The 210,148-nt window shown below is 69.5% G+C and carries 191 protein-coding genes, 8 tRNA genes, 2 pseudogenes and 3 riboswitches; of the genes and pseudogenes, 132 read left to right on the plus strand and 69 right to left on the minus strand.

Features of this window, described 5'->3' with window-relative positions; translation table 11 throughout:
- Positions 1-154 precede the first annotated feature (154 nt).
- Positions 155-910 (plus strand): NADase-type glycan-binding domain-containing protein, encoded by a 756-nt coding sequence (locus ACZK39_RS12350; RefSeq protein WP_463613477.1) that lies wholly within the window; start codon positions 155-157, stop codon positions 908-910.
- Between the two features lie 3 nt (positions 911-913).
- Here ACZK39_RS12350 and dtd read toward each other — a convergent pair whose 3' ends face one another.
- Positions 914-1,351 (minus strand): D-aminoacyl-tRNA deacylase, encoded by a 438-nt coding sequence (gene dtd, locus ACZK39_RS12355; protein WP_182799088.1) that lies wholly within the window; start codon positions 1,349-1,351, stop codon positions 914-916.
- Positions 1,352-1,385: 34 nt separating this feature from the next.
- On the opposite strand from dtd, the gene ACZK39_RS12360 reads away from it, so the two are divergent.
- The 4 genes from ACZK39_RS12360 to ACZK39_RS12375 are packed head-to-tail and all read left to right on the plus strand — an operon-like array spanning position 1,386 to position 4,347.
- Positions 1,386-1,508 carry a hypothetical protein gene (locus tag ACZK39_RS12360; protein ID WP_255422085.1) on the plus strand — a complete coding sequence of 41 codons (123 nt, stop codon included), beginning with the start codon at positions 1,386-1,388 and terminating at the stop codon, positions 1,506-1,508.
- On the plus strand, positions 1,505-2,008 hold the full coding sequence (locus ACZK39_RS12365; protein ID WP_463613478.1) for a heme-binding beta-barrel domain-containing protein: 504 nt from the start codon (positions 1,505-1,507) through the stop codon (positions 2,006-2,008). Before ACZK39_RS12360 ends, ACZK39_RS12365 begins: the two co-directional genes overlap by 4 nt.
- Position 2,009: 1 nt before the next feature.
- Positions 2,010-2,939 carry a CAF17-like 4Fe-4S cluster assembly/insertion protein YgfZ gene (gene ygfZ / locus ACZK39_RS12370; RefSeq protein WP_463613479.1) on the plus strand — a complete coding sequence of 310 codons (930 nt, stop codon included), beginning with the start codon at positions 2,010-2,012 and terminating at the stop codon, positions 2,937-2,939.
- Between the two features lie 34 nt (positions 2,940-2,973).
- Positions 2,974-4,347 (plus strand): acyltransferase family protein, encoded by a 1,374-nt coding sequence (locus ACZK39_RS12375; RefSeq protein ID WP_463613480.1) that lies wholly within the window; start codon positions 2,974-2,976, stop codon positions 4,345-4,347.
- Here ACZK39_RS12375 and ACZK39_RS12380 read toward each other — a convergent pair.
- Positions 4,340-4,588: a redoxin family protein gene (locus tag ACZK39_RS12380; RefSeq protein WP_463613481.1), complete on the minus strand. Its 249-nt coding sequence runs from the start codon at positions 4,586-4,588 to the stop codon at positions 4,340-4,342. The two genes, ACZK39_RS12375 and ACZK39_RS12380, sit on opposite strands and share 8 nt — an antisense overlap.
- A gap of 127 nt (positions 4,589-4,715) precedes the next feature.
- Between ACZK39_RS12380 and ppk2 the strand changes: the two are divergent.
- Both ppk2 and ACZK39_RS12390 read left to right on the plus strand, forming a co-directional pair.
- Positions 4,716-5,591, plus strand: a pseudogene (gene ppk2 / locus ACZK39_RS12385) (polyphosphate kinase 2); the annotation flags it as partial.
- Between the two features lie 147 nt (positions 5,592-5,738).
- On the plus strand, positions 5,739-6,110 hold the full coding sequence (locus ACZK39_RS12390; RefSeq protein ID WP_463613573.1) for an arsenate-mycothiol transferase ArsC: 372 nt from the start codon (positions 5,739-5,741) through the stop codon (positions 6,108-6,110).
- 524 nt (positions 6,111-6,634) lie between these two features.
- On the opposite strand, the gene ACZK39_RS12395 is transcribed toward ACZK39_RS12390, so the two are convergent.
- A complete protein-coding gene (locus tag ACZK39_RS12395; RefSeq protein ID WP_463613482.1) occupies positions 6,635-7,273 on the minus strand; it encodes a SatD family protein in 639 nt (212 codons plus the stop codon).
- Positions 7,274-7,358: 85 nt separating this feature from the next.
- Between ACZK39_RS12395 and ACZK39_RS12400 the strand changes: the two genes are divergently transcribed.
- Together ACZK39_RS12400 and ACZK39_RS12405 are read left to right on the plus strand one after the other, a co-directional pair.
- Positions 7,359-7,787 carry a hypothetical protein gene (locus tag ACZK39_RS12400; protein ID WP_463613483.1) on the plus strand — a complete coding sequence of 143 codons (429 nt, stop codon included), beginning with the start codon at positions 7,359-7,361 and terminating at the stop codon, positions 7,785-7,787.
- A 29-nt stretch (positions 7,788-7,816) separates the two neighbouring features.
- Positions 7,817-8,362: an HD domain-containing protein gene (locus tag ACZK39_RS12405; protein ID WP_463613484.1), complete on the plus strand. Its 546-nt coding sequence runs from the start codon at positions 7,817-7,819 to the stop codon at positions 8,360-8,362.
- On the opposite strand, the gene ACZK39_RS12410 is transcribed toward ACZK39_RS12405, so the two are convergent.
- The 6 genes from ACZK39_RS12410 to dhaK all read right to left on the minus strand — a co-directional run bounded on the left by ACZK39_RS12410 (position 8,338) and on the right by dhaK (position 13,967).
- A complete protein-coding gene (locus ACZK39_RS12410; protein ID WP_463613485.1) occupies positions 8,338-9,054 on the minus strand; it encodes a PadR family transcriptional regulator in 717 nt (238 codons plus the stop codon). The genes ACZK39_RS12405 and ACZK39_RS12410 overlap by 25 nt on opposite strands.
- Positions 9,055-9,159: 105 nt before the next feature.
- Positions 9,160-11,022, minus strand: a complete 1,863-nt coding sequence (gene typA, locus ACZK39_RS12415; protein ID WP_182782199.1) for a translational GTPase TypA — start codon at positions 11,020-11,022, stop codon at positions 9,160-9,162.
- Between the two features lie 134 nt (positions 11,023-11,156).
- Positions 11,157-11,603 carry a DUF3151 domain-containing protein gene (locus ACZK39_RS12420; protein WP_463613486.1) on the minus strand — a complete coding sequence of 149 codons (447 nt, stop codon included), beginning with the start codon at positions 11,601-11,603 and terminating at the stop codon, positions 11,157-11,159.
- Positions 11,604-11,626: 23 nt separating this feature from the next.
- Positions 11,627-12,340: a dihydroxyacetone kinase phosphoryl donor subunit DhaM gene (gene dhaM / locus ACZK39_RS12425; protein ID WP_463613487.1), complete on the minus strand. Its 714-nt coding sequence runs from the start codon at positions 12,338-12,340 to the stop codon at positions 11,627-11,629.
- A complete protein-coding gene (dhaL, locus tag ACZK39_RS12430) occupies positions 12,340-12,975 on the minus strand; it encodes a dihydroxyacetone kinase subunit DhaL (RefSeq protein WP_182782201.1) in 636 nt (211 codons plus the stop codon). Before dhaL (ACZK39_RS12430) ends, dhaM begins: the two co-directional genes overlap by 1 nt.
- Positions 12,972-13,967, minus strand: a complete 996-nt coding sequence (gene dhaK, locus ACZK39_RS12435; RefSeq protein WP_463613488.1) for a dihydroxyacetone kinase subunit DhaK — start codon at positions 13,965-13,967, stop codon at positions 12,972-12,974. Before dhaK ends, dhaL (ACZK39_RS12430) begins: the two co-directional genes overlap by 4 nt.
- Before the next feature lie 169 nt (positions 13,968-14,136).
- Between dhaK and trxA the strand changes: the two genes are divergently transcribed.
- The 4 genes from trxA to ACZK39_RS12455 all read left to right on the plus strand — a co-directional run bounded on the left by trxA (position 14,137) and on the right by ACZK39_RS12455 (position 18,872).
- Complete coding sequence (gene trxA, locus ACZK39_RS12440; RefSeq protein ID WP_463613489.1) at positions 14,137-14,553, plus strand: thioredoxin; 417 nt, start codon at positions 14,137-14,139, stop codon at positions 14,551-14,553.
- A 110-nt stretch (positions 14,554-14,663) separates the two neighbouring features.
- Positions 14,664-15,947, plus strand: a complete 1,284-nt coding sequence (locus ACZK39_RS12445; RefSeq protein ID WP_459056252.1) for an adenylosuccinate synthase — start codon at positions 14,664-14,666, stop codon at positions 15,945-15,947.
- Between the two features lie 31 nt (positions 15,948-15,978).
- On the plus strand, positions 15,979-17,205 hold the full coding sequence (gene purD / locus ACZK39_RS12450) for a phosphoribosylamine--glycine ligase (RefSeq protein ID WP_463613490.1): 1,227 nt from the start codon (positions 15,979-15,981) through the stop codon (positions 17,203-17,205).
- Positions 17,206-17,258: 53 nt separating this feature from the next.
- Positions 17,259-18,872 carry a hypothetical protein gene (locus ACZK39_RS12455; protein ID WP_182799078.1) on the plus strand — a complete coding sequence of 538 codons (1,614 nt, stop codon included), beginning with the start codon at positions 17,259-17,261 and terminating at the stop codon, positions 18,870-18,872.
- A gap of 12 nt (positions 18,873-18,884) precedes the next feature.
- Here ACZK39_RS12455 and ACZK39_RS12460 read toward each other — a convergent pair whose 3' ends face one another.
- Together ACZK39_RS12460 and ACZK39_RS12465 are read right to left on the minus strand one after the other, a co-directional pair.
- Positions 18,885-20,876: an acyl-CoA dehydrogenase family protein gene (locus ACZK39_RS12460; protein ID WP_182782208.1), complete on the minus strand. Its 1,992-nt coding sequence runs from the start codon at positions 20,874-20,876 to the stop codon at positions 18,885-18,887.
- On the minus strand, positions 20,873-21,535 hold the full coding sequence (locus ACZK39_RS12465; protein ID WP_463613491.1) for a TetR/AcrR family transcriptional regulator: 663 nt from the start codon (positions 21,533-21,535) through the stop codon (positions 20,873-20,875). The genes ACZK39_RS12460 and ACZK39_RS12465 overlap by 4 nt, the downstream gene beginning before the upstream one ends.
- Before the next feature lie 75 nt (positions 21,536-21,610).
- On the opposite strand from ACZK39_RS12465, the gene ACZK39_RS12470 reads away from it, so the two are divergent.
- From ACZK39_RS12470 to ACZK39_RS12485, 4 genes are read left to right on the plus strand one after another with little or no spacing between them, the layout of a single operon-like run.
- Positions 21,611-22,852: an acetyl-CoA C-acetyltransferase gene (locus ACZK39_RS12470; RefSeq protein ID WP_463613492.1), complete on the plus strand. Its 1,242-nt coding sequence runs from the start codon at positions 21,611-21,613 to the stop codon at positions 22,850-22,852.
- A 1-nt stretch (position 22,853) separates the two neighbouring features.
- Complete coding sequence (locus tag ACZK39_RS12475; protein WP_463613493.1) at positions 22,854-24,242, plus strand: 3-oxoacyl-ACP reductase; 1,389 nt, start codon at positions 22,854-22,856, stop codon at positions 24,240-24,242.
- Positions 24,242-25,096: a MaoC family dehydratase gene (locus ACZK39_RS12480; RefSeq protein ID WP_182782212.1), complete on the plus strand. Its 855-nt coding sequence runs from the start codon at positions 24,242-24,244 to the stop codon at positions 25,094-25,096. The genes ACZK39_RS12475 and ACZK39_RS12480 overlap by 1 nt, the downstream gene beginning before the upstream one ends.
- Positions 25,093-25,458 (plus strand): YchJ family protein, encoded by a 366-nt coding sequence (locus tag ACZK39_RS12485; RefSeq protein WP_463613494.1) that lies wholly within the window; start codon positions 25,093-25,095, stop codon positions 25,456-25,458. The genes ACZK39_RS12480 and ACZK39_RS12485 overlap by 4 nt, the downstream gene beginning before the upstream one ends.
- A 97-nt stretch (positions 25,459-25,555) precedes the next feature.
- Here the strand turns inward: ACZK39_RS12485 and ACZK39_RS12490 are convergent, their stop codons facing one another.
- Complete coding sequence (locus ACZK39_RS12490) at positions 25,556-26,347, minus strand: DUF559 domain-containing protein (RefSeq protein ID WP_182782214.1); 792 nt, start codon at positions 26,345-26,347, stop codon at positions 25,556-25,558.
- Between the two features lie 168 nt (positions 26,348-26,515).
- Between ACZK39_RS12490 and purB the strand changes: the two genes are divergently transcribed.
- The 9 genes from purB to cysN all read left to right on the plus strand — a co-directional run bounded on the left by purB (position 26,516) and on the right by cysN (position 34,878).
- Positions 26,516-27,946 (plus strand): adenylosuccinate lyase, encoded by a 1,431-nt coding sequence (purB, locus tag ACZK39_RS12495; RefSeq protein WP_463613495.1) that lies wholly within the window; start codon positions 26,516-26,518, stop codon positions 27,944-27,946.
- A 118-nt stretch (positions 27,947-28,064) separates the two neighbouring features.
- Positions 28,065-28,631, plus strand: a complete 567-nt coding sequence (locus ACZK39_RS12500) for a hypothetical protein (protein WP_463613496.1) — start codon at positions 28,065-28,067, stop codon at positions 28,629-28,631.
- A gap of 431 nt (positions 28,632-29,062) precedes the next feature.
- Positions 29,063-29,611, plus strand: coding sequence for a hypothetical protein (locus ACZK39_RS12505; protein ID WP_463613497.1), 549 nt, complete (start codon positions 29,063-29,065; stop codon positions 29,609-29,611).
- Positions 29,608-30,018, plus strand: a complete 411-nt coding sequence (locus ACZK39_RS12510; protein ID WP_182782218.1) for a hypothetical protein — start codon at positions 29,608-29,610, stop codon at positions 30,016-30,018. Before ACZK39_RS12505 ends, ACZK39_RS12510 begins: the two co-directional genes overlap by 4 nt.
- 101 nt (positions 30,019-30,119) lie before the next feature.
- The gene (locus tag ACZK39_RS12515) at positions 30,120-31,787 is read left to right on the plus strand and encodes a nitrite/sulfite reductase (RefSeq protein WP_459056264.1); all 1,668 of its coding nucleotides are present in this window, start codon (positions 30,120-30,122) and stop codon (positions 31,785-31,787) included.
- Positions 31,784-31,966 carry a hypothetical protein gene (locus tag ACZK39_RS12520; protein WP_182782220.1) on the plus strand — a complete coding sequence of 61 codons (183 nt, stop codon included), beginning with the start codon at positions 31,784-31,786 and terminating at the stop codon, positions 31,964-31,966. Before ACZK39_RS12515 ends, ACZK39_RS12520 begins: the two co-directional genes overlap by 4 nt.
- Entirely contained in the window at positions 31,959-32,678 is a 720-nt protein-coding gene (locus ACZK39_RS12525) for a phosphoadenylyl-sulfate reductase (RefSeq protein WP_182782221.1), read from the plus strand. Before ACZK39_RS12520 ends, ACZK39_RS12525 begins: the two co-directional genes overlap by 8 nt.
- Positions 32,675-33,586, plus strand: a complete 912-nt coding sequence (gene cysD / locus ACZK39_RS12530) for a sulfate adenylyltransferase subunit CysD (RefSeq protein WP_463613498.1) — start codon at positions 32,675-32,677, stop codon at positions 33,584-33,586. The genes ACZK39_RS12525 and cysD overlap by 4 nt, the downstream gene beginning before the upstream one ends.
- Positions 33,586-34,878 carry a sulfate adenylyltransferase subunit CysN gene (gene cysN / locus ACZK39_RS12535; protein ID WP_463613499.1) on the plus strand — a complete coding sequence of 431 codons (1,293 nt, stop codon included), beginning with the start codon at positions 33,586-33,588 and terminating at the stop codon, positions 34,876-34,878. Before cysD ends, cysN begins: the two co-directional genes overlap by 1 nt.
- Positions 34,879-35,528: 650 nt before the next feature.
- On the opposite strand, the gene arfA is transcribed toward cysN, so the two are convergent.
- From arfA to ACZK39_RS12555, 4 genes are all read right to left on the minus strand, one after another.
- Positions 35,529-37,040, minus strand: a complete 1,512-nt coding sequence (gene arfA, locus ACZK39_RS12540) for an arabinosylfuranosidase ArfA (protein ID WP_463613500.1) — start codon at positions 37,038-37,040, stop codon at positions 35,529-35,531.
- A gap of 130 nt (positions 37,041-37,170) precedes the next feature.
- A complete protein-coding gene (locus ACZK39_RS12545; RefSeq protein WP_463613501.1) occupies positions 37,171-38,529 on the minus strand; it encodes an ABC transporter substrate-binding protein in 1,359 nt (452 codons plus the stop codon).
- A gap of 79 nt (positions 38,530-38,608) precedes the next feature.
- Positions 38,609-39,553, minus strand: coding sequence for a carbohydrate ABC transporter permease (locus ACZK39_RS12550; protein WP_255422093.1), 945 nt, complete (start codon positions 39,551-39,553; stop codon positions 38,609-38,611).
- On the minus strand, positions 39,550-40,446 hold the full coding sequence (locus ACZK39_RS12555) for a carbohydrate ABC transporter permease (protein ID WP_182782226.1): 897 nt from the start codon (positions 40,444-40,446) through the stop codon (positions 39,550-39,552). The genes ACZK39_RS12550 and ACZK39_RS12555 overlap by 4 nt, the downstream gene beginning before the upstream one ends.
- A 280-nt stretch (positions 40,447-40,726) precedes the next feature.
- On the opposite strand from ACZK39_RS12555, the pseudogene ACZK39_RS12560 reads away from it, so the two are divergent.
- The 3 genes and pseudogenes from ACZK39_RS12560 to ACZK39_RS12570 all read left to right on the plus strand — a co-directional run.
- Positions 40,727-41,590: pseudogene (locus tag ACZK39_RS12560) on the plus strand (phosphoribosylaminoimidazolesuccinocarboxamide synthase); the annotation flags it as partial.
- A gap of 46 nt (positions 41,591-41,636) precedes the next feature.
- Positions 41,637-42,485: an aminotransferase class IV gene (locus ACZK39_RS12565; protein WP_182799062.1), complete on the plus strand. Its 849-nt coding sequence runs from the start codon at positions 41,637-41,639 to the stop codon at positions 42,483-42,485.
- Positions 42,485-43,102 (plus strand): DNA-3-methyladenine glycosylase, encoded by a 618-nt coding sequence (locus tag ACZK39_RS12570; RefSeq protein ID WP_463613502.1) that lies wholly within the window; start codon positions 42,485-42,487, stop codon positions 43,100-43,102. The genes ACZK39_RS12565 and ACZK39_RS12570 overlap by 1 nt, the downstream gene beginning before the upstream one ends.
- A gap of 3 nt (positions 43,103-43,105) precedes the next feature.
- Here ACZK39_RS12570 and ACZK39_RS12575 read toward each other — a convergent pair whose 3' ends face one another.
- A complete protein-coding gene (locus ACZK39_RS12575) occupies positions 43,106-44,278 on the minus strand; it encodes a pyridoxal phosphate-dependent aminotransferase (protein ID WP_463613503.1) in 1,173 nt (390 codons plus the stop codon).
- A 105-nt stretch (positions 44,279-44,383) separates the two neighbouring features.
- Here ACZK39_RS12575 and ACZK39_RS12580 point away from each other — a divergent pair, with 105 nt between their 5' ends.
- The 6 genes from ACZK39_RS12580 to purL are packed head-to-tail and all read left to right on the plus strand — an operon-like array spanning position 44,384 to position 51,462.
- Positions 44,384-45,292, plus strand: coding sequence for a hypothetical protein (locus tag ACZK39_RS12580; protein WP_463613504.1), 909 nt, complete (start codon positions 44,384-44,386; stop codon positions 45,290-45,292).
- Positions 45,289-45,654 carry a GntR family transcriptional regulator gene (locus ACZK39_RS12585; protein ID WP_182782232.1) on the plus strand — a complete coding sequence of 122 codons (366 nt, stop codon included), beginning with the start codon at positions 45,289-45,291 and terminating at the stop codon, positions 45,652-45,654. The genes ACZK39_RS12580 and ACZK39_RS12585 overlap by 4 nt, the downstream gene beginning before the upstream one ends.
- A 59-nt stretch (positions 45,655-45,713) precedes the next feature.
- Positions 45,714-45,953 carry a phosphoribosylformylglycinamidine synthase subunit PurS gene (gene purS / locus ACZK39_RS12590; protein ID WP_182782233.1) on the plus strand — a complete coding sequence of 80 codons (240 nt, stop codon included), beginning with the start codon at positions 45,714-45,716 and terminating at the stop codon, positions 45,951-45,953.
- Positions 45,953-46,627: a phosphoribosylformylglycinamidine synthase subunit PurQ gene (gene purQ, locus ACZK39_RS12595; RefSeq protein WP_463613505.1), complete on the plus strand. Its 675-nt coding sequence runs from the start codon at positions 45,953-45,955 to the stop codon at positions 46,625-46,627. The genes purS and purQ overlap by 1 nt, the downstream gene beginning before the upstream one ends.
- Positions 46,628-46,676: 49 nt before the next feature.
- Complete coding sequence (pepN, locus tag ACZK39_RS12600) at positions 46,677-49,202, plus strand: aminopeptidase N (protein WP_463613506.1); 2,526 nt, start codon at positions 46,677-46,679, stop codon at positions 49,200-49,202.
- A 4-nt stretch (positions 49,203-49,206) separates the two neighbouring features.
- Complete coding sequence (gene purL / locus ACZK39_RS12605) at positions 49,207-51,462, plus strand: phosphoribosylformylglycinamidine synthase subunit PurL (RefSeq protein ID WP_459056273.1); 2,256 nt, start codon at positions 49,207-49,209, stop codon at positions 51,460-51,462.
- On the opposite strand, the gene ACZK39_RS12610 is transcribed toward purL, so the two are convergent.
- Positions 51,398-51,877 carry a hypothetical protein gene (locus tag ACZK39_RS12610; RefSeq protein ID WP_459056274.1) on the minus strand — a complete coding sequence of 160 codons (480 nt, stop codon included), beginning with the start codon at positions 51,875-51,877 and terminating at the stop codon, positions 51,398-51,400. The two genes, purL and ACZK39_RS12610, sit on opposite strands and share 65 nt — an antisense overlap.
- 42 nt (positions 51,878-51,919) lie before the next feature.
- Between ACZK39_RS12610 and ACZK39_RS12615 the strand changes: the two genes are divergently transcribed.
- Positions 51,920-53,245, plus strand: coding sequence for a dipeptidase (locus ACZK39_RS12615; protein WP_463613507.1), 1,326 nt, complete (start codon positions 51,920-51,922; stop codon positions 53,243-53,245).
- Positions 53,242-54,240, plus strand: a complete 999-nt coding sequence (locus ACZK39_RS12620; RefSeq protein ID WP_463613508.1) for a glycoside hydrolase family 76 protein — start codon at positions 53,242-53,244, stop codon at positions 54,238-54,240. The genes ACZK39_RS12615 and ACZK39_RS12620 overlap by 4 nt, the downstream gene beginning before the upstream one ends.
- Here the strand turns inward: ACZK39_RS12620 and ACZK39_RS12625 are convergent.
- Positions 54,237-54,671 carry an NUDIX domain-containing protein gene (locus ACZK39_RS12625; protein ID WP_463613509.1) on the minus strand — a complete coding sequence of 145 codons (435 nt, stop codon included), beginning with the start codon at positions 54,669-54,671 and terminating at the stop codon, positions 54,237-54,239. The genes ACZK39_RS12620 and ACZK39_RS12625 overlap by 4 nt on opposite strands.
- A gap of 56 nt (positions 54,672-54,727) precedes the next feature.
- On the opposite strand from ACZK39_RS12625, the gene ACZK39_RS12630 reads away from it, so the two are divergent.
- Entirely contained in the window at positions 54,728-56,203 is a 1,476-nt protein-coding gene (locus ACZK39_RS12630) for an aspartate ammonia-lyase (protein ID WP_463613510.1), read from the plus strand.
- A 5-nt stretch (positions 56,204-56,208) separates the two neighbouring features.
- Here ACZK39_RS12630 and ACZK39_RS12635 read toward each other — a convergent pair whose 3' ends face one another.
- From ACZK39_RS12635 to ACZK39_RS12650, 4 genes are read right to left on the minus strand one after another with little or no spacing between them, the layout of a single operon-like run.
- Positions 56,209-57,081, minus strand: coding sequence for an enoyl-CoA hydratase-related protein (locus tag ACZK39_RS12635; protein WP_463613511.1), 873 nt, complete (start codon positions 57,079-57,081; stop codon positions 56,209-56,211).
- The gene (locus ACZK39_RS12640) at positions 57,078-57,992 is read right to left on the minus strand and encodes an NAD(P)H-dependent flavin oxidoreductase (protein ID WP_463613512.1); all 915 of its coding nucleotides are present in this window, start codon (positions 57,990-57,992) and stop codon (positions 57,078-57,080) included. Before ACZK39_RS12640 ends, ACZK39_RS12635 begins: the two co-directional genes overlap by 4 nt.
- 25 nt (positions 57,993-58,017) lie before the next feature.
- Positions 58,018-59,166, minus strand: coding sequence for a cytochrome P450 (locus ACZK39_RS12645; protein WP_459056281.1), 1,149 nt, complete (start codon positions 59,164-59,166; stop codon positions 58,018-58,020).
- 42 nt (positions 59,167-59,208) lie between these two features.
- On the minus strand, positions 59,209-59,463 hold the full coding sequence (locus ACZK39_RS12650) for an HPr family phosphocarrier protein (RefSeq protein WP_463613513.1): 255 nt from the start codon (positions 59,461-59,463) through the stop codon (positions 59,209-59,211).
- Between the two features lie 134 nt (positions 59,464-59,597).
- Between ACZK39_RS12650 and ACZK39_RS12655 the strand changes: the two genes are divergently transcribed.
- Positions 59,598-61,268 (plus strand): phosphoenolpyruvate--protein phosphotransferase, encoded by a 1,671-nt coding sequence (locus tag ACZK39_RS12655; RefSeq protein ID WP_463613514.1) that lies wholly within the window; start codon positions 59,598-59,600, stop codon positions 61,266-61,268.
- On the opposite strand, the gene ACZK39_RS12660 is transcribed toward ACZK39_RS12655, so the two are convergent.
- Together ACZK39_RS12660 and ACZK39_RS12665 are read right to left on the minus strand one after the other, a co-directional pair.
- A complete protein-coding gene (locus ACZK39_RS12660; protein ID WP_463613515.1) occupies positions 61,255-62,874 on the minus strand; it encodes a glycoside hydrolase family 13 protein in 1,620 nt (539 codons plus the stop codon). The genes ACZK39_RS12655 and ACZK39_RS12660 overlap by 14 nt on opposite strands.
- The gene (locus ACZK39_RS12665) at positions 62,864-63,862 is read right to left on the minus strand and encodes a LacI family DNA-binding transcriptional regulator (RefSeq protein WP_463613516.1); all 999 of its coding nucleotides are present in this window, start codon (positions 63,860-63,862) and stop codon (positions 62,864-62,866) included. Before ACZK39_RS12665 ends, ACZK39_RS12660 begins: the two co-directional genes overlap by 11 nt.
- Before the next feature lie 294 nt (positions 63,863-64,156).
- Between ACZK39_RS12665 and ACZK39_RS12670 the strand changes: the two genes are divergently transcribed.
- The 3 genes from ACZK39_RS12670 to ACZK39_RS12680 all read left to right on the plus strand — a co-directional run bounded on the left by ACZK39_RS12670 (position 64,157) and on the right by ACZK39_RS12680 (position 67,961).
- A complete protein-coding gene (locus tag ACZK39_RS12670) occupies positions 64,157-65,404 on the plus strand; it encodes a sugar ABC transporter substrate-binding protein (RefSeq protein ID WP_463613517.1) in 1,248 nt (415 codons plus the stop codon).
- A gap of 182 nt (positions 65,405-65,586) precedes the next feature.
- The gene (locus ACZK39_RS12675; protein ID WP_463613574.1) at positions 65,587-67,074 is read left to right on the plus strand and encodes an ABC transporter permease subunit; all 1,488 of its coding nucleotides are present in this window, start codon (positions 65,587-65,589) and stop codon (positions 67,072-67,074) included.
- Positions 67,074-67,961, plus strand: coding sequence for a sugar ABC transporter permease (locus ACZK39_RS12680; protein WP_182782250.1), 888 nt, complete (start codon positions 67,074-67,076; stop codon positions 67,959-67,961). Before ACZK39_RS12675 ends, ACZK39_RS12680 begins: the two co-directional genes overlap by 1 nt.
- Before the next feature lie 50 nt (positions 67,962-68,011).
- Here the strand turns inward: ACZK39_RS12680 and ACZK39_RS12685 are convergent, their stop codons facing one another.
- On the minus strand, positions 68,012-68,677 hold the full coding sequence (locus ACZK39_RS12685) for a helix-turn-helix transcriptional regulator (RefSeq protein ID WP_463613518.1): 666 nt from the start codon (positions 68,675-68,677) through the stop codon (positions 68,012-68,014).
- Positions 68,678-68,732: 55 nt separating this feature from the next.
- On the opposite strand from ACZK39_RS12685, the gene moaA reads away from it, so the two are divergent.
- Genes moaA through moaC form a run of 11 tightly spaced genes read left to right on the plus strand, consistent with a single transcriptional unit; the run spans position 68,733 to position 81,989 of the window.
- The gene (gene moaA, locus ACZK39_RS12690; RefSeq protein WP_182799044.1) at positions 68,733-69,752 is read left to right on the plus strand and encodes a GTP 3',8-cyclase MoaA; all 1,020 of its coding nucleotides are present in this window, start codon (positions 68,733-68,735) and stop codon (positions 69,750-69,752) included.
- Positions 69,749-70,351, plus strand: a complete 603-nt coding sequence (mobA, locus tag ACZK39_RS12695) for a molybdenum cofactor guanylyltransferase (protein ID WP_463613519.1) — start codon at positions 69,749-69,751, stop codon at positions 70,349-70,351. The genes moaA and mobA overlap by 4 nt, the downstream gene beginning before the upstream one ends.
- Before the next feature lie 56 nt (positions 70,352-70,407).
- The gene (locus ACZK39_RS12700; RefSeq protein WP_182782254.1) at positions 70,408-74,121 is read left to right on the plus strand and encodes a nitrate reductase subunit alpha; all 3,714 of its coding nucleotides are present in this window, start codon (positions 70,408-70,410) and stop codon (positions 74,119-74,121) included.
- Positions 74,121-75,701, plus strand: coding sequence for a nitrate reductase subunit beta (gene narH / locus ACZK39_RS12705; protein WP_255443525.1), 1,581 nt, complete (start codon positions 74,121-74,123; stop codon positions 75,699-75,701). The genes ACZK39_RS12700 and narH overlap by 1 nt, the downstream gene beginning before the upstream one ends.
- Positions 75,698-76,312, plus strand: a complete 615-nt coding sequence (gene narJ, locus ACZK39_RS12710; RefSeq protein WP_463613520.1) for a nitrate reductase molybdenum cofactor assembly chaperone — start codon at positions 75,698-75,700, stop codon at positions 76,310-76,312. The genes narH and narJ overlap by 4 nt, the downstream gene beginning before the upstream one ends.
- The gene (gene narI, locus ACZK39_RS12715; protein WP_463613521.1) at positions 76,309-77,067 is read left to right on the plus strand and encodes a respiratory nitrate reductase subunit gamma; all 759 of its coding nucleotides are present in this window, start codon (positions 76,309-76,311) and stop codon (positions 77,065-77,067) included. The genes narJ and narI overlap by 4 nt, the downstream gene beginning before the upstream one ends.
- 38 nt (positions 77,068-77,105) lie before the next feature.
- A complete protein-coding gene (locus ACZK39_RS12720; protein ID WP_370585700.1) occupies positions 77,106-78,449 on the plus strand; it encodes an MFS transporter in 1,344 nt (447 codons plus the stop codon).
- The gene (locus ACZK39_RS12725; RefSeq protein WP_463613522.1) at positions 78,446-79,837 is read left to right on the plus strand and encodes an MFS transporter; all 1,392 of its coding nucleotides are present in this window, start codon (positions 78,446-78,448) and stop codon (positions 79,835-79,837) included. The genes ACZK39_RS12720 and ACZK39_RS12725 overlap by 4 nt, the downstream gene beginning before the upstream one ends.
- 22 nt (positions 79,838-79,859) lie before the next feature.
- Complete coding sequence (locus tag ACZK39_RS12730) at positions 79,860-80,276, plus strand: molybdenum cofactor biosynthesis protein MoaE (protein WP_463613523.1); 417 nt, start codon at positions 79,860-79,862, stop codon at positions 80,274-80,276.
- Positions 80,277-80,289: 13 nt separating this feature from the next.
- Positions 80,290-81,507: a molybdopterin molybdotransferase MoeA gene (locus ACZK39_RS12735; protein ID WP_463613524.1), complete on the plus strand. Its 1,218-nt coding sequence runs from the start codon at positions 80,290-80,292 to the stop codon at positions 81,505-81,507.
- Positions 81,504-81,989, plus strand: coding sequence for a cyclic pyranopterin monophosphate synthase MoaC (moaC, locus tag ACZK39_RS12740; RefSeq protein WP_463613525.1), 486 nt, complete (start codon positions 81,504-81,506; stop codon positions 81,987-81,989). Before ACZK39_RS12735 ends, moaC begins: the two co-directional genes overlap by 4 nt.
- Here moaC and ACZK39_RS12745 read toward each other — a convergent pair whose 3' ends face one another.
- Positions 81,990-82,502, minus strand: coding sequence for a MogA/MoaB family molybdenum cofactor biosynthesis protein (locus ACZK39_RS12745; RefSeq protein ID WP_182782263.1), 513 nt, complete (start codon positions 82,500-82,502; stop codon positions 81,990-81,992).
- Positions 82,503-82,579: 77 nt separating this feature from the next.
- Between ACZK39_RS12745 and ACZK39_RS12750 the strand changes: the two genes are divergently transcribed.
- The 7 genes from ACZK39_RS12750 to ACZK39_RS12780 all read left to right on the plus strand — a co-directional run bounded on the left by ACZK39_RS12750 (position 82,580) and on the right by ACZK39_RS12780 (position 89,049).
- The gene (locus ACZK39_RS12750; protein ID WP_463613526.1) at positions 82,580-82,987 is read left to right on the plus strand and encodes a TOBE domain-containing protein; all 408 of its coding nucleotides are present in this window, start codon (positions 82,580-82,582) and stop codon (positions 82,985-82,987) included.
- On the plus strand, positions 82,984-83,688 hold the full coding sequence (gene modA, locus ACZK39_RS12755) for a molybdate ABC transporter substrate-binding protein (RefSeq protein WP_463613527.1): 705 nt from the start codon (positions 82,984-82,986) through the stop codon (positions 83,686-83,688). The genes ACZK39_RS12750 and modA overlap by 4 nt, the downstream gene beginning before the upstream one ends.
- Positions 83,685-84,467, plus strand: a complete 783-nt coding sequence (locus tag ACZK39_RS12760) for an ABC transporter permease (RefSeq protein ID WP_182799038.1) — start codon at positions 83,685-83,687, stop codon at positions 84,465-84,467. The genes modA and ACZK39_RS12760 overlap by 4 nt, the downstream gene beginning before the upstream one ends.
- Positions 84,460-85,521 carry an ABC transporter ATP-binding protein gene (locus ACZK39_RS12765; RefSeq protein WP_463613528.1) on the plus strand — a complete coding sequence of 354 codons (1,062 nt, stop codon included), beginning with the start codon at positions 84,460-84,462 and terminating at the stop codon, positions 85,519-85,521. The genes ACZK39_RS12760 and ACZK39_RS12765 overlap by 8 nt, the downstream gene beginning before the upstream one ends.
- A 62-nt stretch (positions 85,522-85,583) precedes the next feature.
- Positions 85,584-87,011 carry an amidophosphoribosyltransferase gene (gene purF, locus ACZK39_RS12770; protein WP_182782266.1) on the plus strand — a complete coding sequence of 476 codons (1,428 nt, stop codon included), beginning with the start codon at positions 85,584-85,586 and terminating at the stop codon, positions 87,009-87,011.
- The gene (purM, locus tag ACZK39_RS12775) at positions 87,008-88,051 is read left to right on the plus strand and encodes a phosphoribosylformylglycinamidine cyclo-ligase (protein WP_463613575.1); all 1,044 of its coding nucleotides are present in this window, start codon (positions 87,008-87,010) and stop codon (positions 88,049-88,051) included. The genes purF and purM overlap by 4 nt, the downstream gene beginning before the upstream one ends.
- 53 nt (positions 88,052-88,104) lie before the next feature.
- Positions 88,105-89,049, plus strand: coding sequence for an AEC family transporter (locus ACZK39_RS12780; protein ID WP_463613529.1), 945 nt, complete (start codon positions 88,105-88,107; stop codon positions 89,047-89,049).
- Between the two features lie 1,037 nt (positions 89,050-90,086).
- Here the strand turns inward: ACZK39_RS12780 and ACZK39_RS12785 are convergent.
- From ACZK39_RS12785 to ACZK39_RS12805, 5 genes are all read right to left on the minus strand, one after another.
- The gene (locus ACZK39_RS12785; RefSeq protein WP_463613530.1) at positions 90,087-91,760 is read right to left on the minus strand and encodes a glycoside hydrolase family 13 protein; all 1,674 of its coding nucleotides are present in this window, start codon (positions 91,758-91,760) and stop codon (positions 90,087-90,089) included.
- Positions 91,761-91,786: 26 nt separating this feature from the next.
- A complete protein-coding gene (locus ACZK39_RS12790) occupies positions 91,787-93,511 on the minus strand; it encodes a glycoside hydrolase family 13 protein (RefSeq protein ID WP_459056300.1) in 1,725 nt (574 codons plus the stop codon).
- 77 nt (positions 93,512-93,588) lie between these two features.
- Positions 93,589-94,482 carry a carbohydrate ABC transporter permease gene (locus ACZK39_RS12795; RefSeq protein WP_182782270.1) on the minus strand — a complete coding sequence of 298 codons (894 nt, stop codon included), beginning with the start codon at positions 94,480-94,482 and terminating at the stop codon, positions 93,589-93,591.
- Positions 94,479-95,384 (minus strand): carbohydrate ABC transporter permease, encoded by a 906-nt coding sequence (locus ACZK39_RS12800; protein ID WP_182782271.1) that lies wholly within the window; start codon positions 95,382-95,384, stop codon positions 94,479-94,481. Before ACZK39_RS12800 ends, ACZK39_RS12795 begins: the two co-directional genes overlap by 4 nt.
- 18 nt (positions 95,385-95,402) lie before the next feature.
- Positions 95,403-96,707 carry an ABC transporter substrate-binding protein gene (locus ACZK39_RS12805; RefSeq protein WP_463613531.1) on the minus strand — a complete coding sequence of 435 codons (1,305 nt, stop codon included), beginning with the start codon at positions 96,705-96,707 and terminating at the stop codon, positions 95,403-95,405.
- A 122-nt stretch (positions 96,708-96,829) separates the two neighbouring features.
- Here ACZK39_RS12805 and ACZK39_RS12810 point away from each other — a divergent pair, with 122 nt between their 5' ends.
- From ACZK39_RS12810 to ACZK39_RS12825, 4 genes are all read left to right on the plus strand, one after another.
- A complete protein-coding gene (locus ACZK39_RS12810) occupies positions 96,830-98,068 on the plus strand; it encodes an ROK family protein (protein ID WP_463613532.1) in 1,239 nt (412 codons plus the stop codon).
- 44 nt (positions 98,069-98,112) lie between these two features.
- On the plus strand, positions 98,113-98,547 hold the full coding sequence (locus tag ACZK39_RS12815) for a MarR family winged helix-turn-helix transcriptional regulator (protein WP_463613533.1): 435 nt from the start codon (positions 98,113-98,115) through the stop codon (positions 98,545-98,547).
- Positions 98,537-99,829: an MFS transporter gene (locus ACZK39_RS12820; RefSeq protein WP_182799031.1), complete on the plus strand. Its 1,293-nt coding sequence runs from the start codon at positions 98,537-98,539 to the stop codon at positions 99,827-99,829. Before ACZK39_RS12815 ends, ACZK39_RS12820 begins: the two co-directional genes overlap by 11 nt.
- Before the next feature lie 84 nt (positions 99,830-99,913).
- Entirely contained in the window at positions 99,914-100,600 is a 687-nt protein-coding gene (locus ACZK39_RS12825; RefSeq protein ID WP_463613534.1) for a YceI family protein, read from the plus strand.
- 80 nt (positions 100,601-100,680) lie between these two features.
- Here the strand turns inward: ACZK39_RS12825 and ACZK39_RS12830 are convergent, their stop codons facing one another.
- On the minus strand, positions 100,681-102,894 hold the full coding sequence (locus tag ACZK39_RS12830; RefSeq protein WP_463613535.1) for an NADP-dependent isocitrate dehydrogenase: 2,214 nt from the start codon (positions 102,892-102,894) through the stop codon (positions 100,681-100,683).
- 195 nt (positions 102,895-103,089) lie between these two features.
- Between ACZK39_RS12830 and ACZK39_RS12835 the strand changes: the two genes are divergently transcribed.
- The 8 genes from ACZK39_RS12835 (at position 103,090) to ACZK39_RS12870 (ending at position 109,941) form a co-directional block, all read left to right on the plus strand.
- Positions 103,090-103,302, plus strand: a complete 213-nt coding sequence (locus tag ACZK39_RS12835) for a DUF3073 domain-containing protein (RefSeq protein WP_182782278.1) — start codon at positions 103,090-103,092, stop codon at positions 103,300-103,302.
- Positions 103,303-103,318: 16 nt separating this feature from the next.
- Positions 103,319-104,266, plus strand: coding sequence for an alpha/beta hydrolase (locus ACZK39_RS12840; RefSeq protein WP_182782518.1), 948 nt, complete (start codon positions 103,319-103,321; stop codon positions 104,264-104,266).
- 75 nt (positions 104,267-104,341) lie between these two features.
- Positions 104,342-104,827, plus strand: a complete 486-nt coding sequence (nrfH, locus tag ACZK39_RS12845; protein ID WP_255422096.1) for a cytochrome c nitrite reductase small subunit — start codon at positions 104,342-104,344, stop codon at positions 104,825-104,827.
- Between the two features lie 5 nt (positions 104,828-104,832).
- On the plus strand, positions 104,833-106,308 hold the full coding sequence (locus ACZK39_RS12850) for an ammonia-forming cytochrome c nitrite reductase subunit c552 (RefSeq protein ID WP_459056306.1): 1,476 nt from the start codon (positions 104,833-104,835) through the stop codon (positions 106,306-106,308).
- Complete coding sequence (locus ACZK39_RS12855) at positions 106,298-107,098, plus strand: tetratricopeptide repeat protein (protein WP_463613536.1); 801 nt, start codon at positions 106,298-106,300, stop codon at positions 107,096-107,098. Before ACZK39_RS12850 ends, ACZK39_RS12855 begins: the two co-directional genes overlap by 11 nt.
- A gap of 6 nt (positions 107,099-107,104) precedes the next feature.
- A complete protein-coding gene (locus ACZK39_RS12860; RefSeq protein WP_463613537.1) occupies positions 107,105-108,508 on the plus strand; it encodes a cytochrome c biogenesis ResB family protein in 1,404 nt (467 codons plus the stop codon).
- On the plus strand, positions 108,492-109,394 hold the full coding sequence (ccsB, locus tag ACZK39_RS12865) for a c-type cytochrome biogenesis protein CcsB (protein ID WP_459056309.1): 903 nt from the start codon (positions 108,492-108,494) through the stop codon (positions 109,392-109,394). The genes ACZK39_RS12860 and ccsB overlap by 17 nt, the downstream gene beginning before the upstream one ends.
- Entirely contained in the window at positions 109,387-109,941 is a 555-nt protein-coding gene (locus tag ACZK39_RS12870) for a TlpA family protein disulfide reductase (protein ID WP_182799025.1), read from the plus strand. The genes ccsB and ACZK39_RS12870 overlap by 8 nt, the downstream gene beginning before the upstream one ends.
- A 33-nt stretch (positions 109,942-109,974) precedes the next feature.
- On the opposite strand, the gene ACZK39_RS12875 is transcribed toward ACZK39_RS12870, so the two are convergent.
- The 5 genes from ACZK39_RS12875 to ACZK39_RS12895 all read right to left on the minus strand — a co-directional run bounded on the left by ACZK39_RS12875 (position 109,975) and on the right by ACZK39_RS12895 (position 112,863).
- Positions 109,975-110,048, minus strand: a tRNA-Phe gene (locus tag ACZK39_RS12875).
- 28 nt (positions 110,049-110,076) lie between these two features.
- A tRNA-Asp gene (locus ACZK39_RS12880) sits at positions 110,077-110,150 on the minus strand.
- 124 nt (positions 110,151-110,274) lie between these two features.
- A tRNA-Glu gene (locus ACZK39_RS12885) sits at positions 110,275-110,347 on the minus strand.
- A gap of 136 nt (positions 110,348-110,483) precedes the next feature.
- On the minus strand, positions 110,484-111,869 hold the full coding sequence (locus tag ACZK39_RS12890) for an SH3 domain-containing protein (protein WP_182799024.1): 1,386 nt from the start codon (positions 111,867-111,869) through the stop codon (positions 110,484-110,486).
- A 346-nt stretch (positions 111,870-112,215) separates the two neighbouring features.
- Entirely contained in the window at positions 112,216-112,863 is a 648-nt protein-coding gene (locus ACZK39_RS12895; protein WP_182782284.1) for a hypothetical protein, read from the minus strand.
- Between the two features lie 41 nt (positions 112,864-112,904).
- On the opposite strand from ACZK39_RS12895, the gene ACZK39_RS12900 reads away from it, so the two are divergent.
- Positions 112,905-112,977: transfer RNA gene (locus ACZK39_RS12900), tRNA-Lys, on the plus strand.
- Between the two features lie 228 nt (positions 112,978-113,205).
- Here the strand turns inward: ACZK39_RS12900 and ACZK39_RS12905 are convergent.
- Positions 113,206-113,334: a hypothetical protein gene (locus tag ACZK39_RS12905; protein ID WP_463613538.1), complete on the minus strand. Its 129-nt coding sequence runs from the start codon at positions 113,332-113,334 to the stop codon at positions 113,206-113,208.
- Positions 113,335-113,709: 375 nt separating this feature from the next.
- Here ACZK39_RS12905 and ACZK39_RS12910 point away from each other — a divergent pair, with 375 nt between their 5' ends.
- From ACZK39_RS12910 to ACZK39_RS12930, 5 genes are all read left to right on the plus strand, one after another.
- Positions 113,710-114,360, plus strand: a complete 651-nt coding sequence (locus ACZK39_RS12910) for a hypothetical protein (RefSeq protein ID WP_463613539.1) — start codon at positions 113,710-113,712, stop codon at positions 114,358-114,360.
- 80 nt (positions 114,361-114,440) lie between these two features.
- Complete coding sequence (locus tag ACZK39_RS12915; RefSeq protein ID WP_463613540.1) at positions 114,441-115,079, plus strand: hypothetical protein; 639 nt, start codon at positions 114,441-114,443, stop codon at positions 115,077-115,079.
- A complete protein-coding gene (locus ACZK39_RS12920; protein WP_463613541.1) occupies positions 115,042-115,452 on the plus strand; it encodes a PIN-like domain-containing protein in 411 nt (136 codons plus the stop codon). Before ACZK39_RS12915 ends, ACZK39_RS12920 begins: the two co-directional genes overlap by 38 nt.
- Positions 115,453-115,485: 33 nt before the next feature.
- A complete protein-coding gene (locus ACZK39_RS12925; RefSeq protein WP_463613542.1) occupies positions 115,486-115,902 on the plus strand; it encodes a hypothetical protein in 417 nt (138 codons plus the stop codon).
- Positions 115,889-116,962 (plus strand): tyrosine-type recombinase/integrase, encoded by a 1,074-nt coding sequence (locus tag ACZK39_RS12930; protein WP_463613543.1) that lies wholly within the window; start codon positions 115,889-115,891, stop codon positions 116,960-116,962. Before ACZK39_RS12925 ends, ACZK39_RS12930 begins: the two co-directional genes overlap by 14 nt.
- Before the next feature lie 81 nt (positions 116,963-117,043).
- On the opposite strand, the gene ACZK39_RS12935 is transcribed toward ACZK39_RS12930, so the two are convergent.
- Both ACZK39_RS12935 and ACZK39_RS12940 read right to left on the minus strand, forming a co-directional pair.
- Positions 117,044-118,903, minus strand: coding sequence for an amylosucrase (locus tag ACZK39_RS12935; protein WP_463613544.1), 1,860 nt, complete (start codon positions 118,901-118,903; stop codon positions 117,044-117,046).
- A 16-nt stretch (positions 118,904-118,919) separates the two neighbouring features.
- A complete protein-coding gene (locus tag ACZK39_RS12940; protein ID WP_463613545.1) occupies positions 118,920-120,395 on the minus strand; it encodes a patatin-like phospholipase family protein in 1,476 nt (491 codons plus the stop codon).
- Between the two features lie 82 nt (positions 120,396-120,477).
- Positions 120,478-120,587: riboswitch (cobalamin riboswitch) on the plus strand.
- Positions 120,588-120,624: 37 nt separating this feature from the next.
- Between ACZK39_RS12940 and cobN the strand changes: the two genes are divergently transcribed.
- Genes cobN through ACZK39_RS12955 form a run of 3 tightly spaced genes read left to right on the plus strand, consistent with a single transcriptional unit; the run spans position 120,625 to position 125,722 of the window.
- Positions 120,625-124,236: a cobaltochelatase subunit CobN gene (gene cobN / locus ACZK39_RS12945; protein WP_463613546.1), complete on the plus strand. Its 3,612-nt coding sequence runs from the start codon at positions 120,625-120,627 to the stop codon at positions 124,234-124,236.
- A complete protein-coding gene (gene cobF, locus ACZK39_RS12950) occupies positions 124,233-124,997 on the plus strand; it encodes a precorrin-6A synthase (deacetylating) (RefSeq protein ID WP_459056314.1) in 765 nt (254 codons plus the stop codon). The genes cobN and cobF overlap by 4 nt, the downstream gene beginning before the upstream one ends.
- Positions 124,994-125,722: a cobalt-precorrin-6A reductase gene (locus tag ACZK39_RS12955; RefSeq protein WP_463613547.1), complete on the plus strand. Its 729-nt coding sequence runs from the start codon at positions 124,994-124,996 to the stop codon at positions 125,720-125,722. The genes cobF and ACZK39_RS12955 overlap by 4 nt, the downstream gene beginning before the upstream one ends.
- A gap of 18 nt (positions 125,723-125,740) precedes the next feature.
- Here ACZK39_RS12955 and cobO read toward each other — a convergent pair whose 3' ends face one another.
- Together cobO and ACZK39_RS12965 are read right to left on the minus strand one after the other, a co-directional pair.
- Positions 125,741-126,355, minus strand: a complete 615-nt coding sequence (cobO, locus tag ACZK39_RS12960; RefSeq protein WP_182782289.1) for a cob(I)yrinic acid a,c-diamide adenosyltransferase — start codon at positions 126,353-126,355, stop codon at positions 125,741-125,743.
- Positions 126,355-128,445, minus strand: a complete 2,091-nt coding sequence (locus tag ACZK39_RS12965) for a VWA domain-containing protein (RefSeq protein WP_463613548.1) — start codon at positions 128,443-128,445, stop codon at positions 126,355-126,357. Before ACZK39_RS12965 ends, cobO begins: the two co-directional genes overlap by 1 nt.
- Before the next feature lie 26 nt (positions 128,446-128,471).
- Positions 128,472-128,619, minus strand: a riboswitch (cobalamin riboswitch).
- Between the two features lie 48 nt (positions 128,620-128,667).
- Here ACZK39_RS12965 and cbiE point away from each other — a divergent pair.
- Positions 128,668-129,888, plus strand: coding sequence for a precorrin-6y C5,15-methyltransferase (decarboxylating) subunit CbiE (cbiE, locus tag ACZK39_RS12970; RefSeq protein WP_463613549.1), 1,221 nt, complete (start codon positions 128,668-128,670; stop codon positions 129,886-129,888).
- On the opposite strand, the gene ACZK39_RS12975 is transcribed toward cbiE, so the two are convergent.
- The 4 genes from ACZK39_RS12975 to ACZK39_RS12990 are packed head-to-tail and all read right to left on the minus strand — an operon-like array spanning position 129,881 to position 133,663.
- On the minus strand, positions 129,881-130,663 hold the full coding sequence (locus tag ACZK39_RS12975; RefSeq protein WP_459056317.1) for a cobalt-precorrin-4/precorrin-4 C(11)-methyltransferase: 783 nt from the start codon (positions 130,661-130,663) through the stop codon (positions 129,881-129,883). The genes cbiE and ACZK39_RS12975 overlap by 8 nt on opposite strands.
- Positions 130,639-132,156, minus strand: a complete 1,518-nt coding sequence (locus tag ACZK39_RS12980) for a precorrin-2 C(20)-methyltransferase (protein ID WP_463613550.1) — start codon at positions 132,154-132,156, stop codon at positions 130,639-130,641. Before ACZK39_RS12980 ends, ACZK39_RS12975 begins: the two co-directional genes overlap by 25 nt.
- Positions 132,153-132,818: a precorrin-8X methylmutase gene (locus ACZK39_RS12985; RefSeq protein ID WP_459056319.1), complete on the minus strand. Its 666-nt coding sequence runs from the start codon at positions 132,816-132,818 to the stop codon at positions 132,153-132,155. Before ACZK39_RS12985 ends, ACZK39_RS12980 begins: the two co-directional genes overlap by 4 nt.
- Positions 132,815-133,663 (minus strand): ferredoxin-like domain-containing protein, encoded by an 849-nt coding sequence (locus ACZK39_RS12990; RefSeq protein ID WP_463613551.1) that lies wholly within the window; start codon positions 133,661-133,663, stop codon positions 132,815-132,817. Before ACZK39_RS12990 ends, ACZK39_RS12985 begins: the two co-directional genes overlap by 4 nt.
- A 57-nt stretch (positions 133,664-133,720) precedes the next feature.
- Positions 133,721-133,913: riboswitch (cobalamin riboswitch) on the minus strand.
- A gap of 224 nt (positions 133,914-134,137) precedes the next feature.
- Between ACZK39_RS12990 and ACZK39_RS12995 the strand changes: the two genes are divergently transcribed.
- Positions 134,138-135,547, plus strand: a complete 1,410-nt coding sequence (locus ACZK39_RS12995) for a hypothetical protein (protein ID WP_463613552.1) — start codon at positions 134,138-134,140, stop codon at positions 135,545-135,547.
- Between the two features lie 120 nt (positions 135,548-135,667).
- On the opposite strand, the gene ACZK39_RS13000 is transcribed toward ACZK39_RS12995, so the two are convergent.
- From ACZK39_RS13000 to ACZK39_RS13020, 5 genes are all read right to left on the minus strand, one after another.
- A complete protein-coding gene (locus ACZK39_RS13000) occupies positions 135,668-136,579 on the minus strand; it encodes a nucleotidyl transferase AbiEii/AbiGii toxin family protein (protein WP_459056322.1) in 912 nt (303 codons plus the stop codon).
- On the minus strand, positions 136,576-137,166 hold the full coding sequence (locus ACZK39_RS13005) for a type IV toxin-antitoxin system AbiEi family antitoxin domain-containing protein (protein ID WP_463613553.1): 591 nt from the start codon (positions 137,164-137,166) through the stop codon (positions 136,576-136,578). The genes ACZK39_RS13000 and ACZK39_RS13005 overlap by 4 nt, the downstream gene beginning before the upstream one ends.
- Before the next feature lie 60 nt (positions 137,167-137,226).
- The gene (locus ACZK39_RS13010) at positions 137,227-137,469 is read right to left on the minus strand and encodes a hypothetical protein (protein ID WP_463613554.1); all 243 of its coding nucleotides are present in this window, start codon (positions 137,467-137,469) and stop codon (positions 137,227-137,229) included.
- A 125-nt stretch (positions 137,470-137,594) separates the two neighbouring features.
- Complete coding sequence (locus tag ACZK39_RS13015) at positions 137,595-137,873, minus strand: type I restriction-modification system subunit M N-terminal domain-containing protein (protein ID WP_459056325.1); 279 nt, start codon at positions 137,871-137,873, stop codon at positions 137,595-137,597.
- Between the two features lie 253 nt (positions 137,874-138,126).
- Positions 138,127-141,177: a glycine--tRNA ligase gene (locus tag ACZK39_RS13020; protein WP_463613576.1), complete on the minus strand. Its 3,051-nt coding sequence runs from the start codon at positions 141,175-141,177 to the stop codon at positions 138,127-138,129.
- A 91-nt stretch (positions 141,178-141,268) separates the two neighbouring features.
- On the opposite strand from ACZK39_RS13020, the gene ACZK39_RS13025 reads away from it, so the two are divergent.
- A complete protein-coding gene (locus tag ACZK39_RS13025) occupies positions 141,269-142,213 on the plus strand; it encodes an NAD(P)-dependent oxidoreductase (protein WP_463613555.1) in 945 nt (314 codons plus the stop codon).
- Between the two features lie 59 nt (positions 142,214-142,272).
- Positions 142,273-143,175, plus strand: a complete 903-nt coding sequence (locus tag ACZK39_RS13030) for a cation diffusion facilitator family transporter (protein ID WP_182782303.1) — start codon at positions 142,273-142,275, stop codon at positions 143,173-143,175.
- A 17-nt stretch (positions 143,176-143,192) separates the two neighbouring features.
- Here the strand turns inward: ACZK39_RS13030 and ACZK39_RS13035 are convergent, their stop codons facing one another.
- The 4 genes from ACZK39_RS13035 to ACZK39_RS13050 all read right to left on the minus strand — a co-directional run bounded on the left by ACZK39_RS13035 (position 143,193) and on the right by ACZK39_RS13050 (position 145,659).
- Positions 143,193-143,921 carry an esterase/lipase family protein gene (locus ACZK39_RS13035; protein WP_182782304.1) on the minus strand — a complete coding sequence of 243 codons (729 nt, stop codon included), beginning with the start codon at positions 143,919-143,921 and terminating at the stop codon, positions 143,193-143,195.
- Entirely contained in the window at positions 143,918-144,688 is a 771-nt protein-coding gene (locus ACZK39_RS13040) for an alpha/beta fold hydrolase (protein WP_463613556.1), read from the minus strand. Before ACZK39_RS13040 ends, ACZK39_RS13035 begins: the two co-directional genes overlap by 4 nt.
- 30 nt (positions 144,689-144,718) lie before the next feature.
- A complete protein-coding gene (dhaL, locus tag ACZK39_RS13045; protein WP_463613557.1) occupies positions 144,719-145,339 on the minus strand; it encodes a dihydroxyacetone kinase subunit DhaL in 621 nt (206 codons plus the stop codon).
- Positions 145,340-145,407: 68 nt separating this feature from the next.
- A complete protein-coding gene (locus ACZK39_RS13050; protein ID WP_182782307.1) occupies positions 145,408-145,659 on the minus strand; it encodes a PLDc N-terminal domain-containing protein in 252 nt (83 codons plus the stop codon).
- A gap of 43 nt (positions 145,660-145,702) precedes the next feature.
- Here ACZK39_RS13050 and ACZK39_RS13055 point away from each other — a divergent pair, with 43 nt between their 5' ends.
- Genes ACZK39_RS13055 through menD form a run of 4 tightly spaced genes read left to right on the plus strand, consistent with a single transcriptional unit; the run spans position 145,703 to position 150,058 of the window.
- Positions 145,703-146,710 (plus strand): AMP-binding protein, encoded by a 1,008-nt coding sequence (locus ACZK39_RS13055; RefSeq protein WP_463613558.1) that lies wholly within the window; start codon positions 145,703-145,705, stop codon positions 146,708-146,710.
- Positions 146,707-147,585, plus strand: coding sequence for a 1,4-dihydroxy-2-naphthoate polyprenyltransferase (locus tag ACZK39_RS13060; protein ID WP_463613559.1), 879 nt, complete (start codon positions 146,707-146,709; stop codon positions 147,583-147,585). Before ACZK39_RS13055 ends, ACZK39_RS13060 begins: the two co-directional genes overlap by 4 nt.
- Positions 147,582-148,529 (plus strand): o-succinylbenzoate synthase, encoded by a 948-nt coding sequence (locus ACZK39_RS13065; protein WP_182782310.1) that lies wholly within the window; start codon positions 147,582-147,584, stop codon positions 148,527-148,529. The genes ACZK39_RS13060 and ACZK39_RS13065 overlap by 4 nt, the downstream gene beginning before the upstream one ends.
- Positions 148,526-150,058 (plus strand): 2-succinyl-5-enolpyruvyl-6-hydroxy-3-cyclohexene-1-carboxylic-acid synthase, encoded by a 1,533-nt coding sequence (gene menD / locus ACZK39_RS13070; protein WP_463613560.1) that lies wholly within the window; start codon positions 148,526-148,528, stop codon positions 150,056-150,058. Before ACZK39_RS13065 ends, menD begins: the two co-directional genes overlap by 4 nt.
- On the opposite strand, the gene ACZK39_RS13075 is transcribed toward menD, so the two are convergent.
- Positions 150,044-151,771 (minus strand): TM0106 family RecB-like putative nuclease, encoded by a 1,728-nt coding sequence (locus ACZK39_RS13075; RefSeq protein WP_459056333.1) that lies wholly within the window; start codon positions 151,769-151,771, stop codon positions 150,044-150,046. The two genes, menD and ACZK39_RS13075, sit on opposite strands and share 15 nt — an antisense overlap.
- 1 nt (position 151,772) lies before the next feature.
- Positions 151,773-152,468: a demethylmenaquinone methyltransferase gene (locus tag ACZK39_RS13080; protein WP_459056334.1), complete on the minus strand. Its 696-nt coding sequence runs from the start codon at positions 152,466-152,468 to the stop codon at positions 151,773-151,775.
- Positions 152,469-152,536: 68 nt separating this feature from the next.
- On the opposite strand from ACZK39_RS13080, the gene ACZK39_RS13085 reads away from it, so the two are divergent.
- The 3 genes from ACZK39_RS13085 to ACZK39_RS13095 are packed head-to-tail and all read left to right on the plus strand — an operon-like array spanning position 152,537 to position 155,572.
- Positions 152,537-153,238 carry an alpha/beta fold hydrolase gene (locus ACZK39_RS13085; RefSeq protein ID WP_459056335.1) on the plus strand — a complete coding sequence of 234 codons (702 nt, stop codon included), beginning with the start codon at positions 152,537-152,539 and terminating at the stop codon, positions 153,236-153,238.
- A 58-nt stretch (positions 153,239-153,296) separates the two neighbouring features.
- Positions 153,297-153,947: an ABC transporter ATP-binding protein gene (locus tag ACZK39_RS13090; protein WP_182782314.1), complete on the plus strand. Its 651-nt coding sequence runs from the start codon at positions 153,297-153,299 to the stop codon at positions 153,945-153,947.
- On the plus strand, positions 153,944-155,572 hold the full coding sequence (locus ACZK39_RS13095; protein WP_182782315.1) for a DUF6297 family protein: 1,629 nt from the start codon (positions 153,944-153,946) through the stop codon (positions 155,570-155,572). The genes ACZK39_RS13090 and ACZK39_RS13095 overlap by 4 nt, the downstream gene beginning before the upstream one ends.
- Before the next feature lie 10 nt (positions 155,573-155,582).
- Here ACZK39_RS13095 and ACZK39_RS13100 read toward each other — a convergent pair whose 3' ends face one another.
- A complete protein-coding gene (locus tag ACZK39_RS13100; protein ID WP_182782316.1) occupies positions 155,583-156,836 on the minus strand; it encodes an isochorismate synthase in 1,254 nt (417 codons plus the stop codon).
- A 235-nt stretch (positions 156,837-157,071) separates the two neighbouring features.
- On the opposite strand from ACZK39_RS13100, the gene ACZK39_RS13105 reads away from it, so the two are divergent.
- From ACZK39_RS13105 to ACZK39_RS13180, 16 genes are read left to right on the plus strand one after another with little or no spacing between them, the layout of a single operon-like run.
- Complete coding sequence (locus ACZK39_RS13105; protein WP_182782317.1) at positions 157,072-158,370, plus strand: geranylgeranyl reductase family protein; 1,299 nt, start codon at positions 157,072-157,074, stop codon at positions 158,368-158,370.
- 21 nt (positions 158,371-158,391) lie between these two features.
- Entirely contained in the window at positions 158,392-158,751 is a 360-nt protein-coding gene (locus ACZK39_RS13110) for an NADH-quinone oxidoreductase subunit A (protein WP_182782318.1), read from the plus strand.
- Between the two features lie 14 nt (positions 158,752-158,765).
- The gene (locus tag ACZK39_RS13115; protein ID WP_459056336.1) at positions 158,766-159,320 is read left to right on the plus strand and encodes a NuoB/complex I 20 kDa subunit family protein; all 555 of its coding nucleotides are present in this window, start codon (positions 158,766-158,768) and stop codon (positions 159,318-159,320) included.
- Positions 159,317-160,012 carry an NADH-quinone oxidoreductase subunit C gene (locus ACZK39_RS13120; protein ID WP_459056337.1) on the plus strand — a complete coding sequence of 232 codons (696 nt, stop codon included), beginning with the start codon at positions 159,317-159,319 and terminating at the stop codon, positions 160,010-160,012. Before ACZK39_RS13115 ends, ACZK39_RS13120 begins: the two co-directional genes overlap by 4 nt.
- The gene (locus tag ACZK39_RS13125) at positions 160,012-161,361 is read left to right on the plus strand and encodes an NADH-quinone oxidoreductase subunit D (protein ID WP_459056338.1); all 1,350 of its coding nucleotides are present in this window, start codon (positions 160,012-160,014) and stop codon (positions 161,359-161,361) included. Before ACZK39_RS13120 ends, ACZK39_RS13125 begins: the two co-directional genes overlap by 1 nt.
- Positions 161,358-162,101: an NADH-quinone oxidoreductase subunit NuoE gene (nuoE, locus tag ACZK39_RS13130; protein ID WP_459056339.1), complete on the plus strand. Its 744-nt coding sequence runs from the start codon at positions 161,358-161,360 to the stop codon at positions 162,099-162,101. The genes ACZK39_RS13125 and nuoE overlap by 4 nt, the downstream gene beginning before the upstream one ends.
- On the plus strand, positions 162,098-163,408 hold the full coding sequence (gene nuoF / locus ACZK39_RS13135) for an NADH-quinone oxidoreductase subunit NuoF (protein ID WP_459056340.1): 1,311 nt from the start codon (positions 162,098-162,100) through the stop codon (positions 163,406-163,408). The genes nuoE and nuoF overlap by 4 nt, the downstream gene beginning before the upstream one ends.
- Positions 163,408-165,816 carry an NADH-quinone oxidoreductase subunit G gene (locus ACZK39_RS13140; protein WP_459056341.1) on the plus strand — a complete coding sequence of 803 codons (2,409 nt, stop codon included), beginning with the start codon at positions 163,408-163,410 and terminating at the stop codon, positions 165,814-165,816. Before nuoF ends, ACZK39_RS13140 begins: the two co-directional genes overlap by 1 nt.
- Positions 165,817-165,819: 3 nt before the next feature.
- Positions 165,820-167,142 (plus strand): NADH-quinone oxidoreductase subunit NuoH, encoded by a 1,323-nt coding sequence (nuoH, locus tag ACZK39_RS13145; RefSeq protein ID WP_459056343.1) that lies wholly within the window; start codon positions 165,820-165,822, stop codon positions 167,140-167,142.
- On the plus strand, positions 167,142-167,699 hold the full coding sequence (gene nuoI, locus ACZK39_RS13150) for an NADH-quinone oxidoreductase subunit NuoI (protein WP_459056344.1): 558 nt from the start codon (positions 167,142-167,144) through the stop codon (positions 167,697-167,699). The genes nuoH and nuoI overlap by 1 nt, the downstream gene beginning before the upstream one ends.
- Positions 167,696-168,517, plus strand: a complete 822-nt coding sequence (locus ACZK39_RS13155) for an NADH-quinone oxidoreductase subunit J (RefSeq protein ID WP_459056345.1) — start codon at positions 167,696-167,698, stop codon at positions 168,515-168,517. Before nuoI ends, ACZK39_RS13155 begins: the two co-directional genes overlap by 4 nt.
- Positions 168,514-168,813, plus strand: a complete 300-nt coding sequence (gene nuoK, locus ACZK39_RS13160) for an NADH-quinone oxidoreductase subunit NuoK (RefSeq protein WP_459056346.1) — start codon at positions 168,514-168,516, stop codon at positions 168,811-168,813. Before ACZK39_RS13155 ends, nuoK begins: the two co-directional genes overlap by 4 nt.
- A gap of 58 nt (positions 168,814-168,871) precedes the next feature.
- Positions 168,872-170,728 carry an NADH-quinone oxidoreductase subunit L gene (gene nuoL / locus ACZK39_RS13165; RefSeq protein ID WP_459056549.1) on the plus strand — a complete coding sequence of 619 codons (1,857 nt, stop codon included), beginning with the start codon at positions 168,872-168,874 and terminating at the stop codon, positions 170,726-170,728.
- A 15-nt stretch (positions 170,729-170,743) separates the two neighbouring features.
- The gene (locus tag ACZK39_RS13170) at positions 170,744-172,258 is read left to right on the plus strand and encodes an NADH-quinone oxidoreductase subunit M (protein ID WP_459056347.1); all 1,515 of its coding nucleotides are present in this window, start codon (positions 170,744-170,746) and stop codon (positions 172,256-172,258) included.
- Positions 172,255-173,829 carry an NADH-quinone oxidoreductase subunit NuoN gene (gene nuoN, locus ACZK39_RS13175; protein WP_463613561.1) on the plus strand — a complete coding sequence of 525 codons (1,575 nt, stop codon included), beginning with the start codon at positions 172,255-172,257 and terminating at the stop codon, positions 173,827-173,829. Before ACZK39_RS13170 ends, nuoN begins: the two co-directional genes overlap by 4 nt.
- An 18-nt stretch (positions 173,830-173,847) precedes the next feature.
- Entirely contained in the window at positions 173,848-174,813 is a 966-nt protein-coding gene (locus ACZK39_RS13180) for a polyprenyl synthetase family protein (RefSeq protein ID WP_463613562.1), read from the plus strand.
- A gap of 575 nt (positions 174,814-175,388) precedes the next feature.
- Here the strand turns inward: ACZK39_RS13180 and ACZK39_RS13185 are convergent.
- From ACZK39_RS13185 to ACZK39_RS13195, 3 genes are read right to left on the minus strand one after another with little or no spacing between them, the layout of a single operon-like run.
- Positions 175,389-177,338: a M13 family metallopeptidase gene (locus ACZK39_RS13185; RefSeq protein ID WP_463613563.1), complete on the minus strand. Its 1,950-nt coding sequence runs from the start codon at positions 177,336-177,338 to the stop codon at positions 175,389-175,391.
- Between the two features lie 44 nt (positions 177,339-177,382).
- On the minus strand, positions 177,383-178,420 hold the full coding sequence (locus ACZK39_RS13190; protein WP_463613564.1) for a 2-oxoacid:ferredoxin oxidoreductase subunit beta: 1,038 nt from the start codon (positions 178,418-178,420) through the stop codon (positions 177,383-177,385).
- Positions 178,420-180,291, minus strand: coding sequence for a 2-oxoacid:acceptor oxidoreductase subunit alpha (locus tag ACZK39_RS13195; protein ID WP_463613565.1), 1,872 nt, complete (start codon positions 180,289-180,291; stop codon positions 178,420-178,422). The genes ACZK39_RS13190 and ACZK39_RS13195 overlap by 1 nt, the downstream gene beginning before the upstream one ends.
- A gap of 115 nt (positions 180,292-180,406) precedes the next feature.
- Here ACZK39_RS13195 and ACZK39_RS13200 point away from each other — a divergent pair, with 115 nt between their 5' ends.
- Genes ACZK39_RS13200 through mptB form a run of 4 tightly spaced genes read left to right on the plus strand, consistent with a single transcriptional unit; the run spans position 180,407 to position 183,158 of the window.
- Positions 180,407-180,811: an NADH-quinone oxidoreductase subunit B gene (locus ACZK39_RS13200; RefSeq protein ID WP_463613566.1), complete on the plus strand. Its 405-nt coding sequence runs from the start codon at positions 180,407-180,409 to the stop codon at positions 180,809-180,811.
- Between the two features lie 31 nt (positions 180,812-180,842).
- Positions 180,843-181,364 carry an NADH-quinone oxidoreductase subunit C gene (locus ACZK39_RS13205; RefSeq protein WP_463613567.1) on the plus strand — a complete coding sequence of 174 codons (522 nt, stop codon included), beginning with the start codon at positions 180,843-180,845 and terminating at the stop codon, positions 181,362-181,364.
- On the plus strand, positions 181,361-181,687 hold the full coding sequence (locus tag ACZK39_RS13210; RefSeq protein WP_459056355.1) for an NADH-quinone oxidoreductase subunit I: 327 nt from the start codon (positions 181,361-181,363) through the stop codon (positions 181,685-181,687). Before ACZK39_RS13205 ends, ACZK39_RS13210 begins: the two co-directional genes overlap by 4 nt.
- A complete protein-coding gene (mptB, locus tag ACZK39_RS13215; protein ID WP_463613568.1) occupies positions 181,680-183,158 on the plus strand; it encodes a polyprenol phosphomannose-dependent alpha 1,6 mannosyltransferase MptB in 1,479 nt (492 codons plus the stop codon). Before ACZK39_RS13210 ends, mptB begins: the two co-directional genes overlap by 8 nt.
- Here the strand turns inward: mptB and ACZK39_RS13220 are convergent.
- Complete coding sequence (locus ACZK39_RS13220; RefSeq protein ID WP_463613577.1) at positions 183,148-184,050, minus strand: exodeoxyribonuclease III; 903 nt, start codon at positions 184,048-184,050, stop codon at positions 183,148-183,150. The two genes, mptB and ACZK39_RS13220, sit on opposite strands and share 11 nt — an antisense overlap.
- 19 nt (positions 184,051-184,069) lie before the next feature.
- Positions 184,070-184,561, minus strand: coding sequence for a YajQ family cyclic di-GMP-binding protein (locus ACZK39_RS13225; protein WP_182800152.1), 492 nt, complete (start codon positions 184,559-184,561; stop codon positions 184,070-184,072).
- A gap of 147 nt (positions 184,562-184,708) precedes the next feature.
- Between ACZK39_RS13225 and ACZK39_RS13230 the strand changes: the two genes are divergently transcribed.
- The 8 genes from ACZK39_RS13230 to ACZK39_RS13265 all read left to right on the plus strand — a co-directional run bounded on the left by ACZK39_RS13230 (position 184,709) and on the right by ACZK39_RS13265 (position 188,029).
- Positions 184,709-184,790 (plus strand) — tRNA-Tyr (locus tag ACZK39_RS13230).
- A gap of 64 nt (positions 184,791-184,854) precedes the next feature.
- Positions 184,855-185,565, plus strand: a complete 711-nt coding sequence (gene deoD, locus ACZK39_RS13235; RefSeq protein ID WP_459056357.1) for a purine-nucleoside phosphorylase — start codon at positions 184,855-184,857, stop codon at positions 185,563-185,565.
- A gap of 76 nt (positions 185,566-185,641) precedes the next feature.
- A tRNA-Thr gene (locus tag ACZK39_RS13240) sits at positions 185,642-185,714 on the plus strand.
- A 33-nt stretch (positions 185,715-185,747) separates the two neighbouring features.
- Positions 185,748-185,820: transfer RNA gene (locus ACZK39_RS13245), tRNA-Met, on the plus strand.
- 51 nt (positions 185,821-185,871) lie between these two features.
- Positions 185,872-186,042, plus strand: coding sequence for a 50S ribosomal protein L33 (rpmG, locus tag ACZK39_RS13250; RefSeq protein ID WP_182782340.1), 171 nt, complete (start codon positions 185,872-185,874; stop codon positions 186,040-186,042).
- 89 nt (positions 186,043-186,131) lie between these two features.
- Positions 186,132-186,557 carry an FAS1-like dehydratase domain-containing protein gene (locus tag ACZK39_RS13255; protein ID WP_182782341.1) on the plus strand — a complete coding sequence of 142 codons (426 nt, stop codon included), beginning with the start codon at positions 186,132-186,134 and terminating at the stop codon, positions 186,555-186,557.
- Entirely contained in the window at positions 186,550-186,957 is a 408-nt protein-coding gene (locus ACZK39_RS13260) for a MaoC/PaaZ C-terminal domain-containing protein (protein WP_182782342.1), read from the plus strand. The genes ACZK39_RS13255 and ACZK39_RS13260 overlap by 8 nt, the downstream gene beginning before the upstream one ends.
- Before the next feature lie 7 nt (positions 186,958-186,964).
- Positions 186,965-188,029 (plus strand): UDP-N-acetylmuramate dehydrogenase, encoded by a 1,065-nt coding sequence (locus ACZK39_RS13265; protein ID WP_459056551.1) that lies wholly within the window; start codon positions 186,965-186,967, stop codon positions 188,027-188,029.
- 26 nt (positions 188,030-188,055) lie between these two features.
- Here ACZK39_RS13265 and ACZK39_RS13270 read toward each other — a convergent pair whose 3' ends face one another.
- Positions 188,056-189,234 (minus strand): M20 metallopeptidase family protein, encoded by a 1,179-nt coding sequence (locus ACZK39_RS13270; protein WP_182800150.1) that lies wholly within the window; start codon positions 189,232-189,234, stop codon positions 188,056-188,058.
- A 53-nt stretch (positions 189,235-189,287) separates the two neighbouring features.
- On the opposite strand from ACZK39_RS13270, the gene ACZK39_RS13275 reads away from it, so the two are divergent.
- From ACZK39_RS13275 to ACZK39_RS13310, 8 genes are all read left to right on the plus strand, one after another.
- Positions 189,288-191,075: an ABC transporter ATP-binding protein gene (locus ACZK39_RS13275; protein WP_463613569.1), complete on the plus strand. Its 1,788-nt coding sequence runs from the start codon at positions 189,288-189,290 to the stop codon at positions 191,073-191,075.
- Complete coding sequence (locus ACZK39_RS13280) at positions 191,072-192,898, plus strand: ABC transporter ATP-binding protein (RefSeq protein WP_459056361.1); 1,827 nt, start codon at positions 191,072-191,074, stop codon at positions 192,896-192,898. Before ACZK39_RS13275 ends, ACZK39_RS13280 begins: the two co-directional genes overlap by 4 nt.
- 112 nt (positions 192,899-193,010) lie before the next feature.
- Positions 193,011-193,083: transfer RNA gene (locus ACZK39_RS13285), tRNA-Trp, on the plus strand.
- 259 nt (positions 193,084-193,342) lie between these two features.
- A complete protein-coding gene (gene secE, locus ACZK39_RS13290; RefSeq protein WP_459056362.1) occupies positions 193,343-193,870 on the plus strand; it encodes a preprotein translocase subunit SecE in 528 nt (175 codons plus the stop codon).
- On the plus strand, positions 193,867-194,667 hold the full coding sequence (gene nusG / locus ACZK39_RS13295) for a transcription termination/antitermination protein NusG (RefSeq protein ID WP_182782346.1): 801 nt from the start codon (positions 193,867-193,869) through the stop codon (positions 194,665-194,667). The genes secE and nusG overlap by 4 nt, the downstream gene beginning before the upstream one ends.
- A gap of 56 nt (positions 194,668-194,723) precedes the next feature.
- On the plus strand, positions 194,724-195,152 hold the full coding sequence (gene rplK, locus ACZK39_RS13300) for a 50S ribosomal protein L11 (RefSeq protein ID WP_182782347.1): 429 nt from the start codon (positions 194,724-194,726) through the stop codon (positions 195,150-195,152).
- A 92-nt stretch (positions 195,153-195,244) separates the two neighbouring features.
- The gene (gene rplA / locus ACZK39_RS13305) at positions 195,245-195,946 is read left to right on the plus strand and encodes a 50S ribosomal protein L1 (protein ID WP_459056366.1); all 702 of its coding nucleotides are present in this window, start codon (positions 195,245-195,247) and stop codon (positions 195,944-195,946) included.
- Positions 195,947-196,023: 77 nt separating this feature from the next.
- On the plus strand, positions 196,024-196,779 hold the full coding sequence (locus tag ACZK39_RS13310) for an enoyl-CoA hydratase/isomerase family protein (RefSeq protein ID WP_182782349.1): 756 nt from the start codon (positions 196,024-196,026) through the stop codon (positions 196,777-196,779).
- Positions 196,780-196,813: 34 nt separating this feature from the next.
- Here ACZK39_RS13310 and ACZK39_RS13315 read toward each other — a convergent pair whose 3' ends face one another.
- The 3 genes from ACZK39_RS13315 to ACZK39_RS13325 are packed head-to-tail and all read right to left on the minus strand — an operon-like array spanning position 196,814 to position 199,430.
- Positions 196,814-197,566, minus strand: coding sequence for an amino acid ABC transporter ATP-binding protein (locus ACZK39_RS13315; RefSeq protein ID WP_182782507.1), 753 nt, complete (start codon positions 197,564-197,566; stop codon positions 196,814-196,816).
- A gap of 5 nt (positions 197,567-197,571) precedes the next feature.
- Positions 197,572-198,522 (minus strand): amino acid ABC transporter permease, encoded by a 951-nt coding sequence (locus tag ACZK39_RS13320; protein WP_463613570.1) that lies wholly within the window; start codon positions 198,520-198,522, stop codon positions 197,572-197,574.
- Positions 198,523-198,524: 2 nt separating this feature from the next.
- Positions 198,525-199,430, minus strand: a complete 906-nt coding sequence (locus ACZK39_RS13325; RefSeq protein WP_463613571.1) for an ABC transporter substrate-binding protein — start codon at positions 199,428-199,430, stop codon at positions 198,525-198,527.
- 349 nt (positions 199,431-199,779) lie between these two features.
- On the opposite strand from ACZK39_RS13325, the gene rplJ reads away from it, so the two are divergent.
- The 4 genes from rplJ (at position 199,780) to rpoC (ending at position 208,668) form a co-directional block, all read left to right on the plus strand.
- Positions 199,780-200,397, plus strand: a complete 618-nt coding sequence (gene rplJ / locus ACZK39_RS13330; RefSeq protein ID WP_182800144.1) for a 50S ribosomal protein L10 — start codon at positions 199,780-199,782, stop codon at positions 200,395-200,397.
- A 54-nt stretch (positions 200,398-200,451) separates the two neighbouring features.
- A complete protein-coding gene (gene rplL, locus ACZK39_RS13335) occupies positions 200,452-200,844 on the plus strand; it encodes a 50S ribosomal protein L7/L12 (RefSeq protein WP_182800143.1) in 393 nt (130 codons plus the stop codon).
- A gap of 306 nt (positions 200,845-201,150) precedes the next feature.
- A complete protein-coding gene (gene rpoB, locus ACZK39_RS13340; protein ID WP_182782356.1) occupies positions 201,151-204,624 on the plus strand; it encodes a DNA-directed RNA polymerase subunit beta in 3,474 nt (1,157 codons plus the stop codon).
- Between the two features lie 105 nt (positions 204,625-204,729).
- Positions 204,730-208,668: a DNA-directed RNA polymerase subunit beta' gene (rpoC, locus tag ACZK39_RS13345; RefSeq protein ID WP_463613572.1), complete on the plus strand. Its 3,939-nt coding sequence runs from the start codon at positions 204,730-204,732 to the stop codon at positions 208,666-208,668.
- Positions 208,669-208,796: 128 nt separating this feature from the next.
- On the opposite strand, the gene ACZK39_RS13350 is transcribed toward rpoC, so the two are convergent.
- Positions 208,797-210,032: an integrase catalytic domain-containing protein gene (locus ACZK39_RS13350; RefSeq protein WP_463612408.1), complete on the minus strand. Its 1,236-nt coding sequence runs from the start codon at positions 210,030-210,032 to the stop codon at positions 208,797-208,799.
- Positions 210,033-210,148: the final 116 nt, after the last annotated feature.

Genomic DNA, 210,148 nt, shown 5'->3' on the forward strand with positions numbered 1-210,148 from the left:
GCCAAGCTGACCCTCCCCAGCGCCACCACAGCGATCAAGACCCCACGCACCGCCTGACCCATTTCGCGGCTAAACCATGTGAGGAACCAGGAATCATTTCGCGGCTACCTTGACATGAGGAACTACGTCCGCGACGACTTGTAGCATGGCCGCCATGGGGCAGCGGGTTCCTGATGAGTACTTCCGGCCAGCCGCTGAATCCGACGACGTGCGCGCTGGTGACAGCGACCGCCCGCTTCCGGACAGGGCAGCCGCGAAGGCCGTCGCGCTCGCAGACATCCGCGTCGGCTGGACGGCCCGCGCCGTCGCCACCTTGGCGGTGGTGGTGGTGGGGGCCTCCTTCACCGTCGGGCGGCTCTGGGTCTTCCCCCCGGAAGAGCAGCCGCGTCCGGAACCCGCCCCTTCGCTCTCCGTCTCCGCGATGCCCTCTCCCTCCGCGTCGCCGGATGTTCTCGCCCCGTACGACGGCGCCGTCACGGCGGTCCAGGCCATCGCGGCCGAAGGGCGCTGCGTCGAGGGCGGCAGCCGCGACGCCCCGCTGGCGCTGGTGGACAACAACGGCGAGACGATCTGGCGGTGTCGCGGCGACGGCGCCGAGCAGAGCGTCACGGTGCGCTTTCCCGGGGTCCGCACCCTCGTCGGGCTACGGGTCGTCAATGGGAACACCGTCTGGACGGACCGTTACCTGGCCGAACGCCGGATCCTCACCATCCGGTGGACATTCGCTGACGGCTCGTTCTTCGAGCAGGGGCTGGCGGCCAACGATCGAACCCCGCAGGAGGTGCGCTTTCCGGAGACGGACACAGACAGGGTGACGCTGACCATCCTCGAGTCCACCGCTCCCGGAGGCACCAGCGTGTCCATGGACGCTGTGTCCATCAGCGCCTTGGACTTCCTCGGCCCAGCCTGACCCTCAGGCCCAGTCGTGCGTGTCGATCAGGATCGTCACCGGGCCGTCGTTGACCGACGAGACGCGCATGTGGGCGCCGAAGCGTCCCCGCGACACCGTCGCCCCCAGCAGCTCCAGCTGCCGGCACAACTCCTCGACGAGGGGCTCGCTCACCTGGCCGGGCGCGGCCCCGCTCCAGGAGGGACGGCGCCCCTTACGGGTGGAGGCGTAGAGGGTGAACTGGCTGACCACGAGGAAGGGCGCCCCGGTGTCGCTTGCTGAGGCCTCATCGTCGAGGATCCGCAGGCCCCATAGTTTGCGCGCGAGGGCCGCGGCGTCGGCATCGGCATCGCCATGCCCGACACCGGCCAACACAAGCAGGCCGGGCCGGTCCAGCCGCGCGACCACCTCGTCGCCTACCTCGACGGACGCCTCGAGTACCTTCGTCACCACCACGCGCATGGCCCCATTGTGGCCGGTTCGTATACTGGCCCGCATGGCCGCGGTCCTGGTGTGGGTGCTGATTGTCGCCACCGTCGCGCTGGGCGTCGGTGCGCTCATCGCGCTGGGCGTGACCCTGCGAGGGCTGTGGAGACAGCTGCGAGGAGATGAGTCGTGAACATTGACATCGAGGTGCCTGAGGGCCTCAACCCCGCCCTGACGGCGCTGGGCTGGCTGGTGGGCCGGTGGGAGGGCACCGGCAACGGTACGGACCACGACGGGAACGGGTTCGAGTTCGAGCAGCGCATCGAGTTCAACCACAACGGTGGCGAGTACCTGTACTACGCCTCCCAGACCTTCCTGCTCGGCAGCGAGGGGGCCGATCAGGTGCCGATGAGCATGGAGACCGGCTTCTGGCGCCCGAAGAAGGACGCCTCCCTGGAGGTGGTGCTGACCAGCGCCGACGGCTGGACCGAGGTGCTCGTCGGCAAGATCCAGGTCACCCGCATCGACCTGATGACCGACGCCGTGGTGCGCACCGAGTCGGCCACCGTTTCGCATTCTGCGGGCCAGCGTCTCTACGGCAAGGTGGAGGGCGACCTGATGTACGCGCTGGATCGAGCCACCACCGAGCACGAGTTGCGTCCCCACATGTGGGCCAGACTGAAGCGGACCTGAGATGCCCGTGATGCTCGAGTCCGGTGTGGACGCCGGCCTCGCCTGGCACTTCGGCAACCCGGTCGCCGAGGCGCGGGCCCTGGAGGCTGGGGAGGGGGTCGTGGACCTCCATAACCGCGAAATCCTGGAGATCAGCGGGCCGGACAGGCTCGGGTGGCTGCATTCCCTGACCACCCAACACCTGAGTGCGCTGGCTCCCGGCGAGGCCACGACGGCGCTGATCCTGTCACCCACAGGGCACATCGAGCACGTCCTGCACGGCGTCGACGACGGGGCCTCGTTCCTCGCCTGGACCGAACCGGGGCGGGCCGCCGAGTTGATCGCCTTCCTGGAGAAGATGCGCTTCTCGATGCGCGTGGAGGTGGCCTCCCGCCCGGACCTGCGCCTGGCCTGGGTGGGGCATCGCGTGCCCCTGGACGGGGCGTGGCGGAGGCGCGATTCCGAGTTGGGCGGGCTCGAGGTGTTCCTCCCTGCGGAGGCTGAGCTCGCCGGCACCGTCGGCACCTGGGCGCTCGAGGCCATGCGCATCGCCGCCGGCGTCCCCCGGATCTTCATCGACACCGACTACAAGACCATCCCCAACGAGATCGGGCTGGTGGGTACGCACCTGAACAAGGGGTGCTATCGAGGCCAGGAGACCGTGGCCCGGGTTCACACCCTGGGCAGGCCCCCTCGACGCCTGGTGCTGCTGCACCTCGACGGGACGATGTCCGCGCTGCCGGAGTGGGGCGCATCCGTCGAGCTGGCCGGCAGGGTGGTCGGTGTGGTGGGCTCTTCGGCCCGCCATCACCAGCTCGGTCCCATCGCGCTCGCTTTGGTGAAACGGTCGCTCGCCGTTGACGCGGAGCTGCTGGCGGACGGGATCCCGGCCGCGCAGGAGGCGCTGGTGGACCCCGACGTGGGCCTGCACGTGCGCCCCGTCCTGGGATAGGGGAGAGTCGCTCGCCGGCTGGCATCATTCTCCTGTGCACAACGAGCCGGCGCGTAACACCACGATCGACGTCGCGCGCGCTCTCTCCGTGTTCGTCGTCGTCGTTTTCCACGGACTCATCTTCCAGGCCTCAGTGGGGCCCGACGGCGCTCTGCGGGCGGAGCTGTGGGCGCCGCCCATCTGGGTGTGGGGGCTGTCGTGGCTGCTGATGTCCATGCCGCTCTTCTTCGCCTGCGGCGGCTTCGCCAACGCGATCATCGTGGACAAGATGCGACGGCGGGGCACCGGGTTCTCGCACTATCTCGCCAACCGTGGCCGTCGGCTCACCGGGGGGCTGACTCTCTTCGTGACGGTGTTTGCGGTGATCGCCACCGGGGCCGCCTGGGTGGGCTATCCGGCGCTGGCCGCGGAGCTCAGCCGCTCCCTGATGTTCCTGCTGTGGTTCATCTCCGTCTACCTCGTGATCGTCCTGTTCGCGCCGTTCATGGTGATGCTCCACGACCGGTTCGGGGCGTGGGTGATCGTCGCGATGCTGCTGGGCATCATCGTGGTGGACCGCGCATGGATCGGGTTCGGCCGCAACGACATCGGTCAGATCAACATGTTCCTCGTGTGGCCGCTCTGCCATCAGCTGGGCATCGGGTACCAGCGTGGCTGGTTCCGGGAGGGCCCGGCGCGCCGCACCTGGGCGCTCCTGCTTACCGCAGCCGGCGCAATCGTGCTCCTGATCGCGTTCTTCGGCTACCCGGCCTCGGCGGTCGGCTTCGGCAACGCCCCCCGGGCCAACCACCTTCCCCCCACGTTGGCGATGGCGCTGTTGGGAGTTGCCCAGGTGGCAGGTCTCGGGCTCGTGGAGCGGTCACGGGTGTTCGCCGACCTCGCACCGCGGGCCGAGGCGCGGCTCGCCAGGCTGAGCGCGCTCATGATGACGGTCTACCTGTGGCACGTTCCGTGTCTGCTCATCGGTGCAGCCGCGCTACTGCTGCTGGCCACGGCACTGCCGATGGCGGCGCCGGTGCTCCTGGCCCAGACCACAGTGCTGGCGGTCGGCGTGGTCCTGATCCTGGTCCTGGTGCCGCTCATCGGGCTCGTGGAGTACCGGCTGATCCCGCCGCTCGGCACCTCACAGGACCGCTACCTCGCGCTGCTGAGCTACGTGCTAATGATCGCCGGCGCGATGCTGGTGTGGCGCCACGGCACGGTCCTCCACCCGGCCTACCCGGGGTCAATCCTCGGGGTGGTGTCGATCTGGGCCGGGACCTGGACCATGGTGCGCGCGTCCCGGCCGGCGGGGGTGGCGCGCAGCCCAGACGACCTCCTCAAGCCGCTGCGCGGACTCGCGGCCCGACGGGCGGACAACTCCCCGGAGGCGGAGGCCCCCGGGGAGTTGGTGGACCGGATCAGTTGAGGGCGGCCAGGGCGGCGTCGTAGTCCGGCTCGTGTGAGGTCTCGGACACCTGCTCGGTGTAGATCACCGTTCCCTCGCCGTCGATGACGACGACGGAGCGCGCCAGGAGGCCGCGGATGGGACCGTCGGTGTAGGTGACCCCGTAGGCGCCTCCGAAGTCCGAGCGGAAGTCCGAGGCCACCACGCTGATCGCGCAGGTGCCGGTGTCCAGGGAGTGGAAGATGACAACAAATCCGGCCATGCCCGGGCCGCCATCCGCAGTGCTGTTCGCAGGGAGCCTGCTCCTCGGGTGTGGGTGAGCGCGACACGGCTCGTCGCGGTTTGAGCCCGTTCAACTCGCGTTCACCCGAAGGTGGTGAACTACTCCCATGAGCCAACAGAATCTCCGCGAATACATCGACCATCTGCGCTCCGAGGGCTACGCAGTCGCCGATGTCCACGGCGAGGACCCGTATCTGATCGACCCGCTCGGCAACGCGGTGGAGACCTGGCGGGATCGCCACCCCTACGACGAGCTCCTGGACCGGGACTCGTACGAAGCGGAGAAGCGGGAGCTGCAGATCGAACTGCTCAAGTTCCAGTACGCCGCCCAGGATGCGGGCACCAAGCACATCATCATCTTCGAGGGGCGCGACGCTGCAGGCAAGGGAGGTGCCATCAAGCGCTTCACCGAGCACCTCAATCCTCGTAGCGCGCGCGTCGTCGCGCTCGCCGCGCCCACGGAGCGGGAGAAGGGCCAGTGGTACTTCCAGCGCTACGTGCAGCACCTCCCGACGGCGGGCGAGATCGTCCTCTTCGACCGCTCCTGGTACAACCGGGCGGGGGTCGAGCGGGTGATGGGATTCTGCACCGATGAGGAGTACGAGAGCTTCATCCGGCAGGCCCCCCTGTTCGAGCAGATGCTGATCGAATCTGGTATCACCGTGACGAAGCTGTGGTTCTCGGTGGCGCAACGCGAACAGCGCACGCGGTTCGCGATCCGCCAGATCGACCCCGTCCGGCAGTGGAAACTCTCACCGATGGACCTGGAGTCGCTGGGCCGCTGGGAGGACTACACCGCTGCGAAGACGGCGATGCTCAAGCACACCGATACCGAGATCGCCCCCTGGTACCGGATCAAGTCCAACGACAAGAAGCGCGCCCGGCTCAACGCGATGCGCCTCTTCCTGGACCTGCACGACTATGAGGGCAAGGACCCCTCGGCGATCAAGCCCACGGACCCGCTGATCGTGCAGCGGGGCCGCAAGAAGTGGATGAAGGCGGATGAGGAGTCCGCCGAGGACGCCGCAGTCCGCCTCGATGCGACCCGCGGATCCACCACGGACCCTGAGCAGGCCTCCACCAAGCCGAGCGTCCTGTTCGTCTGCGTGAAGAACGGCGGCAAGAGCCAGATGGCTGCCGCCCTCGCCAGGCTGCACGCGGGTGACGCCGTCGACGTGTACTCGGCCGGCACGAAGCCCGCCGCATCGCTCAACGAGGAGTCGCGCGCCAGCGTCGAGCAGCTGGGCGCCACGTTCGAGGGTGAGCAGCCGAAGGCGATCGACCCCGAGATCCTGCGCAGCGTCGACAGGGTGGTGCTGGTCGGCGGCGAGGCGGCGGTGGAGCCCGTCGAAGGCATGCGCGGCACTATCGAGACATGGCTGACGGATGAGCCGTCCCTGCGCGGTATCGAGGGCGAGGAGCGCATGACACTTGTCCGCGACGACATCGACGCCCGCGTGCGTGCCCTCCTCTCCGAGTTGGTTCCGCCCTCCGTGGACTGACGGTCGGTCCCTGAGCCGAGCTGGACCGCCCGCAGCGCGGGGGGAAGGTCGCCCTTTCGCTCCCTGAGGAGGGCCGTCCGCGAAGCGGCGTGGCCCGTCTCGAAGGGTTGTGACTACCACCTTGACGCAGTTCTTGTGGGCGGGTGCGGTGAGCCGTGAGTCGATGCCCGGGCGGCCGTTGTCCAGGGTCTCGATGTTTCGTCCAGCCGGGTCGGTGGTCGGGTTGTTGAGGCCGCCCGGGCATCGTCTCCCGTCTCCCCGCACTCGTCCTGTCTGCGGCGTTGCCTGGTCCAGGGTGTGGGCCGGCAGGGCGGCGTTGGGGTCGGGTCTGCTTGGGCGGGATGCCTGTTGGGTGATCGTCGGGTTGGGCACCGCTGCGCAGTGCCGCCCTGCCGTCCCTCACCCTTGCGTTTGGCCGCGGGTTTTTGACCCTTCGAGACTCCCACGGTCGCTTCGCGACGCGGGACCCTCAGGGACCGAGCCTGGCCGCCCTGCCGTCCCCAACTCTCGCGCCCAGGGACGGGTCAGGGGAGCCGGCCGAGGGCGACGATGGCATCCATCAGCGGGCGCAGGTCGTTGTTGCGCACGCGCTGCGAATTGGCCGACTCGCTGATCCCCTCCCGCCCGGCGATCTCGGCGTTGTCCAGGCCGTCCAGCATGCCCCGGAGGGTGGAGAGCGCCCCCGGCCGCAGCCGGCCGAGATGGGCGTCGATCAGCCGCGACACGGCGTCGGCGGAGGGGGTTGCCGTGGCCCGATCGTCACGCACCGCCGTGCGCACCGCCTCGTATCCCGGTTTGGCCGCCTGTCCCTTGACCCAGTCGATCGCCTCGCGAGCCTGCCACCAGGCGGAACCGTCCTGGATCCCGCGAGCCTCGTCGACGACGACCACCTGGCCACCCCCGAGTCCGCAGCGTGCGTCCCACCGGGGGGCGAGCGCGAGCCTGAGCGAGAAGCCGGCAGTCAAGGCGGCGCCGAGGGAGCGGTATACCCCCTGGAGTTCATCGCCGACGGTGGGGCGAAGTTCGTGCAGCGGTTCGACGGCGGCGTTGACGCCCGCGACCGCCCGGAGCACGTCCGCATGCAGGGCGTCTCTCTGCGCGGTGCGCGACGCCACGATGTCGACGAGCAGAGCCACAACGGGCAGCACCTTCGTAGTCTTCATATGTAGAGAATAACTTCATAGCTTCCGGGTGAAGGACAAACCTTATCCCGCGGGAGTGTCGGGGCGGCGGTGTAGCGTTTCCGGCATGGACTGGGGGCTGGTACTGAAGGCCGCGATCGTGCTGCTCGCGGGCCTCGTCGCCGCCCTCGGCAACCCCGTCGTGCGTGCCCTACTGAGGCGGATCGACAAGGCGTCCCTCCCGTCGTCGGAGGTGGAGGTGGCGCAGACCCGGGCCAGCCTCGGCCTGGAGGCGGCCCAGAAGGAGCTTCCGGGCGGCCGGTGGATCGGCATGCTGGAGCGGGTGGCGGTCTACGCGTGCATCGTGGCGGGCTTTCCTGCCGGGATCGCCATGGTGCTGGCGGTCAAGGGTCTGGGGCGGTACGCGGACCTGGCCACGGCGTCGGACTCGGGGACCTCGCGCAAGGGCGAGTTGTTCATCATCGGGACCTTCGCCAGCATGCTGTGGGCAGGGCTCTGGGCCGGCGTCGCCCACTTCGCCGTCCGGGCGTGGTGAGCGCCGGGGGCCTGCTCCCGGAACATGTGGTGGCAGAGCTCCTCGACAGGTGGGCAGAGCCGCATCGTCGCTATCACTCCCAGGCCCACCTGCGCGACGGGCTGGCCGCGCTGGATCTGCTGCAGGCGGGCAGGCTGGAGAAAGTCGCCTTCTGGTTCCACGACGCGGTCCACCACAACGCCAGCCCGGACGACGAACTCGCCTCCGTCGCGCTGGCGCGGGGCCTCCTCCGAGGTCTGCCGGCCGCGGAGGTCGACGAGGTGTGCGGGTTGATCCTGGTCACCGTCGATCACGCGCCTCACCCCGACGACGAGGCCGGTGGACGGATGGCCGACGCAGACCTGCACGGACTGAGGCTCCCGTGGGAGCGGTACTGCGTCAATGTCGCGGCGATCCGGGCCGAGCTCCCCGACCTGGGGCCGGCCGAATGGGTCGAGCGTCGGCGACGCTTCATCGAGCGGATGCTGAGCCGCGGATCGGTCTTCCACACGCCGAAGGGCCTGGCGCTCTGGGAGCACCAGGCCCGGTACAACCTCCGGCGAGAGCTGGATCAGCTCTCGGCGAGCAGCTGGTAGAGACGCCTCTTCAGGTCCTCGACCTCGGCCGTCGCCTGAGCGATGAGGTCCGCGTTGCCGCTCTGGGCGATCGTCCCGACGGCGGACCAAGCCTGACCATAGGCCTGTGCCAGCCCGGCCGCGGGATGTGCGGCCGCGTCGTCGTCCTGCTCCCACGGGGTGGGTCGTTCTGTGGCCTCGGCCTCGGCGCGGCCGGCGTCGGTGATCTCGTAGGCCTTCCCCGCCTCGGAGGCGATGAGGCGGATGAGCCCCTCGTCCTCCAGTTGGTTGAGCGCCGGATAGATGGCGCCGGGGCTCGGCTTCCAGCGCCCGCCGCTGCGGTTGTCGAGCTCCTGGATGATCTGGTAGCCGTTGCGTGGCTGTTCGGCGATCAGCAGCAGGGCGGCGTTGCGGACGTCGCCGCGGCGGGCGCGGCCTCCACGTCGGCCACCGAACGGGCCGGTGCCGAAGCCGCCGGGGCCGAAGGGTGTGGGTCCGAAGCCGCCGGGGCCGAATGGGCCGCCGCCGGACGGGCCGTGCCCGCCCATCCTGCCGCGGCTAGGGCCTCCGTGGCGGTGACCGCGACCGCGGCGCTCGCCGCGCCGATCGTCGGTGGGTTCCTCGGGCGTGCTGCTTTCGTTGAGCAGGGCGCCGAAGATCTGGTGCAGGGCGGCGCCTCGGCCGCCCCAGGGGTGATGCATCGCGTAGTCCATCGCGAACTCCTTCTGGACAGTGGGGGCTGAATGCCCCGTACGTGTTCCAGGATGCACGATAGCTCGCGATATGTCAAAGATATATCGCGAACTATCGTGAAAGAGTCAGGGCTTCTTGTGCCCCTTGCGCTCCTTGGCCCGGTCGTTGGCGTTGAGCGACACCTTGCGGATGCGCACCATCGCCGGGGTGACCTCGAGGCACTCGTCGCCCGCGCAGAATTCCAGCGCCTGCTCCATGGACATGTTCTTGGCCGGGATCAGCCGCTCCAGTTCGTCGCCCGTGGAGGAGCGCACGTTGGTGAGCTTCTTCTCCTTCGTGGGGTTGACGTCCATATCCTCGGCGCGGGGGTTCTCGCCGACGATCATGCCCTCGTACACCTCTGCGCCCGGAGGGACGAACAAGGTGCCGCGCTCCTGCAGGTTGAACAGGGCGTAGGACGTGGTCACGCCCGTCCGGTCCGCCACCAGCGAGCCGGTGGGGCGGGTGCGGAAGTCGCCGGCCCAGGGCTCGAAGCCCTCGCCCACGTGGTTCATGATGCCGGTGCCGCGCGTCTCGGTGAGGAACTCCGTGCGGAAGCCGATGAGGCCGCGGGCAGGGACGATGAACTCCAGCCGGACCCATCCGGTGCCGTGGTTGACCATCATCTCCATGCGGCCGCGGCGGAGCCCCATGAGCTGCGTGACCACCCCGACGAAGTCCTCGGGGATGTCGACGGTGAGGCGCTCGATGGGCTCATGGACCTTGCCGTCGACCAGCTTCGTGACCACCTGCGGCTTGCCGACGGTGAGCTCGAAGCTCTCCCGGCGCATCATCTCCACCAGGATGGCCAGCTGCAGCTCGCCGCGACCCTGCACCTCCCAGGTGTCCGGGCGCTCGGTGGTGTTGACCTTGATCGACACGTTGCCGACCAGCTCCTGCTCCAGGCGCGCCTTCAGCAGGCGGGCGGTGAGGTTCTTGCCGGACTGGCCCGCCAGCGGTGAGGTGTTGATGCCGATGGTCATGGAGATCGACGGCTCGTCGACGTGGATGAGCGGCAGGGGCTTCGGGTTCTCGGGGTCCGAGAGTGTCTCGCCGATCATGATCTGCGGGATGCCCGCGATGGCGACGATGTCGCCGGGGCCCGCCAGATCCGCCTGCACGCGATCCAGTGCCTGCGTCATGAACATCTCGGTGAGCTTCACCGTGGAGATGGTCCCGTCGGTCTTGCACCACGACACCAGCTGCCCGCGCTTCATTTCGCCGGCGATGATGCGGCACAGGGCGAGGCGGCCGAGGTAGGGGGAGGCGTCGAGGTTGGTGACGTGCGCCTGGAGGACCGCGCCCTCCTCGTAGACGGGGGCGGGGATGTGCTCCATCAGGGTGTCGAACAGCGGCTCGAGGTTGGGGCTGTCCGGCATGCCGCCGTCCTCGGGCTGCGTCAGCGAGGCGCGGCCGGCCTTCGCGGAGGCGTAGACGATGGGGAAGTCGAGCACGTGGGCCGCGTCGTCGTCGATGAGGTCCATGAAGAGGTCGTAGGTCTCCTCGACGACGGCGGAGATGCGCGCGTCGCTGCGGTCCACCTTGTTGACCACCACGACGATCGGCAGGTTCTTGGCCAGCGCCTTGCGCAGCACGAAGCGGGTCTGGGGGAGCGGACCCTCGGACGCGTCGATCAGCAGGACCACGCCGTCGACCATCTCAAGCCCGCGCTCCACCTCGCCGCCGAAGTCGGCGTGGCCGGGGGTGTCGATGATGTTGATGGTGACCCCGGAGCCGTCGGGGCGGATGTGCCGCACGCCGGTGTTCTTCGCGAGGATGGTGATGCCCTTCTCGCGCTCGAGGTCCATCGAGTCCATGACGCGGTTGTTGACGTCGGATCCCTCGCGGAAGGCTCCGGACTGCCACAACATGGCGTCGACAAGCGTCGTCTTACCGTGGTCGACGTGGGCGACGATGGCGACGTTGCGCAGGTCTTCGCGTGTGGGCATGTGGCATCTCCGGGGGATCGACGGTGGGGGCCGCGGGAGAGTCTACGCGGCGGGAGCCTGGCGCCACGAACCGTGAGCCTCGGCTAGACGGCGGATCGAGTGCCGATGGGGTCGGCGGAGCGCGGGAGGCTCAGTCAATCGGAGTGCTCGGGCTGAGCGAGGACCTGGTAGGCCGTCTCCGAGGAGTCGCGGAGGAACTGCGCGCAGCGCTCCTGCTCCTCGTGCTCGCCGATCCGCCCCGCCGCGACACTCAGCGCCCACAGCGCCCGCAGGAAGCCGCGGTTGGCTTCGTGCTCCCACGGCACCTGGCCTGAGCCCTTCCAGCCGTTGCGCCGCAGCGTGTCCAGACCGCGGTGGTAGCCGGTGCGGGCGTAGGCGTAGGCGGCCAGGGAGCTTCCCAGTCCCTCCTCGGCGAGGCAGGTCTCGGCGAGGAGCGCCCAGCACAACGAGGAGGTGGGGTGCTGCGCCACGACCTCCAGGAAGCGCTCCTTGCCGTGCTCGGAGATCGCCGCGAGAGCAGGGTCGTCCGGCAGCAACACGACGACGTTCGAGGCCATCAGGTTGGGGTGCGTCTCGCTCATGGCGTCAGCCTAGCGAGCGGGCCTCAGTTCTCGCCGAACCCGGCCGAGATGAACGCCACCAGCGCGTCGACGGCGTCCTGCGCCTGCGGGCCTGTGGCCGTGAGGCTCAGGGTGTCTCCCCTGCGGGCGTTGAGGGTGGCCAGGCCGATGCTGCTGCCCGCCTTCACGGGGCCGACGTCCCCGTTGCAGATGCGGACATCTGCGTCGAACTTCCTTGCCTCGGCCACGAAGAGCGCCGCAGGCCTCGCGTGCAGGCCGGTCTCGTTGACCAGAACAGCCGTCCCGGTGGCGTCGCCGTCCGCCGCGACCACGGGTGGCACGGATGGTGCCGCAGGAGCGTTCCCCAGCGCGGACAGCTTCGGCGCGAGAGCTGACTCGGCCTCGGCCGCGACCTCGTCGATCGATGCCCCACCGACGGCGCGCACCACACCAGCAGTGAGGCCCTCGACGAAGGGGGCGGAGAGGACGCGCACGTTCTCGACGCCCGCGAACTCCACGCCCATCTCGGCGCTCATGATCGCTGAGCCCATGTCGACGAAGATCACCACGCCGTCGCCCCGGTCCACCTCCGCGATCGCCTCCGCGACCGCCGCGGCGTCCGTACCCAGCCCGCCGTCGGGCATGCCGGCCGCGATGGCCACGGGAGGGGGCTCCTCGTGGACCATCTGCATGGCCAGCTCGACGGCGGCCTCGGCCAGCGCGCGGCTGTGCGAGACCACCACGATGCCCACCGCCATCAGGCGCCGATCACGTCCGCCAAGGCGTCGAACAGGTACGCCGACGAGGTGGCCCCCGGATCCTGGTGACCCGCGGACCGCTCGCCGAGGTAGCTCGCGCGTCCCTTCTTTGCCACCATGGGGGTGGTGGCGTCACGGCCCACGGCGGCGGACTGCGCGGCCGCCGCGACGGCGTCGTGCAGATCCGCTCCGTCGGCCAGGGCCGCGTCGAAGGCGTCGATGGCCGGGGCCAGCGAATCCACCATCGTCTTGTCGCCCAGCTCCGTCTTGCCGCGGGCGATCAGCCCCTCGAGCCCGGCCCGGAAGGCCTTCGCGAACTCCTGTGGCGAGAGCTCCATCACGGACCCGGTGGCCATCCCCATCTTCATCAGCAGGGTGCCGTACAGCGGGCCGGCGGTGCCGCCGACCGTGCTGACCAGCGTCATGCCCGCCTTCTTGAGCAGGCCGTCGACAGTGGTGGCCGCATCGAGGTGGGTCACCACCGCCGCGGTACCCCGGGCCATGTTGGCGCCGTGGTCCGCGTCACCGATGGCCGAATCGAGGTCCGTGAGGAAGGTCTTGTTCTCGTCGACGATCTGCGCGTAGCGGCGCAGCCAGTCGGCGAGCAGGTCCAGGGTCAGGTGTTGTGCGCTCACATGCCCCACCGTAGCCCCGCGGACTTCACGGGGGCATCCCACAGGCGAATCATGTCGTCGTCCGCCTTGACGAGCGTGAGCGAGCAGCCGGCCATGTCCAGGCTCGTGATGTAGTTGCCCACCAGGTTGCGCTCGACGGTGACCCCCGCGTCCTTCAGCAGCGCCACCACCTCGCCATACATGAGGTACAGCTCGATCAGCGGGGTGCCGCCCATGCCGTTGAGCATGGCGATGACGGGGGCGCCGGTGAAGTCGAGGTCGTGGAGGATGGGATCCACCAGCTGCTTGGCGATGGACTTCGCGTCCGCGATGGGCTCGCGGTGGCGGCCGGGCTCGCCGTGGATGCCGATGCCGATCTCCACTTCGTCCTCGGGCAGGTCGAAGGTGGGCTTGCCGGCCGAGGGGACGGTGCACGAGGTGAGCGCCATGCCCATCGAGCGGCCGTTGTCCGCCACCCGCTGCGCCAGAGTCTTGACGGCGGCCAGGTCCTGGCCCTCCTCGGCGGCTGCGCCGACGATCTTCTCCAGCAGAACGGTGGTGCCCACGCCGCGGCGGCCCGCGGTGTACAGCGAATCCTGCACCGCGACGTCGTCGGCCACGATGACCGTCTCCACCGTGATACCTGCGTCGGTGGCCATCTCCGCGGCCATCTCGAAGTTCATGATGTCGCCGGTGTAGTTCTTCACGATGTGCAGCACGCCCCCGCCGTTGTCCACGACGGTGGTGGCCTCGAACATCTGGTCCGGGGTGGGGGAGGTGAACACCTGGCCGGCGCACGCGGCGTCGAGCATGCCCACGCCGACGAAACCGCCGTGCATCGGCTCGTGACCGGAGCCACCGCCGGAGATGATGGCGACCTTCCCGGCCTCCTTCGGTGTGACGCGGTAGATCACCCGGTTCTCGTGATCTACGCGGACATTCGCGTCTGATGCCTCCACGCCCTTGAGGGCGTCGGCGATCACGTCGTCGGCGGAATTGATGAGCTTCTTCACGGTCCTACCTCCTGCGTCGTTGCGGGTATCCATCGATCCTGATTCCCACAGCGATCGTAGGCAAGGGCCCTGACCTTTCGTGCAGTTTCCTCCAAGCCCGGGGCCACCGATGTGCGCCGATCTCATGCCCTGTCATCCCACATTTCGGGGGAGGGGGGACCATGGAGTCATGAGCATCTCCACCTGCGTCTCGTGCGGCGCACGCAACAGGGTCCCCGCCGCCGCCACCGGCCTGCCGCGATGCGCCAAGTGCAAGGCCGACCTGCCGTGGCTCGTCGACGCCACCGACGCGGATTTCGATGGAGTGGTGGCCACCCGGGTCCCCGTCGTGGTGGACCTGTGGGCGCCCTGGTGCGGGCCGTGCCGCATGGTATCGCCCGTCCTTGAGCGCCTCGCGAAGGCCAAGGCCGGACGGCTCAAGGTGGTCAAGATCAATGTGGATCACAACCGCGCTCTGCAGGCCCGGTTCGAGGCAATGAGCATCCCCACGCTGGTGCTGATCCGCGACGGGAAGGAAGTGGCGCGGCAGGTGGGCGCATTGCCCGCGCAGCAGCTCGAGCGCTGGGTGGAGCAGCACTCCGCCTGAGAGTCAGGAAGGAGGCCGCCTCCGGTGGCCGGGCCCCGGCTCCGTTAGACTGCCCCGGTAGGGCCCCCGCGAAGAGCTGGGGCTTCATCCATGTGTGTGGAGGTGGCAAGATGCCAAGCGTTGTCGTGGTCGGGGCTCAATGGGGAGACGAAGGCAAGGGCAAGGCGACTGACCAGCTGGGGGACCGCGTCGACGTCTGCGTCCGCTACTCCGGCGGCAACAACGCGGGCCACACGCTGGTGGTCGGCGGCGAGAAGTTCGTGCTGCACCTGCTGCCCTCCGGCATCCTCAACCCCGGGACCACCACCGTGATCGGCAACGGCGTCGTCGTGGATCTGGACGTCCTCGCCGAGGAGTTGGACGTGCTGGCGTCGCGGGGCGTGAACGTGGCTCACCCGCTGATCTCCGCCAACGCCCACATCATCACCGAGTACCACAAGGTGCTGGACAAGGTCACCGAGCGATTCCTCGGCAAGCGGCGGATCGGCACCACGGGCCGTGGCGTGGGGCCGTGCTACTCGGACAAGGTCAACCGCCTCGGCATCCGGATCCAGGACATCCTCGACGAGTCCATCCTGCGGCAGAAGGTCGAGGCCGCGCTGGATCAGAAGAACCAGCTGCTGGTGAAGGTCTACAACCGCCGGGAGATCATCGCCGAGGAGGTCGTGCAGGCCCTCCTCAAGCACGCCGACACCATCCGCCCCCACATCGTGGACTCCGGCCGCTACGTCAACGACGCGCTGGATGCCGGCAAGGTGGTGCTCTTCGAGGGCGCCCAGGCGCACCACCTCGACGTGGACCAGGGCACCTACCCCTACGTCACCTCGTCGAACCCGACGGCGGCCGGCGCCACCACGGGCGGCGGCGTGGGCCCCACCCGGATCGATCGCACCATCGGCATCGCGAAGGCCTACACCACCCGCGTCGGCGAGGGACCGTTCCCCACCGAGCTGTTCGACCACGACGGCGAGGAGCTGCGCCGCATCGGCTCCGAGTTCGGCGCCACCACCGGCCGCCCCCGTCGCTGCGGCTGGTTCGACGCGCTGCTGGTGGAGCAGGCCGTCAAGATCAACGGCTTCACCGACATCTTCCTCACCAAGCTGGACATCCTCAGCGGCTGGGAGAAGATCCCGGTGTGCGTGGCCTACGAGGTCGACGGCGTCCGACACGACGTCATGCCGATGACTCAGTCGGACTTCCACCACGCCAAGCCCATCTACGAGGAGCTCGACGGCTGGGCCGAGGACATCAGCGGGTGCCGCGAGTTCGATGAGCTGCCGGCCACCTGCCAGGCGTACGTGCACAGGCTCGAGGAGCTGATCGGGTGCCGGATCAGCGGCATCGGGGTCGGCCCCGGCCGCGAGCAGTCCGTGGCCATCAACGACCTGATCTGAAGTCCGGGAGCGGACCACTAGGCTGACGCGGGTGAAGATTCTTCTCCTTGGCTCCGGGGGTCGCGAGCACGCCCTCGCCCGCGCGCTCGCCGCAGATCCGTCCGTCACCGAGCTGCACGCGGCTCCGGGGAATCCGGGGATCGGGCGAATCGCCACGCTGCACTCGCTGGACCCGTCGTCGCCCGTCGCGGTGGTGGAGGCAGCCCGCTCGCTCGCCGCCGACCTCGTGGTCATCGGGCCGGAGGCGCCGCTGGTCGCGGGGGTGGCCGACGCGCTGCGCGAGGCCGGCATCGACGCGTTCGGGCCCGGCCGCGAGGCCGCGGTGCTCGAGGGGTCGAAGGCGTTCGCCAAGGAGGTCATGCAGGCCGCGGGGGTGCCCACCGCGGATGCACGCCTGTGCGAGACGTCGGAGCAGGTGGCGGCCGCGCTGGACGAGTTCGGCACCCCCTACGTGGTCAAGAACGACGCCCTCGCCGCAGGCAAGGGCGTGGTGGTCACCGACGACCGCGAGGCCGCTCTGGCACACGCCGCATCCTGCGGCCGGGTGGTCATCGAGGACTACCTGGACGGGCCGGAGGTGAGCCTGTTCGCGATCTGCGACGGCGAGCGCGCGCTGCCGCTGCTGCCCGCGCAGGACTACAAGCGGGTGGGAGACGGCGACGCGGGGCCCAACACCGGGGGCATGGGCGCCTACTCGCCGCTGGCCTGGGCCGACGCAGGACTCACAGACCAGATCATGGCCGAGGTCATCGATCCCACCCTCGCCGAGATGCGCCGACGCGGCACCCCCTTCATCGGGCTCCTCTATGCCGGGCTGGCGCTCACGTCGAGGGGCCTGCGGGTGGTGGAGTTCAACGTCCGTTTCGGAGACCCGGAAACCCAGGCCGTCCTCGCGCTGCTCGACACCCCGCTGGCAGGGGTGCTCCGCGCGGCGGCCCGCGGGGAGCTGGATACCGTCGGTGGGCTGGCGTGGCACGAGGGCGCGGCTGTCGTGGTGGTGTCGGCGGCCGCGGGCTACCCCGGCACCCCCGCCACGGGTGGGGCGATTGGGTTGCCAGAGGACGAGGACGACGCCTACGTGCTGCATGCCGGGACCCGCCTGGACGGCGGGAGGCTCGTCTCCGCCGGCGGTCGCGTGCTGGGCACGGTCGGTCGCGGCGTGGACGTGGGTGAGGCGCGCGAGCGCGCGTACGCACTCCTCTCGCGCGTGGACTACGCCGACGGCTTCCACCGCACAGACATCGGAGTTCCGCACTGAGGCCACCAGTGCCGGGATTTCGGGGTCGCGGCGCGAGATGGCAGGCTTTTGGGATGATCACTCGCCGAATTGCCCTCCTCGGACTCGCCGCGACAGCGGTGGCCGCCGCCTCCGGCTGCAGCGGTTCGCCAAGCGACGGATCGGGCTCCAGCTCCTCCGGAGGCACGCAGGGCCCGTCGGCTGAAGCATCGCCGTCGACGATCGGCCACCGCGTTGCGGTCAACACCGGCCTCGCGTCGGGGGTGCTGCCCTCAGACGACGAGGGCGCCCTGGCCGTGAGCCGGCTGGTGCTGGCCGAGGCAACCGCCGTGGTCGTCGTTCAGCCGGCCCCGCCAACGCCGAGCGCTCCGGCCTCGCCGTCGGCTGGCGCCTCGCCGTCGAACAGCGCCTCTCCCAGCGCGGCCACGTCTCCGACGCCCGCTGCCGGTGGGGACGTCGCGGCGGCCTCCGCCACCGCGGCCGCGCTCGGCCTCCCCCTGCTGATCGCCGGGCCCGAGCTCGCTGCCGAGCTCAACCGCCTCCAGACCCGCACCGTGATCGCCTACCCGGCCGCAGGGCTGGACCTCGGGGACCGCGAGGTCGTCGACGGCCCGGCCGATCCCGCCGAGCTGCAGGTGGAGGGACTCCCCGCCGAGACCGCCCCCGCGACCGCCGCCGCGCTGCGACCCAGGGGCGAGTCCGTCTCCGCCGCCACGGCCGCGATCCTGGCGGCAGCCGGCATCGCCCTCACCGAGGTGCCCTTCACGGATCCGCGCGCCACGGCCGAGTCGGTGGCGCTGGTCAAGGGGGCCACCGGAGCCGTCCTCGGCGTCGGCGCGTTCGGCGACTCCGCCCGTTTCGCCGCGCGGGTGGAGGCCGCCCGCACGCTTCCGGAACTGCCGGGCGGTGGAGTCGCGCCGTTCCCGGGACGGATGATGGTGGCCCTCTATGGGCACCCGTCCGGCGGCACCCTCGGGGTGCTGGGCGAGCAGGGGCCGGAACAGTCCGTCGCCCGGGTGAAGGAGTTGGCCGCCCAGTATCAGGCCTTCAGTGACGTCCCGGTCATCGGCGCGTTCGAGATCATCACGACCGTGGCCAGCGCGTCGGCCGGCCCCGACGGTGACTATTCCTACGAGACCCCGGCCGAGCAGCTACTGCCCTACATCGAGGCGGCCGAGGCGGCGGGCATCTACTGCGTGCTGGACCTCCAGCCCGGGCACACCGACTTCCTGACCCAGGCCAAGCGCTACGAGGAGCTGTTGAAGCGGCCCACCGTCGGTCTCGCGATCGATCCCGAGTGGCGGCTGAAGCCCGGCCAGCGCCACATGACCATCATCGGCCAGGTGGAGGTGGACGAGGTCAACGCCACCGGAGCCTGGTTGGCGGACCTGGTGGCGGCCAACAACCTGCCCCCGAAGGTGGTGATCCTGCACCAGTTCCAGCAGCGGATGATCGTCGGCCGCGAGCGGCTCGACACCACCCGCGACGAGCTGCAGTACCTCGTCCACGCCGACGGGCACGGCAACCCGCCGCTCAAGCAGGCGACCTGGCGCAACCTCAAGGAGGGCCTGCCGGCCAACGTCTGGCTGGGGTGGAAGAACTTCATCGACGAGGACTCCCCGACGATGACGCCCCAGGAGACGATGGAGGACGTGGAGCCGCGACCCAACTTCGTGTCGTACCAGTAGCGGGAGGAGCGGTCAGGGGAGCAGCGGCGGCACCGCCTCCCGCGGGTGCTTCAGCCACGACTCCGGCACGCCCAGGCCCTCGGCCAACTCACGCGCCCTCGGCCTCAGCTCGCCGCACAGGTCGTCGACGGTGGCCGTGATCGCCTTGCTGCGGCGCGGGTCGAAGGCCTCGTGCTCCAGGTACCAGGCGCGGTTGGACTCGATGGTGGCCAGCGCGTAGAGGTCGCAGACCTTCACCAGCATCGCCGTGACGTAGTCGTCGTCGCACTGCTCGATCCCCTCGATGAAGGCCTCGAGCACAATGCGGTCCACGTGCGCCTTCGCGGCTTCGAGCATGTGCGTCTGACACGCGTTCAGCGCGGCCGGCTGCTGCGCGTCCGGCAGCTTGCTCGCGGCCCGCATCCGCCGGGCGAGGCCCTCGACGGTGTGCTTCTCGCGGAACTCGAACATCTGCACGTGCCACCCGCGGGCGCGCATCCGTTCCGAGTCCGGCTTGCGGTCGGCGATGGCCACGAGTCGGTCGATGAGGGAGCGCGCCGTCGTGCGCTCCAGGACGGTCTGCCCGATCATGGCCGCCGTCTTCTGCGCGGTGCCGCGCAGGTCCATGTCGCCCCACGTGGACTTGTACTCCAGCAGCAGCGCCTTGGCGACCAGCTGGAGCAGCACGGTGTTGTCGCCCTCGAAGGTGGCGAACACGTCGGCGTCCTGGCGGGCCATCGTGATGCCGTTGTCCGACATGTAGCCGGCGCCCCCGCAGGCCTCGCGGGCCTCCTGCATGGAGTCCAACGCCCACCTGGTGAGCAGCGCCTTCATGCCGGCGGCCCGAGTCTCCAGCTCGCGCGAGGCCTGCTGGTCCGAACTTCCGGCATCCATCACGCGCTGCAGCTGCAGCGCGAGCTCGTTCTGTGCGAATCCGTAGGCGTAGGCCCGTGCCACATGGGGCAGGAGCCGGCGTTGGTGGGTGAGGTAGTCCAGCAGCAGGATCTCCTCCCCGAGACCCGGGCGGCGGAACTGCCGGCGCTCGTCCCCGTAGCGCACCGCGATGCTCAGCGCCTTGCGGGCAGCCGAGGCGGCCCCACCGCCGACGCAGATCCGGCCGCGGACCAGCGTGCCGAGCATGGTGAAGAACCGCGCGTTCTTGCTCTCGATGGGCGACTGGTAGTGGCCCTCGTCGTCGACGCCCCCGTAGCGGTCCAGCAGCATCAGCCGCGGCACGCGGACGTGATCGAAGGCGATGGTGCCGTTGTCGATGCCCAGGAGGCCGCCCTTGTGGCCGTGGTCCCCGGTGGTGACGCCCGGCAGGTCGTTGCCCGCCTCGTCGCGGATGGGCACCAGCACCACATGCACGCCCTGGTGCTCGCCGTCGACCATCAACTGCCCGAAGACGGCGGCCATCCGTCCGTCCCGGGCTGCGTTGCCGATGTAGGCCTTGGTGGCCGATGGCGTGGGCGAATGGACCTCGAACTCGGCCGTCTCGGGCAGCCACGTGATGGTGGTCTCGATGGACTGCACATCTGACCCGTGGCCCAACTCCGTCATGGCGAAGCAGCCGAGCAGCTCGGTGCTGATGGCGCCGGGCAGGAACGTCTCGTGGTGGTACTGCGTGCCGAGGTTGGTGATGGCGCCGCCGAACAGGCCGTGCTGCACGCCGGTCTTGATGGTGAGCGACAGGTCGCCCATAGCCACCATCTCGAAGTTGGCCACGGACTCGGCCGCGGTGCCCGTGCCGCCCTGGGCGATGGGGAAGCCCGCGGTGACGAAGTTGCGCTGGGCGAGCTTCACCACGCGGTCCAGCGTCCAGTCCCGGGCCTCGTCGACGGTGAGGGCGGTGTCGCGGACCACGTCGTCGGGGCTCACCTCGTCGCGCCATCGCTGCTTCAGCGCGTGGAAGGGCCCGTCGAGGGCGCGGCGCAGGGCCTCGCCGGTGGGGGAGATGGTGGTGCCGTGGGCGGCCGGGCCGGCGGAGGTGGTGGGTCGGGTGTCTCGGGTGGCGGTCAGTGTCATGGGGTCAGCTCCTTGGTTTGAGCGGCGAACGCCGGGGCGAACAGTTGGTCGATGTAGTCGACGACCTCTGCGCGGGGCCGTCGGAGATTGGTGATGATCCAGCGGTCGGCGACCGCCCAGATGAAGCCCACCGCGCCGTGGCCCCACGTGTTGGCGGGCTCCTCGTCGAGGCCCTGGCGCCTCAGCCAGGAGCGGAAGGCGGCGGCCACCTCGTTGCCGATGCGTGTGGTGATGCCGAGGACCGGATCGTCGACCGGCGACTCCCCGGCGGGCCTGGTGGAGACGAACAGATACAGGTTGCGGTCCCGCTCGACGACGGCGAGGTAGGCGTCGGCGAGGGTACGCACGAGGTCGCGGGGTTCGAAGGTCGCGGCGTCCTCAAGCGGCAGCTTGCGCAGGATGAACTCGTGCACGGACTCGACGACGGCGCGGTACAGGCCCGCCTTGTCACCGAAGTGACGGTAGAGGACCGTCTTGGACGTCCTGCTGAGCGCGGCGATCTCGTCCATCCCCACCGAGGGCCCGTGCTCGCGGATGGCACGCACGGCGTCCTCGACCAGCGCCCGACGGCGGAGGCTGTTGTGCTCGTCCCAGCGTGAGGCGCGGCCGTCCGGTTGGGGTGGCGCGGCCACCGTCGGGGGATCGTCGGCGATCTTCATGCAACTCAGAGTACCTGAAACTCTGCGTATCTGCTACTGTGGGTATCGAATACCCCAGCGAGAGGATCAACGTCGATGACACGCACCGCAGTAGTGGTGGGGGGCAACCGCACCCCCTTCGTCAAGGCCGGCGGCAAGTACGCCGAGGCCTCAGCCCAGGATCTGTTGACGGCGGCCCTCGACGGGCTGGTCGCCAGGTTCGGCCTGGCCGGTCAGGAGGTGGGTGAGGTCGTGGCCGGGGCGGTGCTCAAGCACACGCGCGACTTCAACCTCACCCGGGAGGCGGTGCTCGGCTCCGCGCTCTCCCCGCACACCCCCGCATGCGACCTGCAGCAGGCCTGCGGCACCGGCCTGGAGGCCGTGGTCTACGCCTCGAACAAGATCCGGCTGGGCCAGGTGGACGTGGCCATCGCGGGCGGCGTGGACTCGGCCTCCGACGCTCCGCTCGTCACCTCCGAGGGGATGCGCAAGGCGATGCTGGCGCTGTCGCGGGCCAGGTCCCTGCCGGACAAGCTCGCCGCGCTGGCGCGGATCCGTCCCGCGGACCTGGCTCCCGTGCCGCCCGCCGTCGTCGAGCCGCGCACCGGCCTGAGCATGGGCGAGTCCCAGGCGCTGACCACCGCGAAGTGGGGCGTGACGCGCGAGGACCAGGACGACCTCGCCCTGGCCTCGCACCGGAACCTGGCCGCCGCGTGGGACGAGGGGTTCTTCGACGACCTGGTGACGCCGTACCTGAAGGTGTCGCGCGACGGCATCCTTCGACCCGACACCACTCAAGAGGCGCTCGGGAAGCTGCGCACCGTCTTCGGCAAGGTTGACGAGGCGACTATGACCGCCGGCAACTCCACGGCCCTCACCGACGGCGCCGCCCTGGTGCTCGTTGCGGAGGAGGAGTTCGCGCGCGGCCGCGGCTGGCCCGTCTGGGCCAGGGTGGTGGACGCGCAGGTGGCCGCCGCGGACTACACGACGGGCAAGGAGGACCTCCTCCTGGCGCCGACGCGCGCCATCCCGAAGCTCCTCGAGCGCAACGGCCTGACCCTGGCGGACTTCGACTTCCTGGAGATCCACGAGGCGTTCGCCTCCACGGTCCTGGCCACGATCACGGCGCTGGAGGCCAACGGCGTGGGCACCGTCGACCGCTCGAAGCTCAACGTGAAGGGGTCGTCGCTGGCTGCGGGTCACCCCTTCGCGGCCACCGGCGGCAGAATCGTCGCGTCGTTGGCGAAGATGTTGCACGAGCGGGGCCCGGGCTCCCGTGGACTGGTGTCGATCTGCGCGGCCGGCGGCCAGGGCGTCGTCGCGATCCTGGAGGCGTGAGATGGACGTGCTGGAGAAGTTGTATGCAACCCCCGCTGGGAAGTTCGTGGCCCGGAAGGCCGGCCTGGCCGACCCGCCGGTGCTCCGCCGCGGGCGTGTGATGCCGTCGGGGCCAGTGGTGCTGGGCGAGCTCGACGGTGGGGGCCTGGCCGCGTCGACGCTGGCCCAGCTGGGCGTCGTCCCCGGCGAGGCGATGCTCGACGTCCCGGAGACGCGGACGAAGGACGAGAAGGGTCGCGACGTACCGCCGCGCTACCCGGTGCGCCCCGGCGCCGTCGTGGTGGACGCCACCGGCGTGCGCGAGATCCCCCAGTTGGAGGGCCTCCGCCAGGTGCTGCGTCCGGCGATGCGCTCCCTGGAGGGCTCCGGCCGCGTGATCATCCTGGCCACCGACGCCCGCGACGTGACCGGCCTGGAGGCCAAGGCCGTGGCCCAGGGCATCGACGGGATCAACCGCACGGTGGCCAAGGAGTTGCGGGGCGGCGCCACGTCGAACCTGGTGTTCGTCCGCACCGGCACCTCCGCCGCGGACCTCGCCTCCACGCTGTCCTTCCTGCTGGAGGGCCGCTCGGCCTTCGTGAGCGGGCAGACGTGGTGGGTGGGGCCGTCGAAGGACCCGCATGAGCTGACCCCGCGCCCCTTCGAGGGGCGGATCGTGGTGGTCACGGGGGCGGCCCGGGGGATCGGTGCCGCCATCGCGCGCACCTTCGCCCGAGACGGGGCGACGGTGGTCGCCGTCGACATCCCCGCGGCCGGGGACGCGCTCGCCAAGGTCGCCAACGGGATCGGCGGCTCGGCGCTGCAGCTCGACATCACCCTGGCGGATGCCGGGGCCAGGATCGCGGCCCACGTGGCTCACGTGCACGGGGAGTCCGCCCGGATCTGGGCCATCGTGCACAACGCGGGCATCACCCGCGACAAGCTGCTCGCCAACCTCGACGAGCAGCGGTGGTCCTCGGTGCTCGACGTGAACCTCGCCGCGGAGATGCGGATCAACGACTACCTGCTCACCCACGACGTGCCCGGTGGGCTGGACGAGGCGGCCCGGATCGTCGGCATCGCGTCCACCTCGGGCGTGGCGGGCAACAAGGGACAGACCAACTACGCCGCCTCCAAGGCCGGCGTCATGGGCCTGGTCTGGGCGATGCGCGACGAGCTGGCGGACCGGCCGATCACCGTCAACGCCGTCGCGCCCGGGTTCATCGAGACCGAGATGACGGCCGCCATCCCGTTCGTGCAGCGCGAGATCTTCCGGCGCTCGAACTCGCTCACGCAGGGTGGCAACCCCGTCGACGTGGCCGAGACGCTGGCCTACCTGTGCGGGCCGGCCTCCGGCGGGGTCGACGGGCAGGTCATCCGGGTGTGCGGGCAGAACCTGGTGGGCGCCTGATGGCGCGCGACGTGCGGGTGCTTCCGGCGCTGCCGGAGCCGTCGGGCGTGCTGGCGAAGGCCGCGCTGGGGATGCTGAAGAAGCCGGGGGAGGTGTCGTCCCTGCCGGATCGCAGCTACCTGGTGTTGGAGCACCGGGTTGAGGTGTCGCGGCTGGCGGCCTACTGCGCCGAGACCGGCTTCGCTTTGCGCGACGCGATGCCCGCCACCTGGCTGCACGTGCTGACGTTCCCGCTGCAGATGGAGGTGATGGCGGCAGACGACTTCCCCTTCCCTCTGGCCGGGCTGGTGCACGTGACCAACGAGATGACGCTGCACCGTCGGGTCACCGTCGACGAGCCGCTGAGGATCCTGGTGCGGGCGGAGAATCTCCAGCCCCACGCCAAGGGAGCCACCTTCGACATGGTGGGCGAGATCCACGCCGCAGATGAGCTGGTGTGGCGGGGAGTTTCGGTGTACCTGGCGTCGGGGGCCAAGGTGGCGGGGGAGGCGCCGTCGCCGGTGCGGCTGCAGGCGCCGTCGGTGGCGCCGTCGCAGGAATGGCGGCTCGGCGCTGACCAGGGCCGTCGCTACGCGGCGGTCTCGGGCGACTCGAACCCCATCCACCTCAACCCGTTGACCGCCCGGCTGTTCGGCTTCCCGAGGCCGATCATCCACGGGATGTGGACCCACGCCCGCGCTGTCGCGGCGTTGGGCGGCGGGCTGCCGGAGGCGTACACGGTGCGGGTCCAGTTCGCCAAGCCCATCCTGTTGCCGGGAAAGGTGCGGTTCGCCGCGGCGCGCGACGAGGCGGGCTGGAGGTTCGCCGTCGTCAACCGGGAAGGCAAGCCCCACCTCGTGGGTGAGCTGACGTGAGCGCGTGCCTCTGCGGTGGGGCTTCCTGGGGGACGTGCTGCGGGCCGCTTCTGGCAGGCGAGCGCCAGGCGGCGACCGCTGAGGAGCTGATGCGGTCGCGGTACAGCGCGTTCGTGGTCGGCGACGGCGACTACCTGTGGCGCACCTGGCACCCGAGCACGCGCCCGGAATCGGTTCGTGCGCACGGCGTCGAGTGGACGGGGCTGACGGTCCTGGACGTGGTCGACGGTGGGCCGGGCGACGAGGCGGGCGTGGTGGAGTTCGAGGCAGCGCATCGCGACGGTGCGCTGCGGGAACGCTCCCGGTTCGCGCGCCGGGCGGGACGGTGGATGTACGTCGACGGTGCCTTCCCCGACCCCTGACACGAGGCAGTTCCGTTGGGTGAGCCTCGTCGGGATTCGCAAACGGTGAGGATCAGGGGAGATAGCTCCCATAGAGGGCTATCTCCCCGGATCCTCACTATTCAGGTACCGGCGACGGCGGGGTGAGGTGCCCGCCCGTCCGCAGGATGCGCAGCAACTTGGCGCTGGTCTTGCTCCAGGTCCTGTGGATCTGGCTGTAGCTCAGCCGCAACGTCGAGTATCCGAGTTCGCGTGCCGCCAGGTCCCGTCGTCGGTCCTCCCGATGATCGGTGTGGTGGGCGGCGCTGTCGCACTCGATGATCAGGGATCTCCCGACGAGCAGATCCACCGCTCCCACTCCTGAGATCTGCTGTTGGGAACGGACGGAGAACCGGTGCTGCTGCAGGAACAGCCGGACCCGCGTTTCCGAGCCGGACCCCGCATCGCCGTCGAAGAACTGCAAGGTGCGCTGCTTGTGGACAGGGGCTTCGCGGATCAGGATGTCTGCGACATCGGTGGACAGCAGTTCCTTGTTGACGGCTGACTCGAGGACCATCAGGGCCTTCTCGGGATTGTGATGGCGGATCACCTGGGCGAGGCAGTCGCTCAGCGGATAGAGCGCGATCCTCGGCAAGTCCCCGCGCGATCGATGCCAGGTCGAGCTCAGGGAGGCGGATCCCATGCCGACGATGAAGTGCGCCTCCGCTACCTGGGGCGTCCAGAGGCCATGCAGTTGGCACCCGCTCAAGCAGCCAACCCGGGCGCGAGCGGCGAGCGCCTCCAACTCCCACGCATGTGCCTGGGGAGTCGCGTACCAGCCCCGCGACACCTTCCTCAGACGTCCGTCATCCAGCTCGCCCCTGATCCGGGCCGAGTCGTAGCCCAGGGTCCTGAGGTGGGCCAGGGACATGACCCCGGGGAGGCTTGGGAGTGAGGAATCGGGGAGATGGCCCTCTCTGGGCTCTATCTCCCCGGAATCGCACTGGTTGTGTGATGGCTGGCTGGGCACGTCGCCATGGTGGGGCGCTGGGCACCGACTTTTCCGGTATCCACAGGGGGAGTCCTAGGCTGTGGTGCCATGAGCGTCCCCAACGTCCTGGCCACCCGCTACGCCTCGCAGCAGATGCGCGACATCTGGGCCCCCGAGGCCAAGATCGTCTCCGAGCGCAAGCTATGGCTCGCCGTGCTGCGCGCACAACGCGACCTCGGCGTCGACTTCGGCGGGGCGAACGCCGACGAGGTGATCGCGGCCTACGAGCGGGTGATCGACCAGGTGGACCTCGACTCCATCAACGCCCTCGAACGCATCACCCGCCACGACGTGAAGGCCCGGATCGAGGAGTTCAACGACCTTGCCGGGTTCGAACACATCCACAAGGGCATGACGTCTCGCGACCTCACCGAGAACATCGAACAGCTGCAGGTGCTCGACTCGCTGCGGGCAGTCCGGATCCGCGTGGTGGCGGCGCTGGCGCAACTCGCCCGGCTGGCGACCGAGTACGCCGATCAGCCGCTGACGGGCCGCTCCCACAACGTGGCCGCGCAGCTGACCACCCTCGGCAAGCGGTTCGCGACGGCGGCCGACGAGCTGCTCACGGGCCTCGCCCGCCTCGACGACCTCATCGCCCGCTACCCCGCTCGCGGGATCAAGGGCCCCGTCGGCACCGCCCAGGACATGCTCGACCTCCTCGGCGGCGAAGCCGACAAGCTCGCCGACCTTGAGCAGCGGATCGCCGACGAACTCGGCTTCGGGGCCGTCCTCACCTCGACGGGGCAGGTGTACCCGCGCTCGCTTGACTACGACGCGGTCACCGCGCTGGCGCAGATTGCCGCCGCGCCGTCGAACGTCGCCACCACCATCCGGCTGATGGCCGGGCTGGAGCTGGTGACCGAGGGGTTCAAGGAGGGGCAGGTGGGCTCCTCCGCCATGCCCCACAAGATGAACACCCGCTCCTGCGAGCGCGTCAACGGCCTCGCCGTCGTCATCCGCGGCTACGTGTCCATGGTGGGCGAGCTCGCCGGCGACCAGTGGAACGAGGGCGACGTCTCCTGCTCCGTCGTCCGCCGCATCGCGCTGCCGGACGCGTTCTTCGCCCTCGACGGCCTGTTCGAGACCTTCCTCACGGTGCTGGCGGACTTCGGCGCGTTCCCTGCGGTCATCGAGGCTGAGCTCGACCGCTACCTGCCGTTCCTCACCACCACGAAGGTGCTGATGGCCGCCGTCCGCAAGGGCGTGGGCCGGGAGGTCGCGCACGAGGCGATCAAGGAGCACGCCGTCGCGGTGGCGCTGGACCTGCGCAAGGGAGCGCGGGTCAACGACCTCCTCGACCGACTCGCCGGCGACGAGCGCCTCGGGCTCACCCGCGACGAGCTCGGCGCGCTGGTGGTCAGCCCGCTCGAGTTGGCGGGCACGGCACAGGCGCAGGTGTCGCGGGTGGCGGCGCGCGTGGCTGAGGTCGTCGCGGCGGATCCGGAGGCGGCCGCGTACCGCCCGGGCGCCGTGCTCTGACCGGAGTTATCCACAGCTGACGGACCGGATGCGGAGATGACCCGGTTGCTTGGTTGAATAGGCCCCGACCTGTTCGATCGGAGAGCCCATGCGTCACCTTCTCGTGCCCCTCGCCGTCGTGGCGCTCGCCGTGGGCTGCACCCCGGACGTCGCCCCGACGGCGTCGCCGTCGGTGTTCGTGTCGCCTACGGCGTCCGCGAGTCCCTCGGTGTCGCCGAGTCCGTCCCTGACGGCAGTGGAGTCGTTCCCGCCGGCCCCCGCGACGGAGTCGGCTGAGCAGGCTGCGATTCGGGCGGCCTGGATGGAGTACTGGCGGGTTTATGAGAAGTTCGCCGGAGATCCATCGCTCACTGATCTGACTGAGACTCAGCAGGTCACGACCGGTGAGGCTCAGAATGTGATCCTGGATGCGATTGGCCAATTGCGTGATGACAACCTTGCGTTCCTCGGAGGTTGGCAGTTTCGCGACATCGCCATTGCCGAGCCGGCCGCCGCGGGTGCTGGTGAGGTGACGAGCAAGATGACGTACTGCGTGGACAGATCGCGCATGCGCATCGAGGATTCCGAGACCGGCACTGTTTCTGTGCAGTCACTTCCAAGCCTCGCGGAGACTGCGGTGATGAAGCAGGGCAAGGATGGGCGCTGGAGGTTGGCTGAACGACGCAACCAGGAGGAGGCGTGCTAATCGCAGAGCCGAGTCCCACTGGCCAGGAGGGGCTTGGCGGGCGCCGATTCGTCGCCTTCGTCTTAGGCCTATTAGTTGCCGCTCCTCTGTTCACAGCTGTGAGCGTCGGGTTTGCGCCGCAATCTGCCGCATCGCCTGGGGTCGGGTGCCAGTTGTCCAACGACTTCAGTGTGGGTGAGTGCTACATAGAGGCAGAGCCGCCGCGCAGTGAGGGCAGCGCCGGGGTGGGCACCACCACAGTATCCGCCGGCGAGCGAACTTGCTCGTATGCCGGCGAGGAGATCGCCTGCCGGACGGCCTACGGGACGTGGAGCGGCGCGGCCCAAGGCTGGTGCCGAATCAAGGAGCCGCAGCCACCGCTGACTGACGCGTCATGGGAGGCCAACAGCGAGGGCGCCATCTATACCTGTATTCGTCCGAACGGATCCCTGGTGCCCGACCCCGGGATGGTCTTCACGCGCTGGCTGCCCGCGCCCCCAGACCCAGTGACTCAAGCCGATGCCGAGGCCGCCGTCCGACGGGTCCTGGCATCCATCGGCCTCGAGGCCATCGACCTCGGCATGCAACCCCGCGGCGACACCACCGAACGGATCGGCTTCGTCGGATGGGAGACCTGGCTGTGGGCCGACTCCCCGTCGGACAAGCAGTGGGGCCCGGTCACCGCCTCCGCGACCGACTCCGGCATCGCGGTGACCCTGACCGCAGGCGCCAGCCGCGTCCAGTGGGACATGGGCGACGGCGAAACGGTCTCCTGCGGCCGCGGCACCGCGTGGTCCTCCGCGCGTACCCAGGGCGGGAAGAACGTCGCCTCGCCCGACTGCGGGTACGTGTACCTCGAGGACGGCCGCTACACCGTCACCGCGACCTCCACCTGGTCGGTGGACTGGTCCGCGGCCGGCTTCACCGGCACCCTCCCACTGCAGCTGAGTCGCTCCGCGGACGTCATCGTCGGTGAGTTGCAGTCGGTGTCGGTGCGATGACCACCCGCGACCAACGAGGGCTCGCGCTGTCGGTGTGGACCTCGGTGTCGCTGCCCGCCTTCATCCTCATGGTGGGCCTCGGGGTGGACTTCGCCGGGCACGCCGCCGCCGAGCAGGAGGCGAGGGCGGTGGCGTCCCAGGCGGCCAGAGCCGCGACACACGAGCTCCGCATCACCCCGGACGGCGCCACCCTCGACGTGGCCGCGGCCAAGAGGGAGGCGGTCAGCTTCGCCCGCGTGGCGGGGCTGTCCGCCGAGGCCAGGGTCGAGGGCGGCAACCGCGCCCATGTGACGGTGCGCGGCTCGTACGAGACTTTGTTTCTCGGCATCATCGCCATCAACACCATCCCCATCGAGGTGGAGGGCAGCGCCCAGGCCGTGACAACGCTCGACGGCGCCGAGGCCTGAGAAATCCTGTTCGCCCATGGCGATCACGGCTGGCCGTCGGGAATGACCGGCCCCATCGTCGGGTTGGGGGATTCAGCAAGGCCCCCGACGAAGGACCGACGATGACCGAAGCGGTAACCCGCCCCAAGCGCAACCAGGCCACCGGCGCCTGGGCCGACGGCGACAAGACGCCGCTGAACCCCAACGAGGTGTTCAAGCAGGCCGACGACGGGCTCAACGTCCGCGCCCGCATCGAGGAGGTCTACTCCAAGGAGGGCTTCTCCAGCATCGCGCCAGAGGATCTGCGCGGCAGGATGCGATGGTGGGGTCTCTACACGCAGCGCAAGCCCGGAATCGACGGCGGGAAGACCGCCACGCTGCCTCCCGAGGCCCTTGACGACGAGTTCTTCATGATGCGCGTGCGTTCCGACGGCGGGTCCCTGACCAACGAGCAGCTGCGGGTCGTCGCCACCATCTCCACCGAGTTCGCCCGCGACACCGCGGACATCTCGGACCGCGAGAACATCCAGCTGCACTGGATCCGCGTGGAGGACGTGCCGGAAATCTGGCGCCGCCTCGAGGCGGTGGGCCTGACCACCGCTGAGGCCTGCGGCGACACCCCCCGCGTCATCCTCGGCTCGCCCGTGGCGGGCATCGCCGCCAACGAGATCGTCGATGGCACTCCCGCCGTGCGCGCCATCCTGGACAACTACATCGGCACCCCCGAGTTCTCCAACCTGCCCCGCAAGTTCAAGACCGCCATCTCCGGCAGCCCCAACCTCGACGTGGCGCACGAGGCCAACGACGTGTCCTTCGTCGGCGTCGTCCACCCCGAACACGGCCCCGGCTTCGACGTATGGGCAGCCGGCGGGCTCTCCACCAACCCGATGTTCGCGCAGCGCCTCGGCGCCTGGGTGCCGCTGGAGGAGGTCCCAGAGGTGTGGAAGGGCGTGGTCTCGATCTTCCGCGACTACGGCTACCGCCGCCTCCGCAACCGCGCCCGCCTCAAGTTCCTCATGGCGGACTGGGGGCCGGAGAAGTTCCGCCACGTCCTCGAGACCGAGTACCTGGGGCGCAAGCTTCTCGACGGCCCACCCCAGGACGCCACCCACCTCCGCCGCGACCATGTGGGCGTCAACGCCCAGGCCGACGGCACGTTCTGGGTGGGCGTCGCGCCCATCGCCGGCCGCGTCTCGGGCACCCGGCTCACCCGCATCGCGGACCTCGCCGCCCAGCACGGCTCCGGCCGCGTGCGGCTCACCCCCCACCAGAAGCTGCTCGTCCTCGACGTGCCCGGCGACGCCGTCGAGGCTCTCGTCGAGGCGCTCGACGCCGAGGACCTGCCCGCGCGGCCGTCTGAGTTCCGCCGCGGCGTGATGGCCTGCACCGGCATCGAGTACTGCAAGCTGGCGCTCGTGGAGACGAAGGCGCGCGCCCGGCTCATCGTCGAGGAGCTCGAGGCCCGGCTCCCGGAGTTCGACGTGCCGTTCAGCATCCACGTCAACGGCTGCCCCAACGCCTGCGCCCGCACCCAGGTGGCGGACGTGGGCCTCAAGGGCATGGTGCAGTCCGACGCGGACGGCAACCTCGTCGAGCTCTTCCAGGTGCACCTCGGCGGCGGACTCGGCGCCACCCCGCAGTTGGCCCGCAAGACCCGGGCACTGAAGGTGGCGGCCGCGGACCTGCCGGACTACATCGAGCGCCTGGCACGCACGTTCCTCGCCCACCGCGACGCCGACGAGCCCTTCGCGCAGTGGGCCCACCGGGCCGACGAGGACCTCCTGCGATGAGCGCGGTGATCTTCCACTGCCCGTTCTGCGCGGAGGAGGACCTGCGCCCCGTCGAGGAGCCCATCGGGGCCTGGCACTGCCTGGCCTGCGCCCGAGTGTTCTCCGTCACCCAGCACCGGGTGGCAGCCGAGCACATCCCAGCCCGGATCGCCGAAGAGGAGGCCAAGCACCATGGATGACCTGCACGCCATCGCCGACGAGGCCAACGAGCGGTTCACCGCCCTCGAGTCGGACCCCGCCTACGCGGGCCACCTCGGCAAGGTGAAGCTCAGCCGCGAGGTCCTGCAGTGGGCCGAGGAAACCTTCGGCGCGGACATCACTGTCGCGTCGTCGATGGGCGACGAGGTGCTGGTGGAGCTGATCGCCCAGTCGGCGCCCAGCCTTGACGTGTTCTTCCTCGACACCGGCTACCACTTCGCCGAGACCCTCGAAACCCGCGACCACTACGCCGAACGCGTCAAGATCCGCACCATCCTGCCCGTGCTGAGCGTCAACCAGCAGGACGCCGAATACGGAGCCCGGCTCCACGACCGCGACCCAGACCTCTGCTGCGCCATGCGCAAGGTGGAGCCCCTCAACCGCGCCATCGCCGGTCACAAGGCCTGGGTCACGGGGATGCGGCGGGTTGATGCGCCCACCCGCACCGACATCACGCTGGTGGGCTTCGACGAGAAGCGGCGGATCGTCAAGCTCAACCCGATCGCGGCCTGGGACGACGACGACGTGGACCGGTTCGCCTTCGAGGAGGACGTCCACCTCAACCCGCTGCGGGAGCGCGGCTACGCGTCGATCGGCTGCGCGCCCTGCACGCGCCCCGTCGCCCCCGGAGAAGACCCCAGAGCCGGCCGCTGGGCCGGCAAGAACAAGACCGAATGCGGATTGCACACATGACACTGCCCCCCGAATACACCCTGGACCACCTGGACCACCTGGAGTCCGAGGCCATCCACATCTTCCGGGAGGTGGAGGGCGAGTTCGAGCGCCCCGTCATCCTGTTCAGCGGCGGCAAGGACTCCGTCGTCATGCTGCACCTGGCTCTCAAGGCGTTCGCCCCGGCGCCGCTGCCGTTCGCGCTCCTCCACGTGGACACCGGCCACAACTTCCCCGAGGTGCTGACCTACCGCGACGACACCGTCGCGCGGATCGGCGCCCGGCTCCACGTGGCCTCCGTGCAGGACTACATCGACGACGGCCGCCTCCGCGAGCGCCCCGACGGCACCCGCAACCCGCTTCAGACCGTCCCGCTGCTCGACGCCATCGAGGCCGGACGCTTCGACGCCGTGTTCGGCGGCGGGCGGCGCGACGAGGAGAAGGCGCGCGCCAAGGAGCGGGTGTTCTCGCTGCGCGACTCTTTCGGAGCATGGGATCCCCGCAGGCAGCGCCCAGAGCTGTGGGAGCTGTACAACGGCAAGCACTCGCCCGGCGAGCACGTGCGCGTCTTCCCGCTGTCCAACTGGACCGAACTCGACGTGTGGCGCTATATCGAGCGTGAGCGCATCGAGCTGCCCGGCCTGTACTACGCGCACGAGCGTGAGGTGTTCAACCGCGACGGCATGTGGCTGACCGCGGGGGAGTGGGGCGGCCCGAAGCCGGGCGAGCCCACCCAGACCCGCGTCGTGCGCTACCGCACCGTCGGCGACATGAGCTGCACGGGTGCCGTCGAGTCCGACGCGGCCGACGTGGCGGGCGTGATCCTCGAGGTCGCTGCCTCGCGTATTACCGAGCGCGGCGCAACCCGCGCCGACGACCGGCTCTCCGAGGCCGCCATGGAAGACCGCAAGAAGCAGGGATATTTCTGATGACGCACGACCTCCTCCGGCTCGCGACGGCGGGTTCCGTCGACGACGGCAAGTCCACCCTGGTGGGGCGCCTCCTCTACGACACCAAGTCTGTGCTGGCCGATCAGCTCGACGCGGTGGAGAGGGTGTCGAAGGAGCGCGGCCTCGAGGGCGCGGACCTGGCGCTCCTCACCGACGGGCTGCGCGCCGAGCGTGAACAGGGCATCACCATCGACGTGGCCTACCGCTACTTCTCCACCGCCAACCGCTCCTACGTGCTGGCGGACACCCCCGGCCACGTGCAGTACACGCGCAACATGGTCACCGGCGCCTCCACCGCCGAGCTGGCGCTGATCCTCGTCGACGCCCGCTACGGCGTCGTCGAGCAGACCCGGCGACACCTCGCCGTCACCGGGCTTCTGGGCGTGCGGCACGTGGCTCTGGCGGTGAACAAGATGGACCTGGTGGAGTGGAGCCGGGAGCGCTACGACGAGATCGTGGCCGACGCGCGGGCACTGGCCGCCCGCTTCGACATCGAGGACGTGGTGGCGGTGCCCCTCTCGGCGCTGCTGGGTGACAACGTCGTGGACCGCTCGGCCCACACCCCCTGGTACGGCGGGCCCACGCTCCTGGAGCACCTGGAATCGGTCCCCGTCGGCACCGATCCCTCGGAACAGCCGCTTCGGTTCCCCGTCCAGGTGGTCATCCGCCCCCAATCGGGGGAGCACCGCGACTACCGCGGCTACGCGGGGCGGATCACCGCCGGCGTGGTCAAGGTGGGCGACGAGGTGGCCGTGCTGCCCGGCGGACGGACCACCACCGTCGTCGGCATCGACCTGGGGCAGGCCGACGGCTCGGTGCGGGAGTTGGAGGTGGCGCACGCGCCGCAGTCCGTGACCCTGCGGTTGGCCGACGACATCGACATCTCGCGGGGCGATCTCATCGCGGAGCCCGAGCGTCGCGGGTATGTGACGCGCTCGGTCGGTGGCACGGTGTGCGTGCTGTCGGAGCGCCCGATCCGCCCGCGGGACCGCGTGCTGCTGCGCGCCGGCACGCGCACGGTGCGGGCCATGGTGGAGGAGATCATCGACCTGCTCGACATCGATTCGGTCGAGTACCGTCGCGCCCCGCAGGAGCTGCGGCTCAACGACATCGGCCGCGTGCGGGTCCGGCTCGCCGACGACCTCCCCATCGACGACTACCTGGAGCTCCGCCGCAGCGGGGCCTTCCTGCTGATCGACGACGCCGACGGCTCAACCCTGGCCGCCGGCATGGCCGACGCCCCGGACCGCTACGCCGGCGCCGACATCTGACTCCTGTTCTCCTGTTCTCCGGTTGGCCGTGGTCGGGTTGGCGGCGTGTGGTGGGGGCCGGGCCGCCCATGATGCCGGCGGCGGCGCTTCGCGCTGCGACGCCGTCCTCAACGCCCACCCAACCTGCCCCGGCCCCCACCACCCACCGCCCTGCTGTCCCCGTCGGTGGCTTCGTGGCTCATGTCTCGTTGGCTGAGGTGCCGCGCAGCGGCCTCGAAGCCTATGGAAGGTGACCTTGTCAGCGCACGTTTCTTAGGCTTCGAGGCTCGTCGCTGCGCTCCTCGCGCCTCAGCCAGCGGTGGGGTCGTCGCTGCGCTCCTCGCGCCTCAGCCAGCCGAGCGGGCCGGCGCGCGACGCGGGTTGTGCGCGAGGGTGGGGGACGGCAGGGCGTTCTGCGGCGGGGTGCCCAGCTTGAGGGTCACCGAACTGGCGTCCCGCCTGGACAGACCTTCACCAGGCCGCCCTGTCGGCACCAGCCCGGGGCCGGCCACGCCACCTCCGGACCAGTGCAGGGAGACATGAGACGAGGCCCGTGCGGCCTCGACTACCCTGCCCCTGACCGGCTTGCGGTCGAGAAGCAGAGTGTGGTCAAGGGCCGCACGGGCCTCGTGTCATGTCTCCCGGCACCGGGAGCGGGAGGCGATATCAGCTCACGCGGTCGCGATGCGGAACATCGCCCAGCTCACCGCAGGGAGCTCCGCCTTCAGGACGCCGTCGACGATCGCGGCGCCGTCGATCGACTGGGGCTCGACCGACGTCGAGTCCTGCATCGACGCCGCCCAGGTGTGATCCGGGTTGGACAGCTGGACCGCCTCGACGAGTCGCGCCTCGCCGAACGCCTTGAGGTTGACCTCGATGGGTGCCGTCCCCGCCATCCCTCGGTTGACCACGAACACCGCGACCTCTCCAGCCTCGGCGTCGTGCGTGGCCACCGCGTCGATCTGGGCGACCTCGCCATACTTGGCCGTCTCGTAGGTCTCGCTCCGGACGGGAACGTTGAGCACAGATCCCTTTGCGTACCTCGAGGTGAGCGCGAACGGGTGGAAGGTGGTCTGCTTCCATGCAGGGCCGCCGGGCTCGGTCATGATCGGGGCGATCACGTTGACCAGCTGCGCCAGCGACGCGGAGTGCACCCGGTCCGTGTGGCGCAGCAGCGAGATGAGCAGGTTGCCCACCACGACTGCGTCGGCCACGTTGTAGAGGTCCTCGAGGAGCCGGGGTGCCACCGGCCAGTCGTCGCCCTCGGACACCTTGGACTCGACCCGCTGCTGGTACCAGACGTTCCACTCGTCGAACGAGATGTTGATCCGCTTGGTGCGCTTGGTCGCTGTCCGCACCGCGTCCGCCGTCGCGACCACGCCGTCGATGAAGCTGTCCATGTTGACGGCGGAGGCCAGGAACGAACCGAGGTCGCCCTCGTCCTCGTAGTAGTAGACGTGGGCAGAGACCATATCCACCACGTCATAGGTCTCCGTCAGGACCACCCGCTCCCACTCGCCGAAGGTGGGCATCTCGGTGTTGGAGGAGCCGCAGGCCACCAGCTCCAGGCCAGGATCGATCATCCGCATGGCGCGCGCGGTCTCGGCGGCGAGGCGACCGTATTCCTGGGGGGTCTTGTGGCCGATCTGCCACGGGCCGTCCATTTCGTTGCCGAGGCACCACATCTTGACGCGGTAGGGGTCCTCGGCGCCGTTGCCGCGGCGCTGATCAGCGAAGTGCGAACCGCCGGGAACGTTGCAGTATTCGAGAATGTCCAGCGACTCCTGGATGCCGCGGGTGCCGAGGTTGACGGCCATCATCGGCTCGACGTCGGCCTTGACGCACCACGACATGAACTCGTCGGTGCCGAAGGTGTTGGGCTCGGTGGAGTGCCAGGCCAGGTCCAGACGGGCGGGGCGCTGGTCGACGGGGCCGACGCCGTCCTCCCAGCGGTAGCCGGAGACGAAGTTGCCGCCGGGGTAGCGCACGGTGGAGACGCCGAGCTCGCGGACCAGCTCGAGGACGTCCTGGCGGAAGCCCTGCTCGTCGGCGGTGGGGTGGCCGGGTTCGTAGATGCCGGTGTAGACGCAGCGCCCGAGGTGCTCCACGAAGGAGCCGAAGGTCCTGGGGCGGACCGGGCCGACGACGAAGTCCGGGTCCACGCTGATGCGATGAGATGTCATGAAAGTGTCTTCCTCAGACGAGTGTGGTTCGGGGTGCCCTGCACGCGGCGGGGCACAGCGAAACGGGGCGATCCGGTAGCCCGCGGGCTAAGCCCGATCGCCCCGTTTCAGAGGGATGGGAGAGCGACGATTACTCGCCGAGCTCGTTCTGCAGGTCAGACTGCGCCTGGTTCAGCGCGTCCTCGATCGGCACATCGTTTTCGAAGATGTCGTTGAGGGTCTGGGTGTTGAGCAGGTTGTTCACAGAAGGCATGGAGCCGTTGGTGAAGGACTCCAGGTGGCCGATGCTGTCCTGGATCTCCAGGAGCGGCTCGAACGGGTTGTTCTGGAAGTACTTGACGAACTTGTTCTCCGGGTTGTGGGTGATCTCCTGATCCGCCCACACCTCGGTGTTGAGCGGGTCGAAGCCCAGCAGCTCCCACGTGGAGATGTTGCCCTCGGTGCCCAGCTTGGCCCAGGCGATGAACTCGGCGGCCAGTTCGGCGTTCTCGCCGTCCTTGATCACCGCGGTGCCCGTGCCGCCGCCGCCGACGGAGATGTTGACGGGGTTCTCGACGGTGGGCGGGGGAGCGATGGCGATCTTCTCGGCGAAGTCGGGCATGTAGGCCAGGTAGCGGGAGGTGAACCAGAACGGCATCACGGCAGCGGCGAAGTCACCGTTGTTGTAGGCGCCGAAGGCCTCTTCGGTGTCCGGCTGGCCGCCCGGGGGGACGGCGGCGGCGTTGGCGTCCTGAAGACCCTTGAGGATGGTGATCGCTTCGATCATCTCGGGGCTGTTGACGTTGACCTTGCCGTCGTCGGTGAAGTACTCGCCGCCGAGCTGGGCCAGCAGGAGGCCCTCCTGCCAGGCCGCGGAGGTGTCGACGGTGCCCAGGTACTTGCCGGTCTTCTCGAAGTACTCGACGCCGGCCTCCTTGTAGTCGTCCCACGTCACGATCGTCGTGTAGTCGATCCCGGCGGCCTCGAGCAGCTCGGTGTTGTAGAACGCGACGGTGGCGCCCACGTGGAAGTCCAGGCCGTAGAGGGCGTCGTCCTTGGAGAACAGGTCGAGGCGGGCCTCGACGATGTTGTCGCGGTACGGTGCGGCGGCCTCGGTGAGGTCCATGAGCGCGGGGGTGCCCTGCGTGAACTGCGGGAACTTGCCGGCCTCGATGTCGGAGATGTCCGGGGCGCCCTGGCCCGAGGTGAGCGCGATCTGCAGCTTGTTGTGCATGTCGTCGTAGGGCAGGACGTTGACGGCGATCTGGACGAGCTTGTCGGGGTTCTGCTCGTTCCAGATCTCAGCCATCTCGGTGTAGAACTGCGCGTGCAGCTCCACGAACGTCCACAGCTCCAGTTCGGTGGCGCCCTCGACGGCCTCCTGGGTGATGACGGAGCCCTCGGCGGTCGACTCGGCCGACGTGTCGGGCGTAGCGGTGTTGCACGCGGTGAGGGCCATGGTGGCCATGCCCGCTGCAAGAGCCGCTGTGGCAAACTTCTTGAGTTTCATCGACAGATACCTTTCTTGTCCTCCAGCACCTGCGCTGGGGAGTCGGATGTTGAGTTGTGGTGGACGGGGGGAGTGGGCGTCAGCCCTTGATGGCGCCGGCGGTCATGCCTTCAATGAAGAACCGCTGGAACAGGATGAACAGGATGAAGATCGGGATCATGGAGAAGAACGATCCGACGATGAGGAGTTCGTAGTTGTTGCCGTACGGCGTCAACAAGGTGTTGAGGCCGATGGGCAACGTGTACTTGTCCGGGCTGCGCAGAGCGAGCAGCGGCCAGAGGAAGTTGTTCCAGCTACCCATGCCGTTCAAGATGGCCATGGCGGCGAAGGCCGGCTTGGTCAGCGGCAGCACGAGCCGGAAGAAGATGCCCATCTCGGTGACGCCGTCGATCCGGCCCGCCTCGACGATCTCCTTGGGGATGCCCCGCAGGTACTGCCGGAAGAACATGATGGTCACGGCATGCGCCAGGAACGGCAGGATCACGGCGGTGTAGGTGTCCTGGAGCTGCATGTCGTTGATCTGGATGTAGAGCGGGAGCATGAGCATCTCGAACGGCACCGACATGAGCAGGATCACGGAGATGAACAGAGCGCTCTTGAACCGGAACTCGTACATGGCGAACCCGTAGGCCACGAACGAGCTGATGGCCAGCGTCAGGCCCACCTGGAGAAGCGTGACCAGTGTGCTGTTGAAGAACCACCGGAAGTAGCTTCCGGAGTCCGTGAACAGGGCCACCCAGTTGTCGAAGCTGGCCGTGGAGAAGTCGATCCCGAGGTTGAGTCCGTAGCGGACGATCATGTTGCCGTCCTGGAAGGTGGCGACGAAGATCGCCCAGAACGGGAGGAGCACCAGCAGCCCCAGGCCCACGAAGAACAGGACCATCAGCGCCGTGGCGCCGCGGGAACGGCGGCGGAACGCCTTGCCTTCGTCGCTCATCTGGCGGTCGTTCTTGCCGATGCGCGAAGCCTTCTCTTTGGTGAGCCTGGCGTCGATCGGCTTCACCTGTGACGACGAGGTGCTCATCGCTCCTCCTTCTTGAAGGTCCCGGTGGCGATCAGCTGCGGGATGTTGATGGCGAGCACGATGATGAGCAGCACCACGCCCACGGCCGAGGCGTAACCGAGGTCGTTCTTCTCGATGCCCTGCCGGTACAGGTAGCCGACGATGGTGAGGCCGATGTTCTGCGGGGAGTTGTTGCCACCCCAGAGCATGAAGCTCTCCAGGAACATGGCCAGGCCGCCGTAGACGCTGATGGTGATCACGAAGACGATGGTGGGCTTCATCTGGGGAACGGTGACGTGCCAGAACTTCTGCCATGCCGACGCGCCGTCCAGTGAGGCGGCCTCGTAGTAGTCGGTGGGGATGGCCTGCAGGCCGGCGAGGAAGTACAGGATGTTGACGCCAGTCCAGCGCCAGCTCGCCACGGTGAGGAGTGCCAGGAAGCCGGTTTCGCTGCCCTTGAGCCACTTCACCGGATCGACGCCGAAGGCTCCGACCACCTGGTTCATCAGCGCGGTGGGGGACTCGGAGAAGATCAGGCGGAAGACGATGCCCGCGATCACGACGGAGGTGAGCGCCGGGATGAACATCACCGACTTGAAGATGGCCTTCATCTTGTCCGTGCCGAGCTTGGAATTGATGAGCACGGCCAGCAGCAGCGGGATGGGGATGAGCAGGAACAGCGTGAAGATCATGTACTTCATGGAGTTGCCGAGAGCCACGTAGAAGAGGCGATCGCCGATCAGCCGCTCGAAGTTGGCCAGGCCGACGTTGGTCACCGAGCCCGGGATGATGTCCTGCGTGCTCATGATGAACGACTTGATCAGCGGGCTCACCCAGAAGATCGCCAGCGTCAGGACGAACGGCAATACGAAGATGTAAGGGGCCACCTTGGGCGAGTAGAGCCATCTCTTCACTGAGCTGACCCCCGTCCTGACCTGTATGTGCGCTGGATCACAGCGAGCCTCCGCCTCTTGCACGCCGACATGGGCGTGCCACCTGTTATAGCGTTGAAAACGAGCTCGGCGTCCGTGCCGACCCGCTCCGATGAGCCTGTTTGACCAACTTCGGCCACGTCCGGTTTACATCGATGAGATAAAGCTAAACCGCGACCGGCACCCGCGTCAAGGGGGGTCCGGGATTGGGTCCGTATCGTGATCTTTCGCCGGCGTCGAGGCAGCCACTAGGCTCAGCCGCGTGAGTCAGTTCGGGGACGTCCTCAACCTTCCGCTGCGGCACGCCGGCAAGGTGCGCGAGTTGTACACCGTCGACGACGGCGGCACCGAGCGCATCCTGATGGTGGCCACAGACAACATCTCGGCCTTCGATCACGTGCTGGCCACCCCCATCCCGGACAAGGGGGCCATCCTCACCCAGCTCAGCCTCTGGTGGTTCGCGCAGCTGGCGGACCTCGTCGACAACCACGTGGTGAGCACCGACGTGCCGGCTGCTGTCGCGGGGCGGGCCACGCTCGTCGAGGCGCTGGACATGGTGGAGGTGGAGTGCGTCGCCCGCGGCTACCTCACCGGATCCGGGTGGGCCGAGTACCAGGTGTCGCGGACGGTGTGCGGCGTGCCGCTGCCCGAGGGGCTGCGCGACGGCGACAAGCTGCCGGAGCCGATCTTCACCCCGGCCATCAAGGCGCCGCTGGGTGCGCACGACGAGAATGTGGACTTCGCCACGATCGCCTCCCTCCACGGTGAGGAGCTGGCCGGTGAGCTTAGGGACCTGACGCTGAGGATCTACGCGCGCGCCCAGGAGATCGCGGCGGCGCGAGGGATCATCCTGGCCGACACCAAGTTCGAGTTCGGCCGCCGCGCCGACGGCACCCTGGTGTTGGCCGACGAGGTGCTGACGCCGGACTCCTCGCGGTTCTGGGACGCCGAGACGTGGAGGCCGGGGGAGTCGCTGCCGAGCTTCGACAAGCAGTACGTGCGCGACTGGCTGGCGAAGGACTCCGGCTGGGACAGGGCGACGGACACCCCGCCCCCGCCGTTGCCTGACGAGGTGGTCGCGGCCACTCGTGAGCGCTACCTCGAGGCCTACCGTCGCCTGACCGGCCGCGGCTTCGCCCCCGTCGGGTCCACTGAGGCGTAATCTCGGCCGCATGACCATCCGCATGCTCGCCCTGCTCGACGGCACCCTCGTGGACCCCGCGACACCCATCGTCCGCGCAGACGATCAGGGCGTGGTCCGAGGCGACGGCGTGTTCGACGCGATGCTGGCCAGCTTCGGCCGCGCGCACCACCTCGACGAGCACCTCGACAGGCTGGCCACCTCCGCCCGCATCCTCCAGTTGCCCGCCCCCGACGAGGCCGGCTACCGCCGCGCCGTCGCCGCGATCCTGGCGGCCTGGGACTGGGACGAGGATCCCGAGGCGGTCCTGCGGACGATCATGACCCGCGGCCCCGAGGGCCTCGACGAGCCCAACGGCTGGGTGATGGCCGCGCCGCTCGACGCCACCACGAAGCGCGAACGCGCCGAGGGGGTCCGGGTGCTGATCCTGGACCGCGGTTTCGAGGGCGCCGACGTGGCCCCGCTGCCCTGGCTCCTGCCGGGTGCGAAGTCGCTGTCCTACGGCATCAACATGGCCGCGAAGCGCTACGCGAAGGCCAACGGCGCCGACGACGTCATCTTCGTCACCCCGTCGGGCTCACTCCTGGAGGGCCCCACGTCGAGCGTGGTGCTGGACATCGACGGGATCCTCGTCACGCCCCCGCTCCACGGCATCCTGCGCTCCATCACCATCGCCGAGCTCCTCGACAAGGCGGAGGGTGCGGGACTGACCGTCGAGGTCGCCGCCCTCACCCGCTCGGACCTGGAGCGCTGCCGCGGTGCCTGGCTGCTGTCCAGCGGCCGCATTGTCGCGCCGGTCACGCACGTCGACGGTGAGCCCATGCCGCACTCTCCCCTCGGCGCCCGGCTGGCAGAGGTGCTGACCCCCCGCGGCGAGTGATGCTGGTTCCACCGTCGATCTCCTACGCGGAGCTGCCCGCCGAGGCCGTCGCGTTGCTCTACGAGGTGGCGGCCAAGGCCAGGGCGCTCCTGAACGGCACCCTCACCGTCGACCGCGACGGCGCGCGCGTCACGCTGCGGATCACCGAGGTGGAGGCCTACGGCGGAGGATTCGACCCCGCGTCGCACGCCTTCCGTGGCCCCTCCGCCCGCAACTCCGCCATGTTCGGGCCCGGGCAGCACGCCTACGTGTACCGGCACATGGGCCTGCACACCTGCTTCAACGTGGTGGTGGCCGTGGACGGCACCCCCACCGGGGTGCTGATCCGGGCCGGTGAGGTGATCGAGGGCCTCGAAACCGCCCGGGCGCGGCGTTCGGCCAGGGGCGTCACCCGCCGCGACACCGACCTCGCAGCCGGGCCCGCCCGCCTCACCGTCGCCATGGGAATCACCCTCCCCGACGCCGGCGCACCCCTCGACGGCAGCACCGGCCTCACGCTGATCCCGCGGGTGGGGGACGAGCCGCGGGTCGCCGTCGGACCGCGCATCGGCGTGGGCAGGGCCACGGACTTCCCGCTCAGGTTCTGGATCGACGGCGACCCCACCGTCTCCCGCTGAGCATCAGGCCTGGAAGGCGACGATCCGCTCCACGGCCTCCGCGATCGCGGCGCTGCCTGCGGCGAAGCTGATCCGCACCGTGCGGTCGCCCAGCCGGGAGTCGAAGTCGCGCCCCGGAGTCACCGCGACCCCGGTGGCCTCCAACAGCGCCGAGGCGTAGGCCGCCGACGTGCCCCACCGGTCCAGCTGGTCTCCGAGGTCGGCGTAGTAGTAGAAGGCGCCGTCGGCCGGCGCCGCGACACCCCACCCCAGGCGGTCCGCGGCTGCCAGCAACACCGAGCGGGCGGCGGCGAAGTCGGCCACCGCCTCGTCGCACTCGGCGTACGACGCCTCGTCGAACGCCCGCAGCGCCGCGTGCTGCGCCGGGGCGGGCGGGCAGAGCGCCAGGTTTCCAGCCAACGCGTCGACGGCGCCCACCAGCTCCTCGGGCAGGACCAGCCACCCGAGCCGCCACCCCGTCATGCCCCAGTACTTGCTGAACGACGACACCACGACGGCGTCGCCGCTGAGCTCGAGGACAGACGTCCCGCGACCCGCGCCGACGGGGTAGGTGACGCCGTGGTAGATCTCGTCGCTGACGAGCCGCACCCCCTTGGCCGCGCACCACGCCACCAGCGCGGCGAGTTCGGGTCGGCTCACCATCGTGCCCGTGGGGTTGGCGGGCGAGGCGAGGATCAGCCCGGCCAGGGGCGCCTCCGCGTGGGCCGCGGCCAGGAGCTCGACGGTGGGTTGGAACCGCACCTCGGGGCCGCAGTCGATGTCGACCACCTCGCAGCCGAGCGAGCTGAGGATGTTGCGGTAGGCGGGGTAGCCGGGCCGGGCCAGCGCCACCCTGTCGCCCGCCTCGAACGCGGCCAGGAACGCGAGCAGGAATCCGCCGGAGGACCCGGTGGTGAGGGCGACCCGCTCAGCGCTCACCTCAGCCCCGTACCACCGTCGATAATGTCCGGCCAACGCCTCCCGGAGCGGGCGGATGCCCAGCGCCGGGGTGTATCCGAACGGGCTCCCCGCGGCGTGGAGCCGGGCAGCCTCGGCGCTGACGGCCGTCGGCGCACCCCCGGCCGGCTCGCCCGCGCACAGCGAGATGACGTCGCGGCCGGCGGCGCGCAGAGTGGCCACCCGGTCCAGGACGGTCATCACCTCGAACGGCGGGACGGCGGAGCGCGACGACGGCATGGGCGTCAGGGTACCGGCCGGCCCAGGAGTCTCTTGTGTCAGTGGCTTGACACAAGAGAACCGGGTCGTTACGTTTGTATCACTTATCTGACACAAGGAGAAGCAATGGTCATCTCGGGATTGGTCTCACTGGTGTTCCTGCCGCTGGCCACCATCATCGTCGGCGCCGCAGCGCTCCTGGCCGGTGGGCGTCGGGCGCGCTCCCTCGCCTTCGACGAGACGATCTACCCAGGCCTGCGATCGCTCCGGCGTGCCACGATCCGCTACCGGGGCATCGGGCTGGCCGTCGGCGGGGTGGCCGGGGCGGCCGCCCTGGCGTGGGGTCACCTCCGGCCGCTCACCTTCGCCGCACCCCTGCTGGCCGCGGTCGTCGTGGTCGCGGCCATCGTCGTCGGTCAGCAGAGCGCCTACCGGGCGGCGCGGGTCACCGGCAGCGCCGGTCTCGAGCGCCGGCAACTGCGCAGCTACCTGCCGCCGGCCCTGACCAGGTGGACGGTGTGCCTGCTGGCCCTGCTCCTCACGGCCGTCCTGTTCTCGACCCTCGCCGCGTCTCCCGACGACATGGGTCGCGCCGGGCGCGCCGTGTCGGTGTGGTGGATCGAGGGGGAGGGCGCGCAGTCAGGGACCTACGGAGCAGCCCGCACCCCGTTCCCCGGGAGCTTCTACACCTCATGGGTCGGTCTCGCCCTCGCGCTCCTCCTCGCGCTGGCGGTGCTCGGGCTCGTCCTGACGGTGCGCCGGCCGCGCAACGGTGCGGACCCAGAACTGGTCCGGGTGGACGACGCCCTGCGTCGGATCACCGTGGAGGGGATCGTGGCCGCCGTCGGGGTCGGCGTGAGCGGATCGGCCCTTGCCGTCACGCTGGTCTCGGGGATGGATCTGCTGGAGCTGGGTCCGGTGCCGCTCGCGACCGCGTCCGGTGCGGTCAGCCTCATTGTGGCCGTGGGTGCCCTGGTCGGACTCCTCGGGTCAGCCGTCGTGCTCCTGGTTCCCCGCGACGGGGGCGGGCGATGACGGTCGCGTTGCGCGTCGACTCGGCGGATCCCACCCCGCCCTACGAACAGCTGCGCCGGCAGCTGGCGGTGCTCATCCGCGCTGGGGCCGTGAGCGTGGGCACGAGGCTGCCCACCGTGCGGCAGCTGGCCAAGGACCTGGGCCTGGCCCCCGGCACGGTGATGCGCACGTACCGGGAGCTGGAGGGCGAGGGCCTGATAGCCAGCCGCCGGGGGCAAGGCACCGTCGTGGTCGGCGCGCCACAGCCCTCGGGCGAGGCGCTGGCCTCGCTCGCGGCCCGGTTCGTGACAGATGCGCAGCGATTGGGGGCGGCCGCGGGCGACATCCGGGCCTGCGTGGAGGCCGCCCTCGCCGGATCCTGATCAGTCCGAGGGTGGCCGGAGTCACGGCCGGCCGGGGGAGGTCCGCTAGGATCCGTGCCATGCCACGCGTCGTCGTCAACGTCATGCCGAAGCCCGAGATCCTGGATCCGCAGGGGAAGGCCGTCACGGGCGCCCTCAAGCGGCTGGGCTTCGACGGGCTCACCGTCCGCCAGGGCAAGCGGTTCGAGATCCAGGTCGACGGCGAGGTCACGCCCGAGGTGCTGGCCCAGATCGGCGAGGCGGCGGAGAAGCTGCTCGCCAACACCGTCATCGAGTCCTTCGATGTGGTGGCCGACTGATGCCGCGCATCGGCGTCGTCACGTTCCCGGGGTCGCTGGACGACCATGATGCGCTGCGCGCCGTCCGGCTGACGGGGAGCGAGGCCGTGCCGCTGTGGCACGGGTCGGACTCCATCGACGGCGTGGACGCCATCATCCTGCCCGGCGGCTTCTCCTACGGCGACTACCTGCGCTGCGGCGCCATCGCGCGGTTCAGCCCCGTGATGGGCACCGTCATCGACGCCGCCAATGCCGGCATGCCGGTGCTCGGCATCTGCAACGGCTTCCAGCTCCTGTGCGAGGCGCACCTGCTTGAGGGCGCGATGATCCGCAACGAGGGCCAGCACTTCATCTGCCGCGACGTCCGCCTGCGGGTGGAGACCATCGACACCACGTGGACCTGCGCGTTCACCAAGGGCGATGAGATCACCATCGCCCTGAAGAACGGCGAGGGCAACTACCAGGCCTCCCCGGAGACGCTGCGCAAGCTGGAGGGCAACGATCAGGTGGTGTTCCGCTACCTGGACAACCCCAACGGGTCGGCCAACGACATCGCGGGCATCACCAACGAGCGTGGCAACGTCGTCGGCCTGATGCCGCACCCCGAGCACAACGTCGAGGCGCTGACCAGCCCCACGCTCGACGGGGTCACGTTCTTCGAGTCCGTCCTGCAGTTCCTCTCCGCCCGCGTCTGACTACGTCCGCCTCCCTCGCGGGGGCGGGTCTCGTGCTTGGATGGGGCCCATGCCGTCCGCGAACCTCACCCAGGCCGAGACCGCCAACCGCGCGCGCCACGTGCGCGTCCATGACTACCGCGTCGACGTCGACGTCCGCGACGCCGCGAGCGCGGCGGCGCACACCTTCCCGGTCACGTCGTCGATCACGCTCACCAGCCGGTCGAAGGAGACCTGGCTGGACTTCATCGGCGAGGTCGACGCACTCCTCGTCGACGGGGTGGAGCTGCCCGTGGAGTACGACGGTGCCCGGATCCGGCTCGCCGGCCTACCCCGTCGCCGCTGCACGGTCACCGTGCACGCGCGCGGCCGGTACTCGCGCACGGGTGAGGGGCTGCACCGCTTCGTCGACCCGGCCGACGGCCAGACCTACCTCTACACCCAGTACGAGCCGGCCGATGCGCGGCGAGTGTTCCCCAACCTCGACCAGCCCGACATCCGGGCGCCCTTCTCGTTCTCTCTGACCGGTCAGGAGGGCTGGTGGCTGGGCTCCAACCAGCCGGAGGCCCGCCGGGAGACTGTGACCGACGGCGTGGTGCGGGTCGAGTTCGCGCCTACCCACACCCTGTCGACCTACATCACATGCCTGGCCGCCGGGCCCTACCACCGCGTCGTCGACACGTGGCAGGGCATAGAGCTGGGGCTCATGTGCCGGCAGAGCCTGGCCCGGTACCTGGATTCGGAGGAGCTGTTCCGGCTGACCAGGGCGGGCCTGGACTGGCTGACCGCCAACTTCGGCGACTATCCCTGGGGCAGGAAGTACGACCAGATCTTCGTGCCCGAATACAACCTCGGGGCCATGGAGAACCCCGGCCTGGTCACCTTCACCGAGCAGTACCTCTTCCGCTCGCCCGCGACACCCGCGCAGCTGCAGGGCCGCGCCAACACCCTGGTGCACGAGATGAGCCACATGTGGTTCGGCGATCTGGTCACCCCCCGCTGGTGGGGCGACCTCTGGTTGAAGGAGAGCTTCGCCGAGTTCATGGGCACCCACATCTCCGTCGAGGCGTGCGGTTTCGCCGACGGCTGGGTGAACTTCGCCACGTCGCGGAAGGTGGGCGGCTACCTGGCCGATTCGATGCCGACCACGCACCCGGTCGTCGCCGACATCCCCGACCTCGAAGCGGCCAAGACGAACTTCGACCGGATCACCTACTCCAAGGGCGCCTCCGCTCTGACCCAGCTCGTGCACTACGTGGGGATCGAGGCGTTCCTGGCGGGGTGCCGTCGATACTTCCGCGCCCACGCCTTCGACTCCGCGACGCTGCCGGACTTCATCGCCGCCCTCGACGCTGAGACCGACCGCGACCTGCGCGGCTGGGTTGAGGCCTGGCTGGAGTCGGCCGGCCACGACCGGTTGAGCGCGCACTGGGACGTTCACGGCGGCTACCTGACCGGGCTGCGGGTGCGGCGCGACTTCTACGGGGCCGGCGACCCGAAGGCCGAGCGCCGCCACGCCACCACCGTCGGCCTCTACCGGCTGCACGGGGATCGCCTGCGGCTGGAACACGCCTTCGACGTGCGGATCGAGGCCGCGGAGGTGCGCATCCCCGAGGCCGACGGGCTGCCCGTGCCCGACGCCGTGCTGATCAACCACACGGACCAGACGTTCGCCCGCGTCGAGCTGGACGCCCGGAGTCGTGACGTGCTGCTGGCGCACGTGGCGGACCTGGAGCCGCTGGCGCGCGCGGTGGTGTGGACGGCGCTGTGGGGTGATGTGCGGGCGGGCCTGCTGGCTCCCGCGGACTTCGTCGACTCGGTGCTGCGCGCCAAGGAGCCGCAGTCCGGGGTGCTGGCCTCGCTGCAGGGGAGGGCCCTCACAGCGGTGGACCGGTACGCGGCCGACGGCGTCGCGGCAGGGTTGTGGCGCGACGGGTGTCGCGGGGCGGCGCTGGCGGCGGTCCCGGGTTCCGCCGAGCAGCTGTTGTGGACGAAGGCCTACCTGAGGGCCGCCGCGCTGGCGCCTCAGGACGTCCGCTGGGTGCTCGACGGCGGGATGCCCGGCCTTGAGGTGTCCGTCGACGTGGCGTGGCTGGGATGGCAGTCACTGGCCGCGCAGGGGAGCGCCTCGGACGCGGAGCTGGCGGCAGCGCTGGCCGCCGACGAAACGGCCACCGGGCAGATGGCCCATCTGAAGGCGACGATGTCGCGGCCGGACCCGGCCGTGAAAGAGGCGGCCTGGCGGCGCGCCCACACCGTCGACGGGGAGACCAACGACGCAGTCGACGCCCTCATGGACGGTTTCGGCGCACCCGGGCAGGACGCGCTGCGCGCGAGGTTCGCGGGGCGATACTTCGAGCACCTGACCGAGGTGTGGCGCGACCACCCGATCGAGATCGCGATGCGGCTGGTGCAGGGGGGATTCCCCGTCGACGGCGTCGAGGCGGGCCACCGCTGGCTGCGCGAGCACCCGGACGCCCCGGATGCGCTGCGGCGGCTGGTCCGGGAGGAGGTCTACGAGGCTGAGGTCGCGGCGCATGTGCGGTCCGCCAACGCCCGAGCGGTCCCCGCGCCGCGCGTCGCGGCGGTAGATTGACCCCGTGGCAGACACCGTTGAGCACGCAGCCCAGACCCCCGACGTCGAGCAGCCCTACGCCGCGCTCGGCGTGAAGGACGACGAATACGCGCAGATCCGCGAGATCCTGGGCCGTCGGCCCACCTCCGCCGAGCTGGCCATGTACTCGGTGATGTGGTCCGAGCACTGCTCGTACAAGTCCTCCAAGGTGCACCTGCGCAGGTTCGGCGAGCTCAGCCAGGAGACCCCCAGGGGCCCGCTGCTCGCGGGCATCGGCGACAACGCAGGCGTCGTGGACATCGGCCAGGGCTACGCGGTCACGTTCAAGGCCGAGTCCCACAACCACCCGTCGTTCGTCGAGCCCTACCAGGGCGCGGCCACGGGGGTGGGCGGCATCGTCCGCGACATCCTCGCCATGGGCGCCCGCCCCATCGGCGTCATGGACTCGCTGCGGTTCGGCCCGCTCGACGAGGCCGACACCCGCCGGGTCCTTCCCGGTGTGGTCGCCGGCGTCGGCGGATACGGCAACTGCCTCGGGCTGCCCAACATCGGCGGCGAGGTGCAGTTCCACGAGAGCTACCTCGGCAACCCGCTCGTCAACGCGCTGTGCGTCGGCGTGCTCCGTCACGAGGACCTCCACTTCGCCAAGGCCACCGGCGTCGGCAACCAGGTGATTCTGTTCGGCGCGGCCACCGGCGGCGACGGCATCGGCGGCGCCTCCATCCTCGCCTCGGAGACCTTCGACGAGGACGGCCCCGCCAAGCGGCCCAGCGTCCAGGTGGGCGACCCATTCATGGAGAAGCTCCTCATCGAGTGCACCCTCGAGCTCTTCCAGGCCGACATCATCAACGGCATCCAGGACTTCGGCGCGGCCGGCATCTCCTGCGCCACCTCGGAGCTGGCCTCGGCCGGCGACGGCGGCATGTTCGTCAACCTGGACCTCGTCCCCCTCCGCGACCCGAACCTCGCGCCGGAGGAGATCCTCATGAGCGAGTCCCAGGAGCGGATGATGGCGGTGGTCGAGCCCGCCAACGTCGAGCGGTTCATGGAGATCTGCGCCAAGTGGGACGTTCAGGCCACCATCGTCGGAGAGGTCATCGAGGGCGACCGCCTGATCATCCAGTGGCACGGCGAGACCATTGTCGACGTGGACCCCAAGACGGTCGCGCACGAGGGCCCCGTCTACAACCGGCCCTACCACCGCCCCGAGTGGCTCGATGAGGTCAACGCCAACCGCGCCGAGGACCTGCCCCGCGACAACTCGCCCGAGGCGCTGAAGGCCGCGCTGATCACGGTGCTGGGTCACGGGAACATCGCGGACAAGACCTGGGTCACCGAGCAGTACGACCGATACGTGCGCGGCAACTCCGTCCTCGCGCAGCCGGAGGACTCCGGCATGCTGCGGATCGACGAGGAGACCGGGCTGGGCATTGCGCTGGCGCTGGACGCCAACTCGCGCTTCTCCTACCTCAACCCGTACCTGGGCGCGCAGCTGTCCCTGGCCGAGTCCTACCGCAACGTGGCCGTCACCGGCGCCGAGCCTGTGGCCATCACCGACTGCCTCAACTTCGGCTCACCCGAGGACCCCGAGGTGATGTGGCAGTTCGCCGAGGCCGTGCTGGGCCTGGTCGACGGCTGCCGCGAGCTCGGCGTGCCCGTGACCGGCGGCAACGTGTCGTTGTACAACCAGACCGCCACCGCGCCGATCCTGCCGACGCCCACCGTCGGCGTGCTTGGCGTGATCGACGACGTGGCCACCAGGATCCGCTCCGGCTTCACCCATCCGGGGGATTCGATCCTCCTGCTGGGCGAGACTCGGGAGGAGCTGTCGGGCTCCATCTGGGCATCGGCAATGCACGACGGCCACCTGGGCGGACTGCCGCCGGCCGTGGTGCTCGCGGCTGAGAAGGCGCTGGCCGAGGTGATGGGTGAGTCGGCCCGGCGCGGGCTGTTGTCCTCGGCGCACGACGTGAGCGAGGGCGGCCTCGGCGTCGCGCTGGCCGAATCGGCCTTCCGCAACGGGCTCGGCTTCGCGGTGACGCTGCCCGAGGGTGACCCCACCGTCGCGCTGTTCTCCGAATCCGCCGCCCGGGCGGTGGTGTCGCTGCCGGGCTCGAGTGTCGCGGAGTTCGAGGCCCTGTGCGCGGAGCGCGGAGTGGTGGTGTCGCGGCTGGGTGAGGTCACCGGCGAGCCGGAGATGGAGTTCGTGGGGCAGTTCACCGTGGATCTGGGCGAGGCGGAATCCGTATGGATGGCGCCGATCCCAGCCGCGATGGCGTAGCCGCAAGGAGCTGAGCCAGGCCGTCGGCGAACCTCCAGGCCCGCTCGAGGTCTGCGGGTGTCGCCGTGCCGCGGCCGTCGGTGCCGTACTCGGTGGCGATCCGCACGGTCCGCAGCCACTCGAAGCCGTCGGCGTCGAACTTGGGCAGCAGGATGGCCGCAGCCTGGCCTGTGGCCGTGTGGCTTCCCGCGCTTCTGGCCCGGAAGCCGTGGTCCAGCAGCAGGGCGGTGAGTTCCTTGCGGATGGCGTCGTAGGCGAGCGAGAACGCGCCCGCCGGATCCGTCTCGCTGATCGTCCGGGAACTGGCCAGGTGCCGGACGGCCTGTTCCCGCAGGATGGCCACCTGGGCCGGCTCCGGCGGGACGGACTCGATGCGGCCTTCCCTGATCAGGTCTGCGAGGTAGCGGCGCACCATGGATCAACATTAGCCGCGCAACCCCCTCGGTAGGGTGGAGCCATGAGCCTCAACGATCGCGTCACCGACGTCCTCCCTGCCGTCCTCACCGACCTCAAGCGACTCATCATGATTCCCTCGATCTCGTCGATGCCCGAGCACGACGACAACGTCCTCTCCGCAGCCGACGGCGTGGCCGACCTCCTGCGCGAGGCCGGCTGCCCAGACGTCCGGATGCTCCATGTCCCGGCCGGCAAGCCCGCCGTCTTCGGCCACTACCCGGCCCCCGCCGGCGCCCCGACGGTGCTGCTCTACGCCCACTACGACGTGCAGCCCGCCGGCGACGAGACGGCCTGGACCTCGGCGCCCTTCGCGCCCGTCGAACGCGACGGCCGGCTCTACGCCCGCGGATCCGCCGACGACAAGGGCGGCATCGCGGTCCACCTTGCCGCGCTCCGGGCGTTCGAGGGTAAGCCGCCGGTGGGGGTGAAGGTCTTCATTGAGGGCGAGGAGGAGATCGGGTCGCCCTCGATGGGCGAGATCCTCGACACCTACGGCGAGGACCTCGGCGCGGACATCTTCGTCATCGCGGACTCGGTCAACTGGAAGGTCGGCGAGCCCTCCTTCACCACCACCCTGCGCGGAATGGTGGACGCCGAGGTCACCGTCTCCACGCTGACCACCGGCCTGCACTCGGGCCAGTTCGGCGGCGTGGTTCCTGACGCGCTCACCGCGCTCTGCCGTCTGCTGGCCACCCTGCACGACGATCGCGGCAACGTGGCCATCGCCGGCCTGACCAGCAACCCGGACCCCGCCGTCGACTACGACGAGGACCGCCTCCGTGACGAGACCGGCATCCTCGACGGCGTGCGGTGGATCGGCGACGGCCCCGCCTCCGCCCGGATGTGGACCAGGCCCGCCGCCTCCGTGCTGGCCATCGATGCCACGCCCGTCAAGGACGCCTCCAACACGCTCATCCCCACCGCCCGTGCCAAGGTCAGCGTCCGGCTCGCCCCCGGCCAGGACGCCGACGCCGCCGAGGCCGCCCTCCGCCACCACCTCCTGACCAATGCGCCGTGGGGCGCCCAGGTGACGGTCGCCGCAGGCCAGAACGGTGCCGGCAGCGTCATCTCCCTCGACGACGACCGCGCCCGCGCCGCCGTCGACGCGTTCACCGAGGCGTTCGGGGTGGCCCCCGTGGAGATCGGGGTCGGGGGCTCGATCCCGATCGTCGCGGAGTTCGCCAGCCGCAACCCCGGCGCGCTCGTCCTGGTCACTGCGGTCACGGACCCGATGTCGCGGATGCACGGCATCGACGAGTCGCTGGACCTCGGCGACCTTGCCAGGGCCGCGCTCGCCGAGACCCTGTTCCTCCAGCGCCTGGCGTGACCGTGGAACGGGCTGACGAGGCGGCGCGCTCGGTCCTCACTCTCTTCGGCCGGCGCCTGCTAGGACTGCCGGGCACCCACCTGGCGGTCACCGCGCGTCCAGGCCCCCGGCCCGGACCCTGGCACTACTGGTGGCAGGCGCACCTCCTCGACTGCATGGTCGACGCGCACGCCCGCGGCTCCGTCACGGTGCCCGGCCGCATGATCGGGCGCCACCTCCGCGGGATTCGGCTACGGAACTGGGGCCGCCTCCCCAACCGGTTCTACGACGACATGGCCTGGCTCGCGCTCGCGGCGCACAGGGCCGGCCGGCGCACGCCGTCGCTGGATCGGGCGCTGCGCGAAGCGCTCACCGACGACCTCGGCGGCGGCGCGTTCTGGAGCCTGGACCGCGACTTCAAGAACACCGCCGCCACAGGCCCCATCTCCCTGCACCTGGCCCGCACGGGCCACCGCGACGAGGCTTCCCGCCTCCACGACTGGCTCCGGGCCAACCTCGCCGATCCCCGGACCGGGCTCCTCCAGGACGGCCTGCGCCTGACGCCCGCCGGCCCGACGATGGTGCCGCACGTGTTCACCTACAATCAGGGCCCCGTGCTCGCCACGATGCTGGAACTGGGCAGGCTCGACGAGGCGGCCAGTCACGTCGAGGCCGTGGCCACGCACCTGACCCACCCGGGGACGCGGATCCTGAGAACCCACGGCGACGGCGATGGAGGCCTGTTCACCGGCATCCTCACGCGCTACCTGGCGCTCGCGGCAGGCGACACCCGCCTCCCCGCGGAGAGCAGGAGGAAGGCATCCGGCCTTGTCAACGGCTTCGCAGACGCGCTGTGGCAGGGCCGCGACACTCGTGGATGGCGGGGGACAGCGGTGACGCTCTTCCCCGCCGACACCGCGCCTGATGGCACGGGCCCGGTCGCCCACACCGTCGAGCTGGCCACCCAGCTCCAGGCGTGGATGGCGTTCGAGGCAGCGGCCTCTGTCGGCTTCTAGCCCACCGACTCCACCCAGAAGCGACCCTCCGCCAGGTGCGCGGCGAGCGCGGCGGGAAGCCACGGAAGGATGTCGGGCGGCAGATCATCGACGGCGAACCAGCCCAGCTCGGAGGTCAGTTCACCCGGAGCCAGCTCGCCCAGCCAGACGTCTGATTCGAAGAAAAAGTTGAACCCCCGCGCCCGACCGCTGGGGTACGGGAGATCGAACCGCTGCACGCCGACGTGACGCAGCGCCAGCGGATCAATCAGCGCCCCCACCTCCTCGGAGGCCTCGCGCGCCGCCGCGACGGCGATCGGCTCGCCGTCGTTCACGTGCCCGCCCGGAAGGTTCCACAGCCCGTCGCCGCGGTCCGTCCCGTCGCGCCGTGCCAGGAGCACGCGGCCGGCGGGATCGCGGAGTGCAACCCAGGCGATCAACTCGAAACCCATGCCCCTATCTAACCGCGCCGGTAGCGTGAACCTCAGCCGACAGAACGGACATCGAGGTGCGGATCGAGCGGGATTCACTGGGAGAGATGGAGATCCCCGACGACGCCTACTGGGGAATCAACACGGCGCGGGCCGTGCACAACTTCAGGATCAGCCGCCGCGAGATCAGCGTCTACCCGGACCTCCTCGTCGCCTACGCCCAGGTGAAACAGGCGGCGGCCCGCGCCAATCGCGAGATCGGCGTGCTCGAGGACGAGCTCGCGGACCTCATCGACCGCGCCGCCCAGGACATCATCGACGGCCGGCTGCACGACCAGTTCATCGTCGGCGTGATCCAGGGCGGTGCCGGGACCTCCACCAACATGAACGTCAACGAGGTGATCGCCAACCGGGCGCTCGAGCTGGCCGGCCGCCCCTTCGGCGACTACGGATTCCTCTCGCCCAACGACCACGTCAACAAGTCCCAGTCCACCAACGACACCTACCCCACCGCCGTGAAGCTCAGCCTCGTCGTGTCGCTCACCAAGCTCGCCGACGAGCTGCGCCTGCTCAGGCATTCCTTCTCGGCCAAGGGCCGCGAGTTCCGGGAGGTGCTGAAGGTGGGCCGCACCCAGCTCCAGGACGCGGTGCCCATGACGCTGGGCCAGGAGTTCCGAGGCTTCTCCACCACGCTGGGCGAGGACATCGACCGGATGGAGGACGTGCGGCCGCTGCTGATGGAGCTCAACCTGGGCGCCACGGCCATCGGCACGGGCATCACCGCCCCGCCCGGCTACGGGCCGGCCGTGATCCGGCATCTGCGCGAGATCACCGGCTTCCCCGAGCTCGTCCTGGCCGACGACCTCATCGAGGCCACCAGCGACACCGGCGTCTTCATGTCCACCTCGTCGGTGATGAAGCGCTCGGCGATGAAGCTCTCCAAGATCTGCAACGACCTCCGGCTGCTCAGCTCCGGCCCTCAGGCCGGGCTCGGCGAGATCGTCCTGCCCCCGGTCCAGGCCGGCAGCTCGATCATGCCCGGCAAGGTCAACCCCGTCATCCCGGAGGCGGTCAACCAGGTGGCGTTCGTCATCGCCGGCTCGGACGTCACGATCGCCATGGCCTCCGAGGCGGGCCAGCTGCAGCTCAACGCGTTTGAGCCGGTGATGGCGCACGTGCTGCTGCAGAACTCGACGTGGCTGCGGCGCGCGGCGCGGACGCTGCGGATCAACTGCATCGACGGCATCACCGCCAACGCCGAGCGCACCAGGGCGCAGGTGGCCCAGTCGGTGGGTGTGGTCACGGCGCTGATGCCGGTGTTGGGGTACGCGCGCGCCACGCGGCTGGCGAAGGAGGCCCTCGGGAGCGGCAGCTCCGTCCGCGACCTCGTGCTGCGGGAGGGCCTGATCAGCGCAGAGGTGCTCGACGAGCTGCTGGCCCCCGCGGCGCTGTCCGGGCTGCAGGACACCGGCCCGCTGCCCCCGATGACCGCGGAGCTGATCTCGCGCATCGAGCGTGAGCTCGACGAGGCGGACCGCCACGACGAGGCCTGAGCCGCCTAGCCGGCAGGTGGGAAGACGTGGCCGAAGCCCTCAGGGGCGGGCTGGGTGAAGTGCGGCTCCCGCTTGCCGAGGAACGCCAGCCCGCCCTCGCGGCCGTCGCCGTGGGCCGAGTGCCTGAGAGCCAGGGACTCCGCCAGGTGCGCGTCGAGCACGCTCGCGCCCGCGAGGTGCCGGAACACCAGCTGCCGGGTGAGCGCCACGGCGTGCGCGGAGCGCCCCCTCGTCATCCGATCCGCGACGGCGTGGGCGGCCCCCAGCAGATCCCCAGGCTCGTGAACGGCATCCACCAGCCCGATCTCCAGCGCTCGGGAGGCTGGAATGATGTCGCCGCTGTAGAGCAGGTCGAGTGCCTTGGACTGCCCCACGATGCGGGGCAGGAACCACGTCGAGCACGCCTCCGGGGTGATGCCCAGCCTGGCGAACACGAACCCCATCCGCGCCTCCGTCGAGGCCAGCCGCGCGTCCATCGGCAGCGTCATCGTCGATCCGATGCCCACCCCTGCGCCGTTGATGGCGGCGATCACGGGCTTGCGGCACTCGAGGATGGCCAGCGTGAGCTTCCCGCCGGGCTCGCGGGCACCGTCGGAGACGTCCGGCTCGGTCCAGCGGTCGCGCAGCTCGGCGGGGCTGAGGTCCATCCGGGGGTCGAAGCCGAACACGTTGTCGCCGTCGCTGAGCTCCATGCCCGCGCAGAAGGCGCGGCCCGAGCCGGTGACGATGATGGCGCGGACGGTGTCGTCGCGGTCTGCCTCGTGCAGGGCGGCCACGAACTCGCGGCCCATCTCCAGGGTGAAGGCGTTGAGCTTGTCGGGCCGGTTCAGGGTGAGAGTGGCGACCCCGTCGTCGCGTGTCAGCAGGACGGTGCTCATGGATGGTCTCCTTGCAGGCGCCTGCATGCGGCGCGGTAGTCGGTCTCGAGACGGTCGACAAGCTCGGCGACGGTGGGGACGTCCGTGATCCCGGCAACGCCGTGCCCCGCGGACCACACGTCGCGCCACGCCTTCACGTCCTCGTGTTCGGCGGGCGGCCCGGCAGGGTCGATCCCGGCGGCGGACAGGCTGTCGGCGAGGAAGTTGGCCGGGATCCCGCTGACGGCGGGGGTGTAGACCACGTCGGAGGCCTGCGCCCGCACCACCATGTCGCGGTAGGGGCCGCCGGCCAGCGATTCCGAGGTGGCGAGGAAGCGGGTGCCCAGGTAGGCCAGGTCCGCGCCGAGCGCACGCGCGGCCACCACATCCGCCCCGCTGCTCAGGCCGCCGGCCAGCAGGAGGGTGCCGTCGAACCAGGGCCGCACGGACGCGACGAAGGCGAAGGGGTTGAGCGTCCCCGCGTGGCCGCCGGCGCCGCCGGCCACCAGGACCAGCCCGTCCACGCCGGCGGCGGCCGCCTTGCGGGCGTGCCGCAGCGTGGTCACGTCGTGGAAGACCAGCCCGCCGTACGCGTGGACGGCCTCCACCACCTCGGGCACCGCCCCCAGCGAGGTGATCACCACCGGCACGCGGTGCTCGACGACCACCGCGAGGTCCGCCTCGAGGCGGGTGTTGGTGGGGTGGACGATGAGGTTCACGCCGAACGGGGCGTCGGCCGGGGTCAGCGCGTCGCGGATCCCGTCGAGCCACCCGGCCAATGCCTCGGTGGTCCGGCGGTTGAGGGCCGGGAACGTGCCGAGCACCCCTGCCCGGCAGCACTCGATGACGAGCTCGGGCCCGGAGACCAGGAACATGGGCGCCGCGACGACGGGAATCCGCAGCCGGTCGGCCAACTGCGCGGGCAACGTCATCGGGCCTCCCATCGGCGGCCGGACATCAGCCGAGCAGAACCGGCACGTGGGCCCAGCCGCCCAGCGGAGCCACCTCGCGCTCGGCGGACCCGCCCGGAGCCCACTCGATCCATGTGGTGGCCGCCAACGCCTCCTGAACCCCGATCCGCAGCTCCAGGGTGGCCAGCGGCCGGCCCGGGCACACGTGCGGGCCGGTTCCGTAGACCAGATTTCTGCGCGCGTTCCCCTCGGGGTCGAAGGCGTCCGGGTCGGCGAAGACGGCCGCGTCCCGGTTTGCCGAGGTCCAGTGCAGTTTCACGACGGCGCCCTCGGGGATGGTGGCCCCGGCGATGTCGACGGGGCAGGTGGTCCTGCGCCGGTTCGAGATGAACGGGTCGTCGATGCGCAGGATCTCGTCGACGGTCGCGTCGATCTCCGCGTCGCTGACCCCCGAGCGCAGGCGGCGCTGCAGCTCCGGATGGTCCGCCAGGAAGGCGAACAGCACCCCCACGCACAGGGCGATGGAGCCGAGGTCCCCACCGGTCCAGTTCCGCAGCACGGAGACCAGCTCCTCGTCGGTGAACGGCCGGCCCGCCACCTCGTCGCGGAGGAGCGCGGTGGTGAGGTCGTCGGGGGCGTCGTCGCCCAGGGCCCGGCGGGGGGCGAGAACCGAGCGGATGATGGCGTCGAACTCCGCCGCCACCTCCGCCGTCCTGGCCCGATCCCCCGAGCGGGTGGCGGCATGGTTGGCGGCCATCCAGCCCAGCAGCTGGGCCTCCAACGAGGCCGGCCACCCCAGCCACGCGCTCTGCGCGCGGACGGCGAACGGGAAGCCGATGTCGCGCACCGCGTCCACCGGAACGCCCCGGGGAAGCGCGGCGAACAGGCTGCGCGCCACCTCGCGGAAGGCCGGCTCGTGCGGGGCCAGGGCGTCGGGCTCGAAGTAGCGGTCCAGGGTCTGGCGGGCCGCGCGGTGGGCGTCGCCGTCGAGCCCGTTGGGCACGTGGACATGGGCCGAGACCGCGCTGGAGAACGTCGCGGGATCCTCGGCGGCCCGGACGACGTCGGCGTGCCGGAGCAGCACCCACTCACCGCGGACGTTGCGCACCACCGGATGGCCCGGACGCAACTGGTCCGTGTACTGCCGCAGGTCGCGGCCCGCGGGGTCCACATCGTCGGGGACGTGATCGGACATCACCAGCTCCTTTGTGCGTGTCAGCGCAGCCCATCGGGCAGGTCAGGCGTCGAGATCCTGCTCCACCATGCCGGCGATCCGCTCGACCGCCTCCTCGTTCTCGGACTCCACCGTGACCACCGCACCCTTCTCGGCGCCGAGCGTCATGATCAGCAGCGACGAGGCGGCATCCACCGCCGCCCCGTTGAGGGAGATGGTGATGTCGTCGTCGTATTCGCCGGCTGCTGCGGCGATGAGGGCGGCGGGACGGGCGTGCAGCCCCACGACGGACCCGACGGTCACGGACTTGCTGGCCATCAGAGGCTCCTTATCTGCCGCCGCACCGTTGCGGGCGGACACTGGGCAAGCATAGCGACAGCTCGAGGCCTTCCCAGCCCCGGGTCCCGGTGACTAAGTTGGGGTGGACAAGGGGCGCGAGCGATCGGAGCGGCATGAGCGACGTGGTGACCGGGACCGGTGTGGTGGAGGGTGTCGTGCTGGCCCCTGTGGTGTGGCTGAGGTCAGGCATCGTCATCCCACCGGCAGACGCGGACCTCGCCGAGCCTGACCGTCCCGCGGAGGTCGAGCGGTTCAAGGCCGCGGTGGAGGCAGTGGCCGGGGGCTACGAGTCACGCGCCGCGCGGGCCGCCGGCCCGGCGTCGGACGTGCTCGGAGCGACGGCGGCCCTCGCTCGGGACCGCGGCTGGACCCGGCCGGCGGGGAGGTACATCTCGGCCGGCACGCCGGCCCCGCAGGCCGCTGCCAAGGCATTGGAGGAGTTCATCGTCGCGCTCACCTCCCTGGGCGGGCTGATGGCCGAGCGGGTCACCGATCTGCGCGACATCCGTGACCGGGTCGCCGCCCACCTGCTCGGCCTCCCCGAGCCTGGGCTGCCCCGCCCGGAGCGGCCGTCGATCCTGCTGGCCGACGACCTGGCCCCGGCGGACACCGCAGACCTCGACCCCGAGCTCATCGTCGGGCTGGCGGTGCGCCTGGGGGGACCCACCAGCCACACCGCGATCATCGCGCGTCAGCGGTCGTTGCCCTGCGTGGTGGCCGCCGCCGGGCTGACGGGCATCGCCGAGGGGGAGACGGTGCTCCTCGACGGCGCGGCGGGCACCCTCTCGCGCGGGGTCGACCCGGCCGAGGCGATGGCGCTGGTGGCGGCGGATGCGGAGCGCCGACGCCTCGTCTCAGGCTGGTCCGGTCCGGGCCGCACGGCCGACGGGGTGCCGGTCCAGCTGCTGGCCAACGTGGCCGACGGCGACGCCGCCCGGGCCGCGGCCGCCGGGGCGGCGGAGGGGGTGGGCCTGTACCGGACCGAGCTCGGCTTTCTGAGCGCGCGCGCGGAGCCGGGCCTGGACGAGCAGGTCGCCACCTACTCCGCGGTGCTCGACGCCTTCGAGGGACGCAAGGTGGTGGTGCGGACCCTGGACGCGGGCACCGACAAGCCGGTCCCGTTCGCCACCATGCCAGACGAACCCAATCCCGCGCTCGGCGTCCGGGGTAACCGGCTCGCCCTGACCCAGCCGGGTCTGGTCACCCGACAACTCGACGCCATCGCCCGGGCCGCGGAGGGGCGGTCGACGCCGCCGTGGGTGATGGCGCCCATGATCGCCACGGTCGACGAGGCGGTCCGGTTCGCGCACGAGTGCCGGGAGCGCGGGCTCACCCCCGGGATCATGGTCGAGGTCCCGGCGGTGGCGCTGCTCGCGGACGCGTTCCTGGCCACGGTGGACTTCGTCTCCATCGGCACCAACGACCTCACGCAGTACGTGATGGCGGCGGACCGCCTGGCGCCCGAGCTGGCGCACCTCACCGACCCGTGGCAGCCGGCCGTCCTCCGCCTGATCCAGCTCACCTCTGACGCGGGGCGACGGGCGGGAAAGCCCGTCGGTGTGTGCGGGGAGGCGGCCGCGGACCCGCTGCTGGCCTGCGTGCTCGTGGGCCTGGGCGTCACGTCGCTGTCGATGGCGGGCTCGGCGGTGCCGGCGGTGGGGATGGCGGTGGGCCGGGTGACGTCGGAGCAGTGCGCCGCCGCGGCCGCGGCAGCCGTGTCGGCCTCCACCGCGGCGGAGGCGAGGGCGTCCGCGGCCGCCGCGCTCGACGTCAGCGGCGGCTGAGCCACACCGTCGTGTCCGTGGGTAGCACGTGGCCGCGCAGGCTCACGCTGGAGAGCAGCACCTCGTAGCCCTCTGGCAGCTCCACCGGGGCGCCGAGCACGTTCGTCATCACCCGGACCGGGCCGTTGTCGAAGGCCACCACCGAGTCCCCGGCAGGAACCCACTCGAGCTCGCCGCGGCCCAATCCGTGCTCCCGGCGCGCCGCGAGGGCGGACCGGTAGAGCGACAGGGTGCTGCCTGGAGCGTCCTCCTGCGCATCCACGGACAACCCCTGGTACGAGTCGGGCTGCGGCAGCCACGTCGTGCCGGTGGGCGAGAATCCGAGCCCGGGTTCTCCAGCTGCCCACGGCATCGGGACGCGGCACCCGTCGCGCCCTGCCTTGGTGAAGTCGGAGCGGAACCAGGCGGGGTCCTGGCGCAGGTCGTCGGGGAGGGTGGTGTGATCCGGGAGTCCGAGCTCCTCGCCCTGGTAGAGGTAGGCCGAGCCGGGAAGCGCCAGCATCATGAGGGTCGCGGCGCGCGCCCTGCGCAGGCCTAGGACGTTGTCGGGCTGCTCATCGTCGACGCCCAGGCCCTCGTGGCTCGAGCCCGGCTCCTTGAGGCCCAGTCGGCTGACATGACGGAGCACGTCGTGGTTGCTCAGCACCCAGGTGGTGGGCGCGCCCACCGCCTCGTCGGCGGCCATCGTCGAGGTGATCACCTGGCGGTACGACGCGGCGTCCCACGGGCTGTCCAGGAACTGGAAGTTGAAGGCGGTGTGCATCTCATCCGGGCGCAGGTACAGCGCCAACCGCTTCGGGTCAGCGACCCAGGCCTCGGCCACCAGCGAGCGGTCGCCGTCGTAGGAGTCCAGGACCGTGCGCCAGCGGCGGTACACCTCATGCACCCCGTCCTGGTCCCACATCGGGCCGGACTGTCCGTCGAGCATCGACTGCTCGGCGTCGAAGTCCGGCAGCCCCTCGGCCTTGATCAGGCCGTGGGCCACGTCCACCCGGAACCCGTCGACGCCCCGGTCCAGCCAGAAGCGCAGCACGCCGTCGAACGCTTCGCGCACCCGTTCGGTGGACCAGTCCAGGTCCGGCTGCTTCACGTCGAAGAGGTGCAGGTACCACTGCTCCGGCGTGCCGTCCGGCCGGGTGAGGCGCGTCCAGCCGGCCCCGCCGAAGACGGACTTCCAGTTGTTGGGCGCCAGTTCGCCGTGCTCGCCGCGCCCGTCGTGGAAGTGGTACATTTCGCGCTCGGGCGAGCCCGGCCCGGCCTCGACGGCGGCCTTGAACCAGCGGTGCTCGTCGGAGGTGTGGTTGGGCACCAGATCGACGACGACGCGCAGCCCCGCCGCGTGGGCGGTCTCGATCAGGCGGTCGGCGTCCGCAAGGTCACCGAAGAGCGGGTCGATCTCCTCGTAGTCGGCCACGTCGTAGCCGGCGTCCGCCATGGGGGACTTGTAGAACGGGGACATCCAGATCGCGTCCACCCCGAGGCGGGCCAGGTACGGGATCTTCTTGATGATCCCGGGGAGGTCGCCGTAGCCGTCGCCGGTGGAGTCGGCGAACGAGCGCGGGTAGATCTGGTAAATGACGGCGTCGCGCCACCATTCAGCTGCCATGGTGAGGTCCTGTCGATTGACGGATGATGAGATCGGGGTGGAAGAGCATCTCGGTGGAGTCGGTGGGCAAGCCCCGGATCGCGGTGAGCAGGGAGCCGACGGCGGCCTGCGTCATGGCCGCGACGGGCTGGCGGACCGTGGTCAGGGCCGGGCTGGTGAACGCCATCAGCGGCGAGTCGTCGTAGCCGACGATGGAGACGTCCCCGGGGACGTCGAGGCCGCGGGTGCGCGCCTCGCGGATGGCGCCCAGCGCCATCACGTCCGATCCGCACACGATGGCGGTGTGTCCCGCGTCGAACAGCCTGGCTGCCGCGGACTGGCCGCCCTCGACGGAGAAGATGGTCGACACCATGGAGCCGCGGGGGAGTCCCAGCGCCAGGAACGCCTGTTGTTTGCGCTGGCTGGGGAGGTAGCGCTGTTGCCCCACCGCCAGCCCGATCCGCTGATGACCGTAGGACCGCAGGTGCGCCACCGATATCGACACGGCCTCGGTGTCAGAGCAGGAGAAGAAGGCGCCGTCCACACCCGGCGTGTAGCCGTTGATGAACACGGCCGGCACCCCGGCGTCAATGAGGCGCTGGTAGTGCTCGGAGGACGCCTCCGTGTCCGCGGGCGTCCCGGAGACAGAGATGATCCCGGCGATCTCCACGCCGAGCAGCGCGTCGAGATACTGCTCCTCGCTCGTGCCCCCAGGGCCTGCGGTGCAGAGGATCATGTGGCGGCCGGCCGCGGTGAGCACCAGGGCGAGTTCGTTGGCGAAGAGGGCGAACGACGGGTTGGCCAGCTCGGGCATCATGACCGCGATGAGTCCCGCGCCGGCGTGCGGCTCGGGCTCGACGGCGAAGCCCATCCGTTCGACGGTGGCCAGCACCGACGTGCGGGTGGACTCGGCCACGCCTGGTTTCCCATTGAGGACGCGGGAGACGGTTGCGGTGGAAACGCCCGCCGCCGCGGCGAGGTCCGCTAGCTTGGCGCGTGCGGGGATCATGGCCCTCCTCTCCCTTGAGCTGCGTGGGACATGGCAACTGTGTTCGCAGGCAAGTGTGCAGGCAATCGCCCGCCTTTGCAACGACGTTGCAGAATCGTTGCAGAACCACGTCGCTCCCTGACGGTGCTTGCCAGGGCTCAGAAGGCGTGTCCCGTCACTCGGCAAACGCTTCCCGCCGACGATTGTTATCGAAGTGTTATTGCAACGGGCTTGCAAGCGTTGCAGAATCGGTTACTCTTCATTCCAGAGCGGGTCGGCATCGAAGCGGCCCGGGACAACGAAGGAGTTACACACATGCGCAAGAGCTTCCTCGCCGCCGCGGCGGTAGGACTTACTCTGACGCTGGCCGCCTGCAGCGGCACGTCAACCACCACCCCCTCAGCCACCGACACCGCCGCCAGCAGCGCGCCCGCCGAATCCTCGGCCCCCGCAGCGGCCGGCACCCTCACGGTCTGGGTCGACGAGACCCGCATCGACTCGTTCAAGGCGATCGGCGAGTCCTTCCTGGCCTCCAGCGGCGTGACCCTGGACGTCGTGCAGAAGGCGTCCGCGGACGTCAAGACAGATTTCATCGCCCAGGCCCCCACCGGCGAGGGCCCGGACCTCATCGTCGGCGCGCACGACTGGACCGGCGACCTGGTCAAGAACGGCGTCATCGCCCCCGTCGAGCTCGGTGACCAGGTCTCCGGCTTCAACCCGGTGGCAACCCGCGGCTTCACCCAGGCCGGCCAGCTCTACGGCGTCCCGTACGCCATCGAGAACATCGCGCTGGTCCGCAACAACGCCATGCTGCAGGACACCCCGGCCACGTTCGACGAGCTGATCGCCCAGGGCAAGGCCGCCGAGGGTGCGGAGTTCCCGGCCGTGATCCAGCAGGGCCCCAACGGCGACGCCTACCACCTGTACCCGATCCAGACCTCCTTCGGCGCCCCCGTCTTCAAGACCGACGCCAACGGCGACTACACCGCCGAGCTCGGCATGGGTGGCCCAGAGGGAGTCGCCTTCGCCGAGTACCTGAAGACTCTCGCGGCCGAGAAGGTCGTCTCCTCCTCTCTCGAGGGTGAGACCGCCAAGCAGGCGTTCCTCGACGGCAAGACGCCCTACATCATCACCGGCCCCTGGTACGTCGCCGACTTTGTCAAGGCGGACATGGACGTGACCGTGCTGCCCGTCCCGTCTGCCGGCGGCCAGCCGGCGGCACCGTTCGTCGGCGTCCAGGGCGTGTTCCTTTCGTCGAAGTCCGAGAACACCCTCCTCGCCTCCCAGTTCCTGGAGTTCATGGCCAGCAAGGAGGCCCAGGATCAGATGTACGAACTCGGCGAGCGCATGCCCGCCCTGACCGAGTCGGCTGACGCCGTCACCGACGAGATCCTGGCCGGTTTCGGCGAGGCCGGTAAGGACGGTCAGCCCATGCCCTCGATCCCCGAGATGGGTGCGGTCTGGGAGTTCTGGGGCGGCGCGCAGGTGAGCATCATCACCGGCAACGCCGAGCCCGCCGCCGCGTGGGACGCGATGATCAAGAACATCGAAGCCAAGTTCTGACGCCTCTCTGACCACACGGTCACATCCGGGGGTTGGGTAGCCAAGGCGACCCAACCCCCGGCCCATACTCGCAACGAAGCGAAGGTTGAACTCCCTTGAGCAACTCACCGACATCGCAGGCGCCGAGACTCTCCCACGCGCGGGACTTCTCGCGCCCGGGCTTCATCGCGAAGCTCGTCCTGATGATGCTGGTCAACGCGTTTGGCCTCTACGGCATCCTGGCCAGCTACGGTCAGCAGGAGTGGGGCATCCTCGTCTTCCTCGTCCTCACCCTCATCATCGTCGACTACGTCTACTTCTCGAAGCGTGCAATCCCGGCCAAGTACCTCGTGCCGGGGCTCGTTTTCCTTGCGGTGTTCCAGATCTACGTGATGATCAACACGGCCTACGTGGCTTTCACCAACTACGGCGACGGGCACAACGACGCCAAGGGCCCCGCCATCACCCAGATCCTGAAGACCTCGGACCGCCGGGTGGAGGGAACCGACGAATACCAGGTGACGATCTTCGACCGCAACGGCCAGCTCGGCTTCGCGATCGCCGAGGGCGACGTCGCACGGATCGGCGACGCGGAGACCCCGCTCACCGATGCCCCGGACGCCACCCTCGACGGGGGCCGGGTCACCGAGGTGCCAGACGCCACCGTGCTGCAGCTCGCTGAGATCCAGCAGCGACAGAACGAGGTGCTGGACCTGCGCGTGAGCGTGTCCGACAACCCGGACGACGGCTGGCTCAGGACGGACAACGGCGCGAGGGCCTACATCGCCAAGTCGCTGCTGACCTACGACGAGGCCGCCGACACGTTCACCGACGCCGACGGCAAGGTCTACACGGCAGACCCCAGCCGTGGCCTGTTCGTCGCCGACGACGGAAGCAGCCTCTCACCGGGCTGGCGCGTGGTGGTGGGCTTCGACAACTTCGCCGCCATGTTCACCGACTCCCGGCTCGCGGGCCCGTTCCTGTCCTCACTGGTGTGGACGTTCGCCTTCGCCATCCTGTCTGTGCTCACCACGTTCGCCTTCGGGCTCCTGCTGGCGGTGGTGTTCAACGACCCGCGCATCAAGGGGCGCACCCTCTACCGGGCCCTGTTCATCCTCCCGTACGCCTTCCCTGGCTTCCTGGCCGCGCTGGTGTGGCGCGGTCTACTCAACCAGGAGTTCGGCTTCATCAACCAGGTCCTGCTGGGCGGGGCGAGCGTCCCGTGGTTCACCGACGGCAACCTCGCCAAGCTGGCCATCCTCGGGGTCAACCTGTGGCTGGGCTTCCCCTACATGTTCCTCGTCACCACCGGCGCCCTGCAGTCCATCCCCCAGGAGCTCACGGAGGCGGGCATCATGGACGGCGCCAGCCCGCTCAGGCGGTTCTGGAGCATCACGCTTCCCCTGCTGCTGGTGTCGGTAGCGCCGCTGCTCATCGCGAGCTTCGCGTTCAACTTCAACAACTTCTCGCTCATCTACATGCTCACCGGCGGCGGACCGAACTATCCGGGTGCCCCTGTGCCTGTCGGCGAGACGGACATCCTGATTTCGATGGTCTACGCCATCGCCTTCGAGGGTGGCAACCGGCAGTACGGCCTGGCCAGCGCCATGTCGATAGTCATCTTCCTGGTGGTCGGCTTCATCTCCTGGCTGGGATTCAGGCAGACCCGCAAGCTTGAGGAGATCATGTGATGGCCAAGAAGCTAGCCAACGGCGACAACGACACCCGTCTACGCGGCGGTCGGTGGTGGAAGGAGGTCGGCTGGAGGCACGTCTTCGGGATCATCGTGATCATCTACTGCGTGTTCCCGCTGCTCTACGTCCTGTCCGCCTCGCTCAACACCAACGGATCCATCACGGGCTCCCTGCGGCTCTTCACGAGCTTCACCACCGAGCACTATGCCGAGCTGATGACCACGGACTATCCGAAGTGGGCGCTGCATTCGCTCTATGTCAGCGGACTGACGGCCATCGGTACGGTTCTCATGGGCGCGGCTGCGGCCTACGCGTTCAGCCGATTCCGGTTCAAGGGGCGCCGCGCCAGCCTGACCGCGCTGCTGATCATCCAGATGTTCCCGCAGATGCTGGCCTTCGTGGCCATCTTCCTGCTGGCGCTCACGCTGGGGGAGATCTTCCCGTTCCTCGGCCTCGGCTCGCACCTGCAACTGATCGCCATCTACCTCGGCGGCGCGCTGGGGGCGAACACCTTCCTCATGTACGGGTTCTTCAACACCATCCCGATCGAACTCGACGAGGCGGCCAAGATCGACGGCGCCACGCATGCCCAGATCTTCTGGGGCATGATCATGCGCCTGGTCACGCCGATCCTCGCGGTGGTGGGTCTGCTCAGCTTCGTGGGCTCCTACGGCGAGTTCATCCTGGCCCGCATCGTGCTGGCCAGGCCCGAGAACTACACGCTCGCCGTGGGCCTGTACGTCTGGGGCTCGGACGAGCGCAACGCGCCGTGGTCGCTGTTCGCGGCCGGTGGCGTGCTGGCGGCCATCCCGATCATCGCCTTGTTCATGTACCTGCAGAAGTACATCGTCTCCGGCCTCACGGCGGGTGGCGTCAAGGGCTGATCGACGCCACAACCGATCCACGCCGGTGGGCGGGTGACCCGATGGGTCGCTCAGCCCACCGGCGTGGTCGCGTCTCGTGGCCCGGCGCCCGCGTCCGGCTGGAGGGCCAGGTGGCACAGCCGGGGGCCGACGTCGATCCGACCCGCCACCATCCCGCTCGCGCTCGCCTCGAGGTAGCCGTCGACGAAGCCCTGATGGATGGCGCACACGATCGGGAGCTCCCTGAGGCCCACCTCGGCCCGGAACGGGCAGCGCGTGAAGGTGAGCTGGTTTCCGACGGCGACGGTCCCGAACCCCCGCTCGGCGAGATGAGCCACCAGCCCCTCGACGGGTTCGGTGTCCTCGGGCTCGTCATCGACCATCGAACCGCCCCAGGAGCGCCCCGCCTGCTCGGCCAGCCGCGACCCGTCCGGCAGAGTGGCCACGAAGTTCTGGATCAGCACCTCGGTGAGCTCCATCAGGTGTGAGTTGCTGACGTTGGGGGAGTCGCTGGTGGCGGCGAACAGCAGCGGCGGGCGCCCTGCCTGCCCGAGCGGAGCCGCGGCGCTGACGGCGTAGCCCGCATCGCGCAGCCCTTCCAGGTGGAATCTGGCGGAGTTGCGGTGCAGCCCCAGCTGGTCCGCGACCTCGGCGACCGCCACCGGGCCTGCGGCGGATTGCAGCAACGCCAGCACGCGCGTGCGGGTGGGGCCGAGCCCGTGGGGTTCGCTGGTCACTGATCCAGTTTCGCATGCTCAGGGCACCCCTCCCGGGTCGGGGTAGCATGCGCCCATGCAGGAGCACCGATTGCTGGACAGCCACGGGAGGGTCGCACGCGACGTCCGCGTGTCCTTGACCGACCGCTGCAACCTGCGCTGCACCTACTGCATGCCCGCAGAGGGCCTCGCCTGGCTGCCCGTCGAGGAGACCCTCACCGACGACGAGGTGGTGCGCCTGATCCGCGTGGCCGTCGTGCGCCTGGGGGTGGAGCGGGTCCGGTTCACCGGGGGAGAGCCACTGCTGCGGCCCGGGCTGGAGCGCATCGTCGCTGCCGCGTCGGCAATGGAGGGTCCCGGCGGGCGCCCTGAGTTGGCACTCACCACCAACGGGCTTGGCCTGGACAAGCGCATCGCGGGGCTCAAGGCCGCCGGCCTGGACCGGATCAACATCTCGCTGGACTCGCTGGACCCCGTCCGCTACGCCCGGCTCTCCCGCCGCGACAGGCTGCACGACGTGCTGACCAGTATCGAGGCCGTCGACGCCGCCGGCCTGCGCCCGCTGAAGGTGAACTCCGTGATCATGCGCGGCGAGAACGAGCCGGACATCGTGCCGCTCGCAGCGTTCTGCCTGGCGAGGGGCTACCAGCTGCGCTTCATCGAGCAGATGCCGCTCGGTCCCAAGCATGAGTGGGACAGATCACAGATGGTCACCTCCCGGGAAATCCTCGATGCGCTGGAGACCCGCTTCCGCCTCACCCCGCTGGACGAGCCCCGAGGCGCGGCCCCCGCGGAGCTCTGGCGGGTGGACCCGGACGCCGAGCAGCCGGGCGGCACCGTCGGCGTGATCGCCTCGGTGACCAACCCCTTCTGCGCCGCCTGCGACCGGACGCGGCTCACCTCGGACGGTCAGGTCCGCAACTGCCTCTTCTCCAGGACGGAGACGGACCTGCGCGCAATCCTGCGCGGGGGCGGCTCGGACGACGACATCGTCGCGGCCTGGGCGGGCGCCCACGCAACAAAGTCGCGGGCCCACGGCATCGATGACATCGGGTTCGTCCAGCCCGCCCGCACGATGAGCGCCATCGGAGGATGACTCCCGAATCGCCCGGTCTCCGCTGCGCGATCGTGCTGGGCGGGGGGCGCTCGTCGCGGATGGGCACCGACAAGCTGGAGCTCACCGTCGGGAACCGTTCGCTGCTGCAGCGCGCCTGCGATGCCTCCCTCGGCTGGGCCGACCAGGTGATCGTCGCCTCACCCGTCCGCGCCGGGTTCCCGGACCAGCGCATCGTCTTCGTGCTGGAGGATCCTCCCTTCGGTGGCCCCGTGGCAGGCATCGCGGCGGCGGTGGCCGCCCTTCCCGGCGAGGCGGAGGAGGTGCTCCTGCTGGCGGGTGACCTGGCAGATCCTCACGCCGTCGTGGGAGCGCTGCGCGCGGCGCCGATGGGGGTCGACGGTGTGGTGCTGGAGGACGAAGAGGGCTGGCCCCAGCTGCTGGCGGGGCGTTACCGCGCGGCCGCTCTGAGGCTCGCCGTTGGCGGTGCTCCAGCCCTGCGCGACGTGTCCGTCCGTCGCCTCCTCGGGACTTTGGATCTGGCCCCGGTGGCAGCCCCGCCAGCCCTCGTCCGAGACGTCGACACCCCTAGCCAGGCGCGACTCGCCGGCGCTGAATTTCGCAACTACGACGGCGCGTAAGACTTTTTTCCGAGAAGTTTGGACGTACCGCTCTCCGGCATGGAAAGCTGACACCCATGAGCACCGATTCCGCGCGCGTTGACGGCCCCGCCTCCGATGCCCTGCTGAAGCTTGGCCGCTTCTTCACCAAGTGGGACCAGACCGACGACGGCCGCGCCGTCTTCCGCCAGGGTGGCCGCGCGGGAGACGTCTTCTACCGCGACCGCTGGAGCCACGACAAGGTGGTCCGCTCCACGCACGGCGTCAACTGCACCGGCTCCTGTTCCTGGAAGGTCTACGTCAAGGACGGGATCATCACCTGGGAGTCCCAGCAGACGGACTATCCCACCACCGGGCCTGACCGGCCGGAGTATGAGCCCCGCGGATGCCCCCGTGGGGCCGCCTTTTCGTGGTACACCTACTCGCCCACCCGGGTCCGCTACCCGTACGGCCGCGGCGTGCTCATCGAGATGTACCGGGAGGCGAAGAAGCGCCTGGGCGATCCGGTGGCCGCCTTCCGTGAGATCTCCACCGATCCGGTCAAGCGCCGCCGCTACCAGCAGGCCCGAGGCAAGGGCGGATTGGTGCGCATCTCCTGGGAAGAGGCCCTGGAGATCTCCGCCGCCAGTTACGTCAACACCATCAAGTTCTACGGCCCGGACCGCTGCGTCTCCTTCTCGCCCATCCCGGCGATGAGCATGGTCTCCCACGCCATCGGCACCCGCTTCACGCACCTCATCGGCGGCGCGATGACCAGTTTCTACGATTGGTACGCGGACCTCCCCGTCGCCTCCCCGCAGGTGTTCGGAGACCAGACCGACGTGCCGGAGTCCGGCGACTGGTGGGATTCCACCTACCTGATGATGTGGGGCTCCAACGTGCCCGTCACGCGCACCCCGGACGCGCACTGGATGGCCGAGGTCCGCTACCGCGGCACCAAGGTGGTCACCGTGGCGCCGGACTACGCGGACAACGTGAAGTTCGCCGACGAGTGGCTGCCCGCCCAGGCCGGCACCGATGCCGCGCTGGCCATGGCCATGGGGCATGTCATCCTCAAGGAGAACTTCGTCGACAAGAAGGTCGAGTACTTCGACGACTACGTCAAGCAGTACACGGACCTCGGCATGCTGATCACCCTGGTGGATCACCCCGAAGGCCATGGGCTGGTGCCCGGCAAGTTCCTCACCGCCGCGGACCTGCCGGCCACCGCAGAGGTCTCCGACGCCGCCTTCAAGACCGTGGTGTGGGACGACGCCACCTCCAGCCCTGCGGTGCCCAACGGTTCCATGGGCTACCGCTACTCCGAGGACGGGGCCGGTCTCTGGAACCTGGACCTCGGCGAGATCCGACCCGCGCTCAGCCTCATCGAACAGGCCGACGCGCAGAAGGTGGAGATCTCCCTGCCGTGCTTCGAGGACCCGAAGGGGGAGGGCAGCATCATCCACCGCGGTGTCCCTGCCCGCGTGGTCGAGGGCAAGCTCGTCACCACAGTCTTCGACCTCATGCTCGCCCAGTACGGCGTGGGCCGCGACGGCCTCCCTGGCCAGTGGCCTGCCGGGTACGACGACGCCACAGTTCCCTACACCCCCGCCTGGCAGGCGGAGATCACCTCCGTGCCCGCCGAGGCGTGCCTCCGCATCGCCCGTGAGTTCGCGGCCAACTCGGAGGAGTCGAAGGGCCGCACGATGATCATCATCGGCGCCGGCATCTGCCACTGGTTCCACGCGGACGTGACCTACCGCGCCATCATCGCGCTGCTCATGATGACCGGCTGCATCGGCAAGAACGGCGGCGGCTGGGCGCACTACGTGGGCCAGGAGAAGTGCCGCCCCATGACGGGCTGGTTCAACATGGCCAACGCCACGGACTGGTCGCGGCCCCCGCGCACCATGATCGGCACCGCCTACTGGTACATGCACACCGATCAGTGGCGCACCGACGGCTTCTCGGCTGACCGGATCAAGTCCCCGCTGTCCACCGGCAGCCTCGACGGCACCCACTCGGCGGACGCCATCGCGCTGTCACACCGCCTGGGCTGGATGCCGTTCTACCCGCAGTTCGACGCGAACCCGCTGGACCTGGCGGACGAGGCGATCGCTGCCGTCGGACGCGGTGAGTACGAGACCCCGCAGGCCTACGTGGCCGCCAGGCTCAACTCCGGCGAGTTGAAGAGCGCCGTCGAGGATATCGACGCGCCCGAGAACTGGCCGCGCACCATGATCCTGTGGCGCTCGAACCTGTTCGGCTCCTCGGCCAAGGGCAACGAGTACTTCCTCAAGCACCTCCTCGGCACCCACAACAACGTGATGGAGAACGGTCACGGGGCTGACCTCCGCCCGGATGTGGTGAAGTGGCACGACGAGGCCCCTGAAGGGAAGCTGGACCTGCTGATCACCGCGGACTTCCGCATGACCAGCTCCACGCTGCTCAGCGACATCGTGCTCCCTGCCGCCACCTGGTACGAGAAGTACGACCTCAGCTCCACGGACATGCACCCCTTCGTGCACGCGTTCACGCCCGCGATCGACCCGCCGTGGGAGACCAAGAGCGACTTCGACGTGTTCGCCGAACTCGCGATCAAGCTCTCCGAGCTGGCCAAGGGACGCCTGGACACCCGCAAGGACCTGGTGGCGGTTGCGCTCCAGCACGACACCCCCGGCCAGATCGCCCAGCCGGGCGGCCATGTGCCCGACTGGCGAGGCACCGACCTGGAGGGTGTGCCCGGGAAGAACATGCCGGTGCTCGCCGTCGTTGAGCGCGACTACACGGCGATCGCGGACAAGCTGCTCACCGTCGGCCCGCTGGCGGAGAAGCTGGGCTTCACCGTCAAGAACATCACCTACGACGTGGGCCACCAGGTGACCAAGCTCGGCAAGCTGCACGGGGTGTACCCCTCCGGCCCGGCCGCAGGCCGCCCCGCCATCAACACCGACCAGCGGCTCGCCGAGGCCATCCTGATGTTCTCCGGCACCACCAACGGAGAGTTGGCCACGCAGGGCTTCCGCGACCTGGAGCGCAAGACCGGCCGCAGACTGGCGGACCTGTCTGAGGGGTCCGAGGAGAAGCAGATCACCTTCATCCAGACCCAGCAGTCGCCGCAGCCCGTCATCACCTCCCCGGAGTGGTCGGGGTCGGAGACCGGCGGCCGCCGCTACGCCGCGTTCACCATCAACACCGAGCGGCTCAAGCCATGGCACACGCTGACCGGGCGGATGCACTTCTTCCTGGACCACGACTGGATGGCCGACGCAGGCGAGCAGCTGCCGATCTTCCGGCCGCCGCTGGACATGGGCCGCGACTACGGCGAGCCCGAGCTCGGACCCAACGGTGAGAAGGCCATCACTCTGCGCTACATCACGGTGCACAACAAGTGGTCCATCCACTCCGAGTACCAGGACAACCTGTTCATGCTCAGCCTCGGTCGCGGCGGGCCGCAGGCCTGGCTCAGCGTCGCCGACGCCGCGAGCATCGGGGTCAGGGACAACGACTGGATCGAGCTGACCAACGCCAACGGAGTGTTCGTGGCCCGCGCCGTCGTCACGCCGAAGCTGCCGGACGGCATCTGTTACGTGCAGCACGCCCAGGAACGCACCATCGACGTGCCGAAGTCCGAGGCCACCGGCAAGCGCGGCGGCATCCACAACTCGGTGACCCGGATCCTTCTCAAACCCACCCACCTCATCGGCGGCTACGCACACCAGGCGTACGCCTTCAACTACATCGGCCCCACCGGCGTTCAACGAGACATCGTGTCGACGGTGCGCCGCCGCTCCCAGGAGGTCCAGTACTGATGGCCAAGCAGCGACGCGTGATGGCCCAGGTGGCCATGGTGATGAACCTCGACAAGTGCATCGGCTGCCACACCTGCTCGGTTACGTGCAAGCAGGCCTGGACCAACCGGGCCGGCACCGAGTACGTGTGGTTCAACAACGTGGAGACCCGCCCCGGGCAGGGCTACCCCCGCACCTACGAGGACCAGGAGAAGTGGCAGGGCGGCTGGGTGCGGACCAAGTCCGGGCGGCTCAAGCTGCGCTCCGGTGGCCGGTTCAAGAAGCTGCTGAGCATCTTCGCCTCCCCGGTGCAGCCGGAGATGAACGACTACTACGAGCCGTGGACCTACGACTACGAGAACCTCATCCAGGCACCGCTGGGCGACGACTTCCCCGTCGCGAGGCCGAAGTCCCTGATCACGGGCGAGGACATGGCCATCAAGGCCTCCGCCAACTGGGACGACGCCCTGGGCGGCATCCACGAGACCGGCCATGACGACCCGATCGTGAAGAAGCTTCGCGAGGACGCCAACCTGCAGATCAAGTTCGAGTACGAGAAGACCTTCATGTTCTTCGTGCCCCGGATCTGCGAACACTGCCTCAACCCCTCCTGCATGGCCTCCTGCCCCTCCGGCGCCATCTACAAGCGCTCGGAGGACGGCATCGTCCTGGTGGACCAGGACAAGTGCCGCGGCTGGCGTCAGTGCATCACCGGCTGCCCCTACAAGAAGATCTACTTCAACCACCGCTCCGGCAAGGCCGAGAAGTGCACCATGTGCTACCCCCGCCTCGAGGTGGGACTGCCGACGGTGTGCTCCGAGACCTGCGTGGGCCGGCTGCGCTACATCGGCATCATCCTCTACGACCCCGATCAGGTCACCAAGGCCGCCCTCGTCGACGACAAGGACCTGTACCAGGCCCAGATGGACCTGATGCTGGACCCGAACGACCCGCAGGTGATCGCCGATGCGAAGGCCAACGGGATCCCTGGCGACTGGCTGGCCGCCGCCCAGAAGTCACCCGTGTACGCCCTCATCAAGCACTTCAAGGTGGCGCTTCCGCTGCACCCTGAGTACCGCACCATGCCGATGGTCTGGTACGTGCCCCCGCTCTCCCCGGTGGTGGACCTGCTCAAGGCCCAGGGCCACGACTCCGAGGCCGGCGGCAACCTGTTCGGTGCCATCGACACCCTCCGCATCCCCGTCGAATACCTCGCTGAGCTGTTCACCGCGGGAGACGCCGACGTGGTGACGGGCGTGCTGCAGAAGCTGGCCGCGATGCGCTCCTACATGCGCGACGTGACGCTCGGCCGAGAGCGGCAGCCCGAGCTGGCGCACGCCGTCGGCATGGAGCCCGCGGCCCTGGAGCAGATGTACCGGCTGCTAGCCATCGCCAAGTACGACGAGCGCTACGTCATCCCCAAGGCCCACGCCGAGCAGGCGCACAACCTGGAGGAGATGGGCTGCTCGCTGGACTTCGAGGGCGGGCCGGGCGCCGGGGGAGAGGGGCCGTTCGGCACCTCTTCAGGGCGCGTGGTCCCGGTGGCGATCGAGAGCTTCGCCGACGCGAAGGCCCGCCAGCTCGACGCGAGCGGAGCATGATGTCAGCGGTGGTGTTCCAGGCGGCCGGGCTGCTGCTCGGCTACCCGGACGAGGAGCTGCTGGATCGGCTCCCGGTGATCGAGGCCGCCGTCGCCGAGGCTGGTGCGGGAGAGTACTTCGCGCCCACCCTCGCGCACCTGCGCAGCATGCCGATCATGGAGCTGCAGAGCTGGTACGTGCAGGAGTTCGACCTGTCACGCCGGCACGCGCTGCACCTGACCTACTGGACCGACGGCGACACCCGCCGCCGCGGCGAGGTGCTGGCCGCCATCAAGCAGACCTACCGGGATTCCGGCCTCGTGGTGGACCTCGCCGGTGAGCTGCCGGATTACCTTCCGATGGTGCTCGAGTTCGCCGCCGTTGGACACCCCCAATTGGGGCTGGGGCTCCTCAACGCCTACCGCGCCAGCCTCGAGCTGCTCCGCATCGGACTGGCGGAGGACAAGCTCCCGCAGTCCGGGGTGGTCGAGGCCGTCTGCGCCGCGCTCGGCGGGCCCTCGCCGCGTACCCGCTCCGAGGTCCGGGACCTGCTGGGCGGCCCGCCCACCGAGACCGTCGGCCTCGATCCCACCTTCCTGCCCTACCCGCAACTGCAAGGGAGCACGCGATGAACATTCTGCTCTGGGGAGTCCTGCCCTACGTGGTGCTGCTGATCCTCGTGGGTGGGCTGATCTGGCGCTACCGGTTCGATCAGTTCGGCTGGACCACGCGCTCGTCTCAGCTCTACGAGTCCAAGCTGTTGAAGATCGGTTCGCCCATCTTCCACTTCGCGCTCATCGCGGTGCTCATGGGCCACATCGTCGGCCTGCTGATCCCCAAGGCGTTCACGGACTGGATCGGCATCGATCAGCACACCTACCACGCCGGCGCCCTCTACGGCGGCGGGCTGGCGGGCATCGCCCTGATCGTCGGTCTCGTGATGCTGATCTGGCGCCGTCGTTCCACGACGGCGGTGTTCAAGGCCACCACGTGGAACGACAAGATCATGTACCTGGTGCTCGCCACCGTGATCGGGCTCGGCATGGTGGCCACGCTCACCGGCGACACCACCCCCACAGGCGAGGAGCACAACTACCGCGAGACGGTATCGGTGTGGTACCGCTCCCTGTTCGTGTTCCAGCCCGACGTCGAGGCGATGGCGGCCGCCACCTGGCAGTTCCAGACCCACGTCGTCATCGGCATGCTGCTGTTCGCGATCATCCCCTTCACCCGCCTCGTGCACGCCTTCTCGGCACCGTTCCACTACCTGTTCCGCCCCTACATCGTCTACCGCTCGCGCGACGACTCGTCGCGTCGCTCCGAGACGGTCAAGGGTCGCGGCTGGGACCCCGTGGGTACCCCCGACAACAAGCGCGCCCAGCGCTGAGCTCCCTGCCGCCTTCCCCCTAGAGAGACACCCCACACGTGAGTAAGCACCTCATCGAGGTTGAGCCCGTCCACGAGACGGGCAAGGGCGCCGGCCGCGTCATGATCATGTCCACCCTCGCGTTCACGCTGATGTTCGCGGTGTGGCTGATGTTCGGCATCCTCGGCGTCCCCATCCAGAAGGAACTCGGCCTCACCGACGTGGAGCTGTCCTGGATCTCGGCCCTGGCCGTCCTCAACGGCTCGATGTGGCGGCTCCCGGCCGGCATTCTGGCCGACCGGATCGGCGGCCGGAAGGTCACGCTGTTCCTGCTGTTCGCCACCGCGCTGCCCGCCTTCCTGGTCTCGAAGGCCGACAGCTACGGGCTCCTGCTCGTGCTGGCCTTCCTCGTCGGCTTTGCCGGAAACCTGTTCTCCGTCGGCACCGCCTGGAACGCGGCCTGGTACTCCCGCAAGCGCCAGGGCCTCGCCCTGGGCGTCTTCGGTGCGGGCAACGTGGGCGCGTCGGTGACCAAGTTCATCGGCCCCCCGCTGATCGCAGGGACGGCGGGGGCCACCTTCGCGTTCGGCATCGAGGGCGGCTGGCGCCTGGTTCCGGTGATCTACGCCGTGCTGCTGGTCATCGTAGGGGTGGCCGTGTGGGTGATCGTGCCGCGCGTGGATCGCGCGCCCGGCACCAGCCGGAGCGTCCGCACCATGCTGCTGCCGCTCAAGCACATGCGGGTGTGGCGGTTCAGCCTCTACTACGTGGCGGTCTTCGGCGCCTACGTGGCGCTGTCGGCGTGGCTACCCAAGTACTACGTCGACAACTTCGACGTTGACCTCACCACCGCGGGTCTGCTCACGGCCACCTTCATCTTCCCGGCCTCGCTCCTGCGTCCCGTGGGCGGCTGGCTGTCGGATCATTTCGGCGCCCGCAGGGTCATGTACTGGACGTTCGCTCTGATGCTGCTCACCAGCGGAATCCTCATGATGCCCAACGGCCACATCGTCATCGAGCACGCCGACGGCTCCCAGACCGAGCACCTCGCCTACAGCCTCAGCCTCTGGATGTTCGCGGTGCTGGTGTTCCTCCTGGGCTGCGCCATGGGCCTGGGCAAGGCCGCGGTGTTCAAGCACATCCCCGAGTACTTCCCGGAGAACGTCGGCTCGGTCGGCGGCCTCGTCGGCACCCTCGGTGGCCTCGGCGGGTTCGTCCTTCCGCCGCTGTTCGCCTACACCAAGCTGTGGTCGGGGTTCCCCACGTCCACCTTCTTCGTCCTGTTCCTCCTCACCGTCATCTGCGCGGTGTGGATGCACCTCACCATCGTCAAGATGCTGCACGACAAGTCACCCGAACTCGCCGGCACCATCGAACTTCCCCTTGAGGAGTCCGCAGTATGAGTACCAAGAAGTTCGAGACCAAGGGCGACTGGCTCCAGGCCTGGGACCCGGAGGATCCGGAGAAGTGGGACAGCAGACTCGCCTGGAACACCCTCACCATCACGACCTTCACGCTGACCCTGGCCTTCGTGGCCTGGTTCCTCCCCAGCGCCATCGTGCCCAAGCTCAACGCGCTCGGCTTCGACTTCACCAAGGAGCAGCTCTACTGGATGGCCGCCATGCCCGGCCTGTCCGGCGGAATCCTGAGGCTCGTGTGGATGGTGCTGCCGCCCAAGATCGGCACCCGCAAGATGGTGACCCTGACCACCCTCCTGCTCATCCTGCCGGTCCTCGGGTGGGGCTTTGAGGTCACCAACCCTGACGTGCCCTACTGGCGGCTCTTGGGTCTGGCGTTCCTCTCCGGCATCGGCGGCGGTGCGTTCTCCGGATTCATGCCCTCGACCTCGTACTTCTTCCCCAAGCGCCTCCAGGGCACCGCGCTGGGCCTGCAGGCGGGCATCGGCAACTTCGGCGTGTCGCTCGTGCAGCTCATGACGCCCTGGCTGATCACCTTCGGCATGTTCGGGTTCCTCGGCTCGCAGCAGATGTCGTTCGCGGGCAGGGACCCCGTCACGGTCTGGTACCAGAACTCGGCGCTGGTCTACATCCCGTTCATCATCGTCGGCGCCATCTGGGCCTACATCGCGCTGCGGTCCGTGCCGATCAAGGCCAACATCAAGCAACAGTTCGACATCTTCTCCAACCAGGACACCTGGTGGATGACCATCCTCTACATCATGACCTTCGGCACCTTCTCCGGGCTCGCGGCCCAGTTCGGCCTGCTGATGCTCAACCTCTACGGGGCGGGCAACGCCGCCATCGTCGAGGGCTCTGGGGCCACGGCCACGATGCTCGTCGACGGCTACACGCTGCCGGATCCGGTGAAGTTCGTCTTCCTCGGGCCGCTCGTCGGTGCCGGGGCCCGTATCGTGTTCTCGCCGCTGACTGACCGGATGGGTGGCGCCATCTGGACGCTCATCTCCGGCATCGGCATCCTGGGCTCGATCCTCTTCACGATCCCGGCGCTCACACCGGACACCTCCAGCGCTGCCGCGCTGCAGGGCGGGTTCAACCAGTTCCTGTGGGGCATGCTGCTGATCTTCCTGTTCTCCGGGATCGGCAACGCGTCCACGTTCAAGCAGATGCCGATGATCTTCGAGAAGCGGCAGGCGGGCGGCGTGATCGGCTGGACCGCGGCCATCGCGGCCTTCGGACCGTTCCTGTTCGGCGTCGGACTCACCATCATGAGCCCCACGCTGTTCTATGCCATCGGTGCCGTGTGGGCCGTGATGTGCATCGCGATCACCTGGTTCCGCTACGCCCGCCCGGGCGCGCCGAAGCCCAGCTGACCCCTCGGGTTAGGGTGGGCGTGTGAAGCAACTCGCAGGGGTGACGCCCGACGACGTCGACGTCGACGCGCTGACGGCGTTCGTCTCCGATGACCGCGCGGGAGCCGTCGTCACGTTCGGCGGCATCGTGCGCAACCACGACCACGGGGTGGCGGTCACGGGCATCGAGTACGTCGGGCATCCGACGGCGGAGGCCGTGATGCGGGAGATCGTCGCCGAGTTCGAGGGCCGCGACGGCGTGCATGCGATCGCGGCGCAGCACCGCCTCGGCACGCTGGGCATCGGGGGGGTGGCGTTGTTCGTGGCGGTCGCGGCGTCGCACAGGGCGCAGGCGTTCGACTGCGCGTCGGACCTGGTGGAGCGGGTCAAGGAGAGGCTTCCGATCTGGAAGAAGCAGTTCCTCGCCGACGGCACCCACGAGTGGTCGCAGTGCCCGTGAGCCGGGGCTGGGAATGCTGAGCGTCGAGGAGTACCTGGAGCGGGTGCTGGCGCTGGCCACGCTCCTGCCATCCGAGGCGACACCCGTCGATGAGGGTCGCGGCCGGGTGCTGACGGAGGACCTCGCGGCGCGGGTGGCGGTCCCCCCCTTCGACAATTCGGCCATGGACGGGTTCGCGGTGCGCGCCGCCGACGCGACGCCCGGGGCCGTCCTGAGCGTGATCGGCGACATCCCTGCCGGCGCCACTTCCACTCCGACGGTGGGGCCCCGGGAGACGGCCCGGATCATGACGGGCGCGCCGATGCCACCGGGGGCTGACGCCGTCGTCCCGGTGGAGGCCACCGACCAACCGATGGGCGCCGCGCCGCTTCCCGATCGCGTTGTCGTCAGTGGGGCAGCGGTGCCGGGCAGGCACGTGCGGCGGGCGGGTGAGGACGTGCGCGCGGGAGACATCGTCCTGCCCTCCGGCACCACGTGGGGGCCTGAGGCTGCGTCCGCGGCGGCGTCGATCGGCTTCGGGTCAGTGCCGCTGCGTCGGAGGCCGCGTGTCGCGGTGCTGTCGACCGGCTCCGAGCTTGCGCCCGCCGGTGAGCCACTCGGCTTCGGCCAGATCCCGGACTCCAACTCGATCCTGCTCGCCGGCCTCGTGGAGAGGTTCGGCGGCCGGGTCGTCCTGCGGCGATCGGTGCCCGACGACGGCGCCCAGTTCGCGCGGGTGCTCGACGAGGCCTCCGCCGCCGCGGACGTGGTGGTCACCTCCGGCGGGGTGTCCGTGGGGGCGTTCGAGGTGGTACGGCAGGTGGTCGAGGGCGAGATCGAGTTCGTCAAGGTGGCGATGCAGCCGGGCAAGCCGCAGGCCTGCGGCGCACTGCGTGACCGTGACGGGCGGCCCGTGGCCTTCCTGGGTCTGCCCGGCAACCCCGTCAGCGTGTTCGTCTCGGCCTGGGCGTACCTGCGCCCGCTGCTGGCCGCGTTTCAGGGCCTTCCCACACTGTGGCCGTCCACCCAGCTCCCCGTCGCCGAGGGGTGGCACAGCCCGCCGGGGCGTCGGCAGTACACGCCGGTGCGCATCGTCGACGGCGCGGTGCAGCCCTCGCACCGGCTCGGCTCAGGCTCCCACCTGGTGGCCTCGCTTCACCTGGCCGACGCTCTGGCGGTCCTCGGCGAGGACGTGGAGAGCGTCAAGCCCGGCGAGAGGGTCGCGGTGCATCTGGTCAGCGCGCTAGCGTGACCGCCATGGAGTTCACGCACCTTGATGCCCGCGGCGAGGCCCGCATGGTCGACGTCACCGCCAAGCAACCCACGGTCCGCTCGGCCACCGCCGTCGCCTCCGTCCGTTGCTCGGCGGAGGTGGTTGAGGCGTTGCGCACGGGAACCGTGCCGAAGGGCGACGTGCTGGCCGTCGCCCGGGTCGCGGGGATCGCGGCGACGAAGAGGGTCCCGGATCTGCTGCCGCTGGCACACGTGATCGGCGTGCACGGCGCCGTCGTCGACCTGTCGATCGTCGACGAGGGGGTCGCGATCGAAGCGACGGTGCGGACCGCGGACCGGACCGGCGTCGAGATGGAGGCGTTGACGGCGGTGACTGTCGCGGCGTTGGCGGTGGTGGACATGGTCAAGGGCGTGGACCGCTCGGCCGAGATCGTGTCGGCGCGGATCACCGCCAAGAGCGGGGGGCGCTCAGGCGACTGGAGCCGGCCCGCCGACTCCTGATTACTGGCTGGAGGGCCGGTTGAGGTCGTGATCGGCGCCGTCGAGCTGGTCGACGATGTGAACGAGCAGCGGGGCCAGCACTGAGAGTGCGTCGCGGGCCCCACCCCGGGAGCCGGGGGCGTTGTAGACGAACGCGCGGTTCTCGTTGTGGTCGATCACCCCGGCCAGGCCCCGGGAGAGCCACGACAGCGGAGTGTTCGCCGCGCCCAGGCTGCGGACGGCCTCGGCGACCCCCGGCACCTCGTAGGTGAGCAGGGACCGGGTCGCCTCGACGGTGACATCCCGCGGGCCCACTCCCGTCCCGCCCGTGGTGATGACCACGCGGGCGCCGTCGGCCACCGCAAGCCGGATCTCTGTGGCGATCACCTCGGCCTCGTCCGGCACGATGACCGGCTCCGTCACCTCGAATCCCAACTCCTTCAGCGCGCGACGGATGATCGGGCCCGAACGATCCTCGTAGACGTTGCCCGAGGCGCGATCCGAGCAGGTGATGACGGCGGCTCTGTGACTCATGGCCCCAGCCTATTCCGGCGCGAAGGCCGACAGGACCAGACCCACCGATCCGCAGGAGCGGAGTGTTAGGGTCAAGCATGACGCAGATGCGGATCTCGGCAGCGGCAAGCCTTCTGGGGGTGAGCGACGACACGGTCCGTCGCTGGGTTGAGGCCGGCCGTCTGCCGGCCAGCGCCGACGAGCAGGGGAGACGGGTCGTCGACGGCGCCGCGCTGGCCGCGCTCGCCCAGGAGCTCGCCGATGGAGGGCTGGACGACCTGGACGGGGGAGCGGGGACGCGATCAGCGCGCAACCACCTCACCGGGATCGTGACGAAGGTGACCTCGGATCTGGTGATGAGCCAGGTGGAGCTGCAGTGCGGCCGCTACCGCATCGTCAGCCTGATCTCCACCGAGGCGGTGCGGGAACTCGGGCTCGCGGTCGGCTCGGTGGCCACCGCTGTCATCAAGGCGACGAACGTGTCGATCGAGGGGCTCAGGTCGTGAAGAGGTCCGCGGCACTGCTCGCCGCCGCGTTGGCACTCACGGGCTGCGGGCAGCCTTCGTCGACGAGCCCGGTCGTGTTCGCGGCGTCATCCCTGAGTGAGGTGCTGCAGGACGTGGGCGCCGAGGCTACCTTCAGCTTCGACGGCTCGTCCGGGCTGCTCGACCAGCTGGCCGGTGGGGCCCCGGCCGACGTGTTCGCCTCGGCCGACCGCGCGGTGATGCAGCGCGCCGTCGACGCGGGTCTCGTCGTCGACGATCCGGTGATGTTCGCCACCAACCGGCTGGTGATCGCCGTACCGCGAGGCAATCCGGCCGGGGTGACGGGATTCGACGAGTCGCTGAACCGCGGGAAGCTCGTGGCGTGCGCGGTGGAGGTGCCGTGCGGGGCCGCCGCACACAGGCTGGCCGACGCGGCCGGGCTGGAGCTCCGTCCCGTCTCCGAGGAGAGCAGAGTGGCCGACGTCCTCGGCAAGGTCGCCTCCGGGGAGGCCGACGCCGGCCTCGTCTACGCCACCGACGCCGCGGCCTCGACCGCCGTGGAGAGCATCGAGATCGCCGGTGCCGGCGCCGATCCGAACACCTACTGGGTTGCGGCGGTGGCCGATGCGCCCCACCCCGACGCGGCTGAGCGCTTCATCGACGAGCTGACCGGGCCCTGGCAGGATGACCTGCGCGCCGCCGGGTTCGGGCCACCGCAGTGACCGCCGCAGCGCTCCCGCGCTGGGCGTGGGCGCCCTTCGCCGCCGCGCTGGCGTTCCTCGTCGTGCCCCTGCTCGGCCTGCTGCTGCGGGTCCCATGGGGGAGGCTGGGTGAACTCCTGGGCTCCGAGCGGGCCCGTGACGCGCTGGCGCTCAGCCTCGGCACCTGCCTGGCCAGCACCCTCGCGGTGCTCATCCTCGGCGTCCCGACGGCGCTCGTGCTGGCGCGGTCGCGGGGCCGGTGGGTCGGCGTGGCGCGGACGGTCGTGGCGGTGCCGATGGTGCTGCCGCCCGTCGTCGCGGGGCTGGCGCTGCTCGCCACCCTCGGGCGGCGCGGGCTCATCGGCGCGCCGCTGGCCGTGCTCGGGATCGAGATCGGCTTCACGACCGCCGCCGTGATCGTCGCGCAGACATTTGTCGCCCTGCCGTACCTGGTGGTCTCGCTCGAGGGGGCCCTGCGCTCCGCGGGCACCGACTACGAGCGGGCCGCGGCACGGCTCGGCGCGCGGCCCACGCACGTGTTCGGGCAGGTCACGGTGCCGTTGGCCGCCCCCGCGATCCTGTCCGGCACCGCGCTCGCGTTCGCACGGGCGCTCGGAGAGTTCGGCGCAACACTGACGTTCGCCGGGTCCCTGCAGGGCGTGACCCGCACGCTGCCGCTGGAGATCTACCTGCTGCGGGAGTCCGACGCCGAGCTGGCGCTGGCGTTGGCGCTGGTGCTGCTGGGGGTCGCGGCTGTCGTCGTGTTCGTGGCGATGCGGACGGGCCGCACCGATGCCTGAGGCCATCAGGGTCGACGCCTCTGTCGCGGACCGGGGCCTGACCCTCAATGTGGGCGTCCCCGAGGGCGCGACTGTCGCGGTGGTGGGCCCCAACGGCGCGGGCAAGTCCAGCCTGGTCCAGCTGCTCTCCGGCGACCTGCGCCCCACCAGCGGCCGCGTGAGCGTCCTCGGACTGGAGCTGTCCGGGCCGGAGGGGCACGTCGCCCCGTACCAGCGGCGATTCGGCTACGTCGAGCAGCGTTCCCTGCTGTTTCCCCACCTCGACGTCCTCGACAATGTCGCCTTCGGACTCCGCGCCCGCGGTGTGTCGCGGGGGGCCGCCCGGGCCCGGGCCGCCCAGGAGCTGGCCGCCGTCGGATGCGCGGACCTGGGGCAGCGCCGCCCCAGGTCCCTCTCCGGCGGGCAGGCGCAGCGGGTTTCCCTGGCCCGCTCCCTGGCCATCGACCCGGAGGTGATGCTGCTGGACGAGCCGCTGGCCGCGCTGGACGCCAGCGTGGCGCCGGAGGTCCGGGCGCTCCTCAGGCAGCGCCTGCGCGGGATCACCACCGTGCTGGTCACCCACGACTTCCTCGACGTGGTGACCCTGGCGGACCGGGTGGTGGAGCTGAGCGAAGGCCGCGTCGTCGCGGAGGGGGACGTCGACGATGTGTGCCAGCGCCCCACGAGCGCCTTCCTGGCCGGCTTCGTCGGGGTCAACCTGCTGCACGGCGAGGCCACGGGCGACGGCGGGGTCCGGCTGGACGAGGGGATCATGGTGGCGGGCATCTCCGCGGGCCCTCTGCCGCCGGGGCCGGCCCGCGCCGTGTTCGCGCCCACCGCGGTCAGCGTGTTCCGGGAGGCTCCGCACGGGAGTCCGCGCAACGAACTGCCCGCCCTGGTGGTGGGAATCGAGGACAGGTGGCCCGTGCAGCGGGTGACGCTGGACGTGGTGGGGCAGCGGGTCGCTGCCGACCTGACCCCCTCCGCGGTCCGCGACCTGGGCTTGGCGCCCGGTGATCGGGTGGTGGCGGTGATCAAGGCCACCCTGGTGTCGCTGTACCCGTCGTCGGCCTGAGCATCGGCCCACCGGAGGAGGGGACGGCGCCCGGAACGGCGCCAGCGGGTAGAGTCTGCCGCGTGCTCGGCTACGACGGTCCCAAGGAAGAATGCGGCGTGTTCGGTGTCTGGGCGCCCGAAGAGGACGTGGCCCAGCTGACGTTCTTCGGCCTGTTCGCGCTGCAGCACCGAGGCCAGGAGTCCGCCGGCATCGCGGTGAGCAACCTCCAGCGCATCATGGTTTACAAGGACATGGGCCTGGTCAGCCAGGTGTTCAATGAGGCCACGCTGAAGTCGCTTCCCGGCCGGCTGGCCATCGGTCACACCCGCTACTCGACGACGGGGGCCAGCGTCTGGCACAACGCGCAGCCCACCTTCCGCGCCACGCACGCGGGTGGACTGGCCCTGGCCCACAACGGCAACCTCACCAACACCCACGAGCTCGAGGCGTGGTTGGCGGAGCTGGACCCCACCGAGCGGGTGCCGGAGAAGAAGACCATGGACTCCACCAACGACACGTCGCTGGTGACGGCTCTCATGGCCAGCTTCGGCGAGGAGCCCATCGAGCAGGTGGCGATGAAGGTCCTGCCCCGCCTGAAGGGCGCCTTCTGCCTCACCTTCATGACCGAACGCACGATCTTCGCGGCCCGAGACCCGCAGGGCATCAGGCCCCTGGTCCTCGGGCGTCTGTCCAACGGTTGGGTGGTCGCCTCCGAGACGGCGGCGCTGGACATCGTGGGCGCCAGCTTCGTGCGTGAGGTGGAGCCCGGCGAGTTCCTCGCCATCGACGAGCGCGGACTGCGGTCCGTGCGTTTCGCCGAGGCCAAGCCGAAGGGCTGCATCTTCGAGTACGTCTACCTGGCCCGCCCGGACACCACCATCGCCGGACACGGCGTGCACACGGTCCGGGTCCGGATCGGCCGGAAGCTCGCGGAGGAGTACCCCGTCGACGCTGACCTGGTGATCCCGGTGCCGGAGTCGGGGACGCCCTCGGCCATCGGCTACGCGGCTGCCTCGGGAATCCCCTACGGGCAGGGCCTGGTGAAGAACGCCTACGTGGGCCGCACCTTCATCCAACCCAGCCAGACCATCCGCCAGCTCGGCATCCGGCTGAAGCTCAACCCGCTGCGCGAGGTGATCGAGGGCAAGCGCCTCGTCGTCGTCGACGACTCGATCGTGCGGGGCAACACCCAGCGCGCCCTTGTGCGGATGCTGCGCGAGGCCGGCGCCCGTGAGGTCCACGTGCGCATCTCGTCGCCGCCGGTGAAGTGGCCATGCTTCTACGGCATCGACTTCGCCTCCCGGGCCGAGCTGATCGCGCCGGGCCTGACGGTGGAGGAGATCCGCCGCTCCCTCGGCGCAGATTCCCTTGGCTACATCTCGCTTGAAGGCCTGACGGAGGCCACCCACGTGCCCGCCGACAACCTGTGCCGTGCCTGCTTCGACGGGAACTATCCCGTCGCGATCCCGCCTGCCCAGGCCGAGCTGCTGAGACTCGAGGAGAGATAGTGGAGAAGAGTGCCTACGCCGCCGCAGGCGTCGACATCGAGGCGGGCGACCGCGCCGTCGAACTGATGAAGGCCCACGTGGGCCGCACCCGTCGGCCCGAGGTGTTGGGCGGTCTCGGCGGCTTCGCAGGGTTCTTCGACGCCTCGGCGCTGAAGGGGTACCAGCATCCGGTGCTGGCCACCTCCACCGACGGCGTGGGCACCAAGGTGGCCATCGCCCAGGCCCTGGACAAGCACGACACCATCGGCTTCGACCTCCTCGGCATGCTCGTCGACGACCTCGTGGTCTGCGGCGCCGAACCGCTGTTCGTCACCGACTACATCGCCTGCGGCAAGGTGGTCCCGGAGCGGATCGCCGCGATCGTCAGCGGGATCGCGGACGCGTGTGTCGCGGCGGGGTGCTCCCTCATCGGAGGGGAGACGGCCGAGCACCCCGGCCTCCTCGAGCCGCATGAGTACGACATCGCCGGCGCGACGACGGGCGTGGTGGAGCGCTCGAAGATCCTCGGGCCCGAGCGGGTGCGCACGGGCGACGCGATCATCGCCATGGCCTCGTCCGGTTTGCACTCCAACGGCTACTCACTGGTCCGCCACGTCCTGCTGAACCAGGCGGGCTGGGACCTGGGGCGCCATGTCGACGAACTCGGCCGCACCCTCGGCGAGGAGCTCCTCGAGCCCACGAAGATCTACGCGCTCGACGTGCTGGACCTGATCAGCACCGTCGAGGTGCACGCCATGAGCCACATCACCGGCGGCGGGCTGGCCAACAACCTGGCCCGCGTGATCCCCAACGACATGGCCGCGGTGCTGCGCCGCTCCAGCTGGACCCCGCCCGCGATCTTCCAGATCGTGCAGACGGTGGGCGGGCTCAAGCAGGCCGACGTCGACGCCACCCTCAACATGGGCGTGGGCATGGTGGCCATCCTGCCTCAGCATGAGGTAGACGCGGCCCTGGCGGCACTCGCCGCACGCGGTGTCCACGGGTGGGTGCTGGGCGAGATCCAGGCCTCCGAGGGGCCTGGCGAGGCGTTCCTCCTCTAGCGGGAGGAGCCCCACCGTCGTCGGCACGACGAGGGCTCGCTAGGGTGCCAGCCATGGGCACCATCGCAGAGACGCTCGCCAGCGTCATCCCCATCGTCCTGCTGATCGTGCTGGGCATCCTCCTACGCCGCCTTCGGGTGCTGGACGACGGCGTGGTCGAGGGCCTGAAGCGCCTCATCGTCAGCGTTGTGCTCCCTGCGGTGCTGTTCACCGCATTCCTGTCGATGGAGTTCCGGGCCGAATACCTGGCGCTCATCGTGATCATCCCCGTCGCCTGCGTCCTGCTGCTCGGCATGGGTGCCCTGGCGCGGCGCGCGCTGGGGGCACCGCCCGTGGCCACTTTCCTGTTCACCGGGTTCGAGTTCGGCATGGTGGGCCTGGCGTTGTACGCGGCGGCCTACGGCCTGGGCAACGTGCCGACGGCGGCGATCGTCGGATTGGGGCACGAGTTCTTCATCTGGTTCATCTTCGTGACGCTCCTGAAGCGTCAGAGCGACGGGGCGGTGTCGCTGATCGAGACTCTCTCCTCGTTCGTGAAGTCGCCGGTCATCCTCGCGATCTTCGCCGGTCTGGTGCTCAACGCGCTCGGCGTGGCCGAACCGCTTGCGGCGAACCCGTTCTCGGCCGGGGTGCTGGGCGCGCTCGGCTACCTCGCCGCCGTGATCGTGCCCGTCATCCTGCTCATCGTGGGCTACGGGACCAGGCTGAGCCGCGACGGAGTCCGGGAGGCGGCCCCGCTGGTGGCCGTCCGCTTCGTGGTGTGCCTGATCCTGGCGCTTGTCCTCTCCGAACTCGTCGTGGGTCGGTGGCTCGGCCTTGACCAGTTCGCCCAGGCGGCGGTCTTCATGCTGTTCATCCTTCCGCCGCCGTTCATCGTCCCGATCTTCCTGCCCGCCCACAGGCGCGACGAGGTGGCCTACTCCAACAACGTGTTGAGCCTGTACACGGTCGTCAGCGTGGTGACGTTCGTCGCCTACGTGTTCGCCACCGTCGGCTGAGGCCTGCCCCGCGGGTCGTGACGCGCGTTGCCCGATCAACCCTGCTGTCCGGTGCAGGGAGCCGTGACCCGAGGCCCGAGCGGCCGTTGTCCACGGTCTGCACGTCCTCCGGACTCGGAGGGTGGTTGGGTGGTGAGGCCGCCCGTGCCTCGGCTCCCGTCTCCCTGCACTGGCTTGGCCTGCGGCGTGGCCGGGTTCGGGTGTGGCCCGTCAGGGCGGGCCCTGGCTTGAGTTCCTCGAGGCGGAGGGCAGTCAGGTGCTCGTCGGGTTTTGCACCGCTGCGCAGTGCCGCCCTGTCGTCCCCACCCTCGCGAAAGGGCCCGTCATCGCCTGTCTGTTGGGTGGATCTGGTGGCGACTACGAACCCAGATCTACCGATTTGGTAGCGGGCCCAGACGCGGGGTCCCTTTTCTCACCGACCGGAGCGAGGCCGTCGGGCGGTTGGGTTCATGGGCTCAGGGTGGTTTCGACGCGGGCTGCGCCGCTCCGCGGCATGCCCGGCTCAACCCGCGGGGGGCGGCTTCAGACGCCGGGGTCTTTGGTCGCAAAGTCGTAACCCCAGTGACAAACCGTGAGGTGCAGCGAGGGTGCGGGACGTCAGGGCGGCACTGCGTAGCGGTGCTCAACCCGACGATCACCCGGCTGGCTCCCGCCTCAGCAGGCTGTTGCCAGGGCCGCCCTGACGGGCCACACCCCAACCTGGCCACGCCACAGCAGAAGGCGGCGGGGAACCGGGATCCGCTGCACGGGCGGCCCTCAGAGGCGCCGCAGGCCCCGACCACCCGGTGGTGTCTGGCGACGAGGGGACCCGGCCACCGCGGGCCGCCCGTGCAGCGGAACCCGGATCCCCGCACCCAGACGGTGGACCAAGGCGAGGCGGACCAGGGCGAGGCGGACCCGGGCGAGTGGGTTAAGTCCGAGGGAAGGTCACTATACGACCCTTCGAGACGCTCCACGGTCGCTACGCGACGCGGAGCTCCTCAGGGACCGAGGATGGCGCGGAGCTCCTCAGGGAGCGAAGATGGCCCGGCGGGCGGTCAGGCGCGGAGCCAGACGGTGGTCTCGCCCGGAAGCTCGTCTCCCCACGGGCCCGAGGCGACCAGAATCTCTCCCTCGGGCAGCTGAACCGGATCCTTGCCGAAGTTCGACACCACCTCCCAGCCGCCCGACCGCCGGAACCGCAGCACCTCGTCGTAGTCGGTCGGGATCCACACCATGGACTCGTCTGTCTGCAGCTCCCGCCGCAGCTGCGCCGCCCGTCGGTACATCGACAGCGTCGAGCCCGGATCCCCGGACTCCGCCTCGACGGAGTAGTGCCCGAACCACAGCGGCTGTGGCAGGTGCGAGCCGTCCTCGCCGAAGCCGAACGACGACCCGGACCGCGTCCACGGGAGCGGTACGCGGCAGCCGTCGCGGCCCACCTCCAGCTCACGGTTGCGGAAGAACGACGGGTCGGCGCGCAGCGAATCGGGGATCTCCGCCACCTCCTGGAGGCCGAGCTCCTCGCCCTGATAGAGGTACGCCGAGCCGGGCAGCGCCATGAGAAGCAGCGTCGCCGCGCGCGCCCGGCGAAGGCCAGTGGCCGCGTCGAGAAGGACAGGGTCCCCTCCGGCCATCAGCCAGTCGCCGCCGTGCTTGCGCAGCGGCGTCCCGTCGGGGTTCGTCCCCGGGAACGGGGTGCCGTAGCGGCTGGCTGACCGGATCGTGTCGTGGTTGTTGAGCACCCAGGTGACCGACGAGCCGGACACGGCCGCGACACCCAGGCACTCGTCGATGATCCGGTGGAAGGTTGCCGCGTCGTAGTTGGCGAGCTGGAGGTCGAAGAAGAACGACTGCCCCAGCGTGGACGGGCTCGCGTAGAGCGGCACGCGTGACGAGTGCACCGCGGCTTCCGCGACCGCCGTGCGCGGCGGGTCGTAGGAGTTGAACACCCCGCGCCACTCGGCGTAGATCTCCTGGAGTTCGTCGCGGTCCCACGTGGGATGGCTGCCGTCCCTCGGGTGGGCCTCGAGCTCGGCCTGCGTGGGCAGCGGCTCCGTCAGGTCCTTGGCGAGCATGTGGGCGGCGTCCACGCGGAAGCCGTCGACGCCGCGATCGGCCCAGAAGCGCAGGATGCTGAGGAACTCCTCCCGGACCTCATCGCTGGCCCAGTTCAGATCCGGCTGCTCGACGGCGAAGGTGTGGAGATACCACTGTCCGTCGGCCACCTGCTCCCAGGCGCTGCCCCCGAAGATCGAGACCCAGTCCGTGGGCGGCTCGGAGCCGTCCGGGCCGGTGCCGTCGCGGAAGATGTAGCGCTCCCGCTCGGCCGATCCGGGGCCCGCCGCGATCGCCTGCTGGAACCAGTCGTGCAGGTTCGAGGTGTGGTTCGGCACGATGTCGATGAGGATCCGGATGCCACGCGCGTGCAGCCCGGCGGCGAGCTCGTCGAAGTCATCGAGGGTGCCGATGCGCGGGTCGATTCCGCGGTAGTCGATGACGTCGTAGCCGCCGTCGGCGAGGGCGGAGGGATAGAAGGGGCTCAGCCACACCGCGTCGATGCCGAGGCCGGAGAGGTAGTCGAGCCGCGACGCTATGCCGCGCAGGTCGCCGATGCCGTCGGCGTTGCTGTCGGCGAAGCTGCGGGGGTAGATCTGGTAGACGAGGGCTTGGCGCCACCATTGGGCGCTCTGGTCGGAGACCAGGGTCGCCTGGTCCGTGATGTCCTGCATGGGGGAAGGTCCTTCAGTGGTGAGGGTCAGCGGGTGGCCAGGCGGAGGATTCGGGACTCCCACGGCGCGAGCGACGAGGGGTCGGCGGCATCGTGGGTGGCCAGGATCAATTCGGCGCCGTCGAGGCTGGGGAGGGCGTCGAGCGGGAGTTCCGCCGAGGTCGACGAACAGTTGGCGAGGACGAGCAGTGTGGTGTCGCCCAGGGTGCGGGTGAACACCCAGAGCTGCTCGTGCTCGGGCAGAAGCAGCTCGAAGCGGCCCTCGCGGACCACCTCGTCGGTGTGTCGAAGCGCGATCAGACTCTGGAAGTGGGCGAACACCGACGCGGGGTCGAGGCGGGCCGCCTCGGCGTTGATGTCGCGGTAGTTGGGGTTGGCCGGCAGCCAGGGCACGCCGGTGGTGAAGCCCGCGTGCGGGCCGTCGTTCCACTGGACGGGGGTGCGTGCATGGTCGCGGCTCTTCGCGGCCAGCGAGCGGAGGATCTCGGCCTCGGCGGTGCCCATGGCCGTGGCCAGGGTGTGGTGGTTCAGCGATTCGACGTCGACGTAGTGCCCGATCTCGGTGAAGGGGGAGTTCGTCATGCCGAGTTCTTCACCCTGGTACACGTACGGGGTGCCCTTGTGCAGGTGCAGGACGGTGGCCAGCGTTTTGGCGGAGTTGACGCGGTGCTCGGGGGAGTCGTCGCCGAAGCGGGACACTGCCCGCGGCTGGTCGTGGTTGTCGAGGTACAGCGAATTCCAGCCCGATTCCGCCAGACCGTACTGCCACTGGGCAAGGTTGCCCTTCAGCGCGGGCAGGGGCAGTGCCATCAGGTCCCACTTGCTACCGGAGGCCTGGTCGAGGCTGACATGCTCGAACGTGAAGACCATGTTCAGCTCCCGCCGGGCAGGGTCCGTGACCCGCCGGGCCAACTCAACGGTCGCGCCGGGCATCTCGCCGACGGTGAGCAGATTCTGGTCGTCGAGGCCCACCTCGCGGTTCATTTCGGCGAGGAACTCGTCGAGACGGGGACCGTTGGCGATCTGGCGGAAGTCCGCCGAGCCGGGCTCGATCGGGCCGCCGGAGGCGAGGTCGTGTGGCTTGGAGATGAGGTTGATCACGTCCATCCGGAAGCCGTCGACTCCGCGGTCCACCCACCACCGCATCATGTCGTAGACGGCTTCGCGAACCTCGGGGTTCTCCCAGTTGAGGTCCGGCTGCCCGGGGCTGAACATGCTCAGGTAGTACTGGCCGCTGGCCGGGTCGAACGTCCAGGCCGACGGCGCGAAGGCCGCGGCGCTGTCGTCGGGCTCGGCGCCAGGCGTGCCGGGCTCGTGTCCGGGACGGGCGGGGCGCCAGTAGTACCAGCTCCGCTTGGGGGAGGCCGGGTCGCGGGACTCGACGAACCACGGGTGCTGGTCCGAGGTGTGGTTGACCACCAGGTCCATGACCAGCTTGATCCCGCGCCAGTGAGCCTGGGCGAGGAGCTCGTCGAGGTCCGCGAGGGTTCCGAACAGGGGATCGATGTCGCGGTAGTCGCTGATGTCGTAGCCGTTGTCCACCTGCGGCGAGCGGTAGACGGGTGACAGCCAGATGACGTCGACCCCGAGCTCGGCCAGGTGGTCGAGGCGGCTGGTGATGCCTGGGATGTCGCCGATGCCGTCGCCGTTGGAGTCCTGGAACGAGCGGGGGTAGACCTGGTAGACCACCGCGGAGCGCCACCAGCCGTCCGGGCGGGAAGCTGGGGCGGTCTGATGGCGTTCTGCGGTCATGGTTCTCCTTGGCTGGGATGGTGAGGGTGGGGTGGGCCGGTGCGCCCCGGCCCACCCCTTGGATGGTTCGCTCGACGCTACTTGATGGCGCCCTGGGTCAGGCCGGACATGACCCAGCGCTGCGCGAACAGGTAGACGACGATGGCGGGGGCCATGGCCATGAGGTACGACGCGAAGCTCACGTTGTAGCTGTTGCTGAACTGGGTCTGGAAGATGTTGTTAACCACGGGGATCGTCTGCCATTCGGGTTGGGAGATGATCAGCGAGGGCATCATGAAGTCGTTCCAGGAGCTGAGGAAGGCGAAGATGCCCACCGTGGCCGCCATGGGCGACAGCAGGGGGAAGATCAGCTTCCAGAACACCTGCCAGGTGCTCGCGCCGTCCATGCGCATGGACTCCTCGAGCTCCAGCGGGATGGAGCGGAGGAAGGTGCTGAACAGCAGGGTGTTGAACGCCAGCCCGAACACGATGTGGAGAATCGCGACCCCGAAGTAGTTGTCCAACCCCAGCAGGCCGGTGAGCCGCACCTGCGGCAGCGCGACCACCGGGAACGGGATGAACATGGCGGCGAGCAGGTAGTAGAAGGAGTACTTGAAGGGCTTCCGGTCCCAGTTGCGCACGATGGCGTAGGCGGCCATCGACGACACGAGGATGGCACCGGCCACGGCCACCAGGGTCACGATCAGGGAGACGAGGAAGGCCCGGGGGAAGTTGGTCAGGCTCCACGCCTCGACGAACCCGCTGAAACTCCATGGGTTGGGGAGGCTGAACGCGTTCAGGTCGGTGGACTGCTGGGTGGTCTTGAAAGCCATCGAGATGGTCACGTAGAGCGGCACGAGGACGGTGACTGCGGCGAGGATCAGCAGGATGGTGGCGGTCCAGTTGACCTTCTCCTGGCCGACCCGCCCGCGGCGCGACGCCGCAGTGGGGGCCGGGACGCCGACGGCGACGGTGGCGAGTGGGGTGCTCATGACCCGGACCTTCCCTGGGTGAGGCGCAGCTGCAGCAGCGCGATGACGATGGTGATGACGAAGAAGACGGCGGCGTTGGCCATCTGGTAGGCGTAGTCTCCGCCGCTGAAGCCGGCGAAGATGGTGAACGCGACGCTGCGGGTGGCGGTGCCGGGGCCGCCCTGGGTCAGGCCGACGATCTGGTCGTAGACAGCCAGGTAGCCCTTGAAGCCGAGGATCATGTTGATGCCCACGTAGCCGGCCACCAGCGGCAGCGTGATGTGCCACAGGTTCTTCGCCGGGGTGGCACCGTCGATCGAGCTGGCCTCGTACACCTCACCGGGGACCGTCATGAGGCCCGCGATGTAGATCAGCATGGCGCTGGGCACCGAGCCCCAGGTGGTGACCAGGACGATGGCGAACCACGCCCAGTCCGGGTTGGCCAGCAGGCTCGTCGAGAGGCCGTCGATCCCCAGTGCCGCACCGATCTGCGGCAGCGAGTTGTTGAACAGGAAGCGGAAGACGAACGAGTAGATGATGGCCGAGATCACCATGGGGATGACGAAGACGGTGCGCAGCGGGTTGGTGAACTTGATCTTCGAGGTGAGCCCGAGGGCCAGGAAGAAGGCGATGACGTTGACCAGGATGACGGTGACGGCGGCGAACAGGAGGGTGAAGCCGTAGGACGAGAGGATGTTCTCGTCGCGGAAGAGGGCCACGTAGTTGCGGAAGCCGATCCACTCGAAGTCGCCGAAGCCCATCGAGTTGGTGAAGCTCATCGTGATGCCCTCGACGGCTGGGTAGGCGATCATCAGGGTGAACACCGCGACGGCGGGCACCAGGAAGAACCAGTAGACGGGTTCGACGGGGCGTCTCGGCCCTGTCTTCGCTGCGGGCGCGCTGGCCCTGGACGGGGTTGACATGCGTGTGACTCCTTTGTCTCAGGCGCGGAAGGCGAGCCGGGCCCAGTCGCGGTCCAGCTGCGCGAGCAGCGGTTCCGGCTCAGCCCCGAGGGCGATCGACTGGAAGTAGTTGGGGGCGGGGATGTTGTTGGGGATGAACTGCGACGGGCCCATGTAGAACCGGCCGCTGTCGTAGTACTCCTGCATACCGATGATCCGCTCGTCAGTGACCGGGGGAGCGTTCTTCGTGGTGCCGAAGCCCAGGAACTCGGCGTTGTAGGGGTTCTGGATCTCCGGCTTCATGAGGTGCTGCAGGAAGGCGCGAGCGCCCTCCCGCCCGTCGGCCACCTCTGGCACCCACAGCGAGAGGTCGATGTTCACGCGCACCCTGAGGTCCTCGGGGTTGTCGGTCGCGGGGAGGGGGAAGGTGCCGAGGTCCAGGTCGTTGCCCACCTTCTCGAACTCGCCGAAGGCCCAGGGGCCCTGGAAGATCATCGCTGCGGCGCCGTTGGCGAAGGCGGTGTTGCCGTCGCCGTATCCGCGGCTCCCCGCGTCGTCATTGATGTATCCGGTGAGCTGGACCATCTTCTGCACCGGCTCGAGCATGGTCTTCTGGAAGGACACCTCGGAGTCGGGGCCGACGTCGGCGCCGATCTCGTTCATCTTCCGGTAGAACTCGGCGATGTCGACCATGCCGCCGGCCGGGTAGTCGAACCAGCCCTGCATGATGGTCCACGGGTCCATGAACGTGGCGTAGAACGGGGTGACCCCTGCGGCGGTGAGCTTCTCGCACACGTCGATGAGCGCATCCCAGGTGGTGGGCACCTCGACGCCGTTGTCGGCGAAGATGCGCTTGTTGTAGATCACGGACGCGGCCATCGCGGAGTAGGGGAGCACGCTGGTGCGATCCTCGTACTGCGGGTAGGACTTCGACAGCTCGATGATGTCCTCGCGGATGGTGGCGGCCTCCGGCAGGTCCGAGAGGTCCGAGAGCGCACCGCGCTCCATGAACCTGGCCATCTCCAGGTTGTAGTTGAGCATCCCGAGGTCCGGCGGGTTGCTGCGCACGAAGCTCGCCGAGAGGTTCGTCGAGATGTCGTGCAGGATCCGGAACTGGTCCTGGGAGGCGGTGAAGTCGGCAGCCAGCTGGCGGAAGTAGGGCACCGCCTCCGGCTTGGACTGGTGGAACAGGATGGTCTGCTGCCCGCCAGAGGAGCAGCCGGTCACCAACGGGATGGTGCTGGCGGCTCCCACCGCCGCGAGGGCCTTGAGGAAGGTGCGCCGAGGCGGCGCCCAGGAGGCGGGGGCCAGCCCTGGGGGAGGCGTCGGTGAGGGGTGAGGCACGTCGTTGTCCCTTCGTCGTCGGTGACTGATTTGTTTTCGAGCAATAGATTTAACTATCGAAGAAAGTCATCTGGGTCTAGGATGCATCACGGTTGAGGGATCGTCAAGGGGGGTGCCGGAAAGTGGGTGTGGCCGAGCGCCAGACGCGCCACCGCGCGAGCACAGAGGCGGTCCTCGACCACGCGTGGGACTCCGGCGCCTTCGGGGCGGACCACGTCATTTCCGCCCTCGGAATGACCCGATCCACGGCACTCTCCGCGCTCGATGAGCTGATCGACGTCGGCCTGATCGAGGAGGTGACGAGCTCCGCGGGGCCCGCCCAGCGGCTGGGAAGGCCTGCCCGACGATTCGAGCTGCGAGGCGAGGCCGGACTGATCGTGGGCCTCGACGCCGGCGGCCGACGCTTCTCCGCGATGGCCGCCGATCTGAGCGGCCGGATCCTCGCGCGCGAACACCTCGACCTCACCAGCTTCTTCGAGTTGGAGGCTCCGGACCCGGCCACCCGGCACACCGCGGCCCTCCGGGCCATCGACGCGGTGCTCGCCGCTGCCGGGGGTAGCCGAGATGAGGTGATCGCCGTCGGGGTGGGCGTGCCTGCCCCGGTCGACGGCCAGGGGGCCTCGCCCACGCACACGTCCGGCTTCTGGAGCTATATGAACGCAGGCCTCCGTGAGGCGCTGAGTGGGGAGTTCCCTGTCGTGCGTGTCGAGAACGACGCTTCCCTCGCCGCTGTCGCTGAGGGGTCCCTGGGCGAGGCGCAGGGGCGCGAGCACTACGTCGCGATGCTGTCGGGGCTTCGCCTGGGCTCGGGCGTGGTCCTGGAGGGGCGATTGGTGCGCGGCGCGCACGGCGGCGTCGGGGAGCTCGAGGCACTTGCCTATGTGCCCGGTGTCGGCGGCACCTGGGGTCTCGGCTATCTGGCGGAGCAGTGGCTGAGGGCGCAGCTCGGCATGGGCGCGATTCCTGCTGACCACCCTTGGGCCGCCCTGAGTGGGGGCGCCGTCACCGGCGAGGCGGTCCTCTCTCGCGCGCGGCTGGCGGACCCTGTGGCGCGGCCGCTGGTGGAGGAGCTGGGGGGCACGCTCGGGCGGATCTGTACCGTGGTGTCGCGGTTCTACGATCCCGAGGTCATCGTCGTGTGCGGGGCCATCGCGGGCACGCTGGGCGAGGTGATCGAGATCGCCGTCGCGCACATGGCAGGCGAGCTGGAGCTGCCGCCGCCCGGCATCGTCGCCTCGGGGCTCGGGGGAGACGTCGTGTCGCTAGGGGCGTTGTCAGCCGCCCGCGAATCGGCCCGCCAGGTCGTTCTCCCGTTGCTGACCGCGCGCCGCCTCGCCGCCCGCACCCCCGCAGTTGATTAACCAAGATAATGAACTAGGCTAAGCAGTTCCCGCGAAAGGACTGCATGCCGGACTACGACCCAGATCTTCTCAGCCTCGCCAACGACGTGCGCGTCGCGTGTCAGCGCATCTCCCGCCGGGTGCGGTTCGAGAGCACCAGCGACGTCGCGCCGCACCAGTTCTCGGTGCTCGTGTTCCTGCACTTCACCGGGCCCCAGACGCCCACGCAGCTGGCGGCCCGCGATGCGGTGAGCACGCCGTCGATGACACGGACCGTGAACTGCCTGGCTGACAAGGGGCTCGTCGAGCGATCGCCGCACCCGCAGGACGGACGGCAAATCCTCGTCTCGCTCACCGACGAGGGGCGTCGGGTGGTGGAGGAGACCATCGCCAGCCGCGACACGTGGATGCTTGCCCACATCGCGACCCTGTCGCCCGAGCAGCTGGACCTGCTGCGTCGGGCGGCGGACCTCCTGATGGAGGTGTCGCATGCGGAGTGACCGGGGGCGCATGTTCGCGTCGTTCGCCGTGCGCAACTACCGCGTGTTCTTCGCCGGGGCCCTGATCAGCAACATCGGGACCTGGGTCCAGCGCGTGGGGCAGGACTGGCTGGTCCTCACCGAGCTGACCGACGGCTCGAGCGCCGCCCTGGGCATGGTCACCGCGCTGCAGTTCCTGGCCATCCCGATCCTCGCCCCGTATGCCGGCGCGTTGGCTGACCGCCTCCCCAAGCGGCGCCTGCTTCTGGTGACCCAGGTCCTCCTCGGGATCACGGCGCTGGCGTTGTGGGCCGTGGTGGCGCTGGGCGTGGTGCAGCTGTGGCACGTGTTCGTCTTCGCCTTCCTCCAGGGCGTCATCACCGCGTTCGACAACCCGGCGCGGCAGTCGTTCGTCTCCGAGCTGGTCGCCCCCGAACTCCTCCCCAATGCGGTGGGGTTGAACTCGACCTCATTCAACGGGGCCCGCCTCGTCGGCCCCGGAGCCGCCGGCCTCCTCATCGCCGCATTTGGTGTGGGCCCGACGCTGCTGATCAACGCGCTCAGCTTCGGGGCCATGCTGGCCGCGGTGGTGGCGCTCCGCCCCGGCGAGCTTCGCCCCTCCAGGCGGGTCAAGGCGAGGGGTGCCACCGTCGACGGTCTGCGCTATCTCCGCGACCGTCCGGACCTCGTGGTCCTCATGGTGATCGTGTTCGCCCTCGGCACCTTCGGCATGAACTTCCAGATCTACAACGCCACCATGGCCACTGAGGTGTTCGGAAAGGGGGCCCAGGAGTACGGGCTGCTCGGCACCGTCATGGCGATCGGCACGCTCGGCGCCGCGCTCGTCGCCACCCGGCGCACGCAGCCGGGCCTCCGCACGGTCCTGCTCGCGCTGGGCGCCTTCGCCGTCAGCACGGCCCTGCTGTCGGCAGCCCCCACTTTCGCCGTCTACGCCGTTCTCCTGGTGCCCTGCGGATTCTTCGCGCTCACCGTGATGACGACGGCGAACGCCGCGGTGCAACTCGGGACGGCACCGGAGTACCGGGGTCGCGTGATGGCCGTCTATGTGGCCATCTTCACGGGCGGAACACCGCTCGGCGCCCCGGTGATCGGCTGGCTCGGCGAGCTCTGGGGGCCCCGCGCCATGGTGCTCACCGGCGCGGTGGCCACCGGGATGGCAGCCCTGGCGGTGCTCGGCTACCTGGTGACGCACGACGGTGTCCGGCTCGCGATCGAGCGGGGGTGGCCGCTCCGGCTGCGCGTGTGGACCGCGCAGCGCGAGCCGCAGCCCGTGGGTCGCTGACGGGATAATTGACAGTTCAACTAAGACGGGCTAGTCTGGTTTCACTTTCAACGACCTACCGCACGCCGCCACGAGGAGACGCCCATGACCGCCACCGCCCTGAACCAGCTCGCCGGGACCTACACCATCGACCCCAGCCACACCGAAATCGGCTTCACCGCCCGCCACGCCATGGTGACCAAGGTCCGTGGCGCCTTCACCGACTTCTCCGGCACCGCCTCGACGGGCGCCAGCCTGAGCTCCCCGGCCCTCGACATGACCATCAACGCCGCGTCGGTCTCGACGGGAAGCGCGGACCGCGACGGACACCTTGTCTCCGCGGACTTCTTCGACGTCGAGCAGTACCCCACCATCCGCTTCGCCTCCTCCAGCGTCACCGCCCCCGCTGACGACACGCTGCGCGTCGAGGGCGACCTCACCATCAAGGACGTCACGCGCCCGGTGGTCATCGACTTCGACTACGACGGCGTGGCCACGGACCCGTTCGGCAACGAGCGCGTCGGGCTCTCCGGCTCGGTCATGGTCAACCGCAAGGACTTCGGCCTGGTGTGGAACGCGGCGCTGGAGACCGGTGGCGTCCTCGTCTCCGAGAATGTGAACCTGGTCTTCGAGGTGTCCGCCATCAAGGACCCCGAGGCGTCCGCCGAGGCGGTCGCCGACGAGACTGTCGCGGTGGAGCCGGCCCCGGCCCCGGCCGCCCCAGCCACCGAGCAGGCGGCCCCCGCAGCTCAGGCTGGCTTCGCGGGTTGGCTCAAGAGGCTCTTCGCCTGAGCGGTCAAACCACCTCACGCTCATGACGCGACAGGCGCCGCCCACATCGGGCGGCGCCTGTCGCCTATGTGTCGAGGGCCTCAGCAGAGGGCGTCGATGATCTCGTTCAGGGTCTGCGACGGGCGCATCACCGCGACCGTCTTCGCCTCGTCGGGGCGGTAGTAGCCGCCGATGTCGGCAGGCTTGCCCTGCACGGCCAACAGCTCCCCGACGATGGCTGCCTCGTTGGTGCTCAGTGACTCCGCGATCGGTGCGAACACCGCGGCCAACTCGGCGTCGTCGGTCTGGGCGGCCAACTCCTGGGCCCAGTACATCGCCAGGTAGAAGTGCGATCCGCGGTTGTCGATGCCGCCGAGCTTCCTGGTGGGTGACTTGTCCCGGTCAAGGAAGGTGCCGGTGGCGCGGTCCAGCGTGGAGGCGAGGATGCCGGCGCGTGCGTTGCCCTCCGTCTGGGCGAGGTGCTCGAAAGAGGCGGCCAGTGCCAGGAATTCGCCGAGCGAGTCCCATCGGAGGTAGTCCTCGGCGACGAGCTGTTGCACGTGCTTCGGGGCGGACCCACCGGCGCCCGTCTCGAACAGGCCTCCGCCGGCCATCAGCGGCACCACCGACAGCATCTTGGCGGAGGTGCCCAGCTCGAGGATGGGGAACAGATCCGTGAGGTAGTCGCGGAGCACGTTGCCGGTCACGGAGATAGTGTTCTCACCCTTGCGGAGGCGTTCGACCGTGAATTTCGTGGCCTCCACGGGGTTCATGATCTCGATCTGGAGCCCGTCGGTGTCGTGATCTGCGAGGTAGGCGCGCACCTTCTCGATGAGCTGACGGTCGTGCGCCCGCTCCGTGTCCAGCCAGAAGACCGCCGGCCATCCGGTGAGGCGGGCGCGGGTCACAGCCAGCTTCACCCAGTCCTGGATGGGGGCGTCCTTGGTCTGGCAGGCCCGCCAGATGTCACCGGCCGCGACCGTGTGGCTCATCAGTACGGTGCCGGACTGGTCCACGACCTCGACCACGCCGTCCGCCGCGATCTCGAAGGTCTTGTCGTGCGAGCCGTACTCCTCGGCCTTCTGCGCCATCAGGCCGACGTTGGGCACGGTGCCCATGGTGCGCGGATCAAAGGCGCCGTGGGCCTGGCAGTCCTCGATCACGGCCTGGTACACACCGGCGTAGGACGAGTCCGGAAGGACCGCCAGTGTGTCGGCCTCCCCGCCGTCGGGGCCCCACATGTGGCCCGACTGCCGGATCATGGCGGGCATCGACGCGTCGACGATGACATCCGAGGGGACGTGCAGGTTGGTGATGCCCTTGTCCGAGTTCACCATGGCCAGCGTCGGTCCGTCGGCAAGGCCCTTCTCGAACGCTGCCCTGATCTCGGCCCCGTTCGGAAGCGCGTCCAGCCCTGCGAGGATGGCGCCGAGCCCGTCGTTGGGGGACAGGCCCGCCGCGGCGAGGTCCGCGCCGTAGCGCTCGAACACGTCGGGGAAGAACGCCCGGATGACGTGGCCGAAAATGATGGGGTCCGAGACCTTCATCATGGTGGCCTTGAGGTGGATGGAGAACAGCACCCCCGATTCCTTGGCAGCGGCCACCTGGGTGCGCAGGAACTCATCCAGCGCCGCGGCCCGCATGACGGTGGCGTCGATGACCTCGCCGGCGAGCACGGACAGGCCGCTCTTGAGCACGGTCTCCGTGCCGTCGCTGGCGCGGTGCCGGATGGTGAGGGTGTCCGCTGACGGAAGGACCACGGACTGCTCGTTGTGGCGGAAGTCGTCCGCCTCCATGGTGACAACGGCGGTCCTGGAGTCTGAGGTCCATGCGCCCATCCGGTGCGGGTTCTTCCTGGCGTAGTTCTTCACCGACTCCGGCGCGCGGCGGTCCGAGTTTCCTTCGCGCAGCACCGGGTTGACGGCCGAGCCCATCACGCGGTCGTAGCGTGCGCGGACCTCACGATCCGCGTCGCTCTGGGGATCTTCGGGGTAGTCAGGCAACTGGAATCCCTGGGACTGCAGCTCGGCCACCGCGGTCTTGAGCTGTGGCACGGAGGCCGACACGTTGGGCAGTTTGATGATGTTGGCGTTCGGCGACTTGGCCAGCTCGCCGAGTTCGGCCAGGGCGTCGTCGATCCGCTGATCCTCGGGGAGGGTGTCGGTGAACTGGGCGAGGATCCGTCCCGCCAGTGAGATGTCGCGGGTCTCCACGTCCACCCCGGCCTGGCCGGCGAAGGCGTTGATGATGGGGAGGAACGAGTACGTGGCGAGCAGCGGGGCCTCGTCGGTGAGGGTGTAGATGATCTTGCCCATGTTGCGATGAACTCCTCGAGGGTTGGATGCCTCAGCCTATCGCTGCCCGGATGCGTTCGACGGCGGCGAACGCCGCTGCCCAGCGACAGTGCGCTCTTTGGAGGAACCCGCCGGATTGGGTAGCCTGTACCCCACGAGTATCTGACAGATTCCGCGGCCAACCCGCGATGGACAAAGCAAGGGGGTCGACCCGATATGGGGCGCGGCCGTGCAAAGGCGAAGCAGACAAGGGTGGCCCGCGATCTGAAGTATCGCTCGGTGTCCACCGATTTCACGTCCCTGGAGCGCGAGCTCAGGGGCGATGCTGTCGTCGACGAGACCAACAACGACATCCCCGAGGCCTACGCAGAGACGACGGGCGAGGACGACGACTACGACGACGATCAGTTCGAGCGCCACACCTCCTGAGGCTCCGCACCCGTGGGTGCCGGACACCGAGCTGCCTGGTTACGAGCAGCTGGTCATTCCTCTGCCGGAGGAGCCGACGTACGCCCTTGAGCCTGAGGGCAGTCTCGTTGCCACGCTCGTGCGGCGCAACGCACCCACGGGTCGTCGCGCCGTCCTGTATCTCCACGGCTGGAATGACTACTTCTTCCAGGCCCACCTGGCTGACGAGATGGCCGGCCAGGGCTACGACTTCTACGCCGTGGATCTTCGCCGCTACGGCCGGTCGCTGCGCGGCAAGCAGTTGGCCGGCTACATCGTTCACCTGACGGACTACTTCCACGAGCTTGACCGGGCTCTCGCCATCCTCGTCGACGAGGGGCACGACGACATCGTGCTGATGGGCCACTCGACGGGCGGCCTCATCGCCTCCCTCTGGGCGGACCAGCGCCCGGGCGTGTTCTCGGCGCTGATCCTCAACGCGCCCTGGCTGGAACTGCAGGCCAACTCCCTGCTGCGCCCAGCCACCCAGCCGATGTTCAGCGCCGCCCGCGCCGTCGTGGCCACCACGGCCCTGCCGCAGATGGACACCGGCTTCTACCGCCGAACCATCTCGAAGGCGGAGGAGGGCGAGTGGGCGTACAACGCGAACCTCAAGGGTGACCCGGCGTTCCTGATCCGGGTGGGGTGGATGGCGGCCATCCTCGAGGGGCACGCGAGCGTCGCCGCCGGCCTCTCCATCGACTGCCCCGTGCTGGTGGCAGTCTCCGGGCGAAGCGACTTCCGGCGGGTGTGGGCCGAGGAGTTCCGCCTGGCGGACGTCGTGCTGGACGTGGACCGGATCGCGGCCCGCGCCCCCCAGTTGGGCAACTTCGTCGTCATTGCCCGGATCCCGGATGCGGTCCATGACCTGGTTCTGTCAGGGGCCGACGTTCGGGCGAAGGTGTTCGCGGAGTACTCGCGCTTCCTGCGCTGCTACGCCCGCTGATCTCGCCGCAGGTTCTGCCAAACTCGGCATCTACTACTACGCGTAGCACTACCATGCGTCGTAGGAGTGATTGCCTTGACCGCGAAGACCGGCGTCCGCGCCTGGATGACGAAGCCGCGGCTGCTCATCGCAGCAGCGGTATTCGTCGTGGGTTCGCTCATCGGCGTCGGCCTGTTCACCTTCGTGTACGCCCGCGGCATCTCCTACCTCGGCAACGACCCGGCATCCTGCGTCAACTGCCACGTGATGGAGCGCCAGTACGACGCCTGGCTGGCGGGTAGCCACACCAATGTGGCGACGTGCAACGACTGTCACGCTCCCCACGACAACCTCGTCAACAAGTACTACGTCAAGGCCGACAACGGGTTCTGGCACGGGTTGAAGTTCACCACCGGCTGGTACCCCGAGAACATCGAGATCCGTGATTCCAACCGGGCGGTGACGAACGAGGCGTGCCTCTACTGCCACTCTGATTTCACGAGCGATATGCGAATGACAGCCGGCAGCGAGCAGGTCAACTGCACCCGTTGCCACGTCGACGTCGGGCACAGGAGCAGGTGAGGCACATGACTACCACCGAAGAACCCCAGGCAACGCCGGAGAAGAGGAAGCGGAACCGCTGGATCGGCATCCTCATCGTGGCGATAGCGATCACCGCCGTCGTCACGGCGGGCATCACCGCGCTGCTGGCGAACGTCATCGAGCGCATGGGTGAGGCCAGCGACTCGTTCACGAAGGTGGTCGAACTCGACGATACCGTCGTGGACCCGGCTGTCTGGGGGCAGAACTTCCCCGCCCAGTACCAGTCCTACCTGGAGACGCAGCAGATGGGGGGAACCACCCACGCGGGTTCGGTCGAGGAGGAGCGCACGCCCACCGCGACCGATCCGCGGACCATCGTGTCCACCAGCAGGCTGGAGGAGGATCCGCGGCTCACGGACATGTGGGCCGGCTACCCGTTCTCCGTGGACTACCGCCACGCCCGCGGGCACGAGTACATGCTCGAGGACCAGCGCTACACCCTGCGGGTCACCGAGTTCAACCAGCCCGGCACCTGCCTCAACTGCCACGCCTCCACCGTCGCGCTCATGGACGAGCTCGGCGACGGCGATCGCGAGGCCGGTTTCACGGCGATGAACCAGATGTCCTACGCGGATGTCACCCAGCTCGTCGAGCACCCCGTGGCCTGCATCGACTGCCACGACCCCGAGACCATGGAGCTGCGGATAACCCGCCCGGCGTTCGAGAAGGGGATCGCGGCGCTCAAGGCCAGCGAGGGTGTGGAGGACTACGACGTCAACCGTGACGCCACGCGTCAGGAGATGCGCAGCTTCGTGTGCGGCCAATGCCACGTGGAGTACTACTTCGAGAAGGACACCAAGGAGCTGACGTTCCCCTGGACCAAGGGCCTGGACATCGACCAGATCTGGGAGTACTACCTGGAGGACGGTCACAAGGACTTTGAGCACGCCACCACGGGAGCCCAGGTAGTCAAGGCGCAGCACCCCGAGTTCGACATCTTCTGGTCCAATTCGGTGCATGCGGCCAACGGCGTCAGCTGCGCCGACTGCCACATGCCCTACGAGGCTGAAGGCGCGAGGAAGGTCACCGACCATCACATCCAGTCGCCGCTACTGGCCGTGAACTCCTCCTGCATGACCTGCCACCACACCAGCGAGGAGGAGATGACCGAGCGCGTTGTGGGCATCCAGGATGAGTTCATCGGCACCCGCGACGTGGCCTTCGACTCGCTCGTGGCGCTGATCCGGGCACTGGAGACGGCGCAGACGGACGGCACCCCGGCGGAGGCGATCGAGCAGGCACGCGAGTTCCAGAACAAGGCGAGCTTCTACCTGGATTACGTGTACTCCGAGAACTCCTACGGGTTCCACGCGCCGGCCTACATCCAGCGGATCCTCGCGGATTCGCTCGACGCGTCGCGCAAGGGTCAGCTGGTCCTCAGCGGCGTCGACGTCACCACTCTGGAGCCCTCCGACATCAGCGCGGAGAACGAGAAGAAGTCCGAGGAACGTGGAGCCTGACACCAGCGCGCGGCCCGGGGCCCCCGACACGGTCGAGGGCCCCGCGGACGCGCACACCCAACTCCTGCTGGACTTCCTCGCCACGGCCCCTGGGCCGCTGCGGGACTGGGCCGACGCCCGCGCGGACGAGGCACGAGCGCTCGCCTCGTCAGCGCAGCCGGAACCCCCGTCGATCACGCCCACCGGGGTCCACGACGCGGCAGACCTCGCCTTGGCCGAGCTGGGGGAGCACGACGACGAGCCCCGCCGTCGCCCCGTCGTCCACACGCCGGCGGACAAGCCGGCGGCCCTGGTCACGTCGGTGCCCAGAAAGTCCGGGTTTCTCATGCCATTGCTGGGCGTGCTGCTGGTTGCGGCGGTGGTCTACGGGGTGTTCCGGCTGGGTCTCCCCGCGGACACCGCGGCTCCCGCGACCACGGAGGCAACCCAGGCGTCGGCCACCGACAGCGTGGCCCGCAGGGCCGAGCTGGAGGCCACGCTGGCGGACAGCCCGGAGGATGTCGCAGCCAACCTCGAACTCGGCGTGCTCACCTTCAACGACGGTGATGTGAAGCGGGCGGAGCAGCTCTGGACGACGGTGACAGAGGTGGACCCCAGCAATCCGCAGGCCTGGTTCAACCTGGGTTTCGTCCACCTGTCGGAGGATCCGCCCAACGCCGAGGCGGCTCAGGCCGATTGGCAGAGGGTGCTCGACGTGGCGCCGGATTCGGACCTGGCGGCCACCGTGCGCTCCCACCTGGATGCGTTGGCCGCCTCAGCGGCCTCCCCGTCCCCGTCCAGCGAGGAGTGAGGGGCCGTGCGCGAGCTGTTCAGCTGGATCTACCGGGTTCTGCGTTCGAAGCTGCTGGGGGTTCTGGTCATCCTGGCGATGGCCGTGCTGTCGTTGCTGGGCACCCTGATCGTCCAGGCCCCCTCGGGGCTGGACACCCTCGCCAGAGCAGACTGGCTGGAGTCCGTGCGGCCCCGCTACGGCGGATGGACGCCCGTCCTCGAGTTCCTCGGCCTGTTCGGGCTCTGGACCTCCCCGCTGTTCCTCGCAGTGACGGCCCTGCTGGCGATGTCGATCATCGCCTGCACCGTGCACCGGCTTCCGCAGCTGTGGGAGCGGGCCACCCGTCCCCGGACGCATGTCACCGACAAGTTCTTCGAGCATGCGCAGTACCGGGCGGAGATGACGCTGCCGCTGAGTCCGCAGGAGGCGGACGGCCACGTGCGCTCCGTGCTGGGTGGCCAGCGCTACCGCTTCCTTGCGGATGAACGGCTCGCCGCCCCCGCCGTCGGCCTCTACGCCGACCGGTTCAGGTGGGGCCCCTTCGGCACGGCCATCGCCCATGCCGCCATGGTGGTCATCCTGGCGGCCTTCGGGGTGTCCGCGTTCACCGGCTTCGAGCAGAACCTCGACATCGCCGTCGGCGAGAGCGTCGAGGTGGGCCACGGCACCGGTCTCACGGTCACCGCCCAGTCCTTCAAGGACTCCTACGACGACGCCGGCCGCCCCACGGACTACGTGAGCCACCTCGTCGTCACCCGCGACGGTGCCGTGCTTGATGCCCGCGACGTCCGGGTCAACTCGCCGCTGGTGGTGGAGGGCACCGCGCTTCACCAGGCCTCCTTCGGGATCGCGGCCCGCATCCGCATCGCCGACGATGCCGGCGCCACCCTGTTCGAGGGATCGGTCCCGTTGAAGTGGCAGAGCAACGACGGGCGCTACGCCATCGGCAAGGTCACCCCGGAGGCCGCCGGCACCGAGGTACTGGTCGTCACGCCCGCCTCCGGTGCGGTCGACGCGGCCATCACTGCGGGGAGCGCCGTCTTCGAGCTCTACGACGTGGCCAGCGGCGAGAAGATCGACGTGTTGCCCGTGGAGCAGGGGGAGACCGCTTCCGGGGACGGGCTGCAGCTCACCTTCGAGCGGGAGCAGCGCTACACCGGCATCATCGCCCGCCAGGACCCGGGGGCGATGTGGATGTGGGTGGGCTCGGCCCTGCTGGTGATCGGCATGACGATGACCTTCACGCTGCGCCACCGCCGCCTCTGGGTGCGCGCCGTGCCGGAGGGGGATCACACGATGCTGCGCATCGCCTCCGCCGAGAAGTTGGACACCACCTTCGAGCGGCACTTCCGTGCCCTCGTGGAGCAGATCGACGCGACCGCCCCGGACGCTGCTGAGAAGGAGCCTGTTGATGCTCGAGTTCGCTGAATATCTGGTAACCGCCGCCGCGGTCTTCGTCCTGCTGGGCCTGGTCAGCGGCATCGCGCTGGTCACCTCGCGCCGCAGGAATCCCGTTGCGACGGTCAGCGTGCGCGCGAAGGTCAGTGTGGGTGGTGCCGCGTTGGCTCCCGCGCGGTCCGAGGCGCCCGTGCAGGCCGGAAGAGGGACCAGCCTGGGATGGTACGCCACGGCGTTCCAGGTGATCGCGTTGTTACTGCTGACGGCCTACATGGTGATCCGGATGAGCCTCACCGGGCACGGGCCGTTCGCGAACCAGCACGAATTCGCCGTCGCCTTCACGTGGGGGATCCTGTTGGTCAACCTGTTCTTCGGGTTGCGCTACCGGATCAGGATGCTGTCGCTGGTCGTGCTGCCCGTGGCGGCGGCCATGCTGGTCTACGCGCTGAGCCTGGACACCGGGGTCCGGCCCTTGATCCCTGCCCTTCAGAACAACCTGCTGCTGACCCTGCACGTCGGGTTCGCGATCATCGCCTACGGCGCCGCCTGCGTGTCCTTCGGCGCGGCCGTGCTCTACCTTCTCCACCCTCACATCACCCGCGTCCACCTGCCGCGGCAGGAGGTCCTTGACGATGTGGGTTACCGGGCGGCCGTCATCACCTTTCCTCTGCTCACCATCATGATCGTGCTGGGCTCGGTGTGGGCGAGCACCGCGTGGGGTCGCTACTGGGGTTGGGACCCGAAGGAGACCGCAGCGCTGGTCACCTGGCTGGTCTACGGCGCGTTCCTGCACGCCCGGGTCGTGCGGGACTGGCGAGGCACCAAGGCCTCCTGGCTTCTCGTGATCGGGTTCCTCACCATCCTGTTCGCCTACTTCGGCAACCACTTCTTCGGAGGGCTGCACTCTTATGCCTAGCAACCGGGCCCGGGGGCGCCTCCTTGGCACTCTGGGGCTCGCTGTGCTCGTCGCGCTGGTCGTCGGCGGTATCTACCTCATCAAGGGTGGGGCGGCCAGTGAGGCGGCCTCCACGGGGCAGGCGGTGCCGCTCCAGGGGCCGTCCGTCGGGGCCCTCGCCCCCGGATTCAGGGCATTGGACATCGACGGGGCCCCGGTCTCGCTCGAGGACTATGCCGGCCGACCCGTATGGCTGCTGTTCCAGGCCACCTGGTGCTCGATCTGCCGCGCGGAGCTTCCTGACGTGGAGGAGGCGTCGGATCGCATCGACGTGGTGGCCATCTACCTGCGCGAGGACCGCGAGCTGGTGACCGACTACGCGGCGCGGATGGGGCTGAGCATCACGAGCGTGCCGGACCCGATCGGCGAGATCTCGCTGCGTTACCTCGCCTCGTCAGTGCCGACGCACTACTTCATCAACGCCGACGGGACGGTGGCGGACATCCGCAAGGGTGCGCTATCCCCGGACGAGATCGATGAGGCCCTCGCGCTGCTCAGTGTGGGCTAGAACCGAAAGAACCCCGCCGGGGCGGGGTATCGGTGGCCAGGGCCGGGATCGAACCGGCGACCTTTCACTTTTCAGGCGAACGCTGCTACCAGCTGAGCTACCTGGCCAGATGGCCGGGCGTTTAAGCCGACCTAGCGACCCCGACGGGACTCGAACCCGCGACCTCCGCCGTGACAGGGCGGCGCGCTAACCAACTGCGCTACGGGGCCAATTTCTTGACCTGCTGGCCGTGCCAGCCCGGTAACTATAGCGTGAGTGATTCCCTCAAGGGAAATCGACCGAAACGCCTTGTCGTTACCGTTTCAGCCCACTCCGCGGGGGAGTGGACAGGAGCATCCCCAACGGGATTCGAACCCGTGCTGCCGCCGTGAAAGGGCGGAGTCCTAGGCCGCTAGACGATGGGGACCAGCTAGGCAGAGTCTAGAGACTCGCGGCGGGACCGCGCAAACGGGGGCGGAAACTGGAGCGAGTTGAGGGCCTGTGGGACGTGCGGAACGGCGCCACCCTGGGGGGAAGGGCGACGCCGTTCGCACCGACCCAGCTTACCCGTAGGTGTTGATGTGGACGTGGTTGTAGTGGTTCGCGTTGTCGCTGCCACGGTCTGCCATCAGCCGCCACCCCTCGCTGGAGCGCTGAACCGACCAGATCTTCTGCGCGAAGATGATGTAGTTGATGTTGTACTTCGAGGCGTTGGCCTTGTAGTAGTTCGCGATCTCCCAGCCGAGGGCCTGGTTGCTCGAGTAGCTCGGGATCATCACGTCGACGGCGCGGCCCGCGGGGTGGTCCGGCGTGACATCCTGCCGCCAGCCGTACATCGTCTTGATCGCGGGGTAGCGGTTCCAGATGTCGCGGACGATGGCCTGGACGTTGGCGTTGGTCTGGTCGAGACCGCTCGAGTAGCCGCGGTTGAGGGTGGTGCTGCTGCCGCTGGAGGCCGTGCTCTCGGAGGGTTTCGTCGTTGACAGGTAGCGGGCCGTCACCCAGCGGACGGCGCCGTTGACGACGGCCTGGGCCCGCCCGTTGGTGACCAGGCCGGTGACCCGCACCTCGCCGCCCCTGGGGATCTCGCCCACGTAGGAGGTTCCGCTGCTTGCGGTCCAGATGTTGAGCACCGTCGTGGCGTAGCGGACGGTGGTGGCGGGCAGGGCGGGCGCTGTGGGGGCCGGCGTGCTGGCGCTCACGGCCACCAGATACTTCGCGTTGACCCACCTGACGGCGCCCTTGTAGACCACCTGGGCCATGCCGTTGGTCACCACTCCGGTGGTGTCGAGGATGGTGCCAGCCGGCACGTCGCCGAGGTTGACGAAGCCGGTGTAGGGCGTGGTGCGGATCATGAGGGCGGCAGTGGCCCGGCCCTTGCCGGTGACTGCAGGGAGTTGGCCGTAGGCTGCCGCCGCGGTCGCGCTGATGTACTGCGAGGCGGCCCACAGAAGCTTGCCGTTGTGGGACACCTGGACGTAGGCGCCGCTGACCTTTCCGGCGAGCTGGAGTGCTGTGCCGCGCTGGACGACGACCGAGACTGCGTCGGACAGCGAGGGCCCGACGCGCAGGTTGAGGTTGGCCGTGGTGTACACGGTGCCGGTCGATGAAGTGGTGCTGCCGTTGGAGGTGGTCGACGACGGCGTCGAGGCGGCGGTGCCTCCGTTGAGGTAGGCGCTGGCGACGTAGGCCGTCCGCCCCTGGTAGGTCACCGTCGTCCACCCGTTGGAGGAGCCCTGGCTGGGAAGGCTCTGGCCCTTCTGCAGGACGGCCAGGCGCGTGCTGGAGACGGTGGGGGCTGTGCGGATGTTGACGTTGGTGGTGGCGGTCACGTTGGCGATCTCCGCGTCCGCCGCCGGCCCGATGGCCAGCGTGCCCAGCCCTTGGACCAGGACGGCGATGCCTGCCGCGGCACCGATGCCGCGCAGGCCTTTGAATGCTGTTCTCACGTCTCTCCTCGCACTTACTTCGGGAGGTCGGACGTGCCGCTTCCTCGGGGCTCCGTAGCCCCCGACACGTCCGGCCACTGCCCCGGAGACTAAGAGCGATCCTCATGATCGGACAACGAGCGCTGAGAATTGGGTGAGAGGATGCAAGCCGACACGCCGTCTGCGGGGTAAGAACTACAGCCGTGGGATTTTGGGGGATGGTGACGTTCTCAATGGACTTGACTAGGCATTATGGTGGAGCGCCTGGCCGAAAGTTAAGGCTGAGTGTGCAGTGAGAAACTCTTGGATGCCTCAGAATCAAGGTGAGCTCAACTCTCGGTTGAGGTTCACTGTCATGGGTTGAGGTTCAGGGAAGATCCCGGGGGTCCACCCAGGTCCGCTTGAGGGTGCTGAACCATGTGGCGGCCCGCCCGTATGCCTGCTCGGGGAGGTAGCCCGATCTCAGATCCTCGGACGGGACCGGGGCAACGCCCAGGAGTTCGGCCAGCCGCGTCCTGTCGCGGGAACCCGCCACTGCGGCCACCACAGGCAGGGCGAGCGCCCTGCGATTGGCAGTCAGCGTCGTGAGCACCTCAGGGTGGAACCCGGCGGCGACGATGGCCAACGGGTGCTCATCACTGGCTCTGCCCAGGGGGGCGAGGAGTTCGCGCATGGCTGTCACGTCGCCGTCGACGACGAGGATCAGCGGCTCGCTGTGCGCGGCGCCGTCGCGGTGGTTCGCGAAGTCTGCATGGGCGTGCCCGAATCCGAACCCTTCGCCCGCGGGCGAGAGCGGGGCCGGTCCACGTCCGGACGCAGGGGCGGGCATGGCGTCTATCTCGTCCTGCGTGAGGTAGTGCGGAACGTGGCGGTCCACGTCGTCGAGGCCGCGTCGCGGGGCGGGCTCGTCGGCGCCGGTGGCGCGGCGACGCGAGCGGCGGTCAGCCAGCGCGGCGAGCGCGAGCAGCGCGCCGCCGAGGATGACGGCGACGATGAACCAGGACCACGCGGGCATGTCCCCAGCCTGCCACGGCCTGGGACCGGTACACTGCTGACGCCCCTATAGCTCAGTCGGTAGAGCAGTGGACTTTTAATCCATGGGTCGCGGGTTCGAGCCCCGCTGGGGGCACGCGTTGGAAGTGGCGTTGACTAGGCGGTTCGGCGCTCGTTGCGCGATCTGCTCCCGGATTTGAGGCGCGAAGTGGTGACCTCTGGGGCCGTGTGCGACCGTACCGGGTAAGCGTGGGCCGAGCAGTGATCGCGTGCGCGGTCTACCGGATTCGTACCGGGGGAACGACGAAACCGCCCCCCTCGACCAGCTGGGCTGGCGAGGGGGGCGGGTTCCGTTCAGGAAGGGTCAGGCGGCGCGCTTCGGCTCCACCTGTCTGATGTCGGTGCCGGACAGCACCATGTCGTTGGCCTCTCCCGCGACGACCGTGTCACCGATCAGGACCTCGAGCAGGGTGACAGCAGAGCCAAGGCTCAACTCGGTGGGAGACTCGACGGAACCACCATCTTCAAACCGCTGGCAGGCGCGCAACGGAACTACTACTAGGCGCCACCCGGCCACTGCTAGGCTCGGGGTAGGCGGGTGCCTCGTTCCGACGATAAGAGCCCAGGGGGTTCTGACCGAAAGGTCTAGTTTGCTCGGGCTGCCCGCCATTACTGTGCCCGCGGGCCCCCGGCGCCGCGCGACCCCGCCACGGTGGGAGGATCAGCGCTGCCCAGAGCACAAAGCCGCGGCAGGGCTTACCTGATTCTGTGGCCCCGCCATCGCGCTGACCAGTGTCGATGCAATGATGAGGCCACGCAACAAAGGTGGGGCATCGCTGCCCCGAACTCGCACACCCTGGGGGGACGCATGGACAACAACTTCACCACGCCCGATCAGCAGCCCGATGCGTGGGTTGAGCCCACCTCGCCACTCGATGTCCAGCCGGTGCCGCCAGGTGGCCAGGGCGGGCAGCCCCTGGCCAAGGAGCGCCCGAAGTGGATGGCCCCCGCGATCGCTGCCGTTGCCGGCGGCCTGGTCGTCGGTGGACTCGTGGGGGTCTACGCCGAGGGCAAGATGCAGGACTGGCGGGAGCATTCCGCGGCGATCGCCGCCGAGCGGGACGATCTGCTGGCCGCCCCCGCTCCGACGGTGACGGCGACGAGGACCGTGACGGCTGAGCCCGTCGAGCCTGTGGCTCCCGCAACATTTGAGGGGCGGCCGGAGGACTTCGCCATCGCCGTGACGATCACCGAGCAGCAGTGCTTCGGATCGGCTGGGTGCAACGTCTCGTACCGAGTTGACCCGCCGGAATACACGGGGAGCGCGCTGTGGCCCGACGCTGGGACTGTCGAGCTCATTTACGAGGTCACCGGGGCCGAGGACAAGATCATCGGTTCCATGGAGATCGACGCCGAGACGTCGATGGTCAACTGGGACGACGAGGGATCTGCCAGTACGGAGACTGAGGATTCAGCGCTGACGGCCCAGGTAACGAAGGTCACCTACCTCGACTACTAGGTCCTGAGATGCTCAAAGTTCGGGTTGATGAACATCGTAAGAAGGCGCGAGCCTAGGATGGATAACGAGAGGGGGACGCCATGGATCCACGCTTCGAGCAGCCACTGTTCACGCCTGCACAGGCAGCGGACTATCTGTGGGTGCCTCGCGCCCGATTCCGTGGCTGGCTCGGCGGCCCCGTCACCCAGGTGCCTGAGCGCTTCGGCCTCTCGGTCACTTTCATCGGCCTGCTCGAGGGCTACGTCGTCAAGCAGCTGCGCGAGGCCGGCGTCCCGTTGCGGGAGATTCGCGAGGCCGCCGTGGCGCTTGAAGACGGGCTCGACGTGTCGCACCCCCTCGTCTGGCAGGACCTCGCACACAACGGCAAGGAGATCCTTCTCCGACTTGAGGCAGGGTGGGAGCGAGCGCGTGATCGCCAGAAGGGCATCAGCGGCATCGTGGAGCTTGGCCTGGAGCGCGCCATCACTTGGGGCCCGGACAAGTATCCACAGCAGCTCCGAGTGCAGGACGGGGGCTGCGAGATCATCCTCGACCCCAGGCTCTCGGGTGGCCATCCCATTCATGAGCGCAGCGGTGTCCGCGTCGAAGACATCCTCCACCTGGTAAAAGCGGAGGGCGGGAACATTGCTGTCGCGGCGAAGGAATTCGGGATCTCCACGGAAGAGGTCGAAGCGCTCACAAGTGCCGACGCTAGACGGCACGCCGGAACTGCGGCTTAAGTTCTTCGTCGACGTATGTATGGGCGAGGCTTCGGTCCCGGACTTCATTCGAGACAAGGGCTGCAGAGCCCTCACAAAGCGGGAGCAGTTCGGCGGGAGGAACGTGCCTGACGTTGAGTGGCTGGAGTGGTGCGCAGCCGACTGGATCGTCATCACCAAGGACGAGGCTATCCAGCGGGTGGCCGAGGAAGCCCGAGCGGCGAGTCGGCATATGGTGCGCATGTTCTACCTAACCAACCAGGGACTGAACACTGCAGATACGATCGCGCGGCTTGAGAAGTTGTGGCCACGGATCACCCACCTGGCGCAGCAGCCGGGGCCGTACGTGTATGGCCTCTACTCCGATCGGATCATCGAAAAGAACCGGCCCTGAGCACTGTCGTACCTCGATGCCACCCTGACAGGCATGTTCGATCCTTGGGGGATTCTTGACCATCTGCCCGGCTGGCATGTCGACTGGGTTTGGGCGCCGCGACATCGGGGCCTGACCTGCTTCCACACGCGCACGATCACGCTGGACGCGGCGCTCACCCGGCGCGACGAACGCTGCGTCTTGTCGCATGAGGTGGCACACGCTGAGCGGGGCCCGTTCCCGCGGTGGCTGCGGCCGCGGGAGGAGCGGCTGGTGTCGTCGATCGCGGCTCGCCGGTTGATTCCGCTGGACCGGCTGGGGGAGGCGCTGGCCTGGTCGCTGGACGACGCTCACGTCGTGGCCGACGAGCTCGACGTGGACCTTCCCACCCTGCGCGCCCGCCTCGCGTCGCTACGAGCCTCGGAGCGGGCCTATCTACTCGACCGGACGGAACATCATGGCTGTTGCTGATCTGTGGCACCTGAAGGGCGGGGCCCGCTGCCCGGAGTGCCGCACGAAGGTTGGCGCCCCGTCGACGCGCCACGGGCGGGGTCTGCGGTGGAGGGTGACTGTCGGGGACCATCCCTCGCGCGCGTTCACCGTGAAGGCCGACGCCGAAGCCTGGGAGGCGGAGCTCCGGCGGCGCGGTGTCCGCCCAGCCGGGACAGCCACCGTCGGGGAGCTCGTCGACCTGTGGGTCAGTGGCCGCGCCTACCTGGCCACCGCGTCACTGCGCCCCTACAAGGTGGCCGCGTCCCGCATCCATGCCCGCTGGGGCCTGGCGCCCGCATCCAGCGTCACCGGCCCCGACGTGCAGGCCTGGGTGGCGACGATGACCTCCGGCGACGAGAAGCGGCCCGCGGCGGCATCCACGAAGTCGAAGGCGCTGCTGGTGCTGCGCGGAGCCCTCGGGATCGCGGTGGACGCCGGGATGCTGGAACGGAACCCGTGCGACGGGGTGAAGGTCGGCCGGCTGCGGCGAGTCGATCCGCGTTTCCTGACGGTGGCCGAACTGGGGCGGGTCGCGGACGCGGCCGACGGCTACGCGCCGATGGTGTGGATGCTGGGGTCGACCGGTCTGCGGGTCAGCGAATGCGTGCGGCTCGACGTCGGGGACCTGGACTTGAAGCGTCACCGGGTGAGGGTGCGCACCGCGAAGGCGGGGAAAGGGCGGGACGCGCCGCTGCTGGATCGGGTGGCCGGGATGCTGCCGACGGCTGGCCGGGCATCCACCGAGCCCCTGTTCCTCGGGCCGGGCGGCAGGACGCGGGTCGACGCGCACAACTTCCGGGCCAGGGTGTGGCGGGATGCGGTGGAGGACGCCCACCTGGCACCGCTGCGGATCCACGACTTGCGGCACACGGCGGCGTCGCTGATGATCTCCTCAGGGGCGAGTGTCCTGGAGGTGCAGGCGGCGCTCGGTCACGCGTCGGCGGTAATGACGCTGGACCTGTACGGGCACCTGTTCGACGGGCACCTGAAGGACCTGTCGCGGCGCATGAATGCGCTGCTGGCTCTACCGGATTCGTAATCCGTGCTGCTGACTAGGGGTGCCGTTGGCCTTTTAATCCATGGGTCGCGGGTTCGAGCCCCGCTGGGGGCACTCGGGGCATCAGGCGGTGAACCAGCGCACCGCGTAGGGCGGCAGCGTCATCGTCCAGGGCGTCAGGTCCCACTGGGTGTCGTCGAGCAGCTCCCGCGCCGTCTCGCCCAGCGTTTCGCTGACGCACGCCATGGGGACCGTGATCTCCACGGGAGCGAAGTTGTACACCTGCACCATGGGGCCGATGGGGTGGTCGCGCTTGACCGCCAGCACCCTCGGATCCCCCGTCTCGAGGAACTCGGCCTCCCGCGAGGCGTGCAGGTGCGGAAGCTGCCGCCGCACCGACAGCACGTGGCGCAGCCAGGCGTTGACCCGGGCCGGGGCAGAGGTGGGGTTGTCGCCGAGTGCGGCCACCGCATCCCAGTCCATCACGGGACGATGCACCCAGCGGTTGTCGTCGGCGTGTGCCGGGTCGCGGGCGAAATCGTGGTCGTTGAGCATGGCCACCTCGTCGCCCATGTACAGCAGCGGCACCCCGCCCCAGCCACAGATGACGGCGTGCAGGAGGTTGATCCGCGCGATCGCGAGCTCTTCGTGATACGGGTTGCCCGACTCCAGCGCGGCCTCCAGGCCGGCGAGGGAGGCCAGCGAGCCTGAGATGCGGCGGTCACCCGTGGCCGGGTTCGCCTGGAACACCAGTCCGCGCGCGAACGAGTCCGGGTGCTCGCCGGAGTAGAAGTCGCTGAGGTAGCTCCGGTGGGCGAACCCGTTGAGGCCCGCGGTGGCGGCATCCACGTCATCGATGGCCCAGCCGATGTCGTCGTGGCAGCGGATGTAGGTGCCCCAGGTGGCCGTGGCCGGCTTTGCCGGGAATCCGCCGAGCGCCCGACGCAGCAGAGTCGTATCGTGCGTGGCCAGAGTCGACCACAGCTGCGCCATCAACGAGTTGTGGTACGCGATGTCCGAAACCTTGCCGTAGTGCTCGCCCTCGCCGAAGTAGCCGATGAGGTCCTTCGGCCCCACGATGGCCTCGGCCTTGAACGCGGCGGCGGGGGCGGCGATCCGCACCGCCGCGCGCAGGGCCTGCGTGAGTGCGTGCACCGGCGGCTGGTTCTGGCAGTTGGTGCCCATCTGCTTCCAGATGAAGGCGATGGCGTCCAGCCGCATCACCTCGACGCCGCGGTTCGCGAGGTCCAGGATGATGTCCAGGTATTCGACGAAGACGTCCGGGTTGGCCCAGTTCATGTCCCACTGGTAGTCGTTGAAGGTGGTCCACACCCACCCCGCCAGGTCCTCGTCCCACGTGAAGTTGCCGGGTGCGAAGTCCGGGAAGATCTCCGGGAGGGTGGCCTCATAGCGGTCCGGCATCGTGCGGTCCGGGAACACCATGAAGTACTCCCGGTACTTCTGCTCGCCCGCGCGGGCGCGCACCGCCCATTCGTGTTCCCGCGCCACATGGTTGAGCACCAGGTCCACCACGAGCGAGATCCCGTCGCCGCGCAGCCGCGCGGTGAGGGCCTCAAGGTCATCCATGGTGCCGAGGTCCGCGCGTACCGTGCGGTAGTCCGCCACGGCGTAGCCGCCGTCGTTGGCGCCCTCGCGGGGCTGGAGCAGCGGCATCAGGTGCAGATAGGTGACGCCGAGGTCCTGCAGGTAGTCCAGGTGCTCTGCGATGCCGTTGAGGGTGCCGGCGAAGCGGTCGGTGTAGGCGACGTAGCCCACCTGCGTGGGGAGCTGGAGCCAGTCCGGGCGCAGCAGCCGTGCCTCGTCCAGCTCGCGCAGGTCATCGGTGCGGGCGTCGAACTTTGCACGGACCAGGTCACGGACCCGATCCGTCAACTCCCATGAGCGTTCGCCGTACACGCTCTCCAGGGCCGCGATCAGCTCGGCGCCGTAGCGCTCCCACCTGAGGTCGAATGTCGTCTTCACCGTCCCACACTAACGCTCAGGGCTGGGCCGCGAGCGGCATCCAGGGGGGATCCATGGCGGGCGTGGCCGGGTGCCGCTCCCAGGTGGTCCACCACAGCTCGGCGCCCTCTGGCAGCGGGGTGCCATGGGTGGAGCGGACGGCGTCGCGGAGCTCGATCTTCGCGCTGTTTAGGGCGAGGAACTGCCGGCGGCTGGGCTCCGGCGCCTCCAGCAGCTGCTCCTCCAGGCGGACGATGCGGGTGCGCAGCGCGATGATGCGACGGTGGAGTGCCTCGGCCGACTCGTCCAGCCCCAGATGCTGCTCGGCCGCGCGCAGCCAGCCGTAGTCGCGGTTGATGCTCATCAGGCCCGGGTGCACGGTCATCGAGTCGTGGACACTGAACTCGGGGAATACGACGACGGCACCGGCGGAGTGGGCGTAGGCCATCTCGTCTCTGCCGGCCTCGTCGATGAGGATCTCAGTGGAGCGCATCACGACGCTGAACACGTCCGCGGCGGCCATGCTCGGGCGGCGGGGCACGCCCATGGCCTGTGAAGAGATGACGTAGTTGCGGGCGGCCCCCATCTGACCGATGGCCAACTCGGCTGGGATGTTCTCGCGGGCGCCGCCGTCGACATAGGTTTCGCTCCCGATCGGCACGGGGCGGAAGACGGCGGGGATGGCGCAGGAGGCCAGCACGCCGACGGCCAGGTCGTGGTCCGTGTCGTCGACGGAGGTGTTGGTGCGGTCGACGAGGGAGCCGCTCTCGGTCATGAACCGCAGCTCGCCGGACTCCAGGGCCACCATCGCCACCCGCAGCGTCACCCCTGATGCGGCCACGCGCGCCGGGTCAAACGTGTGCGGATCCAGCAGCTTGGCCAGCATCGGGCCCGGCCGGAACATCGAGCGGGAGCGGTCCAGGCCCTGCCAGATGGAGCCGAGGCCGCTGCCGATGCGGGGCAGCCGGCCCAGGTGGGCGGCGATGCCTGACAGCGCGGCCAGTGACCACTCGGATCTGGTGTCCTCATCGGGCGTGAGTGCCAGCTCGAGCGGCCCGGGTGGCGTCTCGGGAGAGCTGGGCGGGGAGCTCGTCTGGCTCGTGCGGCGGAAGGGAAGGAGGGGTGGACGCTGCCGCTGGGTCGGCGCGACAGGCCGCGCCGCCATCACTTCGAGCCAGACGGGTGCCTCGGACTGGAAGCGTTCGTACCAGGGGCGGGGCGTGAACATGTCGGCTGAGGTGGTCATGGCCATCCAGATATCGTTCATGCGGGCCAGGTACCGCTGCTGTCCCTCCCTCGTGGCGTCCTGGGCCAGGGCCGACGCGAGGATGGCCCCGGCCGAGGCGCCGACGAAGATGCTCGGCGTGAAGGTGTCGTCGTGGGAGTAGAGGTAGTCCAGCGCGCCGAGGTGGAAGCTCGCCCGCGAGCCGCCGCCCGAGAGTGTGCAGGAGACCGTTTCCGGGCGCGGGCTCTGCCCGAAGAAAGGAAGTCCGAACCAACCCTTGACAGCCATTCCACCAAGCGTACTCAGCACGTGGGCCGGGCGTCGGCCAGCGCGGGGCGGGCTCGCCTGTCCTGCCGCTGAGAATGTCGCTAGGCTCCAGGCAGCTTGTGGGCGAGGAACCCGGTGTGACTCCGGGGCGGTTCCGCCACTGTGACGTCGTTGATCGACCAGCCAGACACTTTCCACAGGTGCATCCGACCGGTCTACGGGGCGAGAACCCCGAGGAGGAAACCCGCGAATGACCGATTCACCCACGCGCATCGCGCTTCTGTCCACGTCCGACACGGACCTGTTGTCGGCCCGCGCCAGCGGGTCGAGATACACGTGGGCCAATCCCGGACGCACGACCGACGGCGTGCTGACCCGCCTCGTCGAGGACGCCGACCTGGTGGTGGTGAGGCTCCTCGGCTCCCCACAGGACCTCTGGCCGGGAATCGCCCACGCGCGGACCATCGGAACCCCGCTGGTGATCCTCGGCGGTGAGCACCAGCCGAGCCCTGAACTGATGGAGCTGTCGACGGTGCCGATGAGGGTCGCGGCGGAGGCGCACCGCTACCTGGCGGAGGGCGGCCCGGCGAACCTGGCCGAACTGCACTCCTTCCTCTCCGACACCGTCCTGCTCACCGGTCTCGGTTTCGACCCTCCCAGCGTGATCGCCGCGTGGGGCTACGCGCCTCGACCCGCCGTTGATCCGGCGCTTCCGCGCATCGGCATCCTCTACTACCGGGCCCACGAGGCCAGCGGCAACAATGCCTTCGCGCATGCGCTGGCCGACGCCGTCGATGAGACCCGTGAAGCTGTCGGCGTCCCGATCTACGCGGGGTCGCTTCGATCCGCTCCTGACGCCCTCTATGAGGCGCTCGGCACCTTGGACGCGCTCGTCGTCACCGTGCTGGCCGCCGGTGGATCCGTCCCCGCCACCGCAGGGGCCGGCGGGGAGGACGAGTCCTGGGACGTCGCCCGGATGGCCGCACTGGACATCCCTGTGCTCCAGGGTCTGTGTCTGACCTCGTCGCGCGCCGAGTGGGAGGCCTCGTCCGAGGGTGCGACGCCGCTCGACTCGGCCAACCAGATCGCGATTCCCGAATTCGACGGGCGCATCATCACCGCACCGTTCTCGTTCAAGGAGATCGACGAGCAGGGCCTCCCCGCCTACGTAGCGGACCCGGAGCGCACCGCCCGCGTGGCACGCGTCGCCGTCAACCACGCCCGGCTCCGCAGCATCCCCAACGCGCGAAAGCGCGTGGCCCTGGTGCTGTCGGCCTATCCCACCAAACACTCCCGCATCGGCAACGCGGTGGGGCTCGACACCCCGGTCTCCGCGATCCGTCTGTTGCGCCTTCTCCGCGCCGAAGGCTACGACCTGGGGCCGGACGACGACACCGCCGACTTCCCGATCCACCACCTGCTGGACCTGGGCGACGACACCGCGGCCGGGGACGCGCTCATCCACGCTCTCATCGCCGCCGGCGGTCAGGACGAGGAGTGGCTCACCTCAGCTCAGTTGACCGGGGCGCACGTCCGCATCCCGGCCGCCGATTACGACGCGTGGACCGCACACCTGCCCCCCGACCTGCGCGCCTCCATGGTGGCCGCCTGGGGGGAGTCGCCCGGCACTTTGTTCGTCAACGAGGCGGGGGAACTGGTGCTGGCGACGCTGCAGGCAGGCAACGTCATCGTCCTCATCCAACCGCCGCGGGGCTTCGGTGAGAACCCTGTGGCGATCTATCACGACCCGGACCTGCCGCCCAGCCACCACTACCTCGCCGCGTACCGGTGGCTTGAGCGCGGCTTCAGGGCCGACGCGGTGGTTCATCTGGGCAAACACGGCTCGATGGAGTGGCTCCCCGGGAAGAACGCCGCCCTTTCCGCCTCCTGCGGCCCGGATGCCGCGCTCGGCGACCTGCCCCTGATCTACCCGTTCCTGGTCAACGACCCGGGTGAGGGAGCCCAGGCCAAGCGCCGGGCCCACGCAACGATCGTCGACCACCTCATCCCGCCGATGGCCCGGGCGGAGACTTATGGCGACATCGCCCGGCTCGAGCAACTCCTCGACGAGCACGCCAACATCGCGGCCATGGACCCGGCGAAACTTCCCGCGATCCGCGGCGAGATCTGGCAGCTGATGCGCTCGGCTGAGATGCACCGGGACCTGGGCCTCGAGGAGCAGCCCCACGCCGAGGAATTCGATGACTTCCTGCTCCACGTCGACGGCTGGCTCTGCGAGATCAAGGACGCCCAGATCCGTGACGGTCTCCACATCCTGGGTGCCGCCCCCACCGGTGAGGCCCGCGTCAACCTCGTGCTGGCCATCCTGCGGGCGACGCAGGTCTGGGGAGGTGTGGGGGACGCCGTCCCTGGTCTGCGAGCTGCGTTGGGCCTCACCGATGGGGCAGACCTGGCGGCCGTCGATCTGGCCGAGTCCCAGGCGCGTGATCTCATCCACCGTGCGGAGGCGGCGGGCTGGGACCCATCCGCGGTCTCGACGCTCCACACGGACGCCAGAGTCGGGCGCGTCCTCCGCTTCGCCGCGGAGCAGGTGGTCCCCCGCCTGGCCTCCACCACGGACGAGCTCACGGCCGTCGTCCATGCGCTCGCCGGTGGCTTCGTCCCCGCCGGACCATCAGGGTCGCCGCTGCGCGGGCTCGTGAACGTGCTGCCCACCGGGCGCAATTTCTACACCGTGGATCCTCGGGCGGTGCCGAGCCGCCTGGCGTGGCAGACGGGGCAGGCGATGGCCGACTCCCTGCTCCAGCGCCACCTGGACGAGGCCGGCAGCTACCCGCCCTCGGTAGGGCTCTCGGTCTGGGGCACCAGCGCCATGCGCACCTCCGGCGACGACATCGCCGAAGTCCTCGCCCTGCTCGGCGTGCGGCCGGAGTGGGACGAGGCCTCGCGGCGGGTGTCGCGGCTGACGGTGGTGCCGCTGGAGGAGTTGGGCCGCCCCCGGATCGACGTGACGCTTCGCATCTCAGGGTTCTTTCGTGACGCATTCCCGCACGTGGTCGCGATGCTCGACGACGCCGTCGGTATGGTCGCCGGCCTTGACGAGCCCGACGAGATGAATTTCGTGCGTGCTCACGCCCGCGCAGATCTCGCGGTGCACGGCGACCACCGCCGGGCGACCACGCGTATCTTCGGCTCGAAGCCCGGCTCCTACGGCGCCGGGATCCTGCAGGTGATCGAGTCCGGCAACTGGCGCGATGACGCGGACCTCGCCGAGGTGTACACGGCCTGGGGCGGCTTCGCCTACGGCCGCGGTCTGGACGGGTCCCCGGCGGCCGAGGACATGCGGACCAACTACAGGCGGATCGCGGTGGCGGCGAAGAACATCGACTCCGCCGAGCACGACATCGCGGACTCCGACGACTATTTCCAGTACCACGGCGGGATGGTGGCCACCGTCCGGGCGCTGGCCGGGACGGCGCCGAAGGCGTACGTCGGGGACTCGACCTCACCGGACTCTGTCCGTACCCGCACCCTCGCCGAGGAGACGGCGCGCGTATTCAGGGCCCGCGTGGTCAATCCTCGATGGATCGCGGCGATGCAGCGCCATGGCTACAAGGGGGCCTTCGAACTCGCCGCGACCGTCGACTATCTGTTCGGCTTCGACGCGACGGCCGGCGTGGTCCATGACTGGATGTACGACCGGTTGGCCCACGCCTACGTCCTCGACGGCCCCACTCAGGAGTTCCTGCGCAGGTCGAACCCCTGGGCCCTGCGGGGGATCATCGAGCGTTTGCACGAGGCCGCGGAGCGCGGCCTGTGGGCGGAGCCAGACGCCGACACCCTCGCGGCCATGCGTGAGGTCTACCTCGAGGTCGAGGGTGAGCTGGAGGACGACACATGAGCGGATCGGTGAGGGTGCGGATACTCGGTATCGGTATGGGTGCGCACCACGTGACGCCGGAGGTGTCGCGGGCTCTGGCTGAGACCGACTACGTGCTCGCAGCCAGGAAGCGCGACGACGACGGGCTGCTGGCGGCCCGCCGGGCCATCGCCGCCGCCCACGGCGTCGAGGTGGTGGAGGTACCCGACCCCGAGCGCGACCGGGACGCTCCCGCGGACTATCCGGCCGCGGTCAGGGCCTGGCACGCTGCCCGGGTCAGCGCCTACGAGGAGATCCTGCGTGCCCGGCGTGGCGCCGCCGCCTTCCTGGTCTGGGGTGACCCGGGCCTCTACGACTCGACCATCCGCATCGTCGAGGGGATCGCGGCGAGGCTCCCGCTCAGCTACGACGTGCTGCCGGGGATCAGCGCCCCGCAGGTGCTGGCGGCCCGGCACCGGATGGTCCTCCACCCCGTGGCGGACCCGGTGCACGTCACGACGGCGCGGAGGCTGCGCCAGGACATCGCGGCGGGCCAGAGGAACCTCGTGGTCATGCTGGGTGGAGCACCCGCCCTGGAGGGTCTCGATGACTGGTCGATCTGGTGGGGCGCCAACCTCGGAGCGGACTCCGAGGAACTGGTGGCCGGCCGGGTGGCGGAGGTCAGCCGCGACCTGACTGCGGCGCGGGAGCGCGCCCGGGCCAGCGCAGGCTGGGTCATGGACATCGCACTCCTGCGTGCCCCCGATGGGTCCGCCCCACCGCTGGAGGGCGGTGCCGGATGAGAGTGCTCATTCTTGGTGGCACCAGCGAGGCGCGCCGCCTGGCCGCGCGGCTCGTCGAAGCTGCGGGCATCGATGTCACCACCTCCCTGGCCGGCCGCGTCGCTGCCCCGCGACTGCCGCCGGGGCGCGTGCGCACGGGAGGTTTCGGTGGCGTGGAGGGTCTCCGTTCCCAACTGGTGGACTACGACGCCGTCGTGGACGCCACCCACCCCTTCGCGCTGGGGATGACCGCGAACGCGGTCGAGGCGTGCCGCGCCGACGGTGTGCCACTGCTCAGGCTGGAGCGGCCGGGCTGGTCGCCCGATCCGGCCTGGTGCTACGTGGACGATCACGAGACGGCGGCCGATACCGCCGCCCAGGCAGGTGCCCGGCCGTTGATCACCGTCGGACGACAGGAGCTCGCGCGCTACGTGCCGGCGCTGTCAGAGCGTGCAGTGCTGGCCCGCGTGGTGGATGCGCCCGACATCACGGTGCCGCCGGCCTGGGAGGTGGTGCGGAGTCGTGGCCCGTACCCGCTCGATGACGAGCGGGCGCTCATGCGCCGCCACCGCACCGATGTTCTGGTCACGAAGGACTCGGGTGGGACCTACACCAGCGCGAAGCTGGAAGCGGCCGCGGAACTCGGCGTGACGGTGGTGATGGTGCGTCGGCCACCGGGCCCTCAGGGCGTGCCCACTGTGGTGGACGTCGACGCGGCGCTGGCCTGGTTGCTGCGGAGGGTGTGAGCCCCGCAACCGGCGGCCTCACCACTCGATACCGCGCTGACCTTTCTGCCCCGCGTCCATCGGGTGTTTCACCTTGGTCATCTCGGTGACCAGGTCCGCCATCTCGATCAGACGTGCATCGGCGCCGCGCCCGGTGATGATGACGTGCTGTCGTCCCGGGCGGCTGGCCAGGGTGGTGACCACGTCCTCCACGTCGACCCATCCCCACGTCATGGGGTAGGTGAACTCATCGAGGATGACCAGGTCGTGCCTCTGGTCTGCGAGCCTTCGCTGGACCTCCAGCCACCCCTCGCGGGCGGCGGCCCGATGGTCCTCCACCTCACCCTGTTTGCGGGTCCACGACCAGCCGGCGCCCATCTTGTGCCATTCCACGGGGCCCCCCTCGCCGGTCTCGTCGTGGAGCCGCCCGAGGCGTTCCAGGACGGTCTGCTCGCCGATGCGCCACTTGGCCGACTTGACGAACTGGAACACACCGATGCGCCAGCCCTGGTTCCACCCACGCAGCGCGAGGCCGAAGGCCGCCGTGGACTTGCCCTTGCCCTCGCCGGTGTGGACGACGAGAAGCGGCTGGGTGCGTCGCTGGCGTGTGGTGAGTCCGTCGTCGGGGACGGACAGCGGTTGACCTTGGGGCATCAGGCGGCTCTTCTCATATGGGTGTGGACCGTGGAAGTGAGGGCGTCCGCGGTGACCTCCGCCACCGGGACGTGTCGGGCGCCGAGCCGATCAGCCAGGCGCGCCGCGAGGCCGAGCCGCAGCGGGCCGCTCTCGCCGTCGATGACGACGCTCATCACGCCCAGCCCCGCCAGGTGCGCGGCTGCCAACTCGGAGCGGGCCAGCGCGTCGGCTCCGCCGGTGGCGCGCCCGTCGGTGACGACGATGAGGAGAGGACGCAGGCGTGGGTCGCGGCGGCGCTCACGCGTCAGTACGGCTGCCGCCTCAAGGAGCCCCTCCGCCAGCGGCGTCCGGCCCCCCGTGGACAGATCGTCGAGGCGGGCCGCCGCCACGTCGACGGAGTGCGTCGGCGGCAGGACCAGATCCGCCCGCCGACCCCGGAAACTGATGAGCCCCACCTTGTCCCGCCGCCTGTAGGCGTCGAGCAACAGCGAGAGGATCGCCGTCTTGACCTGGCCCATCCGCTTGCGGGCTGCCATGGACCCCGAGGCGTCGACGCAGAAGAGGATGAGGTTGGCTTCGCGGCCCTCCCGCACCGCAGTGCGGGCATCCTCCGGCCGCAGCATGACCCGTCCTTGGGGGTCGCGGTCCGGAGCGCGCCCGGCGGCGGCCAGCAGGGTTTCGACGAGGTGCAGACCCCCGCCGGCGCCCACCGCCCGGCTGGCCCCGATCCGACGGCCGGTCTCGCTGATGGCCCGGCTGCGGCGCCCGGGCGCCCCGTGGCCAGTTCCCTGCACGACGAATGCCTTCGGCCTGTAGGGCTCCCCGCTGGAGACCCGGCTCTCGGGGGATGCTTCCGGTGCCGGTGCTGCCTCCGCCGTGTCCTTGCCCTCGCCATCGATCGGCGGGCTGGCCTCCATGGGGGGCTGCGGCGCCGGATCGGTGCCGGTGGGGTCCTGCGGATGAGGGCTCTCGTCGCTGGGATCCGACGGCGTGGAGTCGTCGTCGCGGGGCGGGTCGTCGTCGCGGGGCGGGTCGTCGTCGCGGGGCGGGTCGTCGTCGCGGGGCGGGTCGTCCGGCGGAGGAGAGTCGCGCCCGAGAATGTCGTCGAGGAGTTGCTCGTCGAGCCCGGGCGCGTCAAACGGGTTGCGCCGCCGCCGGTGCGGCAGGGCCAGGAGAGCCGCCCGGCGGATATCGGCGCGCGTCACTTCCGTGCGCCCCTCCCAGGCGGCATGGGCCACGGCGGTTCGGGCCGTGACGAGGTCGGCGCGTAACCCGTCGACCTCGAACGCCGAGCAGATCTCGGCGATCTTCAGCAGGGCGGCGTCGGACAGCACAACCGAAACGACCCTGGTGCGCGACGCCTCGATCCGGCGGGTGAGTGCCTCCTCCGCGGGCCGGTACCTCTCTGCGAAGCTGACCGGGTCCCCGTCGAAGGCCATCCGCCGCCGGACGACCTCGGCCCGCAACCCGGGTTCCCGGGGGGCCGCGACCTCCACGGTGAGGCCGAAGCGGTCCAGGAGTTGCGGGCGCAACTCGCCCTCCTCGGGGTTCATGGTCCCGATCAGCACGAAGCGCGACAGGTGCTCCACGGAGACACTGTCACGCTCCACGCTCACCCGCCCCATCGCGGCCGCGTCCAGCAGCAGGTCGACAAGGTGATCGTGCAGGAGGTTCACCTCGTCGACGTACAGCAGGCCCCGGTGGGCGCGGGCGAGCAGGCCGGGCTCGTATTCGACGCGCCCGTGGGACAGCGCCCGCTCCAGGTGCAGCGAGCCGAGCACGCGGTCCTCCGTCGCCCCGACGGGGAGTTCGACGAGCCGCACGGGCCGGCCCACCGTCTCCGCCCCGGGCCCGAAGGGACCGTCCGGGGAGGTCGATGCCGGGTCGGCCGGGTCAACCGAGAACCGGTCCGCGGCGTAGACCCTCACGTGAGGGAGGACAGCTGTCAGCGCACGCACCGTGGTTGATTTGGCGGTCCCCTTCTCGCCGCGGATGAGGACCCCGCCGATTTCGGGGGAGATGGTGGCCAGGACCAGCGCCAGGCCCATGTCATCCATCGCGTCGGTGTCGCAGCCGAGAACGGCAGGGAAAGGAAAGTGCACCGGCATGTGAGGCTCCCGCTCGTGTGGCCATGGTCATGATCGGGCGCGAGGCCGGTCTTCGGACTTGCCTGGTCCTTCGCTCACGCGAAGGCCGGGTTCACCGCAGCGGGCCTGTGCCGGACTCTCACCGACTTCCCAGATTCTCCCCGTCACCCAAAGCCACCGTCTCCGATGGTTCGGCTTTCCGGGGCACCTCGTGCCTATGCCCACATGATAACGTCCTTTGTCGTGTCCGACGGAACCCGCGCGGCGGTTGGCCGCACCACCGGCCGGGTGATCGTCGTCGGCGTTGCGGCCGACGGTGTGCACGCGGTCAGCGAGGAACTCGCCGGATCCGGGACCCTGGTCGTCGGTGCGGCGCGGCACCTGGGTCTACTGCCCCCGGTCCGCGGGCAGGCGCGGCTCCCCCTACCCTCTCCGCTGCGGGCCGGGCTGGCTGAGATCGTCACCGCTCACCGCGACACCACGGTGGTGGTGCTGGCATCCGGCGACCCGTTGGTCTCGGGCATCGGCTCCGTCCTCATCGACATCCTCGGCCCCGACAGCGTCGAGATCCGCCCTGCCGTCTCATCGGTGGCGTTGGCCCGGGCGGCGATGCGCTGGCCGGCGGAGTCCCACGGCCTGGTCAGCGTGGTGGGGCGTGACGTGTCGGTCGTGCTGCGGGACCTGGCGCCCGGCCGACGCCTCCTGGTGCTGTCCTCGGACGAGCTCACGCCGCGGCTCCTCGGTGCGCTCCTCGTCGAGGCCGGATACGGCTCGTCGCTTCTCACGGTACTGGGGAATCTCGGCGGCGACGAGAGCCGGCTCGACCTGGACGCCTTCGCCGCGGCCGCGGGCGTGGTCGCGGAGTTCCCGCGGCTCAACATCGTTGCGATCCAGTGCGTCGGGGAGCTGATCGCCGGGTGGACGGCGGGTGTGCCCGACAGCCTGTTGACGGGGGTGGTGACCCCCCTCCCGCGCGACGTCCGGGCAGCGGCCCTGGCGCTGTTGGGACCGGTCCCCGGCGGACGGCTGTGGGACATCGGCCGGGGCGCGGGTCCCGTGGCGGTCGAGTGGCTCCGCGCCCATCCCACCTGCCTCGCCACGGCCGTGGTGCCCGATGTGGCGGCAGCCGGGCCGATCGGCGGCCTCGCCGCCCGGCTCGGCGTACCACGGCTGCCGGTCGCGGTCGGGACGGCGCCGTCGGTCCTGGCTGGCCTGGCCCGGCCGGACGCGGTGCATCTCGGCCCCGGCGCGGCTGCAGCCCGGCTCGCTGCCGTCTGTCTTGGCGCGCTTAGGCCCGGCGGACGGCTCGTCGCACACGCCGTCGGTGAGGGAGACGCTGCGCGGCTGCTGGAACTGCAGCACCGGTTCGGGGGACAGCTCACCCGGATCGGTTGTGAGGTGCGGACGCCCTCGGGGTGGGTGCCCGGCTATGCGGTCACGCGGTGGGCGCTGACGATCACCTGACCACAGGCTGCCTGCGGCGCGCCCGATCCCTGTCGTACAGGTAGGACTCGCCGCCCGAGGTCGGGTCCAGAGCCGGCCCAACCAGGATCACCGCCGCCTGCCGGAGCCCCGCGCTCTCGACGGCGTCCGCTATGGTCCCGACCGTCGCGGTGAGAATCTGCTGCTCCTGCTGGCTGGCCCGGTAGACGACGACGGCGGGGCAGCCCGCGCCGTACTCGGGCTCGATCTCCGCCATGAGGCTCCGCACCGTCGTCATGGCCAGGTGGAGCACGAGGGTGGCGCGGGTGGCGGCGAACGCGGCGAGCGACTCGGTGGCGGGCATCAGCGTCGAGCGGGCCTGGGTGCGGGTGAGGACCACAGACTGCGCCAGCAGCGGTACCGTCAGCTCCCGCCCGATCGCGGCGGCCGCGGCAGCGTAGGCGGGAACACCGGGGGTGACGTCCCACGGGACCCCGACCGCGTCGAGGCGTCGGGTCTGCTCCGCGAGCGCGGAATACAGCGACGGGTCACCGGAGGTGAGCCTGACCGCGACCCGGCCTGCGCGGTGCGCGGCCACGAGGTGGCCGGTGATCTCATCCAGGTCGAGGTGCTGCGTGTCCACGAGATCCGCTGACGGGCCTGCGTGTGACAGCACGTCGGGGTCCAGATAGGTGCCCGGATAGAGCACGACATCCGCGCCGGCGAGCAGGCGCGTGGCCCGTACGGTCAGCAGATCAGCGGCCCCGGGACCGGCCCCGACGAAGTGGACGCTCACCGCACGAACCTCGGGGTCCATACGCCGGCGGGCCCTACGCGGGTTGCCGAGGCGCCCACAATGAGGAGGCACTTCATGTCAATCGACGCCGGATCCAGCTCGCCGAGCGTGGTGACCGTGAGGGATTCCTCTCGTCGCCCGATGTCGCGGCCCACCACCACGACGGTGTCACGGGCCCGGTGTTCCAGAAGTATGCGACGTGCCTCGGCGATCTGGGTGCTTCGGGTCCGCGAGGCAGGATTGTAGATGGCCAGGACCAGATCGGCTTCAGCGATCGCGCGCAGCCGACGCTCCACCACTGCCCAGGGCTTGAGCCGGTCGGACAGGCTGACCACTGCGAAGTCGGCGCCGATCGGGGCCCCGGCGCGGGCGGCCACCGCCTGCACCGCGCTGACGCCGGGGAGAACGCGGATCCGCACGTCGGCGTAGACCGGATCCTCGGCCGCCTCGAACACGGCGGCGGCCATGCCGAAGATGCCGGCATCGCCCCCCGACACCACCGCGACCCGCTCGCCCGCGCGAGCGAGGTCGAGGGCGAGCCGGGCCCGTTCGACCTCGACGGTGTTGCCCGACGCATGCCGCGTCAGACCCACCCGGTGCGGGACCCGGTCCACGTAGGGTCCGTAGCCGACGACGTGGTCCACGTCACTCAGCGCCGTGACCGCCTCGCCCGTCATCCAGTCCTCCGGCCCAGGTCCGAGCCCGACGACGAGGACCTCACCGGTCTGCGAGGTGCTCAGCCCCGGCGTCGTCGGCTCGCCGCCCTCGCCCTCGCCGTCGCGGGACCGGGTGCCGTTGAGTGAGTCGCCGGTGACGACGATGAGCGAGAAGTAGGGCACCTCGTCGGCCTGCACCGCGCTCACGGGCATCCAGCGCTCCTGGCTCAGCGAGGCGCGCTCCACGTAGACGGCGTCGTTGAGCCGGCCCGAGACCTCCAGCGCGCGGCGGACCGCCGGGAAGGTGCGACCCAACTTCATGATGATCGCTCCGTCCGTGTCGGCGAGGCGCCGGGCGAGTTCCTGCTCGGGGAGGGTTCCCGGGAGCACGGTCAGCACGTCGGTCTGGCGCACCAGGGGGCTGCGGATCGCCGCCGTGGCGGCGGCGAACGCCGGCACGCCGGGAACAATTTCGGTGTCGAAGTCCACGGCCAGCCGGTCAGACATGTACATGCAGGACCCGTAGAGCAGCGGGTCACCCTCAGCGAGCAGCACGACATCGCGCCCTGCCCGGAGATGCCCGGAGATCCGCGCCGCGGAGTCCGCGTAGAAGGCGGCCATGGCGCCCTCGTAACCGCCGGGGTGGTCCGTCTTCCCTGTCGTCAGCGGGTAGGTCAGCTGCTCCTCCACCACACCCGGCCGGAAGAGTCCGCCTGCGGTGCGGCGGGCGTTCGACTGGCGGCCCGCGGCGGCGTGGTAGGCCACCACGTCGGCGCCCTGGATGAGCCGCGCGGCCTTGAGTGTGATGAGCTCAGGGTCGCCGGGGCCGACTCCGACACCGTAGAACCGCCCGCTCATTCCTGCTCCAGTGCCAAGGCGTTGAGCGCCGAGGAGGTCATGGCCGATCCGCCCCGTCGGCCCAGGACCGTGAGATACGGGATGTCGATGCCGTGTCTGTCGTGAAGATCGATCAACTCCTGCTTGGACTCCGCTGCGCCGATGAAACCCACGGGGCAGCCGACGATCGCGGCGGGCCGGGGGGCGCCGTCGATGATCATTTCCAGGAGGTGGAACAGCGCGGTGGGGGCGTTGCCGATCGCGACGACGGCGCCCTCGAGCAGCGGCTCCCACAGCGAGACCGCCGCCGCGGTGCGGGTGGTTCCCCAGGCCTTGGCGAGATCTGCGACGCGGCCGTCGTTGAGGAAGCACAGCACCTCGTTGTCGCGGGGTAGCCGACGGCGGGTGACGCCGGTGGCCACCATGGTGGCGTCGCAGAGGATGGGCGCCCCCGCCTCGAGGGCCCCTCGGGCGGCCGAGACGAGCTGCGGATGGATCACCAGGTCGCCCACGAGGTCAACCTGACCGCTGCCGTGGATCATCCGCACGGCCACCTTCTCGGCGTCCGGGGGAACGGAGGCGAGGTCGGCCGCGAGGCGGATGGCGGCGAAGGAGTTGACGTAGATGTCCTGGCCCTCGCCGATGTAGTCGTAGTGCCTGGTGGGCCGGGTCGGGTGCGTCATGCTGATTCTCCTCGGGGGACGAGCACACCCCGCCAGGGTGTGACGATGACTTCTGTCGCGCCGTCGGCCAGTGCGGCGATCTCGGTGCGGTCGAGCCCGTTGTCCGGCACGGGAACGTGCCTGCCCCCTGGTACCTCTCCGTAGGGGAGCGGCGCAGCCGGGGTCGGTAGCCGCGGATCCGGCGGGGCCGGGGCGACGAGGGGGGCGGCCAGTTCGCTCACGTGCCAGGGCGCCGTGGGTCCGGAACCACGAGTGGCGAGGAACCGTAGGGCCAGGGCCGCGAGGCTCTCCGGCGCCGCGGCAATGGGGACTACCTCGCCCCAGTCACCGCCGGCGCGCAGTTGCCCCGTGTCCGCGTCCAACGCGATGAAAGCGAGGTCGGAGCGACGCTCCATGAGGTCTCCCCGCCCGTCGTCGAGTACGACGAGGAACCGGCCCGGCAGGTCGGCCAGGCGCGGCGTGCCCTGCAGCAGGGAGTCGAAGGCTGCCGAGACCGGGCGCAGGTCTGCCCGGCCCCCGGCCAGTCCGCTCTGCGGTGAGACCATCACGTTGCGGACGAGTTCATGCGAGCGGCTGGGCAGAAGACCGGTGCTCTCGAGGGCGGCCAGTGCTTCCGCGTCGAGGCAGTCGTCGGTGCCGGGGAAGGCACGCACCTGCAGGTTGGCGCGCCCGGTGACGCGCACGCGACCATCGCCGAACCGCTCGGCCACCTCAGCGAGGGCGATCAGGGACCGGGTGGCCACGCGGCCACCGATGATGCGCAGGCGCACCAGGAGGCCGTCGTCGGCGGGCCACGGACGCAGCGCGCCTGGGCACTGGTCTCGTCGGTCGCGGAGAAGTGTCATGGCAGGGAGGCCCTTCGGTCCGAGGCCCTTGCGCGGGGCCGCTCTGAGACCTGGCGGCGGTCGCCGCAAGGGCCAGCAGGTCTTCGGACTCGGGATCATTCGGATCGGGGCGCCTTCCCGGGTATCACCCAGTGGCTGCCATCTCTGGCGTGCTCCGACCGTCACCCTCACCGCTGCGCGTCAGTCCCGGAATCGCACCGGGTTCCCTGACTCCGGGATGCGGAGTACGACTGGCAGCCGTCACCCTACCTCCTTTGCGCCGACACGACCCCTGCCGGTCACGTGCTAGCCGAGGTTGTTGAGCTGTCCAAGGCCAGGAAAACGCGAGCCGACAAGCCAACTCGCCCGACGCGTCGAGGCCTCGACACCGTCGCCGACCCCACCGCAACCCCCAGAAAAACTTCTCAAAGAATTTCTGCCGGGCGCCCCTGCTGGGAGCCAAAAATGTCAGTGGTCGGACATAGCGTGGAACCCATGAAGGACAAGGCGCGTGAGATCGCGGAGCAGTTGCGCTCCGCTGACGAGTTGCGTCGTTTCGCCGAGGCCCAGACCCTGACCCTGCTGTGTGACCTCGCGGAGCACTACGAGGTGGACTACGACCAGGTGCTGGAGGTGCTGGCTGAGCGCAGGGTGGTGGTCGGGGGCATCGGTACCCCGGCGGTCTCCGAGTTCATCGGCCTGGAACTTGCCGGGTTGCTGCGCTGCCCACCGATCGTGGCTGCCTCGAAGCTCGCCGATGCTTTGAGTTTGAAGCATCGCCACCCGCGGCTGTACACGGCGGTGCAGGAGGGCAGGATCGAGGCGGCCAGGGCCTGCAAGGCCGCCGAGCTGTGCCGCGAGCTGCCCGTTGAGCCAGCAGACCAGGTCACCGACCGTTGGTTGGGTAGGCAGGACGGGTTGGGTTGGACGGCCGCGTTCACGCTGTTGAAGAAGATGATCATCGAGGCGGATCAGAGCCGCGCCGCGGAACGCGAGCGCCGGCAGCGCGCCTCACGCGGGGTGCACGTGTGGGGGTTGCACGACGGGGTGATGAACCTCACCGGCCGCCTTGACGTGCTCGACGCCCGATACCTGGATGCCGCCGTGGACCGGATCGCCGACCTGCTGGCTGTCGAGCAGCCCGACACATCGAAAAGGATCCTGCGCGCCAAAGCCCTCGGAGTGCTCGCCAACCCCGCCTACGCCCTGGCCCTGCTCCAGCACGCGGCCCAACCCGCCCTCCACGACAACCTCGCCGTCGCCCTCGACACTGCCCCGGCCCCCACCACAGCCAACGCCCCGGACACAGGGTCAGTCGGCTACGGCGGCGGACCTGCGGAGCCTGCGCCTGTAGACGGTGGGCAGCGTCATGATCCGCACTGCCTCGGCGCGTTGTGTGGCACCATCACCACCCCACTGGCCAAGCTCCGCCCCAAGCTGGAGCTGGCCGTCCACATCCACACCGACGCCCTCGGCGAGCTCACCGGCACCGCCCGCATCGACCGCGCCGGACACATCACCACCGCCCTGCTGGCCGAACTGCTCCCGGGGGTGGATGTCACGGTGCAGCCGGTGATCGATCTGCCCGCAATCCCCGCCGAAGACCACTACGCCCCATCGGCCGGGTTGAAGAAGGCCCTGCTGTTGAGCATGGACCACGAAATGTTCCCCTACTCCAAACGGCGAGCCAACGGCCTGGACCTGGACCACACCCAACCCTTCGCATCCGGCTGCCGCGGGCAGACCCTGAGCGGGAACCTGGCCCCACTCAGCCGCACGGTTCACCGCGCGAAAACGGCCCGTACCTGGCGCGCCGACCAACCCAGACCAAGCCAGCTCCACTGGTCCAGCCCACTGGGCTACCGCTACGAAGTCACCCCCACCGGCACCCGCATGCTCGCGTAGCAAGCCAGCGCGCCCGGCTGCGAACGAGTGCTCAACACAGCACCGTATCCAGCTTGGATCTTCCCTGCTCGCTTGGACGACTGCCTCAGCCGCGTCCCGAAGAGTGTGGCGAACGGGAGGTCACGTCGGGGAGACCCATCGCCGGGCTCCTGGGTCCCAGGTGGCTTCGGTTGGCAGGCCTGTGAGCACGGGGTCGATGAACTCGGCTGCGGCCGCGAGTGTCGCGGCGAACTGCTCGGGGAGTGATGCCCCTGCGGGACCCAGTCCCTTGCGGTACGCCTCGTAGCTCTCTGCTCGAAGGACCGCGAGCCCTGCGGCTGCCTCGAGGAGTGGGATCAGGGAGACGCCGCGGAAGGTCGCGGTCGCTTCGACGGCGGCAAGCAGCGCTCCACATTGAAGGGCTTGCGTGGAGGTGAGGATGTGGACATCGACGAAGTCGCGCACCCGGGTGTTGGCCCGGCCGAGGTTGATGGCGGTGACCAGCTTCTCGGCCAGGACTGTCTCGATGGGGTAGCCCAGGAGGCGGATCGGGTCGGCACCGGGGCGCAGCGGAGGCAGTTCCACGTGGCGCGGTGCCGGGGTGATGGGGTCGCCGAAGTTGATGTCGAGGCGGAGCTTGATCTGCGCGGTCGCAAGAAGCGCGGTCATGGTGACGCGGACGCCTGAGTAGAGCGCGTCGTCACGGATCGCTGCGGTGGTGACGGTCCCGGTCAGGAACTCGACGCCGTCATCAGGGTCGGGGAGTGAGGCGATCTCGGCGACTCGTGCGGCGACCGTCTCGGCGTCAGAGGCCATGTTCCTGGCCAGCGCGTCGGCGTCGACGGTGGGGCGACGGGTTCCGAAGGCTGCCAGCAGCATCCCGCCCTTCAGGACGAAGTCGTCCGCGAAGACCGACCTGGACATCCGTGCCAGCCAGCGTTCCACGACGTACATGGTCAGCATCTCCTGCGTGCCGCGCCTTTCGCGTCGGGCCCTGTTCTGCAGGTCAAGATAGGCGCGGCCGGCTGCGTTGTCGCGGGTGGGTTTGCTCATCGGGCGCTGGCCACGTCGAGGGCGGAGCGCATCGGGCCGAAGATGCCGAGCGCGTCAGCGTAGTCCAAGAGGAGGGCGGGGCGGGCGCCGGGGGAGGCCAGGTACCGATGCAGGGCGCCGTGCGCGATTGGCTCCCCGAGGCGTCGTCGGAACCGCATCAGATCGACCACCGTACGCACTGGATCGTAAATCCGGACCGGCTCCCCGGGTGCCGCCTCGAAGGACGCGAGACCGAGGTCGAACGTCGACTGGGCGAAGCGGAACACGGTCACCGGCGGGTAGTGGATGACCGGGGTGTGGGTTGTGGTTTGGACTGCTATCTGCACGGCTGGGGGCATCTCGTCGGTGAGGTCGTGGATCGCTGCGGCAGACACGCAACACACGATCGCTCTGGGTGTGCGGTAGGCCACTGCGAGGGCGTCGGGGTATGAAGCAGGTGGTGCGTCGGCCCGGCGGAAGACGCCTCTGGAGAGTTCGATGATCTCGTCAGCGTCCCGCCAGGCGTAGAGGTCGCGCGGGTGGACTCCGGCGAGCCTGGCGGTCTCAGTCGTGAACGTCTGGGGTAGGTCCCCGGCGAGTCCCTTCATGGATAGAAGTCTTGCACATAGAGGTTCAAGGTGCATGGGTTCGATCCGGTGGGCGCCTAGCTAACGCCCGGCGCGCAGATGCTCGTAGAGCATCGCCGGGAGCGCCTTCGACAGTTCCTCGTACAGGTGGCTGTCGCTGAAGATGTCGTAGACGAGCAGCGGGGTGCGGTCGCGGACGCCCATCACCGCGTCGATGAATGCCTTGGGCAGCGCCGGCGACTCGCTGAACTGCTGCGCGGTGTTGACCCGAGCCTGGCTGGCGAGGGTTTCGTCGTGGGCGAGGTTGACGACGATGCTGGACATGGTGCCGGCGACGACACCGGGCCCGTACTTGTCGCCGAAGCGTTCGTTGAGTTTGGCGATGATCTCTTCGAGGGCGCTGAAGTACTTCTCGTGGATGGCGCCGGATCCGATCGCGGCGATCGGGCTCAGGCCTGGGGGTCGGCAACCAGCTTGGCGAAGTCGAACGGGCTGGTGTTGTAGAACTGGTGGCCTGAGGCGTTGGTGAGCTTCACGTTGCGGAGCATGTCCGGGAGCCCTTCCGCGTCGGGAGCGGCGGCGAGGACAGCGGGCTTGGTCTCGGCCAGGACGGCGTCGAGGCGGCGGAGCACCGTGAACGGGAGGACCACCGAGCCGTACTCGGATGGCTTGAACGGACCTCGCAGTGACTCGGCGATGTTCCAGATGAACGAGACGTGATTCACCACGAGGGATACTCCTACGGCGTTGCGGCTTCAGATCGCGCTCGGGCGCGAATCCCCATCTTGTCGTATGTGGCATCCAACGCGTCTGGGACCCACCGGGTAGTCCCAGCACCGGGCGCCGGAGGCTTCGACGCACGCTGCGCCGCTTCGCGGCTTGGCGTGGCTCACCCAGCGGAACCCCCGCAGGTTGAGCCGGGCCGCAAGGAACGCGAGCGACGCGCGCCCGCGTCGAAACCACCCAGGGCTTCGGGCAATCTCACCCGAGTGCGATGTCCAAAGCTTTCCAGTCGATCCCAGCCGGTGCGAGCGCCAGAATGGAGGCAAGCAGCCCCTGCCGCGACACTCGCACGGCCTGGTCCTCCGCGTTGACCAGGATGTCGGTGAAGAACCGGTCAGCCGCGGTCACTACGTCGCCCATGCGGTCCAGCAGCGCGGGGATTGACGCGTCCGCTGTGCCGGCCGCGACCGCTTCCACCGCCGTCCGCAGCTCTAGCTCGGCCGGTTCGGTCAGCAGTGCCGCGTCGTAGCCCGCCTCCGTGCCGGCCGGGAGAATCCGCGACACCCGCACCAGCGTGGCCACCAGGGCCCGGAGGCGGGGGTTCGCCTGGGCGGCGTCCAGCTCGCGGAGGAGCCGTACGGCACGCCCGGGCGCGTCGGCCGCGGGCAGGATGGCCGCGACCAGATCGGCCGAGGTGCCCTCGTCGCGCAGCAGCTGCGCGAAGCGCCCGACGGTGAACTCCAGCGCCGCGTCGACGGCATCCTCGGCCACCTCGATGCCCTGCTCAGCCAACCGCCCGACGGCGGCCTCCAGCCCGGCCCGCACCGTCAGCGTCTCCAGCGGCGTGCCAACCGACTCGCGCAGGATCCGCACCACGCCCAGCGCGGCCCGGCGCAGCCCGAACGGGTCCGACGAGCCCGTCGGCTTGGCCCCGAGCGCGAACATCGCGGCCAGCAGGTCGAAGCGGTCCGCCAGCGCCAGCAGCGCGCCCGGGGTAGAGGCGGGCACCGGGTCCGCGGAGGTGTGCGGCTGCTCCATCTCGTAGAGCGCATCCGCCACGGCCGGGGTCTCGCCCTTGCGGACGGCGTACTCGCGGGCGATGAAGCCTGCCAGCGAGCTCATCTCCACCACCATCTGAGTGGCCAGGTCGAACTTTGCCAGCTTCCCGGCGCGGGTGAGCGTCGTGCGGGCCTCGCCGGCCAGGCCGACGCGGTCCGCGAGCTTCTCGGCCACGTCCGCGATCCGACGGGCACGGGTACCCACCGAGCCGAGCCGCTCCTCGAACGTCAGCTTGTCCAGTCCGGGCACGAAGCCGTCGACGTCGGCCGCCTCCAGGTCCGCGTTCCAGAAGAACAGCGCGTCCTCGTAGCGCGCCCGGATGACCGACTCGTTGCCCGCCCGGACCACGTCGTCGTCGCACAGCCCGTTGGCCATGGTGACGAAGTGCGGTGCGAGCGCGCCGTTGCGGAAGACCGGCAGGTAGCGCTGGTGCTTGCGCATCACGGCGGTGAGGATCCGCTCCGGCAGCTCCAGGTAGCGCTCGTCGAAGTGGCCCAGCACACCGCGGGGGTCCTCGACCAGGTTGGTGATCTCGTCGATCACAGAAGCCTCGGCCTCCACGTCCACGGTGCCGCCGACACCGGCCGCCAGGGCGACGGCCTGCTCAACGACGGAGGCCCGCCTCTCGGCGGTGGACAGCGTGATCGCGCCCGAGGCTATGGTCGGCAGCAGCTCGGAGGCGGAGGCCACCTCCACCCAGCCGACGCGTGCGCCGTCAGAGCGGGTGCCTGTCTCCTCGCCGGAGACAGCGCGCTGCAGGTAGGTGGTCCGCCCGGCGGTCAGCCCGGAGACCGTGGCGGGCACGACCGCATCGCCCCACAGCGCCACCATCCAGCGGATGGCCCGGGAGAACGACAGCGAGGCATCGCTCCAGCGCATGTTCTTCTCGGCGCGCAGGCCGGAGACGATGTCTGTCAGCGCCTCGCCCGCGACATCCAGCACGTGCCTCCCCGCGACAGTCACAGACACCGCGGCGTGTTCCTGGCCGCCGATCTCGGCGCGCACCACCTGCGAAGCCTCGACGCCCTGGCCCCGCATGAAGCCCTGCAGCGCCTTGGTCGGGTTCCCGTCGGCGTCGAACGCAGCGGCCCATTTCGGCCCCTTGCGCAGCTGCTCGGCGTCCGGCTCCTGCGCCCCCACGGCCTCCACCACCGCGACGATGCGGCGCGGCGTGCCCTCGACGGTGATCGCGCCGTGCGCGAGCCGGGTGGCCGCCAGCTTCGCGGTGAGCGCCTCACGCACCGCGTCCACGGTCTGCGGGACGACGTGCGGGGGCAGTTCCTCCACGCCGATCTCGAACGCCAACGTCTGAGGCTCCGTGCCGAGTGCCGCACGGTCCACCTCGGGCGCCGGCGCCGACTCGTCGACAGCGGCCTCGCGCATCAGCGGGAAGCCCAGCTCCTCGCGGCGCTCGATCCACAGGGCCGCGGTGTCGCGCATGAGGCGGCGCATCGTCGCGAACGCCTTGGCGCGCTCGGTCGTGGAGATGGCGCCGCGCGCGTCCAGCACGTTGAAGGCGTGGCTGGACTTGAGGATGTAGCCGTGGGCGGGCACCGGGAGCCGGGCCTCGACCATCCGGGTGGCCTCGCCCACGTAGGTCTCGTACAGGCGACGGTTGGCCTCGACGTCCGCGTCGTCGAGGTAGTAGCGGCTCATCTCGTATTCCTGCTGGCCGAAGGCCTCGCCGTAGGTGACGGGGCGGCCGTCGGAGGCGATGGAGTAGACGATGTCCTTGAAGTGCGTGACCCCCTGCTGCGCCATCAGGATCCGCTCCACGCCGTAGGTGAGCTCCACGGGGATCGGGTCCAGGTTCTGCCCGCCCACCTGCTGGAAGTAGGTGAACTGAGTGATCTCCATGCCGTCCAGCCACACCTCCCAGCCGAGGCCCCAGGCGCCGATGGCCGGCTGCTGCCAGTTGTCCTCGACGAAGCGCACGTCGTGCTTGGACAGGTCGATACCGAGCGCCTCCAGCGAGCCCAGGTACAGCTCCTGGGGATTGCCGGGCTCGGGCTTGAGGATCACCTGGAACTGGGTGTGCATCTGCAGCCGGTTGGGGTTCTGCCCGTAGCGGGAGTCGTCCGGGCGCACCGACGGCTCCACGTAGGCCACATCCCACGGCTCGGGGCCGAGGACACGCAGCACGGTGGCCGGGTTCATCGTCCCCGCCCCCACCTCGGAGTTGAACGGCTGCCACGTGAGGCAGCCCTTCGAGGTCCAGTAGTCGGACAGGCGGCGCAGGGCGTCTTGCATGGTCAGCACCCCTGCAGGTTACCGAGTTCTTCGGCTGACCGCCCACCCGACTATGGGATGCTGGGGCCGGTCCCACGGAGGTGCACGTCACATGAAGATCCTGATCCCAGATACCTACACCGGTCCCCTCCCGCGCATCGACGGCGCCGAGGTGGTCGTCGTGCCGGGGGACCGGCCGGTCCCCGAGGAGCATGTCGATGCCGAGGTCCTTGTGGTGTGGGGTCAGAGCGACGACGTCCTGCCCGACGCCGCGCGGCGGATGACCTCCCTCCTGCTGGTGCAGGGGCTCGCCGCGGGGCCCGACAACGTGCGGGCGGCGGGCTTCCCGCCCGGGGTGATCCTGTCCAGCGGGGTGGGGCTGCACGACGGCCCCGTCGCCGAGCATGCGCTGGCACTGACCCTGGCGCTGGTGCGGATGCTGCCGATGGCGATGCGCAACCAGCACGACCACCTGTGGGACGGCGAGTTGGGCGGTGCCATGCTCGAGCGGGCGCACGACGGGCGGATCATCTCCCTCGACGGCGCCAAGGTGACCATCTGGGGCTTCGGGTCCATCGCCGCCAGGCTCGCGCCGCTGCTGCGGGCGCTCGGCGCGTGGGTGACGGGAATCGCGCGCTCGACCGGACCCAGGCACGGATTCGACGTGTTCGACGAGGACGCGCTCCCGGAGGTGCTGGCCGACACCGACGTCCTCATCATGATCCTGCCCCGGCATGAGACGACGCACGCGGCACTCAACGCCCGGCGCCTGGCCCAGTTGAAGCCCTCGGCGCTGGTGGTCAACGTAGGCCGCGGGGCCACCGTCGACGAGGCTGCTCTGCTCGACGCGGTCCGGTCCGGGAAGGTGGCCGCGGCCGCGCTGGACGTGACAGCGATCGAGCCGCTGCCCGCCGAGTCGCCGCTGTGGGACGAAGCAGACGTGCTCATCACGCCGCACGTGGCCAGCGGCCGCCCACAGGAGGCGCACCTGCTGATCGAACTCAACGTGGCCGCGCTGTGGGGCGACGGCGAACTGCGCAACGTGCTGAACCGATGAGACCCATGACCCGCTGGTCCGCTTTGATCCAGCGCCCCTGAAGGCGTCAGGATTGGCCCATGCCTGAAGCCCGCGTCGATCTCACGAAGTTCGCCTGGTTGTCGATCGCCGCGGCGCTCGTCACCATCGCGCTCAAGACCGCCGCGTGGCTGATCACCGGATCGGTGGGCCTGCTCTCCGACGCCGCGGAGTCCGTCGTCAACCTCGTGGCGGCGGTGGTCGCGCTGTTCGCGTTGAGGGTCGCGGCGAGGCCCGCGGACAAGAACCACCACTTCGGGCACTCCAAGGCCGAATACTTCTCCTCGGCCATCGAGGGCGTGATGATCTTCGTGGCGGCGGTGGTCATCGTCGGGTTCGCCATCGAACGCCTGATCGTCCCGCGACCGCTGGAGGAGATCGGGCTGGGCCTGATCATCACCGTGGGCGCCTCACTGATCAACGGCGCCGTCGCCGTCGTCCTGCTCAGCGCGGGCGCCCGGCACAACTCGATCACGCTGCGCGCCGACGGTCACCACCTCATGACCGATGTGATCACCTCCGCCGGCGTCGTCGTCGGCATCGGCCTCGTGTGGCTCACGGGCTGGAACTGGCTGGACCCGCTCGTCGCACTCCTGGTGGGCGTCAACATCCTGTGGACCGGATGGCGCCTGGTCTCCGAATCGGCCTCCGGGTTGATGGATGAGGCCTTGCCGAAGGAGACCAACGCACGCCTCCGGGAGATCCTCGCCGCCCACGAGGAGGAGACGGTGAAGTTTCACGCCTTCCGCACCCGCATCTCAGGGGCGCGTGCGTTCATGGAGTTCCACATGCTGGTGCCCGGTGCGTGGTCCGTGCAGCAGGGGCATGACGCGATGGAAGACCTCGTGGACCTGATCCAGGCGGAGTTCACCGAGCTACGGGTGATCGGCCACCTGGAACCGATCGAGGATCCGCGCAGCTACGAAGACATCCACATCGACTGAGCCCCCCGTCGGGTCCGTCAGGGGGCGTCGGCGAGGCGGTGGACGTGCTCGTGGATGATCCTCCACACCGTCTCGTCGCGCATCGGGCGGAAGTGGCCGGGCACGTCGAGATCGACGTTGACGGCGCCCACGAGGCGCGAGCCCTCGGGGATCACCTGGTCCCAGGCAGGCGCCAGAGACACGATGTGCGCGTTGACCGACGCCTCGTCGGCCAGCCCCCGCAGGACCGGATTCCCGGGAGAGAACAGCCCCAGCGGGGAGCGGGCCACCAGCCCGTGCAGCCGCCTCCCGATCGAGGAGCCGCCGAACGGCGTGGCAACGGCCACCAGACCCAGGGCCACCCCGTCGTCGCCCTGACGCAGCAGGACCGCCTTCCCGATGAGGCCGCCCTTCGAATGGGCAACCAGCACGCAGCGGCGGATCCCCCGCTGGCGCAGCACCGCCAGGCACCGCTCGGCCGAGGCGTCGAGGTTGTGCAGGTTCCAGCCGAGGGTCTCCACGAACTCGACGGGGTGGCCGTGCCGGCCGAGCCACCGGGCCAGGGGCGCCAGGTAGCTCCACGGCTCCAGGATGCCGGGCAGCAGCACGACAGGAATGTCGCGGCAGGGGGAGTGGGGCGCGCCGCCGGACTGGTGGCTCCAGCGGCTGACGCGTCGCCACAGCGCGGCGGCCATGTCCCCGCCGGCGATGCCCCAGTCGATGGCGGCCCCCCGTGCCCGACGTGCGGCCGCCCGGACCCGGATCACGTCAGCCCTGCGATGTCGAGGCAGGCCGACACCACCCGCTGCGGATGCGTCACCATCACCTGGTGGGAGGCGCCAGGCACGATGTCGACGGTGACGCGCACCCCGCCCGCGAAGTCGCGGAGGATCCCCAACCAGGGCCCCGGCGCCAGCCGGTCATGCTCGCCCGCGATGATCGCCAGGTCGTTGCGGACCTCGGCGATCCGCTCCTCCAACGGGTAGGCCAGCATCGCGGGAAAGGTGTCGATGAACCAGCGCGGGCCGCAGCTGAGCCAGGCCCGCACGGAGGGCCAGGCCGACGCAGGGGTCTCCTTGGCCGCGGCCTGCAGGAACCGCCGCACCACAGTCGGGGCCCGGCGCTCGGCGCCGTTGACCACCGGGCCGATCAGGACCGCGGCCGTGGCGATCGAGGGTCTGCGGCGCAGCGCCTCCACCACCACCTGCACCCCCATCGAGTGCCCCACCAGGACGGCGTCCGCCAGGCCCAGGCGCTCGATGGTCTCGTTCAGCACCAGCGCGAAGCTGGCGATTCGAAGGGTTCGCTCCGGGGTCGCGGCGCGCCCGAAGCCCGGCAGATCCACCGTGACGACGCGGGCATGCGGCCGAAGGTGGCGGGCCAGCTCGCGGAAGTACAGCGACGACACCCCCAGCCCGTGCACCAGCACGAACGCCTTCTCAAGCGGCTGCGCGTCCGGACGGGAGTCCAGGACCACGACGGTGAGGTCGCGGATCTGGAGGGTGCTCGGGGTGAAGCCCTCGTCGTCGGTCACATCAGCGATCGTGCCACAGTGCCGTACCGGTCAGCGGACGTGCTCGGCCGCCGTGGTGAGAATCAGGGCCATGGAGACCGCGCCGGGGTCGATGACGCCGACGGAGCGCTCGGCAACCAGTGCCGCACGGCCCTTCTTCGCCACCATCTCCTTCGTGGCGTCCCGGCCTGCCTCGGCGGCCCTCGCGGCCAGGGTCAGGGCCTCGCGCAGGTCTCCACCCAGGGCGGCCACGTCATCGAACGCATCCGCGGCGGGGGCCAGCGCGTCCACCATCGTCTTGTCGCCCACCTTGGCGCGGCCACGCACCACGACCCCGTCGAGGCCGGCGCGCATCGCGCGGGCAACGCCCACGGTGGTGACCTGCTGGGGCCACGCGGCGCCCGCCCGGAGGAAGAACGTGCCGAACAGGGGCCCCGAGGCGCCGCCGACGGTGCTGACCAGGGTCATGCCCACCAGCCGGAGCGCCTCCGCAGCGGTGGGCGCCTCGTCGAAGTTGATCGTCAGCGCGGACTCGGTGCCGCGCCTCATGTTCGTTCCGTGGTCCCCGTCCCCGAGGATCCGGTCCAGCTCATCGAGCTCGTCGCTGCGCGCCACGAACTCGCGGGCGCAATCGCGGAGCCACTCGGACACCGCGCCCACCGCTCCAGGCATGACTCACTCCTTCATCCGACAATCGCCGGGTCACTCTCAAGGCTAATACGCCGGGGCCAGCGGCAGGCTCAACGGAGGCCGCGGAGGAAGTCCTCGTCGTCATCCGGGGCGCTGGGGCCACGGTCCAGGGGCCGCTTCTTCGTGACGGGACGTCCGAGCAGCAGCCAGGCCACGGGGCCGACGACAGGGAGCCCGACGACGGCGAACGCCCACAGCCAGCGCGGCATGGCGCGCACGCGATAGCCCCGCGCCTGCGCCACTTCGACGACGCAGTACACGGTCAGCATCACGATCGCAATGATCAAGAGGACCCGGGTCACCACGCCATCCTACCTGGCGTCGCGGGGTGGCTAGGGTGGCGCAATGGAGCAGTGGATCGACGCCGTGCGACACCTCCTCGACGACGGCGAGGGCCTGTGGCTCGCGGACGGGGCAGGCACGGCGCCGGCCGGTCACGCGGTGGTCGGCACCTCCGGCTCCACCGGGCAGGCCAAACACGTGCTGCTGTCCCGCGAGGCGCTCGCGGCGGCGGCCGATGCGGCCCACGGGCGGCTGGGATTCCGCGCCACCTGGCACCTCACGCTGTCGCCCCGATACGTGGCGGGCCTCATGGTCCTGGTGCGCGGGCTGAGGGGAGACGGGGTCCGGGTCGGGGACCCGACACTCGCGGGCCTGGCGCCCGTGGCGGGCCGCAACGCGGTGTCGATCGTGGCCACGCAGCTCTACCGCGCACTGGAGGCGCCCGCCCTCGCGGCGACGCTGGCGCGGTTCGACGCCGTGCTGGTGGGAGGCTCCGCGCTGAGCACCCAGCTGCGCGCCCGGGCCGAGGCGGTGGGGATCCGGGTGATCGAGACCTACGGAATGAGCGAGACCTGCGGAGGCGTGGTGTGGGACGGGGTGCCGCTGCCCGGCGTCGGCGTGCGGCTCGGACCCGAGGGTCGCGTGTCGGTGGCGGGGCCAACCGTGTTCAGCGGCTACCTCGGCGAACCCGGGCTCACCTCAGAGGCGTTGCGCGACGGCGCGGTCCTCACCCGCGACCGTGGCCGCTGGGTGGATGGTCGCCTCCACATCGACGGCAGGATCGACGACGTGGTCATCAGCGGCGGCGTCAACGTGGACCTCGCCCAGGTCCGTGCCACGGCCCGCGGCCTGGACGCGGACACCGAGGTGCTGGCCGTCCCCGACCACGAATGGGGGGTGCGGCTGGTGCTCTTCGCCCGTCACGGAGGCCTGGACCAGTGGCGCGAACGGCTCCGCCCTGCGCTCCCGGCCGCCGCCCTCCCGCGGCAGCTCGTGCTCGTCGACGCCCTGCCGCGGACCGCCGGTGGCAAGCCGGACCGCGAAAAGCTCCTAGAGTTGCTCCGGTCATGAACGAGACTCTCTCCGTCTGGGTGGCCGGCGCCCGCCCGCGCACCCTGCCCGCCGCCCTCGCCCCCATCCTCGCCGGGGCCGCCAGCGCGCTGGCGCTCGGCCACCAGGACTGGGGGCTCGCCGCCCTCTGCCTCCTGGTCGCTCTGGCGCTGCAGGTGGGCGTCAACTACGCCAACGACTACTCCGACGGGGTGCGCGGCACGGACGACGACCGCGTCGGGCCGATACGGCTGGTGGCCTCGGGCCTCGCGTCGGCCCGGGCGGTGAAGCTGGCCGCGTTCGCGGCTTTCGCGGTGGCCGGGATCGCCGGCCTCACCGTCGTGGCGCTCACCGGCCACTGGTGGCTGCTGGCCGTCGGGGCACTGTCCATCCTGGCCGCCTGGTACTACACCGGCGGGGACACCCCCTACGGCTACCTGGGCCTGGGCGAGGTGATGGTGTTCGTGTTCTTCGGGCTGGTGGCCACCCTTGGCACCTGCTACGTCATCGCCGGCTCCGCACCGCTGCACGCCTGGCTGGCGGCCACCGCCGTCGGATCGCTGGCCAGCGCCATCCTGGTGGCCAACAACCTCCGCGACATCGCCACCGACACGCTGTCAGGCAAGATGACGCTTCCGGTGCGGCTGGGGGACCGGGGCAGCCGGATCTTCTTCACGGTGCTGGCCGCGGTGGCGGTGGCCGCGACACTCGGGTTCGCCGCCCTCACCACGTGGTGGGCCCTCCTCGGGTTGATGGGCGTCCTGCTCCTCATCGCCCCCCTTCGCCTCGTCCTCGGCGGCGCCGTCGGGCGTGACCTCATCCCCGTCATCGCCTCCACGGGCATGGCCGAGATCGGCATCGCGGCAGGCCTGCTGGTGGGAACCTCCCTGGTATGAGGCTCCACGTCTACGACGTCGCGCTGCGGGTGCCGTTCCGCGGGTTGAGCCGGCGCAGCGGGATCCTGTTCCGGGGCCCGGCCGGGTGGGCCGAATGGAGTCCCTTCCCCGAGTATGGCGATGAGGAGGCCGCCGCTTGGCTGAGGGCGGCGCTGGAGGCGGCCGAGCTCGGTCACCCGGGCGCGGTGCGAGACAGCATCGAGGTCAACGGGATCGTGCCCGCCCTGGCCCCGGGGGAAGCAGCGGCCCGCGCGGTGGCCTCCGGGTGCCGCAGCATCAAGATCAAGGTCGCCGAGCGGGGCCAGGGGCTCGACGACGACGTGGCGCGGGTCGCGGCCGTGCGCTCGGCCCTCCCTGAGGCCAGGATCCGGGTGGACGCCAACGGCGGCTGGAGCCTCATCCAGGCCCGTGACGCGCTGCGCGAACTGGCCGTCCACTGCCTCGAATACGCCGAGCAGCCGTGCACCACGGTCGAGGAGCTGGCCAGGCTGCGCGCCATGAACCTGGGCGTGCCCATCGCCGCAGACGAGTCGATCCGGCGCGCGTCGGACCCGCTGCGGGTGCGCGACGCGGGGGCGGCCGACATCGCCGTGCTCAAGGTGCAGCCGCTCGGCGGGGTGCGCGCCTGCCTGCGCCTCGCCGAGGAGATCGGGCTCCCGGTGGTGGTCTCCAGCGCGGTGGAGACCTCCGTCGGCCTGCGGGCCGGGGTGGCGTTGGCCGCCGCCCTGCCCGAGCTGCCCTACGCCTGTGGCCTGGAGACGGGTCGGCTGCTCGACGGCGACGTGGTGGGCAGGCCCCTGCTCCCGAAAGCGGGAACGATCCGCGTGCGCGACGTCGAGCCTGAGCCCGAGCTACTGGAGCGGCACGCCGCCGGCCCCGAGCTCACCCGCGTCTGGTTGGATCGGTGGCAGCGGGTCCGCCGCGTGGTGGAGGAGGGGCGATGAGCAGCATCGAGCTCGGCGCGGTGGTCATCGACGCGCTCCTCGGCATGGGCGTCACGGACGTGGTGCTGGCACCAGGGTCCCGCAGCGCCGCCCTCGCCCTCGCGGCCGACCGGGCGGACAGGGCCGGGGCGCTGCGGCTGCACGTGCGCATCGACGAGCGCGTGGCCGGCTTCACGGCGCTGGGGTTGGCGAAGGAGTCCGGCCAGGCGGTCGCGGTGATCACCACGTCGGGAACCGCGGTGGCCAACCTGGCCCCGGCCGCGATGGAGGCCCGCGCCTCAGGCGTGCCGCTGGTGCTGATCACGGCGGACCGCCCCGCGCACCTCGTCGGCACCGGGGCCAACCAGACCGCAGACCAGGTGGGCGCCTTCGGGCCCTCCGTGCTGGGCGTGGTGCGGCTGTCGTCGGAGTCCGGCGACGCCGACGCGTGGGCGGCGGGGGTGCACCGCGCCGTCGTGCTGGCGGAGGGGCGACGGTCGCGGCAGCCGGGTCCGGTGCAGCTCAACGTCGAGTTCGCGACCCCGCTGCTCGGGGAGTTGCCGCCGCTGAGCAGCCGGGGGCTGGAGGTGTCGCGGTCGGGCGGCCACACCGCCGTCGAGCTGGACGGGCGCCGCACCGTGGTGCTGGTGGGAGACGCGACGCCCGCCGTCGGGGTGGAGGCGCGGGCCCTCGCCGAGGTCTCCGGCGCTCCGCTGCTGGCCGAGCCGTCGTCGAACGCCCGGAGCGGCCCCAACGCCATCGCGGGCTACCGCGACCTGCTGGCCGGCGTCGGGGCGGACATCGAGCGGGTGATCGTGGTGGGGCATCCCACGCTGTCGCGGCCGGTGACGGCGCTGCTGTCGCGGGCGGACGTGGAGCTGGTCGTGGTGGCCTCGGCGGCCTCCTGGATCGACCCCGGCCACCGCGCGGACGTCGTCGCGGACCGGGTGCTGCTCGGGGATCAGGATCCCGCCTGGCTTGCGCGCTGGCGGGCCGCCGACGCCGGGCCTGGGCTGCCGGAGGGCCTCACCCAGCGCCACGTGGCCGACGCGGTGCTGGCCTCGCTGGGCGCCGGTGATGACCTGGTCCTCGGCTCCAGCTCGATCATCCGGGCGGCGGACCTGTCCGCGATCTCCCCGGCACCACCGCGGGTGTTCGCCAACCGTGGGCTGGCGGGGATCGACGGCACGGTGGCCACCGCCACGGGCATCGCGCTCGCTGGGCGGCGCCCCACCACCGTGCTACTGGGCGACCTCACCCTCCAGCACGACCTCGGCGCCCTCGTCCGCCCCGCCCAGGAGCCAGCTGCGCGGCTGCGGATCGTGGTGGCCGACGACGGCGGTGGGTCGATCTTCCACGGGCTCGAGCAGGGCGCGCCGGCCTACGCGGACAGCTTCGAGCGGGTCTTCGGCACCCCCCAGGGAGTGGACCTGGCGGCGGTGGGCAGCGCGCTGGGTTGGCGCTCGCGGATGGTGCGGACCCAGGGGGAGCTCGCCGAGGCGCTCGCCGGTGACGCCGAGCTGATCGTGGCCGGGCTAAGCCGGGGCTGAGCCCACCCCGGGCGCGGCGTCGAGCGCCGTCAACCACTCCCGGACCGCGAGGGTGGCCCGGACGTCGTCCTCGTTGTACTGCAGCACCCGCTCGCGGGCGGAGGCCCGCGCCTCGGCGGTGGGTCCGCTGACCGCCTCCCGGAACCAGCTCTGTGAGGCCAGGCCGCCCGGCTCCTCGTCGCGCCACGCGAACTTCGCGCCCCGCGTGGCCACCACCTTGAGCCCCAGGCCGTCCACGCCGACGAAGTTGTCCCGCACATAGCTGAACAGGTCCACGAAATGCGTGCGGATCAGCCGGCACGCCTCCTTCAGCGCCGGGCTGCCGCTACGCTCCGCCAGGCGGTGCAGGTGAACGGTCTCGTAGTCGCTGTAGTGGAACACGCGAAGCCGGGGGTGCCTGGCCACCATCGCGAGGAGCCACTCGGCGAGTTCCTCGGCGAGCTCGAACTCCGTGCGCCCGGCCATCGCCTCGAACCGGCTGAACTGCACGTAGCGCGACTCGCCCGCGCCGTCGACGCCGGTGAGCAGCGCCCCCCACAGGTAGACGCTGCCGTCATCTGCGGTCTCGATGTCCAGATCCACCTCGACGGCGGCCCGGGGTACGCCGATGGGCTCGACGCTCACCCGCTCCAGCTCCACGCCGTTGGCCAGCATCCGCGCCCGCCGAGCGGCCTGCCGGAGCCGCTGCTCCGGGCGGTCGCGGTGCTGGGTGAGGGGAAGGTAGCGGGGCAGGAGGTCCTCGACGTCCGCCTCGGCGAGCTGAGCCACCGTGGTGATGCCGAGGCTCATCAGGGTCTGCAGCTCGCGGACGTCCAGGGGGGCCTTCGAGATCCGCAGCGAGAGGTCGTCGTCGTCGATCCGGGTGCGGCAGACCGACCACCAGGAGCACCACTCGCACTCCTTGACCCGGATGGGCCGCACCACCGGCGGCGGGTCGTCCACTCCCGTGCGCTCGGAGGCCTGCTCCGCCACGTAGACGCGGAACTGGTGCTCATGGTCGTAGCGCTCCAGCGCCGAGCGGAACTTGTGCCCGGCCGAGCGGGAGTAGGTGCGGATGAACTTGGCCGTGAGGTCCACCCAGGTGGCGGTGGGCTCCGCCCCGGTGGCCCTGTCATCGCCGACGACCGCCGCGAGCGGCTCGGACGAGGCGAATCCGCAGGATTCGAGGAGCCGCCAGTGGTGCGCCAGCTCGAGCAGCGTGCCCTCCCGGTAGACGCGGTAGCGCTGGTCCGGCAGCACCTGGCGGCTGCGGATGTCACCCAGGGGCGACCACTGGAGCGCCGTGGCGCCAACCTGCTTCTCGCGGACCCGGTAGGGCTTCACCTTCAGCGGCCAGTAGCCGGGCGCGCCCGAGGCCGTGTCCGCGCCCCTGATCAGGGCGTCCGGGCGGCCGCTGCGGTGCCCGTCCAGATCCAGCGGCAGCACGCCCCCGATGATGACCGGCGCCCCCGCGCCCATGGCGTGCAGGCAGGCCGCCTCACGCTCGGTCCACGTGGCGCCCTGCCCGTGGAGAGACCGCAGGTCCACGGCGCCCTCACTGTCCGCGGCGAGGCGGTTCAGCACCTCGTCGCGGAAGTCCGAGCCGCCCTGGAAGGACTCGCGCAGCGACTCGTCGTTGGGCTTCTCGGGCTGGCTCGCCGTGGGATCGAAGGTGTGGAAGGTCTTGACCGGGCAGCTCCGCGCCGCGTAGGCGTCGAGGACGAATCCGCTCACGTCAGGAGTTCCAGCCGCGATGCAGCGCGACGATTCCCCCCGCGTGGTCCTGCCACTCGACGTCCTGCCATCCGGCCTCGGACATCAGGGCGGCGAGCCCCGGCTGGTCCGGCCAGGCGAGGATGGATTCGGCCAGGTAGCCGTAGGCCACGGGGTTGCTCGACAGCTTGGCGATGGTGGGCAGCGCCGCCACCAGGTAGTTGGTGTAGACGTGTCGGAAGGCCGGGTTCCTGGGCGTGGAGAACTCCGCGATCACCACCCGGCCGCCCGGCCTGGTCACCCGTCGCATCTCGACGAGGGCATCGAGCGTGCGCTCCACGTTGCGCAGTCCGTAGGAGATGGTCACGGCGTCGAACGTGTGGTCCGCGAAGGGCAGCGCCAACGCGTCTCCCGCCACGAAATCCAGGTGCGGCTGCTGGAGACGGCCCTGGGTGAGCATCCCCAGCGAGATGTCCGAGGCCACCACATAGGCCCCGGTCTCTGCCAGCACGGCCGACGACGTGCCGGTGCCGGCGGCCAGGTCCAGGATCTGCTGCCCGGGCCGGGGGGCGATGGCCGCGACCGTCGCGCGGCGCCAGGCGTGCACCTGGCCGAGGCTCAGGACGGAGTTGAACAGGTCGTAGCGCTTGGCCACGCCGTCGAACATGGCGGCCACCTCGCCGCGCCGCTTCTCCATCGTCGCCCGCTGATTCTGCATTGCTGCAGCCTAGTGCTCCCTCGTGCTCATCCCCGACAGCCCGCCCGGTCCCACGGCATGCTTGAGCTGTGACCGACCCGAGCCCGCGGGGGACCCGCCTCGTCCTGGTCCACGGGTCGATGTCCTCCTCGGCGCAGTGGGCCGACTATCCGGCGCTGCTGCCCGAGTTCGACGTGGTGGCGGTGGACCTGCCGGGCCACGGGTCGCGGAGGGCCGAACCCTTCTCGACGCCCGCCGCGCTGGCCGCCATCTCGCTCGCGGCGGGGGATCGGCCGGTGGTGCTGGTGGGCCACAGCCTCGGCGGCTACCTCGCCGGCCTGGCCGCCGCCGGGATGGGGGAACGCGTCGTCGGCCTGGTCCTCATCGGGGCCACCGGCAACCCGAGGGGGAGAGTGGCCGGGCCGTACCGGGGCTTCGCCTGGCTGACCCGGCGGGTGAGCCACCGCCGCCTCGGCCGGATGCGCGTGGCCGTGGCGCGCCGCCTCGGGGTGCGGGAGGGTCTGCTCCCTGGTGACGCGTCGTACGCGGACCTGCCCGCGATCTGGCGGGCCGTGGCCGACGACTGTCCCCCTCGGATCCTGCGGGGGCTCTCCTGCCCGGTCCTGTTCATCAACGGGCGCTACGACCAGATGCGCATCGACGAGCGGCGCTACCTGAGCGTCGTGCATCGGGGCGAGCTGGCGATCGTTCCGGGCGCCACGCACTTTTCGCCGCTCACCCACGCCCCGGTGGTCGCGGACCTGATCAGGTCTTTCGTCGCCCGTCTGTGACACCCGCCCCAGCGAGCGGGGGGTGCCGATGTGCCCCCTCCTTCGTTGATGGGTCACAATGGCCAGCGTGGCTAAGAAAGACGTCGTACTCCAGGTAGACAACCTCAAGAAGGCCTATGGGCCCGTGACCATCATCGAGCACTTCAGCATGAAGGTGCACGCGGGCGAGGCGGTCGCGCTGACCGGCCGCAACGGCGCGGGCAAGTCGACCGTGCTGCGCTGCCTCGTCGGCGCGGACAGGCCGGACGAGGGCACCGTCACCGTCAACGGCACGAAGGTGACCGAGACCAACCCGGTGATCCGGCGCGCCCTCGCCACCGTCATCGACGACCTGGACTTCTTCCCGGACCTCAGCGTTGTCGAGCACCTGGACCTGCTCGCCCGCGCGCACGGGCTGCACGACCCTGACGCCCTCGTCGACGAGGTGCTCGAAGAGGTGCAGCTGGTGCCGCAGGCCGGGCAGCTGCCCAGCACGCTGTCGTCTGGTCAGCGCCGCCGCCTCGCCTTGGCCACCGCGTTCGTGAGGCCGCGCCAGCTGCTCGTGCTCGACGAGCCGGAGCAGCGCCTCGACGTCGAGGGTGTGAAGTGGCTCGGCGAGCGCCTGAAGGCCGAGCTGGCCGGCGGCCTGGCGATCGTGCTGGCCAGCCACGAGCCGTCTCTGCTTGAGGCCATCGGGGCGCGCGAACTCCGCCTGGAGGGCGCCCGATGATGGACCAGAGGCTGACGGAGGTCGGCGTCGTCGACGAAAAGCAGCTCAAGCTGCTGATGCGGGACTGGCGCAGGGGACGCGCGGACCGCAATCTGTGGCAGGCGCTCTCCGACGGCTACGTCACGGTGTTCTCGATCGTGCTGATCGGCGCCATGCTCGTCTCCTCCATCCTTCAGGCCCAGCAGACCGCCTCGGTGTGTGTGACCGACGGGTGCCTCGCCGCGCGCGGCCTGCTCCCGTGGGCCTCGGTGGCGGGGGTGCTGGCGTTCACGCTGGTGGTGGCCAGGCTGTTCGGGCCCGTGGTGGCCTCGGCGGCCGAGGGATTCTGGCTGATGGACGGACCCACGGACCGCCGCCGGCTCCTGCTGGGTCGCCTGGTCGGGGCCATCGCCGCCGCGGCTGTCGCGGGTGCTGTCGCGGGCGCGCTCATCGCGTCCCTGACCGGATCGGGCATCGCCGAGATCGGGATCTGGGCGCTGGCCGGTGGGCTCGGCGCGGCCGGGCTGATCGCGTTCGCCGCCGCCGAGCAGGGGCTGGACAGGCATTGGATCGTCACCGGTGTGCAGTGGATCATCGGCGCCGCGGCCATCGGCACCATGGTGCTGCTCGTCAGCGGCGCGGCGGGCTGGGTCAGCCTCGGCGGCCTCACCGAGCTGGCAGTCGAGCTGGCCTACATCATCGCGGGCGTCGGTCTGCTCCTCATCGTGGTGGCGGGGGCGCTCGCCGCCAAGCGGCTGCGCAACATCCGGCGGCAGCGCCTCACCTCAGGCGGGTCGCTGCTCAGCGGCCTCCAGGGCGCGGCGTTCGCGCTGGAGTTCGCGCTCATCCGCGACATCCTCGTCGAGGCGAAGTCCAAGAAGCGGGGCCACGTGCGCCCCACCCGCGGAGTCGGCTCCGGCCTCACCGCGTTGGTGATGCGCGACGTCCAGCGGCTGTGGCGGCAACCGATGCCGCTGATCACGCTGATCGCAACCATGGTGATCCCCTACGCGGTCCAGGCGCTCGGCCTTGCGATGCTCAACCCGCCGGTCTCGGCGCTGGTGCTGCTGGCCGCGCTCGTGCCGTTCATGAACGGGCTGCGGGTGCTCACCCGCACCAAGGGCCTGCAGCGCTGCTTCCCGTTCGATCCCGGCCAGATCAAGCAGGCCTCCATGATCGTCCCGGCGGTGCTGGCGCTGCTGTGGACCATCGGCGTCTTCCCGGCGTTCCTCGGGGTGGCCGGGGGAGTGGAGTCGGACCCGGTGACGGCCGCGTCGTCGGCCCTGGTCACCGGCATCGCCGGACTGCTGGCCGCGGTGCGGTGGGTCTCGGCCAAGCCGGCCGACTACTCGGGCCCCATCGTGGCCACCGGCATCGGGGCGATGCCCCCGGGGCTGCTGTTCTCATTGGTCCGGGGGGTGGACATCGTCGTTCTGGTGACGCTGCCCATCGTCTTCAACTGGCCCGTGTGGATCTCGCTGATCATCGCCCTGATCGCCTTCTTCCTGCTCCGTTCCGGCCTCGACCGGGACGCGATGATGGAGCAGCAGGCCGAGCAGAAGAGGCTCCTCGACGAGGAGAAGGCCCGACGCAGCGGTGGCACGGCACCCGGAAAGCAGAAGATCCAGGTCCAGCGGAAGCGCTGATGGGGCGGCCTCAGGCGAGGCCGAGGGCCTGCAGCATCGGGATGAACTTCGCCCCGGTCTCCTCCAGCTCGGCCTCCGGCGAGGAGTCCGCGACAATCCCGGCGCCGGCGAACAGCTGGATCTCCTCCGGGCTCTCGGCCCGGACCTGACCGCCGCGAAGCGCGATGGCCCACTCACCGTCGCCTTGGGTGTCCACCCAGCCCACCGGCCCGGCGTAGCGGCCGCGGTCCAACGACTCGAGCTCGCTGATGATGTCCAGGGCCAGGTGCGTGGGCGTGCCGCAGACGGCCGCGCTGGGGTGCAGCGCGGCCGCCAGCGTCAGCGCGCTGGCCGGCATGCTCACCACGCCGGTGATGTCGGTGGAGAGGTGGAGCACGTTGGGCAGCTTGAGGACCGACGGCGACTCGGGCACGTTCATCGCCTGGCAGTAGGGCGCCAGAGCCGAGGCCACGGACTCGACGGCGAACTCGTGCTCCGAGATGTCCTTCTGTGAACGGGCCAGCTCGGCCGCCTTCGCCAGGGGATCGGTGCCCTCGGCGTCCCGCCAGACGGTTCCGGCCAGGACCCGCGAGGTGACCAGCCCGCCATGGCGGCGGAGCAGCAGCTCAGGGGTGGCCCCGACCATGCCGTCGACGAGGTACGCCCAGGTCATCGGGTACCGGGCCATCAACTCGCCGAGGATGTGGCGGAGATCCAGCGGCGCATCCGCCCGGACACGCAGGTCCCGGGCCAGCACCACCTTGTGCACCTCGTTGCGGCGGATCAGTTCCACCACCTCGCCGACGATGTCGGTCCAGACGCGCTCGCTCATCGACCCGCCCACCAGGTCGACGCCCGTGGGACGCGAGGTGGGTTCTCCGACGGGGGGGAGAGAGGTGGTCCGGTGAGACTCGCCGAGGCGGGTCATCCAGGCCGTGCCTCCGCGGCGCCCGACGATCACCTCGGGCACGATCAGCGCCGATCGGTCCTCGGACCGGTCCGGGTCGAACGTGAAGCTGCCCACCGCCAGGGGACCCGTGCCGAACTCACCGGGCATCTCGGAATCGTGATCGATCTGGCTGGAGATCTCGTCCCACCAGACGTCGGCGGCCTCGAGCGTGTCCGTCTCGAAGCGGGCCACCTCGCCGAGGGCGACGAACCCTTCGCCGCGGCGCACGAAGGCGAAGCCAGGCGCCGACTCCGGCAGGAACCGCTCGAGCGGGCCAGGGTCTGCGATGGCGACAGTTGTCGCGCGCATCCTCGCGCTGCCGAAGTCCAGAATCACCTTCGCGAGCATAGCCGCGCACTGGGCACGAGGCCACCCGGCAACGCGGTTCGACGCGATGGCGCGGCCGATAAACGCCCGGCTAGGGGCGATGGATTACGCAACGTAGTAGTGGTGTAAATGGAAGCAGAGCGCCTTGTCATGCGCGGTTGGCCTGTTCCCGGTCGGTTGGCCGAAATCTCGGGGCACCCCCTAGACTGACCACGAGATCCGCCGCCGATGACAGGAGTCACGCATGTCGTTCGCCAAGCCTGATGGCGCGGCGCCCGCCGATACCCCCACCGAGTCAGACGTCATCGTCGTTGGCGCCGGGCCGGGAGGATCGTCGACGGCCGCGTACCTGGCACGGCACGGACTGACCGTGACGCTCCTCGAGAAGTCGCACTTCCCGCGCGAGAAGGTCTGTGGTGACGGCCTCACCCCGCGCGCCACCCGGGCCCTGACCCGGATCGGGATCGACACCTCCGAGGCGAACGGCTGGCTGCACAACAAGGGCCTGCGCGTCTACGGCGGCCGCACCGAGCCCTTCGAGCTGGCCTGGCCGGACCTCACTGACTTCCCGCCCTACGGGCTGGTCCGTCCCCGCTCTGACTTCGACGACATGCTCGCGCGCCACGCCGTCGCGCAGGGGGCCACCCTCATCGAGGGCGCCAACGTCGACGGCGCCGTGCTCGACGACCGCACCGGCCGCATCACGGGCGTCACCACCAAGGACGGGCGCTCCTTCAGCGCCCCCTACGTGGTCGCGGCCGACGGAAACTCCTCCCGCCTCGCGGTTTCGATGGGCGTCACGAAGCGCGACGACCGCCCCATGGGCGTGGCCGTGCGCACCTACTACACGTCGCCGCGCACCCACGACGACTACCTGGAGTCCTGGCTGGAGCTGTGGGACGGCAAGCCGCACGCCTCCACCCTGATGCCCGGTTACGGCTGGGTGTTCGGCATGGGCGACGGGACGTGCAACGTGGGCCTCGGAGTGCTCAACACGTCCAAGAGCTTCGGGCACACGGACTACCGCGCGCTCCTCAAGACGTGGCTGGACAACACGCCGGAGGAGTGGGGATTCAGGGACCAGAACATGGTGGGGAAGGTGCAGGGCGCCGCCCTGCCCATGGCGTTCAACCGCCAGCCCCACTACGGCCGGGGTCTCGTGCTGGTCGGTGATGCCGGCGGCATGGTCAACCCCTTCAACGGCGAGGGCATCGCCTACGCGATGGAGTCCGCCGAGATGGCCGCCTCAGCCCTTGCTGAGGCGTTTTCGCGCGGGGCCGGCACAAGGTCGGCGGAGAAGGCCATGCAGGCCTACCCCGCGGAATTGAAGGCGAGCCTGGGTGGCTACTATCGCCTCGGCACCATCTTCGTGAAGCTCATCGGTGACCCGCGGATCATGCACCTGTGCACCAAGTACGGGTTGCCCCGCAAGACCCTGATGCGCTTCGTGATGAAGCTGCTCGCCAACCTCACCGACTCGCATGGCGGTGATGCCATGGACCGCATCATCAACGGGCTGTGCAAGGCCGCGCCCTCGGCCTGACCGGAAGGAAGTAGCACGGATATGAATTACTACATCCCGATCGTGGGCATGGTGGTCCTGGCCACCGCCTTCGTCGTGATCTCGATGTCGCTCAGCCTCGTCGTCGGCCCCCGGCGCTACAACCGGGCCAAGTACGACAGCTACGAGTGCGGCATCCAGCCCACCCCGCAGCCCGTGGGCGGCGGCCGATTCCCGGTCAAGTACTACATCACCGCGATGCTGTTCATCATCTTCGACATCGAGGTGGTGTTCCTCTTCCCGTGGGCCGTGGCCTACCGGCAGTTGGGGACCTTCGCCGTCGTCGAGATGATCGTCTTCATCGTCACCGTCTTCATCGCGTACTTCTATGTCCTGCGCCGCAACGGCCTTGACTGGGACTGAGGGGAAATCTCACCATGGGTATCGAAGATAAGCTCCCCAGCGGCATCCTGCTGACCACCGTCGAGGGCGTGTTCGGCTGGCTCCGCAAGGCCTCCTTCTGGCCGGCGACGATGGGCCTGGCCTGCTGCGCCATCGAGATGATGGCCTACGGCACTCCCCGCTACGACGCGGGCAGGTGGGGCCAAGAGGTGTTCCGCGCCTCCCCGAGGCAGGCGGACCTGATGATCGTCTCGGGCCGCGTGTCCCAGAAGATGGCCCCCGTGGTGCGCCAGGTCTACGACCAGATGCCCAACCCCAAGTGGGTCATCTCGATGGGCGCCTGCGCCTCCTCGGGCGGCATGTTCAACAACTATGCCGTCGTCCAGGGCTGCGACCACTTCCTCCCCGTGGACATGTACATCCCCGGCTGCCCTCCCCGCCCGGACATGCTGATCGAGGCCATGTTCAAGCTGCGCGAGAAGGTCCAGCACCGGCCCATCGGACCCAACGAGGTGACCGCCGTCGAAGAGGCGGAGCAGGCGGCCCTGGTGGCCCCCGCCAAGGTCGAGATGAAGGGACTCATGCGATGAGCGAGACCCAGCCTGAGCAGAGACTGCCCGCCGAGGCCGCGGCGCCCGCCTCCCAGCCCGTGTTCGCCCGCCAGGAGGGCATGTGGTCCCGCGGTTCCGGGGACACCTCCGGCTACGGTGGTATGTCCCGCGACCTCGTCATGCCCGGGATCTCCGAGGGCCCCTTCGGGGAGCCGTTCGACACCATCCACAGCCGCGCCCTCGCGCTGCTGCCCGGGCTGGCGGACGCCCGGTTCCTGTTCGACCGCGGCGAGCTCACCATCTACGTGCCCCGCGAGCAGCTCCTCGACGTCGTGCGCCAGTTCCGCGACGACGCGCACCTCCGCTTCGAGGTGTGCGTGTCGGTCTCCGGCGTGCACTACCCCCAGGAGAAGGGCGCCGAACTCCACGCCGTCTACCACCTGTTGAGCTACACCCACAACCGCCGCGTTCGTCTCGAGGTGACCTGCCCGGAGGAGGATCCGCACATCCCCTCGGTGGTGGCCACCTACCCGATGACGGACTACCACGAGCGCGAGGCGTGGGACATGTTCGGGATCATCTTCGACGGTCACCCGTCGCTGACCCGCATCCTGATGCCCGACGACTGGCAGGGCCACCCGCAGCGCAAGGACTACCCGCTCGGCGGCGTGGACGTCGAGTACAAGGGCGCCAAGGTTCCCTCGCCAGACAACCGGAGGAAGTACTCCTGATGAGCACGCACGCAGCCACCGAAGACGTCTTCGCCGGGTCGACGGAGGAGAAGACGGACCGCGTCTACCTGGCGCAGGGCGGCGACTGGGCGGACATCGCCTCCGAGCAGGCCGAGCGCGGCGACGAGACCATCGTCGTCAACATGGGCCCGCAGCACCCGTCGACGCACGGGGTGCTCCGCCTCCTCCTCGAGATGGACGGCGAGACGGTCACCTCCATCCGGCCCGGGATCGGCTTCCTGCACACCGGCATCGAGAAGAACATGGAATACAAGACGTGGACCCAGGGCGTGACCTACGTCACGCGCATGGACTACGTGGCGCCCCTGTTCAACGAGGCCGTCTACTGCCTGGCCGTCGAGCGCCTGCTCGGCATCACCGACCAGGTGCCCGAGCGCGCCAGCATCATCCGCGTCCTGGTCATGGAGCTCAACCGCATCGCCTCGCACCTGGTGGCCATGGGCACCGGCGGCATGGAGATCGGCGCCCTGACCGTCATGACGGTGGCGTTCCGCGAGCGCGAGATGATCCTCGACTTCCTCGAGGGCCTCTCCGGCCTGCGGATGAACCACGCCTACATCCGCCCCGGCGGCGTCGCCAACGACCTCCCGGAGGACGGCCTCAGCCACCTCCGCACCGTCATCGACTGGCTGAAGAAGCACCTGCCCGAGTACGCCATCTTCTGCAACGAGAACCCCATCTTCATCGGGCGCCTCTCCGGCGTCGGCGTGATGGACCTCACCGCCGCCACCATGATGGGGATGTCCGGGCCGCCGCTGCGCGCCACCGGCTACGACTTCGACCTGCGCAAGACCCAGCCCTACTGCGGCTACGAGACCTACGACTTCGACACCGTCACGTGGGACTCCAACGACGCCTACGGCCGTTTCCGCATCCGCCTGCAGGAGTGCTGGGAGTCGCTGAAGATCGTCGAGCAGTGCTTCGAGCGCCTGGAGCGCACCCAGGGCCAGCCCGTGATGGTGGCCGACACCAAGATCGCCTGGCCGGCGCAGCTCTCGGTGGGCGCCGACGGCCAGGGCAACTCCAACGAGCACATCAAGCACATCATGGGCGAGTCCATGGAGGCGCTGATCCACCACTTCAAGATCGTCACCGAGGGTTTCAGAGTGCCGGTCGGCCAGGTGTACGAGGCCATCGAGTCCCCGAAGGGCGAGCTCGCCTGCCACGTCGTCTCCGACGGCGGCACCCGCCCGTACCGGGTTCACTTCCGGGACCCCGGCTTCAACCACCTGCAGTCCATTCCCGCCATGTGTGAGGGCGGCATGATGTCCGATGTCGTCGTCGCGATCGCCAGCCTCGACCCCGTCCTTGGAGGTGTGGACCGATGAGCGGCCACTTTGCCAGCAGCTTCCCCGAGTCCGGCTCGGTGGACTACTCGGATCAGTCGACCAACATCGACGACACCACGATCGACGAGCTCCGCGAGCTGGCCGCCCGCTACCCGCAGCCGCGCTCGGCCCTGCTGCCGATGCTGCACCTGGTCCAGTCGGTCGACGGCCGGGTCAGCCCCCGCGGCATCGAGGTCTGCGCAGACGTCCTGGGGATCACCACCGCCCAGGTCTCCGGCGTGGCCACTTTCTACACCATGTACAAGCGGCGCCCCGCCGGCAGGCACCACGTGGGGGTCTGCACCACCGCGCTGTGCGCCGTCATGGGGGGCGACGCCCTGCTCGACCGCGCCAAGAAGCGCCTCGGCATCGACGAGAACCAGACCACCCCGGACGGTCAGGTCTCGCTCGAGCGGCTCGAGTGCAACGCGGCCTGCGACTTCGCGCCGGTGGCGATGGTCAACTGGGAGTTCTTCGACAACATGGACCCCGCGAAGCTCGACGAGCTGCTCGACGCCCTCATGGCCGGCGAGGAGGTCGTCTCGCCGCGCGGCGCCACGCTCACCTCGTGGCGTGAGGCCGAGCGCGTTCTGGCCGGCTTCCCCGACGGCCGCGCCGACGAGGGGCCCTCCGCGGGCCCCGCCTCGCTGCTGGGCCGCGACATCGCCCGCGAGAACAACTGGACCGCGCCGTCGGCCCCCACCCGGCCGGCCGCTCAGAAGCCGGAGGCTGCCAAGTGACCGATCTGCTGACCCCGGTCCTGTCCAATCACTGGGGCGAGGACAACTCCTGGAAGCTGTCGCGCTACGAGGCCACCGGCGGCTACCGCGCGCTCCGCAAGGCTCTCGCGATGCAACCCGCCGCCGTGGTGGGCCTCGTCAAGGAGTCCAACCTCCGGGGCCGTGGCGGCGCGGGCTTCCCCACCGGCATGAAGTGGTCCTTCGTGCCGCAGGACAACCCCAATCCGAAGTACCTCGTGGTCAACGCCGACGAGTCCGAGCCCGGCACCTGCAAGGACATGCCGCTCATGCTCGCCACCCCCCACACCCTCGTCGAGGGCGTGATCATCTCCTCCTACGCCATCAACGGGCACACCGCGTTCATCTACTGTCGCGGTGAGGTGCTGCACGTGATCCGGCGGCTCCAGCAGGCGGTCCGGGAGGCCTACACGGCCGGCTACCTGGGCAAGAACATCCTGGGCACCGGATACGACCTGGACATCATCGTCCACGCCGGCGCCGGCGCCTACATCTGCGGCGAGGAGACAGCGCTGCTGGACTCCCTCGAGGGACGCCGCGGCCAGCCCCGGCTGCGCCCCCCGTTCCCCGCCGTCGCCGGCCTCTACGCCTCGCCGACGGTGATCAACAACGTGGAGTCCATCGCCTCGGTGCCCTCCATCCTCGCCAACGGCGCGGACTGGTTCAAGGCCATGGGGTCGGAGAAGTCCAGCGGCTTCACCCTCTACTCGCTGTCCGGCCACGTGGCCCGTCCCGGCCAGTTCGAGGCCCCGATGGGGATCACGATGCGCCAGCTCCTGGAGTTGTCGGGAGGCATCCGCGCCGGACACGAGCTGAAGTTCTTCACCCCGGGCGGTTCGTCTACGCCGATCCTGACCGCCGAGCACCTGGACGTCCCCCTGGACTACGAGGGCATGGCCGGGGCGGGCACGATGCTGGGCACCAAGGCCCTGCAGGTCTTCGACGACACCACCTCCATCGTGCGCACCACGCTGCGTTTCGTGGAGTTCTACAAGCACGAGTCCTGCGGCAAGTGCACCCCCTGCCGCGAGGGTTCCTGGTGGTTGGTGCAGCTGCTGATGAAGTTCGAGGCCGGCACCGCCCAGGAGGGCGACGTGGACAAGCTCCTCGACATCTGCGACAACATCGGCGGTCGCTCGTTCTGCGCCCTCGCCGACGGCGCCGTCGCGTGCGTCACCAGCGCCGTCAAGCACTTCAGGCCCGAGTTCGAGCTGGGCTATCACACCCCGGCCCGGGAGCTGTTCCCCTACGAGAAGAGCGCGCTGTTCGCCGTGGAAGGAGACCTCTGATGAGCGTCGACACGAAGACGACGACCGGCGAGGAGCTCGCGCCGAAGCCGGAGCAGGTCACGCTGACCATCGACGGCACGCAGGTGAGCGTCCCCAAGGGCACCCTCATCATCCGGGCCGCCGAGATGATCGGCACCGCCATCCCCAGGTTCTGCGACCACCCGCTGTTGGACCCGGTGGGCGCCTGCCGCCAGTGCATGGTGGACATCCCCGACGCCGGCAACGGTCGCGGATTCCCCAAGCCGCAGGCCTCCTGCACCATGCCGGTGGCCGAGGGCATGAAGGTCAACACGCAGGTCAGCTCCGCCGTCGCCAAGAAGGCGCAGGTGGGCATGCTCGAGCTCCTGCTCATCAACCACCCGCTTGACTGCCCCATCTGCGACAAGGGCGGCGAGTGCCCCCTCCAGAACCAGGCGCTCTCGCACGGCCCGGGGGAGAGCCGCTTCCGTGAGCTGAAGCGCACCTTCCCCAAGCCGGTGAGCATCTCCGCCCAGATCCTGCTGGACCGCGAGCGCTGCGTGCTGTGCGCGCGCTGCACCCGCTTCTCCGAGCAGATCTCCGGCGATCCGTTCATCGCCCTGGTGGAGCGCGGCGCGCTCCAGCAGATCGGCACCTACGAGCAGGATCCCTACGACTCCTACTTCTCGGGCAACGTGGTGCAGATCTGCCCCGTCGGGGCCCTCACCTCCGCCGCGTACCGCTTCCAGGCCCGCCCCTTCGACCTGGTGTCGACGACGGTGACCTGCGAGCACTGCGCCTCCGGCTGCGAGCTGCGCGCGGATCAGCGCCACCACCAGGTCAAGCGTCGCCTCGCCTCGGAGAATCCGGAGGTCAACGAGGAGTGGAGCTGCGACAAGGGTCGCTTCGGCTTCATGTACAGCCGCGGCGATGATCGGATCACGCACCCCCTCGTGCGCCGCGACGGCGTGCTGCGGCCGGCCTCGTGGCCGGAGGCCATCGACGCCGCCGTGGACGGACTGAAGGCCGCGGGCGCGTCCGTCGGCGTCCAGACCGGTGGCCGGCTCACCGTCGAGAACGCCTACGGGTACGCCAAGTTCGCGCGCGCCGTCCTGGGCACCAACAGCGTTGACTTCCGCTCGCGCCCCGCGTCCGCTGAGGAGGCCGAGTTCCTCGCCGCCCGCGTGGCCGGGCAGCACCTCACGCAGTCGGTCACCTACTCCGATCTGGAGAGCGCCTCCCACGTGGTGCTCGTCAGCTTCGAGCCCGAGGACGAGTCGCCCATCGTGTTCCTCCGCCTCCGCAAGGCGGTCCGGAAGAACCGGCTCACCGTCACCACGCTGGCGCCGTTCGCGTCGCGGGGCTCCGAGAAGCTCACCGCCACCGTCGTCCCCGTCGCCCCGGGCGGCGAGGTCGCGGCCCTTGACGGGCTCACGGACCTCGACGCAGGCACGGTGATCCTGGTGGGAGAGCGGGCCGGAACGGTCCCGGGCCTGCTCAGCGCTGTCGCGGCCAAGGCCGACGCCACGGGCGCCCGCCTCGCGTGGATCCCACGCCGGGCCGGCGACGTCGGCGCCATCGAGGCCGGCTGCCTCCCCGGGCTGCTGCCCGGTGGGCGCCCGGTGAGCGACGCCGCCGCGCGGGTGGACGTCGCGTCCCACTGGGGGCTGCCGTCGCTGCCCTCGGAGAGTGGCCTGTCGGCCGACGAGCAGTTCGCCGCCGCCGCGGACGGGACCCTCAAGGCCCTGGTCGTGGCCGGTGTGGACCCGTCAGACCTCGCCGATCCCGCCGCCGCCCTCAACGGCCTGGAGAAGGCCGGCTTCGTGGTGAGCATCGAGCAGCGCATGTCGCTGGTCACCGAGCGGGCGGACGTGGTGTTCCCCGCCGCCCTGCTGGAGGAGCAGTCCGGCCACTTCCTCAACTGGGAGCACCGCCACGGCCGCGTGAAGGTGGTCAACAAGAACCTCACCTCCCCGATGACGGACCTGCGGATCCTCGCCGCCCTCGCGGACGCGCTCGGGTCCACCCTCGGCTTCCGGGCCTCCAAGCAGGCGTACGCGGACATGCTCGAGTTGGGCACCTGGGAGGGGGAGCGCGCCATGGCACCCACCACCCGGGCTGCCGCCCCCTCAGCGCCCGGCCTCCTTCTGGCCGGTTGGCGCGAGTTGCTGGACGCCTCGCAGGGCAACGACTTCGAGCTGGCGCTCCGCGCCACCGCCAGGCCCGCGGTCGCTCGTGTGTCCGCCGCCACCGCCGAACGTCTCGGCGTCGGCGAGGTGGCCACCGTCGAGGCCGGGGGAGTGTCCGTGGTCCTTCCGGTGGAGATCACCCCGGACATGGCCGACGGCGTGGTGTGGGTGCCCCTGAACCCCAACAGCGCCGAACGCCTCCCCGTGACGCCCGGCGCGCCCGTCCGTGTGACGGCCGTCTCAGTGGATGAAGGAGTCTGAGCCATGAACATCTTCTTCCAGGACCCCTGGTGGCTGATCCTGATCAAGGTGGTGGCGGTCTTCGTCATCCTCCTGGTCTGGACGATCTTCAACGTCTGGTACGAGCGCCGCCTCGTCGGCAAGATGCAGCACCGCCTCGGACCCATCATGAACGGCCCGTTCGGCCTGGGCCAGGCCTTGGCAGACGGCGCGAAGCTCCTGGTCAAGGAGGACTTCCGCCCCAAGAACGCGGACAAGGTGGTGTTCAACCTCGCCCCCATCCTCACGGCCGTGGCGGCCTTCACCATCTGGACCGTGATCCCCTTCGGCGGGGAGGTGGAGATGTTCGGCGTCACCACGCGCCTCCAGGTGACCGACCTGCCGGTGTCCGCTCTGTTCATCCTCGCCATCGCCTCCATCGGGATCTACGGCATCGTGCTGGCGGGGTGGGCGGGCAACTCCACCTACTCCTTCCTCGGCTCGATCCGCTCCACCGCCCAGATGATCTCCTACGAGATCGCGATGGGGTTGTCCATGGTGGCCGTGTTCCTGCAGGCGGGCTCGATGTCGACGTCGCAGATCGTCGAGGCGCAGCGGGCGACCATCCTGTTCCGCGTCCCGCTCACCGACATGACCTTCGACCCGGGCATCACCGGCTGGTACGCCATCCTGCTGTTCCCCTCCTTCGTGATCTACGGCATCTCCATGGTGGGCGAAACCAACCGCGCGCCGTTCGACCTGCCGGAGTGCGAGTCGGAGCTGGTCTCGGGCTACCTCACCGAATACTCCGGCTTCCGCTACGCCCTGTTCTTCCTCGCCGAGTACATCAACATGGCCACCGTCTCGGCGGTGTGCACCACGCTGTTCCTCGGCGGTTACCTGCCCCCGTGGCCCCTCAACCTCATCCCCTTCCTGAACAATCCATGGCTGGGCCCGATCTTCTTCATGATCAAGGTGCAGTTGCTCATCTCGGTCTTCGTCTGGCTCCGCGGCACGCTCCCGCGCTTCCGGTACGACCAGTTCATGAACCTGGGATGGAAGGGACTCATCCCGATCTCTCTGGTGTGGATCCTGATGATCGCCATCGCCCCCGGTTACACCATCGGGCTGGGCCTCGCGCTCGTCGTGGCGGTGTACCTCATCTTCGGCGACAAGAACCGCGTCTCCGACGAGCCGGAGCCGTTCGTGGCTCCCGACGGCGAGATCTTCGACGCGTTCGCCGGCGGTTACCCCACCCCGCCGCGTCCCGGCCAGCTGCTTCCCGAGTTCGCGGGAGTCGTCTCCGGCCGCGGGGATGACACGTCAGAGCCGGCCGAGCCGGCCGCCTCCGAAGGGAAGGAATCCTGATGGGACTACTTGACCCGTGGGCCGGTTTCGGCGTCACATTCAACACGATGTTCCGCAAGACCTTCACGCAGTCCTATCCGCACAAGAAGGGCGCGGAGAAGGTCACCATGCCGCGGTTCCACGGCCGCCACCAGCTCAACCGCTGGCCCGACGGCCTGGAGAAGTGCGTCGGCTGCGAGCTGTGCGCGTGGGCCTGCCCCGCGGACGCGATCTACGTCGAGGGCGGCGACAACACCGACGACGACCGCTACTCTCCCGGAGAGCGCTACGGCCGCGTCTACCAGATCAACTACCTGCGCTGCATCTTCTGCGGCCTGTGCATCGAGGCCTGCCCCACGCGGGCGTTGACGATGACCAACGACTTCAAGCTCTCCGACGATTCGCGCACCAAGCTGATCTACGAGAAGGATGACCTGTTGGCTCCTCTGCTCAGCGGCATGGAGCAGCCCCCGCACCCCCGCAGGCTCGGGGACGACGAGCAGTCCTACTTCCTCGGCCTGCCGGAGACCGGCAAGCCGGACACGCGCACCGCCACAACCACAGGAGCGGCCCGATGATCCCCCTCATCCCGCTGGTGACCGCCAGCGAGGTGGCCTTCTGGGTGTGCGCCCCCATCGCGGTCGTGTGTGCGCTCGGTCTCCTGCTCGCCCGCAAGCCGGTCCACTCGGCCATCTTCATGGCCGGGGTCATGGTCAGCCTGGCTGTGCTCTACGCCGCCAACGACGCCCCCTTCCTCTTCGTGATCCAGATCATCGTCTACACCGGCGCCATCCTCATGCTGTTCCTCTTCGTGGTGATGCTCGTCGGCGTGGACTCCACCGACTCGGTGGTGGAGACCATCAAGGGGCACCGCGTCTCCTCCGTGCTGGTGGCCCTCGGCCTCGGCGCCCTGCTGGTGATGGGGGTGGGACAGTTCGCTGTCAACGGCGCACCCGCCGGCCTGACGGAGGCCAACGCGGAGTACGGCGGCAACATCCCCTCGTTGGCCGCCCTGCTGTTCACCAGGTACGTGTTCATCTTCGAAGCAACCGCCGCGCTGCTCATCACGGCCGCGGTCGGCGCCATGATCCTGGCGCACGGCGAGCAGCTCTCGAAGAAGGCCTCCCAGACCGAGTCACTGCAGGAGCGCGTCCGCGCCTACGCCGAAGACGGCGTGCACCCAGGTCCGCTGCCCAGCTCGGGCGTGTTCGCCCGGCACAACGCCATCTCCACCCCGGCGCTGCTACCCGACGGCTCGGTCGCGGAGAAGTCGGTGTCCAAGACGCTCGCCATGCGTGGGGTGATCGTGGACGTCAACGAACTGCGCGCTCCCACCACCGCGGCGTACGCCGCCATCGCCGGGAAGACCGACGAGATCGAAGGAGACGACGAATGAACCCCGAGGGCTATCTGGTTCTCTCGGCGATCCTGTTCGCGATCGGAGTCGCGGGCTTCCTGCTGCGCCGCAACGCGATCATCGCCTTCATGAGCATCGAACTGACGCTCAACGCCACCAACCTCGCCTTCGTCGCCTTCGCCAACTATCACGGCAATCTCGACGGACTGATCGCGGCCTTCTTCGTGATGGTGGTGGCCGCCGCAGAGGTCGTGGTGGGTCTGGCGATCATCGTCGCCGTGTATCGTGCCCGCCGCTCGGCTTCGGTCGACGACGCCAATCTGATGAAGTTCTAAGGGGTTTAGAAGCGTGCAACTCCTCGAATCCGTTTCCGCCCTGTCCGCATCAGGTGCCATGGCCTGGCTGCTGATCGCGATCCCACTGGCCACCGCGGCGTTCCTGCTGCTGGCCGGCAGGATGAGCGACTCCTGGGGCCACCTGCTGGCCACCCTCGCTCCCATCGTCTCCTTCGCCCTGGGCCTCGTGCTGTTCGTTCAGCTCCTGACCAGCCCCGCGGACGCGCGACACCTCGACGTCAGCGTCTACGAATGGATCGCCACCGGTGCGTGGTCCATCGAGTTCGGCCTGCTGGTCGATCCGTTGTCCATCCTGTTCGTGCTCCTCATCACCGGCGTCGGGTCGCTGATCCACGTCTACTCGATCGGCTACATGGCCCACGACGACCGTCGCCGTCGGTTCTTCGCCTACCTCAACCTGTTCATCGCCGCCATGCTCACGCTGGTGCTGGCGAACAACTACCTGGTGCTGTTCCTCGGCTGGGAGGGCGTCGGTTTGGCATCGTTCCTGCTGATCTCCTTCTGGGCGCACAAGCCCTCGGCCGCGGCCGCCGGCAACAAGGCGTTCATCGTCAACCGCGTCGGCGACCTGGGCCTCAGCATGGCGATCTTCACCATGCTGGCCATGTTCGGCAGCGTGAACTTCGCCGACGTCAACGCGGGGGCCGAGTCGCTGGATCCGGTGTGGGCTACGCTCATCGGCCTGTTGCTGCTGCTGGGCGCCGCCGGTAAGTCCGCGCAGGTCCCGTTGCAGTCCTGGCTGCTCGACGCGATGGAGGGCCCCACCCCGGTGTCGGCCCTCATCCACGCCGCCACCATGGTGACCGCGGGCGTCTACCTGGTGGTCCGCTCCAACGCGATCTACGCGCAGACGGAGGTGGCCACCACGGCCGTCGCCATCGTGGGCACCGTGACTCTGCTGGCAGGCGCCTGGATCGGCTCCTCGAAGGACGACATCAAGAAGGTCCTCGCCGGCTCCACCATGTCCCAGATCGGGTACATGATGCTCGCCGCGGGCCTCGGCCCTGCAGGCGCGTCCTTCGCCATCTTCCACCTGCTGACCCACGGATTCTTCAAGGCCAACATGTTCCTCGGCGCCGGCTCCGTCATGCACGGCATGAACGACGACGTGAACATGCGCCACTACGGTGCCCTGGCCAAGAGCATGCGGATCACCTTCTACACGTTCGCCATGGGCTACCTCGCCATCATCGGCTTCCCGTTCACCTCGGGCTTCTACTCCAAGGACCACATCATCGAGGCCGCGTTCCACGAGAACACGGTCATCGGGGTCCTTGCGCTGCTCGGCGCAGGGGTGACGGCCTACTACATGACGAGGCTCATGATGATGACGTTCTTCGGCGCCAAGCGCTGGGAGAAGGACGTGCATCCGCACGAGTCGCCCGCCGTGATGACCGTGCCCCTGATCGTGCTCGGCGTCCTGTCTATCGTCTCGGGCTTGTTCCTGAACGGCTGGATCCAGGGCTGGCTCGAGGAGTCCACCGGACAGCATCCCCATGAGACCGGCCTGTTCACCTTCACCCCGGTGGGCCTGCTGACGATGGCCGTGGTGGCCGTCGGTGTCGCCATCGGGTGGTTCCTCCACCGCCACGACATCCCCGTCGACGCACCCGCCACCGCCAACCCCCTGGTGCTCGCGGGCCGCAACGACCTGTACGGCGATGCCTTCAACGAGCACGCCATCGTCCGCCCCGCCAAGGGCCTGGCCTCCGGCCTCGCGTGGTTCGATCGCGGCACCGTCGACGGTGTGGCGATGGGCAGCGCTAGCCTCGCCACCGGCCTGGGTGCCTGGCTGCGGAGGAGCCAGAACGGCTACGTGCGCAGCTACGGCCTCATCCTCGGTGTCGGCGTCCTCGTCCTCGCGGGCGTCGTCATCCTCGGGCAGCTGGGCTAAGGAGAACCTGAAGATATGCCATTGCCACTACTGTCCATCCTTGCCCTGGTGCCGCTCGTCGGCTCGCTTGTGCTGTTCGTCGTGAAGGGCCAGGCCGGCAGGCTGATCGGCTACGGCTTCGCGCTCACCACCGCCATCCTGGGGGTGCTCGCCGTCGTGCTGCAGGCCCGCGGCGTGCCGCTGGCCGAGGAGGTCGCCTGGATCCCGCAGATCGGGGCGCACTACGCCCTGGACCTCGACGGCATGGGCGCCATCCTCGTCCTGATGACCGTCATCCTGGTGCCGGTGGTGCTGCTCGCGGAGTGGCGCGTCGGCGAGGCACCCGAGGCCCGCTGGGGCGCCGAGACCTTCTTCGCCCTGGCGCTGATGCTGCAGTCGTTCGCGCTGTTCGTCTTCATGGCCTCCGACATCCTGGTGTTCTACGTGGCCTTCGAGGCCACCCTCATCCCCACCTACTTCCTCATCGGCGGATTCGGCGGCCCCAGGCGGGCGGCCGCGGCGATGAAGTTCCTGCTCTACTCCCTGGCCGGCGGCCTGGTGATGCTGGTGGCCGTGGCCGGCGTGTACGCCGTGACCGCCGCCACGGGCAGCCCCAGCTTCCTCATCGGGGACCTGGTCGGTGTCGAGATGAGCACCGAGATGGGGCGCTGGCTGTTCCTCGGGTTCTTCTTCGCCTTCGCGGTGAAGGCCCCGTTGGCCGGCCTGCACACCTGGCTGCCGGATGCTGCCGAGCAGTCCACCCCCGGCACCTCAACCCTGCTGGTGGGCGTCCTGGACAAGATCGGCACCTTCGGGATGCTGAAGATCTGCCTCGTGGCGTTCCCCGAGGCCACCCAGTGGGCCACCCCCGTGATCCTTGTCTGGGCGATCGTGTCCGTCCTCTACGGGGCGTTCATGGCCTTCGGGGCCACGGACCTCCTCCGCCTGGTCTCCTACACCTCGATCAGTCACTTCGGGTTCATGGTCTTCGGCATCTTCGCCCTGACCACCCCGTCGATCAGCGGCTCGATCTTCTACATGCTCAACCACGGGCTGTCCACGGCCGCGATGTTCCTCGTCGTCGGGTTCATGATCCGGCGCCGCGGCTCGCAGCACATCGACGCCTTCGGCGGCGTCCAGAAGGTGGCCCCGGTCCTGGCCGGCGTCCTCCTGATGTCTGGCCTGTCCGCGCTGGCACTGCCGGGCATGGGCAGCTTCGTCTCTGAATTCCTCGTCATGGCGGGCGCCTGGCAGGTGTACCCGGTGCACACCGCGGTCATCACGTTGGGCATGGTGCTGGCCGCGGTCTACGTGCTGCGCATGTACAAGACCACCATGACCGGCCCGGTCACGGACCAGGTCGCCACCCACGTCACACACGACCTCAGCGCACGCGAAAAGGCCGTCGTGGCTCCGCTCCTCATCCTGCTCATCGTCTTCGGGTTCGTCCCGAAGCCGGTGTTGGCGATGGCTGACGACACGGCCGCCCAGATCATGGCCGTCGTCGGCGTCGAGGATCCCGCCCCGCAGGTCAAGGAAGGCAACCGATGATCAACCTCCTGGAGATCGCCGCTCCCACCCTGGAGTGGATGCTGCTGTCGCCGTTGCTCGTGATCCTGGCCGCCGCCTGCCTCGGCGTGCTCGTGGAGGCCCTGGCACCGCGTGAGCTGCGCTACGTCATCCAATCCGCCCTCGCCGGCCTTGCGGTGGTCGCGGCGCTGGGCCTGACCATCCTCAACTGGATCGAGGCCACCCCGCAGATCGCGGCCATGGGCGTCCTCGCCATCGACCACCCGGCCTTCTTCTTCTGGAGCCTCCTTCTGGTCTTCGGGCTCGGTGGCGTGGCCCTGTTCGCGGAGCGCGGCCTCGGCACCGGCCAGTCGGCCTTCGCCTCGTCGGCCGCCACGGTCCCCGGATCGCCGCTGGAGCGGGAGGCGGACAGGCTCCGCCGCGAACACACCGAGGTCTTCCCCCTGCTGCTGTTCTCGCTGTTCGGCATGATGATCTTCGCCTCCGCCAACGACCTGCTGACGCTCTTCGTGGCCGTGGAGATCTTCTCGCTGCCGCTCTACCTGCTCACCGGCATGGCCCGGCGGCGTCGCCTCCTCAGCCAGGAGGCCGCGCTCAAGTACTTCCTGCTCGGCTCACTGGCCTCCGCCATCATGCTCTACGGCATCGCGATGCTGTATGGCTACGCGGGCGCCTTCCAGCTGGCGGACATCGACGCGGCCATCGCCGCCGGCACCGGCAGCAACGCGCTGCTGCTCACCGGCATGCTGCTGACCGCGGTCGGGCTCCTGTTCAAGATCGGTGCCGTCCCGTTCCACGCCTGGACCCCCGACGTGTACATGGGTGCCCCGTCGCCCGTGACCGCCTTCATGGCCGTGGCCACCAAGACGGCCGCCGTGGCGGGCCTGCTGCGCGTGTTCTACGTGGCGCTCGGCGGCCTGCGCTGGGACTGGCAGCTGCTCTTCGCAGTGGTGGCCATCCTCACCATGCTGCTCGGCTCCACCGTCGCGCTGGCCCAGAACGACATCAAGCGGCTCCTGGCCTACTCGTCGATCGCGCACGGTGGATTCATCCTCGTGGGCGTCGTGGGCGCGGTGCAGGCGGGCGACGAGGTCAGCATCTCCAGCGTCGGTGCCATCGGGTTCTACCTGATGACCTACGGCGTGGCCACGCTCGGCGCCTTCGCCATCGTCACCATGGTGCGGCGCTCCGGCGGCGAGGCCAACAACCTCGACGCGTGGAAGGGCCTCGGGCGCCGGAACCCGGTCATCGCGGCCCTCATGACCCTGTTCCTGCTCAGTTTCGCCGGCATCCCGCTCACCGCGGGCTTCATCGGCAAGCTCGCGGTGTTCGCCGCGGCGTGGGCGGGCGGCTACGGCTGGCTGGTTCTCGTCGCCGTGGTGATGAGCGTGGTCGCGGCGTTCTTCTACCTCAAGGTCGTGGTGGCCATGTGGTTCCAGGACGAGGATGAGGCCACCGTCGGCACCGTGGAGACGCCGTCGCTGTGGACCTGGTCTGTGCTTGTTGTCGCCGGAGTGGTTACCCTTGTGCTCGGCCTCATTCCCGGTGGCGTCCTGACGCTCATCGCGAACGCGGCCCAGTTCATTCGATAACCCTGACTAGGAGACCCCGTGGCGGACGCCCCGCTCGATGAGCACCTGACCGCCCTTCTCGACGAGTTCGAGGAGCGGTTGGTGGACACGGCAGTGGCCGGCTCCCCGTTCGTGACGGAGGCGTCGCGCCACATCATCGCCGCCGGCGGGAAGCGGTTCCGGCCGCTCCTGGTGTTCCTCGCCGCGCAGTTCGGCGGCCCCGTGGACACCGACAACCTGATGCGCGCCGCGATGGTGATGGAGCTCACGCACGTCGCCAGCCTCTACCACGACGACGTCATGGACGTCGCGGACCTGCGCCGCGGCGCGCCGTCGGCGAACCGCCTCTGGGGCAATTCGGTGGCGATCCTGGTGGGTGACTTCCTGTTCGCGCGCGCCTCGACGACGGTCGCGGAGCTTGGCGTCGACTACGTGCGCCTGCAGGCCGAGACGTTCTCGCGACTCGTGCAGGGGCAGATCGCGGAGACCAGGGGCCCCGGCGAGGGGGAGGACCCGCTGGCGCACTACATCCGGGTGATCGCGGACAAGACCGGCTCACTGATCGCGGCGTCGGCGATCTTCGGCGGCATGGTCGCGGGGGCCAGCCGCGAGGTGATCGACGCGCTGGCGGCCTTCGGCGAGGAGGTGGGCCTGGTCTTCCAGCTCTCCGACGACCTCATCGACATCAGCTCCACCACCACGGGCAAGACCCCGGGCACGGACCTCCGCGAGGGGGTGCCCACCCTGCCGGTGCTCATGCTCCGTGCGTCCAAGGACCCCGCGGACGACGACATCCTGGCGATGGTCGACGGGGATCTCACCAGCGACGCGGTCCTGGCAGACGTGCTGGCACGGCTCCGGGCCCACCCCGTCATGGACCGGGCGAAGGCTGAGGTGGAGCGTCGCGCCGACCGCGCGCGCGCCCACCTCGCCCCGCTGCCCGACGGCGACGCCAAGGATGCGTTACTGAAGGTCTGCACCGACCTGGTGGACCGCACTGCGTAAGTGGCACTAGCCAGGCATCGTTCGGATCCGTGGCATGGCCGGGTTCCGCGTCTCCTGAGGGGGACCGGCCTTGCCCATGGGCGCCCTCGGCACGCCCAAACGCGGCGTGCCTTGCCCAACGCCCGACCCACCGCGACCGGTCCCCCTCAGGAGCCGCTCTCGCTATCGATGCCTGTCTCTGCCTGGCCGCTTCCCCTCAGCAGATGCTCTCGCCTTCCGAGCGCGGCTCCCCACCCGGCGTGGTGAGAGGGTCATCAGGCGAAGGCTCGCAGGCCACGAGGGTGGGGGTCGGTGGGCGGCACTGCGCAGGGCTGCCCAACCCGAGGATCACCGAACTGGCGTCCCGCCTGCGCGGACCCAACCCAGGGCCGCCGTGCCGAGCATCGCCCGGACCTGCCCACGCCACAGGAGGACGAGGCGTGCGTCAGGAAGCCGATGCCAGGGCGGCCCTCCCCAGCCCGGCCACCGCCGATCAGGTGACAACAACGGAGACCGCCCACAGCGGGCCGCCCTGGCATCGGCTTCCTGACACACGCCCATCAAGCAGACGGGCAAAAGGGCGGCGGGGCGACCGCTCACCAGATGGTGACCCGGTCCTCCTCCGCGAGCCAGAGTTCATCGTCAGGCGTGACGCCGAACGCGTCGTAGAACGGATCGAGATTGCGCACGATCTGGTTGCAGCGGAACTCGCTGGGGGAGTGGGGGTCGGTGGCGAGCAGCACCTTCATCGCCTCGGGGCGACGCTTGCCCCGCCAGGCCTGCGCCCAGCCGACGAAGAACCGCTGAGCGGGGGTGAGCCCGTCGATCGGTTCGCCGTCGGGATCCCCACCGGCCAGCAGCCACGCCTTGTAGGCGATCCCGAGCCCGCCGAGGTCGCCGATGTTCTCACCCACGGTGAGCTCCCCGTTGACCGATCCGCTGTCCACGCCGTCCGGCACGAGGCCGTCGTACTGCTCGGTGAGCCGCTTCGCCAGCGCCTCGAACGCCTCACGGTCCGCCGGCTGCCACCAGTCGCGGAGTCGGCCATCACCGTCGCACGTGGATCCCTTGTCGTCGAAGCCGTGCCCGATCTCGTGCCCGATCACCGCGCCGATGGCGCCGTAGTTGACGGCCTCGTCGGCGTCGGCGTTGAAGAACGGCGGTTGCAGGATGGCGGCCGGGAACACGATCTCGTTGCGCAACGGGTGGTAGTAGGCGTTGACGGTCTGCGGGAACATCTGCCACTCGTCGAGGTCGATCGGTCCGCCGATCCGGCCCAGCGCGTAGTCCAGCTCAAAGGAGTTGGCGGCCATCACCGAGGCAACCAGATCGCCCGGGGTGACGACCAGGTCCGAGTAGTCGCGCCACTTTGCCGGGTAGCCCACCTTCGGGGTGAACTGCTCCAGCTTGCGCAACGCCTCGGTGCGCGTCTCGTCGGTCATCCAGGCCAGACGCTCGATGGACCCGCGGTAGGCCGCCATCAGATTGCCCACCAGCACGTCCATCGCCTGCTTGGCCTCAGGCCGGAAGTGCCGTTCCACGTAGGCTCGGCCGACGGCCTCCCCGACGACGCCCTCGACGAAGGCTATGCCGCGCTTCCACCGCGGGCGCTGCTCCTCGTTGCCGTTGAGGGTGCGCTCGTAGAAGTCGAACCGGGCCTCGACGAAGTCCGATGACAGGTAGGGGGAGAGGCCGGAGACGGCCTTCCATCGCGCCCAGCTGCGCCAGGCGTCCAGCGGCGTCGAGGAAAGGAGGGGAGCGACCCCCTCGAGGAACGACGGCTGGGCGAGGATCACCTCGGCGAGCGTCCCGGCGGGGATGCCGGCGCCGTCGATGAAGGCCGCCCAGTCGAACCCGGGGGAGGCCGCGACCATGTCGTCGTAGGCGGTGGGGTTGTACATGGCCCGAAGGTCGCGGCACCGCACGCGGTCCCAGTGGTGGGCGGCGATCGCGGTCTCCAGGTCCAGCACCGTTCGTGCCTGGGTGGCGGCGTCGTCGAATCCGGCGAGAGTGAGCACCCGGGTCACATGCGCCAGGTACTGTTCGCGGATCTCGGCGTGCTCGTCCTGGCGGTAGTAGGCCTCGTCCGGCAGGCCGAGGCCGCCCTGGGAGGTGAAGACGGCGTAGCGGGTGGGGTCGCCGGGGTCCGATTCCTCGTAGAGGTGGACGAGCGGGCTCAGCCCGTGGCGCAGCGACCATCCGAGGTGCCTGGCCATGGCGGCGGGCGTGTCGATGGCGTCGATAGACGCGAACACGGGGGCCAGCGGGGCGGCACCCAATGATTCGACGCGTTCGACGTCCATGAACGCCGCGTAGAGCGCCGCGACCTTCCCCTCGTCCGTGGCCACGTCGCCCTGGGGGAGCTCGCTGACGAGCGTCAGCACGTCCTTCTCCGCCTGCTCGACCAGGTCCACGAATCCGCCGGCCGAGGACCGGTCCGGCGCGATGGGTGCCGTGCGCAGCCAGGTGCCGTTGACGTGGCGGAAGAGGTCTGTCTGGGGGCGGACGGCAGGGTCGAAGTGCTCGAAGGCGATGGCGGCAGTCATGCCCGCCAGCCTAGCGACGCGGGGAAACCACCCGCGCCCGGCGCCTACAGCTCGTCGGCCTCCCACGTGTCGGTACCCGCGATCACCGAGGCGAGCGCCGAGGCGGTGTCCTCCGCGCGGACGGCCGCGATCTGCTCGCGGAGCAGGTCGTCGTAGCTGGGCCTGGGCACCCGGCGGAAGATCCCGATGGGTGCCTGCTTGAGCACGCCCGTCTCGGTGAGCCGCGACAGCGCGAACGCCTGCGACGGGTCCGCCCGGGTCTCGTCGTGCACGACGATGCTGGCAGGGTCCGCGGTGGCGGTCTCAACGATCTTAAGGTCGCCGTCGGCGTCCCGGATCACGCACTGCTGACCACCGGCGAAGATGATGGGCTCGCCGTGCCTGAGGGAGATCAGCGCACCCTCGGGGCCCTTGAGGGTGGCGAAGGCGTCGTCGTTGAAGATGGGGCAGTTCTGGTAGATCTCCACCAGCGAGGACCCCCTGTGCTGCGTGGCTGCCGTGAGCACCTCGGTGAGGTGCTTGCGATCGGAGTCGATGGTGCGGGCCACGAAGGACGCCTCGGCTCCCAGCGCGAGCGACAAAGGGTTGAACGGGGTGTCGAGCGAGCCGTACGGGGTGGACTTCGTCACCTTGCCCAGCTCCGAGGTGGGCGAGTACTGGCCCTTGGTCAGCCCGTAGATGCGGTTGTTGAACAGCATGATGGTGATGTTGACGTTGCGCCGCAGGGCGTGCACCAGGTGGTTGCCGCCGATGGACAGTGCGTCGCCGTCGCCGGTGACCACCCAGACGTTGAGGTCCGGCCGTGTCACCGCGACACCCGTGGCGATGGCCGGCGCCCGTCCGTGGATGGAGTGCATGCCGTAGGTGTCCACGTAGTACGGGAACCGCGACGAGCAACCGATGCCGGAGACGATGACGGTGTTCTCCCGCTTGATGCCGAAGGTAGCCATCATCGACTGGAAGGTGGACAGGACGGCGTAGTCGCCGCACCCGGGGCACCAGCGCACCTCCTGGTCGCTGGTGTAGTCCTTCTTGCTCTGAGGCTCAAGGCTGAGCGGGACTCCGACGAGGCCGGTGGACATCAGTTCTCCTCCTGGAGGGCGTCGATTTCAGCGATCAGGTCCACTTCGAGCTCGCTCAGCGAGATCGGCAGCCCCCGGACGCGGGAGTAGCTGGAGATCTCGACGAGGTAGCGGGACTGCAGTACGCCGGCGAGCTGGCCGAGGTTCATCTCAGGCACCACCACCTTGTCGTAGGCGCGCAGCACCTCGCCGAGGTTGGCGGGCATGGGGTTGAGGTGGCGCAGGTGCGCGAGGGCCACGTCGCGGCCGCTCAGCCGGACGCGGCGAGCAGAGGCCGTGATGGGGCCGTAGGTGGATCCCCAACCCAGGACGAGCACGCGCGCCTTCTCGCTGGGGTCGTCGACGACCACGTCGGGGATGTCGGCGACGATCCCGTCGATCTTCGCCTGCCTCGTGTGGGTCATGAGCTCGTGGTTGTCCGGGTCGTAGGACACGTTGCCGGTCCGGGCCGCCTTCTCGATGCCGCCGATGCGGTGCTCGAGGCCGGGCGTGCCGGGGACGGCCCAGGCACGGGCGAGCGTCTCGGGATCGCGCTCATAGGGGAGGAACACGTCCTTGCCCGCGGCGTCGGTGCCGTTGGTGCCGACGGCGAAGCCCGGCTCGATGGGTGGAATCGCGTCGAGGTCCGGGATCCGCCACGGCTCCGCGCCGTTGGCGAGATAGCCGTCGGACAGCATGATCACGGGCGTGCGGTATTTCACCGCGATCCGGCAGGCCTCGATGGCGGTCTCGAAGCAGTCCGTGGACGACTTCGCGGCGATCACCGGAACCGGCGCCTCGCCGTTGCGTCCGTAGAGCGCCTGCATCAGGTCTGCCTGTTCGGTCTTCGTGGGCATGCCCGTGGACGGCCCGGAGCGCTGCACATTGACGATCACCAGCGGCAGCTCGGTCATCACGGCCAGGCCGATCGCCTCGCCCTTGAGCGCCATGCCTGGGCCCGACGTCGTGGTGATGCCGAGCGCGCCCGCGAACGAGGCCCCGATGGCCGCGCCGATGCCGGCGATCTCGTCCTCAGCCTGGAATGTCATGACGCCCAGGTCCTTGCGGCGGGACAGCTCGTGCAGGATGTCCGAGGCCGGGGTGATGGGGTAGGAGCCGAGGAAGAGCTGAAGGCCCGCCTTGTGGGCGCCGGTGATCAGGCCGTAGGCGGTGGCGAGGTTTCCCGAGATCTGGCGGTAGCGGCCCTTCGCCATCGGCGCACGGGCCACCTGGTAGCGCACCTCGAACACCTCGGTGGTCTCGCCGAAGGCGTAGCCGGCGTTGAAGGCCGCGATGTTGGAGTCGCGGATGAGCGGCTTCTTCGCGAACTTCTGCGACAGGAACTTCACCGTGCCCTCGGTGGGCCGCGAGTACAGCCAGCTCAGCAACCCGAGCGCGAACATGTTCTTGGTGCGGGAGGCGTCCTTGCGGCTCAGATCGAACTCGGCGACGGCGCCGGTGGCGAGCCCGGTGAGGTCCAGGGCGTGCACGGAGTAGTTGGCGAGCGTGCCGTCCTCCAGCGGGTTGCTGGCCCACCCGATCTTGGCCAGGTTGCGCTTGGTGAAGTCTGCGGTGTCGACGATGATGACCCCGCCGCGCGGAAGGTCGCGCAGGTTGGCCTTGAGCGCCGCCGGGTTCATCGCCACCAGCACGTCCGGCACGTCGCCCGGGGTGACGATGTCGAAGTTGGCGAAGTGCAGCTGGAAGCTGGAGACCCCGGGCAGCGTGCCCTGTGGTGCCCGGATCTCGGCGGGGAAGTTGGGGAGCGTGGCGATGTCGTTGCCGAAGCTCGCCGTCTCCGCGGTGAACCTGTCGCCGGTCAGTTGCATGCCGTCGCCGGAATCACCGGCGAATCGAATGACAACCCGGTCTAGGGGGAGCTGCTCAGCCACGTGCTATCTACCTCAAAGATCTGTGATGATGACCTGGCCCATTGTAGGGTTACCGCCTCCTGAGCCCGCCTCCCTCGTTGCGCTGAGAGTGAACTGCCGCCACTAGACTTCCCTCATGCTGGCTGCCCGGGACTGGTTCGACGACGCTTCGGTGTTCGTCGTGGACGTCCCGTTGGCGTGTTGCGCGCTCGAAACCCAGGCCGCCGCGGGGGACCGCGCCGTGGTGGACGCCTCATCGATCCCTCCGGGCGCCAAGCTCGTGGTGACGCTGTCGGGCACCCTCACCGCCCCCGTCGTCCCGGCCATCATGGACACCCTGGAGCGGCTCCCCGCGGAGAAGACCGTCGTTGCCTTCGGCGCGTGCGCCTGCGTCGGCGGGCCGTACTGGGACTCGTACTCGGTGCTCGCGGGAGCCGAGTCGCTCGTGCGGGTGGACCACTTCATCGCCGGCTGCCCGCCCCCGCCGGAGGCACTCACGTCATACCTGGAGGGGATCCGTCGTGACGTCGCCCAGGCCTGACGAGCCCCGTCGGGGAGCTGGGGCGGTGGAGATGGTGGAGCCACCACACTGGCACTCCCGGGCGGCCGCGGCCCTGTCCGAGGGGTTCACGTTCCTGGCCAACCTCACCGCCGTCGACGAGGTGGGCCACTCGGACCACATCCGCGTGCTGCTCTGGCTGGAGAACCCCGACGACGGCGCCCCTCTGCGCCTGGCGGTGCTGGCCGATCGCGACGACCCCCACCTCCCGGACCTCGCGGACATCCTGCCCGGCGCCGCCTGGCTGCAGCGCCAGATCCATGACTTCTTCGGCGTGCGCTTCGACGGGGCCGACGAGCGGCCGCTGATCCATCACGGCGGGGGCGCCCCGATGCGCAAGGACGTGCTGCTCGCCCCCCGGCAGTCCCAGCACTGGCCGGGCGCGCTGGAACCGGGCGAGACGGAGCAGTCACCCGGCCGAAGGGCGCTGGTGCCCCCCGGCGTCCCGGACCCCGCCGTCGTGGCGGATCCGGAGGCCACGGCCGCGGATATCGCGCTGTCGGCGACGGGGGCCCGGGTCAGGAGGACGCGATGACCGCCCACGGCTCCATCGCCCTGATCGAGGACCGGTGCACCTCCTGCATGATCTGCGCCCGCGAATGCCCCACCTGGTGCATCACGCTCACCTCCCACCTCGAGCAGTCGGTGCCGGCGCCCGGCGCCCGGCCCCGGACCCACAACGTGCTGGACACGTTCACCATCGACTGGGCGCTGTGCATGTACTGCGGCGTGTGCATCGAGCAGTGCCCCACCGACGCCCTCGAGTGGGGAGGCGCCCGCGTGCCGTCCGCGGACCGTCTGGTGGACCTCCTCCACCACCGCGACCGTCTCGCCCCCCGACAGGACGGCGTTGGCTAGGGGCCTCGAGACGGCGACCCGGGACCTGAAGCAGGCTGCCTCGACGCGCGCCGTCTGGTTCGGTTTTCTCGGCAGCCTCGGCATCCTGGTCGGCTCGCTGAGCCCGGCGTACCTGCCGCAGGCCTCCCCGATGTGGGACGTGCTGCGCGGCCTGGGCATCGACGGGGACACCACGAAGGTCGTCGGCAGCGTCGCCACCCTCGGTGGTCTCGCGCTGCTCCTGGAGGCATGGTTCAGGTTGCGGCCGGCCAGGCGGCGCGCGGCCGGGCATCCGCAGCTGCGGCATTGGGCGGTGCTGGCCATCGTGGCTGCCCCGTTGGCGTTCGGGCCCCCGATCTTCTCGCACGACGCCTACTCCTACGCTGCGCACGGCTGGCTCATCCACAACAACCTCAGCCCCTATCAGGTGGGCCCGGGGATTCTTCCCGGCTACTACGCGGACCAGGTGGCATGGGTGTGGCGGGAGACGACGGCGCCCTACGGCCCGTTGTCGCTGTGGATGAGCCACGGCATCGTGATCCTGGCCGGATTCGATCCCTTCCTCTCGGCCGTCCTGATGCGGGTGCCCGCGCTGATCGGCGTGCTGCTGATCGGTGCCCTGGTGCCCCGGATCGCCAGGCGGGTGGGCGTGGACCCGTCGGCCGCCAGCTGGTTCGCGGTCCTCAACCCCATCCTGATCATCGACTTCGTCGGTGGCGCCCACAACGACGCCCTCATGGTCGGGTTGATGCTGCTCGGCATCTGGGTGTCCATGCGGTATGGCCGCTGGTGGGCCGGGGCGCTCATCGTCGGCGCGGCCGCGGCCATCAAGCAGCCCGCCTTCCTGGCCGCCGTCGCGCTCCCGTTCCTGGTCACCCCGTGGACCTCCTGGCGGCCCCGCGACGTGGCGTGGGCGGCAGCCAAGGCCTTGACGTCGTTGGCCCTCGCGGTGGCGGTGTTCGCACTCATCTCCGTGGTCTCCGGGATGGGCTTCGGGTGGATCAACGCCCTCAACGTGCCCGGCATGGCCGAGACCATCTCCCCGTTCACCCTGCTGGGTCACGCCCTGCAGTACCCGGCCACCGCCCTCGGATGGGACCCCAGCGGACGCGCGGTGGTCACCGTCGTGCGCGGCATCGGGGCAGTGGTCTCGTTCATCGGAATCGCCGTGTTCGCCCACCAGCACCTCGGCCGCCGGCCGCTGCACTTCCTCGCCTACTCGTTCCTGTGGTTCGCGCTGTGCGCCCCCGCGCTGCACTCCTGGTACCTGCTGTGGGGGGCGGTGCTGCTGCCGATGGCGCACCCCTCGTCGAAGATGCTGCGCGCGGCCATCGTGATGACGGTGATGCTGCTCGGCTTCGGGGCGTTGACCTTCGGGCTGCGCAACGGGGCGTGGGCCCTGGTGCTGATCCTGTTCGCCGCCGGCTACTGGATCATGCACACCCACGAGCTGAGCCAGCCCATGGACGAGGCGGAGACCGTCACGGTGTGAAGGCCCGCTCCGGGAGTCGGTAGTCGACGACGACGGGGGAGTGGTCGCTGATCCGCTCCTCGTAGCTGGCCTCGCGCCCCACCCAGGCCGCCGTCGCGCTGCGGGCCAGGCCGGGGGAGGCCAGGTGGTAGTCGATCCGCCACCCGGCGTCGTTGGCCCAGGCCTGGCCGCGCCACGACCACCAGCTGTAGGGGCCCTCCGCGTCCGGGTGGACGCGGCGGACCACGTCGACGAGGCTGCGGGGGCTGAGGATGGAGCCGAACCAGTCGCGCTCCTCGGGGAGGAAGCCCTCGGACCTCTGGTTGGTGCGCCAGTTGCGCAGGTCCTGCCGGGTGTGGGCGATGTTGAAGTCGCCCATCACGAGGAACTCGCGGCCCTCGGCCGCCGCCTCGCGCCGGGAGGTGGTCAGCAGCCGGGCGAACCCCCGCATGAAGCGCATCTTGCGCAGGTACTTCTCCTCGGTGCCCTCCTCGTGGGGCCACGCGGCCCCCTTGGGGAGGTAGAGCGAGGCCACCCGCAGGGGCGCATCCGCCAGGTCGACCTCGAGGTAGCGGCCCTCGGTGGCGAAGTTGGCGAGGTCGCGGTTGATGATCCGCACGGCCGGCACCGGCTCCGGGCTGAGGTCCGGCCCGAACTGGGTGGCGGTGCCGTCGAGGCTGCGCACGCGCGCCGGCCGGGTCCTGGTGAGCACCGCGACCCCGTTGCGGCCGGCCCGCTGGCCGGGGTCCAGGGTCACGTGATAGCCGTGGAAGGCCTCGAACGGGAGGTCCTCGACGCGGCAGCGCACCTCCTGCAGCGCGATGACGTCCGCGGCGGTGGCGTCCCAGTAGGGGCGGAAGCCGCGCCGGAGGGCGGCACGGATTCCATTGACGTTGTGGGTGCCGATGCGCATGGGGTCGGTCACCACCGCGTCAGCGGTAGTTCACGTACTGGACCGCGAAGTCGTAGTCCTGCTCCTTGATCATCGCCTGGACGGCTTGGAGGTCGTCGCGGCTCTTCGACGAGATGCGCAGCTCCTCGCCCTGGATCTGGCACTTGACGCCCTTGGGTCCCTCGTCGCGCAGCAGCTTGGAGATCTTCTTCGCGTTCTCGGTGGTGATGCCCTGCTTGGTGGTGGCGGTGATCTTCCAGATCTTTCCGGAGGGGCGCGGGTCGCCGGCGTCCAGGGCCTTGAGGCTGACGCCGCGGCGGACCAGCTTGGACTGGAACACGTCGAGGACCGCCTTGACGCGCTCCTCGGAGACCGCCTCCATCTCGATGTTCTCGCCGGACCAGGCGATCTTGGCCTCGGTGTTCTTGAAGTCGAACCGCTGGCCGACCTCCTTGACCGCCTGGTTGAGCGCGTTGTCGACCTCCTGTCGGTCGACCTTGCTGACGACGTCGAATGAGCTGTCTGCAGCCATGGGTGGCCTCCTGCGGTGAGTCTCGGGGTGGTTGGGCCCCATTGTGCCAGCCCGCCTGGGGGCGGGGGCGCCACCTGCACGGCGGGGGTGCGTTGGCGATGGGGCCCGGGCGCTGCTAAGCTCGTGCGTCGCCGGGATGCCCGGCATGGCAGGTTGCCCGAGTGGCCAAAGGGAGCGGTCTGTAAAACCGTCGGCGTAGCCTACGTTGGTTCAAATCCAACACCTGCCACTAGGCCTCGGACCGGATTGGTACGGGGCCTAGTCTCGTTTTCATCCTGAGAGAGGGGCCGACGATGGCCACCCCACACATCGCCTGCGAGCCCGGCGACATCGCCCCGCTGGTGATCATGCCCGGAGATCCGAAGCGGGCCGAGCGGATCGCCAGGACCCGCATGCAGGACGTGCGCCTTGTCTCCGACGTGCGCGGCATCGCGGCCTGGACGGGCACCGTCGACGGCGTGCCGATGACGGCGATGGCCTCCGGGATGGGCGTCCCGTCGCTGTCGATCTACGCCACCGAGCTCTTCTCCCAGTTCGGCGTGCAGCGGATCTGCCGCGTCGGGACCTGCGGGGGCATCTCGTCCAAGGTCGCGGTCAAGGACGTCATCGTCGCCTCGGCGGCACATACCAATTCCGCGGTGGCCACGCTCGACATCCCCGGGGTGAGCCTCTCGCTGGCGGCGTCCTACGACATGCTGCGCGGCGCCGTCGAGTCTGCCCGCGCCTCGGGCCGGCCGGTGCACGTCGGGGCCGTGTTCACCAGCGACTTCTTCTACTCCTCGCGCACGGACATCATCCCGGGCCTCGACCGCCTGGGCACCCTGGGCGTCGAGATGGAGGCCGCGGGTCTCTACGCGTGCGCCCTGGCCAACAACGCGGAGGCGCTCGCGGTGCTGACCGTCTCGGACCACCTGAAGGACGGCTCGTCGGACCTTTCCGCAGAGGAACGCGAGACGCTGTTCGAGGGGGCCTTGGAGGTCGCGGTGGCGGCCCTCAAGGCCTGATCGGCCGCGCAGTCACGGCGACGCGGACGCGATTTGTGGTGATCGTCGCGGCCCATGTATGGTTGGTCGTCGGCTGGCCCCTATAGCTCAGTAGGTAGAGCGTCTCCATGGTAAGGAGAAGGTCTGCGGTTCGATTCCGCATGGGGGCTCGGTTCCCTCCTGCACCACCAGGGGGGAACTCTGACGGGGTAGCTCAGTCGGTAGAGCAAGCGGCTCATAATCGCTGTGTCGCGGGTTCGAATCCCGCCCTCGTCACCGATACCGCCACACCAGCGCACCGCGCGAAGCTAGCTAAGGAATCTGATCATGGCCAAGAAGAGTCAGGACGTTCGTCCGAAGATCACGCTCGCGTGCACCGAGTGCAAGGAGCGCAACTACATCACCAAGAAGAACCGTCGAAACGATCCCGATCGTCTCGAGATCAAGAAGTTCTGCCCGCGTTGCCGCACCCACAAGGCGCACCGCGAGACCCGCTGAACACGCCCCCGCTCCACCGGACCGGCCACCCCTCTCGCAGGGGTGGCCGGTCTGTTTCATCCCCGCTCCGCCGTTGTAGCCTTGCGCCCATGCCCATCACCGCCGAACACGTCGGGCGCCGCTACCCCGCCGCCCCGCCGTATGTGATCAGCCACGCCAAGATCGGCGAGTTCGCCGAGGCGCTGCGCGACGAGAATCCCGCCTACCGGGGCGAACACCCCATCGCCCCGCCCACCTTCGCCGCCGTGATCGCGGCCCAGGCCTGGGGAGCCCTCTTCGGCGACGAGGAACTGGGCCTGGCGCTCAACCGCACCATGCACACGGACCAGAGCTTCACCTTCCACCGCCCCCTGCGCCCGGGAGACGTCGTCGTCGCGGAGCTGAGCATCGAGAAGGTGCGCAACCGGGGCCAACTGGACATGATCACGGTCCTGGTGGACCTCGCCGTCGACGGGGCCACCGTCTGCGAGGCCCGCTCCACCCTCATGCACACCCGGGAGGACGACCATGCCTGACGCCACCGTCGGCCAGCAGCTGCCGGAGCTCCGGGTCCCCGTGACCCGCTCCACCGTGGTGCGCTACTCGGGCGCCTCCACGGACTTCAACGAGATCCACTTCTCGGACCGGCACGCCCGCGCCATCGGTCTGCCCGGCGTGGTGGCCCACGGAATGTGGACCATGGGTGCGGGGCTGAAGATCGTCACCGACTGGGCGGAGGACCCCGCCCGGGTGCTCAGCTACTTCGTCCGCTTCACGCGCCCCGTCGTCGTCCCGGACACCGATGAGGGCACCGAGGTGACCTACACCGCGACAGTCACGCACCTGAGCGACGGCGTGGCCACCGTCGCCATCACCGCCACCTGCGGCGAGGACGCCGTGCTGGGGGCGGCCAAGGCCGAGGTGCGCGTTGACTGAGTGCCGCATCGACCGGCTCTCGGTGGACACGGGCGCACCACGCGTGGCGGACTCGGCCCTGCTGGCGGACCACACCACGCTGCGGGTGGGTGGCCGGGCCAGACGCTTCGAGGTGGCCGAGACCGAGCGCGATCTCATCGACCTGGTCACCGAGTGCGACGAGGCGGCCGAGCCGCTGCTCATCCTCGGCGGAGGCTCGAACCTGCTGATCTCCGACGACGGCTTCCCCGGCACAGTGGTGCGGGTGGCCCTCGCGGGGCTGGACGCTGACGTGTCCACCTGCGGTGGCGCGGCGGTGCGGGTCGCGGCGGGCGAGAACTGGGACGACGTGGTGGCCTACGCCGTCGAGCAGGAGTGGAGCGGCCTGGAGACGCTCTCGGGGATCCCCGGCAGCGTGGGCGCGACCCCCATCCAGAACGTGGGCGCCTACGGTTCGGACGTCTCTCACACGATCACCTCGGTGCGCACCTGGGATCGCCACGACCGCACCCAGCGCACGTTTCCGCTCACCGAGTGCGGGTTCGCGTACCGGTCCTCCCGGTTCAAGCGAGAGCCGGGCCGCTATGTGGTGCTCGACGTGGGGTTCCAGCTCCCCCTCGGGTCGCTCGGCGCACCGATCGCCTACCCCGAGCTGGCCGCCCGCCTGGGCACGGATGTGGGCCGGAGGGTGCCCGCGGGGGAGGTCCGCGACGCCGTGCTCGCCGTCAGGCGCGGCAAGGGCATGGTGCTCGATCCGGCGGATCATGACACCTGGAGCGCGGGTTCCTTCTTCACCAATCCCATCCTGACCCCCGACGAGGCGGCCGCGCTGCCCGCCGACGCGCCCCGCTTCGCCTCGGGCCAGGACGTGAAGACCAGCGCCGCCTGGCTGATCCAGCACTCCGGGTTCGGGAGGGGGCACGGCGGGCCCCGCGCGGCGCTGTCGGGCAAGCACGTGCTCGCCCTCACCAACCGCGGGGGCGCCACGGCCGCGGACCTGGTGGCGCTGGCCAGAGAGGTCAGGGATGGGGTGGAGGCCCGCTTCGGGGTGCGCCTGGTGCCGGAGGTCAACCTCGTGGGCGTCAGCCTCTGACTCCGCGGGGATGAGCGGGGCGCGGGTCAGTCGCGCCGCCCCAGCACCGTCTCGGCGGCGGCCACATAGCCGGCCGCCAGGGTGTGCGCCGCCAACCTCAGCGCGTCGCGGCCCGGGAGGAAGGCGCCATGGTGCAGCCCCACGCCGTCGACCCGGCCGGTGCCGATGAAGCACATCACCGAGGCGGTGGCCAGGCCGTACTCCCCGAAGTCATCCGAGCCGCAGGACCGGAACGGCGTCTCCGCCACCGTGATCCCCAGCGAAGAGAGGGTGGGATCCAGCCGCCGCACCAGCCCGGGATCGTTGACCAGCGCCGGCCCGCCGTGCACGAAGCGGGTGGCCGCGGCGGCGCCCCGGGCGAGCGCCACCGCGTCGGCGGTCCGGGCGATGGCCTCGTGCAGCAGGGCCCGATCCTCGTCGGAGTAGGTGCGGATGGTGCCGCGGCAGCGGGCCTCGTCGGCGATGATGTTGGGGGCCGTCCCGCCGGAGATCTGGCCGATCGACACGACCGTGGGGTGCGTGGGATCGATGATCCGGTTCGGGAGGCCTGAGACGGCGGTCACGATGCTGGCCAGCGTGGTGATGGGGTCGATGGCCACGTGCGGATAGGCCCCGTGGCCGGGCCGCCCGCGCACCACGATCTCGAACTCGTCGTAGGCGGCGTTGACGGCGCCGGCGCCGGTGGACACGACGCCGCGGTCCACTTCAGGCTGGACGTGGACCCCGACCATGGCCTCGACCTCCTGGTCGTCGAGCAGGCCGGAGGCCACCACGTCGCTCGCGCCCGGGGGAGTGATCTCCTCGCGCGGTTGCAGGATGGGCACCATGCCGACCGGAAGCTCCAGGCCGCGTGCCGCGGTGATCAGGGCCCACAGGGCGCCGAGATGCACGTCGTGCCCGCAGGCGTGCATGACGCCTGGCCTGCGTGACTCCCACTCGATCCCCGTTGATTCCGTGACCGGCAGCGCGTCGAGCTCGGCGCGGAGCCCGATGGAAGGGCCGGGAGGGCCCAGCCGCGCCCATGCCCCGGTGTGGGCCACGTGGGTCCAGTGCGTCCACTCCGCGGCGCGCACGAAAGTGTCGCGGGTGGGTTCCTCCTCGCCGCTCAGATGAGGCTCGGCGTGAATGGCGCGGCGCAGCGCCGCCGCGTCCGGGAGTGCCCGATCGATGCCCTCGACGAGGGCGCTGAGCAGGGGCGATGTCATAGCCACGGAGTCTAGTCGGGAACCCTTGATCGGGACCGGAGTAGCCTGTCGTGGTGCCCCAGCCCCCCACCACCCTTCGTCCCGCCGCGCCCCGGCGCTCCAGTCTGCTGCGGCTGTTTCCCTACCTGCGCCCGTTCTGGCGGCAGTTCGCGCTCGCCCTGGCGTTGGCTCCGCTGGGCGTGGCGATGGCGGTGTTCATCCCCCTCCTGCTCGGTCGCATCGTCGACGGGCCCATCGCGGGCCGCGACGGCTGGGGGGTGGCGCTCTACGCGATGCTGATCCTGGTGGCCGGGGCGGTCGACGCGGGGGTCAACCTGCTGCGTCGGTGGATGATGACGCGCGCCACGTCGGCGCTGGAGGCCAACCTCCGGCTGGACCTGTTCGACAAGCTCCAGGCGCTCCAACTCGGCTTCCACAAGCGGTGGGAGTCGGGCCAGCTGCTCTCGCGGATCATGAGCGACCTCGGGCTGCTCAGACGGTTCATGTCCTTCGGCGTCCTCATGCTGCTGATGAACACCGTGCAGATCGTCGTGGTGGTGTCCATCATGGTGGCCATGCACTGGCCGTTGGGCGTGGCTGTGCTGGTCACCGTGCTCCCCGTGGTGGCGGTGACCACCTCGCTGGTCCATCGCTTCGGCCTGGTGTCGCGGGAGGTGCAGGACCGCACGGGCGACGTCGCGTCCACGGCCGAGGAGGCGCTGCACGGCGTCCGCGTGATCCGGTCCTTCGGGCGGGTCCCCTTCGCGTTCCGCGGCTTCGACCGTCGGGCCGTCCTGCTTCGGGACTCCGGTGTCCGTCGCATGCGCCTCGCCTCGGTGTTGTGGACGCTGCTCGAGGTGTTCCCGTCGGTGCTGCTGGTGATGGTGCTCGGTGGCGCCGCCGTCGCCTCGGCGCAGGGTCTGCTCACCCTCGGCGAGGTGGTGGCGTTCGTGACCCTGCTGCTGTCGCTGGCCTGGCCCGTTGGATCACTCGGCTTCCTGCTGTCCTTCATGCGGGAGGCCCAGACCGCCGCGGACCGCGTCTGCGAGGTCTTCGACGCCCCCGTCACCATCGTCTCCGGCACCCGCCGCCTGGCGAACCCACGCGGCGCGCTCAGCCTGCGGGACGTCTCCTTCAGGTTCGACGACTCGGACACCCCGACCCTCTCAGGCGTCACCCTCGATATCGCCCCTGGCGAGACGGTGGCCCTGGTGGGCGGCACAGGGTCGGGCAAGTCCACCATCGTCTCACTCATCCCGCGCCTTCAGGACGTGACCGGCGGCGCCATCCTGCTCGACGGGGTCGACATCCGCGAGTTGGAGCTCACCCAGCTGCGCTCCCTGGTGGCCACCGCCTTCGAGGACCCCATCCTGTTCTCGATGTCGGCACGCGAGAACCTCACCCTCGGCCGCCCCGACGCCACCGCTGACGACATCGCCGACGCGGTGCGGGTGGCCTCCGCCGAGTTCGTCTACGACCTGCCGTGGGGCCTGGAGACCAGGCTGGGGGAGCAGGGACTCAGCCTGTCCGGCGGGCAGCGGCAGCGGCTCGCCCTGGCGCGCGCCATCCTTGTCCGGCCCAAGGTCCTCGTCCTCGACGACACCCTGAGCGCCCTGGACATCCACACGGAGGCGGAGGTCGAGGCCGCCCTCACCTCCACCCTCACCGGCGTCACCGGGGTTGTCGTGGCCCACCGCGCATCCACGGTGCTCATCGCCGACCGCGTCGCGATGTTGGTGGAGGGTCGGATCGCCCATGTCGGCACCCACCAGGAGCTCCTGGCCACGGTCCCCGAGTACCGCGAGCTGCTGTCGGCCGACTACAGCATCGAGCCCGAACTGGCAGAGGAGGCGGCCCGATGAGCGACACCCAGGACACGGCACTCGAGGACTGGCGCGGGGTCAAGCAGGACATCGCCGAGGAGTCGGACTCGACGGTGGCGCTGCGGCCCGCGAGCCGCCGGCTGCTCGCGGACCTGGTCCGCCCGTACCGGCGCTGGGGCGCGGTGCTGATCGCCGTGGTGGTGCTGGAATCCATGGCCCGTCTCGTCGTGCCCATCATCGTGCAGCGCGTGCTGGACGATGGGATCCCCGCGATGCAGGGGGGTGAATCATCCACCCTCCTCACGCTGTTGGGCGTGATGATCGGAGCCATCGTCGTTCAGGTGACCTCCCGCGCGTTCTTCCTGCGGAAGTCCGGCGTGATCGGCAACGAGCTCCTTCTCACGCTTCGCCGGAGGCTGTACGCGAAGTTCCAGCGCCTGAGCGTGGGCTTCCACGACCGGTACACCTCCGGTCGCGCCGTGTCGAGGATGACGAGCGACGTGGAGGCCGTGCAGGAACTGGTCCTCCAGGGCCTGGACGTCGTCGTGGCGGCGCTGCTCACCATCGTCGGCTCCACCGTCATCCTGCTGCTGCTGGATTGGCGGCTCGCGCTGGTGGCGTTCGCCACCTATCCGCTCCTGTGGCTGATCATGCGGTGGTTCGCCAAGGCCTCCACCCGGGCGTTCCGGCACGTCCGGACCCTGTCGGCGGTGGTCATCGTCCAGTTCATCGAGACGATGACCGGGATCAAGGCCGTCCAGGCGTTCCGTCGGGAGCCCCGGTCGCGGGAGATCTTCGAGGCCGTCGCGCTGCAGTACCGCGACGCCAACACCACTGCGCTGCGCGTGTTCGCCCGCGCCATGCCCGGCATCCAGTTCGTCGGCCACGTCGGCGTGGTCGTGGTGGTGACGGTGGGCGGCTACATGGCCCTCGCCGACGAGCTGACCGTCGGGACGCTGGCCGCGTTCGTGCTCTACGTCCGCATGTTCTTCGATCCCATGCAGGACCTCGGCCAGTTCATCTCGTCCCTCCAGTCGGCGTTGACCGCGCTGGAGAAGGTCTCCAGCGTGATGGCCGAGGAGCCTGACGTGCGGGACCCCGAGCATCCGGTGCCGATGCCCGAGGCGCGCGGCGAGGTGGCCTTCGACGGCGTGGACTTCTCCTACATCGAGGGCGCCACGGTGTTGCCCGGCCTGACCCTCGCCATCCCGGCCGGGCAGACGGTGGCACTCGTCGGCACCACGGGCGCAGGCAAGACCACCATCGCCAAGCTGATCGCACGCTTCTACGACCCCCAGGCGGGCGTCGTGACCCTCGACGGGGTGGACCTGCGGGCGCTCGACGACGTCACGCTGCGCCGGCACGTGACCCTCCTGACGCAGGAGAACTTCATCTTCGCGGGCTCTGTGGCAGACAACATCGCCTTCGGCCGCCCGGACGCCACGCGGGAGGAGGTCGTGGCCGCAGCCCGGGCCGTGGGGGCGCACACGTTCATCCAGGACATGGCGGCGGGCTACGACACGGACACGGGCAAGCGCGGCTCGCGGCTCTCGGCTGGGCAGCGGCAGCTGGTCGCGTTCGCGCGGGTGGTCCTCGCCGACCCGCGGGTCCTCATCCTCGATGAGGCAACGTCGTCGCTGGACGTGCCCACCGAGCGGCTCGTGCAGCGGGCGCTCGGAACCATCCTGGCCGATCGGACGGCGATCATCATCGCCCACCGCCTCTCGACGGTGGAGATCGCAGACCGCGTGCTGGTCCTCCAGCACGGGAGGGTGGTCGAGGACGGGGAGCCCTCTGAGCTGGTGGGCGGCGAGGGTCGCTACGCGGACCTGCACCGCGCCTGGATGGCGTCGTTGGCGTGACGGCTGGTTCGCGTCCCGATGCCAAAGCGCATATAGTGGGGCAGGCCGGTTTAAGTTGCCAAGGTCGAAGCGTGCTCAAATGCACCCTCCGTCCAGGTGGGTGAACCGTCACAGGGTAGTAGCTCAATTGGCAGAGCAGCGGTCTCCAAAACCGCAGGTTGGGGGTTCGAGTCCCTCCTGCCCTGCTGGGGAACCACTGATCAATGCTGTTCTCGGCGAGGACGCGCCGGACGGGATGAGGTGGTGCCACTACATCTGGTGCGTGGACTTGACGTCCATATCCAGATGGAGGGGTGCCAGATCGCCCGGTCCGGTGCGCCGCAGCCAGAACATGATTGATCAGTGATTCCCCCGGGCAGCCATCGATTCAGGTCGCCTCGCACGCCTACCGACACGCGTTGTCGGTGAGGCATTTTGTTTGTTAGAGCGAAGGGAAGTCCAGCGGTGAGCGACAAGTCGCACGACGCGGAACCGGACAACGAGGAAGTCGTGTCCGGGGGCCCTGATGCGCTCGACGCCGACGAGGTCGTCTCCGACGGGGAGGCGCTCGCAGAGGCGGAAGCCGCGGCTATCGCCGCGGACGAGGACGTGACGCTCGGCCAAGGGCCGGCGCCCTCTGATGACGAGGTGATCTCGGAGCACGAACGCGAGTTCGCGGCGGACCCGGAGGCCTCACAGACGCCGGTCATCCAGCGGCGCACCGCCAAGGCGCCGGTTCGCAAGGACGCCCCCACCCGCAAGCGGAACGCCGCGTTGGCCGAGGATGAAGACCCCTACCGGGCCGGCAACCCGGCCGAGTTCGTCCGGCAGTCCGCCGGGGAGCTCAAGAAAGTGGTGTGGCCCACCTGGCCGCAACTGGTGACCATGTTCGGCGCGGTGCTCGTCTTCGTGCTCATCATGATCCTCATCGTGGGACTGCTGGACCTCGCGTTCGGCTGGTCCCTTCTGCAGATCTTTGGGAGCAACGCATGACAGATTCTGACAATTCCGACCTCGACTTCGAGATCGACCTCGGCGGCCCCGAGGAGACGGCCTCCGACGAGGTGGAGATCGACCTCGGCGGGTTCGCCGAGGACGTCGAGGCCGAGGAAGAACCCGTCCTGTTGGCCGACGAGCCGTCGGAGGACCCGGACGGGGACGCCGCCGCCGACGACGCCCTGGCGGTCGCGCTCAGCGAGCTGCGCGCCGAGCTCGAGTCGAAGTACGGCGAGTGGTACGTCATCCACACGTACTCCGGCATGGAGAACCGCGTCAAGCAGAACGTGGACTCCCGTGCGCAGAGCCTCAACATGGAGGAGTACATCTTCGAGACGGTCGTGCCCACCGAAGAGGTCGTCGAGATCCGCAACAACGCACGCAAGACCGTTACACGGTGCGTCCTGCCGGGCTACGTCCTCATCCGGATGGAGCTGACCGACGACTCGTGGAGTGTCGTGCGTCAGACCCCGTCGGTTACCGGCTTCGTCGGCCACGGGCAGCAGCCGGTGGCGCTCTCGATCGACGAGGTCCTCAATATGCTGACTCCCTCCGTCATCGCCACCGTGAACGCCGCCCAGGCGGGCGCGGCGGTGGCGCGGAGGAAGAAGGTCGAAGTTGTCGACTTTGCAGTCGGCGACTCCGTCATGGTGACCGACGGCCCCTTCACGGGTGTGCACGCCACGATCACCGAGATCAATCCGAACAACCAGCGGATCATTGCGCTGGTCGAGATCCTCGGGCGTGAGACCCCCGTCGACCTCGAGTTCAAGCAGGTCGAGAAAGTCGTCTAAGATTGTGCGTTGCGCCCGCTCGCGGGCTCATCCATCCACATAGGTAAAGGACCCCCATGCCTCCCAAGAAGAAGGTAGCGGCCCTCGTCAAGGTCGCCCTGCAGGCTGGCTCTGCCACGCCCGCACCTCCGGTCGGTACCGCCCTCGGTCCGCACGGCGTCAACATCATGGAGTTCGTGAAGGCGTACAACGCCGCCACGGAGTCCCAGCGCGGCAACGTCATCCCCGTCGAGATCACCATCTACGAGGACCGCACGTTCACCTTCATCACGAAGACGCCGCCCGCCGCCGAGCTGATCAAGAAGGCCGCCGGGATCAAGAGTGGTTCCGCGAACCCGCTCACCACCAAGGTGGCGAAGATCACCAAGGACCAGGTCCGCGAGATCGCCACCACCAAGCTGCCGGACCTCAACGCAAACGACGTCGAGGCCGCCATGAAGATCGTGGAAGGCACCGCCCGCTCCATGGGCGTCACCGTCGACTGATCTGCCCCACCCATACACCCTGGCAGGGGAGTGCTCCCCACACCAGAACTGGTCGACCGGCCCACGAGGCCGGCTGAAGTGAAGGAACCAGCATGAAGCACAGCAAGGCTTACCGCGCCTCCGCGGAGAAGCGCAACGAGGAGCAGGCCTACAGCCCGCAGGAGGCCCTCCGCCTCATCAAGGAGATGGCGTCGGCGAAGTTCGACGAGACCATCGACGTCGCCGTCCGTCTGGGCGTCGACCCCCGTAAGGCAGACCAGATGGTCCGCGGCACGGTCAACCTTCCCCACGGCACTGGTAAGACGGCTCGGGTCCTCGTCTTCGCTGCCGGTGACAAGGCTGACGCCGCGCGCGCCGCAGGCGCCGACGAGGTCGGCACCGACGAGCTGATCGAGAAGGTGGCCGGCGGCTACCTGGACTTCGACGCCGTCGTGGCCACCCCGGATCTGATGGGCAAGGTCGGCCGCCTCGGCCGCGTCCTCGGCCCGCGCGGCCTGATGCCGAACCCGAAGACGGGCACCGTCACGATGGACGTGGCCAAGGCCGTCTCCGAGATCAAGGGCGGCAAGATCGAGTTCCGCGTTGACCGGCACGCCAACCTGCAGTTCATCATCGGGAAGGCGTCCTTCGACGAGCAGCAGCTCATCGACAACTACTTCTCGGTGATCGAGGAGATCCTGCGGCTCAAGCCGTCGGCGTCGAAGGGACGCTACCTCCGCAAGATCGCGGTGTCCGGCACCATGAGCCCCAGCGTGCTCGTCGACATCACGGTGACCAAGCCCGCCGAGGACTGAGTCAGACCACTGCCCGACGGGGCGGGCGCCATTGCGGCGCCCGCCCCGTCGGCCGTCTCCGGTGACAGGATGGGGCCATGGCCACCGTCGACCTCCACCGCCAGGGCAGCATCGCCGTCATCACGTTGAACAACACCGGCAAGCGCAACGCCATGACCGACGACATGTGGCGAAGGATTCCCACACTGATGCGGGGCCTGGACGCGGACCCGGAGGTCGCGGTCGTGGTGCTGACCGGCGCCGGTGGCACTTTCTGCGCGGGTTCGGACATCAGTGGCCTCGACGAACTCCATCACGCCGAGGGCCCCATCAACGCGGAGCTGGCTCTGGCCCGGAGCCCCAAGCCCGTCATCGCCGCCATCGAGGGCGCCTGTTTCGGCGGAGGGCTCGAGCTCGCCGTCGGCTGCGACCTCCGGGTCGCGGGGGACTCGGCGACCTTCTCGGTGCCGCCGGCCACCCTGGGCATCGTCTACCCGGTCTCCGCCACTCAGCGGATGATCCACCTCATGGGCCCGGCGGTGACCAAGGAGATGCTGTTCACCGCCGCCCGCCTCGACGCGCAGCGCGCGCTCTCGGTCGGGCTCCTCAACGCCGTCGTGGAGGGTGGCCAGGCGCTGGAGACGGCGATCGTGATGGGGGAGCGCATGGCGGGGCTCTCGCAGCTGACCCTGCGCGCATCCAAGGAGATCGTCGACGGCCTCGTGGCCCGCGACCTCGGCGCCGAGACCGCCATCTCCTGGGTCCAACGTGCCAACTCGGGCCCCGACCTTCCCGAGGGGATCGCCGCCTTCCGTGAGCGCCGCCCCGCGCGGTTCGCGTGGCGGCCCGAGTGAGCCCGGTCGGCCTTGGCGGGTGGGCCTCAGGGCCTCAGAGGACCTTGGCGAAGAAGTCCCTCGTGCGCTGCTGCTCCGGGGCGTCGATGACCTGCGCCGGCGCCCCCCGTTCGACGATGATGCCGTCGTCCATGAAGACCACCTGGTCCGCCACTTCGCGGGCGAAGCCCACCTCGTGGGTGACCACGATCATGGTCATGCCGCTTGCGGCCAGCGCCTGCATGACGGCGAGGACCTCGCCGACCAGCTCGGGGTCCAGCGCGGAGGTGGGTTCGTCGAAGAGCATCAGTTCCGGTTCCATGGCCAGCGCCCTGGCGATCGCGACGCGCTGCTGCTGACCGCCGGAGAGCTGCGACGGGTAGTGCTCGGCGCGGTCCGAGAGCCCGACGCGCTCGAGCTGGGCGCGGGCCAGCCTCTCGGCCTCCGCACCGGCCAGCTTGCGCACCTGGCGCGGCGCCTCCATCACGTTCTCCACTGCGGTCATGTGCGGGAAGAGGTTGAACCGCTGGAACACCATGCCCACCTTGGCGCGTTGGGCGGCGATCTCCTTGTCGCCCAGGCGGTGCAGGCGTCCGTTGACCTCACGCAGGCCCATCAGCTCACCGTCGACGTACATGCGGCCGGCGCTGATCTGCTCCAGTTCGTTGATGCAGCGGATGAGGGTGGACTTCCCGGAGCCCGACGGGCCCAGGATCACGCACACCTCGCCCCGTTCCACGGTGAGATCCACGCCCTTGAGCACGTGCAGGTCGCCGAACAGCTTGTGCACGGCCCTGGCCTCCACCATGGCGGTCACGGGGTCACCTCCTGGTTGGGGTCGGCGTGGACGGTGCCCGAGGCGAGGATGGCCTGTTGCCGCTTGGACATGGCCTTGGCGGGCTTCTGCCGCGAGGTGGTGTCCGTGTCGAAGCCCCGGCCGTAGTACGCCTCCAGGTAGGACTGCCCGACCATCAGGATGGACGTGACCACGAGGTAGTAGATCGCGGCGACGATGAGCAGGGGGACCGGGAGGAAGTTCCGGTTGCCGATCGCGTTGGTGACGAAGGTGAGCTCCAGGCTGAAGGGGACCGCCAGCACCAGTGAGGTGGTCTTCAGCATGGAGATGGTCTCGTTGCCCGTGGGGGGCACGATGACGCGCATGGCCTGCGGAATGATGATCCGGCGCAACGTCGTCGAGCGCCTCATCCCCAGTGCGGTGGACGCCTCCCACTGCCCCTTGTCCACCGAGTTGAGGCCAGAGCGCACGATCTCGGACAGGTAGGCGCCCTCGTTGAGGCCGAGCCCGAGGACGGCCGCGACACCGGCGTTGATCACGTCCTGGGTGGTGAACTCGAAGAACTCGGGCCCGAAGGGGATGCCCAGGCTGAGCCTGGGATACAGGACCGGCAACAGGCCCCAGAACACCAGTTGGGTGTAGACGGGGGTGCCCCGGAAGAACCAGATGTAGACCCAGGCGACGCCGCGGAGGATGGGATTGGTGCCCATCCGCATGATGGCCGTGGTGACCGCGAGCGTGATGCCCAGCGCCATGGCGCCGACGGTGAGGAGCAGGGTCCAGCCCATGCCGGAGAGGATCCGCGGGTCAAGCAGATGTTCGGCGACCACGTCCCAGCGGTAGTTGGGGTTGGTCAGCAGGCCATGGATCAGCATGGCCAGGAGCACCAGGATGATGCCCGCCCAGAGCCACAGGCTTGGCCTAGGGACGGGGCGGGCGCGGATCAGCTCCGGCGTGGGCGGAGGCATGCTCAGGCCTGCGGGTGGATCTCGGCGGTCTCAAGCGCCGCGTCGGTCACGCCCCAGCTGTCCAGGATGTCGCCCCAGGTGCCGTCGTCCATCAGATGCTGGACGGCGCCCTGGATGGCCGCGGTGAGCTCGGCGTCGTCCTGGGCCACGACGATGCCCTGCGGGGCGGCGTCGCGGACCCCGCCCACGACCTCGAGCTGGTCGTTGGTGAGCGCGACGGCGTAGGAGGCCACCGTCGAGTCCGCGTAGAACGCCGCGACCTTGCCGCCGACGAGGTTCGTGGTGACGTCGGACTGCTTGGCGTAGGGGAGGACCTCGATCGGCTCGTTGCCGTCTGCCTCGCAGGCCTCGGTGAACGCGGCGAGCTCCTCCTCCTGCCAGGTGCCGGTCTGGACGCCGATGGTCTGCCCGCACAGCTCGTCGGGGTTGAACCCGTCCGGGTTGCCCGACTTCACCGCGAAGCTGGAGCCCACCGTGATGTAGGAGATCATCGTGAAGTTGGCGGTGCGCTCCTCCGTGACGGTGAACGACGAGATGCCGATGTCGTACTTGGTGCCGATGCCCGGCAGCAGGGAGGCGAACTCGCCGTCGACCACCTCGGTCTCGACGCCGAGTACCCGCCCGATGGCCTTGCCGAGGTCGACGTCGTAGCCGATGGCCGTGGTGAGGTCCTCGGCCCGGAACTCCGCGGGGGCGTAGTCGATGGCGGCGCCGATCGTCAGGGTTCCCCTGTCGCGGATCTCCGCCGGCAGGAGGGCGGCGAGGTCGTCGACCTTGGCGACACCGGAGACGTCGTGGGTGCGGTCTGAGGAGTCCGTGGACCCTGATTCGGACTCGGTGGTGGCCGGGGCGCTGCAGGCGCTCACGGCGAGGGTGGCCAGCAGGCCGGCGGCGAGAATGCGACGCATGAGGGTCCTTCCAGGAATTGCTCTCTTCAAGGTCTAGAGGTTAATGCACGCTCCCGCGCGGCCCGCCACCGCCCTCCGACGGTGGGACCTGGTGCCCGGCCCGCCGCCGCCGACCCGGTCGATTTGGGGCTCCGGATGGGGCTGGGTATAGTTCGTCGGGCCGAAGACCGCAGGTGGCTCCCCAGCCATAACGCCGCAAGGCTCCCGCGCAGGTGTACGTGATCAGCTTCCCGAGTCCCTCGGATCGCCCCGCGCCGCCGGCGTCGGGGCGTTTTTTGCGTCGGCGGGGCTTCGGCCCTCCTTCCGCCCACCCGGGTGGAGGGCGGATGTTTCACCGGAAGGAGACCACATGGCGAGGCCGGACAAGGCTGCCAAGGTCGCAGACCTCACTGAGCAGTTCAGTAACTCTGCGGCGGCAGTTCTCACCGAGTATCGCGGTCTCACCGTCAAGGATCTGAAGACACTTCGTCGATCCCTCGGTGAGAACGCCACCTACGCCGTTGCGAAGAACACCCTTGCGGCGATCGCGGCCAAGGAAGCCGGTATCGAGGGCATCGAAGGTACCCTCACCGGCCCCACCGCCATCGCGTTCGTCAACGGTGACATCGCCGCCGCCACCAAGGGGCTGCGTGACTTCGCAAAGGCACATCCGTCTCTGGCAATCAAGGGTGGTGTGCTCGAGGGCAAGTTCCTCGACGCGCAGGCCGTGCTGAAGCTCGCGGACCTCGAGTCCCGCGAGGTCCTGCTGGCCAAGATGGCCGGCGCAATGCAGGCCAACCTGGCCAAGGCCGCTTACATGCTGGCCGCCCCGCTGTCGCAGGGCGCCCGTCTGTTCGGTGCTCTGCAGACCGCTGCCGAGGCCAACCCCTCCCTGATCGGTGGCACCGGCTCCGCGCCGGCCGCCGAAGCCACGGACGACACCCCCGCCGCTGATGCGGCACCCGTTGCAGCTGACGCTGCGGAGTGATCCGTTGCAGCACCCGCTGCGATCACAGTTTTTTCAACGAAAGGAACGCCCACCATGGCGAAGCTCACCACTGACGAGCTCCTTGACGCCTTCAAGGAGATGACCCTCATCGAGCTCTCTGAGTTCGTGAAGATCTTCGAGGACACCTTCGGTGTCACCGCTGCCGCGCCGGTCGCCGTCGCCGCTGCCGCCCCCGCCGCTGGCGGCGACGACGCCGGTGAGGAAGAGGCTGTCTCGGACAAGGTCGACGTCATCCTGACCGCCGGCGGCGACAAGAAGATCGCCGTCATCAAGGAGGTCCGCGCGCTGACCTCGCTCGGCCTGAAGGAGGCCAAGGACCTCGTCGAGGGCGCCCCCAAGGCCGTCCTGGAGCAGGTCGACAAGGAGACCGCTGCCAAGGCCAAGGAGGCCCTCGAGGCAGCCGGCGGCAGCGTCGAGCTCAAGTGATCTGAGCACAGGCTCAGCTCGGCACACGGCCCGTCCCCAGGTGGGGGCGGGCCGTTACCCATCCCCTCCCCGGATGGCAGGGGCTGAGGGTTGCGCCCCGCGCCCCGGCCGCTATCATCGGGATTGGAAGAGATCACCGTGGATCGAAGTCAACCGCAGGGCCCGTCAGGCCTGCGGTAGTTGCCGTCCTGTGCATCTTGCTCTATAGTGGTTGTTTGCCCAGCTATGCGTTGCGCCCGTGATTTGACACGGGAATTTCGCCATGCACGGAAAACCTGCTTCAAGCGTTCTTGGAAGGACCGAATCTTGGCCGCCTCGCGCTCTGCGTTGAAGAACACCAATGTCGTCTCATCCACCGGCCGAATCTCCTTCGCGAAGATTCATGAGCCGCTCGAGGTCCCAAACCTCCTGGATTTGCAGATTGACGCCTATAACTGGCTGATCGGAAACGACGCCTGGCAGAGGAGGGTCGCGGACCAGTTGGCCGCCGGCCGCACCGACGTCAACACCCGGTCCGGACTGGAGGAGATGTTCGCCGAGATCTCGCCCATCGAGGACTTCAACGAGACGATGTCGCTCTCGTTCCGCGACCACCGCTTCGAGTCCCCGAAGTGGACCATCGAGGAGTGCAAGGACCGCGACGTCACCTACGCCGCGCCCCTCTTCGTCACCGCCGAGTTCGTCAACAACGACACGGGCGAGATCAAGAGCCAGACCGTCTTCATCGGGGACTTCCCCCTGATGACGGACCGCGGCACCTTCATCATCAACGGCACCGAGCGCGTCGTGGTCTCCCAGCTCGTCCGCTCGCCGGGCGTGTACTTCGAGCAGACCCCCGACAAGACTTCTGACAAGGACATCTTCTCCTGCAAGGTGATCCCATCGCGTGGCGCCTGGCTCGAGTTCGAGATCGACAAGCGCGACATGGTGTTCGTGCGCCTGGACCGCAAGCGCAAGCAGAACGTCACCGTCCTGCTCAAGGCCCTCGGCTGGTCCGAGGACAAGATCCTCGAGGAGTTCGGCGAGTACGAGTCCATGCGCCTGACGCTGGAGAAGGACTCGGTCAAGACCCAGGACGAGGCGCTCCTGGACATCTACCGCAAGCTGCGCCCGGGCGAACCGCCGGCGCGTGACGCGGCGCAGGCGCTCTTGGACAACTACTACTTCAACCCCAAGCGCTACGACACCGCCAAGGTCGGCCGGTACAAGATCAACAAGAAGCTTGGCCTGGATCTCCCGTACGACCAGCAGGTGCTCACCCTCGACGACATCGTGGGCGCCATCCGCTACATCGTGGCGCTCCACGAGCACCGTGAGACGCTCGGCGACCTCCAGGTGGAGGCCGACGACATCGACCACTTCGGCAACCGCCGCCTCCGCACCGTGGGCGAGCTGATCCAGAACCAGCTGCGCACCGGCCTCGGCCGCATGGAGCGGGTGGTCCGGGACCGGATGACCACCCAGGACATCGAGGCCATCACGCCTCAGACCCTGATCAACATCCGCCCGGTGACGGCTGCGCTCAAGGAGTTCTTCGGCACCTCGCAGCTGTCGCAGTTCATGGACCAGAACAACCCGCTGGCCGGCCTCACGCACAAGCGTCGCCTTTCGGCGCTCGGCCCGGGCGGACTCTCCCGCGACCGCGCCGGCATGGAGGTCCGTGACGTCCACCCGTCGCACTACGGCCGCATGTGCCCCATCGAGACCCCTGAAGGCCCCAACATCGGCCTCATCGGCTCGCTGGCCTCGTTCGCCCGGGTCAACGCCTTCGGCTTCATCGAGACCCCGTACCGCAAGGTCGTCGACGGCATGGTCACCGATCAGATCGACTACCTCACCGCTGACGAGGAGGACCGCTACTCGATCGCGCAGGCCAACGCCCACGTCGATCAGTCCGGCCGCCTGACCGAGGAGAGCGTCCTCGTGCGCATCAAGCACGGCGACGTGGACCAGATCCACGCCTCCGATGTGGAGTACATGGACGTGTCGCCCCGGCAGATGGTCTCCATCGCCACGGCGCTCATCCCGTTCCTCGAGCACGACGATGCCTCCCGCGCACTCATGGGCGCCAACATGCAGCGCCAGGCCGTGCCGCTGATCCGCAACGAGGCCCCGATCGTGGGCACCGGCATGGAGTACCGCGCCGCGGTGGACGTCGGCGACGTGACGCTTGCGAAGAAGCCAGGTGTGGTCAGCTCCGTCTCCGCGGATCTGCTCGAAATCACCAACGACGACGGCACCTACCAGTCCTACAAGCTGGACAAGTTCGTGCGCTCCAACGCCGGCACCTGCATCAACCAGCGCCCGCTGGTGAAGCCGGGGGACCGCGTCGAGGTGGGCACCCCGCTGGCAGACGGCCCCTGCACGGATCAGGGCGAGCTGGCACTGGGGAAGAACCTCCTTGTGGCGTTCATGCCGTGGGAGGGCCTCAACTACGAGGACGCCATCATCCTGTCCCAGCGCATCGTCCAGGACGATGTGCTGACCTCGATCCACATCGAGGAGCACGAGGTGGACGCCCGCGACACCAAGCTGGGCGCGGAGGAGATCACCCGCGAGATCCCCAACGTCTCGGACGAGATGCTGGCGGACCTCGACGAGCGGGGCATCGTGCGCATCGGCGCCGAGGTCTCGGCCGGAGACGTCCTGGTGGGCAAGGTCACACCGAAGGGTGAGACCGAGCTGACGCCGGAAGAGCGCCTGCTGCGCGCCATCTTCGGCGAGAAGGCCCGCGAGGTGCGCGACACGTCCCTCAAGGTTCCCCACGGCGAGTCCGGCACCGTCATCGCGGTGCGCGTGTTCAACCGTGAGGACGACGACGAGCTCCCCCCCGGCGTCAACGAGCTGGTGCGCGTCCACGTGGCGCAGAAGAGGAAGATCTCCGACGGCGACAAGCTCGCCGGACGCCACGGTAACAAGGGCGTCATCTCGAAGATCCTCCCCATCGAGGACATGCCGTTCATGGAGGACGGCACCCCGGTCGACATCGTGCTCAACCCCCTCGGCGTGCCCTCCCGGATGAACATCGGGCAGGTGCTTGAGAACCACCTCGGGTGGATCGCCAAGACCGGCTGGGACGTCACGGACGTCCAGGAGGAATGGGCGGAGCGTCTGCGCGACGTCGGCCTCGGCCGCATGGAGGGCAACGCGAAGGTGGCCACCCCCGTCTTCGACGGCGCCAACGAATCGGAGATCGGCGGGTTGCTGGCCAACTCGCTGACCACCCGTGACGGCGAACGCCTCGTGGACTCCGGCGGCAAGGCGCGCCTGTTCGACGGCCGCTCCGGCGAGCCCTACCCGGAGAAGGTGGGCGTGGGCTACATGTACATGCTCAAGCTCCACCACCTCGTCGACGACAAGATCCACGCCCGCTCCACCGGCCCGTACTCGATGATCACGCAGCAGCCGCTGGGCGGTAAGGCCCAGTTCGGCGGACAGCGATTCGGCGAGATGGAGGTGTGGGCCCTCGAGGCCTACGGCGCCGCCTGGGCACTCCAGGAGCTGCTGACCATCAAGTCCGACGACGTCCCCGGCCGCGTGAAGGTCTACGAGGCCATCGTCAAGGGCGAGAACATCCCGGAGCCGGGTATCCCGGAGTCGTTCAAGGTTCTGGTCAAGGAGATGAAGTCGCTCTGCCTGAACGTGGAGGTCCTCTCGGACGACGGTCGGGTCATCGACCTGCGCGATTCCGAGGATGATCTCCGCTCGGCGGAGGATTTCGGCATCGATCTCGGTCGCCGTCCCGGAAGCGACAACTTCATGGACGTCGGTGAAGTCTGAGTGTTGCGCTCAGTCACCCCTCGGGCCTGACACGGTCCGAATCAACACCTCAGACTCACATCGAAACAGCGCCTACGCGTCACGCGTAGGGGAAAGAGAAGCAACGTGCTGGACGTGAACTTCTATGACGAGCTGCGGATCGGTCTCGCGAGCGCCGACCAAATCCGCGAATGGTCGCACGGCGAGGTCAAGAAGCCGGAGACCATCAACTACCGCACGCTGAAGCCTGAGCGCGACGGCCTCTTCTGCGAGAAGATCTTCGGTCCCACCCGGGACTGGGAGTGCTACTGCGGCAAGTACAAGCGGGTGCGGTTCAAGGGCATCATCTGCGAGCGCTGTGGCGTCGAGGTGACACGCTCCAACGTGCGCCGCGACCGGATGGGGCACGTCGAGCTGGCCGCCCCCGTCACGCACATCTGGTACTTCAAGGGTGTCCCCAGCAGGCTCGGCTACCTGCTGGACATCGCCCCGAAGGACCTGGAGAAGGTCATCTACTTCGCGGCGCACATGATCACCGCCGTCGACGAGGAGGCCCGTCACCGGGACCTCGCGTCTCTGCAGGCAAAGGTGGAGGTGGAGACCAAGCAGGTCGCCACCCGCCGCGACGCCGACATCGAGGCGCGCATGCGCAAGCTGGAGGAGGACCTCGCCCAGCTCGAGTCAGAGGGCGCGAAGGCGGACATCAAGCGCAAGGTCCGCGAAGCGGCCGAGCGCGAGGCCGGTCAGATCCGCACCCGCTCGCAGCGTCAGCTGGACCGCATCGACGAGGTGTGGCAGCGCTTCAAGACCCTCAAGGTCCAGGACCTCGAGGGCGACGAGATGCTCTACCGCGAGATGAAGAAGCGCTTCAGCAAGTACTTCGAGGGATCGATGGGCGCCGAGGCCATCCAGAAGCGCCTCCAGTCCTTCGACCTCCAGGCCGAGTCCGTGTCGCTGCGCGAGACCATCGCCACCGGCAAGGGCCAGCGCAAGACCCGGGCGCTCAAGCGCCTCAAGGTCGTCGCGGCGTTCCTGTCCGGCCAGAACCACCCGTCGGCCATGGTGCTCGACGTGGTCCCGGTGATCCCCCCGGACCTGCGCCCGATGGTGCAGCTCGACGGCGGCCGCTTCGCCACCTCCGATCTCAACGACCTCTACCGTCGCGTGATCAACCGCAACAACCGGCTCAAGCGCCTCCTGGATCTCGGCGCGCCCGAGATCATCGTCAACAACGAGAAGCGCATGCTGCAGGAGGCCGTGGACTCCCTGTTCGACAACGGCCGTCGCGGCCGTCCAGTCACGGGGCCGGGCAACCGCCCGCTGAAGTCGATCTCCGACATGCTCAAGGGCAAGCAGGGCCGGTTCCGCCAGAACCTGCTCGGCAAGCGCGTGGACTACTCGGGCCGTTCCGTGATCGTGGTGGGCCCGCAGCTGAAGCTGCACCAGTGCGGTCTGCCCAAGGCCATGGCGTTGGAGCTGTTCAAGCCCTTCGTCATGAAGCGCCTGGATGATCTCAACCACGCCCAGAACATCAAGGCCGCCAAGCGGATGGTGGAGCGCCAGCGCCCCGTCGTGTGGGACGTGCTGGAAGAGGTCATCGCCGAACACCCGGTGCTGCTGAACCGCGCACCGACGCTGCACCGCCTCGGCATCCAGGCCTTCGAGCCCCAGCTGATCGAGGGCAAGGCCATCCAGATCCACCCGTTGGTGTGCACCGCGTTCAACGCGGACTTCGACGGCGACCAGATGGCCGTGCACCTCCCGTTGTCGGTGGAGGCCCAGGCCGAAGCCCGCATCCTGATGCTCTCGACCAACAACATCCTGAAGCCGGCCGACGGCCGACCCGTGACCATGCCCACGCAGGACATGATCATCGGCCACTACTTCCTGACGCTGGTGCGTCCGGGGGCGGGCGAGGGTCGGACATTCTCGTCCCTGGCCGAGGCCATCATGGCGTTCGACCGTGGTCACCTGTCCATCGGCTCGAACATCAGGATCCGCCTCACCGGCGTCGTCGTCGAGGGCTCGACGCCCCGCGCCGACGGCTCGATCATCGTGGAGACCACGCTGGGCCGGGCGCTCTTCAACGAGGCGCTCCCGGACGACTTCGCCTTCGTGAACGAAGTGGTGGGCAAGAAGGTTCTCGGCGGCATCGTCAACGAGCTGGCCGAGCGCTACCCGAAGGTGGTCGTGGCCGCCGCGCTGGACAACCTCAAGGACCTGGGCTTCCAGTGGGCCACGCGCTCCGGGGTGACGGTGTCGATCGGGGACGTCCAGACCCCGCCGCAGAAGGCTCAGATCCTGGAAGGATACGAGACCCGCGCAGCCAAGATCGACAAGCTCTACGAGCGCGGTACCGTGACCGAGGATGAGCGCCGTCAGGAGCTCATCGCGATCTGGACCGACGCCACGGCCGAGCTGACCGAGGCGATGAAGGCCAACTTCACCAAGGACAACCCCATCTTCATGATGGTGGATTCCGGGGCCCGCGGAAACATGACGCAGATGCGTCAGATCGCCGCCATGCGAGGCCTGGTGGCCAACCCGAAGGGCGACATCATCGCCCGCCCGATCAAGTCCAACTTCCGTGAGGGCCTGTCGGTTCTCGAGTACTTCATCTCCACCCACGGTGGACGTAAGGGTCAGGCGGACACCGCCCTGCGGACCGCGGACTCGGGCTACCTGACCCGTCGTCTGGTGGACGTGTCGCAGGATGTCATCGTCCGCGAGGAGGACTGCGGCACCGAGCGTGGCCTCATCCGGCCGATCGCGAAGTGGACCAAGCCGGGCGTCGGGGAGAACGGCAGGCCGGTGGCAATCGCCGCGGAGCCGTTCGCCGAGGGCGCCACGGTGGAGATGTCGAACGAGGTGGAGACGGCCGTCTATGCCCGTTCCCTCGCGGTCGACGCGCTCGACGCGAAGGGGGAGGTGCTGGTCAAGGCCGGCACCGACCTGGGCGACGAGGAGATCCACACCCTGGTGCAGGCAGGCGTGACCGAGGTCAAGGTCCGCTCCGTCCTCACGTGTGAGTCCGCGGTGGGCACGTGCGCCATGTGCTACGGCCGTTCGCTGGCATCGGGCAAGATCGTCGACGTCGGCGAGGCCATCGGCATCGTCGCGGCGCAGTCCATCGGCGAGCCCGGCACCCAGCTGACGATGCGTACCTTCCACACCGGTGGTGTGGCTGGAGACGACATCACGCAGGGTCTGCCGCGCGTCACCGAGCTGTTCGAGGCCCGTCAGCCCAAGGGCAAGGCCCCGATCAGCGAGGCCGACGGCGTCGTGCGGATCGAGGACGGGGACCGGAGCCGGAAGATCGTCATCGTGCGTGACGACGGCGGCGAGGATCTCGAGTACCCGGTGGCGCGACGCGCACGCCTGGAGTTCGAGGACCACTCCGGCCACCGGACCCACATCGAGGACGGCGTGCACGTGGCCATCGGTCAGCAGCTGACCGCCGGCCAGGTGGATCCCCAGGACGTGCTCCGCGTGCGTGGGCTGCGCAAGGTGCAGGAGCACCTCGTGCAGGAGGTCCAGCGCGTGTACCGCACGCAGGGCGCCCCCATCCACGACAAGCACATCGAGATCATCATCAGGCAGATGTTGCGCCGGGTCACGGTCATCGACTCGGGCGAGACGTCGATGATGCCGGGCGAGCTCGTGGACCGTGCGTCCTACGAGGCGGCCAACCGTCAGGCTCTGACCGAGGGCGCGAAGCCTGCGGAGGGTCGTCCGGTGTTGATGGGCATCACCAAGGCCTCCCTGGCCACCGAGTCCTGGCTGTCGGCGGCCTCCTTCCAGGAGACGACCAAGGTCCTCACGGACGCGGCGATCCAGGGCAAGAGCGACACGCTCAAGGGCCTCAAGGAGAACGTCATCCTCGGCAAGCTGATCCCGGCCGGCACCGGCCTGGAGCGGTACCGCAACATCCGGGTGGAGCCCACCGAGGAGGCGCGAGCCAGCGCCTTCACGATGAGCTACGATCCCTACGATTACTCGTTCGGCTCTGACGTGGTCGGCCCCGCCGTCCCGCTCGACGAGATGGACTTCGGCGAGCTTCGCTGACGTCGGCCCATGTGCGGAGGGTCCTGGACTGAAAAGTCCGGGGCCCTCCGCCGCGTTTCGTAGTTCCTCATGTCAAGGTAGCCGCGAAATGATTCCTGGTTCCTCACATGGTTTAGCCGCGAAATGGGTCAGGCGGTGCGTGGGGTCTTGATCGCTGTGGTGGCGCTGGGGAGGGTCAGCTTGGCGGTGTAGAGGGCGTCGGTTTTGTCTTTGGCGGCGGCGATCAGGAGCCCTTGGATGCGGGTGATGTCGCGGGTGAGTTCGGCCAGGTTCAGCTGCTCGCGGCGGGCCAGCAGGTCGGCTTGCTGGGCTGGGGACAGGATCTGGGCGGCGAGGAGCCGGTCCAGGGGTGGACTGGGGCGGTCGTAGATGCGTTTACGGTGTCCGGCCTTGTCGGCGCCCCAGCCGACGGGTTTCTTGGTGGAGATGAAGTAGTTACCGCGGTCAGCCACGAGGGGCCACAGCTGGTTGAGGAGCGCGAGTTCGGTGGGGGTGTCGTAGCGGTAGTAGAACCCTCGCCGGCGCACGATGTGGTTGTTCTTGGCTTCGATGGTGGCTTGGTCGTTCTTCCGGTAGGGCCGTGATCGGGTGAAGAAGATGTCGCGGTGGCCGGCCCAGTTGATGACGTCGTGGTTGATGAACTCGGAGCCGTTGTCGCAGTCGAGGCCTTGGATCGGGAATGGGAACAGGTCGATGGCCTGGTCGAGGGCCTCAAGCATCCAGCGGCGGGCGTTGTTGCGGATCGCGATCACCTGGGTCCAGCCGGTGACCACGTCGGTCAACGACACGGAGCGGGCGAACTCGCCCTTCAGGGTGGGGCCGCAGTGGGCGACGGTGTCGACCTCGAGGAACCCGGGCTCGGCTTCGGCCTCGTCGCCGGCCTTGCGGATCTGGATCGAGGTCCGCAGCAGCGGACCCGGCCGGGTGGTGGTGAACCCGCGTAGCCCGTGGGTGGCCTTGAACCCGGCCAGATAGCGGTCGATCGTGGCCCCGGACATCGCCTCCAGTTCGGCACGCACCCCCGGGCTGTAACCGCCCCGCCCCGGGGCGAGCTCACTGTTGGCCTCCAGGTTCGACAGGAGCCTGGTCATGTCCGCGGCCAGGTAGGGGCCGCACTCACAGCCGGAGAGCACCCACACCCGCTCCAGAACCCTGGCGGCATCGGTGGAGTACTTCCTCGGCTTCGCGCGGCGGCGGTCGATCCTGGCCACGTTCGAGGGCCGGGTGCCGGTGGCGGTCAACAGGTGCCGGGCCCGGTCCCGCGACAGCCCGGTCACGAGGCAGAACTCGTCGAGCATCGCACCCTTGACCTTCTTCGTCGCCGCCACATACGCCCGGGCGTACTTGCGTGTCACTTCGATCACGGCAGTCCTCGATAGATCCGATCCCATCGCTCCAGCGTGAACCGCCCTCACGTTCGCGGCTGCAGTTGTGTGAGGAACGATCACCCTTTCGCGGCTGACTTCTCTGATGATCGTCG

It is taken from the genome of Tessaracoccus luoxuelianae (assembly GCF_055326245.1).

Bases quoted from the DNA above. Each gene is read 5' to 3' on its own strand.
- ACZK39_RS12350 (WP_463613477.1), top strand. From the start codon at position 155: ATGGGGCAGCGGGTTCCTGATGAGTACTTCCGGCCAGCCGCTGAATCC.
- dtd (WP_182799088.1), bottom strand. From the start codon at position 1,351: ATGCGCGTGGTGGTGACGAAGGTACTCGAGGCGTCCGTCGAGGTAGGC.
- ACZK39_RS12360 (WP_255422085.1), top strand. From the start codon at position 1,386: ATGGCCGCGGTCCTGGTGTGGGTGCTGATTGTCGCCACCGTCGCGCTG.
- ygfZ (WP_463613479.1), top strand. From the start codon at position 2,010: ATGCCCGTGATGCTCGAGTCCGGTGTGGACGCCGGCCTCGCCTGGCAC.
- ACZK39_RS12380 (WP_463613481.1), bottom strand. From the start codon at position 4,588: ATGGCCGGATTTGTTGTCATCTTCCACTCCCTGGACACCGGCACCTGC.
- ACZK39_RS12390 (WP_463613573.1), top strand. From the start codon at position 5,739: ATGGCTGCCGCCCTCGCCAGGCTGCACGCGGGTGACGCCGTCGACGTG.
- ACZK39_RS12395 (WP_463613482.1), bottom strand. From the start codon at position 7,273: ATGAAGACTACGAAGGTGCTGCCCGTTGTGGCTCTGCTCGTCGACATC.
- ACZK39_RS12400 (WP_463613483.1), top strand. From the start codon at position 7,359: ATGGACTGGGGGCTGGTACTGAAGGCCGCGATCGTGCTGCTCGCGGGC.
- ACZK39_RS12410 (WP_463613485.1), bottom strand. From the start codon at position 9,054: ATGGACTACGCGATGCATCACCCCTGGGGCGGCCGAGGCGCCGCCCTG.
- typA (WP_182782199.1), bottom strand. From the start codon at position 11,022: ATGCCCACACGCGAAGACCTGCGCAACGTCGCCATCGTCGCCCACGTC.
- ACZK39_RS12420 (WP_463613486.1), bottom strand. From the start codon at position 11,603: ATGAGCGAGACGCACCCCAACCTGATGGCCTCGAACGTCGTCGTGTTG.
- dhaM (WP_463613487.1), bottom strand. From the start codon at position 12,340: ATGGCGGTGGGCATCGTGGTGGTCTCGCACAGCCGCGCGCTGGCCGAG.
- trxA (WP_463613489.1), top strand. From the start codon at position 14,137: ATGAGCATCTCCACCTGCGTCTCGTGCGGCGCACGCAACAGGGTCCCC.
- ACZK39_RS12445 (WP_459056252.1), top strand. From the start codon at position 14,664: ATGCCAAGCGTTGTCGTGGTCGGGGCTCAATGGGGAGACGAAGGCAAG.
- ACZK39_RS12455 (WP_182799078.1), top strand. From the start codon at position 17,259: ATGATCACTCGCCGAATTGCCCTCCTCGGACTCGCCGCGACAGCGGTG.
- ACZK39_RS12460 (WP_182782208.1), bottom strand. From the start codon at position 20,876: ATGACACTGACCGCCACCCGAGACACCCGACCCACCACCTCCGCCGGC.
- ACZK39_RS12465 (WP_463613491.1), bottom strand. From the start codon at position 21,535: ATGAAGATCGCCGACGATCCCCCGACGGTGGCCGCGCCACCCCAACCG.
- ACZK39_RS12470 (WP_463613492.1), top strand. From the start codon at position 21,611: ATGACACGCACCGCAGTAGTGGTGGGGGGCAACCGCACCCCCTTCGTC.
- ACZK39_RS12475 (WP_463613493.1), top strand. From the start codon at position 22,854: ATGGACGTGCTGGAGAAGTTGTATGCAACCCCCGCTGGGAAGTTCGTG.
- ACZK39_RS12480 (WP_182782212.1), top strand. From the start codon at position 24,242: ATGGCGCGCGACGTGCGGGTGCTTCCGGCGCTGCCGGAGCCGTCGGGC.
- ACZK39_RS12490 (WP_182782214.1), bottom strand. From the start codon at position 26,347: ATGTCCCTGGCCCACCTCAGGACCCTGGGCTACGACTCGGCCCGGATC.
- purB (WP_463613495.1), top strand. From the start codon at position 26,516: ATGAGCGTCCCCAACGTCCTGGCCACCCGCTACGCCTCGCAGCAGATG.
- ACZK39_RS12510 (WP_182782218.1), top strand. From the start codon at position 29,608: ATGACCACCCGCGACCAACGAGGGCTCGCGCTGTCGGTGTGGACCTCG.
- ACZK39_RS12515 (WP_459056264.1), top strand. From the start codon at position 30,120: ATGACCGAAGCGGTAACCCGCCCCAAGCGCAACCAGGCCACCGGCGCC.
- ACZK39_RS12520 (WP_182782220.1), top strand. From the start codon at position 31,784: ATGAGCGCGGTGATCTTCCACTGCCCGTTCTGCGCGGAGGAGGACCTG.
- ACZK39_RS12525 (WP_182782221.1), top strand. From the start codon at position 31,959: ATGGATGACCTGCACGCCATCGCCGACGAGGCCAACGAGCGGTTCACC.
- cysD (WP_463613498.1), top strand. From the start codon at position 32,675: ATGACACTGCCCCCCGAATACACCCTGGACCACCTGGACCACCTGGAG.
- cysN (WP_463613499.1), top strand. From the start codon at position 33,586: ATGACGCACGACCTCCTCCGGCTCGCGACGGCGGGTTCCGTCGACGAC.
- arfA (WP_463613500.1), bottom strand. From the start codon at position 37,040: ATGACATCTCATCGCATCAGCGTGGACCCGGACTTCGTCGTCGGCCCG.
- ACZK39_RS12545 (WP_463613501.1), bottom strand. From the start codon at position 38,529: ATGAAACTCAAGAAGTTTGCCACAGCGGCTCTTGCAGCGGGCATGGCC.
- ACZK39_RS12550 (WP_255422093.1), bottom strand. From the start codon at position 39,553: ATGAGCACCTCGTCGTCACAGGTGAAGCCGATCGACGCCAGGCTCACC.
- ACZK39_RS12565 (WP_182799062.1), top strand. From the start codon at position 41,637: ATGACCATCCGCATGCTCGCCCTGCTCGACGGCACCCTCGTGGACCCC.
- ACZK39_RS12570 (WP_463613502.1), top strand. From the start codon at position 42,485: ATGCTGGTTCCACCGTCGATCTCCTACGCGGAGCTGCCCGCCGAGGCC.
- ACZK39_RS12575 (WP_463613503.1), bottom strand. From the start codon at position 44,278: ATGCCGTCGTCGCGCTCCGCCGTCCCGCCGTTCGAGGTGATGACCGTC.
- ACZK39_RS12580 (WP_463613504.1), top strand. From the start codon at position 44,384: ATGGTCATCTCGGGATTGGTCTCACTGGTGTTCCTGCCGCTGGCCACC.
- ACZK39_RS12585 (WP_182782232.1), top strand. From the start codon at position 45,289: ATGACGGTCGCGTTGCGCGTCGACTCGGCGGATCCCACCCCGCCCTAC.
- purS (WP_182782233.1), top strand. From the start codon at position 45,714: ATGCCACGCGTCGTCGTCAACGTCATGCCGAAGCCCGAGATCCTGGAT.
- purQ (WP_463613505.1), top strand. From the start codon at position 45,953: ATGCCGCGCATCGGCGTCGTCACGTTCCCGGGGTCGCTGGACGACCAT.
- pepN (WP_463613506.1), top strand. From the start codon at position 46,677: ATGCCGTCCGCGAACCTCACCCAGGCCGAGACCGCCAACCGCGCGCGC.
- ACZK39_RS12610 (WP_459056274.1), bottom strand. From the start codon at position 51,877: ATGGTGCGCCGCTACCTCGCAGACCTGATCAGGGAAGGCCGCATCGAG.
- ACZK39_RS12615 (WP_463613507.1), top strand. From the start codon at position 51,920: ATGAGCCTCAACGATCGCGTCACCGACGTCCTCCCTGCCGTCCTCACC.
- ACZK39_RS12625 (WP_463613509.1), bottom strand. From the start codon at position 54,671: ATGGGTTTCGAGTTGATCGCCTGGGTTGCACTCCGCGATCCCGCCGGC.
- ACZK39_RS12635 (WP_463613511.1), bottom strand. From the start codon at position 57,081: ATGAGCACCGTCCTGCTGACACGCGACGACGGGGTCGCCACTCTCACC.
- ACZK39_RS12640 (WP_463613512.1), bottom strand. From the start codon at position 57,992: ATGACGTTGCCCGCGCAGTTGGCCGACCGGCTGCGGATTCCCGTCGTC.
- ACZK39_RS12645 (WP_459056281.1), bottom strand. From the start codon at position 59,166: ATGTCCGATCACGTCCCCGACGATGTGGACCCCGCGGGCCGCGACCTG.
- ACZK39_RS12650 (WP_463613513.1), bottom strand. From the start codon at position 59,463: ATGGCCAGCAAGTCCGTGACCGTCGGGTCCGTCGTGGGGCTGCACGCC.
- ACZK39_RS12655 (WP_463613514.1), top strand. From the start codon at position 59,598: ATGAGCGACGTGGTGACCGGGACCGGTGTGGTGGAGGGTGTCGTGCTG.
- ACZK39_RS12660 (WP_463613515.1), bottom strand. From the start codon at position 62,874: ATGGCAGCTGAATGGTGGCGCGACGCCGTCATTTACCAGATCTACCCG.
- ACZK39_RS12665 (WP_463613516.1), bottom strand. From the start codon at position 63,862: ATGATCCCCGCACGCGCCAAGCTAGCGGACCTCGCCGCGGCGGCGGGC.
- ACZK39_RS12670 (WP_463613517.1), top strand. From the start codon at position 64,157: ATGCGCAAGAGCTTCCTCGCCGCCGCGGCGGTAGGACTTACTCTGACG.
- ACZK39_RS12675 (WP_463613574.1), top strand. From the start codon at position 65,587: ATGATGCTGGTCAACGCGTTTGGCCTCTACGGCATCCTGGCCAGCTAC.
- ACZK39_RS12680 (WP_182782250.1), top strand. From the start codon at position 67,074: ATGGCCAAGAAGCTAGCCAACGGCGACAACGACACCCGTCTACGCGGC.
- moaA (WP_182799044.1), top strand. From the start codon at position 68,733: ATGCAGGAGCACCGATTGCTGGACAGCCACGGGAGGGTCGCACGCGAC.
- mobA (WP_463613519.1), top strand. From the start codon at position 69,749: ATGACTCCCGAATCGCCCGGTCTCCGCTGCGCGATCGTGCTGGGCGGG.
- ACZK39_RS12700 (WP_182782254.1), top strand. From the start codon at position 70,408: ATGAGCACCGATTCCGCGCGCGTTGACGGCCCCGCCTCCGATGCCCTG.
- narH (WP_255443525.1), top strand. From the start codon at position 74,121: ATGGCCAAGCAGCGACGCGTGATGGCCCAGGTGGCCATGGTGATGAAC.
- narJ (WP_463613520.1), top strand. From the start codon at position 75,698: ATGATGTCAGCGGTGGTGTTCCAGGCGGCCGGGCTGCTGCTCGGCTAC.
- narI (WP_463613521.1), top strand. From the start codon at position 76,309: ATGAACATTCTGCTCTGGGGAGTCCTGCCCTACGTGGTGCTGCTGATC.
- ACZK39_RS12725 (WP_463613522.1), top strand. From the start codon at position 78,446: ATGAGTACCAAGAAGTTCGAGACCAAGGGCGACTGGCTCCAGGCCTGG.
- ACZK39_RS12735 (WP_463613524.1), top strand. From the start codon at position 80,290: ATGCTGAGCGTCGAGGAGTACCTGGAGCGGGTGCTGGCGCTGGCCACG.
- ACZK39_RS12745 (WP_182782263.1), bottom strand. From the start codon at position 82,502: ATGAGTCACAGAGCCGCCGTCATCACCTGCTCGGATCGCGCCTCGGGC.
- ACZK39_RS12750 (WP_463613526.1), top strand. From the start codon at position 82,580: ATGACGCAGATGCGGATCTCGGCAGCGGCAAGCCTTCTGGGGGTGAGC.
- ACZK39_RS12765 (WP_463613528.1), top strand. From the start codon at position 84,460: ATGCCTGAGGCCATCAGGGTCGACGCCTCTGTCGCGGACCGGGGCCTG.
- ACZK39_RS12780 (WP_463613529.1), top strand. From the start codon at position 88,105: ATGGGCACCATCGCAGAGACGCTCGCCAGCGTCATCCCCATCGTCCTG.
- ACZK39_RS12785 (WP_463613530.1), bottom strand. From the start codon at position 91,760: ATGCAGGACATCACGGACCAGGCGACCCTGGTCTCCGACCAGAGCGCC.
- ACZK39_RS12790 (WP_459056300.1), bottom strand. From the start codon at position 93,511: ATGACCGCAGAACGCCATCAGACCGCCCCAGCTTCCCGCCCGGACGGC.
- ACZK39_RS12795 (WP_182782270.1), bottom strand. From the start codon at position 94,482: ATGAGCACCCCACTCGCCACCGTCGCCGTCGGCGTCCCGGCCCCCACT.
- ACZK39_RS12800 (WP_182782271.1), bottom strand. From the start codon at position 95,384: ATGTCAACCCCGTCCAGGGCCAGCGCGCCCGCAGCGAAGACAGGGCCG.
- ACZK39_RS12815 (WP_463613533.1), top strand. From the start codon at position 98,113: ATGCCGGACTACGACCCAGATCTTCTCAGCCTCGCCAACGACGTGCGC.
- ACZK39_RS12820 (WP_182799031.1), top strand. From the start codon at position 98,537: ATGCGGAGTGACCGGGGGCGCATGTTCGCGTCGTTCGCCGTGCGCAAC.
- ACZK39_RS12825 (WP_463613534.1), top strand. From the start codon at position 99,914: ATGACCGCCACCGCCCTGAACCAGCTCGCCGGGACCTACACCATCGAC.
- ACZK39_RS12830 (WP_463613535.1), bottom strand. From the start codon at position 102,894: ATGGGCAAGATCATCTACACCCTCACCGACGAGGCCCCGCTGCTCGCC.
- ACZK39_RS12835 (WP_182782278.1), top strand. From the start codon at position 103,090: ATGGGGCGCGGCCGTGCAAAGGCGAAGCAGACAAGGGTGGCCCGCGAT.
- ACZK39_RS12850 (WP_459056306.1), top strand. From the start codon at position 104,833: ATGACTACCACCGAAGAACCCCAGGCAACGCCGGAGAAGAGGAAGCGG.
- ccsB (WP_459056309.1), top strand. From the start codon at position 108,492: ATGCTCGAGTTCGCTGAATATCTGGTAACCGCCGCCGCGGTCTTCGTC.
- ACZK39_RS12870 (WP_182799025.1), top strand. From the start codon at position 109,387: ATGCCTAGCAACCGGGCCCGGGGGCGCCTCCTTGGCACTCTGGGGCTC.
- ACZK39_RS12895 (WP_182782284.1), bottom strand. From the start codon at position 112,863: ATGCCCGCGTGGTCCTGGTTCATCGTCGCCGTCATCCTCGGCGGCGCG.
- ACZK39_RS12910 (WP_463613539.1), top strand. From the start codon at position 113,710: ATGGACAACAACTTCACCACGCCCGATCAGCAGCCCGATGCGTGGGTT.
- ACZK39_RS12915 (WP_463613540.1), top strand. From the start codon at position 114,441: ATGGATCCACGCTTCGAGCAGCCACTGTTCACGCCTGCACAGGCAGCG.
- ACZK39_RS12925 (WP_463613542.1), top strand. From the start codon at position 115,486: ATGTTCGATCCTTGGGGGATTCTTGACCATCTGCCCGGCTGGCATGTC.
- ACZK39_RS12930 (WP_463613543.1), top strand. From the start codon at position 115,889: ATGGCTGTTGCTGATCTGTGGCACCTGAAGGGCGGGGCCCGCTGCCCG.
- ACZK39_RS12940 (WP_463613545.1), bottom strand. From the start codon at position 120,395: ATGGCTGTCAAGGGTTGGTTCGGACTTCCTTTCTTCGGGCAGAGCCCG.
- cobN (WP_463613546.1), top strand. From the start codon at position 120,625: ATGACCGATTCACCCACGCGCATCGCGCTTCTGTCCACGTCCGACACG.
- cobF (WP_459056314.1), top strand. From the start codon at position 124,233: ATGAGCGGATCGGTGAGGGTGCGGATACTCGGTATCGGTATGGGTGCG.
- ACZK39_RS12955 (WP_463613547.1), top strand. From the start codon at position 124,994: ATGAGAGTGCTCATTCTTGGTGGCACCAGCGAGGCGCGCCGCCTGGCC.
- cobO (WP_182782289.1), bottom strand. From the start codon at position 126,355: ATGCCCCAAGGTCAACCGCTGTCCGTCCCCGACGACGGACTCACCACA.
- ACZK39_RS12965 (WP_463613548.1), bottom strand. From the start codon at position 128,445: ATGCCGGTGCACTTTCCTTTCCCTGCCGTTCTCGGCTGCGACACCGAC.
- ACZK39_RS12975 (WP_459056317.1), bottom strand. From the start codon at position 130,663: ATGGACCCCGAGGTTCGTGCGGTGAGCGTCCACTTCGTCGGGGCCGGT.
- ACZK39_RS12980 (WP_463613550.1), bottom strand. From the start codon at position 132,156: ATGAGCGGGCGGTTCTACGGTGTCGGAGTCGGCCCCGGCGACCCTGAG.
- ACZK39_RS12985 (WP_459056319.1), bottom strand. From the start codon at position 132,818: ATGACGCACCCGACCCGGCCCACCAGGCACTACGACTACATCGGCGAG.
- ACZK39_RS12990 (WP_463613551.1), bottom strand. From the start codon at position 133,663: ATGACACTTCTCCGCGACCGACGAGACCAGTGCCCAGGCGCGCTGCGT.
- ACZK39_RS12995 (WP_463613552.1), top strand. From the start codon at position 134,138: ATGAAGGACAAGGCGCGTGAGATCGCGGAGCAGTTGCGCTCCGCTGAC.
- ACZK39_RS13000 (WP_459056322.1), bottom strand. From the start codon at position 136,579: ATGAGCAAACCCACCCGCGACAACGCAGCCGGCCGCGCCTATCTTGAC.
- ACZK39_RS13005 (WP_463613553.1), bottom strand. From the start codon at position 137,166: ATGAAGGGACTCGCCGGGGACCTACCCCAGACGTTCACGACTGAGACC.
- ACZK39_RS13010 (WP_463613554.1), bottom strand. From the start codon at position 137,469: ATGTCCAGCATCGTCGTCAACCTCGCCCACGACGAAACCCTCGCCAGC.
- ACZK39_RS13020 (WP_463613576.1), bottom strand. From the start codon at position 141,177: ATGCAAGACGCCCTGCGCCGCCTGTCCGACTACTGGACCTCGAAGGGC.
- ACZK39_RS13025 (WP_463613555.1), top strand. From the start codon at position 141,269: ATGAAGATCCTGATCCCAGATACCTACACCGGTCCCCTCCCGCGCATC.
- ACZK39_RS13030 (WP_182782303.1), top strand. From the start codon at position 142,273: ATGCCTGAAGCCCGCGTCGATCTCACGAAGTTCGCCTGGTTGTCGATC.
- dhaL (WP_463613557.1), bottom strand. From the start codon at position 145,339: ATGCCTGGAGCGGTGGGCGCGGTGTCCGAGTGGCTCCGCGATTGCGCC.
- ACZK39_RS13055 (WP_463613558.1), top strand. From the start codon at position 145,703: ATGGAGCAGTGGATCGACGCCGTGCGACACCTCCTCGACGACGGCGAG.
- ACZK39_RS13060 (WP_463613559.1), top strand. From the start codon at position 146,707: ATGAACGAGACTCTCTCCGTCTGGGTGGCCGGCGCCCGCCCGCGCACC.
- ACZK39_RS13065 (WP_182782310.1), top strand. From the start codon at position 147,582: ATGAGGCTCCACGTCTACGACGTCGCGCTGCGGGTGCCGTTCCGCGGG.
- menD (WP_463613560.1), top strand. From the start codon at position 148,526: ATGAGCAGCATCGAGCTCGGCGCGGTGGTCATCGACGCGCTCCTCGGC.
- ACZK39_RS13080 (WP_459056334.1), bottom strand. From the start codon at position 152,468: ATGCAGAATCAGCGGGCGACGATGGAGAAGCGGCGCGGCGAGGTGGCC.
- ACZK39_RS13090 (WP_182782314.1), top strand. From the start codon at position 153,297: ATGGCCAGCGTGGCTAAGAAAGACGTCGTACTCCAGGTAGACAACCTC.
- ACZK39_RS13095 (WP_182782315.1), top strand. From the start codon at position 153,944: ATGATGGACCAGAGGCTGACGGAGGTCGGCGTCGTCGACGAAAAGCAG.
- ACZK39_RS13105 (WP_182782317.1), top strand. From the start codon at position 157,072: ATGTCGTTCGCCAAGCCTGATGGCGCGGCGCCCGCCGATACCCCCACC.
- ACZK39_RS13110 (WP_182782318.1), top strand. From the start codon at position 158,392: ATGAATTACTACATCCCGATCGTGGGCATGGTGGTCCTGGCCACCGCC.
- ACZK39_RS13115 (WP_459056336.1), top strand. From the start codon at position 158,766: ATGGGTATCGAAGATAAGCTCCCCAGCGGCATCCTGCTGACCACCGTC.
- ACZK39_RS13120 (WP_459056337.1), top strand. From the start codon at position 159,317: ATGAGCGAGACCCAGCCTGAGCAGAGACTGCCCGCCGAGGCCGCGGCG.
- ACZK39_RS13125 (WP_459056338.1), top strand. From the start codon at position 160,012: ATGAGCACGCACGCAGCCACCGAAGACGTCTTCGCCGGGTCGACGGAG.
- nuoE (WP_459056339.1), top strand. From the start codon at position 161,358: ATGAGCGGCCACTTTGCCAGCAGCTTCCCCGAGTCCGGCTCGGTGGAC.
- ACZK39_RS13140 (WP_459056341.1), top strand. From the start codon at position 163,408: ATGAGCGTCGACACGAAGACGACGACCGGCGAGGAGCTCGCGCCGAAG.
- nuoH (WP_459056343.1), top strand. From the start codon at position 165,820: ATGAACATCTTCTTCCAGGACCCCTGGTGGCTGATCCTGATCAAGGTG.
- nuoI (WP_459056344.1), top strand. From the start codon at position 167,142: ATGGGACTACTTGACCCGTGGGCCGGTTTCGGCGTCACATTCAACACG.
- ACZK39_RS13155 (WP_459056345.1), top strand. From the start codon at position 167,696: ATGATCCCCCTCATCCCGCTGGTGACCGCCAGCGAGGTGGCCTTCTGG.
- nuoK (WP_459056346.1), top strand. From the start codon at position 168,514: ATGAACCCCGAGGGCTATCTGGTTCTCTCGGCGATCCTGTTCGCGATC.
- nuoL (WP_459056549.1), top strand. From the start codon at position 168,872: ATGGCCTGGCTGCTGATCGCGATCCCACTGGCCACCGCGGCGTTCCTG.
- ACZK39_RS13170 (WP_459056347.1), top strand. From the start codon at position 170,744: ATGCCATTGCCACTACTGTCCATCCTTGCCCTGGTGCCGCTCGTCGGC.
- nuoN (WP_463613561.1), top strand. From the start codon at position 172,255: ATGATCAACCTCCTGGAGATCGCCGCTCCCACCCTGGAGTGGATGCTG.
- ACZK39_RS13185 (WP_463613563.1), bottom strand. From the start codon at position 177,338: ATGACTGCCGCCATCGCCTTCGAGCACTTCGACCCTGCCGTCCGCCCC.
- ACZK39_RS13190 (WP_463613564.1), bottom strand. From the start codon at position 178,420: ATGTCCACCGGCCTCGTCGGAGTCCCGCTCAGCCTTGAGCCTCAGAGC.
- ACZK39_RS13200 (WP_463613566.1), top strand. From the start codon at position 180,407: ATGCTGGCTGCCCGGGACTGGTTCGACGACGCTTCGGTGTTCGTCGTG.
- ACZK39_RS13205 (WP_463613567.1), top strand. From the start codon at position 180,843: ATGGTGGAGCCACCACACTGGCACTCCCGGGCGGCCGCGGCCCTGTCC.
- ACZK39_RS13210 (WP_459056355.1), top strand. From the start codon at position 181,361: ATGACCGCCCACGGCTCCATCGCCCTGATCGAGGACCGGTGCACCTCC.
- ACZK39_RS13220 (WP_463613577.1), bottom strand. From the start codon at position 184,050: ATGCGCATCGGCACCCACAACGTCAATGGAATCCGTGCCGCCCTCCGG.
- ACZK39_RS13225 (WP_182800152.1), bottom strand. From the start codon at position 184,561: ATGGCTGCAGACAGCTCATTCGACGTCGTCAGCAAGGTCGACCGACAG.
- deoD (WP_459056357.1), top strand. From the start codon at position 184,855: ATGGCCACCCCACACATCGCCTGCGAGCCCGGCGACATCGCCCCGCTG.
- rpmG (WP_182782340.1), top strand. From the start codon at position 185,872: ATGGCCAAGAAGAGTCAGGACGTTCGTCCGAAGATCACGCTCGCGTGC.
- ACZK39_RS13255 (WP_182782341.1), top strand. From the start codon at position 186,132: ATGCCCATCACCGCCGAACACGTCGGGCGCCGCTACCCCGCCGCCCCG.
- ACZK39_RS13260 (WP_182782342.1), top strand. From the start codon at position 186,550: ATGCCTGACGCCACCGTCGGCCAGCAGCTGCCGGAGCTCCGGGTCCCC.
- ACZK39_RS13270 (WP_182800150.1), bottom strand. From the start codon at position 189,234: ATGACATCGCCCCTGCTCAGCGCCCTCGTCGAGGGCATCGATCGGGCA.
- ACZK39_RS13280 (WP_459056361.1), top strand. From the start codon at position 191,072: ATGAGCGACACCCAGGACACGGCACTCGAGGACTGGCGCGGGGTCAAG.
- nusG (WP_182782346.1), top strand. From the start codon at position 193,867: ATGACAGATTCTGACAATTCCGACCTCGACTTCGAGATCGACCTCGGC.
- rplK (WP_182782347.1), top strand. From the start codon at position 194,724: ATGCCTCCCAAGAAGAAGGTAGCGGCCCTCGTCAAGGTCGCCCTGCAG.
- rplA (WP_459056366.1), top strand. From the start codon at position 195,245: ATGAAGCACAGCAAGGCTTACCGCGCCTCCGCGGAGAAGCGCAACGAG.
- ACZK39_RS13310 (WP_182782349.1), top strand. From the start codon at position 196,024: ATGGCCACCGTCGACCTCCACCGCCAGGGCAGCATCGCCGTCATCACG.
- ACZK39_RS13315 (WP_182782507.1), bottom strand. From the start codon at position 197,566: ATGGTGGAGGCCAGGGCCGTGCACAAGCTGTTCGGCGACCTGCACGTG.
- ACZK39_RS13320 (WP_463613570.1), bottom strand. From the start codon at position 198,522: ATGCCTCCGCCCACGCCGGAGCTGATCCGCGCCCGCCCCGTCCCTAGG.
- ACZK39_RS13325 (WP_463613571.1), bottom strand. From the start codon at position 199,430: ATGCGTCGCATTCTCGCCGCCGGCCTGCTGGCCACCCTCGCCGTGAGC.
- rplJ (WP_182800144.1), top strand. From the start codon at position 199,780: ATGGCGAGGCCGGACAAGGCTGCCAAGGTCGCAGACCTCACTGAGCAG.
- rplL (WP_182800143.1), top strand. From the start codon at position 200,452: ATGGCGAAGCTCACCACTGACGAGCTCCTTGACGCCTTCAAGGAGATG.